Source organism: Paenibacillus faecalis (assembly GCF_900289175.1).
Taxonomy (GTDB): Bacteria; Bacillota; Bacilli; order Paenibacillales; family Paenibacillaceae; genus Paenibacillus_AQ; species Paenibacillus_AQ faecalis.
Genome location: NZ_LT985747.1, coordinates 115,344 through 346,029, shown reverse-complemented (window position 1 = coordinate 346,029; position 230,686 = coordinate 115,344). Strand labels below are relative to the sequence as shown.

The following is a 230,686-nucleotide window of genomic DNA, read 5'->3' as shown; positions in this document are numbered from 1 at the left end:
CGTCCAGGTTGAGCAGCTACCATACGATGAATTTATTCGTTCCATTCCCAAGATGACGGTTCTCAATATTTTTGAAGCAGAGCCACTTGTCGGGCGAATGGTGCTTGAGGTCAATCCAAACATCGCCTATGCCATGCTGGATCGACTGCTTGGCGGTACGGGGAGCGCTCCGACCAAAATCAATGCGTTAACCGAAATCGAAACGATCATTATGGAGCGCATTTTCAGCAGAGCTTTTGATAGCTTGCAGGAAGCCTGGAAAACGGTATTGGATATTACGCCTCGACTCGAGGCATTGGAGACGAACCCGCAGTTTATGCAAATCGTATCTCCGAACGAAACGATTGCACTTATATCGTTGAGCACCAAAATTGGCGACACGACCGGGATGATTAACCTTTGTATTCCTCATGTCGTTCTGGAGCCTATCATGTCGAAGCTGTCTGCCCATCAGTGGTTTATTTCCGAGAAAAAGACTCGGGTGCCTGAAGAAGTGGATGCATTAAAGAAACGGGTTAGCAAAGCCAAGCTACCGATCATCGCAGAGCTTGGAGAGTCCAAACTTACCATTTCCGAGTTTTTGGGACTGAGCGTTGGGGATGTGATCGCTTTGAACAAACCTGTGCACGATGGCTTGGCTATTAAAGTGGGCGATAAGCTGAAGTATATAGGCAGTCCGGGTACGATGAAAGACCGGGTCGCCGTGCAGATTGATGAAATCGTCGTCAGCGAAGGAGTTGAAGAACTTGACGAGTAAAGACTATTTATCCCAGGAAGAAATCGATGCTCTCTTGAAACAGACAGAGATGGCATCAAGCCCCTCTCCTTCGGTGTTAAGCGTTGATGATATTTTGACACCATTGGAGCAGGATGCGTTAGGTGAAATCGGTAATATTACGTTTGGCAGTGCAGCTACGGCTCTTTCTACACTGCTGGGAAAAAAGGTGGATATTACAACACCAAGGGTGTCCATTATTTCGAGGGACCAGTTTGAAGAAGAATTCCCTAAACCGCATGTAGCAGTTCACGTCACTTATATTGACGGATTTGAGGGAATTAACTCGCTTGTGATCAAGACGCGCGATGCTCAGGTTATTGCAGATCTGATGCTGGGCGGTGAGGGAAATCCTCAGGAAGAAGAATTGAATGAGATTCATATTAGCGCAGTTCAGGAAGCTATGAATCAGATGATGGGTTCAGCGGCGACGAGCATGTCTACTATTTTCAACAGGCTTGTCAACATATCCCCTCCGGGTATCGACATTCTTAACATGTCTAACGGCAACGGGGTCAATAAATTGCCTGTAGATGAAACGCTCATTAAAATTTCGTTCCGACTTATCATTGGCGATCTTATAGACTCGACGATCATGCAGCTTCTTCCGATCGAATTTGCCAAAGATATGGTTCATACGCTAATTAACGAAACAGAGGAACCGGCTGCTAATGAATCAGCAGCGTCGCAGGAAGCGCCAGTCAAGGAAAGTGTTGAGCAGCAAGCGCCTACCCAAGAACAGGCGCCGATGCAGCAGCAAGTGCCAGGGCAAATGCCTCCGCAGGGTTACCCACAGGATCAAGGCTACGGGATGGGTATGCCGGGTGGAGCAGACATGCCGCAGATGCCTTATGGACAGCCGCAGATGCCGTATCCTCAGGCACCTCAGCAGTATGGCGGAATACCAAATCGTAATGTAAATGTTCAGCCTGTGCAATTCGCCAACCTGCAAAGCGCACCTTACGCTCAGGTGGATGAAAACAATCTGAACTTACTGATGGACATTCCCCTTAAAGTCACCGTAGAATTAGGAAGGACCCAGAAGCAAATTAAGGATATCTTGGAATTATCTCAAGGATCGATCATCGAGCTGGACAAGCTTGCGGGTGAACCGGTAGACATCCTTGTAAACCACAAACTTGTCGCCAAAGGTGAGGTTGTCGTTATTGACGAAAACTTTGGTGTTCGGGTTACAGATATCGTAAGTCAATGGGACCGAATACAAAAATTACAATAGCACATATTTTAGGGAGGATTTTTGATCAATGGCTAACCGAATTCTGATTGTGGACGATGCAGCATTTATGAGAATGATGATCCGGGATATTTTGACGAAAAACGGATTTGAGGTCGTCGGAGAGGCTCAAGACGGAGCCCAGGCGATTGAAAAGTTTAAAGAGCTGCGTCCGGATCTCGTAACGATGGACATTACGATGCCTGAAATGGACGGGATCGCTGCTTTGAAAGAAATCAAAAAGGCAGATCCAAATGCAAAAGTAATTATGTGTTCCGCGATGGGGCAACAGGCTATGGTGATCGATGCTATCCAGGCTGGAGCGAAAGATTTTATTGTTAAACCATTCCAATCGGACCGTGTAATTGAAGCTATTAATAAAACGCTTGGCGTATAAGGAAGTCTTTTTATGATAGCAGCTTCAGAAGATTTAGGATCGGCCACGTCGGGGTTTTATCTTCAGCTTTTTTATGTATTTATCGTACTTGGTATTATCGTTACAGCCATTGTGCTTCTGATCCGGTTTTTGGGCCGAAAAAATCAGAGCTGGATGCAGGGCCGCTCCATTCGGACACTCGGTGCCGTTGGAGTTGGCCCGAATAAATCCATTCAGTTAATTGAGGTGGGAGGCTGCATCTACTTGATCGGGGTTGGTGAAGATGTCTCGCTTATCGACAAAATATCCGATCCGGCTGAAGTTGCTCAGATTCAGGCTTTGTTCAATCAGGACAGCGGCCTGAATCCGGGGATGATGCCTTCGTTCATTGGTAAGCTTGCGGCCAAGTTTCAAAAGGAGCAGAAGTCAGAGGAAATTGAGCTTGGGAATTCAACCTCGTTTCACGAGGTGTTCGAATCTAAGCTTCGCAGCGTACCCAATCGAAAACAAAAGGTTGAAGAATTGCTGCGGGAGGACCAAGAAGATTCATGAATAAGAAGATCGTAACTGCTGTCACGGTAATGATGCTGATGGGAATGGTCTTGGCCACCTCGGCCTGGGCCGATCCGATACCTAACATCGATATACAAATCGGCAGCAATGGGGACAAGCCTGGTACGAGTGCACTTACTATCATTCTGTTGATTACGGTGCTCAGTCTGGCCCCTGCAATCCTTGTCCTGATGACGAGTTTTACCCGAATTGTTATCGTTTTAAGCTTTGTACGTACATCGCTTGGTACCCAACAAACACCCCCGAATCAGGTACTGATCGGATTGGCATTATTCTTAACTTTGTTTGTTATGGCACCAACGCTCTCGGCTATGAATGATGTAGCGCTGCAGCCCTATCTTAAGGGTGAGATTACACAAACGGAGGCGCTTGATAAGGCTCAGGAGCCGATGAAAAAGTTTATGTTCTCGCATACACGGGAAAAGGACCTGCTGTTGTTTATGAAATATACAGGAGCGGAGAAACCGGACAGCTATGAGGATATTCCGCTAACAGTATTAGTACCTGCGTTTGCTATTAGCGAACTTAAGACTGGCTTTCAAATGGGCTTTATGATCTTTATTCCATTCCTGATCATCGACATCGTCGTGGCGAGTGTTTTAATGGCTATGGGTATGATGATGTTGCCACCTATTATGATTTCACTGCCGTTCAAAATCTTGCTGTTCGTGCTGGTTGATGGATGGTATTTGGTTGTGAAGTCCATGTTAATGAGCTTCAATCCATAGCGGCAAGTTTTTCAAGACAGGAGGACTCACTGTGAGTGCTGAGTTTATTATCGGTCTGGCGGCACAGGCGGTATATACCGTGTTAAAAGTAAGTGCCCCGATGCTTGTGCTTGCATTGGTCGTGGGGTTAGTCATCAGTATTTTTCAAGCAACGACACAGATCCAAGAGCAAACACTTGCCTTTGTGCCTAAGATCATTATTGTCCTGGTCTCATTGCTGCTGTTTGGTCCTTGGATATTAACAACACTTGTGGATTTTACGACAGGTATTCTGGACAATCTCCACAAATATATCGGATAGGCTGAGTGTCCATGGAATGGTTGGAACAAAGTATTCCTGTCTTTATGCTTATTTTTTGTCGAATTACATCTTTTTTTGTAGTCGTGCCGGTCTATTCGGCGAATGGAGTTCCAGTAACTTTTAAAATAGGACTTTCCTTTATTGTTACTGTTCTTGTGTTTTTAACCTTTGGTCTTGGTCAGGTGGTCGTTCAAGATATATCGTATGTACTTCTGATCATCCAAGAGGTTATGGTAGGGTTACTTTTAGGGTTTACCGCGTTTTTGATGATGGCGGTCGTTCAAACAGCAGGTGGTTTGATCGACATTCAGATCGGCTTCAGCATGGCGAATGTGATCGATCCGGTTACTGGTGTTTCAACACCGCTCATCGGTAATTTTAAATATATGATGGCGCTCCTCGTATTTTTAAATATGAACGGACATCATTTTCTATTGGATGCCATAATGTACAGCTATGACTGGATTGCCATCACCGGCAATGTATTTTACGAAATACAAGCTGGTAGTGTGTCCGATTTTCTGATCACAACATTTGCTCATTCGTTTGTGCTGGCACTTCAAATGTGTGCACCGATTGTTGCAGCGTTATTTTTGACCGATGTTGGTCTTGGATTTCTGGCGAGAACAGCGCCTCAGTTCAACGTGTTTGTCGTCGGCATTCCTTTGAAAATCATTGTTGGTTTGGTACTGCTTCTACTGCTTATGCCAGGATTATCAGGACTGTTTGAACATCTCTTTGTTGAAATGTTTGAAGCCCTGCAGAAACTGCTGGATGTGATAGGCAGTAAGCCGGCGTAATGAAGTTAGGAGTGGAGATTAGTGGTAGATGTGACCTTGAAATATCGTCTGGATCTGCAGCTGTTCTCTGGTGAAAAGACTGAAAAGGCTACACCTAAAAAGAAGCAGGACACCCGTAAAAAAGGTCAGGTTGCCAAAAGTATGGAGCTGTCAGGCGCAGCTGTTCTGTTATCCGCATTTTTATGTCTGATGTTCTTTGGCGGATATATAGGGGATCACGTCGTTCGGCTGTTTACCGATATCTACTTGAATCGGCTTTCCATGGATGTAACAGCGGATAATACGATCATGCTGTTCGGGGAATATGGGATACAGCTATTGCTGCTGCTAGCTCCTTTGTTTATCGCGGTGTTTGTTATGGCACTTGTTATTAATTACATGCAGGTCGGTTTTCTCTTGACAGGAGAGCCGCTAAAGATGAAATTCAGTAAAATCGATCCGATCAAAGGGTTTAAAAATATAGCGTCCATGCGAAGTGTCGCAGAGTTTTTTAAATCGATCTTAAAACTGGTTATTATCGGTTATCTCGTCTATAGCACACTATGGGATGCGAGAGAAGGGTTGTCTTCACTCGCCTTGATGAGCCCAGAAGGGATCTTTGATTTTACAGCTGACGTGACGTTGTCTCTTGGAGTTAAAATTGCGGTCGGATTAATCGTTCTGGCCATTCTTGATTTCATCTTTCAAAAATACCAGCATGCAAAAAGCATCCGAATGTCCAAGCAGGATATAAAAGACGAATATAAGAAAATGGAAGGCGATCCGCTTATTAAAGGAAAGATACGTGAGCGTCAGCGGCGTATGGCACTTCAGCGGATGATGCAGGAAGTTCCAAAGGCAGATGTCATTATTACGAACCCGACTCATTTTGCCGTAGCGTTAAAGTATGATGGAGCTTCCATGGATGCGCCGCAGATTATTGCCAAAGGACAAGATTATATGGCATTGCGAATAAAGGAAATCGCCAAGGAAAATGGCATCATTACGATGGAAAACAAACCGCTTGCACGGGCGCTCTATCAAAGAGCGGAAATCGGGGACTCGATCCCAGGCGATCTGTTTCAGGCAGTAGCTGAAGTGCTGGCGTACGTATACAAATTAAAAGGTAAAGTGAAATAATATGGGATCGGAGGCCGACAGCAGTGAAAATTAAAGAAATATCTGTTTTAGCGGGTGTTATCGGCATCGTGCTTATGATGATTCTTCCGATCCCTATATGGCTATTGGATATACTGCTTGTTATTAACATTTCATTGGCACTTACGATATTACTCGTCGCCATGAATACGAAGGAAGCGCTAGACTTTTCTATTTTCCCTTCGCTTTTGTTAATAACGACGCTGTTTCGATTGGCATTGAACATATCAACAACCAAGCTTATTTTGTCCAAGGGACAAGCCGGGGATGTTGTCGCTACTTTCGGTAGCTGGATTGCCGGAGGAGAGATAGCTATAGGATTTATCGTCTTTCTGATCCTCGTCGTCGTCCAGTTTATCGTTATTACGAAGGGCTCGGAGCGGGTTGCTGAAGTGGCGGCAAGATTTACACTCGATGCCATGCCGGGGAAGCAGATGAGTATTGATGCCGATTTGAACGCTGGCATGATTAATGAAGTCCAGGCTCGCGAGCGGAGGCGGAAGATCGAGAGAGAAGCCGATTTTTACGGGGCGATGGATGGTGCGAGCAAGTTCGTTAAAGGTGATGCCATTGCTTCGATTATTATTCTCTTGATCAACCTGATCGGCGGATTTATTATCGGTATTTCCATTCATGGTATGACTTTTCAAGACGCGATGAGTACATACTCGATTCTTACGATCGGTGACGGCTTGGTAAGCCAAATTCCGGCACTGTTGATTTCAACGGCAGCCGGTATCATCGTAACACGAGCTTCATCAGAAGGTACTTTATCTGATGATCTGACAGGCCAGCTATTATCATATCCAAAACTTTTATATATTGTTGCAATTACTGTGTTCTTTCTTGGTATGACTCCGATTGGCTTCCTTGCAACGCTTCCGATCGCTGTTTTGCTGTTCTTTGCAGCAAGGAGCATGCAGAGCAGACTGGATCGGCAGCAAGTGGAAGTTGAGCAAATGGAGGAGGAACAGCAGATCGAAGAAGTTCGCAGTCCGGAGAGTGTCATCAACCTGCTTCAGGTTGACCCGATCGAATTTGAGTTTGGTTACGGTCTTATTCCGCTGGCAGACGCACAGCAAGGCGGCGATTTGCTTGACAGGATCATTATGATCCGCAGACAATGTGCGCTTGAGCTGGGACTCGTCGTACCTGTTATACGTATTCGCGACAATATTCAACTAAAACCGAATGAATACGTCATAAAAATTAAAGGGAATGTTGTCGGCGGCGGTGAACTATTACTAAATCACTATCTTGCCATGAGCCCTGGGTATGAGGACGATTCGGTTACGGGTATCGAAACAACAGAACCTGCCTTTGGTCTTCCGGCATTGTGGATTGACGAAAACACGAAGGAGCGGGCGGAGCTGGGTGGTTATACGGTAGTTGACCCTCCTTCTGTAGTTGCTACGCATTTGACGGAACTGATCAAGAGACATGCCCATGAGTTGATTGGACGACAGGAGACGAAAACACTTGTCGACAATATTCGAGAAAGTTACCCGGTGCTTGTTGATGAACTCATTCCTTCCGTTCTTACGATCGGTGATGTACAGAAGGTACTGGCCAAGCTGCTGAAGGAGAAAATATCGATTCGGGATTTGGTAACGATATTCGAAACCCTTGCTGACTATGGACAATACTCGAAAGATCCTGATGTGCTTACTGAGTACGTAAGACAAGCACTTTCACGACAGATTACACAACAATATGCTCCGGAAGGAGAGGCGATGCGGGTCATTACCGTAGGTCCTGAGTTGGAGAAAAAAATCGCCGAAAGTGTGCAGCAGACCGACCAGGGAAGCTATATTGCGATTGATCCGGTTTCATCCCAGAGCATATTCCAAAAGCTAAGCGAGCAGGTGAACCGGATCATCCAGATGGGACAGCAGCCCGTATTGTTAACATCTCCTGCGATTCGGATGTATTTGCGGCAGGTTATTGAACGCAGTATGCAGGATATACCGGTACTCTCTTACAGTGAGCTTGAGCCCAATGTTGAAATACAGAGCGTCGGGGTGGTGAATTTATGAGAGTAAAACGATTTATCGTGGATACAATGCCGGAGGCGATGCAGCACATACGGGACGAGCTTGGGAATGATGCGGTAATCCTCAGCTCGAAACAGGTGAAAATAGGCGGATTTATGGGCATTTTCACCAAGAAGAAGATCGAAGTTATTGCAGCAGTCGATAAAGACGACAAGCCGAAACAAGATAAGCCTGTTATGCCCATGCCTCAAGTCCCTAGAAATACTGTTCCGCAGGCATATAAGAAAAGCGCTGAAAGCTCTCAACCTGCCGGAAAAAACAAAACAAGCGAGCGCAGCGATATTGAAAAGTCCGGTGAGATTTCTGGACAGTTCTCGGATCGAGAGCAAGCTGCAGCAGATTTTGCCGCTGCGTTAGCACAGGCTGCTGGCGGAAGCCAGCAGCCCGCTGAACTTTCGGAAGAGCGGCCCGACAGCCCTCATGCGTTGCAGGAGATGCACGTACCTGAAGATAGAACGGAAGCGACATCCTTGGTTGATGCAAACGCTTTGTCTGAATCAAAAACCATGACAGAGCAAAAACTGCTCGATGAGCTGCGGGAGATGAAAGAATGGATTGCCCGCCTTTCTCGTCAAAGTCTGGCTGTCCGGGAATATCCTGATTCCCTTGAAAACATTCGCGAACAGCTGATGAAACAGGATTTATCGGCTGAACTGTCCGAAGTCTGGTTGAACAACACGATGGAGGAATGGTTGGAAAGCGGCAAGACCTTGAGTGATGAACAGCTGCATACATCGATCTTTCGTCAGATGGAATCATTTTTGGAGAAGCGTTTGGGCGGAGGGATACAAAGTAGTACCCGGCTGGTTTATATTGCGGGTCCGACAGGAGTTGGCAAAACGACAACGATCGCCAAGCTTGCGGCGGAGCAGTTGTTCAAGTATCACCGAAAGGTAGGATTCATTACATCGGATACTTACCGTATTTCGGCCGTAGATCAGCTTAGAACTTATGCATCCATATTAAATGTGCCGCTTGAGGTTGTGCAATCACCCGGTGATATGCAGCGGGCGATGCATCGTCTGGAAGAATGCGACTTGATATTAATGGACACAGCAGGACGAAATTACCGTAATGAGCTTTTGGTTTCAGAACTGCAAAGCTTATTTGCACCATCGGATCAAAGTGAGACCTATCTTGTTCTCAGCTTGACATCCAAAAGCAGTGATATGGTTGAGATTACCGATCATTTCAGCAAGTTTGGTCTGGACAAGGTCATTTTTACGAAGTTGGATGAAACGGGAAGCTGTGGTCCATTGTTTAATCTGCTAAATGCCCATCCGTTAAAGCTATCTTATATGACGAATGGTCAAAATGTTCCCGATGACTTGCTAATGCCCGACACAGCACTATTGACTCGAATGCTTCTTGGAGAACAGCAATCATGACCGATCAAGCACAATCACTTCGACATTTGGTTTCAAAAAAAATACCAGCGCGCCCGGCACCTTCCTCGAAAAGAGCAGCTAAAATCATTACGATTACGAGTGGAAAAGGTGGGGTTGGAAAGTCTAATTTCACATTGAACTTTGCTTTAAAACTCCGATCTTTAGGGCGGAAGGTGCTTGTGTTTGATGCTGATATCGGCATGGCGAATATTGATGTTCTGATGGGAGTATCATCCCGATTTAGCCTGTATCATGTGCTGCGACAAGAAAAAAGCATTTACGATGTTATCCAATACGGACCAGGCGAGATTCCTTACATACCCGGCGGCTCGGGAATTGCCGACATGATTTCCTTGTCAGAGGAGGATTTGAACTATTTTGTATCTCAGATTGAACTTGTCTCTTCCGAAATGGATTACATCTTGTTTGATACAGGCGCCGGATTATCCAAAGAGAACATGAAATTTATCACGTCTGCCGATCAATGCCTGGTTGTGACTACACCGGAACCGACCTCCATCACAGATGCCTATGCTTTGATCAAAGTCGTTCACGGAAATAGTCCGGAAGTACCGTTTGCTTTGATTGTGAACCGGGCAGGAGATGAGGCAGAAGCCAGACAAGCATCGGACAAGATTATACTAACGGCACAGCGGTTTTTGAATTTGGATATTAAGATGCTGGGATATGTTACGGACGATCCGCATGTTGTGAAATCCGTTAAACATCAGTTTCCGTTCACTCTTGCTTTTCCAAAGTGTGAAGCGTCCCGTGATATACAACGGATCGCCCTGCGTTATTTGGCCATTCCGGCGCAGCCGGAGTCTGGCTCCCTTACGGGAATCAAAGGATTTATGCACAGATGGCTTAAACGGAAATAATATAATTCTTTTTTGACTATGAGGGAAACTGAGGTGGACTTTAATGACGCCATTTCGAGTGCTGGTGGTAGATGATTCTCCCTTTATGAGACGAATCATTTCCGACTTGATTGAGCGCGATCAGCGTTTTCAAGTTGCGGGCACAGCAAGTAACGGCAGGGAAGCTGTAGTGAAAGCTAAAGAACTCGATCCTGATATTATTACGATGGATGTAGAAATGCCCGAAATGAATGGTCTGGACGCGCTGAAAACCATTATGGAGACGGGGCCACGGGCTGTTATTATGTTGTCGGGTGTAAACGAGCAAGGGATGCGAGAAACGATTTTAGCGCTGGAGTTTGGGGCCTTTGATTTTATACGCAAGCCTTCCATATCCAATGCTCAGGATATTGAGCAGGTTGGCCGGGAGCTACTTAAGCAACTGAATGCAGCGATGCAGGCCAAAGCACGGAGGGCATTGTGGGAGGAAGAAGAGCAAAAGCGCCAGGATAACCCAAAAGCGATTCTTCTTCCGCCAAGGCCTTCCGATCGACAACTGTTCTTAGGTTCAGATGATCAGAATTTGCCGACAGCTCCATCGTATCATTCCAAAAAAAAGAAAGATTCGAAAGAGGGCATTTCGGAGCAGTCGCTTGCTAGGAATCCAAATGCAATAGAAAAAGCACCGGAGACTCCAAAAAGCAAGCCCCATCAAACCATGGACAGTTCAGGTCGTACTGCTGGAGAAAAGGGATTCACTTCTTTTGTAGGACGCAGAGCGATTGAAGCCAATACCAGTCACCTTGTTCGCAAGGGATCAGATGTAAATATGGTGTCTTCTGCGGATTCTTCCGGGGAACACAGTAGCATATCTCAATTAGTTGCAGTTGGATGCTCAACGGGAGGACCGAGGGCGCTGAAAGCCTTCCTGGAGAACCTTCCAGGCGATTTTCCGGCACCGATCGTCATCGTACAGCATATGCCTCCGAATTTTACGAAATCCTTGGCTCAGCGTCTTGATTTTTTTAGCCCTTTACAAGTTGTAGAGGCCAGTGATGGGATGGAATTAAAGAAGGGAGCAGCATATATAGCTCCGGGAGGAAGTCATATGAGAATAACCCGATCCGAAGATGATCAGTATCGCATAGCGATTCATCATGATGAGCCGCGAAATGGTCATCGTCCTTCGGTCGATGTGCTGTTCGAATCTCTCCTGCCTTTAACGTCCTTGAAGCGGCATGCTGTAATTATGACGGGGATGGGAAGTGACGGAGCGAAGATGATGAAGCGGCTTTATGATTCGGGAGTTACGTCAACGTTCGCCGAAAGTGAGGAAACCTGTGTTGTATATGGTATGCCTCGATCCGCCGTAGAGTTGGGCTGTGTAAGTTATGTTCTTCCACTGCATGAAATTGCAGGGAAATTAGTTCAAGCAGTTAATATCGGTAAGTGAACTCATAGAGGAGGTGTCTCGCAATGGACATGAATCAATATTTATCCATGTTTATTGATGAGTCGAATGATCATCTGCAGTCATTAAATGAAAACATGCTTCAGCTGGAAAACAACCCGGGTGACTTGGGCATTGTACAGGTGATCTTCCGGTCTGCGCATACCTTGAAAGGGATGGCCGCGACCATGGGTTTTGAAGATCTTGCATCCCTTACACACCAGATGGAGAATGTACTGGATCTGGTTCGGAATGAAAAGCTCAAAATGCAGGATTATATTTTTGACACTTTATTTAAAAGCTTGGATGCGCTCGAATCGATGGTACAGGATATCGTACAGGGTGGTGAAGGGAAGGCTGACATTTCCTCTATAGCAGCTTCACTTCAAGCGATAGTCCGTGGGGAAGGAGCTCCGGCAGAGACTGATGCTTCTGTACAATCTGCAAACAGCTCTTCGCCCTATCCAGGTATTGAACTGGATGAATTCCAGTTTTCTGTGTTGGACCAGTCCATTGCTGAAGGGCATAAAGTGCTCTATATTCAGGTTCAATTGCGTGAGGACTGTCAGCTTAAGGCAGTCAGAGCGTATATGGTGTTTGAGCTTCTGGAAAGGTCCGGAGAAATCGTTAAGACGCATCCCGATGTAGAGGAAATCGAGCAGGGCGAATTTGACCGAGCCTTCTCGCTGTACTTTATTACACAGAAAAATCCGGCGGATGTTGAAAACCAAATTATGAATATTTCAGAAGTTGACTCGGTGACAATGGCAGAGCTTGATCATGAATCGCTGCAGCAAATGGCTGAAGAAAGCGCGGCGACAGCAGAAGCCGTCGATCATAAAACGGAAAATGCTCCGAGCGAGCCAGCTCCTGCTGCGCCTGCTTCAACAGCCAAGTCAACCGAATCAGCCCCATTAAAGGCCGCCCCGAAAAACGGTACTCATACTCCATCAAGAACGATTCGGGTCGATATCGAACGCCTGGATGTATTGATGAATCTCTTTAGTGAGTTGCTGATTGACCGTGTACGTTTGGAACAGCTGGCCAATGAGGCGAAGAATCAGGATTTAACCGATACAGTTGAGCATATGAGCCGGGTTAGCAGCGACCTTCAAAATATCGTACTGAAATTGCGGATGGTTCCGGTAGACACCGTCTTTAACCGCTTTCCGCGAATGGTTCGTGACCTGGCCAAAACTCTCGATAAAAAAATCGACTTGATTATTACGGGGGCGGAAACGGAGCTGGATCGCACCGTTATTGATGAAATTGGAGATCCACTCGTTCATTTGATCCGGAATTCTGTCGATCATGGTATAGAACCGATTGCTGACCGATTGGCCGCAGGGAAGTCGGAGACCGGAACGGTTCAACTTCGGGCGTTCCACAGCGGTAACCATGTTTTCATCGAGATCGAGGATGATGGACGCGGAATTATTCGGGATAACGTCATCAAAAGTGCCATTAAAAAAGGCGTGGTAACCGAAGAGCAAGCTGCTGCAATGTCAGATGAAGAAGCGAATCAGCTTCTGTTCGCCCCGGGCTTTAGTACAGCCGATAAAATTTCGGATGTGTCTGGTCGAGGTGTAGGTCTTGATGTTGTAAAATCAAAAATCAATTCCCTTGGCGGCAACGTTACGATTTATTCAACCCCAGGAAAAGGGACGAATTTCTCGGTACAGCTTCCGCTTACACTTTCCATTATTGCTGCCATGCTTATTCAGATGGGCTCTGAAAAATTTGCAATTCCGCTGACATCGATTGTGGAGACAGGAATTGTTAAGAAAGGGCAAATTCGCGTCGTTCACGGCAGTCGGATGGTTCCATTCAGAGAGTCCCATATACCGCTTATTTCACTGAGCCGTGTATTTGATATTCCGGATTTTGATGAAGAGGCCGAGGATGAAACTGAAATTATCGTAATCCGCAAAGGTGAGAGGCTGGCCGCTTTGGCGATCGACAATTTTATCGGTCAGAGCGAGATCGTCATTAAAAATATTGGGAAATATCTGCCTTCCATTCAGGGCATTTCCGGTGCCACCATTCTGGGTGATGGGCAAGTTGCGCTCATCATAGACCCAAATGCTTTTATCAAGTAATGATGGAACAATCAAGACCACCTGAAGTTGGGGTGTGTACATATAGGGAGGGTTTAACATGGGAGAAGAAATGAAAGTCATCGTCTTCAAGCTTGGAAGCGAAGAGTATGGAATTGAAGTGGAAAAGGTACAGACCATCGAACGTCTGCTGCCGATTACACGTGTGCCGAAAACCTACTCATTCGTAAAAGGGGTTATTAATCTTCGAGGCGTTGTTATTCCGGTGATTGATCTGCGCGGACGATTCGGTCTGCCGGAGGCGGAATACACCGATCAGACCCGAATCATTATCGTGGCAGTGAATGAAATGCAGGTTGGCTTTATCGTCGACTCAGCCAGCGATGTCATCGACTTGAACAGCGACAACATTGAAACACCACCTGAAGTAGTTGGCGGTGTGAAAGCGAAATATTTGCGCGGCGTTGCAAAAATCGGTGAGGATCGACTGCTCGTTATGCTTAATCTGTCTGAGGTGCTGAATAAGAGCGAAATCATCCAGCTCGAAGGATTAGAGGAATAGGCAGTGGAACTTTTCAAGTATGATAAGGACCTCAAGATGGACGTCCTCAAAGAGGTTGGGAATATCGGGGCAGGTAATGCCGCAACCGCCCTTTCCCAGCTCTTGAACAAGCCGATTGATATGGCCGTGCCGCTGGTTCAGCTTCTTTCTTTTGAGGAAATCGCAGAAAGTGTAGGCGGGGCGGAGCGGATCGTACTCGCAGTTTTTTTGCGGGTAGAGGGAGAGGCGCCCGGGAATCTGTTCTTTATTATGAGTCCTGAGGCCGCCAAAAAATTGCTTAAGCGTTTGGCTGGAATAGAAATACCTGAGGAAAACGGTTTTTCTGAAATGGAGCTATCTGCGATAAGTGAGATTGGTAACATCTTGGCGGGATCATACTTGTCCTCTCTTGCAGACTTCACAAAGCTGGTGATGACACCGACTGTGCCCGGTTTAGCGATAGACATGGCAGGTGCGATATTAAGCTACGGTCTTTTGCAGTTTGGTGAAATGGGGGATGATGCCCTGTTGATCAACACGACGTTCCTGGAAGGACAGCATGAAGTGGAGGGACAGTTTTTTCTGATACCTGACCCTCAGTCGTTTGCTCAAATATTTGAAGCTTTGGGAGTGCCTCTAGAGAATGATTGAAGAACAAAGTGTAGTGAAAGTGGCGATGGCGGATTTAAATGTCGCGGGTTCCAGCGAGATTTTGCGTACAACTGGTCTAGGCTCTTGCGTGGGACTGACTCTTTATGACCCGCTGTTGAAGATCGGAGGTATGGCTCACGTCATGCTCCCCTCTTCATCGATCGCCAGGGAAGGCAGGCTGAATTTGGCGAAGTATGCGGATACGGCGCTACCGGTTCTATTCAATAAGCTGAAAGATAAGGGAGCTTCTCCGGACAGGCTGGTAGCAAAAATGGCTGGTGGAGCCCAGATGTTTGCTTTTGCAGGTGCTGGTGACAGCATGAGAATCGGACCTCGAAATGTAGAATCTTGTAAAGCTGGATTGGAACAGATGGGAATTCCGCTAGTTGCTGAAGATACCGGCGGAAATTATGGACGAACTGTCGAATTGGATTGCACAACAGGGATTTTAACCATACGCAGTGTACAAAAGGGCATAAAGGAATTGTAGCTATGATAGGAAAAATTCGTTTTTATTTGTGGGCCGGATTAGTCGGATTTATACTAACGTTTTTAATCACTTCACGCAATAACTTGTGGTCGACAAGTTTATACCGTGCTTTAATCGCATTTGCCGTGTGGTTTCTTTTAGCCCTTTTGTTGAAATGGGTTATCGATATGGTTTCCACACCGGATACGGACTTTAATGAAGAAGAGGATTTTTCTGACCAAGCTTCTGACGAACAATTGGGGAACAGACTTGATTTGACAACACCGGATGAGGATAAGGAATTGATGAATCTGATAAAACCGGAACCAGAGAAAGATCAGGGAGGAGATGACTTTGTTCCATTAAACCCTCCCAAGCTGGTTTCGACAAAGGAACCCGAAGAACTGGCCAAGGCCGTTCGTCACCTGACAGAACAATAAGGATGGTGAAGGCAATTGGACGAGCGTAAAGCTTCTCTCCCCAACCATGTCGATTTATGGGTCGCATGGAAGGAAAACGGGGACCAGGAAGCGAAAAAGAAACTAATAGAGAATCATTTGCACATCGTTGACTATGTTTCAAGCCGTTTGGCAATCGGACTTCCCAGAAATGTCTCCAAAGAGGACCTGGCTAGTAATGGAGTTATGGGTTTGATCGATGCTATCGAGAAATTCGATTATAAACGCGGTCTGCAGTTTGAAACCTATGCATCGTGGCGGGTTCGAGGTGCAATTTTGGATTCTCTTCGCCAGGGGGATTGGGTCCCGCGTTCTGTTCGGGAAAAGGCAAAGAAAATAGAATCGGCATATCAGCATTTGGAGCAACAATATTTACGGACAGTCAGTGATTCAGAGATGAGCGACTATCTCGAAGTTTCCGAAAAGGAGTTTAGGAATATGTTACAAGAAGTAGCGGTGATGACACTTACTTCTTTGGAAGATCCTATCCGAGAAGAAGAATCCGAAACTCGAATGTCACTTTTAGTGGATGAAAAAGCCAAGAATCCCGACCACAAAGTACATGAGTTTTACTTGCGTGAAGCTCTGGTTAAGGGTATTCGCAAGCTGACGGAAAAGGAAAGAACTGTCGTCTCCTTGCTGTATTATGAAGACTTGTCACTTAGTGAAATTGCTGAAGTCATGTCGCTGTCTCCCTCAAGGATCTCCCAGCTGCATTCCAAAGCAATTCTTAGACTAAGGGCTACGCTTGATAAAGATCGGGATTTATTGATGCAGAACGATTAACACGAAGAACGATTGACGCTTGCCAATTTGGAAGGGGGTTCATGAATTGTCTGTTGATTATGCATTGGATAAGTATTTTAAAGTCACCTTTTCAGAGGATAAGACAATTGCTTATTTGCAGATATCAGATCGGGATAAGGATTTTACCTGTACGATGGAAGCTCTCGAACAGTTTCTTCGAAGCCAACATATCCGCTATGGGCTCCAGCATGATATTTTAAACCGCATCGTCAGTCATTCAGAAGAATATCAATATAGCAGAACCCCGGTCGCTATTGGCGATGAACCGGTTCATGGTCAAGATGGACGGATTGAATTGAAGATAGATCTGGGCGAAGATAAGAACCGGCGACCGATTGAAACAGATGATGGAAAAGTAGATTATAAGGAAGTCATTCGTTTAAACAATGTTAAGAAGGGTCAATTGATTGCAACGCGCATTCCACCAACGGCCGGAGTGCCGGGGACGGCGGTTACGGGTGAACAGATTCCGTGCAAGCCTGGTAAAGAAGCACGTTTCAAGATCGGCAAGAACGTTGTAGTAAATCCTGAACAGACAGCAATGTATGCTGCCATTGACGGACTTTTGACGAAGACGGAGAAAGGCAAGATCAATGTATTCCCCGTCTATGAAGTCAATGGAGATGTCGATTACAGCATCGGTAACATTGATTTTGTAGGCACGGTCGTCATTCGTGGGAATGTACTGACAGGATTTCGAATTAAATGTGCCGGGGATATTCGAGTGACAGGCTTCGTTGAAGGGGCTGAACTTGATGCGGGCGGGTCTGTCGATATATCCGGAGGTATTATCGGTTATAACAAAGGGTACGTAAAAGCGGGGCAAAACGTAAAAAGCTCTTTCGTACAAGACGGAAATGTTATTGCCGGCGTGGATGTAACCGTATCCCAGAGCATCATGCATTCCAATATTCGGGCAGGTCAAAATGTTATTTGTAACGGGACGAAGGGCCTTATTGTTGGAGGCGTGATTCAAGCTGGTGAAAAGGTTATCGCCCGCACAATCGGCAATACGATGTCCACAGCAACGGTAATAGAGGTTGGGGTTCTCCCCGAACTCCGTAATGAAATGACTGAGCTGAGAGCCCAGTTGAAGCAGCTGGTTGAAAGTACAGACAAAACAGATAAGGCGCTTTATTTACTGAATCAGCTGGCAGCTTCAGGCCAGCTTTCGCCTGATAGACTTGCACTTCGAATCAAGCTGAATGCGACCAAGAAATCCAATACAGGGAAGCAGAATGAAATTAAGGAGAGAATGCTTGAAATTGAACGCATGCTTGAGGACACGGGCAAAGCCAGAGTGGAAATCATAAAAACGATATACGGAGGGTCCAAGATCGTCATTGGTCGGTATACCCGGTTTATTAAGGATCCGACACAGCGGGTTTCTTTTTATTATCATGAAGGGGATATCGTAATGAACACCTTACTGTAGCACCGCAACACAGGCAGAATGTCTGAAAACAAGGTGTAATAAGGCCAATCATGCAGGACGAGGTGATTTCACATGAGTTTGAAATCGGTGGAGATGCAAATCGCAGTGCCGCGAACGACAGAGGCGAGCAGAATACAGCAAGAGCATCATCAGCGTCCTTCTCAGGATCAGACATTGTTGGCAGGAGAACAAGTGAAGCAAAGTCGTCAAGCTGCACAGCGCAGCACAGAGGTTGATGAAACCGCTGAGTCCGCTATTCGTGATGAGGGTGGACAGGGGCAAACACCGGAGGAGCATAACGGTTCCTCTGAAAAGAAAGAGAAATCAGAAGAGCGGCCGGCAGAACATCCCTATAAGGGGCGTTCTCTGGATATTTCTCTTTAAGTAAATCATTTGGCATAAAGGAGTTAATTGTTTTGGGTTCATCGTGGATATATATCGTACTCCTGGGCATTGGAGCCGTTTTATATGCTTTAATGCTGCCTAAGCGTCAAGATGAGACGGTTACTAGTGAACAAGTTATTAAAGAAGTGGAATCTACCCTCGAACAATATATGGGTGAAATACAGCTGGAGAATGAACAGCTTCTTGATCTGGTAGGACAAATGAAGAAGGAGCAAGCTGTCAGGCAGGAGGCTCAGCAGGAACATCTCAGCGAAATGCGTCAGAGGCTGCTTGCTGTAGAGCAGCAGATTGCAGCGGCTGAAGGTCGTCTGAGTACAGCGGAAGCATTGTTAACATCCTTGCCTGAAGATGCTCCTCTCGAACAGACAGCAGCAGCGGAAGAAGAAGCTGATCAAGAGGTTCCAACGCCGATTCCTTCCATTAAAAGCCGTTACTCCGAGCTGTTTGACATGTACGAAGCGGGAAAATCGATCGATATGATTGCCAAATCGACCGGAATGCACCGGGGTGAGGTGCAGCTTATTATACAATTGGCCAAGCAGGAGGAATCACCGTGATCAAGAACCGTGTGTTCATGTTGGGTCTTGGTATCGGTCTTGTGGCAGGTGCTGTACTATTACAGCTGATGTTTATAGGAGAGCAGGCGATGTCGCCTTCACAGCCGCAAGACGTAAAGTGGACTCCGGAGCAGATAGAAGAAGCGGCGAAATCGTTAGATATGAAAGTCGTGGACAGTTCCGAAGAGTTAATGACCGAGGAGCAGTGGAAGGAAAAAATGAAAACAGAGAGCGGGAAGATGAAGGGGACTCCCGTTCAATCTCCTGATCAAGCTGCAAAGACCGATCAACCTGCTTCACCTAAAGCGCCTCAGAAACCGGATAGTGCAAAGAAGAGCTCGACGGATCCTGCCGTCAATACTCCAGCCTCACCCAAAAAGCCTGAACCAATCAAAATCCAGTATGTCATTCCTGGCGGAAGCAATTTAAGCGATGTAGCAAGCGGTTTGCAAAAAGCAGGAGTAATCGAGGATAAACAAGCCTTTATAGATGAAGCAACAGCACAAAAAATAAATAAATTCATCCAAAAAGGGACGTATACCTTTACAGCGGGTGAAGATATGAATTCAATTATTCAAAAAATAACTAAGAAACCGTCCGAAAACCGCTAAGGTTTGAACTGCACCCAATGTTAGATGGTGTCTAACAATTGGAGGTGCAGTTTTTTTATGGCTAAGTTTAGTTCAGACGAAAAATTACAAGCAGTTATCCGTTATCAAAATGGATCGGAAAGCTTGAAATCAATTGCTAAGTCCATTGGACTCCATCACTCCGTCCTATTACATTGGATTAAACTATTTGAGCATCATGGTGAAGAAGTTTTTAAAAAGCGCTATACACCGTATTCCGTACAGGATAAACTAGACATACTTAATCATATGAATGAATATGGGTTGTCTGTTAGAGAAACGGCTGCGGTATTTAATATTGCAAGTCATAGTACCATTTTAAGCTGGCAAAGAAGCTTAGAATTACGAGGAATAGACGCCCTACAACCAAAGGAAAAGGGGCGTCCCTCCATGAAAAAGGATTCAAAAGAACAGAAGAATCAAACGTTAGCAGAAGGGTCCGTTGAGGCTTTACAAGCAGAGGTAGAGCGTTTGCGTATGGAGAATGCGTATTTAAAAAAGTTGAATGCCTTAGTTCAAAACAAGGAAAAATCACCAAAAAAGACAAAGCCCAAGTCGTCTATGAACTAAGGAACGAATTCTCGGTGAAAGCACTCCTACAGTTAGCGGATATCCCTCGAAGCACGTATTATTACATGGTAAAAACGTTTAGTATGCCTGACAAAGATGCTGAGTTAAAAGACGTTATTCAAGCGATTTACAAGGAGCACCAAGGGCGCTACGGCTATCGTCGTATTCGAGAAGAGCTAGTGAATCGTGGACACCATGTTAATCATAAGAAAGTGCAGCGCTTGATGAAGGTATTGGGGTTAAAGTGCCTGATACGTATGAAGAAATATCGTTCGTATAAAGGCGAGGTTGGCAAGATTGCACCAAACATTTTAGAACGCGATTTTAACGCTGAAAAGCCAAATGAGAAATGGGTTACAGATATAACAGAGTTTAAATTGTTTGGAGAAAAACTATATTTATCTCCCATGCTAGATCTATATAATGGCGAAATTATTACGTATACAATTGGTTCAAGACCTGTCTATTCCCTTATTTCCAAGATGTTAGATCAAGCATTTAAGTATCTAACGGATAAAGATGAGCTATTGATTCATTCTGACCAAGGCTGGCATTATCAGATGAAACAGTATCGTCATGCCCTTGAAAAACGTGGCATCAAACAAAGTATGTCCCGCAAAGGTAACTGCTACGATAACGCCGTCATTGAAAGCTTCTTTGGCATTATGAAATCTGAATTTCTCTATGTAAATGAATTTGAAAGTATCGTGCATTTTAAACAAGAGCTATCAAAATACATCGATTATTATAATCACAAGCGAATTAAGGCGAAACTAAAAGGCATGAGTCCGGTACAGTACCGAACTCATGCACAACAAGTCGCCTAAAGAATTAACCTGTCTAACTTTATGGGGTCACTTCAGGTTTGGACGGTTTTTCTTCTATAATAAGAATGTGCATTTTTCAGACTTTTGCAGGTTTTCCCGGCAATAACGGAAAGTGCGTTTTAAAATAGGGAACAAAGTCATTTCTTCTGGCCTTATAACATTGCATATGCCCCCCAACTATGATATTATAATTGACGGTGTTAAAACACACGCTGGGAGATTTCGTTAAGGGTGCTTCCGACTGGAAGTCTTGACGGGAAATGATCCTGGCGGAGGACACAAAAACCAAATTCAGGAGGTGTGTGGAGATGGCAGTAATTTCCATGAAACAGCTTTTGGAAGCTGGGGTTCACTTTGGTCACCAGACTCGTCGTTGGAACCCGAAAATGGACAAATATATCTTCACTGAAAGAAACGGTATTTACATTATTGACCTGCAAAAAACGGTCAAGAAAGTAGAAGAAGCTTTTAACTTTGTAAAAAGCGTAGCTGGCGAAAACGGAACAATCCTGTTCGTTGGAACCAAGAAACAAGCTCAAGATTCCGTGAAAGAAGAAGCAGAGCGTTGCGGTATGTACTACATTAACCAACGTTGGCTCGGCGGAACTTTGACCAACTTCGAAACCATTCAAAAGCGTATCAATCGTTTGAAAGAGCTGGAGAAGTGGGAAGAAGACGGTACATTCGAAGTATTGCCTAAGAAAGAAGTTATCCTTCTCCGTAAAGAGAAAGATCGTCTTGAAAAATTCCTAGGCGGTATCAAGAACATGAAGGGTCTGCCAAGCGCTTTGTTCATCATCGATCCTCGCAAAGAGCGTATCGCTGTTGCTGAAGCACGTAAACTGGGCATCCCAATCATCGGTATTGTAGATACCAACTGTGACCCGGATGAAATTGACTATGTAATTCCAGGTAACGATGACGCGATTCGCGCTGTTAAATTGCTGACAGGAAAAATGGCTGATGCCGTTCTGGAAGCTCACCAAGGTGAAGATACAACAGCCTAATAACGGTTGCAAGTATAAACAATGAATTAAATGAAAAAAGGGTGGTTGGTAGGTGGATAACCTCTCACTGCCCTTTTTTTAAGGTCAGAATGCAAAAAAGTGTGAGATCACAGCGCACCTGCGCAATAAAGTGAAAATATTCAGATGGAGGGAATTTCAATGGCAGTAACAGCTAGTGCGGTAAAAGAGCTTCGTGAAAGAACAGGGGCAGGGATGCTTGATTGTAAAAAAGCACTCGATGAAACAAACGGTGATATCGAAAAAGCAATCGCGCTTCTTCGTGAAAAAGGTCTGTCCGCAGCTGCAAACAAAGCTGGACGTATCGCAACTGAAGGTGTAGTAGAATCTTATATCCATGGCGGCGGACGTATCGGCGTTCTCGTTGAAATCAACTGCGAAACTGACTTTGTCGGCAAGACCGATGAGTTCAAAGAGTTTGCACGTGATATCGCTATGCACATCGCAGCGGCAAACCCGAAATATGTTCGTCGTGAAGATGTTCCTACAGAAGAGCTTGAGAAGGAAAAAGAAATTTTGAGAGCTCAGGCGCTGAATGAAGGCAAACCTGAGAAAATCGTTGAAAAAATGGTTGAAGGCCGTATCAATAAGTACTATGAAGAGTACTGCTTGCTTGATCAATCTTTCGTGAAAGATCCGGACAAAACAATCAATGTATTGTTGAACGAGAAGGTCAGCACGATCGGTGAAAATATCTCCATCCGTCGTTTTGCTCGCTATGAGCTGGGTGAGGGTCTTGAGAAAAAGCAGGACAACTTCGTAGAAGAAGTTATGTCTCAGGTGAATAGATAAGCCCTTTAGGCTAATGATAGCTTTTCAAAAAGAGTGGAACACTTTGTGTTCCTTCTTTTTGAAATAAAAGCAAGTATTTATTTCAAATTACTTACATTTATGCTTGAAATCCGAGATATAGGATGGTAAAAACATTATGGAAGACGGCTTCCCTATATCGCAAGAATAACCTCATCTAAAGGCGGTCTTCTTTCTTGAAGGTGTGTCGATAGGCGTTTCCTTTGCGAAACGGATGTTTTTACCCGATTTTTTTATAAGCCGTCAAGCAGTGCAGTGCGTCTGTCTGTCGTTTTTTAAACGGGCGTCTTTCAAACAAGGCGCCGTCTTAAAAGTGGAGGGTAATCATTTGGAACAGCCTGTATTTAAACGAGTTATTTTGAAGGTCAGCGGGGAGTCCCTGGCAGGCCAAAACGGTTATGGAATCGATGCGGATACGATTGCTTCTATCGCACAGCAAGTTCAAGAAGTTGTTGAGCTTGGTGTAGAGGTTGCAATCGTGTGTGGCGGCGGTAATATTTGGCGCGGCATTGCGGGCAGTGCGAACGGCATTGACCGGGCTACAGCGGATTATATGGGAATGCTGGCAACGGTGATGAACTCGTTGGCCCTTCAGGATGCACTGGAGCAGATCGGAGTGCCTACTCGGGTTCAGACGTCGATCTCAATGCAGCAAATCGCTGAGCCGTATATTCGTCGCAGAGCGATTCGTCATTTGGAGAAGGGCCGTGTTGTCATTTTTGCGGCAGGAACAGGCAATCCGTACTTCTCAACCGATACAACCGCTGCTCTAAGAGCTGCAGAAATCGAAGCTGAAGTTATTTTGATGGCGAAAAATAAAGTCGATGGCGTTTATTCCGCTGATCCTTTCAAGGATGAAACGGCTCAGAAATATGAGCAGCTTACTTACCTTGAGGTGCTAAATAAAAACCTGGGTGTTATGGATTCTACGGCATCTTCATTGTGCATGGACAATAATATTCCGCTTATTGTATTTGCAATTACAGAGCAAGGTAATATTAAGCGAGTCGTTCTTGGCGAAAAGATCGGAACGATCGTTAAAGGGAGTGTAGACTAATGCCACAAACGATTAAGAAGAATGCAGAAGAGCGCATGGAAAAAGCGATCTTGTCATTGAAACGTGATCTTGCTACTTTGCGCGCCGGCCGAGCTAACGCATCACTGCTTGACCGTATTCAAGTAGAATATTATGGAGCGCCAACTCCGGTTAACCAATTGGCTAATATCTCGACACCAGACCCTCGAACGCTCATGATTCAACCGTGGGATAAATCTTCTCTTGGTGACATTGAGAAGGCGATTATGAAATCTGATATTGGATTGACGCCGGCAAATGATGGCAATCAAATCCGGCTGTCGATTCCTCCGCTTACTGAAGAGCGTAGAACAGAATTGGTGAAAATGACAAAGAAATTCGGCGAGGAAGCGAAAGTGGCCATCCGCAACATTCGCCGTGATGCCAACGACGACATTAAAAAACTGGAAAAAACGGATATTTCCGAGGATGAATCCCGGAGACATCAGGATGATATCCAGAAAGCTACGGATAAATATATCGCGGAAGTCGACAAGGTGCTCGTTGCTAAAGAAAAAGAAATCATGGAAGTATAAGAGACTTCGGCCCCTCCGGTAATGGTGGGGTTTGTCTCTTTTTTGCAGAAAGATGCCTGGAGGAAATGGAATGATCAAACGGGTTCGATCGTGGTTGAATCAGGAGAAAAGTCAGCAGTCGCTCCGGATTTCACCGGACAACATCCCTCATCATGTGGCCATTATAATGGACGGCAACGGACGCTGGGCTAAAAAACGCGGATTACCGCGTGTTTTTGGGCACCAGAACGGGATGAAGGCTGTCAAGAGGGCAACCATTGCAGCGGATAATTTGGGGATCAAGATTTTGACGATGTATGCTTTTTCAACGGAAAACTGGAAGCGTCCCAAGGATGAGGTCGATTACCTGATGAGGCTTCCGCAGGAGTTTCTGGCGATTGAGTTGGAGGAATTGATAGAGAAAAATGTCCGGGTAACGATGATGGGCTATCCGGAAGACCTTCCTTCGCATACGCTGGAAGCCATGCAAGAAGCGGTATCCAGGACGGCGAATAATGATGGGCTTGTTTTGAATTTTGCGTTGAATTATGGCAGCCGCAAGGAGATCACCGAATGTGTCAAAGCTCTGGGGCAGGACATTGGCGATGGGACCCTTCGGCCTGAGGATATTACGGAAGAACTGATAGGCAAGCGGCTTCTATCAGGCGATTTGCCAGATCCGGATTTGCTGATTCGAACGAGCGGTGAACTGCGGCTCAGCAACTTCATGCTGTGGCAGCTCGCATACAGCGAATTGTGGTTTACCGACGTGTTTTGGCCTGAGTTTACCGGTGAACATCTGCGGGAGGCCGTGGCTGAGTATCAACACAGAACAAGACGCTACGGCGGTCTGAGGTAGTTATGGAGGATAGGACGTTATGAAACAGCGAATAATTACCGGAATTATAGCGGGAGCTGTCTTCTTAGGATTATGTTTCATGGGCGGTCTTTGGTATCATCTTCTCGTTCTTGCTATGGCTTTGATCGGTTACTATGAATTTGTTAAGATGACAAAGGTTGCACCGTTCGGTGGAACGGCAGTCATTGGATATCTTGGTGTTCTGATGTTTGTATTCCCATGGAGACTGTTGAACCTTACGTTCCCTCTCTCATGGGGAAGTGGAATTTGGCTGTTGATGCTGCTGTTCCTGCTCGTTACAGTGCTGAGCAGGAACAGAGTGGGCATTCAGCAAGTATCACTTCTGTTTTTGGCTTCGGTTTATGTTGGAATCGGATTTATGTACATTGCGGAATCACGGAATACACCGGATGGAAACGGTCTGTTCTGGACATTCCTTTTATTGGTATCCATTTGGGCTAGTGATGCGGGAGCTTATTTTGTAGGACGAAAGCTTGGACGCAACAAGCTTTGGCCGGCAATCAGTCCGAACAAAACGATCGAAGGGGCGGTTGGCGGTGTCGTCATCGCTGTCGTTACGGCGATGGTTTTTGCAGCTGTTTCTGGTGGTTTGCTACCATTTAGTAATGCGCTGATCATCGGGCTTGCTTGTGCGGTCATTGGACAGCTTGGGGATCTTGTGCAATCTGCCTATAAGCGTGTATACGGAATTAAAGATTCCGGCAATCTCTTGCCAGGTCATGGCGGGATTTTGGATCGTTGTGACAGCTGGATTGTTGTATTTCCGTTTGTACATATGTTAAGCCTCCTGCCATACTGATGAAAGGAAAGATGCAGAAATGAAAAAAATTAGTGTGCTCGGTTCCACAGGTTCCATAGGAACCCAGACATTGGATGTCGTATCGAAATATCGCGATCACTTTCAGATAGAAGGGCTTGCAGCAGGAAGTAATGTGGACTTGCTGATCCAGCAGTGCAAAGAGTTTCAGCCGAAGAAAATCTCGGTAGCCACCAAGGAACTGGCCGAAACGGTCCGTCCATTAATCCCTGAATCCATACAGGTATTCTATGGGCAAGAGGGATTGATCGAGGTCGCTGCAGGAACAGAAGCGGAAATGGTGGTAACAGCTGTAGTCGGAAGCATGGGATTGCCACCTACGCTAGCTGCAGTTGAGGCGGGCAAAACGATCGGCCTGGCTAACAAGGAAACGCTTGTAACAGCCGGGCACTTGGTTACAGCTTCAGCCAAAGCAAAAGGGGTCGAACTCATTCCAATTGACAGTGAACATTCAGCGATTTTTCAGTGCTTAAACGGCGAACGACGTGAAGATGTTGACTTCATCACTCTTACGGCATCTGGCGGTTCTTTCCGTGACCTGAACCGGGAACAACTGAAACATGTAACCGTTGAAGATGCTTTGAAGCATCCGAACTGGTCTATGGGTGCAAAAGTAACGATAGATTCAGCGACGATGGTGAACAAGGGCTTGGAAGTTATTGAGGCGCATTGGTTGTTTGACCTGCCGTATGAACAGATTCAAGTGCTGCTGCATCCGGAAAGTATCGTTCATTCCTTCGTGCAGTACCGGGATTCCAGTATCATTGCACAGCTTGGAAATCCAGATATGCGGGTGCCGATTCAATATGCGCTCACGTACCCGGAGCGTTGGCCTTCACCTTCAACATCATTGTCTCTTGCTGAAGCCGCTAAGCTTCATTTCAGTGAAATGGATTTTAATCGTTTTCCATGTTTAAGGCTTGCTTATGATTGTGGTAAAATGGGTGGGACGGCACCAACGGTATTTAATGCTGCCAATGAAATCGCGGTTTCCCGCTTTTTGCGGAAAGAAATTCCTTTCCTGCAGATTGAGGATATTATCGAGAAAGTACTGGACAAGCATGATAATATACCTGAACCGGCTTTGGAGGCCATTGAAGAAAGTGATAAGCGTGCCCGTGAACTTGCCGCACGTCTGTAGATTCTAAGACAATTTTGAATTCTCCCTAAAAAAGCTGACAGCATGTGATTCTCTTGTGGCAGATAAGAGAATAATGATAATCTATAGGGACATACTGCGTTCTCAGAGGAAAAGGGGGATGTCAATATTGGAAATGGTGCAGGTCGTTTTTTTAACGGTGCTCATGTTTTTTGTCATCGTAACGGTGCATGAATGGGGGCACTATTATTTCGCCAAAAGAGCTGGTATTTTGGTTCGGGAGTTTGCGATCGGTTTCGGACCGAAACTGTTCTCGTATAAACGTAACGAAACGCAATTTACGCTGCGTCTTCTCCCGTTTGGAGGTTATGCCCGAATGGCGGGTGAAGATCCAGAGCTGATTGAAATTCAAACCGGGCAGACGATAGCTGTCAGGTTGAACAATGAAAATCAAGTGAAGCGAATTTATCTGGACCAGCTGGATAATCGCAAGAACGTAATCCGTGGCGAGGTTCAGTTTATCGACCTGGAAGAGCGCCTTTCTCTGCGTCTGGATGTAGACGGCGAATTTCAGCAGTATGAGGTTCATCCTCAAGCGATGATGGTAGCCAAGGGGACAGAAACACAGATCGCTCCTAAGGACCGTCAGTTTGGAAGCAAATCGGTCGGACAGCGTGCGCTTGCTATTTTTGCCGGTCCGGCGATGAATTTTATATTGGCGTTTATTTTGTTTGCAGTTTATATTCAGATGGTAGGTCTTCCGGTTGAAAATCCGACTTACGTACAGATCGGGAAGGTTAGCGAGGGCATGCCGGCGGATGAAGCGAACCTTCAGGAAGGTGACATTGTCGAGTCGATTAATGGTACACCAATCGGTGCGGATGCCCAAAAGATAATCGAGCTTACATCGGCTTCCGCGGACAAGCCAATGGAGTGGACGATTCGCCGTGGAGATCAGGTGCTTAATGTAACTTTAACTCCGCGTACTGTAAAAGGAGAAGAAGGCGGAAAGGTTGGTATCGTAGCCCAAATGCCGACTCGTCAAGCCGGATTTACAGAAACGATAACCGGATCAGGAAAAGCGATGGTGGAAACGACCAACATCATTTTCGTCGGATTTAAACAGTTGATTGAGAAATTCTCAATGGACGATCTGGGAGGTCCGGTTCGTACGTTTGAGGTTACCGGACAGATTGCCAAGAGCGGAATTGATCAGCTTACCCAGTGGGCTGCCATATTGAGCCTTTATTTGGGAATATTCAATCTTCTCCCGATCCCGGCACTGGACGGAAGCCGACTCATCTTTCTTGGAGTGGAAGCACTTCGCGGCAAGCCGGTTGATCCAAACAAGGAAGGTATGGTGCATTTTATCGGCTTCGCGATGTTATTTCTCTTGATGATTGCCGTAACCTATAATGATATATTGCGTTTGATTAACGGCTAACCATTCATTTACGGCTCGGTGCTAAAGCCGCACAGAGCCGTAAATTTTTTTCGAAACATGTTTTGATTTTTAAATTCTAAGAAAGTGTAAGTTTGGCACAACCCCTTAATCTTAGATTTCACCCGCGAAGGTAAGTTGTACCCATCAAAGACGCCAAAGCCGTTTACGCTTGGTTTGATCAATTACATAATTGATGTTTTATATAGGAGGATTAGTATTCTTATGTCTAAGGATAAACAATTTGTGACTGAAATTACGCCGCAGGGAGAGGACTTCTCGCGTTGGTATATCGATGTCATTAAAAAAGCGGATTTAATGGATTATTCACCGGTTCGGGGCTGCATCGTTTTCAAACCGGACGGCTTTGAAATTTGGGAGCATATAAAAGAGGAGCTGGATCGCCGTTTTAAAGAGACGGGCCATCGCAATGCGTATTTCCCGCTGTTTATTCCAGAGAGTTTTTTTCAAAAGGAAAAAGAGCATGTCGAGGGGTTCAATCCGGAGCTGCCGTGGGTAACCGAAGCAGCTGGTGAGAAGCTTGAAGAGCGCTTGGCTATTCGCCCTACATCTGAAACGATGATCGGGCATATGTACTCCAAGTGGATTCAATCCTACCGCGATTTACCGGTACTGATTAACCAGTGGGCTAACGTTGTTCGCTGGGAGAAACGCACGCTGCCATTTTTGCGGACGAGCGAGTTCTTATGGCAAGAAGGACATACGGCTCATGAGACCGAAGAGGAAGCACGTTCGGAAACGATGCAAATGTTGGACATTTACGCTGATTTCGTAGAGAACTATTTGGCGATCCCGGTTATTAAAGGACAGAAGACACCTTCTGAGAAGTTTGCCGGGGCGGTAGATACGTATTCTATTGAAGCGATGATGAAAGACGGACGTGCTGTACAGGCGGGTACTTCTCATTATATGGGAACTAATTTCTCCACGGCGTTTGAAATTCAATATTTGAATCGTGAGAATACGCTGGAGTATGCATATACCACCTCTTGGGGAGTTAGTACACGATTGATCGGTTCTTTGATCATGGTTCACGGCGATGACCGCGGATTGGTTCTGCCTCCGAAGGTTGCTCCGACACAGGTTATTATGATTCCGATTGGACCTCCAAAGACCTGGGAAGCGGTTGTGGCACGCACGGACGAACTGTTCAGTGAACTGAAGTCAGCAGGCATTCGGGTTCGTGTTGATGACAATACGGATGTTCGTCCAGGCTGGAAGTTTAACGAGTATGAAATGCGGGGGGTTCCGGTTCGACTGGAAATCGGGCCTCGTGATATGGAGAACGGTGTTTGTGTGCTGGTATCTAGAGTTACCGGGGAGAAGAAAGTTGTGCAGCAAGCGAATCTGGTAGAGGAAGTTCAGGCGATGTTGGATCAGGTACATCAAGAGATGTATGATCGAGCTAAAGAATTCCGTGAAAATCATTTCTATTCGGTAAATACATTGGATGAAATGAAGGAAAGCATGGAGCAAGAGCGCGGCTTTACCTTGGCTGGGTGGTGCGGTTCTGAGGCTTGCGAGGATACGGTGAAGCAGGAAACCGGTGCAACCAGCCGTAACATCCCATTTCAACCGGCCGAACACAAGAAGGCTTGTCTTGTTTGTGGTGAAGAGGCGAAGCATACCGTGCTGTTCGCAAGAGCTTATTAATGTGATAGAGTAATAGTTACACCAAATGTTAGAACCATAACGAAAATCAATATTCCGGAAAGCTTCTGGATGGCATGACGCTCTGTGGGCAACAGGACGAATGGGTGCTGCCCCGGAAGCTTTTCCTTTGAATTGAACTCATCTGGTTTTTTCGTTAGCAAGGGGAGGGAACGAGTGAGCGTGGCGGAAGAGAAGAGAAAACGGTTTGAACTGTTGATGAAGCAGGGAGAGGTGCCGGCAAGTTTAATTGATCCTTATTTTTTGGACGGTTTGATTGAACGGGTAGAGATCAGTCGCACCAACAAGGAATGGATCATTACAATCTTGAAGGAAACCCTTGTGCCGTCAGAAGTATATCGGACGTTTTGCTTAAGAATCCAAGAGAAAATGAATCATATCGCCAAGGTCAAGTTTGTATTCCGATATCAGGGTGCAGTTCGTGAAGCGGACGTCGTTCAGGAGTATTGGGGTCTTTTCCTGGAATGGGTGCATCGGGAAATTCCATCGGTCAATGGATGGATGGCAAGAGCCCAGTATGAAGTCGAAGAAGGTCAGCTGAAGCTCACGATGTCGGATAGCATGTCTCTCGAGCTTGCACGCAAGAAACAGATTGATGCAGCGATTTCGAAGTTTTTCAGTCAGTACTTTACTCTCGATCTTCGTGTGAAAATGGGCGAGAGTGATAACGGACTGGCAGCTTATGAAGAATTCGAGCAGAAGAAGCGTGAGGAAGAACGTGAGGCGATTGAAAGAATTATGTCCAGCCTGGAAGCTGAGAACCTGCCTGATGAAGAAGAGGGGGATATTAGGCTTCAAGTAGGCTATGACATTAAGGATCAGCCTGTTCCGATTCAAGAGATCCAGGACGAGGAGAAGAAAATTACGATACAGGGCACGATATTTGGTCTTGATCGCAAGGAGCTTCGAAACGGCAGCACGCTTTTCATATTCAACCTTACCGATTTTACAGATTCACTGCAGATGAAGATGTTTGCCAAGACCAAAGATGATTTGAAAGTGCTTAGCCTGCTTGCTGATGGTAAGTGGGTGAAAGCCCGCGGCCGGGTTGAGTACGACCGGTTTATGCAGGTTCCTGAACTTGTGATGATCCCTTCGGATCTTGTGGAAGTTAAAGCTCCGCCTTCACGGAAAGATCATGCGCCAGTGAAGCGAGTGGAATTCCATCTTCATACAACGATGAGTACGATGGATGCGGTAACGTCGGTCGATAAATATATAAAAACAGCTGCCGACTGGGGTCATAAAGCCATTGCGGTCAGTGATCATGGCGGCATTCAGTCCTATCCTGATGCTGATAAGCATTCTAAAAAGAATGGGATCAAGATGATATACGGTGTTGAGGCTAACGTCGTTAACGATGCGGTCAATGTGGTGGAACGGGCCAAGCCGATCGAGTTGAATAATGCGACATATATCGTATTTGATATTGAGACGACCGGTCTTTCGATTACGCGAAACAAGATTACTGAACTTGCGGCGGTGAAAATGCATGAAGGCCAGGAGATTGACAGATATGCAACGTTCGTTAACCCGCATGAAAAAATCCCGTATCATATTCAGCAGCTGACTAATATTACGGATGAAATGGTAAAGGATGCTCCAGATTTGGAGCCTGTCCTTAAAGATTTTGTGGAATTTGTCGGGGATGCTGTTCTGGTCGCACATAACGCCAGATTTGATATGGGCTTTATTCAGGCTTCATTGAAGAAGGCAGGTATGGAGACACTCGACAATCCTTGTCTTGATACGCTGGAACTGGCACGGCTCCTTCATCCCGGTATGAAGAACCACCGTTTGAACACTCTTGCTGATAAGTATAAAGTTCTACTGGAAAGCCATCACCGGGCAATTGATGATACGATCGCTTTAGCAGGCATTTTGAACGGGCTCCTTAAAGATGCAGAGCAGCTGAAGGGCATTACGATGCTAGATCGTCTGAATGATTATGTCGGTACGGATTTATCGAACTCAAGGCCTTTTCATTGCGGGATTTACGCATTAAATCCGGAAGGCAAGAAAAATTTGTACAAGCTGGTCTCTCTATCGCATACAGAGTACTTTAAAAGAGTGCCTTGTATTCCAAAGTCAAAGCTGGAGGATATGCGGGATGGGCTTATTGTCCTGTCAGGATGCGAGAAGGGCGAATTTTTCGAGACGGTTCTTAACAAAACGGAAGAAGAAGCAGAAGAAGTCGCTCAATTCTATGACGTTCTTGAAGTGCAGCCGCTGACGATGTACATGCATCTTATAGATAAAGGTCTGGTTGGAAGCACGGATGATCTGAAGGATGCAATCCGGCGAGTGATCCGTATCGGCGAGAAATTGAACAAGCCGGTAATTGCAACAGGTAACGTTCATTATCTGGAGCCGCGTCACAAGCTGTTCCGTGATATTACGATCCATGGTATTACGGGATTTAGCCCGTTGAAAGACATCCGCAAGCCGGATGCGCATTTTCGAACGACGGAAGAGATGCTGGAGGAATTCGAATATTTAGGCGAAGAGAAGGCATATGAAATCGTCGTGAAAAATACGAATGATCTGGCAGATCGGTTTGAAGAAATGGAGCTGTTTCCATCCAAGCTGTTTACTCCGATTATCGAAGGAGCGGATGAGGAAATCCGCAACACCTGTTATGAAACGGCGAAATCGATATACGGCGAAGACCTGCCAGAGGTCGTAGTCGCTCGATTGGAGAAGGAGCTGGAGCCGATTATTAAATACGGTTTCTCAGCGAACTATCTTATTTCCGAGAAACTGGTCAAAAAGTCGAATGAGGATGGATACCTGGTCGGTTCCCGTGGTTCTGTCGGGTCATCAGTGGTGGCTACCTTCTTGGGGATCTCCGAAGTTAACCCCCTTCCAGCTCACTACATCTGCAAAAATTCGGACTGCAAGTATAGTGAATGGTTTCTTGATGGCAGCGTACGAAGCGGTTTTGATCTTCCGACTAAAGCATGCCCGAAATGCGGAGAGAACCTCCAAGGCGAGGGGCAAGATATTCCGTTTGAGACTTTTCTAGGGTTTAAAGGAGATAAAGTTCCGGATATCGATTTGAACTTCTCGGGTGAATATCAGCCGCATGCGCATAACTATACGAAGGTGATGTTTGGCGAGAAGAACGTCTTTCGCGCCGGTACGATCGGTACAGTTGCAGAAAAGACAGCTTTCGGTTTTGCCAAGAAATATGAAGAAGAGCATCATAAGCGTTGGCGCGGTGCTGAACTTAGTCGGCTTGCGGGGGGCTGCTCCGGCGTAAAGCGCAGTACCGGACAGCACCCGGGCGGTATCGTTGTCGTTCCGGATTACATTGAAGTGGAGGATATCACTCCGGTACAGTACCCGGCTGATGATGTGAAGGCGGAATGGAAGACAACTCACTTTGATTACCATGCTTTTGATGCGAACTTGCTGAAGCTTGATATTCTGGGGCACGATGATCCGACCATGATGCGTATGCTTCAAGATTTGACGGGGGTAGACCCTACGACGATTCCAATGAACGACCCGAAGGTCATGAGTCTGTTTAACTCCACGGATGCGCTTGGCGTTACGCCGGAGCAGATTCGTTCCCCGGTTGCAACATACGGGATTCCTGAAATGGGTACAAAATTTGTACGGCAGATGTTGGTTGAGTCTCAGCCGTCAAGCTTTGCCGACCTTTTGCAAATCTCTGGATTGTCGCACGGAACAGGCGTATGGCTGGGCAATGCCCAGGAGCTGATCAAGAACGGTACATGTGACATTAAAACGGTAATCGGATGTCGCGACGACATCATGTTGTATCTGATTTATAAAGCGGGGATGGATGCTGGACTTGCGTTTAAGATTACGGAGAGCGTTCGTAAAGGTAAGGGATTGACACAGGAATGGATCGACGAAATGAAGAGATGTAAAGTGCCCCAGTGGTACATTGATTCCTGTCTTAAAATCCAGTACATGTTCCCGAAGGCTCACGCAGCTGCTTATGTTATATCGGCCGTGCGCACCGCATACTTCAAGCTTTATCATCCGATTGAATTTTATGCGACGTATTTCTCGGTTCGCGCAGAGGATTTTGATATCGAGTTATGCTGTCAAGGTTATGATGCCATTCACCGGCGGATTGTTGAGATCGAGCAGCTCGGATTTCAGGCAAGCACGAAGGAAAAGAGCATGCTTCCTATTTTGGAGATGGCGCTGGAAATGACGGCTCGCGGCTTATCCTTCAAGAGCATCGATCTGTATCGTTCTGATGCTGTGCGCTTTACCGTGGACGGGGATTCGCTTATTCCGCCATTTTCCGCTTTGCAGGGAATTGGTGAGAACGCAGCTCGAAATATCGCGGCTGCAAGAGAGTTTGGTGAAATTCTGTCCATTGAAGATTTTCAGCAGAAATCCAAAGCAAGTAAGACGGCGATCGAGCTGCTTACTCAAATGGGCTGCTTCCGAGGATTGCCGGAGAGTAACCAGCTTTCGCTCTTTTAGAAAAACGCCTGAAATAAAGGGGTTCATCAGACCTCTTGACAAATTGACAGTCAAGGACTCATACTTGTCACTATTGCCAGACTATGTTATAATTTTTTTGGTAATCATGGAGATAAAACCGTTGTGTAAAGAGTGGGGCAACCCACTCTTTACTCTTTGGTATATAGGAAATGAAAGTGTTGGAGGTTATGTTCTTTGAGCACACCGAAGATTAAAACGACTGTGGAAGAAATGGTGCAGCCGTATCTGAATGAGCACGGCTTTGAACTGGTAGAAGTGGAGTATGTAAAAGAGGGCAGCAATTGGTTTTTAAGGGTCTTTGTGGATAAGGAAGGCGGCATCGATATTGACGATTGCGGCTCGATCAGCGAATACCTAAGCCAAAAGCTGGATGAGAACGATCCGATTCCGACTGCTTACTTTCTCGAAGTATCTTCACCTGGGGCCGAGCGCCCGCTAAAGAAGAAAGAAGACGTTGCCAAATCCGTCGGTAAAGATGTTTTCGTAACGGTTTATGAGGCTGTGGATGGAATGAAGGAATTTGAAGGCAAGCTGGAGTCTTTTGAGAATGAAGAGCTTGTGATCCGAGTCGGTAAGAAGCAGCATGTTATTCCATATGCAAAAGTTGCCAGTGCCAGATTGGCCATCATTTTTTAGACGGAAGTTTTGAAAGGGGGAACTGATTTTCAATGAGTATGGATTTTATTGAAGCTATGAATGAATTGGAAAGAGACAGGGGCATTAGCAAGGATGTGCTGTTTGAAGCCATTGAGGCGGCACTCATTTCCAGCTATAAACGCAATTTCAATGCCGCTCAGAATGTAAGAGTGGATATGAATCGCAATACCGGAGTCATCAAGGTATATGCCCGTAAATTGATCGTGGAAGAGGTTCTCGATCCTCGCACTGAAATTTCGCTGCCTGCAGCACGTGATATCAACCCGCATTTTCAAATCGATGATATCGCTGAGATTGAAGTTACTCCGCGGGATTTTGGACGTATTGCAGCACAGACGGCTAAGCAGGTCGTTACACAGCGTATTCGTGAAGCTGAGCGCGGCCTGATCTACAATGCCTTTATCGACAAGGAAGATGATATCGTAACAGGGACTCTACAACGTCAAGATCAACGTAACATCTATATTGACCTGGGCAAGATCGAAGCGGTTCTGCCGCTCACCGAACTTATGCCCGATGATAAGTTCAAGCACGGGGACCGGATTAAAGCGTACATTACAAAGGTCGAGAATACGACGAAAGGACCACAAATCATGTTGTCCCGTACGCATCCGGGGCTTTTAAAGCGCCTGTTTGAGCTTGAGGTTCCTGAAATTTTTGACGGTGTCGTTGAAATTCGTTCCGTGGCACGAGAGGCGGGCTTCCGTTCTAAAATCGCTGTTTATTCCCGCAATGAGGAGGTTGATCCTGTCGGCTCTTGCGTCGGACCAAAAGGCATGCGCGTACAGACGATTGTCAACGAGCTTCGCGGTGAAAAAATAGACATTGTACGGTATTCGGAGCAAGTTGAGGAATATGTTGCCAATGCGCTCAGTCCTTCTAAAGTACTTGAGGTTCAAGTTTTTGAAGATGAGAAGATGGCTCGCGTTATCGTTCCTGACTACCAGTTGTCTTTGGCGATCGGGATTAAAGGTCAGAATGCCCGGCTTGCGGCGAAACTGACAGGTTGGAAAATCGATATCAAGAGCGAGAGTCAGGCGGAGCAGGAATACGGCAGACCGAAAACACTCTCGGGTGAAATGCATCAGGATTCTGTCTCCGTCGATTAATGTAAATAGGCGGGGGTGTTAGCTTTGAAACAGAGAAAGATACCGCTACGCAAATGTGTGGCTTGTCAGGAAATGATGCCTAAGAAGGAGCTTATCCGTGTCGTTAAGACACCTGATGATCAGGTCATGATTGATCTGACGGGCAAGAAATCGGGCAGAGGCGCTTATTTGTGCGGGAAATTGTCCTGCTTTAAGCTTGCACACAAAAGCAAAGCGCTTGACCGTGCTTTAAAGCATCATGTTCAATCTGAAATTTATGAGCAACTGGCACAGGATTTCATTAAGGTAGAGGATGAATTTCTGGCAGCGAAGGAGAGTGCTGATGACGAATAGGGCGCTTTCTCATTTGGGTCTTGCCATGCGGGCTGGTAAAGTGGTTACCGGCGATGAGATCGTGCTCAAAGTAATCCGGTCTTCTGAAGCAAAAATGGTCATTCTGGCGGGTGACGCCTCAGATAATACAAAAAAAAAGTTTCGTGATAAATGCGGAACTTACAAAATCCCTCTGGTAATCGGATTTGACCGGGAAAGACTGGGCACAAGTGTAGGTAAACCACAAAGAGTTGTGCTGGCAGTGACGGATCAAGGATTCGCAGAAATGATCTCCAAGCAAGTGGGGATAATGTCGGAGGTGGAGTATATTGAGTAAACAGGAAAATAAAGACAATAAACTTCGTGTATATGAATATGCCAAGTCGTTGAATATGAGCAGTAAGGAAATTATTACTATTCTCAAGCGTCTGAACATTCCGGTGAATAATCATATGAGTGTGATGGAGCGGGAGACGGTAGCTAAGGTGGAGCAATTCTTTAAAGATATTAAATCGAATGCTGCTGCCAAGCGGGGAGAATCAGAGTCGGCAAAGGACGGAGGCCGAAATCCGAAAACCTCGGGAGCTGGCAACACCGCTTCAACGGAAAACACTCAGGTAAAAACTCCTCAAAGCGAAGGCGGTCGCAGTGGGCAAAGCGGCAGCCGGAATCAAGGTCAAAGACCATCTGGTCAAGGACAGGAAAAAGGACAGCCTAAAAAACAACAGGAAAAGCAGGTAAGTATGAACAACAGAAATCAAAACACTTCAAATACATCGGGCACTCAACGCTCGCAAGGCAATCAGGATTCCCGGAGAACCGGCAATACCGGATCTTCCCAAGGAAATCAACAAAACAATCGTAACAGAGGTGCGCAAGGCTCTGGTCAGCAGGGAGGCTCCCGTTCTCAGCAAGGAGCTGGACAAGGCGCAGCTCGCTCTCAAGGTGGAGGTCGTTCCGACTCCAACCGTTCGGGCGGTTATTCCAACAATAACAATGCTGGAAACCGTGGCGGAAACCGAAACAACAACAACAATAACAATAACAACAATCGTTCTGGCTCCAAAAAGTTTGACGATAACCGTCAAGGGGGCTATCGTAACAATCGCGGAGGCAAGAATAATCGCGGACGGAATCAAAACCAGCAGCCGCCTCGTGAGAAAATCGACAACACGCCGAAGAAAATTATCGTCCGTGGCAACATGACCGTCGGTGAAACGGCGAAGCTGCTTCACAAGGACGCTTCCGAGGTGATCAAGAAGCTGATTTTCCTCGGCGTGATGGCCACGATCAACCAGGAACTTGACATTGATACGATTTTACTTCTGGCCGGAGAGTTCGGTGTTGAGGTAGAGGTAAAAATTCCGGTTGAGGAAGACCGCTTTGAAACGATTGAAGAGGTTGATGATCCGCAGGATCTGCGTGAACGTCCTCCGGTTGTAACTATTATGGGTCACGTTGACCATGGTAAAACAACGCTTTTGGATGCGATTCGGTCCGCGAATGTATCGAGCGGTGAGGCTGGTGGTATTACCCAGCATATCGGTGCTTACCAGGTAGAGATCAACGGCAAAAAGATTACATTTTTGGATACACCGGGTCACGAAGCGTTTACGGCGATGCGCGCGCGCGGGGCTCAAGTGACAGACATAACGATCATCGTGGTTGCGGCGGATGACGGTGTTATGCCGCAGACGGTTGAAGCGATCAGCCATGCCAAGGCGGCAGGATTGCCAATTATCGTAGCCGTGAACAAAATCGATAAGCCTGAAGCGAATCCGGATCGGGTGAAGCAGGAATTAACCGAGCATGGGCTTGTTCCGGAAGAGTGGGGCGGGGATACGATCTTCGTTAATGTTTCCGCGAAGCAGCGCATGGGTCTTGAGGACTTGCTTGAGATGATTTTGCTTGTAGCTGAAGTAAATGAGTATAAAGCTAACCCGGATAAACGGGCTCGTGGTACCGTTATTGAAGCTGAGCTTGATAAGGGTAGAGGACCGGTGGCAAGAATTCTCGTACAGCATGGTACTCTCAAAGTCGGTGATGCTTTCGTGGCAGGCAACTGCTTTGGCCGTATTCGTGTTATGGTTAACGATAAGGGGCGCCGTCTGAAAGAAGCAGGCCCTTCAACTCCGGTAGAGATTACAGGCTTGACCGAAGTGCCGGGGGCAGGAGATCCGTTTATGGTATTTGAGGATGAGCGTAAAGCCCGTTCCATTGCCGATAAACGCTCCATTACACAGCGGCAATCCGAGCTAAACACGAATACACGGGTTACCCTGGATGATTTATTCCAGCATATTAAAGATGGGGAAATCAAGGATCTCAATGTCATTATTAAAGGTGACGTACAAGGTTCTGTTGAAGCCTTGAAGGGATCGTTAAATAAAATCGAAGTAGAAGGCGTACGCGTGAAAATTATTCACAGCGGTGTAGGTGCGATTACGGAGTCCGATGTTATTTTGGCGGCTGCATCGAATGCGATTATCATCGGCTTTAACGTGCGTCCGGATACACAGGCAAAACAGACTGCTGAACAGGAAAAAGTGGATGTCCGCTTACACCGGGTAATTTACAGCGCGATTGAAGAGATTGAACAAGCTATGAAAGGCATGCTGGACCCGATCTATAAGGAAAATGTGATCGGTCATGCTGAAGTGCGGAATACATTCAAAGTCAGCAGAGTGGGCACGATTGCAGGTTGCATGGTTACTTCCGGCAAGATAACACGCAACTCTGAAATCCGTCTGGTCCGGGACGGCATTGTAATTCATGAAGGCAAGATCGATTCCCTCAAGCGCTTTAAAGATGACGCCAAAGAAGTCGCACAAGGTTATGAATGTGGTATTACCTTGGAAAACTATAGTGATATTAAAGAAGGAGACGTCTTTGAAGCCTTTATCATGGAAACGGTGGAGCGCTAACATAAAGAGGTGATCAGACATGGCTAAAATCCGAGCAGGACGCGTCGGCGAGCAAATCAAGAAAGAACTGAGCCAGCTTATACAGACGGAGATGAAGGACCCGCGAATTGGCTTTATCACTGTAACCGGAGTAGATGTGACAAACGACTTGTCACAGGCTAAGATATATCTTAGTGTACTCGGTGATGAGGAGCAAAAAGCAACTTCTTTGAAAGGCCTTGAGAAAGCAACGGGCTTTCTCCGCTCAGAGCTAGGTAAAAGAATTCGTCTCCGCCATGTGCCGGAGCTGATCTTCAAGTTTGACGAGTCCATTGAATACGGCAGCCGAATTGAGAAGCTGCTGGGTGAAATCGGCGAGCACAAAGAAGATTAGAAAAGATCGTTTTATAAAGGAGAGGGCGAATGCAGACTTATGAACAAGAGCTGCAGCAGGCCAAGGAGTTTCTGCTGAAGCATGACGACTACTTGATCGTGTCGCACGTTCAGCCCGATGGAGATGCAGTCAGTTCCACCGTAGCGGTGGGCTGGCTTCTCTCACGTTTGGGCAAAAAATTCACCATGATGAATGAAGGAGTCATTCCGAACAGAATGAAATCCTTATGGCATGCTGAGTATATTATTAACATGTCCGAGCAGCCGCCGCAGCGTACCTTTACTAACGTCATTTGTGTGGACTGTGCCGATTTTGAACGTGTTGGCAGGACAAAGCAGTATTTCACGGAAGATGCTGCTATCGTTAATATTGATCATCACCCAACGAACAATCGCTATGGTGCAATCAATGTGGTTTATCCTGAAGCTGCAGCAACTGCAGAAATTCTTTTTGATCTTTTGAATTTGTTTGATATCGAGTGGGATATCGATGTGGCCACAGCGGTATACACGGGGCTGTTAACGGACACCGGAGGGTTTCGTTACTCGAACACGTCTCCCAAGGTGATGAATATAGCTTCGACACTGCTGTCCTATGGGGTGAATGGTCCTAAGATTGCAGAGTATCTGCTCGAAGAAATGACACTTCCGCAATTGAAGGTGCTTGTTCAGGCGCTTAATACACTCCATATCACATCTGATGGAAAGGTCGCTTGGGTCCATATAACACCTCAGCACATGATCGATAGCGGAGCTGTGAGCGAAGACCTTGAAGGCATTGTAAATTATCCGCGCAACATCCAGGGTGTAGAAGTCGGGATTTTGTTTAAGCAGCTGAATAACGGGGCTGTGAAGGTGAGCATGCGTTCTGCTGGAAAAGTGAATGTCGCAGCTTTGGCTCAATCTTTCGGTGGCGGTGGTCATGTTCGTGCCGCAGGCTTCCGGCTCGAAGGGGATTTGGAAGATATCATGTCAAAGGTAGTCGAGCAAGTGAGGCGAGCACTATGACAGACTTGGAAGGTATTCTGGCGGTATATAAGCCAGCTGGATGGACTTCACATGATGTTGTGGCTAAAGTTCGCCGTCTTGTCAGAATGAAGCGAATTGGTCATGCGGGAACTTTGGACCCCGAGGTAACGGGGGTATTGCCCCTATGTCTCGGCAGGGCGACCCGATTGGTTGAATATATGCAGGAGCTTCCTAAAGAATATCAAGCTGTTCTCCGTCTGGGTTTTTCTACAGATACCGAGGATATAACCGGTACCGTACTGGAATCGGTGGATACCGTGGCCGTGACCAAGGAGGAAGTGGAGGAGACACTTCGCACTTTCCTAGGCGAGATTTCTCAAGTTCCGCCCATGTATTCAGCTGTGAAGGTGAATGGTAAAAGACTGTATGAGCTTGCTCGTGAGGGAAAGACAGTTGAGCGCAAGAGTCGTACGGTTACCATTTTCGAAATCGAGATGACGGATTTTGAGAAGCATGAGGAGTACACCGATATTTCTTTTCGCGTATTGTGCTCAAAGGGGACTTATATCCGTACGCTTTGCGTAGATATTGGGAGAAAGCTGGGACTTCCGTCGACGATGGCAAAGCTGGAGCGAACCTTATCGGCGGGGATTTCCTCAGCCAGATGTTTAACGTTAGAACAAATAGAACAGTGTATGGAAGACGGCACGTTAAGCTCCCGGCTGATTCCTTTGGACGAAGCTATCGTGCACTTGCCTGCCCACACTGTTTCCGATGAGAAAAGGAAAGCAGCTCTTCAAGGGCAGAGGCTGTCGGCTCGGGTCATCAGTCCTCCGGTCGATCACCCGGAATGCTTTCGACTCTATGACAGTGAGGAATGTTTTTTGGGTATATTCCAAAGACAGGAAGAGACAGGAGCGATTGTTCCAGTTAAAGTCTTCTCCAATTAAAAATGAATGATCTTCTATTTAAGTGAAATGCAGGTGAGAAGCACATGAAAATCATTTCTATATCTTATCCGTTAACTCCAGAGCAAAAAATGGAACTGGGCATTCCGCAAGTAGCGGCTATCGGGCAATTTGACGGTCTCCACTTGGGTCATGCTAGTGTTATATCTACAGCTGTTAATTTGGCTCGAAAAGAAGGTATACCATCGGCTGTTATTACTTTCTACCCTCACCCGAAAGATGTGATGCGTAAAGGGAATTATGAAGGTTATTTAACTCCTCAGCTGGACAAGCAGGAACGACTTGCTGAAATGGGGGTTGATATTCTTTATGTCGTTGATTTCGATGAGGATTTTTCACGAGTCAGTCCGGAGGATTTTGTAAAAGAAATGCTGGTCCCGCTCAAAATTCAAACAGCGGTTGTTGGTTTTGACTTCCGTTTCGGCTTTAAAGGCGCCGGACGTGCAGACATGCTCCATGAGATGAGCGATGGGACAATCCAGGTTGTCATCGTTCCTCCCTTCCTGATGGACGGGGAGAAGGTGGGGAGTTCTGCCATTCGAGCGGCGCTATATAGCGGCCGGATTGAAGATGTCACCCGCTGGCTAGGCAGGAGGTACCGCATTCGGGGCACTGTCATTCATGGCAAGAAACGTGGGCGAGCTTTGGGATTTCGTACAGCGAACCTTGAGCTTGAGGGACATTATGTTACTCCGGCGCTTGGTGTTTATGCCGTGTGGGCACGGTGCTCCCAGAATGAGAAATGGCTTCCCGGCGTGATGAGTGTCGGTCTGAACCCGACTTTTCGCGATGGAATAGTCAATCCTAGTTTCGAGGTTCATTTGCTGGATTTTGATGGAGATCTGTACGGACAAACTATGATCGTGGATTTGGTTCAGTATATCCGTAAGGAGCAAAAATTTGAATCAGTCGATGAATTGATCGAAGCGATTTCACGGGACGTAGCTGAAACCAGAGAAATTTTGAGCCGGTAATTTTCTTTTTTATGGACAAATTGAATGCTACTATTTTCTTTTTATAAAATAGTATGATATAATCTTATAGGTTGCCCATTAATGGGCCCTGTAACCATGGCTTGGTTGCTCGATCTCACCGTCGGTAACGAGGCCAATGGCGATTATAAAGAAGGAGGTGAATAGGATGGCATTAACTCAAGAACGTAAACAGCAATTGATTGAAGAGTACAAAACTCACGAGTCCGATACAGGATCTCCAGAGGTACAGATCGCTATCCTAACGGAAAACATTACGAATCTGACTGACCATTTGCGTTCGCACAAGAAAGATCACCATTCCCGTCGTGGATTGTTGAAAATGGTCGGCCAACGCCGCAAGTTGCTTGCATACTTGAAAAACAAGGATGTTAAACGTTACGGCGCTCTGATCGAGAAGCTTGGATTACGCCGCTAATGAATCCATAAGGTGTACGAAAGCAGCCTGGTTGTCCACTGTCCTTCTTGGAACGACAGCGGCGCAGCCGGGCTTTTTTTAAAATATGACTTATATTTCTCGAAAGAAACGCCGCAGTCCTGTCACAAGGACGCCGTGTTTCTTCTTGAATATATATGTTTCATGCCGATGAACGCGTTTCATGAATAACGCAAATATAGGCAATACTTGAAACTGAAAGATCAAAATTACGAAGTCCTCATGAGGAGGGATTACATGGAACAACGTGTTGAAATGCAGTTGGGAGGAAGACCTCTCGTTTTGGAAACTGGCCGATTGGCTAAACAGGCTAACGCTGCGGTAATGGTTCGTTACGGCGATACGGCTGTATTGTGTACAGTAACGGCTTCAAGCGAACCGAAGGATTTGGATTTCTTTCCACTCACTGTTAACTATGAAGAAAGATTGTACGCAGTAGGTAAAATTCCCGGTGGATTTATTAAACGGGAAGGAAGACCCAGTGAAAAAGCAATTTTGGCCAGCCGTTTGACGGATCGCCCGATTCGTCCGCTGTTTCCAGAAGGCTTTCGGAATGATGTGCAGGTATTGAATCTGGTTATGAGTGTGGATCAGGATTGTGAACCTGATATTGCAGCTATGATTGGTACTTCTGCAGCATTGAGTATATCTGACATTCCGTTTAGCGGGCCGATCGGCGGGATAGCTGTTGGACGTATTGACGGAAAGTTCATTGTCAATCCGACGATAGCGGAGCAGGAAATCAGCGATATTTATCTTGTCGTTGCGGGTACGAAAGATGCGATCATGATGGTAGAAGCTGAAGCGAACGAAGTGCCTGAAGAAGTTATGCTTGAGGCGATTATGTTCGGTCATGAAGAAATTAAGAAGATCGTAGCCACCATCGAGGAACTTGTCAGCGTTGCAGGTAAAGAAAAAATGGAAGTTAAGCTTCATAAAGTGGATGAAACGGTTAACCAGGAAGTCCGCCAATTTGCTGCGGAGCGTTTGGTAGAAGCGGTTCGTATTGCTGAAAAACACGCTCGTCAGGATGCAATCGATGCTATTAACGATGAAGCGTATGCTTTTTTTGAAGAAAAATACATTGAAACGCCTGAACTGCTGAAAGATGTAAAAGAGGTTCTGCACGATATCGTAAAAGAGGAAGTCAGACGTCTGATTACACATGATAAAGTTCGACCGGATGGCCGTGGTTTGAATGAAATTCGTCCGATTGAATGTGATATTAGCCTTCTGCCGCGTACACATGGCTCGGGTCTGTTTACACGTGGGCAAACTCAGGCGCTTAGCGTTTGTACGCTTGGAGCTTTGGGTGATGTGCAAATACTCGATGGGATTGACCTGGAAGAAACGAAACGTTTTATGCATCATTACAATTTCCCGCCATTCAGTGTTGGGGAGGCTCGTCCTTTGCGTGCGCCAGGCCGCCGCGAAATCGGACATGGTGCATTGGGTGAACGTGCTTTGTCGAAAGTGATTCCTTCTGAAGTTGACTTCCCGTATACGATTCGTCTCGTTTCCGAGGTTATTGAGTCCAACGGCTCGACATCCCAGGCAAGCATTTGCGCAAGTACACTTGCAATGATGGATGCAGGTGTGCCTATTAAAGCACCGGTTGCCGGGGTAGCTATGGGCTTAATTAAAGACGGCGAGCATGTTTCGATTTTGACAGATATTCAAGGTATGGAAGATCATCTCGGCGATATGGACTTTAAGGTAGCAGGTACACCGGAAGGTGTGACGGCGATCCAGATGGACATCAAGATTGACGGTATTGATCGTAAAATTTTGGAGGAAGCTTTGGGACAGGCCAAAGAAGGTCGTATGCACATCCTCGGTAAAATGATGGAAGTGATCAAGACGCCAAAAGAAACTCTTTCGCCGTATGCTCCAAAAATCATTACCATGCAGATTAATCCGGACAAAATCCGTGACGTTATCGGTGCTGGCGGTAAAATCATCAATAAAATTATTGAAGATACCGGCGTGAAAATCGATATCGAACAGGACGGCCGCATATTCATCGCTTCTTCCAATGCGGAGATGAATCAAAAAGCGCTGTCGATTATCGAGGGTATTGTGCGTGAAGTGGTCGTAGGCGAAATTTACACAGGAACCGTGAAGCGGATTGAGAAATTCGGAGCATTTGTAGAAATTCTCCCGAACAAAGACGGTCTTGTTCATATTTCTCAACTGTCCACTGAGCGTGTGGCAAAAGTGGAGGATGTCGTTGCGATCGGTGATGTCATTACGGTGAAAGTGACGGAAATCGATCAGCAGGGTCGGATTAACCTTTCTCGTAAAGCTGTTTTACTGGCTGAAACGAAATAAGGCCAAACGGCGTATGGTTTATAATGAAGGAAAGAGGCAGAAATGATTATTCTGGCTCTTTTTTTATCGGCATTTTCATTTTAATTATATTTGGATACTTGCCTGATTCGCTAAAAGTGCTCTTGAACGTTATGCAGGATGTTGAGCAATAATAAGTACATATTACTTATCCTCTTCTCATAAAATGGGACAAAGCATATCAAAGGGGATGGGTGGCTCTATGAAAGGTTTGAAGATGGCGGTGCTGCTGATTAGTATCGCATCCGTGGCAGGGGTCGCGGTCATCACAGGTTCCTGGGAATACATCAGGCAGCTAAACAAGACTGAACATGCGATCCAGTTAGAGCAACAGTTCGAAGCGGTTGATATGGATCTGCTCAGGGAGATTGAAGCTGAGGCCGCAAAAACGAGAATTGAGCCGGTAGATGCTAAGGTTGATTCCGTATGGAAAGCGATTCCCGGATATAACGGTCAGGAGATTGATGTGGAGGAAACGTATAAGCGTAATGTAAAGAGAAAAGCAGGGGAACCGATCACATATGTATATCGGCAGATTCCAGCTAAAGTTACTCTGGATCAGCTCGGAGAACACCCGATTTATCGGGGGAACCCGAATAAACCGATGGTGTCTTTAATGATCAATGTCGCCTGGGGCAATGAATTTATTGAGCCTATGCTTGATATTCTTGATGAGGAAAAGATTAAAACGACTTTCTTTCTGGATGGAAGCTGGCTAGCGAAAAATCAGGAGCTGGCAGCTGAAATTTTAAAAAGAGGTCATGAAGTCGAAAACCATGCTTATTCTCACCCGAATATGAGTCAACTGAGCCGAAGCCGTGCAGAGTTGGAAATCGGAAAAACTCAGGATTTGCTAAAGGAAAAATTGGGGGTTACCAATCAATGGTTTGCTCCTCCATCCGGTGATTTTAATCAGCAGACCGTTTCCATTGCGCATTCTCGAGGCTTGAAGACCGTTTTATGGACGCTGGATACGGTAGATTGGAAGAAACCTTCCCCGGAATCTGTTGTTCGTAAAATATCAAGTAAAGTTGAGCCGGGCTTTTTGATTCTAATGCATCCCACCTCATCTTCATCCAAGGCACTGAAAGGCATGATTCAAGGAATACGTGCCAAAGGCCTGCATATCGGCACAGTAAGTGAAACGTTATCTCCAGAACGGATTTCACCTTACGGAAGTTGAGTGAATCTTTTAAATTTGATACAATGAATGGATGGCATTATCACGACCATTATCGATGAAGTGTAACCTAGTAGCAGTTAGGAGGGCCTATCCGTGAAAAAAATACAGCTGTCAAACGGCCTGAGGGTAGTTATGGAGCAAATTCCAACATGTCGCTCGGTCTCCTTCGGGATCTGGGTCAAGACTGGTTCCCGAAATGAGTCGCCGGATGTTAACGGGATCACCCATTTTATTGAACATATGATGTTTAAAGGTACGGAGCGGTTCGATGCCCGAGCGATCGCAGAGCAGTTTGATGCAATCGGCGGTAACGTGAATGCATTTACATCAAAAGAATATACTTGTTATTACGCTAAAGTGCTGGATGAACATCTTCCGATCGCTGTAGATGTGCTGTCGGATATGTTTTTTAATTCGCGGCTTGATTCCGAGGAGCTGATGAAAGAAAAGAACGTTATTCTCGAAGAGATCGCCATGTATGAAGATACACCGGATGATTTGGTACATGATTTAATGTCGCTTGCTGCTTATGGAGATCATCCGTTGGCATACCCGATTTTGGGTACGAAAGAACGGCTCGAAGCGATGGATGCAGACGATCTTAGATCTTATATGAACAGTCACTATACGATTGAGAATACGGTAATTGCCCTGGCTGGGAACATTGACGACCGTGTTATTGAACTGCTGGAGCGTCATTTTGGCGCCTTTAAAACAAGCGGAACTCCTCAGCAATTAACCGTACCGATCTTCCAGGACGGACTGATCTATCATAAGAAAAAGACCGAGCAGAATCATATTTGCCTTTCCTTTCCCGGATGCTCAATCGGCGATGATCTTCAGTATGCGATGGTTTTGCTCAACAACGCCATTGGAGGGGGAATGAGCTCCCGGCTGTTTCAGGAGATTCGAGAAAAGCGGGGGTTAGCTTATTCCGTGTATTCCTATCATAGCTCTCATGCAGATAGCGGTATGTTTACGATCTATGCCGGTACCGCACCGAAACAGACGAAAGATGTGCTGGATCTGAGCGTTGAGATATTGTCAGATCTAGCCGTAAAGGGAATGACGGAAGAAGAGCTACATAAAGGCAAGGAGCAGTTGAAGGGAAGCCTGATCCTCAGCTTGGAAAGTACGGGCAGCCGGATGAACCGTCTAGGCAAGAATGAGTTAATGCTGGGCCGTCACTACGGTCTGGATGAAATGATTCAGAGTATTGAACAGGTTAGCATGGAAGATATTCAGAAAGTTATACAACGAATGTTTGAAACCCCGTTTGCACTCTCGATGGTCGGAACTTCAGACAAGGCGCTGAACAAAATTAGGAGGGACGAATTTGTTGCACTACGTTCAAATTAACAGATTACCTGGAAATGAAGATGTGAAACTTCCGGTCAAGATGTCGGAGCTTGCGGCCGGCTTTGATCTACACGCTGCCGTGAAGGAGCCGGTGGTATTGATGCCTGGGGAGCGGAAGCTGATTCCAACAGGGATTGCTATCGCGATGCCTGGGGAGCTGGAAGCCCAAATCAGACCGCGCAGCGGACTGGCACTTAAACACGGCATTACATGCCTGAACTCACCTGGAACGATCGATGCAGATTATCGGGGTGAAATTAAAGTGCTGCTGATCAACCATGGACAGGAATCATTCACGATTGAACGCAATGAGCGTATTGCTCAAATGGTGTTCCAAGCGGTGCCTGCCGTTGAGTTTATACAAGTTGATGAGTTATCAGATACCGTTCGGGGAGCCGGCGGTTTTGGACATACCGGTAAATAAACGCTCATTATAGCCAGTATCATTATAATTTTATGATAAAAACCGTTTCGGGAAATCCGGAACGGTTTTTTAAATATTTTTTTTGAGAAAGTTTCGGTAACGTTTCCTCACCTATTGCTAGGCCAGCGCATAAGATGATTTATACATTGGTTGGGAAAGGAGAGACGCCTTGCATGCTGACAGGAGTCCATATCGTCTTTATTGGCGGGGATGCACGGCAGATTGAGGTCATTAAAAAGTGTTCCGAGATGGATGCTTCTGTATCAATTGCCGGCTTTGACAAATTGCAGGATTCCTTCCACGGAGTAGCTAGGGAGCCGTTTACGGCTGAGCTGCTGTCGAAGGCCGATGTCCTGGTGCTGCCAGTTGTTGGTTGTGATGATGAAGGCCGAATCGGTGCGCTGTATGCGGAAGGACCGTTGAAGCTGGAGGAGGAGCACCTCCAGGCAATGCCGAAACATGGTGTAGTTTATACAGGTATGGCAAAAAGCTATTTGAGGACATTATGTGAAAAAAATAATATCAAGCTGGTTGAGCTGTTGGAGCGTGATGACGTGGCGATTTACAACTCTATTCCGACTGCGGAAGGCGCACTGATGATGGCTATCCAAAATACAGATTTTACGATACATGGATCGACCAGTATGGTGCTGGGGATGGGGCGAACCGGCTTTACGATGGCCAGGAGCTTACAGGGGCTGGGCGCTAAAATCAAAATGGGGGTTCGTAAAAGCGATCATTTTGCAAGGGCTGAAGAAATGGGATGGAAGCCATTTTTAATAAAAGATTTGGGTAGTCAAGTCTCAGATATTGATCTGCTCTTTAACACGATTCCATCCATGATTGTTACAGCTCAAATCATATCCAAAATGCCCCGGGAGGCAGTCATTATAGATCTGGCCTCGGCTCCTGGAGGATGCGATTTCCGTTATGCCGAGAGAAGAGGAATTAAAGCGATGCTGGCACCTGGATTACCTGGAATCGTAGCTCCCAAAACAGCTGGTATTATTATGGCCAACACGTTGGTGGAGTTGATTTCAGAGGAAAGCGATATTCGGGGGGATGCGTAAATGGATTGGAATGGTAAAACAGTAGGTTATGCTTTAACAGGCTCGCATTGTACGCTTGACGAAGTGATGCCGCAAATCAAGCGCTTTAAGGATAGCGGCGCGAATGTAATTCCCATTGTATCAGGGACGATCATGACGACGGATACCCGATTCGGCACATCGGAAAATTGGCAGAAACAGTTGAAAGATATAACGGGGAATGATATTATTTCTACAATTGTTGAGGCGGAGCCGATAGGTCCTTCCAAGCTTCTTGACGTTCTGGTCATCGCACCCTGCACAGGCAATTCGACAAGCAAGCTGGCTAACGCCATGACAGATAGTCCTGTGTTGATGGCAGCTAAAGCACAAATGAGAAACTGCCGGCCGCTTGTGCTGGCTATTTCGACGAACGACGGACTTGGATTGAATGCTGCGAATATCGCCAAACTGTTAATTACGAAAAATGTTTACTTTGTTCCTTTCGGACAGGATAATCCACACCAGAAGCCGAATTCGCTTGTTTCCAGAATGGACCTTATTCCAGAAACTTGTTATGCAGCCCTGGAGGGAAAACAGCTGCAGCCGATGCTCATTGAGCGGTTTCATTCAGCATAAGTCATTTGCGGATAACAAAAATGCATTTGTAAAGAAATGAAACTGGCCCGTGAGACCAAAAATAATGGGCGACGAATTTATTTGAGATTACAACAATTATGTTCGCATTTTTGTAACGGCCAGGCTAAAGAAGCCGGCCGTTTCCATACATCGGCGCCTTGTTTGGTTTTTCGGCAATACCAAACGGAGGAATACACATGCGCATTCTGGTTCAAAAATTCGGTGGTACATCGTTATCCTCGCCACAGGCGAGAACTCGTGTTATTGAACATATTCGCCGTGAGCTTGACCGGGAGTATCGCCTCGTCGTTGTTGTATCGGCGATGGGACGCAAGGGGGAACCCTATGCTACGGATACCCTTCTCGAATGGAGTGAAAGAAACGGTAATGGACTTCCACTTCGGGAAAGAGATTTACTGCTCTGCTGCGGTGAAATCATATCGGCAACAACATTATGCAGCCTTCTCCGACATGAGGGGATTACAGCTACAGTACTTACAGGCGCTCAAGCCGGATTTATTACAGACAATCAGTTTGGAAATGCAAGAATATTGGATGTTAAACCCGAGCGGGTCAAGACAGAGCTGGAGAAGGTCCAGGTCGTCATTGTGACCGGGTTTCAGGGACAGACCGAGTCAGGTGAGTTAACGACTCTTGGGCGAGGAGGTAGTGATACTTCGGCTACGGCGCTGGGTGCAGCTTTACGAGCAGAAATGGTGGATATTTATACAGACGTCAATGGGATTTTGACAGCCGATCCGCGAATTGTCGAAGATGCCAGATCGCTGTCTCAGGTGAGCTATACGGAAATTTGCAATATGGCATATCAAGGTGCAAAAGTTATTCACCCACGAGCGGTTGAAATTGCCATGCAGTCGTTGATCCCTGTACGAGTCCGTTCCACTTTTGCGGATGGCGAAGGAACACTTGTTACAAAGCCGGATGGGTTTCAGGATGTGCCGGCTGGAATCGTTGATCGGTTTGTTACAGGTGTAGCTTATGTCAGCAACATTACTCAGATTTCGGTAGATTGTGATCGTACTGAGGGGCTTCAGTTAAAAGTGTTTAAAGCAATGGCTGAACAATCGATAAGTGTAGATTTTATTAATGTTACCCAAGCAGGAGTTGTATATACTGTATTTGATCAGGATTCGGAGAAAGCGATTTTTGCACTGCAGGAATTGAACTTGAAACCAAAAAGTTTGTCAGGCTGCGCCAAAGTTTCTGTTATTGGGGGAGGCATTAACGGTGTACCCGGAATCATGGCCCAAATCGTAGAGGCTCTTAGCGATTATGACATCCCGATTCTCCAATCGGCGGATTCAAATACAACGATATGGGTTCTTGTCAAAAAAGAGGATATGGTTCAGGCGCTTCGGGCGCTTCACCGTAAATTTGAGCTCCATCGATGAAATTTGTCGGGTTATGATTACACGGCTTTGCCGCGAGATGGGTAAGGAGGAAATATTGTGGATTTCGGAAGATTGATTACGGCCATGGTTACCCCTTTTGATGCTAACGGGGACATCCATTGGGATGAAACAGCAAAATTGATTGATTATCTAATTGAGGAGCAAAAATCGGATTCACTGGTCATTGCTGGAACGACGGGAGAATCCCCGACGCTCAGCGAGAGCGAGAAGCTGGAACTGTTTCGTTTCGTGGTTCGTCATGCAGCTGGAAGAAGCAAAATAATTGCGGGAACGGGAAGTAATGATACTTCTCATTCCATAGAACTAACCCGAAAAGCTGAACAATGCGGAGTCGACGGGATTCTTCTTGTTGCGCCATATTACAACAAACCGAATCAGGAGGGATTGTTTCGGCATTTCGAAGCGATTGCGCAATCAACCTCGCTTCCCGTTATGCTCTATAATATACCGGGAAGGACAGGAGTCAGCATAAGTGTTGCAACAACACTGAGACTTGCTGAAATACCGAATATTGTAGCAACCAAGGAGTGTGCTTCGCTCGATCAGGTTACCCAGATTGTAGCTGGGGCACCTGAGCATTTCATCGTATACTCCGGGGATGATTCTTCGGCTCTTCCCGCGCTTTCGGTAGGGGCATATGGCGTTGTTAGCGTAGCAAGCCATGTGGCCGGCTCCCTGATGAAGGATATGATGGATGCATTTATCAAAGGTCAGGTACAGGAAGCAGCTAACTTGCATCAAAAACTGTTCCCGCTCTTTAAAGGGTTATTTGAATGTCCGAATCCGCTTCCTAATCCGTCAGCTGTCAAATATGCTCTTGAATTGAAAGGTTTCAAGGTTGGTGGGGTACGTCTGCCCCTTATTTCACCGAATGAGAACGAGTCTGCATTTATCCGAAAAATGATTGAGGAACTATAAACGTTATAGCGATAACGCCGGATTTTGTTCATTTCTACCATAATTCCCGAAAAACCGCCTTCTTTGTGCAAGAAGGCGGTTTTTCTTTTATAAAACGCTGCTTTATAGGGGTATCCTATCTCTTACTGGGTGGGTGACTTGTGTTTTCACTTTTTGTTCATGTATAATGAATTCAAGTGACTGGGTGCGGTATATTTTTGAAATATCATTAATTAATTGGTGGACGTCCAAAACTATAGGAGGGTTAGATTCATTTGTCTAAAAAAATAAATAACGATAAACTATCGATTTTCGCCTTGGGTGGAGTCGGTGAAATCGGGAAGAACATGTATGTCGTGCAGTATGCCAATGACATCGTTGTCGTGGATGCGGGATTGAAATTTCCGGAAGAGGACATGCTTGGCATCGATATTGTTATTCCTGATATTTCCTACTTGACTGAGAATCGTGATAAAGTGAGAGGTATTTTATTAACTCACGGTCACGAAGACCATATAGGCGGACTGCCGTATGTATTGAAGCATCTGAACGTTCCTGTATATGGAACAAAGCTGACACTGGGTTTGGTGGAGAACAAGCTGAAGGAAGCGAATTTGCTAGGTGAAACGAAGCGGATTCTGATTCACGCAGATTCTGAAATTCAGCTTGGGAGCACGTTAAAAGCAACTTTCTTCAAAACAAACCACAGTATTCCGGATTCGGTTGGCATTTGCATCGACACACCAGAAGGCAGTGTAGTTCATACCGGTGACTTTAAATTCGATCATACTCCGGTCAATGACCAGTATGCCGATTTGCAGCGTATGGCTGAAATCGGAAGCAAAGGCGTGCTTGCGCTTTTGTCAGACAGTACGAATGCAGAGAGACCGGGTTTTACACCATCGGAGAAGAACGTTGGTCTTGTCCTTGAGGACATTTTTCGCAAAGCGGATCAGCGTGTTGTCGTAGCAACATTTGCATCGAACGTACACCGGATTCAGCAAGTGATGAATGCGGCGGAATCGACAGGCCGTAAAGTAACCGTTATCGGTCGAAGCATGGTAAATGTCGTTTCTATCGCTTCGGAACTGGGCTACCTTCACATTCCGGACGGCATGTTGATAGAGCCTGAGGAAGTTAACAAAATGGCGGCGGACCGCGTTGTCGTATTGTGCACAGGAAGCCAAGGAGAGCCGATGTCTGCATTGACACGGATGGCTCGCTCGACACATCGTAAAGTGGATATTTTGCCAGGGGATACAGTCATTATCGCGGCAACGCCTGTACCAGGCAATGAAAAATATGTAGGACGAACGATTGATGAACTGTTCCGTCTTGGTGCGGAAGTTATCTATAGCGGTTCTAACTCCGGTGTTCACGTATCGGGACACGGAAGTCAAGAAGAACTGAAGCTGATGCTGAACTTGATGAAACCGAAATATTTCATTCCTGTTCATGGTGAATTCCGTATGCAGCGTCGTCATGCGTTGCTTGCTGAATCTGTTGGTGTTGACCCGGACAATATTTTTATTACAGATCTGGGTGAAATCGTTGAAATTCAAGGCGGCGCTGCTCGCAAAGCCGGAAAAGTAACAGCCGGAAACGTATTGATTGACGGACTTGGTGTTGGGGATGTTGGCAACATCGTACTCCGTGATCGCAAATTGCTATCACAAGATGGTATTTTGGTTGTCGTCGTGACTTTAAGCAAACAAAGCGGGTCCATTGTATCCGGTCCGGACATTATATCTCGCGGTTTTGTATATGTGCGTGAATCGGAAGGATTGCTGGAAGAAAGCAACCGGATCGTTTCAAGCACATTGCAGAAGCTGATGAGCGAGAATGTAAATGAATGGGCTTCACTTAAAACGAGTGTCAAGGATGCTCTGGGACGCTTCCTGTATGAGCAAACACGTCGTAGACCGATGATCCTGCCGATCATTATGGAAGTATGATTCTATATTTACGAATAGAATAAATAAGGCACACAGTCGCCCCTTTCGAAGGTAATATTGGACGGTTTCCTCGAAAGGGGCTTTTTATTTGTATTTGTCACTGCTTTTTGTGTTGAACTGTTCTAAACAAGCATAATCTGAACGGCATGTTTGCCATACTAGGATATGTATAGAACCTAAAATGATAAAAGGCAGGGTGCAGATGTGGAAAACAATTTGGACAACCATGAAAAAAAGGAAGTAAGAGGGGAGACCGGGATTCAACCGGTTCCAACGGAGGATCAAAAAAATCAGTCAGTTACCGATACAATTCAACAATTGGGACAAACCGGTGTGCCTACCGGGGGCGAGTCCAATATTTTTGGCATGACTATCATCGGTCAGATTGAAGGACATATCGTTCTGCCTCCGCAAAATAAAACGACTAAATATGAGCACATCATTCCGCAATTGGTTGCAGCAGAACAAAATCCGCGGATTGAAGGCTTGCTCATTATTTTGAATACGGTAGGGGGAGATGTAGAAGCAGGGCTTGCCATTGCGGAGATGATCGCCTCATTGACAAAACCGACGGTCACCGTCGTTGTTGGAGGGGGACATAGCATTGGTGTGCCGATTGCGGTCGCTTCCAGCTATTCCTTTATCGCTGAAAGTGCAACGATGACCATTCATCCGATCCGTATGAGCGGACTCGTTATAGGGGTACCGCAAACGTTTGAGTATATGGAGAAAATGCAGGAGCGGGTCGTTCGTTTTGTAACATCTCATTCCAATATTAGCGAGGAGCAGTTTAAGGATTTAATGTTTAAGACAGGGGAGCTGAACCGGGACATCGGCACAGCTGTTTCAGGCTCAGATGCTGTAAAGTATGGGTTAATGAATGAAGTGGGTGGCATCGGACAGGCTTTGGCGACATTAAATCGTTTGATCGGAGAACGAAAAAGTATCCATACAGGAGGAATAACCCAGTGACATTATACACCGTGATGCCGCATGAACTTATTTGGCGTGAAGAAGATCATTCTAATCAGACGCCTCAAACGAAAGAACTCCAAATGGGAAACGTGCTGATGGAGGTAGAGCTGCTTAGTGATAACAAGGCAAAAGTGATTCGTCTGCTAAATTGTGAGCTGGGGCATTATTTGAACCCGCATTATGCTCCTGGGAGTATCATTTCGTTTCTCCCTGTTATCGAACAGACAAAATAGGGCTAAAGTCTGAAAACAGAACATAGGTACGCCATCCGAATATATGTTATAATATGGCTTCGGGGGTGACACTATTGTCAAAACGCAAGCGAAAGAAAAGGGCTGTATTTGCCTCAGTCCTGAAATATGAAATTTATGGAATAATACTGATGACACTCTCGGTAATTGCATTATCCGGAGAGGCACCGGTAGGACGCTCCCTGTCCAAAATGTCAGGATACCTGCTGGGTAAATACTATTTTGTAATCCCCCTGATCGGAATTTATTACGGATTAATGGTAATGATTCACCGGAAATGGCCCAAACGATGGAGCAGTCGTAAAACCGGGGTTCTTCTGCTGATCTTGTCCCTGACTTTGATGAGCAGTATCAGCGGACTGGAGCCGAAGCTGGCCCCGATTGGGCAATTGAGTTCAAGCAATGTAATGACTCAGATACATAGTGATTTGCAAGGTGAACTTTTACACGGGAAAGCTGATGGCAGTCATCCGGTAATGGGAAAAGATATTAGCGGAGGTTATGCAGGAGCGTTACAGTTTTCACTTCTGCTTATGTTCTTTGGCATCATTGGCGCCCGTCTGATTATGATTGTTATGTTGTTCATCAGCTTTATGTTGATTACGAATTTGTCTTATGTAGATTTGATGCGCCTGCTTCGCACCCGTCTTGTGAAGTTAGGCGAAATATTGCAAAAAAGAATGCAAGGTCGGCAGACGAAAGCTAAAGCTACTTCAGCTTCGAAACGAAAACAGACCAAGAGCCTTCCAGTACATGAGGATAATGATGATGATCTGGATGATGCGGATCTGTCTGTTTCCAAGCGAAAGCTGCCGGTTTTCTTCCAGCTGTTTGGTAACAAGATTTCCGGCTTAGGCAGAACAGCGGAGCATACAGCTCAGGACAGAGGTATTCATTCGAGTCAAGCGGGATTGTCCGCTATGGACGCCGGCGCATTTGATATGGTCCCTGGAGAAGATCAGCCCGTGCTATATGGTCATTCAAATACGGATGCACCGACACCGTCTTCACCGATTATTCGGGATTTCTTCGAGCAGGTTAAGCATGAAGGTGCAGTAGATGAAGAGGAACTGGATGAGCAGGATGTTGAACAAATTCAAGACGATCCAGCCAGCGGTGTTTCTAGGAGTGCTGAAAAGACGGAACCGGAAGCAGTGCAAGATACATCGGAGAAGGCCGAGGGGAAAATATCTGACGGTGAGGACGGGGCTGAGACCAAATCTGCTTCACCGCCTCAACCTCCACCGAAGCCTTACAAGCTGCCGCCGTTTCGCCTGCTCTCCAAGCCTAACAATGGAGGAAAGCCGGGAGATCAGAACGATTATATGCAGACAGCCCGTAAGCTGGAGGCTACACTGGAAAGCTTCGGCGTTCGGGCGAAGGTGCTGGAAGTTGTGCGCGGTCCATCGGTTACCCGGTATGAGATTCAACCCGATATCGGAGTGAAGGTAAGCCGAATCGTCAGCTTGACGGATGACATTGCGCTGGCTCTTGCCGCCAAGGACATACGTATGGAAGCCCCGATTCCCGGTAAATCGGCGATTGGTATTGAGGTTCCGAACAATGAAGTGTCAATAGTTACGATGCGTGAAGTTATGGAAACACCGATGTTTCAGGATGCTCAGTCCAAGCTGTCCATTGCTTTTGGGCGTGACATTTCCGGCCAGACCATTGTGGGCAACCTTGCCCGGATGCCCCATCTTCTTGTAGCCGGTGCTACTGGCTCGGGTAAGTCGGTATGTATTAACGGGATTATTACCAGTATTTTATATAAAGCGAAGCCTGATGAGGTCAAATTTCTGATGGTCGATCCTAAAATGGTTGAGCTTAATGTATACAACGGTATTCCTCATCTAATGGCTCCGGTGGTGACCGATCCGAAACGCGCTTCACTCGCTCTCAAAAAAATCGTGGTTGAAATGGAGAAGCGTTATGAGCTGTTTTCCAAATCAGGTACACGAAACATTGAAGGCTACAACACTTTAATGAAAGACAATCCATCAGCGATATTGCCATATATTGTCGTGATTGTGGACGAGCTGGCCGATCTGATGATGGTCGCAGCGCATGATGTGGAAGAAGCAATCACCCGCCTTGCTCAAATGGCACGTGCCGCTGGGATTCATTTGATTATTGCTACACAGCGGCCATCTGTTGACGTTATTACAGGTGTAATCAAAGCGAATATTCCTTCCCGGATTGCATTTGGTGTATCGTCACAAGTTGATTCCAGAACGATTCTGGATATGGCGGGAGCCGAGAAGCTGCTCGGTCGTGGTGATATGCTGTTTATGCCGATGGGCTCCTCCAAGCCTATTCGGGTACAGGGGGCTTTCATGAGCGATCAGGAAGTTGAGAACATTGTAGACTTTGTTCGTGGACAAGGACAGGCTGAATATGATGAATCTCTTGTTCCTGAAATCGATGAATCGGCAACTTCCAATGATGAGGAGCTGGATGAACTGTACGATCAGGCGGTAAACGTTATCCTGGAAGCGAAGCAGGCATCAGTCTCCCTGCTGCAGCGGCGTATGCGTATTGGATATACCCGTGCTGCACGGCTGATCGATTCGATGGAAGCCAGAGGCGTGATCGGTCCTTACGAGGGCAGCAAGCCGCGTGAGGTACTTATGTCGATGGAGCAGTATCAGCAAAGTCGAGTCAGTTCATAAAATGTATAGTAAGAGGGTGTTCTGGGTTTTACCTGCTCAGAACATCCTCTTTTTTGTTGTAATATCTGCTGTTTTTTTAAGAGTTATAATCAATGAATTGACCGATCTACTTCCTTTTGGAGATGTGCATAGGAAACAGGCAGGCTTGGTCATAATAACCTTAGCGCTCCTGTAAAATCACAAGAGAAAGGTAGAGGTCAGTATGAAAAACGGAAAGATTTGGCTACTAACCGGTATCGTGGTATTGATTACGGCGTCCATTCTCTCCCAGGCAAAGTTTACATCCGAAACCGAGCCAGCTCCAATCAAACAAGAATCCTTGCCGACCTTCAGTCAGGCCATACTGAAATACGGTTCTTACGGTGAGGATGTTTATGAGTTGCAAGGACGGTTAAAGCATTTGGGATTTTACCACGGTAAAGTTGATAGTATTTTTGGCTCCAAGACGAGTGACTCAGTTAAATGGTTTCAATCTGAGTTTGGTCTTAAGGTAGATGGTATTGTTGGTCCCAAATCAAAGCTGAAGTTGTACAATGCGACGAAGAATTGGCGTCCAACCGAGCCTAAAATGCATGAACGTGGTAAGGATTATAAGGCAGAAGGAGCCGACCTTTCCTCTGCGAATGCCATGGGGTTATCCGATAATGATGTGAAAATTATGGCTAATGCGGTTTATGGGGAAGCTCGTGGCGAACCTTTTGAAGGACAGGTAGCGGTAGCCGCTGTTATTCTTAACCGTGTTAAATCACCAAATTTTCCAAATACGCCATCAGGAGTTATTTTTCAACCTCGTGCTTTTACTGCCGTAGCTGATGGACAAATCTATTTAACACCGAATGAGACAGCCCGAAAGGCGGTTATTCAAGCGATTAACGGTTGGGACCCTTCCGGAGGGGCGCTCTATTATTTCAACCCGGAAACAGCGACTTCGGAGTGGATCTGGAGCCGTCCGCAAATCAAAACCATAGGCAGGCACATCTTCTGTATGTAATGCCAAAACCGGAGCAATCGAAGGCTTGTCTTCGGTTGCTTCTTCACTTTGCAATGGGTTAGAATGGAACTAAATTACGTCTTGTGCACCATCAATATATGTGGTAAGGGAGTTTTGAACCTTGACGAACATCATGGGATTTGAACATGGGACAGCGGGGGGGATTCGGATTCATGTGCTGCCGACCCGCCGCTTTAAAACATTTGCCATTTCACTTTATGCCGGAAGTCCGTTGGATGAGAATACGGTGACTGCTACGGCTTTGACGCCGTTTGTGCTGCGCAGAGGTACGGTCTCCTATCCGGAGACAAGATCTTTCCGTGAACGGTTAGAACAGCTGTATGGGGCCGGCTTTGGATTTGATGTTTATAAACGCGGAGATTATCAAATCGTTCATTTTCGTATGGACACCATAAACGATTCATTTGTTCAGAGCTCGGAGAGCCTGCTGCAATCGTCGTTTTCTTTTCTGGGTGAAACATTAACGAAGCCTGCGCTTGAGAATGGAGTATTCCGTCCTTCCTATGTTCAGACAGAGCGGGATACGGTACGTAAAAAGCTGGAGAGCATTGTGAATGACAAAATTCGCTACGCTGCTGAACGTTGTATTGAAGAGATGTGCAAAAATGAGCCATATCGGCTGCATCCGCTTGGACAGCGTAAAGATTTGGACAGTATAACAGCCGAAAGTCTATATAATTCTTATCGGAAGTGGCTAAATGAAGCTGTTTTTGATCTATATGTTGTCGGTGATACGTCCATAGAAGAAGTAAAAAAGCTTGTGGAAGAGCACTTCGTGATGGATCGTTCACAAACAGGGAACTATGAGCCTTCCGTCGTGCGGTCCGTTGCATCCGAACCACAGACGGTTGTTGAGAAGCTGGATATTAATCAAGGAAAGCTAAATCTCGGTTTGCGCAGTAAAATTACGTACAGGGACAATGATTATGCTGCAGCCTTGATGTATAATGGAATTTTGGGCGGATATCCTCATTCCAAGCTATTTGTGAATGTTAGGGAGAAAGAAAGCTTGGCCTATTATGCTTCCTCCCGTTATGACGGCCATAAAGGAATCGCAACGATTCAATCCGGGATCGAGATAGAAAATTATGAAAAAGCAGTCCGCATTATCCAAAAACAGTTGGAAGATATGGCAGCGGGCGTTATATCAGACACTGAAATGTCACAGACAAAGGCTATGATTCGGAATGTCATCAAAGAAATGCAGGATTCGGCCTTTGAGCTGATCGCTTATGATTTTAACCGACAGTTGTCCGGGAAAGAGCGTACTGCGGAGGAACTACTCGAACAGGTGTCTCATGTTTCCCTGGAAGACGTTACACGCGCCGCATCCGCATTTTCGCTGGATACGATCTATTTCCTGAAAGGTCAAAAGGAGGAATAAACGGTGCAAAGCATTCATTACGAGAACCTGCAGGAAACGTTGTATTATGAAGTGCTGGATAATGGACTGCACGTGTATGTGCTTCCAAAGCCTGGATTTCAAAAAACATACGCAACGTTTGCAACAAAATATGGATCTGTAGATAATCATTTTCGGGTAGAAGGTGAGCCGGAAGTGAAAGTGCCTGATGGCATTGCCCACTTTCTTGAACATAAGATGTTTGAAGAACAGGAGGGTGACATTTTCGCCAAATTTGCTTCTAACGGAGCATCGGCGAACGCGTTTACAAGTTTTGATCAGACGGTGTATCTGTTCTCAGCAACCGAGAACATTATGGTGAATCTTGAGACGTTGATTGATTTTGTTCAGAATCCTTATTTTACGGACCAGAATGTTGAGAAAGAAAAAGGGATCATTGGTCAGGAAATCAACATGTATCAAGACAATCCCGATTGGCGCGTTTACTTCGGTTTGATCGAAGCGATGTATAAAGTACATCCGGTACGTATTGATATAGCTGGAACTGTAGAATCAATAGGAACGATTACGAAAGAAGATCTATACACGTGTTATAATGCTTTCTATCATCCGAGCAACATGCTGCTGTTTGTCGTCGGCGGTGTGGACCCGGAAGAGACGATTTCCATGGTTAAGGCCAATCAGGCTCGAAAAACCTATGAAAAACAGGGGAGCATTGAGCGTTTGTTTGATGCAGAACCGCTGGAGGTTGCGGAAAAACGCAAGGTTACCCGACTGGCGGTATCAATGCCGAAATGTTTATTCGGCTTTAAAGAGAAAAGTATGGGTCTAAAGGGAGAAGATCAGCTTCGGCATGACCTGACAACAAAGCTGATGCTGGATTTGATGTTCAGCTCCAGTACAGAGCTGTATCAGAAGCTCTATGATGAAGATCTGATTACAGACAATTTCTCACATGAATTCAACAGCTCGCCTCAATATGCTTTTTCAGCGGCAGGCGGTGACACGAAAGATCCTGAGCGGCTGCTGCAGCGTATTCGTGAGGAAGTGGATCGATTGAAGGAAAATGGATTTAATCAATCAGATTTTGAACGGGCACGTAAAAAGAAAATAGGCGGTTACTTGCGCATGCTTAATTCCCCAGAGAACATTGCGCATGAATTTACAAGATACCAGTTCAGAGGCAGTAATCTGTTTTCGGTGCTGTCGGTGTATGAGTCCATTACACTGGAGGATGTTAACCGAAGATTACAAGAGCATGTCAACTGGGATCAGCTTGCAGTATCCCTTGTTTTGAGTCCGTAATGAAACTGCTGATGGGAGAGTCTTTAAAACCAATCGGGGAAATGACGGTGCTAATAACCGGAGCTAGCAGAGGGATCGGGGCGGCGATAGCTGAACGTTTTGCCTCTGTCGGCATGAGTGTTGTTCTTCACTATATGAGCTCTCATGAGGCGGCGAACGAGGTGGCACGTCGCTGTATGAGTTATGGATCGAAGGTATTGACGGTTTCTGCAGATTTAAAGGATAAGGAACAAATTTTGCGCATGCAAGAAAAGCTTGCAAACCATGGCATGGAGCCTGATATTTTGGTGAACAACGCAGGCATTTCCCATTATGGTCTTCTGTCAGATGTGACGGAGGACGAATGGGATACGGTCATGTCGGTGAATCTGAAAGGTACATTTTTATGTACGCAAGCTTTTATGGGGCGGATGATATCCCAGCGATTTGGACGGATTATCAACGTATCCTCAATATGGGGGCTTTCGGGTGCTTCATGCGAAGTGGTGTATTCGGCTAGTAAGGGAGGAATTAACGCATTTACTAAAGCGCTGGCCAAGGAGCTGGCTCCTTCCGGTGTAACGGTAAATGCGGTTGCTCCTGGTGCGGTGGATACGTCCATGCTCGGTCATTTGGAGGCCGATGAAATTCGGATGCTGGAGGAAGAGATACCGCTTGGACGTCTTGCTCAGCCTGATGAGATATCCTCGCTTGTATATTTTCTGGCTTTGCCGGAATCCGGCTATATTACAGGGCAGGTCATCAGTCCGAATGGCGGATGGGTAACCTGAAGATTTGTGCCACCTTTTGGCGCATTTCTTTATTCATAGCGAATGGAGTACTGGGACATATTATTAATGTTCATTTAAATCTCAATTGCAACAAGCAAAAGGAGGATTAATCCATGTCATCCGTACTCAAAAATTTCGATTCTTGGAAAAAGTTTCTTGGTGAGCGTGTCGTTCAAGCCGAGAAAGCGGGAATGAATGAAGATACGATTTCGCAGCTCGCTTATGAAATCGGTGATTTTCTTGATCAGAAAATCGACCCTCAAAACTCCTCCAACCGTGCCCTCAAAGAGCTTTGGGATGTGGGTAATGAGGAAGAGCGCCGCACGATTGCCCGGTTGATGGTCAAACTGGCCAAAAACAACGCTTAGTTTAAGAGCGGCCCCCTAACAGCAGGGGGCTTTTTAAAATGAAAGTCTAGTTAAATTTTTTTCATCAAATGATAAACCATGTCTTTTAAAGACGGCTTTAAGCCGTTTATGCTTGTTCGAATGGTTACAGAGTTGTCCTTGCCTTTCATTTTCATTTTATATATCATTAACGTGACCCATTTTTTAATGCTCTTTTCCTTGTTCCTAAATATGTAAAACCAACTATAAAATGGGTGTAAATCGAAGTTTGTCGAGGTGTCTTTGTGGGATCTAAACAATGGTATATGGAATACGAGATACATAAAAACAGGCCGGGGTTACTCGGTGATATCGCTTCTATGCTCGGAATGATGGAAGTGAATATTTTGACGATCAACGGTGTTGAAGGTCAGACCAGAGGTATGCTGCTCGAAACCGACGATGAAGAGAAGATCGAATTGATGGGTAAAATGTTGAAAAAAGTCGAAAATATAACCGTAAAGGCGTTTCGACCGCCTAAACTGGTTGATATTTTGGCGGTTCGTCATGGCCGCTACATTAATCGCGATTCGGATGATCATAAGACGTTTCGTTTTACTCGTGACGAGCTCGGTTTACTTGTTGATTTTTTGGGTGAATTGTTTAAGAAGGAAGGAAATCGGGTGATCGGTCTTCGGGGGATGCCTCGTGTCGGTAAGACTGAATCCATTATCGCGGGCAGTGTATGTGCTATGAAAAGATGGACTTTTGTTTCCTCCACGTTACTGAGACAAACGATGCGAAGCCAACTTTCCGAGGATGAAATGAATCCCTCCAATGTATTTATTATTGATGGCATAGTCAGTACCATTCGCTCTAACGAAAAGCATTATCAACTTCTGCAAGACATCATGTCGATGGAGAGCACCAAAGTGATTGAGCATCCTGATATTTTTGTTCGGGAATCGGAATATTCTTATGATGATTTTGATATTTTAATCGAATTGCGAAACAATCCTGGTGAAGAAATCGTTTATGATACATTCACAGGTTCATACAGTGAAGATCTGTAAGTAACCGCAAAATCCAAGAGGAGGTGATGGCATGTCCGAATTAGGACAACAATTAAGGGAGGCACGTCTTCAAAAGGGCATGAGCCTGGATGATGTGCAAGAAATGACAAAAATACGCAAGCGATACTTAGAAGCCATCGAGGCAGGGGATTATAAAGTCCTCCCAGGCAGTTTTTATGTCCGGGCATTCATCAAAACCTATGCGGAAGCGGTAGGTTTAAATCCGGATGAATTGCTTGAGGGCCATAAGCAGGACGTACCTAAACCACAGCCGGAATCAACGATGGAGCCTGTTATTCAGAAGCGTTCTGCACGTACGTCTTCCGAGCGTAATTTCAGTTGGCTCCCAACTGCATTAATGTGGACCTTTCCTATATTAATTATCGTTGTTATTTATATATACGCTTCTAATGCTAACAATTCTGCACCGGATAAGATCACTCCGCCAACGACACAGAACGAACCGGCCGAACCAGCTAATAAAGGCGGGGAAGAGTCGACACCGAATCCTGGCGGTGCTCAGGGTGATGGAGGTGCTGATCAAGGCGATGGGGAAGGTACAGAAACAGACCCCGGAACTGACACAGACGAAGGTGTAACAGACACTGAAGAAGATCCTGCTAAAGAGCAGGAAGGTCAGGTTACGGTGACGGAAGATCGCAAGCAGGGAAAGAGCACGGTGTTCAAAGTAGCATCACCTGAAGGAACGCCTGTAAAAGTGGAAATCGAGGCATCGGGAGAAAGCTGGGTCGAAATTTATCGCGGTTATAATTCACAAGGTGAGAAGTTATTGTATCAAATGGTGAATGCGGGTGATTCGTTCAGCTTTGAAATGGATAGTCAGGGGATGTATGTCAAATCGGCATATTCTCCGGCCACAGTGATTACGGTAGGGGGTCAGGTTGTTACAGACGGAAAGTCGACTTCTCGTCTGTTATTAGAACCGGCAGACTCCACAACGACCGACAGTGACAGCACAGAAACAGACGAAGAATAGACCCTTTCTTCTCAGGATAAATTAATAGCGGTGTGTGGAATGTGAAATTTCGCTATTTTGTCTTTTCCTGGGGAGGTGGAGTTCTGATGACCGTCGGCTGGATTATAGCTGGCCTTGGCATGATTGTAAGCCTATTGGGATATTATCTGATTCCGAATGATTGGGGTTATGGTATTCTCGGTTTCGGGCTTGCCCATGTTATATTGGGTGTTCTTGATATGTTTCGTCAGCCCGCAAGGAGCAGAGGCAGGGACAGTTAGATGGTTAAGAGGCTTCGTTTTTACCCAAAAGGTAAGAACGAGGTCTTTTTGCTTCGAGAAGCGTCGCGCCTCGTAAAAAAAACCAACAAAGGCGTATTTTCTTGTCATGACAAAATTGCCATATGGATTAGACTTCCGCCTCAATCATAACCTATAATAGATTGTACATATTGTTTTTTGAAAGGAAGGAATGACTATGAGTTCTGAACATTCATTTGATATTGTGTCCAAGATGGACATGCAGGAATTAAGCAACGCAATTAACCAGGCGGAGCGTGAAATCCAGAACCGATACGACTTTAAAGGAAGCAAAAGTAGTTTGAAGCTGGAAAAAGACATCCTCATCATTACCTCCGATGATGAATACAAGTTGAATGCGGTCATCGATATTTTACAATCCAAAATGGTAAAGCGCGGACTATCGTTAAAAAATGTAGATTACGGAAAAATTGAACCGGCTTCACTCGGTACCGTCAGACAACGTCTTTCGCTTAAGCAGGGGATTGATCAGGATAACGCCAAGAAGATCAACGTGCTGATCCGCGATTCGAAGCTGAAGGTGAAAAGCCAGATACAAGGGGACCAGATTCGGGTTTCAGGCAAAAGTAAAAACGATCTTCAGGCTGTTATGCAGCTGCTAAACAAAGCGGAACTTCCGCTTGATCTGCAGTTTACGAACCTGAAGTAAACCTTGGCCTCCCTTCGTGTGCGAGGAGGAGGTTTTTTTATTTTTTGACATCGGACGAGCCTTGATATTATACTGAAAATCGATATTACAAGTAAGCGGAAAGATTATTGGCGGATGAGTGCAGGTATAGGTGTGCTCCTAACTTTTTTTCTTGTACATAAGAACTTGGAAACTCTCAACCCCAATATAGGGAGGTTGCTTCATGAATTTACCGAATCGCATAACGCTGGCCCGGATTTGCCTGATCCCCATTATGATGATTTTTTTACTGGTGGATTTCGATTTTTATCCTGAACCGATCGTATGGAATGATTTTACACTGCCATACAATCAGCTTATTGCTGCTTTGATCTTCATCTTGGCCGCCAGTACGGATGGGATTGACGGTTACCTTGCCCGCAAGAATAATATGGTAACCAATCTTGGCAAGTTGCTGGACCCGCTCGCAGATAAACTGCTTGTAGCAGCAGTGCTCATCTCGCTGGTGGAGATGGGGAAGGTTGAGTCTTGGATGGTGGTCGTGATCATCAGCCGTGAGTTTGCTGTGACCGGCTTGCGTCAAATCGCCCTTCTTGACGGGGCTGTTATGGCTGCGGGGAATTCGGGAAAGTTAAAGACGGTGATCCAGATCGTCGCTATTGTGGCACTGCTCATTAACAATTTTCCGTTTGTGTTTCTGGGAATTCCGTTTGACCAGATTGCCATTTGGGCGGCTGTTCTGATCACGATCTATTCCGGGTTGGAATATTTTGTGAAAAACAAACACCTTCTCCGGGGGGATTAAAGGCTGGAAAGCAATAGGAGGAATCCTATTGTTTTTTTCTAAAGTTGGGATGATCGGGAGGTTTAAAATGAAGGCTGAAATCATTGCGGTAGGAACCGAGCTGCTGCTCGGACAAATTACGAATACTAACGCCCAGTATTTATCAAGGCAATTCGCAGGCATGGGAATCGACCTTTATTACCAGAGCGTGGTTGGGGATAATATAGAGCGGATTAAAGAAGTGCTAAGACTTTCTAGCCGGCGTGCTGACATTGTCGTATTGACCGGAGGTCTTGGACCGACACAAGATGATGTTACGAAGGAAGCTCTAGCCGAATTTATAGGCAGCTCGCTACACATTGACCGGATGGCGATGGACAATATTGACCGTTTTTTCATGGATCGTGGCAGAGAGATGACCGAGAACAACAAGCGTCAGGCATTGACGATTGATGGTGGAACGCCGCTGCCGAATGAAACCGGTCTTGCCGTTGGAAATGCAATTACATATGAAGATACGCACTATATTGTGCTTCCAGGGCCTCCGAGAGAGCTTGTGCCGATGTTTGAGAAGCAAGCTGTTCCCTGGTTGATGCAGCATGTTCTTACGAAAGAGCTGCCGCTTTACTCTAAGATGCTCAAGTTTGCCGGGATTGGCGAGTCTGCATTGGATGATCGTCTGTCGGATTTGATCACCGTCCAGACCGATCCAACGATAGCTCTATATGCCAAAGAAGGAGAAGTGACGGTTCGGCTGTCTACAAAGGCTCCAAGTGAGAGAGAGGCAATGGAGAAGCTGGACAGACTGGAAAAACAGATCAAGGATATCGTACCGGATCATCTGTACGCAAATGAAGATGTTCCCATTGAAAAAGTGATTGTCGATATAATGACTGAGCGCGGCTTAACCCTTAGTGCTGCGGAAAGCTGTACCGGTGGCCTTGTTATGGATACCATTACATCCATTCCAGGCAGCGCGACGGTGCTTCTTGGCGGGATTGTCTGCTATACGAACGAGATCAAGCACAAGCTGGTCCATGTCCCGCAGCGGCTGCTTGAAGGCGAGAATGCCCCAGGTGCTGTTTCCATTGAAGTAGCAGAGGTGCTCGCGGAGCAGGTGCGGATGGTGGCGGATAGTGACTTTGGTCTGTCAGTGACGGGTGTTGCAGGTCCAGGGGAGACCGAACATAAACCGGTAGGTCTTGTGTATATCGGGTTATCTGAACGCGGAAAGAAGACCGAGGTTTATGAACTTCACTTAAGGGGAGACAGGGACATGGTGCGCATCCGCGCAACCAAGGCGTTGTTATACCATTTATGGCGCAGGCTTCAAGCAACGTAAGCTTCAGTAATAATTTAGCAATAGACTTGAATCGTCGGGAGTCTAATTGTATAATCGGTATACGGAAGAACCGTGGCATTTATGATGTGGCCGCGGTTTTTTGCTGTTTTGGAAGCTGCCGCGGCGGTTAAGTCGGGGGAGGGAGCGTTCTAAAAAAATACGAATGTATGTTCGAAAAAAAGCTTGGCAAACGTTAAAAAACAAGGTATGATATTACTATCAACAATTGAAGGGTTGTGGAATCATTGTCAGATCGTCGTGCTGCGCTGGATATGGCGCTTCGCCAGATAGAGAAACAGTTCGGTAAAGGTTCTATTATGAAACTGGGTGAATCCACCCATATGCAAGTGGAAATCGTGCCAAGCGGATCTTTGGCATTGGACATAGCATTGGGAACAGGTGGTCTGCCTAAAGGCCGGATCATTGAGGTCTACGGACCGGAATCTTCCGGTAAAACTACGGTTGCACTCCATGCCATAGCAGAAGTTCAAAAAGTAGGCGGACAAGCTGCATTTATCGATGCAGAGCATGCATTGGACCCATCATACGCCAGCAAGCTTGGTGTTAACATTGATGAGCTTCTGTTGTCCCAGCCGGATACGGGCGAACAGGCGCTTGAAATCGCCGAAGCTCTTGTTCGCAGCGGTGCTGTCGATATAATTGTTGTTGACTCGGTAGCGGCTCTCGTTCCGAAAGCGGAGATCGAAGGGGACATGGGTGACTCACACGTAGGTCTGCAAGCTCGTCTCATGTCACAAGCCCTTCGTAAATTGTCCGGAGCGATCAGCAAATCCAAAACAATTGCCATATTTATCAACCAGCTTCGTGAAAAGGTCGGTGTTATGTTCGGTAACCCGGAAACTACACCAGGGGGCCGAGCCTTGAAGTTTTATTCAACCGTCCGTCTTGACGTTCGTCGTATTGAAAGCATCAAGATGGGGAACGATGTGGTAGGTAACCGTACGCGAGTTAAGGTTGTAAAGAATAAAGTGGCTCCACCATTTAAACAAGCCGAGATTGATATTATGTATGGTGAAGGGATCTCGAAAGAGGGAAGCTTGGTTGATATCGGTACGGAGCTTGATATTGTGGATAAGAGCGGTGCGTGGTATTCCTTCTCTGGCGAGCGTTTGGGCCAGGGCCGTGAGAATGCAAAGCAATTCTTGAAAGAGCATCCGGAGATTGCTGATGTGATTGAGGGTAAAATCCGTGAAGCCAGTAACTTGACCACAACTGTACCTGCCCAAAGTGAAAGTGAAAAGGCACAGGAAGAGCTGGAAGAACAAGAATTGTTTAAAGAAAAATAGATCGCCGCACATATTAAAAGGCTTTATAAATTCAAGTAGAGACGCTTGCCGATTGAGTTTTATTCTAGACGGCAAGCGTTTTTTTGCTTGCTGACCAGGAGGGAGAATAATGGATATGGAGTACAGCCGCAAGCTCATAGAGGAAAAGATAAATGACCTCTCTCATTTTCCGGATGATGAGGAGTTGATCATCACTTCTGTGAAGATGCTGCGAAAGCCGAAGCATCGTTATCAGATCGCTTTTGATTCATATGTTTTATCAATTCACGAAGATATTATGATTCAATTTCGGATGATGAAGGGGAGCGTGTTCCGCAAGGAAGAACTGAAAGAGATCGTTGCTGCAGATGAGAGGCAGCAAGCCTATGTGGAGGCGCTGAAATTTCTAGAGCGGAAACCTCGAACGGCCCAGGAGATCGCTCGGCGTCTTCACCAGAAAGGAATGACAGCGGAAGGTATAGAGGAAACGGTGATCAGGCTCCAGCAGGAGAGGCTGGTTGATGATGAGCTCTATGCCAAACAGTGGGCTGAGCAGCGGATTACGGGGCAGAAGAAGGGAAGAATGTGGGTTAGGCAGGAACTGCGTCAGAAAGGTATACAGACGGAGCTCATTGCCAAAGCTTTGAATGAAGTAAGTGAAGAGGATGAACTGCAAAGCGCTTATATTATAGGCAGAAAAAAATGGTATCAGACTAAAGGAGATGCCTTGGAACGAAAGCGTAAGACGGGGGCTTTTTTAATGCGCCGAGGGTTTACCGGTGAACAGGTACGGAAAATTATCAATCAATTCATTGCAGAGGATCATGAAACGGAAGAGACTCTTGAAGAGCCCGAGATGTTTGACTAAGATAATAGAGGAACTAAAAAAAGGTTCATTTGGGTGATCATCGTCATGAACCCATGGCTTTCCCTTGACAATATCTTTTCAGAAAGAATAAAATGAAAAAGAATCTTTATCATTTATAGGTGCCTTTTTCCTTCCAAAAAAGTTACTTTTTATGAAAGATTCGATTGTGATTCGCCAAAATCATAGTGAAATGTAATCTGCCGGTAGCGGCGGGCTATGCGTGCGTATGTTAAACAACGATACGCGTGTTGACGGCAGACTGAATTGCCGGGGTTTATGTATGAAGCTGAAGTAACATGACAATTGAACATTCCCAAGGAATGCCTTGGAGGAACCAACGAGGAGGTGAACAGATGGAACCTTTGATCTGGGTCATAATCGTTCTCTTCGTTGCCGCTATATTCTTTGGGTTCGGTTATTTTATTCGCAAAAACCTTGCAGAAGCTAAGATTTCCAGCGCAGAACATGCCGCTGTGCAGATCGTGGAAAACGCGAAGAAGGAAGCGGAAGCGCTGAAGAAAGAAACGGTACTCGAAGCTAAGGATGAAGTATTCAAAGTTCGAGCCGAAGCTGAAAAAGACATTCGCGAGCGTCGAAATGAAATTCAACGACAAGAACGCAGATTGTTGCAAAAGGAAGAATCGCTGGATAAAAAATTAGAATCTTTGGAACGAAAAGAAGAACAAGTGGCGAACAAAGAGAAACGAATTGAAGAAACTCAACAGCAGATTGATGTTATTTACAAAAACCAGGTGTCTGAGCTGGAGCGGATTTCGAATCTGACCATGGAAGATGCCAGAAGCATTATTCTAAACAACGTAGAGCAGGAAGTTCGCCACGAAACCGCGCAGATGATCAAGGAACTCGAGCAGCAGGCTAAGGAAGAGGCAGACAAAAAATCGCGCGAGATTATTACACTTGCCATCCAACGCTGTGCAGCTGATCATGTAGCGGAGACGACGGTTTCCGTAGTGACACTTCCGAACGAAGAAATGAAGGGCCGGATTATTGGTCGTGAAGGTCGTAACATCCGTGCACTTGAAACCCTTACAGGTATTGATCTTATTATCGATGATACACCGGAAGCGGTTATACTTTCAGGTTTCGATCCGATTCGCCGTGAAATTGCTCGTACGGCTTTGGAGAGATTGGTCGCGGACGGACGGATCCATCCGGCTCGTATTGAAGAAATGGTGGAGAAATCCCGTAAGGAAGTGGATGAACGGATTCGCGAGTATGGAGAGCAGGCAACTTTCGAGGTTGGTGTGCATGGTTTGCATCCTGACCTGATCAAGATATTAGGTCGTTTGAAATTCCGTACAAGCTATGGACAAAATGTGCTTAAACATTCCATGGAAGTGGCTTACCTGACAGGCCTTATTGCTGGAGAACTTGGTGAAGACATCACATTGGCGAAACGAGCCGGGTTGTTGCATGATATCGGTAAAGCGCTGGATCACGAAGTGGAAGGGTCGCACGTTGAAATTGGCGTGGAGCTAGCGAAGAAGTACAAAGAACATCCGGTAGTTATCAACAGCATTGCTTCTCACCACGGCGATTGCGAGGCGACTTCTGTTATTGCTATGTTAGTCGGTGCGGCTGACGCATTGTCTGCGGCAAGACCGGGGGCGCGCAGAGAAACGCTGGAGACTTATATTAAGCGTCTCGAGAAACTGGAAGCCATCACCGAGTCATTTGAAGGTGTCGAGAAATCGTATGCTATTCAAGCAGGACGTGAAGTTCGCGTGATGGTACAGCCTGATAAAATTGATGATGCTGAAGCTTTCCGCTTGGCACGTGATATTACCAAGACCATTGAGAATGAACTGGATTACCCTGGACATATCAAAGTCACGGTTATTCGTGAAACCCGAGCGGTTGATTACGCGAAATAAAGTTCCAGATAAAAAGTGGCCGAGTAGCGGCCACTTTTTATAATTTTATATTGAAATTTTTAAGGAATAGAGGGGTTGATGGGCATCAACGTTTTATTTATAGGAGACATTGTTGGCAAGACAGGCCGGAAAGCTCTAAGAGCTTCCTTGCCGGAATTGAAATCCAAATACAATCCACATATCATTGTGGTCAACGGTGAGAATGCAGCTTCGGGACGGGGAATTACATCTGCGATCGCCAATGAGTTTTTCAATTGGGGGATTCATGGGATAACGATGGGAAATCACACTTGGGATAACCGTGATATTTTTGAGTTTATCGATGATGAATCCCGGCTCGTAAGACCCGCTAATCTACCTCCTGGAACCCCAGGACGTGGCTATACGGTAATAAAAGCAAATGGTAAAGAACTCGCGATTGTGAATTTGATGGGCCGGACTTATCTCCCGGCAATTGACTGCCCGTTTCGAGCAGCAGATGAAATTATGGATAAGCTCCGAATGAAGCATAAGCATATATTGGTTGATTTTCATGCTGAAGCTACTTCTGAAAAGATTGCCATGGGCTGGCATTTGGATGGTCGGGCATCTATTGTTGTCGGTACTCATACCCATGTGCAGAGCAATGATGATACGATTCTGCCGAATGGCACAGCTTATTTGACAGATACAGGCATGGTTGGGTCTAAAGAAGGAGTGCTGGGGATGCAGCGCGAAGCGGTTCTGTATAAATTCAAAACTCAGCTTCCGGCCCGTTTTCAAGTTGATGAAGGAAAGTGGCATTTCCATGCGGTTTTTGTACAGCTTGACGATGCGACTGGCAAAGCGAAAAAAATAGAAAAAATCCGTCTTTATGAAGATGAATGGAGAATGGATTAAAATAGCATCTGTAGGTTTAAGAGTAAATAAGGAGGGTTTGGAAAAAAGAAGGAATCTTTTCCCCACTTATGAAATAACATCTAGTAAACGAAAGCAAACCATCACTCAACATTCCCAGGGGAGGTACTTATCATGGAAGTATTAAAAGTTTCAGCTAAATCCAATCCGAATTCAGTTGCAGGAGCGCTGGCTGGAGTTCTCCGCGAACGCGGCGGTGCCGAGCTTCAGGCAATTGGGGCGGGAGCACTGAACCAGGCTGTGAAGGCCGTAGCGATTGCCCGGGGATTTGTAGCACCAAGCGGGGTAGACCTGATCTGCATCCCGGCTTTTACGGATATTGTGATTGATGGAGAGGACCGGACGGCGATTAAATTGATCGTAGAACCTAGATAATTGATGGAGTGTTGAGGGTGAGCCTGTTTACCTGCAAAGTAAACAGGCTTTTTGCTATGGTTTGAATGACAGGGGGATATGCGAATGAAGGTAGTGGATTTTCATTGTGATGTGCTCAGCAAGTTGTGGAAAAACCCGGAGGCTTCTTTTGAACGCTGTCCGGGCTTGGATGTTAATTTGCAGTCTATGGAAAAGGGCGATGTTGTACTGCAGGTGTTCGCAATATTTTTATCAGAGCACTATGGACAGCCCTCATTTGAACGAGTGATAGCTCAATTGGAACTCTTCCGCACCAGACTGATTGAGACAGGGAATCTGCAGTGGTTAAAGTGGCGTGATCAAATCGAGGATGTGCGAAGCGGAAAAAGTCGCTGGGGGCTTCTCTCTCTAGAAGGAGTGGATGGTCTAGAGGGCGATCTGTTTTATGTACGCCTTTGTTATGAGTTTGGCATACGATTCATGGGACTTACCTGGAATCATGTCAACTGGGCTGCGGATGGCGTTATGGAGAAGCGAGGAGGGGGGCTTACGAATAAGGGAAGAGAGATGGTTGAGCTCTGTAATAAACTCGGTATTATTCTGGATGTATCCCATCTATCGGTAGCTGGATTTTGGGAGCTCACAGAGTTGGTTTCCCGTCCTTTCATTGCTTCTCATTCTAATGCCTATGGAGTCTGTCCCCATCCGCGCAACTTGAGTGATGAACAAATTCGCGCAATTGTTGCGATGGATGGTCGAATTGGGTTAACATTTGTACCATGGTTTATCCGTGATGACACGGCATCGGTTCAGCCGGAAGATCTACTACCTCATATTGAACGGGTTTGTTCACTTGGGGGAGAGCGTCATATAATGTTTGGGTCTGATTTTGACGGGATCGATCAGTGGGTTAAAGGGTTGGAGAACCCCGGTAAGTATCAGGAGTGGGGGAACAAGCTGCTGAAGCATTATCCGGAGGAGCTGGTACGGGGTTGGATGTCCGAGAATGCGTTAAATTTTCTTGAACAACATCTGCCTGAACAGCAGGAATCTCGTTCATAAACTATAATAGACCTATGTCAAGAAAATATTTCTTGCCAATTTACCATTAAACCGATAAACTTTATCGTAATTAAACGTTTCCTATTTTTTTGAAAGAAACACCGAATCAGATGCTTTTATATAAAAAAAGGGAGTGGAGAGGTTGATCAGTCAATTATCGTGGAAAATCGGGGGGCAGCAGGGCGAAGGTGTCGAAAGTACGGACCGTATCTTTTCGACAGCTTTAAACCGGCTTGGATATTACCTTTATGGTTATCGGCATTTTTCGTCCCGGATTAAGGGCGGACATACGAATAATAAAATACGGATAAGCACAAAGCCGATCCGGTCGATCGCAGATGATCTGGATATTTTGGTTGCTTTTGATCAAGAAACGATTGATCTGAATGCACATGAGCTTCGCCCGGGCGGTGTTATTGTTGCAGATGCGAAATTTAACCCTGTCATTCCGGACGGTTCCGATATCCGGTTATTTCCTGTGCCTATCACAGCTATAGCGGAGGAGCTTGGAACCTCTCTTATGAAAAATATGGTGGCCTCCGGTGCGTCATGGGCGCTGCTTGGCCTGCCTTTAGATGTGTTCAATCGCGCCGTTGAAGAAGAGTTTGGGCGTAAAGGTGCGGCTGTTGTAGAGAACAACGTGGAGGCCGTTAAACGCGGCTCAGATTATGTGCTGGAGCTTGCAGGCGGTCCGCTGGACGAGTTCAGGTTAAGCCCGGCTGATGGGAAGCAAAAGCTGTTCATGATCGGCAACGATGCGATCGGTCTTGGTGCTGTAGCCGCAGGCTGCCGCTTAATGAGCGCTTATCCGATCACTCCTGCTTCTGAAATTATGGAATATTTGATCAAAAAGCTCCCTCACTTCGGCGGCACTGTCGTTCAAACAGAAGATGAAATTGCTGCAGTCACTATGGCGATTGGTGCCAACTACGCTGGAGTTCGTACAATGACCGCTTCTGCTGGACCGGGACTGTCCCTTATGATGGAAGCGATCGGATTAGCTGGAATGATAGAAACGCCGGTTGTTATTGTTGACACCCAGCGAGGTGGTCCGAGTACGGGATTGCCGACGAAGCAGGAGCAAAGTGATATAAACGCCATGATTCACGGAACACATGGAGAAATACCGAAGATTGTACTTGCACCAAGCACGATTGAAGATTGCTTTTATGATATGGTAGAGGCTTTTAACTTGTCAGAGAAGTATCAGGTTCCGGTTATTGTCGTCACAGATTTGCAGTTGTCTCTTGGCAAGCAGTCATGTGAACTGCTGGATTACGACAAGATTGTCATAGATCGTGGAAATCTTGTGAGCAGCGTGCCGGAGCAAGAAGAGAAGAGTCTGTTCAAGCGATATGAGTTTACGGACAGCGGCATATCACCACGTGTTTTGCCTGGAATGAAACACGGGATTCATCACGTAACCGGTGTTGAACATGATGAAGCGGGAAGACCATCGGAATCGGCAGAAAATCGCAAGAAAATGATGGATAAACGTTTGGGTAAGATGAGTCAGATTAAAATAAGTAATCCGATACGGGTGGATGCTCCATATGAGAAGCCTGATCTTCTAATTATAGGAATGGGGTCCACAGGCGGAACGATCGATCAAGCGCGTGAGCTGCTAGAAAATGAAGGGATTACGACGAACCATATTACCGTACGTTTGCTTCACCCGTTCCCTGCAGATGCAATCAAGCCTTATGTTGATCAGGCAAGACAAGTTATCGTCGTTGAGAATAACGCAACTGCTCAACTCGCGAATCTTGTTAAATTGCATGTTGGCGGCAGTGAGAAGCTTAACAGTGTACTTAAATATGATGGCAATCCGTTTCTTCCGTCTATTATTTATAACGAATACAAAAATGTCTACGTCGACAGCAAGGAGCTGGTATAGATGGCTACGTTTAAAGATTTCCGTAACAATGTCAAACCAAACTGGTGTCCTGGTTGTGGCGACTTTTCCATTCAAGCCGCTATTCAACGGGCTGCAGCGAGCTGTGGACTTACACCGGAGGAACTTGCTGTCATATCGGGAATCGGATGTTCTGGCCGGATATCGGGATACATTCATGCTTATGGACTGCACGGTATTCATGGACGTGCATTGCCGATCGCACAGGGTGTAAAGCTTGCAAACCGCGATTTAACCGTAATCGCAACAGGCGGTGACGGGGACGGGTTTGCGATCGGTATAGGACATACCATTCATGCCATTCGCAGAAACATGAACATTACGTATATCGTGATGGATAACCAAATATATGGACTGACCAAGGGACAAACCTCTCCGCGAAGCGCAGAGGGCTTTGTAACCAAGAGCACCCCGGACGGTGCGATCGAGTCGACTCTATCGCCGTTGGAATTGGCGCTTTCAGCAGGTGCCACTTTTGTCGCTCAGTCTTTCTCAAGTGACATCAAGCAGCTAACGGCATTAATCGAGGCAGGTATCAAGCACGAAGGCTTCTCAATCATCAATGTATTCAGCCCGTGTGTCACGTTCAATAAAATAAATACGTATGAGTGGTTTAAAGAAAATATTGTTAATTTGGAGAGTTTCCCGGATTATGATCCTTCAAACCGGGTCGCTGCCATGACAAAGCTGATGGAAACAGGTGGTATGATTACAGGGTTGATCTATCAGGATCATAGCCGGAAATGCTATGAGGACCAAGTTCCTGGATTCCAAGATACTCCGCTTGCTCATCAGAATCTTCAAATCAGCAGGAAACAATTTGACAATCTTGTAGCAGAATTTAAATAAGTTCGTTTAAGGCAGGCGGAAAACCCGTACTGCCTTTTTATTTTTGGGTAATAGAGAGTATAATAGAAGTTGGCATGTACAGCTATAGAGAAAACAAGGAGTGAGACAGATGAACAAAACTGTACCTGTGGGTGTGTCGGCCCGCCATATTCATTTAACTCAGGAGCATATTGAAACATTGTTTGGACCTGGCTACCAATTGACCGAATTTAAACCGTTGTCCCAACCGGGCCAATTTGCAGCTAACGAAACGGTGGCTGTGATCGGTGCGAAAGGGCAATTCGATAAAGTCAGAATTTTGGGACCTGCTAGACCAGCATCCCAGCTGGAAATTTCCCGTACAGATTCTTTTGCACTTGGTGTAAAAGCGCCGGTTCGTGAATCCGGGAACATTGAAGATACACCGGGCATCACCATTAAAGGTCCTGCTGGTGAAGTTACATTGGACAAGGGTGTGATTGTCGCGGCCCGTCATATCCATTTCCACACCTCCGATGCTGAAAAATGGGGCATTCAAGACAAGCAAATGCTTAAAGTACGTCTTGGCGGAGAGCGCGGTCTTGTACTGGAGAATGTCGTTGCACGTGTTTCTGACAACTTTGCTTTGGATATGCATATTGATACAGACGAAGCGAATGCTGCCGGTGCCAAAACAGGCGATACTGCAGAAATCGTAGGTTAATATTCATTATCGAAAGAGCTGGTTAACAGGGTGAACCTGTTGATTGGCTCTTTTTTTATTTGCCAAGAGTGATGTAGACAAGTATTGTTTACCCATCACTATGCGCAGTAGATTAGGATGAAAGATCATGATATAATTAAGAGCAGTGCCTACAGGATAGAATCAATGAATAACATCGATTATAGCGGAATTTAAGGAGTGACCTAACGTATGTCCAAAGATAAGAAGGACTACTCCAAATATTTTGATTTCTCGGACGCCAAAATTTTGTCTGAGGACGAGAACGGCAAGAGAATCCGGATTCGGGGACGGGAAATCAATATTTTATCGGAGCCTAATCATAGACAAGAAAAGCAGCGCGGTAAACAGGACGTTCAGGTACTGTATAATACCGCTTTACCGGAGGAACTCAAGACGATTGGGAAAGGAAAGTCCTATCTGATATACACTTTTGGATGTCAGATGAATGAGCATGACACTGAGACGATCAAGGGATTGCTGGAGCAAATGGGTTATCAGCCTACGGAAGATCGCAAGGAAGCGGACATCATTTTGTTGAACACTTGCGCCATTCGTGAAAATGCCGAGGATAAAGTGTTTGGTGAGCTGGGTCATTTAAAAGGCTTGAAGACAGAGAAGCCGGACATGCTGTTGGGAGTTTGCGGATGCATGGCCCAGGAAGAAGTTGTTGTAAATCGGATTTTGCAAAAGCATGGGTTTGTCGATCTTGTGTTCGGAACGCATAATATCCACCGTCTTCCACACCTTATCCGTGAAGCTTTGTTCAGTAAGGAAATGGTTGTGGAAGTGTGGTCCAAAGAAGGCGACATTATCGAGAATCTGCCTAAAAAACGGGAAGGGCTTCGCGGTTGGGTTAATATTATGTACGGTTGTGACAAGTTCTGCACCTACTGCATCGTTCCGTTCACCCGAGGTAAGGAGCGCAGCCGCAGACCGGAGGATGTTATATCTGAAGTTCGTGAGCTTGCTCGTCAGGGCTTTAAGGAGATTACGCTCCTTGGCCAGAACGTCAACGCATACGGCAAGGATTTCACGGATATCAAGTACAGCTTTGCTGATTTGATGGATGATATTCATAAGATCGATATTCCGCGAATTCGCTTTACAACTTCCCATCCTCGAGACTTCGATGATCAGTTGATCGAGGTGTTGGCAAAGGGTGGAAATCTGGTAGAGCATATTCACTTGCCTGTACAGTCCGGCAGCACTCAGGTGCTTAAAAAAATGGGACGTAAATATTCGCGTGAAACATACATGGAGCTTGTCCGCAAGATTAAAGCAGCGATTCCGGATGTTGTATTGACGACGGATATTATCGTTGGTTTTCCAGGGGAGACGGACGAACAGTTCGAGGAAACCCTCTCTCTTGTACGTGAAGTAGGTTATGATGCTGCATACACGTTTATTTATTCACCGCGAGAAGGAACACCGGCGGCTGTCATGCAAGACAATGTTTCGATGGAAGTCAAAAGCGAACGGCTTCAGCGTCTGAATGAGACCATCAACGAGTACAGCAAGATGAGCAATGATCGATTGCTCGGTCAGACTGTAGAAGTGTTGGTTGAAGGTGTCAGCAAGAACAATGACGCCATGCTGTCCGGACGGACACGTACGAACAAGCTTGTCCATTTTGAAGGATCGAAAGATCTGATCGGCAGCTTTGTACAAGTAAAAATAACGGACCCGATGACCTGGTACATTAAAGGAGATTTGATTACCGAGCCGCTAAAGGCTTCGGATGCGGTTTAACCAATATACATTTCGATGGATTGGGGCGATGAATTGATGCAGGAGCAGGGTCGTGTAAACAGTCATGGTATGCCAACATTTAATAATCGTGATTTGGTAATACAAAAGGATATCATGTCTAAAGCTGAAGAGCTTGCAGAGTTAATCTCTTCGAGTGAAGAAGTGAAGATGTTTCAGCAGGCGGAAGAGAAGATCCGCCATCATAAGCACGTTCAGGAATTAATTAAGACCATGAAGAAGAAACAGAAGGAAATCGTTGCATTTGAGTCCTTTCAGAATAAAGAAATGGTTGAAAAGATTGAACGTGAAATCGAAGATTTGCAGGATGAACTTGACCAGATCCCGCTCGTTGCAGAGTTCCAGCAGAGTCAAAGTGATATAAATTATTTGCTGCAGCTTGTCGTATCCGTTATACACGACACCGTTTCACAAAAGATAAACGTAGAAACAGGCAAGGATGTACCGCCGAGCAGCTGCGGATAGAAGAGGTGCGGATAAAGATCCGCGCCTTTTCTTCACATCCGGAAAATTTATCGGGTACTATATGCCAGCTCCATACTTTTAAAAGAAACGCTCTTTCATCCTCATGGGGATGCCAAGGCGTTTCTTCTTGTGAAACGCGTCACTTCACAACCCGGTCTCTAATGCAATTGAAAAAAATAACAACAAGCCTTGACATTAAAAATTAATATGTCATAATGATAATATCAAATTGATAATAAATGGTGATGAATATGACGGATAATGAACAGAAACCGAACAGCAGCCAGAAGAAATACAGAACACCGGACGGAATTCCTGCTGATATCGTCATGTTTACGCTGACGAAAAGGGAACGTAAAACCGTAACGAAAACACTTCCGATTCGAGAGCTTAAAGTTATGCTGATTCGGCGTAAATCCTGGCCGTTTGCCGGTATGTGGGCGCTGCCTGGCGGCTTTTGCCGTGAGGATGAATCGATTTATGATGCGGCCAAGCGGGAGCTGAAGGAAGAGACCGGAGTGGACGGTGGACACTTGGAGTTTCTTGGTGTTTACAGCGCTCCTGGACGCGATCCGAGGGGCTGGATCATCAGCCAAGCGTTCTATGCCCTCGTAGAGGAGTGGATGCTTGAACACAGACAGGCTAATGATGATGCAGAAGAGGTGGGGCTGTTTACGATCGAGGAAGCTCTGGAACAATTGGAGCTTGCTTTTGACCACAAAGATATTATTCTGGATGCCTATCGAAAAATTCAGCATCAAATGCTTCAAACGACGATTGCGAAACAGTTTTTACCTGATCATTTTACATTAAGTGAGCTATACCAGGTTATTCAGACGGTTGTCCCAGAATTCAAGGAACCGAATTTCATCCGTAAGATTACTTCCACAAGAAGTCGGCAAGGGATTTTGGAGGAAGTACGGGATGAAAACGGGAAACCGCTTAGTTCCAATCAGTATTCCCAGCGTCCTGCCCAGCTGTACCGCTTTACAGATCATACCCCACTGCTTTCGATTTATACCTGATGGTATCTTGTTTTTGACCAAATTCAAAGGGAGTGTTCAGTATGAAGGCGTTGCTTGTTGTTGATTTCACGAATGATTTTGTTGATGGCAATCTTCCTGTGGGTGATCCGGCAATAGAGATTCAGCATACTGTAGCGGAGCTGACCAAGCAATTTGCTGATCGGGGGGATTTTGTCGTGATGGCAGTAGACCTGCATGAAGAAAGCGATCTTTATCACCCTGAGCGGAACCTGTTTCCTCCTCACAACATTAGACACTCACGCGGACGTGAGCTGTATGGTGAGCTTAAGGATGTTTATGAGTCACGTAAGGACGTTATTTACTGGATGGATAAAACACGTTATAGCGCGTTTTGCGGAACCGATCTTGATCTTAAACTGCGGGAGCGGGGAGTATCCGAGGTTCATTTGATTGGCGTATGTACCGATATTTGTGTACTGCATACGGCCATTGACGCATATAACCGGGGCTATGCAATCAAGATATATGAAGATGGGGTTGCCAGCTTTAATCCAGAAGGTCATAAATGGGCACTCAGCCACTTTAAAAATAGTCTGGGTGCGGATGTTGTTAAAAGCACAGATTAATGATTAGTTAGAGCATTCGAAAGGACGGCCGAATGCAAGAGGAGGAACGAGAATGATGACAGCAGGACTGGCGCTGCATACTGACAAATATCAGATCAATATGATGTATGCACACTGGATTAATGGTTCCCATCAAACCAAAGCAGTATTTGAAGCCTATTTTCGCAAGCTGCCCTTTGGCAACGGTTATGCCGTTTTTGCAGGCCTTGAACGAATTGTAAATTATATCGAGAGACTTCAATTTACAGAAGATGATATAAATTATCTTTCCAAGCAGGAAGAGAACTATGACAAGGCTTTCCTGGATGAACTGCGTCGTTTTCGGTTCAAAGGAAGCATTTATGCTATGCAAGAAGGAGCGCTTGTATTTCCGAACGAGCCCCTAATCATTGTAGAGGGTACGATATTTGAAACCCAGCTTGTGGAAACAGCAATCCTTAATTTTATGAATTTTCAGACGCTGATCGCAACAAAGGCTTCCCGAATTCGTCAGGTAGCGGGTGAAGATATTTTACTTGAGTTTGGTACGCGCCGGGCTCAAGAGGCAGATGCTGCCGTGTGGGGAGCGAGAGCAGCTTATATAGCCGGCTTTCATGCAACGTCTAATATGCTTGCAGGGGAAAGATTTGGTATCCCGACGAAGGGAACTCATGCACACTCCTGGGTTCAAACGTTTCGCAGTGAGCAGGAAGCATTTGATATTTTTGCTAAGGTGTTGCCGGACCAGGTTACTCTTCTGGTTGATACCTATGATACTTTAGGCAGCGGTGTTCCCCATGCTATAGAGACAGCGAAAAAACTAGAAGCCCAAGGCAAAAGAATGAACGCCATTCGGCTCGACAGCGGGGACTTGGCTTACTTGTCTATTAAGGCACGTAAAATGTTGGATGATGCTGGATTGGACTACGTTCAGATTGTAGCATCGAATGATCTGGATGAAAGTACAATTCTCGATCTTAAGGCACAGGGAGCGCGAATCGATACATGGGGCGTAGGGACGCAGTTAATTACCGCTGCAGACCAGCCAGCGCTTGGCGGAGTGTATAAGTTGGTGGAACGCGAAGTGGACGGTGTTATGGTACCGACCATCAAAATCTCCGGAAACCCGGAAAAGGTAACGACTCCAGGGAAGAAAAAGGTATATCGCATCGTTTCCAAGGGAAGCGGTAAAGCGATTGCTGATTATATCTGCTTCCCAGAAGAGAAGATGCCGCCGGAAAACGGAAAATTGAAGCTGTTTAATCCGATTCATCCTTATATGCGTAAAAATGTACGTAATTTTGACGCTATTTCTATGCTCGCTCCTATTTACGAGAATGGAGAGCTCGTTTATCAGCTTCCAACCTTGGAAGAAATCCGGACTTATCATAACAGTCAGCTGTTGCAGTTTTGGCCGGAATATTTAAGAAAGCTCAATCCCGAAATCTATCGGGTTAACCTTAGTGAAGCTCTTTGGGATATGAAGCAAAAGCTTATTGCCGAGTATATGGAAGAGCATCAAGAAGAAAACCACGATGAGTAATAATTGATTTATGAGAGGTGCAATGCTAGACTTGATGTAAATACTTTCCTGCTACCGTATAAAGCGGAGCTTGCCGAAAACCTCGGTGGGCTCCGCTTTTTTTCTTGATGGATGTGTTATCTCTCCATTAAAAAGAAGTCTACTGGCAGGAATGAGTCTTTTTTACTAGAATTAGGACTAGGTATATAAAACTATTAATAAACAATATGCGTAGGACTGCCGCAATTTTACTATACTAGAAACCTATATTGGATGCTTTTGGAATTTTAAGAATGAGTTACTTTTGCGCGTCTGCTGTTGCTTAAGAGTAATCTCATAACACCCGTTATAGATTTATTCAGAGGAGTGAAAGGGGGGATGCGATTGACTACGGTATTAAGTAAGGTGGGGCCATTCTGGCTTTGTTTTATAAGGATTTAGAAACAGTAATCGATAAAGGAATAAAAAGGAGCGAAAAAAATGAAACAATTTATACTTTCATTGTTGATCAGTGCGGTTGCAGTATCGAGCTTTGGAGCCGTAGATGTTCAGGCAGCCGCACCAGCTCAAGTTGAGGTTTTATTGAATGCAAAAAAGCTGAAATTCCCAGATGCTAAGCCGTTCCAGGATAAGCAAGGAAGTGTTATGGTACCGATCCGATTCATATCGGAAGCGCTCGGAGGAAAGGTAAGCTATAACAAATCTGGCGGAAAAACGACCGTTCAGGTGAAGAAAGGAGACAATATTGTTCAAATGACGGTTGGCCAGACAACTGCTCTAGTGAACGGAAAACCGAAAAACTATGGCACAAAAATCATGTTGAAACAAAACCGTACCTTTGTGCCGCTGCGCTTGGTCAGTGAGGGGCTTGGTGAAAAAGTAAAGTGGGACAAGATCGGGCGGTGGGTCTGGATCGGGGATAAGAATTTCAGGAATACGGACGATGCTCAATTTAAGCTTCAACCGCTAAGTAAGTTTAAGGCGTATACGAAAGAGAAAGTTTTTTTTGAAAATCTAAAAGGTACACCCTTTAAAGGCGTTAAGGTAATTAATGCAAACCAATTGCCAATTAAATTAGGAAATGGTGAGATTATTTATGACATAAAGCTTGTTAATGATAATGGAATTGACTATATTGCTATCCGAAGCTCACAACGTGGTACACCGATTTTTTTCATGGTAAAGAATGATTTTGTAAAGTATCGAACCGGTGTAGATAACGCCTTCGAAAATCATAAGGACGGAACGGCGACGAATTATTATCCAGTTAAAAGTACATCGGATGTATTTCAAAATGGAAATTATGTTGAGAACTATGATTGGACTACATTTCAACTCAAGAAAGCTGACTATATAGCCTTTAGTACACATAAGGTAGAAGATTATCTTGTGGCGATGGTTAATCCCTTTAAATAAGGAGCCACGTTATGTTGAGATTGAACATGAAAAGGGCCGTTCAAGTCTTCATTTGCTTTGTTATACTGATCACCACCGTATTTGTTATGAATCCAGGAAAAGCTGAAGCGATTGGGGTTAATCGGATGTTTCAACATCCTCATAACCCCAATAAATATTATTTTGTCGGGATGGTCTACTTTGAAACTTGGCGTGATGCTGCAGGGCAATGGACCGATACACCGCCAAGAGGAACAACAGATGTCGATGGCTTTGATTACATGTTTGAATTTAATTCGTCACGAAAAATAAAGAGCGTAAAAGTAAGTAAATTTAACTATAACCATGAGTATGGAGAAGAAATATTTGAAGCTTCAAGGACTGTAGAAATGGCTGAGAACCCCAAGGATTATTATGTTCGGGCTACATCGGAATCTTATTCCTTTACAGCTAAACCATGGACAGGCAAAGGCACGAACGTAGCTTATGTACCTGTTTATGTTAATAAAGGACTCTTAAAAGCAACTAGACCGGTCGACCGAAGAAAGGAAGAAGAGAAAGATGGAAAAGAGTTTGCTCCCAAGGTAGAAGGCTGGCGTTACTTCTTTCCAACTTTATTCGAAATCGAATTGGAGCCACCCGAAGGAAATGCGATCATTAAGCACTTCACGACCACCGGGAAATCACTGAATGGAGTGGACGGGTTTAAAGATCGGGAGGAAAAGCTTGAAAAGGATAAAGACTATGCTTTTAAGCACACTCCGGGAAACGAGCAGTATTCATACAAGGGTCATAAGAAAAGTACAGTTTCGGCGCCGAGTGGTGGCTCTATTACACCGGGAGATCCGGGAAAGTTTACTTATAACGGCAAGTTTCCAACATATTATTTGTACTTTTACTATGAAACTGAAGATGATCCTGAAAAGCCAACTCCTGAAGATCCACCACCAGGGGGTGTATGTACTCCCCCACAACCAGGAAGAGTGATATCGGGGAAATATATGGACCCGGTGGCTACGGCGGTCATCAAAGCAGACCAGCGCGGTAACGAGCGGTTTGATGTGCTGCAAGGCATACCGACATCGGAGAGCTTATACGGAAATATATCGGCAAGGAATTATCTCTTCCAGAATAAATTCGTAAATATGACCGGCACTTGTACGTTTAACGTGAATGTCGAGAAAACATGGACACTCAAGTGGGACCCTGGCAAGACAGTCACTGGAGCGGATGGTAAAACAAAAACAGTTCCGGACCCACAAGTAGATCAAGAGCCTGTTCAACAAACGCATCAAATTGTACGGCCGTACTCTTTTTGGGTCATTGACAACCTGGAAGTGTACAAGATCGATCAAGGGACACTTCGGAACTATGCTCTCCCCGGCGGTGAGATTACCATCTATCCGGAAGGGTATGAAGAACCGGAGTTCACGGCAGAACAAACAGGGAACTTTTATCCTCCTGAAAATCCCGGTACGGTAACAGCTCCGGGAGGCACCAAAAACGGAGGGAAAAGCAGGCCATCACCGCCAAATGAAAACTTAAAGAGCCACGCTGAAAAGGCTGTAGGCAAGGTTCAGGTGACCAATGATTCGCTTGAGTTTAACAGCCAAACCATTATGAATGGTGAAAAAGTCGAAGAAACCGGACCGACGCCAGGAAACATTCCAGCGCCAACACATATTGGGCCAGACGTATTATACAGTCCCGGTCACATCATTAGCAGCGATAAAGTCAACAAAGCCAACACAGTAAGCAATGGCACGATTAACTATGGCTTGATGCCCGGAAACATGAACGGCAGCAGCAACCAGGAGTTCCCGATCTACGAAATTAACACCGTTACAGTACATACCCCGGTTGTGAACTATTCTTCCGTTACCGATGATCAGGCACATAACCAAAAAACGAACCCGAATCCGGATCGGGCAGCGTTTATTTTAGAACGCCCCTTTACAGTCCGTATTCCAACGAACGGCCAGCATACGAATTATCCGGGTTACGGGAATCGCGATTATGCGAAGTATTTCCGAACCAAACAAGTGAAATTTCCATTCGATACGTATAACAGCAGTCGTACCATCTTCTATCCAAAGAACACCTGGATCGACATCCCGGTCCATCAATTGGATACGGAATTTTTCCTGCCGGTGTGGGTTGATGAAGGAGACTATCAAATAGAATTTCGGAATATCGCAGAAAATGCCCCTGCGAATTTTACCCAGCAGTCCAAAGCGAACCTGGACTTGATGCACCATGTGGCGACAGATGTTGAGCCCGTTGAAGTGATCGGGCGGGTGTACGATTTTCGAATTACGGACATCGCAGACTATAACTGGCAAACCGTATTTCGGACGCATAAGGGAAGCGCAGTGCCCAAGGGTAACGCTTATTGGACAGGTCAGCGAGATATCGATGGAGCTCCAAGAGGCAACCCGCTGCCTTATACACTGCCGATTGCGCCGGGAAAACATCCGCAGCCAGGATACAAAAATGTATCTGTGAAAACAGGCTACCATTTCAAGTTTGACCTGAAAACGAAAGGGAATATGTTCAGCGCAAAAGATGGCATTGCGATCACACCCAGCTTTTATTTTGTGAAAAAGGACGGGACCGGACGAATCCCGGTAGATCTTTATTATCACAGCAGCAGTCGAAACTTTGTTCGGATCGGCTCACCTGAAGACAAAGAGAAGCGATATGTCATTCTGAATGAACGGCTGAGAAATGTGCCGCTACGTGAAATGCAGGATACGGCATCCTATATGTACAATCACAGCGGCGCTTCACGCCAGATGTCGCCTGAGGCCTTTGCGAAGCAGTATATCGAGCGGATATCCAGGAAGAGGACGTGGATCGGCCGTTATGATTGGCTGCTACTGCCTTCTGAAATCCGTACGCTGATCGGACCTAAAGCCGGACTTCCCGCTTCGGTAGATCCGGAACGAGCGAATGCATCGATCCAGCGCTGGTATGGGGAATACAGCATTCCATCTGACGTTTACGCTGTGAAAAAGGGGACGAATCTAGCCGAGTACGGGCGCGGAAAAGGAATCGATGAAAAGTCGGATATTTTTTTGAAGGATGGTTTTATTGTCGTTAACTTTAATATCGAGACGATTCAAAACGGCAACCTGACTCGTCCGCATCTTCAGTATATCGATGCTCCTTTGATGAATCAGTGGAAGCTGGAAGGTTTCAGCAACACGTATATAGACCCGTATGGCTCAAAGTTCTCCCTGAAGGATGGGGATGCGGTATTTTATCATGCGGATCAGTCCAGCAAGAAAGATTTTTCTTCACAGGTTCCTCATTAGAAGCAAAACGGTGGCCAGGCCAGCATCTAGCTTGAAATACGTCACAATGAAAGTGTATTCATCTGTGCTATACTTCAAGAAATCACATCTTGTCAAGCAAAGAGGAGTGAAAGTGACGTGCTGCCTACAAGCATTATGTGGAAGACGGTATCGGAAGATTGCAATTTGGCCTGTGATTATTGTTATTACAGCAGTTGCCAAGGACAGCTAACAGGAAAGATCCGTATGATCGAAGACGATTTGCTGCAAAAGGTGATCATTCAAATGATGGGGGGTTCACAAGGAAGCGTATCCTTTGCCTGGCAAGGGGGTGAGCCGCTCCTGTCAGGACTCCCTTTCTTTGAGCGAGTTGTACAGCTGCAATCTTATTATGCTCCACCCAATACATTGATCAGTAATGCACTGCAAACGAATGGTACATTACTGAATGCGAAGTGGGCAGAATTTTTTCGCAAGTACTCCTTCTTGATCGGGGTAAGTGTGGACGGGCCTGAACATATACATAATAAGCGAAGAAAGACAGGCTCTGGAGCGGGTTCTTATGCACTTGTAATGAAAGGAATCGAGGAACTGCGCCGGGCGAAGGTGGATTTCAACGTTCTCATGGTTATTCACGAAGATAATGTTGAAAAGGCCGGAGTCCTGATGGAATGGCTTGAGCAGGAGCAGATTGATTACGTTCAATTTATTCCGTGCATGGACTTCCGTTCGCAGGAGGTGAGTGCGGCAGGCAAATATTTGATTACTCCAGAACAGTACGGACGCTTCCTGTGTGAAGCTTTTGACATATGGTATCGGGAAGGCACTCCCCGGATCTCTGTTCGTTTCTTTGACAATTGGCTGCAAAGATTAGTAGGACAAGAGCCGGAAGCATGTATTTTCCGGGAAGAATGCCCTTCGATCCTGATACTGGAGCAAAACGGGGACGCCTATCCTTGTGACTTTTACATCCACGATGATTACAAACTAGGGAATGCAGGTCTAGAGTCGTTGGAGTCGTTAATGAACAGCCCGATATGGAACACGTTTCACGCTCAAAAAAGACAGCTTTCTAACCACTGCATGAACTGCGAGTATTTGCACTATTGTCATGGTGGTTGTCCGCGCAATAGGGTCGGTCAACAGCAATCAGAGTCACCTGACTGCGATTATTTTTGCGAAAGCTATCGCATGCTTTATGCTCACGGGGAGCAGCGGATGCGGAAGCTGGCGAAAAGCATTCTCAAACGTCATCAAATTTCATTTCCCGGGAGAAATGAACGCTGCATTTGCGGTAGCGGCAGGAAAGCCAAGCTATGCTGTGCCAGGTAGAAATTATTTCTCGGGAAAGCGCAGGAAATGCCAAAACGTTCTACAGCATCACAAACTTCGACAAATCGGATTTTTCAAAAATATATGGAATGTTCAAAGTGGCCATAACGGGTAGTTCTTATTATAGCTAAAGAATAGAAAGGGGCAGAAATATGAGTACAGATACTGTTTTCAAGGCGTTTGTTATTCACAAGGATGATCAGGGGTTTCGCAGCGGTATAGAACATTGGCGTATGGACCAGCTGCCGGATGGGGATGTAACGATCCGTGTTCAGTATAGCGGTGTGAATTACAAGGACGGTCTTGCCAGCATTCCGGAAGGAAAGATTGTGAGAAGATATCCGTTCATTCCGGGAATCGATCTGGCGGGCACGGTTGTTGAATCGTTACATCCGTCTTTTAAAGAAGGTGACAAGGTGCTCTGTACAGGCTATGAACTTGGGGTTTCCCATGAAGGTGGATACAGTCAATACGCACGGGTAAAAGGCGACTGGCTGGTGCCACTGCCGGAAGGTCTAAGCCTAAAAGAAGCGATGGGGATCGGTACAGCTGGCTTTACAGCCGCTTTGTCGGTAGCAAGCCTCCTTCATAGCGGAGTTCAGCCGTCAGATGGCCCGGTTTTGGTTACCGGTGCAACAGGCGGTGTTGGCAGTTTTTCGATCTCCATGATGTCCAAGCTGGGGTTCGAAGTTGTAGCATCTACCGGCAAAATGGCAGCGCAAGGAGACTGGCTGACAACGATCGGCGCTCATCAGGTCATATCTCGGGAAGAAGCAGCACAGGACTCGAAGGGTGCACTTGCTGCTGAAAAATGGGCTGCTGTTATCGATCCGGTTGGCGGTCCCCAGTTATCGGGATTACTTAAGCACGTTAAATATGGCGGTGCTGTTGCACTTTCAGGTTTGACAGGCGGCGGTAATTTTGCAGCAACGGTTTATCCGTTTATTTTAAGAGGTGTGAAACTTTTGGGCATCGATTCCGTTTATTGTCCAATGAGTACGCGTCAAGAAATATGGAGCAAGCTGGCTGGTGAATGGAAGCCGGATAGCGCTCTGCAATCAGGAATTCACGTTCATTATTTGAATGCGCTACCTGAGATTTTAAACGATATATTAAGCGGCAAAGCAATCGGCCGTAGCGTCATCACACTTAGCGATAGGTCGGAAGCCGAATAATCAGGTTTCTCCCCAGGCATTCTAATCCTATAGAAAGGATGGATGAAGCTTGGGTAAAGGGTTAATCGCAGGACTGCTATCGATTTGCTTGCTGACGATATTTACGGGTTGCACGAAAGAGTACGCCAAGGAAGAAATGAAAAAGTATAATATGGAAGCATATGAAGAAGGGAATCAGGAGAAAAAAACGGAAGGCACCGGGTTAAACGGAAAGCTTCTGAATACGATGAAAGATCTGTTCAAGGAGCACGATATCGTGTTGACAAATGAAACGTATTTCGAAGACGAAGCCGGAACCATGTCGTACCAGTATCGTATAAACGATGACTCCAGCCAGTTGATTACCGTGTATATTTTTGCTGATGAACAGGCAAGAAGGAAAGGCATTGATGAGCTGTATGGTACTGGAAGACAGAACAAAAACGAAGTGATGGATCAAATGATTTTTGAAGAACGTGAAGGCGCGTTGGTATATACATCGGCGGGAGAAAAGAAGGACCAGTATTCGAAGCAGGTAAAGGCGGTAGCCTCCAAGGTGTTAAACGAACTGCCGCTTAAGAATCGAATGACAACGCCTAAGTAATAACAGGCTGAAAACAGCGGGCGCCTAAGGTGTGAACCTCGGGCGCCCGCTGTTTTGTGCATTAGGAATGGTCAGGCTTTACATATAAATCATCTGGGGCGCCCTTGTTTCTGAAGGATGCTTTGGTTCGGACTTTCTTACCGGTGTCTGTGAATTTCCCGAACGACATGTCTTAGCTCCGGCACAAGAATTTTCTCCAGTGCAAGCCGCACTGCCCCCGGGGAACCAGGCATGGAAAAGACGGCTGTATTACCGACTGTTCCGCCGATAGCCCGGCTCAGGATCGCCGATGGCCCGATCTCTTCATAGCTTAAGAAACGAAAAATTTCACCGAATCCTTTTAATTCTTTATCAATCAGAGAGGACACAGCCTCATAAGTACTGTCACGGTTGGAGATTCCTGTTCCCCCGGTTAAAAGCAAAGCTTCAATTTCAGGATTGCTGGAAGCTTCATAAATCAGCTCACGGATAGCGTTATAATCATCTTTTACGATGATATGCTTGACTACGCGATATCCGGCTTCTTCTAGTGCGGTTTTCATCCATCGCCCGCTCTCGTCGGTTTCAAACGTTCTTGTATCGGATACCGTAAGAATCATGCATGAGACGGTTTCTGGCGATTGCTGCCGATGTTCATCAACGGAATTTCTCATCTGAACAACTCCAATCTTATAAACTAGTGAACTTTAAGACAAGGCAACAGCTTTCCTTGCTGACGGAAGCTTAAGTGTAGTACACTCGCTAACATAGAATGCTGAGGAAGGACGATTCATATGAAAAGCACAATGACACCCATATACATATTATCAGGTTTTTTAGGCAGTGGTAAAACAACGTTGTTAACGAGGCTGATTCAATACTGGAAGCAGCAGAGCTTGAACCCTGCCATTGTAATGAATGAGATCGGCGAAGTCAATATTGATGGTCAGATCACCGGACACGATGTTCCCACGGCTGAATTGCTGAGCGGATGTATCTGCTGCTCCATCCGTGCAGACTTGACTTCAGAGCTTGCTTTATTGATACAGAATGAAAAGCCTGATGTCATCGCCATTGAGGCGACGGGTGCGGCCAATCCGCTGGAAATTTTGGATGCCGTCGCAGAAGCATCGCTTTACATGAAAATAGATGTAAAACATTTGATCACCGTGGTGGATTCCGCGCATCTTTTGGAACTGTATCAAACCCAGAAAGGAAAAAATTATAGGCTGATGCAGGAACAGATCCGTTGTGCCTCTACACTCATATTAAACAAAATAGACCGGATCAGTGAACAAGAACAGGAGGAAGTAGCTCGTATTGTACGAGGATGGAATGCTGTGGCAGCTATGATTCCTGCTGTACGTTGTGATGTAAACCCGGCAGTGCTGCTCGGGCCAACGTCTGATATAACCAGGCGGCAGTACTTTAATCACCCAATGGCGGCTGATGAAGCTCCGAAACATGAAGTTGTTCATGACCCTGGGGCTTGTTCACCGGAAATTAAACATGAGCCTGCACACAAACATAAGCTGAATCATGACCATACACATCATACTCATGATCATGTAATGTCCTACACGTATTATTTTCAGAAGCCTGTAAATAGCTATCATTTTGAAGCGTTTATAGCCGAACTTCCGAGAGAAATATATCGCGCCAAAGGGATTCTGACCTTTAGCGATACAGCCAGCCGCTTTTTGTTTCAATATGCCTTTAGAGAATCAGATTTTATGAAAATCAATCCCCAAGGACAAGTATCTGATGTGATCGTTCTTATCGGTGAACATTTCAGTCAGACAAAGATTCACGAGCAATTGCTTGAACTGGAAGCAAAATCAGGTGTACAATGTTAATATGAAGTTGTTAATTAATGTATTTTTTAGTAATATAGCCTAATGATCGTGTGACTTGGTTCACTTTGGGTTCGATCGGTTTAATACAATGACAGAGCGAAATCATGCTTGGGAGGTATACGAAATGAACAACGACCTACAATATAAAGATTGTATTGATGCATGTCTCCAAACCATGAATGCATGTAATGTGTGCTATGTTTCATGTTTAAAAGAATATGATATTGCCATGCTTCGTCAATGTATTACCTTGACCCGGGAATGCGCGGATATATGTTCGTTTGCTGCCGAGGCCATGACCCGAATGAGCCCGTACGCTTTTGATATTTGTGCTCTTTGCATCAAGATGTGTGAAGCTTGTGCAGAGGAATGTGAAAAGCATGTTCAAACCCATTGCAAACAGTGTGCAGAAGCTTGCCGAAAATGCGCAGAAGTGTGCCGTGAAATGTGCTTTGTAGCTTAAGTATCGATATCCGTTAAGGAATTATAGCCTGATATAAGTCGCCGAATAGGCGGCTTATTTTATGTTAACGATACCAGTTTTCCCTCGATCTAAGGACAAGCAATGTTTACCGAAATGAATAAGGAATTACGTTTATATATTATAATTTACTTGCAATTCAGTATGGAAACTTAAAAATACTTGTGATTACTTACCAAAATACTTATAATCGCTTATAAAGTGTAAGGAGGTGCTTTGTCATTTTTCAGGAAGAACGTATGTTGAAAATTCTTGAGTATTTGAAGCTGCATCACACGATGAGCGTGAAGCAAATTTGCGAGCAATTTCAAGTTTCGAAGGATACCGCACGCCGTGATGTTGTACGGCTTGTAGAGGAGGGGGCTGCAATCCGGACACACGGAGGGTTGGCGCTTCCAACATTGCAAAAGAAAATTGCATCCTATCAGGAGCGGTTAATCGAAGAATCTGCCAGCAAAAACAAGATCGGCAAGCTTGCCTCTAGTTTTATTCAGGATCATGAGGCCGTAATATTGGATGTTTCAACGACGGTTCAATTCGTTTCCAAGCATATCGAGGCTAAGCATATTACTGTAATCACGCATTCCATCGATAACGTTGGAATTTTATCCGACCGTGAAGAACTCCTTATTTATTTACTGGGCGGTTATTTGAATGTTAAAAGTCGTCTGTTATACGGATCATCCGTCATCGATAAGTTAAGCGAAATCCGCGCGGATAAGGCATTTATAGGTGCAAGCAGTATCCGTTCCGACGGAATATACTATCCCTATGAGGACGATGCACGGGTAAAGAAGGAAATCGCCCGCCGATCAGATCAGGTCATTGTCGTAGCAGACCATACTAAGTTCAGTGAAAAATCGGTGTACCGGTTAGACTTGGACTACGTTGATGTACTCGTTACCGACCAACCAATACCTGAGCAGTTAAAGGAAGCACTTGACCGGAAACAAATCGCGGTAATTGTGTGCGACGAGGAGGAATAGTAAGTGAGGAATGTGATTATATCCAATGTTCAAGCGGTTTTGAAGGACCGGATTATGCAACGGGCTATCATCTGGATTCGAGAAGGGCGTATTGTAAAAATTGAAGAGCAGAAAAGCACAGATAGCTCCGTATCGATGGTGGATGGAGACTACGAAATTTGGGATGGCCAAGGGCATCTGCTTATACCTGGAATGATTGATGTACATATTCATGGCGCAAACGGCTTCAATATGATGGATGGTACGGAGAAGAGCATTCAAGAGGTCTCGAACGTGTGCGCATCAACAGGATGCACATCTTTTTTGGCAACCTCTGTCACCTCAACGATGGAAGACCTGCTCGCGATGATTCGCAGTGTGAAACGGGTGATCGGACATGAAACAGGAGCGAAAATAGCCGGTATTCATTTAGAAGGTCCTTATTTGAATCCTAAACGTAAAGGTATGCAAAATGAAAAGTTTCTACGGCACCCGGATATCGATGAGATGAATCGTATTTTTAACGAAGCAGAAGGCCTCATCAAAATGGTTACGATTGCCCCGGAGCTGCCCGGCGGAATGGAGCTTATTTCCTTTCTGAAAGAGAAGGGGGTCGTCATTGCACTCGCACATTCCGATGCCACGTATGAGGAAGCGAAAGCGGCTTTTGCTGCAGGAGCAAGTCATGTTACACATTGTTTTAACGGCATGCGTCCGATCCATCACCGCGATCCCGGTCTCATCGTGGCTGCATTTGAAGAGAACCACGTCAGTCTACAAGCAATCGTGGATCAGGTGCATTTACACCCGGCAATAATCCGGCTGATGCATCGCATAAAGGGAGCTGAAGGCATGGTCTTAATTACCGATGCGCTCCAAGCGATGGGACTTGGCGACGGCACATACCATTTCGGCGGTCATCAAGTACAGGTATCGGGTGGAGTTGCCCGCCTGAATGACGGTACACTTGCTTCCAGCACAGTGAAAATGAACGAAGCTTTATATTACACGGTAAAGAATGGAATCCCGCTTCTTGATGCCGTTCATATGGCTTCCGCTACGCCGGCTGCCATTCTAGGACTCGGTCAGTTAGGAATGATCGAACAAGGCCGCTCCGCTGATTTGGTCCTACTGGATGATAAGTATGAGGTTCAATGGACGATGATCGGCGGTCAGCCTCGCTTTATAAAGAGCTAATTTTAAAGGGTTCGACGACTGAAAATGAAAAGTTGGGGACAAAATAAGGATGCTTTTCTAACCGTTCCATGTACAGTTTATGATTTCAACATCGAGAGGAGAGAACGGGGTGCAAGATTCCAAAAGAGATGCCAATCCTTCCATATTTGTCCCCTATATACCCGCATCCAGATCTATGGCAGAGCTCACCACATTTGCGATCGTGCTGGGGATCATTTTGGCCGTCGTATTTGCTGCTGCGAATGCCTACTTAGGCTTGAAAATCGGTTTGACAGTCAGTGCCTCGATTCCGGCAGCTGTCATCTCGCTTGGGGTGTTAAGAGGGATATTCCGCCGCAAATCGATTCTTGAAAACAACATCGTTCAGACGATGACAACTGCCGGCGAAGCCGTTGCTGCAGGTGCTATTTTTACCCTGCCGGCATTATATATGTGGGGCTATATCCCTTCGATGGCAACGATCAGTTTTATCGTGCTCGTCGGAGGTTTCCTTGGTGTAGCTATGATGGTTCCCCTTCGCCGATTGCTCATTGTGAATGAGCACGAGACTCTTCCTTACCCAGAGGGAACGGCTTGCGCTGAAGTGCTGATGTCCGGGGATGTCGGAGGAAAGAGCGCAAAGATGGTCGTTTATGGATTCCTGATCGGCGGTGCAGTCAAAGCGATGGGGGACGGATTCAAATGGTTCCGGACCGAAATTGAAACTAGTATTCTCCGATTTAAAAATGCAGTTGTAGGTTTGGATATTTTTCCGGCGCTGCTAGGGGTCGGTTACATTATCGGGCCAAGGATTGCCGGACAGATGCTGGCTGGTGGCGTACTGGCCTGGCTTGTCCTGATCCCGGCCATTTCTTTTATCGGAGCAGGAAGCGATGCTGTCGTAATCCCTTCGGCCACGCCGATTGGGGAGTTGGACGCCTGGGGAATCTGGGGGGATTATATCCGCTATATCGGTGCTGGAGCGGTCGCCGCCGGGGGATTGATTACGCTCGGCAAGACGCTACCCATGCTGTACCATTCCTTTACGGCAACGCTGCGAAGCTTGCAAAAGAAAGACAACTCCAAGGTGACGATCGAGCGTACGAATCGGGATATTCCAGGGATATGGGTATTTGGCATGATTGCCGTGCTGATTGTCATCATTGCGTTTGCCCCATTAACTGATGTAGGAATCGTAGGGGCATTAGCTATCGCTGTTTTTGGCTTTTTATTTGTTACCGTAGCGTCACGGATCGTAGGACTAGTAGGCAGTTCGTCTTCACCGGTATCAGGTATGACGATCGCAACTTTGCTGATCGTGACCTTTGTTTTCAAATTAACCGGTTTGTCAGGGGCAACCGGCATGATCGCTTCATTAACGGTAGGGGCCATTGTGTGTGTTGCCCTTGCGGTAGCGGGAGATATATCGCAGGACCTGAAGACCGGTTATTTGGTCGGCGGTACACCGTGGAAACAGCAGGTTGCCATGATGATTGGGGTGCTCGTATCGGGGCTTGTGATCGGTTTTATTTTGTCCGTACTGAATGAAAGCTATGGTCTCGGGTCGGAGGATCTTCCGGCACCAAAGGCCGTATTGATGCGGATTATCGTAGAAGGCATGATGGCAGGTAATTTACCTTGGGAACTGATATTTATAGGCGTGGCATCTGCCGTCGTCTTCGAATTGCTCGGTCTGAACTCTTTGACAGTTGCAGTTGGTATTTACTTGCCGATCCATGTGAGCACACCGATTATGGCAGGCGGCGTTGTACGATGGTTTGTAGAGAGAGTTTCAAAGAAAGATAGGGAACTGCTGAAGGCCAGAGTCGAAACCGGAACATTGTTGGCATCCGGTCTGATTGCAGGGGAGTCACTGGTTGGTGTCTTCATTGCTGTATTGATCTGGATGAATGTTGCAATCCCGGAGAATGTTCTCATTGAGAACAATTCGGTTCCGTTCCTTATATTTTTGGCTGTCATGATGATTCTGACATGGGGCGCACTAGCCGCTAAAAAAATACCTGTGTCCACAAGCAAGGAGTGAGCTTTTTGATCAGGATTCCGTATAAGAAACCAAAAAAAGTCCAAAATCTGCTCACGATGATTCCTGTTCTTAAAGAAGGGTTGTTTGTAGTTTATTGCAGCGAAAAGACTACGGTTTTCGTTCCACGAAAGTCCTGGATCGAGCGGCAAGCTATCCGCTTGCTGAAACAGCCTTCGGTTATTCAGGTAAAGCTTGATGCTCATGGGGCAGCGGTTATTAAAAAATGTGACGGACAGCATTCCATATCTGAGATCGCTTCTGCACTTTATGATGAGTTCGGGGAAGCAGTCGAGCCTCTCCTGCCCCGTTTAGTCAAGTTTATTGAAATGATGGAAGTGAATAACTGGATCGAATGGAGATCGGGACGCTGATTGCTTGTCAATATTGAACTATCTTGGAATAAAAGGGTACAATGAACTTAAAAGATGATGCAGGAGTAATGTATGAGATGGAAGTTCTGATTGAACTGGACAACGTAAGTAAGTTCTTCGGGAAACATCGGGCAATCCGGGATGCTACATGGTGTATTGCCCGTGGGGAATGTGTGGCGGTTACCGGCAGGAACGGCGCTGGGAAAAGTACTCTTTTACACCTGATTGCCGGTCTTGCCATTCCTACTCATGGAAAGAGGAAGGTCATTGCCGACAGTTTACGGATAGGATATGTGCCTGAGCGGTTCCCAAGTTTGCGTTTTTCCCCTGAGGAATATTTATTTCATGTTGCCAAAATTCAAGGGTTAAGCAATGAGGAAGCAAGGCGTGGTGTGGATGGTGTACTGTCGTTTTTCCAAATGCATGAGCACGCCAATCGAAGGATGAATCAGTTTTCAAAAGGAATGCTGCAAAAGATAAACCTGATGCAGGCCATGCTCGGTTCACCCGATGTGCTCCTGTTGGATGAGCCTTTGTCGGGGCTGGACGAGTCTTCACAGCATGATATGGTTTCGCTTCTCGGAGAAATTAAAAATCAAGGCACGGCGATCGTTATGTCTGTGCACGAACCTTTGTTGACGGCTGCATTGGCCGACAGGGTTGTTGCGATGGAACGGGGCGTCATTATACGTGATGCTCTTTATGAGCGGGGGAAAGCTGTCATTGGCACCAAGCTCGCCTTCCACAGTATTTCTCTGGAGGCGATGCATAACATAGAGAAGCTGAACGGCTTCTTATATTGGATATCGCGGGGAGCTCCGTTTGAAGCGGTGGTCAGAAAAGAATGCTCGGATGAATTTTTGTTATATGTGCTTAAAGAAGGCGGATCTGTGATATCACTGCAGCCGCTTTCCCAAGAACGGGCAGAACAGCTGAAGTATAATGCTGACGCTCAAAAAAAGGCGGTGGAAGGATGATCAGTTGGCCGCTGCTGCGATATTTGCTAGTAAGCTATACCCGCTCAAACCGTTATTTTGGACCGATCGCATTTATGGTTATATCCGTGTTGATTTTGTATTCTTACAAACCAAATCCGATCATGGACAGTTATGCTGTCACGTCAACCTTGTTGTTTATCGGATGTGCCTGGCTCGGCACAAGCTTTCTTAATCATGATCAAGGCAGACAAAACGTTCTTCTTATTTTACATAATGGAAGTGCACTGAAGTTTTATGCTACGCAGTATACGGCTCTGCTTCTTATTAGCAGTTTGATTAGTCTGGCAACGGTCGCTTATCCTTTAGTAACCGGGATGTTTGCTGAACCGGTAGGATTGACACGTTTGCTTGTCGCTCTTGCAGCTCATATTTTACTATCAGGTCTTGGAGCGGGGGTATCATTGTTTTTTCAACCCGGGTGGATCGAGAATCAGGGAAGAGCAGCTGGTTTCATGTTAATTTTAATCGTGCTCTCGATCGCTGGGATTTCGATTGCCGATCTGCTTCCAAAGGGCATCCATCTTCTTGCATACTTGCTTCCTCCGGTATCACTGATGATTGATACACTGATGCATGCGGATCAAAGAGGAGTCCTTCAGAGCACATACATCCTTCTTTTTACGTTTGGATATACAGCTGTCTTGCTTGCGATTTACCTTAAAGCTTCTCTGGCTAAAGATGCTGCTGAATTAATTCGAAAAGCAGGTTGATGCAGGATGAATCTTCCTTTACCATAGAGTAGGAAAGGTGAACATCAAACTCAATTTGCAGCCTATCCAACAGGAGGGAATGATGAAACAGACGCGACTGATGGACAGTGACCATTCCAAAGAGCTGCTTGCCTATTTCGGATTGGCGGTATACTACTCCCAGGCTTTGGAGCAGCAGCTGGCCAATCTGCTTATGCTCATTAAGCTGTCGAAGGGGCAGGTTCCTTCGGAAGAGGACTTTACACAACTGTACCAACGTAAACTGAGCAGCTCCTTAGGGCAGCTCGTTCAAGAAATACAGCATTATTTTTCTTTTTCCGAAGAAGAAACGATACAGCTGAAAGAAGTGTGGAAACAGCGCAATCATATCGTTCATGATTATTTTAAAGAACGGATTCACGAAACGTTTAACGCGGCAGGACGATCGAGGATGATTCAGGAGCTGACGGATTTTAAGGATCGAGCTCAGGCGCTTGAACAGAAGCTGCAGGGCTATTCTCGGGAAATGTACATCAAATTGGGATTAGAGGAAGATAAAGAGGAATCTTTATTTTAAAAATGAAAAGAAAAAATGAAAACATAAAATCTTGAAACAATTTCCACAAACCTTGCGTCAGAAAGGATAGGAGGTGCAGTTTTATGCCAAAAATGATAAAAATGGTATCAGCTTTGCTTATCTCTTCTTCACTTCTTGGCGCAGGAGCTGTTCCGGCTTCGGCGTTTTCGGATATCAAGGACAGTGGAGACTTGGCAATTGTAAAATCCCTTCAAGATAAGGGTATTATCCAGGGAGTTACGGCGGACAAGTTTGTCCCGCAAACGACGATTACAGCGGCACAGGCTGTTCAAATGGTCGTGAAGGCGACAGGTTTGAAACCACTGCCAAACATCAGCGGTAAATCATTTAGCACCGTTCCGGACGGGGCTTGGTATGCGGAAGCCGTGAATATCGCCGCTCAGCATGGTTTACCGGTTTCAGCTGAGATGAAGTGGAACGAGCCAATGACCCGCGAGGATTTTGCCAACCTGCTTGCGACTGCGATACAGAAGACAGGCAACTATCCTGTTGTGAAGATGTATGTTCACATAGCGGATGAAAATCAGATGAAAGAAGAGAGTCGCGGGGCAGTACAATTCTTGGTTCTGACCAAAATGGCTAAGCTAGATAAAGAAGCCAAGTTTCATCCGAAGCAAAACTTAACCCGTATGGAAGCAGCCAGGATGACCCATGCGGCCATGCAGTTTATTCAGAGCCACAAGCAAGGCGGTGGCGGAGGTGAAGAGCAGTCCGGGGAAGAGGCTTCAACTCAAATTGTGAAAATCAATGATAAGGTAAACAAGGTGATCATTACGAAAGAGAATCTTCCTCATCCGGGTTACGGGATTACGGTAACATCCATCGATTTCGTAAGTGACAAGCAGGCGATTGTCTACTATCAAATCGTACAGCCGGACCCAAATAAATTCTACCCGCAGGTCATTTCTTCGGCATCGACAGAAACGTATGTCCCGTCACAGTATGAAGTGAAGGTGAAAGCAGCGCCGGGTAACTCTGTTCAAGGTCCGGATCAAATACGGTAAGTGAAGGGGCTGTCCCGAAAGGTCGAATGACCCGGGACAGCCCCTTCATATTTCAAAGCGTGTTCGTTTTATAACAGGAATCTATGCTAAACGTTCCCCGCGGCAACTTTTGCAGCTGTGCCTGTTGCAACAGGTGTTTTGTCAACGTTAGGCTGCTCCGTCGCTCCTTGCTGAAGCTGATACATTTTGTAATAACGGCCGCGAAGCTCCATAAGCTCGTCATGCGAGCCTTTTTCGACGATTTCTCCCCGATGGAGAACGAGAATTTGATCCGCATTGCGTATGGTGGACAGGCGGTGGGCGATGATAAATGTGGTGCGTCCTTTCTTTAGAACCTCCAGCGCATCTTGTATGATCGCTTCGGTTTCCGTATCGATACTGGCAGTCGCCTCATCCAGGATCAGGATGGCCGGGTTAAATGCAAGGGCGCGAGCGAAGGAGATCAGCTGCCTTTGTCCGGCTGAAAGCGTACTGCCTTTTTCAATAACAGGTTCGTCAAAGCCTTGCGGCAGATGGGCAAGCAGGCGGTCTGCTCCAACATCACACAGCGCTTTTTCGATCTGTTCACGAGTGATCTTTGCATTCCAGAGACTGACGTTGGAAGCGATTGTCCCTGTAAACAAATACGGATCTTGCAGGACGATTCCCATATGCTGGCGAAGCCATTGTTTTGGAATATCGGTAACAGGCTGACCGTCAATCGTAATGGTCCCTTTTTGCGGATCGTAGAACCGAAAGAGCAGGTTGATAATGGAGCTTTTGCCTGATCCCGTATGCCCTACGAGAGCGACGGTTTCTCCTTGCTTCGCTTCAAATGAAATGTTTTTCAGGACATCGTCTTTTTTGTAGGCAAAATATACATTGCTGAACTCAACATTCCCCAAATAACGAGGCATGGAGCCGTCAGTAACCACTTCACCTTGTTCATCCATCAGTTCAAATACCCGCTTCGCGGATACAATGGATGAATCCAGGGCAGCGAGCTGGTTGACCATCCCGGTAACCGGCTGAAACATCCGTCCCATCAGATCGACATAAGCGTACAGTACACCGATGGAAACGATCCCGGTACCATCCAGAGATGCCGCACCGAAATACCAAAGGATGACGACAAATGATATGTTGCGAAGCACATTGACCAGGTTGTGAGTTGTGAGCGAGTTCAGGTTCAGCATTTTGTTCTGATGTGCCATATAGTCTTCGTTTAATGTTTCAAATTCTTCCCGGGTCGCCTTTTGGCGGCGGAAGACGCGAATGATGGGCATTCCTTGAATGGACTCGTTAATGATAGCGTTGATCTCACTTAAGCGGGATCGGATGACGACATTGTATTTTGTTGCAAATTTGCGATAAAGTATGGTCCATATGATGAGCATGGGAATAACGAACAAGCTGATCAGTCCCAGCTTTACATCCAGAAGGAACAGGGCCACATAAACTCCGGCAATATAGATGATGCCTGATGCGAAATTGGAAAGTACGGCGACAAACAGTTCCTTGACCGCTTCCGTATCGTTCGTTACTCGCGAAACAACCTTTCCAGCCGGAAGGTTATCGAAGAAATGTACGGGCAGTCGCTGGATATGGGCGTAAACATCGGTACGCAGCTTTTGAATGACACGGTTCGCGGAGGACTGAAGCCAGTAGGTTCTTGCAAACACGGCGATCATTGACACTACCATGGCAATCAGAAACAGTCCTACCAGCTTATAAATGCTAGGCAGCTCCGGTTCATAAAATGCGAACAATTCGGTGGTGGAGAGTTTGACGGCCGGATATTGAGCACTCTCATCCCCATAAGTAATCGTCATCATGCCATCTTGGAAAGAGCGCTTACCGTCGGTACGAACCACCGGTTCATTAATGAAATAAAAGCTTTTTCCAGATTGGAGAATTCGAACCTCCTGGCCTTTTGCTTCGTTTTCCTCAAAGCGGTCCCCTCGTTTATAATACTTGTTGTTATAGGCGGCAGCACCTTCAGCATTTGTTGTCTCGTAATGGGGCCTTTCAATGCCCAGGATATGATTGTCTATCATGCTTTTGGCGATAAAGGGGCCCGCCAGTTCTGCCGCTACCCCTATAGCCAGCATAATCAATGCGGCAATAAAGGTCCCTTTAGCTGTTAATGCATACCGGAACAGCCTTTTGGCTATTCCGGATTCATTCGATATCGTATGTTCAACCGGAGTCAATTAAGACACCTCCTCGGAGGTCAGATTATTTTCAATTTGCTGTCGTTCAAACTGCTCGCGATACCATCCGTTCATGGCTAGCAGTTGTTCATGAGTACCCTGCTCGGCAATACGTCCATCGTCCAGCACGACGATCCAATCGGCATGTTGGACTGCGGACAGGCGATGGGTCGAGATCAGGGTTGTTTTTCCTGCGCGTTTGCTTCGGATGTTCTCGATGATCCTCGCCTCTGTCCGGGCATCGACCGCAGACAGCGCGTCATCCAGAATCAGCATATCCGGGTCCGAAATAAACGCCCGGGCTAAGGATACTCGCTGCTTCTGTCCGCCGGAAAGAGCAACCCCTTTTTCTCCAACAATCGTATCGAGACCGTCAGAGAGTGTATGCAAGTCCCGGTCAAATGCAGCAGTTGCAATCGCATCCATAATGATTTCATCGGAGGCATCTTTTTTACCGAATTGGATGTTTTGCCTCACCGTTCTGGAAAAAAGGATTTGTTCTTGAGGAACATAACCGATCCAACTGTGAAGCCGGTCTTTGGACAGCATTTCAATCGGTACGCCGGAAATAAGGATTTCTCCTGTTCCGGTAGGATATTCATGCAGCAGCTGTTTCAGAAGCGTTGTTTTTCCACTGCCGGTACGTCCAACTATACCGAGTGTCTGACCTTTTTGAAGCGTCAGCGAAACATCGATCAGATTATCGACCGTAGAGGTCGGATATCGGAATGTCACTTGTTTAAATTCAATGGTATCCGGCGATGCCACATCAATCGGTTCTGCAGGGTCTATAACATCCGGTGCAGTGAACAGAGTTTCATTTACACGGTCTAACGAAGCATTACCGCGCTGCATAATATTGATGAGTTCTCCGATGGCAAACATCGGCCAGATCATCATCCCGAGATACATATTGAACGATACGAGATCTCCAAGGGTAATCTGATTCTGGAACACCATGTATACGCCGTAAGCCAGGCCAATGACGTAACTTAAACCAATCGAGAAATTTATCGTAGGCTCGAACAGGGCATCAACCCTGGCGACTGCCAGATTTTTGCGGTAAACATCATCCGTGATTTCCTGAAAACGGCGCTGATCCTCACGCTCCTGTACATAAGCCCGAACAACTCGAACGCCAGCTACCGATTCCAGCACCTGATCGTTCATTACGCCAAAAGCGTCCTGTGCAGCGGTGTAACGTTTATGGATCGCCCTGCCGTAAATAACCATCCCTACCGCAATGATAGGAAGCGGCAGGATCGCTGCAAGCGTCAGTTTCCAGCTAATGATAAATCCCATGGCGAAGAGAATAATGATGAGGAATACTGTTGAATCGGTCATTACCAGTATGCCGAAGCCAGCGGTTGCCGCAACGGAGCGAAGGTCGTTTGTTGCTTTAGCCATTAGATCGCCAGTACGGTTCTTTTCAAAAAATGGCGGAAGCATTCCAAGAAGGTGGTTCATATAGCGTGAGCGAAGCATCCGTTCCATCAGGTTTGCACCGCCAAAAATGCGGTGCATCCATATGTATGTAGCGAGATAAATGATCGCAACAACTCCAATGATGAGCAATAAATATTGAGCGAGCGATGCCCATGATATTGCGCTGGTGACAATATCATCAATGGCTTTGCCAAGCAGCAGCGGCGGGATCAGCTCCAGCAAGCTGCAAAAGGTGAGAAAGAATAGTCCGATGAGATATCTTTTCTTCTCAAGCTTGAAAAACCAGCCTAAATTTTTTAATACGGCGAACAAAATAATCCCTTCCTTTCATATTTGGGCAGATTTGAAGTTCCCCAAATAACCAAAAAAAGCATACCATCCCGAAAACGGACGATATGCTTCAATTCATCGGCTTCATCGAAAAACTTATCATACGCACGGATATAGGAACGACATCCGGGCGGCAGAGATACTTAATATCTTACATGAGAACATGAAGATACTCCGGTAGGGTGTCGTCAGTATTCAGTTGTGAACCAAGATCGATTGGACGATGATCTAATACAATAAATGAAATGAACACGTTAACCACCCTTTCGTTAAATTTACAATAAATTCAAGAAGACCTCGTATGGACTGAATTTTATCACTGGAAACCTGAATATGTCAAACCTATTTTTACGAAATAAGGAAAAGGATGCATCTCATTTTGCGAGTTAGCGTACAAAAAAATTTGTAACCTTATGCAAATATGCGTTATGATAACATATAAAATATGAAATAAAGACTTGGGAACAGGCAAGCACCTTCAAAGGAGAGTATGTTAGCCATGATTATTGAAGTTAGCAATGAAGCGGCGCGTTGGTACAAGAAAGAACTTGATTTGAACGCCGGCACGTTTGTTCGTTTCTTTCCGCGCTACAGCTCCGGCGGCGGATTGCATCCCGGTTTTTCTCTTGGCATTTCGGTAGAAGAACCTGTTGATCCGGGAATAATAGAGCAGGCAGAAGATGTAACGTTTTACATGGAAGAGCATGATATGTGGTACCTGCGAGGATATGATCTTCACGTGAAGTATGAAGAATCCTTGGATGATATTTCTTATGTTTATACAGAAGAAGGCGCAGTAAACTAGGCGAGTGCTTGAAACTTAAGGCGCGCTAACCCTATGGGAAAGGAGGTTCCCGGGATGAGCGTATATCACCGTGATGTCCGTCAGTATATCGGCAAAAAGACGACGGTTGCAGTGAAAGCAGCTGTGATCGTACAAAATGGCGATAAGGAGATTTTGCTTCTGAAACGCCATGGTAAGGACGAATGGGGGCTTCCGATCGGCAGTATGAAACCCGGCGAATCCATGGAAGATGCCGCATCCAGAGAGCTTTGGGAAGAGACCGGACTTATTGCGGATGATATGCGATTAATCGACCTGTTATCAGGTCCACAATATGTAAGGAAAAAGTCAGGTGGAGATGAGGTGTATTACGTCATCGGTGTGTATGCTGCTGTAGGGCTGCGCAGCGCCATTGACCTTCCTTTGGAGAACGAAATATCACTAAAGTTTTGTCATCTGGACCGTTTGCCGGTGATGGATACCGTGTCTGTACATCTGCTCGGAAAAATCAGCAGTCAGTTGCATGAATATTGAATTACCGGTACTACCGGCAACGGTTTGGCCTCCCCGAAAGGGGATTTTTTTGACTCCGTATAAACGGTGTCGTTTTCATGTGAAATGAAAACTATTTTTACTTGCATAAACCCTTGCTTTTACATGAAGCAAGGGTTGCTACTTTATGTTTATTCTTCTTTATTCATCAATGACGAATCGATTGCGAAATCAAAATCGTCGATATCATAAACCTGAACCGCAATCGACGCATTGACGATGCGATGAATCAATTCATACTGATCCGTCAGCAGAGGGGCTTGTATTCGTTGTGCAGCTAATATCAGTTCGGTCTCAACAGGATCGAACAATTCCCCGTAAGGAGCTGTGTCCAGTGCGTTTAGAATCGATACCAGGGACATTTCACTCACGGGAATAGGAGGGCTTTTTGCCCAAGGGACCTGAAGTGCCCGGTCCATCTTTTTTTGGTTAAGCGGCTCCTCAAAGTATTGGATAAGTTCTGTTATTTTCTTTCGTACATACAGATCATCCGGTTCGGTATGCATAAGCGGTTCATCACTGCTTGTAAGCTCATATAACTCGAGGACTGTCTTATAAGGTATGATATATTCTACAGGCTTTCTCGGCACTAGCAGCTGCCCGTAAATCGCCAGCATAACGGCTTCCGTCACAAATACTGCACTCATGTTTATCCTCCTGCTGAACGCTGCTTAAAAATTAAGTTTAAAGATAATAAAGCATTGAAGCAGGAAAAAGTCAAATACAGGTCCTTCTTAAAGATGGATAGAAAGGGGGGCGCTCATTGAAATCATGGAAAATTTACTATCCATTTGTCAGGCCATATATTAAATGGATTGTGTTAACACTCATTATAGGGATGATCAAATTTTCGATTCCACTGTTGCTGCCGATGATTATGAAGTATGTCGTGGATGAGCTGTTAATCAACTCCCATATGGATGTGCAGCAAAAGTTGAACCAATTGATGATCCTGCTTGGAGGGACCTTGGTATTATTTATCGTTGTGCGGGGTCCAGTTGAATATTTTCGTCAATATTTTGCCCAGTTTATAACGAGTCGCGTTTTATTTGATATGCGTAACCGTCTTTACGCTCATCTGCAGCGCTTGTCTCTTAGATACTATCAGAATACGAAGGTAGGCGAGGCGATATCCCGTTTCATTAACGATGTCGAGCAGTCCAAAAATCTGGTCGAGGTAGGCATGATGAACATCTGGCTCGATATGTTTACACTGACATTCGTTCTTGCCGCGATGTTCTTTATGAATCCGCTGTTAACTCTTGTTGCTATCTCGGTATTGCCCCTGTATGCCATTGCGGTTAAGCTGCTGTACAAGCGCTTGAAGAAGCTGACCAAGGACCGTTCACAGGCACTGGCTGGAATCCAGGCCTATTTGCACGAACGGATTCAGGGAATCTCGGTGATCCGAAGCTTTACGCTGGAGCGTTATGATCAGGCCAAATTTGAAAATATCAACGGTAATTTTCTCAACAAAGCGATGGCCCAAACTCGTTGGAACGCTTTGACCTTTTCCGTTATTAATACGTTGACAGACATTGCGCCGATCCTGGTTATCGGTTATGGAGGCTACCGGGTGATTCAAGGGGATTTGACCTTGGGTACATTTGTTGCCTTTTTCGGTTATTTGGACAGGCTGTATGCACCTTTGCGCAGACTTATTAATTCATCGACGGTACTGACGCAGGCAACGGCCTCCCTGGAGCGGGTGAAGGAGCTGCTGGACGAGCCTTATGATATTGTAGATGATCCTCAGGCTAAAAAGCTGTCTTCCGCTGGCCGGATTGAATTTGACCGAGTCTGGTTTCGGTACAATGACGATGCAGGCTGGGTGCTTAAGGATATTCAACTGACGATTGAGCAGGGTCAGACGATCGCATTTGTGGGAATGAGCGGAGGTGGGAAGTCGTCCTTGATCAGCCTTATTCCGAGATTTTACGATGTGACGCAAGGAAGCGTGAAAATCAACGGTATCGATGTCCGGCAGGTTACGCTCGATAGTCTGCGCGGTTCAATCGGGATGGTGCTTCAGGATAATTTCCTGTTCAGCGGTTCAGTGCGAGAGAATATTTTGTTTGGCAATCCGGATGCAAGTGAAGAAGAAATCATGGAAGCTGCAAAATCTGCAAACGCACATGAGTTTATTATGGAGCTGCCACAGGGATACGATACGGAGGTCGGGGAACGGGGCGTTAAGCTGTCCGGTGGACAGAAGCAGCGGCTGGCGATTGCCCGTGTATTTCTCAAGGACCCTGATATACTGGTGCTGGACGAAGCGACATCCGCGCTTGATTTGGAATCCGAGCATTTGATCCAGCAGGCTCTTCAGTCGCTATCGACGAATCGGACGACGTTAATCGTAGCCCATCGTTTGTCTACCATCACACATGCCGATAAGATTGTCGTGCTGGAGAATGGACAAATTACGGAGCAGGGAACCCACAACGAGTTAATGAATCGGAATGGAAGTTATGCGAGGCTGTATAATGTGCAGCATTTGGAGCCGACGGAGAAGATGAGCCTCAGAGTTTAATTATAAAGCGAAAAACGTGCGCCCCGTGGATGTGGGACGCACGTTTTTTTTTAGCATACATGGTGATTTTTGAACATCTTCATTACTTGTTCTGCTGTGTAATTACATTCGTATACGACGATTGGATCGTGTCCAGTGTCTCACTATGTTTCACGATGTTGTTAGCAAGCGCAGTGAGCATGAAAAGGGCGATTGCGCCGAGCAATATTCTTTTGACCGTTACACTCCGAAGGCCGGAGATAAAGCCGGCTGCAAGAATAAAGAAGGCGAACAAATAGTGCCCTGCATACAGATAAAGATCATATTTGAAAGTGGACAAGCCGAACCCGATGACGATATGAAGCACAAATGCGAACAAAATATACGTCGCCATAGCCCAGGTCTCCCGCTTTTTGACTCCTTTTATAAATCCAAGCACAGCAAGCAGGAACAGACCGATTCCTACAATATGCACATAGAAGGGATAAGGTTTGGCAAGATCGGTTGCAAAGGCAACGATCCCCGGATCAATCAAGGCGACGTCCGGTGTCAGAACAGGACTTACCACGAGCATATAAAATGCTTTGGCATGCGCGGCGAATGAGAACGGGGTAACATAACTAAAAGCACCGCTGGAGAGCCCGCCGAAAACATTGGATAGCCAGGTTTTGCCCGAAAACAGCACATATTGCAGACCTGTAAAAGCAAAGATCATCATCAAGGCGGTGATCATAATGATCATGAACCACTTGAATGATGTTTTCTTGTTGTTCCGTTCAAAGAGACTAAAGAATAATGCACCTGCAAACGTAACAACATTGGTTGAAGTAATCCCGAAATTGACCAGTGTGTAAGTGGCATTGGAGAAGATCGGGAAGGACTGTTCCGCCCGACATTTTTGCAAATAGGCTGCTGAAAGCACAATGACAAACTGTGCGTAAGCATAGGAGTCCGGAATCAAGGAAGTGAAAATGCTATATGAGCTTACACCGAAAAAGGCTGCAAACAGCAGCGATACCATTTTGTCAGAACCGCTTCTGCGGAGCATGAAATAAACAAGCACCGTAGTAAGCGCATTGATCCCGGATTGCAGGAGCAAGTACAGCATATTGCCTATGGAATGACTTGATAAGTATGTTAGCGGTGCCGTTAGAAAGTTGACAAGCGGATGAATGACCGTCGCCTGCTGGCTTCCGTATTCCATCGATGGATCAAAATTAAACAGATTCAGCGAAAAAGGCGCACCGTAAAACGGGCTGTATGCACCTAACATCTCAGCGTTATTTTGTATGTATTGTACATAAGGTGTGTTCAAGAAGATATAAAACAGACAAAAGAAAATCCATAAAAAAAGAGCGGTAATATTGTCCTTCCTATCCCTGAAAAAATAATTGATAAACGTCATGTTAACCACCATTCTCCAAAATATTTGAATTACGATATTAAAAGGAGCAGTCCCGAAATGATAAAGACGACACCTGCAATCTTGATCATACCGATCGATTCTTTAAAAATAACCTTGGCAAACAGCAGTGCCCACAGGAAAGTTAAAGCATTGGCCGGCATGACAAGTGTATACGGCAGCTCTTTCAGCAGATAGATGTTCAGCAGTGCGCCGATTCCATAGGACGCAAAGCCAAAGAAGAGCAGAAGCAGTTTTTTCTGGGAGGTATAGCCTTTAAAGAATACACTGCCAAGAGAGCCGAACAAGGTCATCAGGATCAGAAGGAAATAGAGAAACAGTTCATTTTTCATAGGAAGTCAAAGTCACCCCGATTCCGAGAAGCACAACAGCCATCGTCTTTTTCAGTGTAATCGGTTCTCCAAGAAACAGATCTCCGTACACCAGTGCAACAATATAGCTGATACACATGAGCGGGTATGCTACCGAGAGCTTTTCCAAAGCCAGTGATTTGATCATGAAAATAGCACCGAGTCCGTAACAAACAAATCCGATCGCCATATAGATCAGATTGGTGTGTCCCCATTTCCAAAACAACTGACCTGTAGCGGTCAGAAATGCCGACACTACCATCAACCATTTACCGAGATGGCGGTAATGGCCGCCCTTCTTGTTTATAGACTCCATGTTAGTCCCTCACATCCTGCTGTTTGCTTATGATGATTGATCATATATCTATGCTTCACTAGCGATAGCATGGGCATATCCGAGTCGGAATCGGAGTATGCGCAGGAATGGTCATAATCTATAACCATACCTTTATCTTTTAGATAGCTTTTGATTCGGACGACCTTCTCCTCGCCCTTGCAGTTATTTCCCTCGATCATATGAGTAAACTGTTCCCCGCGTTTGATCAGGTTCGTGCCGATCACCCCATCCACCTCGTCCAATTGATTGAAATATTTCATATAAGCGTAAGGTGAAGCGGTGACTAGAAGAATATGATAGCCGGCTTCTTTTTTATTTCTCATCTCCAGTAAGGCTTCCGGGTATATGTAGGGCTTGATCATCGTATGAAAAAAATGCTCCAGGTCCTGTTCTTTCATATCATTTATAAAACGAAAATAATAGCTTTTTGCACGTTCGGCCTTTATCCATTTCAGCTTGTAAAAAATAGAATGGATGACGAGCGGAAACAGAAGATAAATCGAGAAAGGCTTCCTCTTCAGACCGTATAGCACAAATTGAAACATCGAATCTTTAGCGATGATCGTTTTATCTACATCAAATAAAGCAATCTTCTGGGTCATTGTTTATACATCCCTCGTTTATTTTACTCAAAATAAGCCAATATACCGATTACACTTCCCACATAGACGAGAACGGTAACCAGTATATGCATATCTTCAAACAGAATGCGGTCTGGTGCACCGCCTTTTTTCTCAATATGAATCAAGTACAAATATCGAAACATTCCGTAAATAACAAGCGGTATCGTCCACATCAGATGGATCGTTCTGCCGGATGTAAAGGTAAACAGCGAATAACTGATAATAGTAGCTGTTGTCACAATGCTGCTGAATTGATCTAGCAGCTCTACCGAGTAATGTTCGAGCACCTTACGATGGGAAGTCTTCTCATTCTCTAGCAGGACGAGCTCATGGCGCCGTTTGCCGATGGCGAGAAAGAGGGAGAGCAGCATCGTACACAGCAAAAACCAGGGTGTGAACGGAACATGAATGACCAGTCCGCCAGCAATAGCGCGAAGGACAAAGCCAGCAGCGATGATCATGATATCGATAATAACCACATGCTTAAGTCGAAGAGAATAGGCAACGTTCATTGCAAAATATAACACGAGCAGCGCGGTGAAAAGCGGGTTAAGAAAATAAGAGATCACCAGTGACGTGCTCAGCAGCAAGGCCCCGAACAAGAGGGCCAATGCCGGACTCAATTCACCTGAAGCCATGGGGCGATGCCGCTTGATTGGATGATTACGGTCCGCCTCTCGATCCATGTAATCATTCACGATATAGACGCAGCCTGATACGAAGCAGAGCAGGAAAAAACCGACAATGCTATCGATCAGAGAAGATGCATTGACCGTTTCGAAAGAAAATAACGGAGCTGCAAAAATAAGTAGATTTTTCGTCCATTGTTTTGGTCTTAGCTGTTTAAAAAGCAGAGATGGAACCTGCATTAAGGGAGCAGCAGCTTCCCTGGTATTCATATTGGACAATGGTTGTGACCTCCTAGTTTTCTTTACTTCACAAGGAATTTTTGGGATGAAGAGTTAAAATACGATAGCTATAATACCATAATAAGATATAAACACAAATAACCCACAAAAGGTTCACATTATTTTTAAGTGCCTTCTTGTGGGTTAATCGTTTAATACGCTGGTATTCGGTTTATAATTTACCGATTAACAAGGATAAAATACCTGCTGCAATGAGCGGTCCTACCGGAACCCCGCGAAATAGAGCGACGCCAAGGATCGTTCCGACCAAGAGACCGGCAACGATTGTTGGATTACTTGTCATCAGCGTGGCTCCACGCCCGCCTAAATAGGCAACGAGCATTCCAACCGCGATGGCGAGAAGGGATTTCCAGTTGAGAAAGGACTCGCCAATGACTTGCAGGCTCATTTTTCCGCTGGCCAGTGGCGACATAACCCCGATCGTTAGTATGATAATGCCGATGTTAAGGCCGTATTTCTCCAGCCACGGAAAAGCTTGATGAAAGCCGGAAACTCTCAGAAATAGCAGCGACAGCATCGCAATGGTTACAGGAGTATTGCTGCTGATAATTCCAAGTGCGGCCATAGCCAACAGGATGAGTGAGGTGACATCCATGGTGTACGCCAACTCCTTAAATATACTAAATGGTGTTACGTGAATTATAACTTGGTCACAAGATGTTCCGCGATTAAGCGGCCATGTAAACGTCCGGTTTCGATAAAAACTTCGTTTGCATTTCGTCCGGATGCGATGACGCCGGCAACGTATAATCCCGGAATGTTCGTTTCCATCGTTTCCGGATGGTAGCGCGGCTTCTCCATATCATCGTCGAGCTCCACACCGGCAGCGTTCAACAGCTCACGATCCGGACGGAAGCCTGTCATAGCAAGTACGAAATCATTATCAATGTTCTGCTCTTGGCCATCAAGTGAGGTAATGGTGATCGATGTTTCGGTAATCTCCGTTACTCTGGATTCCACAAACACCTTGATCTTTCCCTTGGTGACCATGCTTTCAAACTGAGGACGCACCCATGGCTTGATGTTTTCAGATACTTCTTTTCCCCGGTAAATAACGGATACTTCAGCCCCGACACGAATTAGCTCCATCGCAGCATCTACAGCAGAGTTGCTTCCACCGATTACAGCTGTTTTCATACCGGCATAAGGGTGAGCTTCCCGAAAGTAGTGGGTGACCTTTTCCAAGTTTTCACCAGGAATGCCGATATAATTCGGATGATCAAAGTATCCGGTGGAAATAATGACATTTCTGGCTTCGCGATAGCTTTCAACACCATTGCGCTTGCGTGTATGTACTCGAAAAGAGCCATCAGCCTGCTTCTCGATCGAAGTTGCCTCTTCATATGGCGAAAGGCTAAGGTTATAATGCTCGGCAACCTTGCGGTAGTATGCGAGTGCTTCATCCCGGTACGGTTTATCATTCGATGTGGAGAACGGGATATTTCCAATTTCCAGCATTTCGGCGGTGCTGAAAAATTGCATATGTGTCGGGTACAAAAAGATGGAGTGAACGATATTATGTTTATCAATAATTTCAGAGGATAGGCCCCGCTTGTTGCATTCTATAGCTGCGGACAAGCCGCAAGGACCCGCGCCGATAATTAGAACGTCTTGCATGATGAACCTCCTTGGTCAATAAACGTACACGAATAAATAGCATTAATAATCCTACCGTAATTATAGAAATAAATCCACCTTGATGGATATTGTTAAAGGAATCGCCGCATAAAGCTTGGCTGTTGTTGACAGTGGACTGTATTTTCATTACCATCTAATTAGATATATATCAAATTAGAATCTGAATTGTAATTACAATGCCCATATCTTTGTCAAAGAGGTGGTTTCATGCAGTTGGAGAAGATCGTGGATGTTCATAAATTGCTTGGTGATCCCAATCGGATGAAAATTTTAATGCTTTTGAATAGGGGAGAAATCAACGGCCAGTCGCTGGCGGAGAAGCTGGGTTTGTCACAGCCTACAGTAACACATCATGCTTCCAAGCTACGGGAAGCGTCCTTAATTCGTGAACGAAGAGACAAGAATACGATATATTTTTCCTTGAATCCGGAGTTTATCAAGCAATTCCACCAGGCGTCCCTGTCGTTTATTTTTGGAAAGGAAGGAGAGGATATGGCAATGAAAGACCAAGCATCCGTCGTAAAAGAGACCGTATTAAACAATTTTTTTGCGAAAGACGGCAGTTTGCGGCAAATACCTGCGCAGTACAAGAAAAAATTGATTATATTGGAGCACTTGGCTGAAAAGCTGGAATTCGGACGAGAATACAGTGAACAGGAAATAAACGACTTCATCAAGCCGTTTCATGACGATTTTGCGACGATTCGCCGCGAGTTTATCATGCATCATTTCATGTACCGGAACAATGGGATTTATGTGCTCAATCCGCGTGAAATGTGGAGTGATTGGAAACAGGTGAGATAGACAGCCAGATAGCTGGTTGAATGACTAGATTCATTAGCAAGGCTTAAGCACCTTCCTTAACGGTTTCATGAACGGGACTAGAAGCCCATAACCGAATAGGAAGGTGTTTGTTTACTTACGGCAGCTCAATATCGATATCCCCGGATTGGGTATCGGTGCGGCCCCTCGGACGATTCCTGAAGATAGGTGGTGCAGTATCCCTCTTTGACAAGTTTGCGTAAAAGCGTGTCGAGCGTACCTTTGGCAACCTCGATGTGACGGGATACGGACTGTGCCCGTTCATAACCGTATTGATCTTTACGGTGGATGAGTACAAGCACACACAGCTCAAGATTTAAGTTTAATAGGTAAATTTTGAGTTTAATAGGAAATATAAGGGATAATATGTACAAAGTTGAACATAAGGAGTGAACGGCGTGTCGTCCATTGATCGTTTTATATTAAAGAAACTGGACAACTGTCAAGAGCTGCGTACTCAGATGAATTTGGTTAAACTTCTGCAAATTCGGATTTATAAAGCGCAAATGGCCGAAGAACATGTTATGATTCATAGGAAGGATACATAATAGATGGAACTTTTTCTTCTTTAACAAGTTTTATTGGCCTAGAAGACAAAAAGGGCTATCCCCCTTTTTAAAAGAGAGATAGCGCAAGAGAGTCGTTTTCGCTTTTACTATGAAGAATGGCCTCTGAGCCCACGATTTCTATACTGATGAGGGAATTGAGACATTTTTGCAGCGCTTTTTTTCCGTTACGAATTTTATGATCAAGCGCGTTCGTTAAAAGCTTCAACACCTTATTTACCGATTGCTTGTTTTCTGTTGTAAAATATACGGGTACCGCTTTGTTTTGAAACATAATCAGTGTTTTCATCAAATCACCTCACGAAAAGATTTATTTCATGATATTTGCATTATAAACGGCCAATCTTAAAATAACCTTAAAATGAAAGAATTAATCGGGGAGTGTTTTTAGGAGAGTGACATTTCTGTGAACTCTCTTTTTTTGCGCGAAACAGTTTGAGGATTATATGAAAGTAAAGACTATTTTCCTCCTATGAATTGGAATTTAGTTCTTTAGGTTCATATAAAAAAGTAAGAAAATAGGATAATGGGAATATGACACAAATTGACAGGAAGAAGCGGAGAGTGATATAGTTACAATAATGTAACCTATTTTTATAATCTATGATATAGGTGTTGGCCTTTTTCATAGGGAATATCTTATGATTATGATATTTGATTATGATATTTTAGAAGGGCAGGAACGATTGAGAGATGATTCTTACTGTAATAAGCGGGCGCAACGAAGAAGATTGGTTTGACATATCCGTACCGGATGAATGTTCGGTGACAAGACTGATTGAACTGCTCGGACTCCGCCTGTTTCAAGAGCATCCAAGCACCGGTATACAATACATATTAGAAGCCAAGTTTCCTGAGGGCTTATGGTTTGCGGTTGACGGGAACTTAGGAGTTGTCGAAGCCGGGCTTCGAGAAGGTGCTTATATCCGGCTTCAGCGCGCTTTTTCAACAACGGAAGAAGAGGCTCCGGTGTACGGCCGCAGAATGCTGTTTCAAGAGGATTAAAAATGGGTATTAACCCATTGATTTCATCGGAAATCAATTAAAATACATATTGTAATGAACATGATGATCTGGATAAAGGGGAGGAAAGAATGAACGTCTTATATCAGCGTTCGCCACGAATTAAACCGGCTCTACCCAAAGAAGAAATGGAGATACTCAGACCTCCTTCAGAGCCCAGCAAACCTTCGTTCTCCATGATCTCACTCATTATTCCGGTCATAATGACGGCGGTTACGATCGGATTTTATGTTTACATGAATATGAGCGGGAACATGTATCGCAGCAATTACATGATGTTTCAGATGTTATCCATCTTTATGATGCTAACCTCGTATACTTTGCCCTTTTTTTTATATTTGGGTAACAAAAAAACTTATCAGCAGAAAATGTCTGAGCGAAACCTTAAATATCGTGCCCAGCTGGACATTCACCGTGAAGAGCTGAAGGAGAAGCAGCAGAACCAGGTGGAAATTATGTTCGAAATTCACGGAGACCCTGACGTATGCTACCAGGTTGTAAAGAACCGGAGCAGCTCTTTGTGGGAAAGATCCCCGGAGGATGTTGATTTTCTTGAGGTTCGGGTTGGAAAGGGAACGGTTCCCTTTCATATACAGGTACGTGCCCCCAGAGCCGATGGCTATGAGAAAGATCCTTTAATTGAAGCAGCCCAGGAGCTTGCTGGTGAATTTCAGACAGTTGATGAAGCTTCTATCACTTTGCCTTTATTTGAATCCAAGGTCATCGGTGTAGTTGGTGGAAGAGACAATGTTTTGAATATGCTGCGTGTCATCATGGCGCAGACAGCTGTGCGACACTCTCCTGATGAAGTCAAAGTGGCTGCTTTTTATGAAGAAAAGGAAGCTCAAGACTTTGATTGGCTCCGCTGGCTTCCGCATACCTGGGACGATGATCGTTCTTTGAGGTATTTGGCTGATCGGCGAAGCAGCGGTCATCAGCTTGCGGATGAAATTTTCATGCAGTTGTATCGCCGCAGAAACAACCGTTCAGATTATGGGAAAAAATCAATTACCATACCGGCATATGTCGTTATTTTATCGAGCGCATCATTAATTGAAGAGGAACCGCTTCTGCCGCTTCTGCTTGAAGAAGGTGAAGCCGTTGACGCTGTCACGATCATTTTGTCAGATCGGAAGGAAAACCTTCCGATGCATTGTCAATTGATCGTTGAGGTTGAAAGGGAGCAGGCCGCTTACACAATCAAGAAAGATGGCATGGCTTTACAGCAGTCATTTAGGGTGGATGAAATGAGCCGTAAACAAATAGAAGTTCTGGCTCGCTACATGGCACCTATTCGTTTAAAGCGTTCATCGGCCTCGGACATACCTCCGGTATTAACGCTGTTTGAGATGATGGAAATCCAAAAAATTTCCGAGCTTGATGTGAAGCGCCGTTGGGAGAACAATCGTTATCCGGATACGTTGCCTGTACCGATGGGGGTACGAGCGGGCAATAAGAAAATAAACCTGAATTTACATGATAAAATTGAAAGACAAGGACACGGACCGCACGGGTTGATTGCCGGTACGACCGGCTCGGGAAAAAGTGAAGTCATTCAGTCGATTGTAGCTTCCCTTGCTGCTGAATTCCATCCGCATGATCTTGCATTTATGCTTATCGATTATAAAGGCGGAGGGATGTCCAACACTTTTCTCAATTTGCCTCACGTTGTAGGAACCATTACGAACCTCGACAATAACTTGATTGAACGCGCCAAAATTTCGTTAAAAGCAGAACTCGTCCGAAGACAAAAAATATTGAATGATGCCGGGAACTTGCAGCATATCGATGAGTATTACAAACTACTCCGCAGCAGGCATGGGGAACCGCTTCCTCATCTGGTCATTATCATTGACGAGTTCGCACAGCTTAAAAAAGACCAGCCGGAGTTTATGGACGAACTGATCAGTATTGCCGCTATTGGTAGAACACTGGGAGTCCATCTTATTTTGGCTACACAAAAGCCGGCAGGTGTAGTAGATGACAAAATATGGAGCAACTCACGCTTTCGAATCTGCTTAAGGGTTCAAAGTGAGGGCGATAGCCGGGATATGCTGAAAATACCGAATGCAGCCTGGATCAATAAGCCTGGTCGCGGATATTTTCAGGTCGGCAGTGACGAAGTGTTTGAAGAGATGCAGTTTGCCTGGAGTGGCGCGCCTTATATAGAAGAGCAGGATGATGATGGCATGATTGTCATTCGTGAGGTGCGTTTGAACGGCAAGACTGAGCCGATGCTTGCTTCCGTCAGCGCTTCGGGTGCTCATCGGGATGAGGTTCCGAAACAGCTGCAAGTTTTTATTGACCGTCTGTCAGATATAGCGGAGGAAGAGGGCATTGAAAGATTGCAGGGGCCGTGGTTGCCGCCGCTTCCTGAAAGCCTCGATCTGGATGAGGTTTTGTCTGCTTCTGATCATAAAGCCGCTCCTGTCTTTGGAGATGTTGCACTGATCGCACAGATCGGTATGCTTGACGATCTTCCAAATCAATGTCAAAAGCCACTTAGCTTAAATATGGAGCAAAGTCATTGGGCAGTATATGGGATGCCTGGATTAGGGAAAACAACGTTTGTTCAGACGCTGCTTATGTCTTTGGCTAGGCAATATTCCCCTGATCAGTGGCATGGATATATTATAGATATGGGACGAATGATGCGAGACTTTATCGGTTTACCGCATATAGGTGGTGTCATGACGACCGAGGAAGATGATCGGATCAAGCGATTATTCCGGTTTTTGACGAAAACGGCAACGAAGCGTAAAGATCTGATTGCTGATGCAGGGGTGAAGACCATCTCAGCATACCGCCGGGCGATGTCGCTTCACGTCCCTCAGTTGGTGATCGTTATTGACGGCTACCTCAATTTTCGAAATACGTACCCGGATGAAAATGATGTACTGGAATATTTGCTCCGTGAAGGTGGCAGTTTAGGTATTACTTTTGTGATAACCGCCAACCGGATTTCTGATATGTTTGAAAAAGTACGAAGCAATATTTCACAAGCCGTTTCATTCGAACTGGCAGATCCTGCGGATTATTACTATGCTGTGGGGCGACCGTCCAGAGCGCCAAGCCAGCTTCCGCCGGGAAGAGGTCTTGTGAAAGGACAGGTACCGCCGCTGGAGTTTCAAACAGCTATGCCTGCATCCGGAAAGGATGAGGGAGAGCGCTCAGCTGAGCTTCGCTCTATGATTGCTCGATTAAAAAGCTCGTGGAATGGAGGCGTTGCCCCGTCGATTGATCCGCTTCCAGAGAAAATAGGGCTTTCGGAGCTTTTGAAATTGGATCGGCCTTTTGAAAATGTAGCTGGTACATCCAAGTATCAGGTTCCTGTAGGTTTATCCACTGATGATTTGTCTCCATTCTTGGTCGATCTGGAAGAAGGCCCGCATTTCGTGGTGGCCAGCCCGATGGAAGGCGGAAAAACCTCATTTCTGCTCAGCTGGATACTCTCGCTAGCTTACCATGCTTCACCGGAGGAAATTGAAATCTATACGGTGGATACAAGATATGGAAGCAGTGGACTCAGCCGCTTGAATCACCTGCCTCATGTAAAAGGGTATGCTGAGAATGAGGAGGATCTTGGACCGCTTATTGCCGGGCTGTACGAGAAAGTGCAGAATCGAACAAAGGATGGGAATGATCCGGCTATTCTGCTCATGATTGATGACGCAGACGTGATGAGTAAGCAATTGAATGATTTTACGATAAAAGATCAATTATCATCGATCGTCAGACTTGGCCGGGATCGAAAAGTACATGTTGTGCTTTCCGGTGTTCCAGCTGATTTCCCGACTTTCGGTGTCGATTGGTTTACGGATGTTAAAGCATCGCAATCGGGATTTTTATTCGGTACTTTGGATTCGAATGATTTGTCCTTCTTTAGGATCCCTTTTTCGGAGTCTGCGAATAGTCCCGGAGGACTAAAAATACTGCCGCCGGGCCAAGGGTACTATGTAAAACGAAAATTTTCCAGAATTAAAGGCGCAGTTCCGTTTGACGAACAGTGGAACGCCCAAAAGTGGGTCACAGAAATTCGTGACCGATGGCATGTTGTAGTTTGAGGGGAGGTGGCTCATAATGTTGACGATTCATGCTTCCAAGCAGGAGACCGTGACGCTGAATGATAAAGAATTTTTCTTCTTAGCTGGCATTCTTGGTTCGGATCGTCTCCTTGGGGTGGAAGATCCTTTTGTCGGATATTTAACCGAGGAGATTGTAGAGGAATGGGAGGCTTCGAAAAATTCACTTCTCGAAAAGCGCTATTTAATACGTGAGGAAAGCGGAGAACTGTCAATTCCGCCTGAAGTGTTTTCCCGTGTTGCCATTGCGGGACTGGCTGAGCGTGCCTGTTGGTTGAAATATGAGAACAGACAAATGTCCTTTGAAGGATATTTACACGTAACTGACGAACAAGTTATACAAGTTTGCAAGTGTGATACAAATGATCGATGCTATACACTTAGTGATCTTGGCTCGATTGAAGATACATGTAACAAATTGGTTGAAGAGTTGGCTCTTAGTGATCAATCTTTGGGGGAAATACCAGCGTTACTGCTTAGTCGAAAGGAATTTTCGGATATATATACCTGCGCTTCCGATATGAATTTTGATGAACTCAGCGACAGGTTAGCCAGATTGACCAATGATATGGAAGGTTCGATTGCACTGGCAAAATGTTTGAAAAACCGGGTTTCTTTCGGGGAACTTCAGCTGTCAAAATGGAACGGGTATAACTGGGAGAGTCAAAATGCAGCATTTATCGTGGATGATTCCATGAATTGGCTGCTGCGTATGAGTCTTCAGGGCGATCAGGATTGGCTGACCGCAGCACCTGCAACAAAGGAGCAATTTCATCACATGCTTCTCATGTGGCTGAAGCAGTAACGGAGCCCGTATGAAAGGTGAGGACCTATGCGTATATCTGTCGAACCGGAGTTGCTCCGGGCATTAAGCCGTCAGCTTCATCAATCCGGCGAACAATACGTTGCTATTACGAATCAACTTCATCAAGCAATCAGTTCGCTTGTTTGGGAAACTTCAATGAAAGCGGCGGTTATTGATGAATGGCAGTCTGCCCAGCGGCTGGGAGAGAATTTGGGAGCTCTTCTGGTACAGATGGGCAAGCAGTTGCAAATGAAAGCCGATCAGTTTCAAGAAGCTGATCATCAATATCAAAGTATTTTGGAACATGCCATGGTAGGTGAGGTTTCGCCTATTGCTCTATTTGCGGCTTCCAAGCAAGAAGGAAGAAATTCCATTTTGCCGGAGTCGGGTACATCCGGTTCTGTTATCTCCAATCCAAGCACGGCCGCAGCTGCGGTGGGCATGAACGCTTTGGATGGCGGAGACTCAGCCAAGCAAGCTGCTTTAAATGGGCAAGGTTGGACATTCACCGACCCTTCTAATGTTAGTGTTGCCTACTGATTCATTTAATGGAATGAAATGGTTTCATTTATGGGTCGTTGGGGGTATCTGGAAATTAGGTCTGAGGACATTTTGTAAATCTTACCAACATAGGCTAAGATGACAATTGTTACATCTGAACCGAAATTTTAAGGAGGTACATACATGGCAGGTCGTATTTTAATAACGCCAGAACAAGTTGAACAAGTTGCAAACCAATTTAAGCAAAGCAGCGAGCAGAGTCAACAGATCGTTAACAGTCTGACCCAATCCGTAAACGGGATGGAAGGACAATGGGACGGTATGACGAAGCAGCGCTTTTTCCAGGAGTTTCAGGAAGCTAGCCGCTTGATGAACTCTTTCGTGCTTACGCTCGAAAGCATCAGCACAGAGCTGAAGGCGATTGCCCAAAAGTTCCGCATGGCAGACGAATCTCGTTAATGTTCAATTGGGCTTTATTGGTATATCATAAGTTCACAATTCAAGAAAAACCGGGTGCTCAAGCTGACTCCCGGTTTTCTTGCAATCCTGAAGAATCTATCTATCAGAAGCCTGAATCTATTTAAAAATTGAACGAAGAATAGAGGGGATGTTCATGACTTTTCAGCCGAATCCGGGCGATGAGATCATCATTAACGGAACGGCCTATACGGTGGGCCAGCATCCTGCCGCCCCGGGATTGGCCTATGCTCAAGCCGGAAGGCAGGGCATCGTTTATCAATTATTGCCCGTGAATGGGGAATTACACGAGGCGAAAGCTCTTAAGGTATTCTTCCCTAAATTCAGAATTCCAGCGATGGTATATCAGTCGGAGCATATGGCTAATTACCGGGAAATCCCCGGTTTGCAGGTATGCAGCCGCGATGTGCTCACTCCCGAAAGAAACGGAGATTTGATTGCGGATTACCCGGACTTGCTGTATGCCGTAATTATGCCATGGATACATGGAATTACATGGTTCGATGTAATCAGTGACCAGCGTACCCTTGGCCGGGGTGAGGCACTTATGTTGGCAAAGGCGCTGGCTGCCATTGGTTCAAGTATGGAGCAGCGCGGTTTGGCACATTGCGACTTGTCTGCGCCAAACGTCATGCTTCCGTTTTTTTCGGAAGTGAAGCTACCCGAGGGCTCTGCAGCTGTCGAACTCGTAGATGTTGAGCAGATTTATAGTCCCAAGATGGATCGGCCCGATGTACTGCTTGCGGGATCGCCCGGTTACGCTGCACATCGTACGGTGCACAGCGGATTATGGAGTGCTTATGCCGACCGATTTGCAGGGGCCATTATCATAGCTGAAATGCTGGGATGGAGCGATCAGACGGTCGTCGGGAAATCATGGGGTGAAAGCTATTTTGACCAGCATGAAATGCAGACTCCGTGTGAGCGGTATTTCTTGTTAAAGAAATCTCTGGGACAGCGCTGGGGTGCGGGTATTTCAGATTTGTTCACCCGTGCATGGGACAGCCAGGACCTGAGCAGTTGTCCGACCTTTGGAGAATGGTTAGTTGCATTGTCAGCGGTGTCTGAGGAAGAGGTTGTTGAAGAGACTGCTGAAGATGCAGTCGCTGCCGCCTCTTCTGCTGATGAAGAAGATGGGAAGCAGTCTTCTGAACCAGGCGATGCCTCTGTGCTTGATCATGAATCGCTTGGAATCATCCCGGGGAACGGGGAAGTCAATGACGATGTTGTGGATCGTCTCTTTCATCAGGCACGTGATTTAGAGAATGCAGGCAACCTTCAAGGAGCGCTGGAAATTTTCCGATCGGCATACCATTTTGTGAAAAAAGACAGTCCGCTTGAGGTCGAACTGGCATCGGCGATTCAAGGGCTTGAGCAGCAACTGAACCTGCCTGATCCGGGTGACCAAGGCTGGCGAGCACTTATTCGCTCCAGGAAGTTCATGCTTTCTGCCGCTGCGGCTGTTGTTATTCTGGCAGGTTCCGCTTTTACTGTAAACAGTATTTTGGCGGACAAGGCCGAATCCAAGCAAAAAGAAGCTCAATTAGCTGCTGCTAGGGAAGCCGAAGAAGCTGAGGCAGAACGTAAGCAGCGGGAGGCAGAGAAACAGAAGGCCGAAGAAGCCAGACGTCAGGAAGAAGAAGCGAAGAAAGAAGCTGAACGCAAGAAGGCTGAAGCTGCGCTGGCGGCTGAAAAGGAGAAAAAGTCGAAGCAAGCTGCAGAAAAGGCTAAGTTCCAGGAGAAATATGACAAACAGGCGAAGTACGAAGCGTATCTCGCACAGTTGGAAGAGAAAAAGAAGAAGAAGCTTCTGCAGGAAGAAAACGACAAACAAGCAAAGACTGAAGCAAATGTAGCTGAGGCTGAGGCAGAAAAGAAGAAGCGTCAGGCCGATGCTGAGGCTGCGGCTGCCGCAAGAACAGCTGCAGAAAAGGCGGCTGCTGCCAATAAAGAAAAGGCTCGCAAAGCTCAAGCTCAGGCCAAAGCCAAGGCAGAAAAGGCAGAGCGGTTAAAAAAGCAGCGTTCCCAAGCGGTTGTAGAGCTGATTGCAATGTACAACAGGGCTTATAATGCTCAGGTTGCAGGCAATAAGGACAGAGCTGAAAATTATGCGCGCGAATTTGTCAGTATGTATCAAAAAGACGCGGGTTATTACAATACGGTAGGCAGTATGCAAGCTCGTTTGAACAATGCTAAACATTTTATTAACGACAACAATTTTTGGATGCCAAAATTATGACATATCAAAAATGCAGGGGTGTTCTACGTGAACTACAAGATACAAGCATCGCAGCGCACGCCAGCGCTTATAATATATTTGATTGATATCAGTGCCTCAATGAATATGCTGATGGAAGGACGAAGACGGATTGATATCGTATATGATGCTTTGTCCTTGGCGATTCGGCAGATGGTGTTCCGCTCAACGAAGGGAAATCGTCTTACGCCTCGTTACAGAATAGCTTTGCTTGCTTATAGTGATGATGTGTACGATCTGTTGAACGGAATTAAAGGCATTGATGAGATCGCAGCGATCGGCTCCTTGCCGGACCTGACTCCAAAACGTTTTTCGGACTCTGCGAAAGCGTTTCTTCAAGCGGAGAGAATACTGCAGAAAGAAATCCCGAATATGCAAGATTGCCCGGCACCGCTCGTCTGCCATATGACAGACGGCGTATCTACAGGTGAAGATCCTGAGCCGATCGCCCGGCGTATTATGAGCATGAGTGTGCCGGACGGAAATGTGCTAGTCGAAAATATTTTTATCTCAGATCATCTGATGAGCGAGCCCGTGACTGAACCGAGACGCTGGAAAGGGATATTGCCGGACACAACGCTGGAGGATGAGCATGCCAGAAAATTAAAAAAGATGACATCTATACTCCCGGAGAGTTATCGTGAAATGCTGGTGGAAGCTGATTATCAATTAAGTCCCGGCGCACTCATGATGCTTCCTGGAACATGTGCAGAGCTGGTCTCCATCGGCTTTCAGATGTCAGCAGCGACACCGGTCAGGTAGAGCCTATGAAGTCTTCCAGTGCTAGTCAAAACACAAGAACAGGTGGTCGATTGAAATTACAGAATTCGTATTATTATGAGTGCAAGCAGTCGGGAGAACAGCCCGTGTCCAGCATTAAGCAGGATTTTAGCTGCCGATATGCATACGGGAGAGCTGCGGAAACGGTCATGCTCTCAGAGAAAGGCCAGGATTATATGGCATTTGCCATCGATGGCGGAGTATGCAGCTTTGTTCTTTGTGATGGAGTTGGTTTAAGCTATAGAGGAGATTTTGCATCTTCTTTTTTAGGTCGAGGTCTGCTGGCATGGCTTCGAAGCGGCAGTGAGCTTTCACAGAATCAGCTTGAACGAAAACTGCATGAATTAACGACCGCTTCGGCTAAAGAATCTGATTTTTATGAGATGAAAGACAGTACGCCACAGCTGCTAAAGGAAGTGCTGCAGGAGAAGCAGCGGCTTGGCAGTGAAGCGATGTACATATGTGGGCGAATCGAGAAACCGTCCCGTTTTCAGCGAAAAGGAAAGCTGTGGCTTGCTTGGCAAGGAGATTCAAGGTTACGGTTGTTTGAAGAGCATATGGAGCTGACACCGTGTCTTGGGGATCGATTCAAGACATCAGAACGATGGTCTACGCGCAGCGGGCCAGTTGGCGGTAAACCGCATGTGTATGAACGCAAGCTGGATGAATCTTCTGGATACCGATTATTGATGTACAGCGATGGATTGAATGATCTGGACCCGATCAGCGAATGGGTTCCGGATGAGCAAGTGCAAGTACTAATGAACGCGCTGCATACGGGCGGACTTGAGGATGATGCCTCTTTTCTGGAGATTATGTGGTGAAAAGACTATATTTTATTTAAAGCCAGGCCTGAAGGGTCTGGTTTTTTGCGTTGACACAAACAAAACTAGTGTATATAGTGTATATATACACCGTTAAATTATTATATACACTTTGAATTAATGATATGGAAGTACTTAATCTTGAAGGCGGTGAAAACCATTCATTTGAATATTATTTTGTCTCATTCAAGCGGCGAGCCGATTTATGTGCAGATTGAAAAGCAGATCAGGCAGTGCATTATGCAGGGGATGTTGAAGCCAGGGGACCCGCTTCCATCGATTCGCCAATTAGCCAGAAATCTGGGAATTAGTGTTATTACAACAAAGCGAGCATACAACGAGCTTGAGAATCAGGGGTTGATTGATTCGATAGTGGGGAGGGGTTCTTTTGTATCAGGCTCCAACATGGAAATGATCCGGGAGCAAAGGCTGCGCTGGGTAGAGGATAAAGTAAGAGAACTGCTGGAGGAATGCCGAAATATTCCTCTGGATGTGAACGAGCTGATCGAAATGATCAAATTACTGGACCGGGAGGAGTCATAAGTATGGCTGTTGAAAAGGACATCGCTATGAATCCGGCAATCGAGCTGCAAGGAATAAACAAAGACTATGGTCATTTTCAGTTGAAAGATGTTTCAATGGTTGTGCCTAAAGGCTATATTACTGGCTTGATTGGACCGAATGGAGCAGGCAAGAGCACGATCATCAAGATGATCATGGGCATGGTTATACCGGATCAAGGTGAAATAAAACGGAACGGACAGCGTTATATATCTGACGAAGGATCTTTTAAGGAAACGATCGGTTATGTTTCGGATGAGAACATTTTTTATGATTTTTTAACCCTAAATGAAATTATTAAGATGACAGCGCCGTTCTACAAGACATGGAATACTGAGCATTTACGTCAAATGATGGAAGTGTTCCAGCTCTCAGGCAATCAGAAAATGAGGGATTGTTCAAAAGGGATGAAGATGAAGTTCGCCATCGCTTTGGCTATGGCAAGAAAACCGCAAATATTGATATTGGATGAGCCTACAGCGGGCCTGGACCCTGTATTCAGAAGAGATCTTCTTGACCTGTTTAATGAATATATTTTGGACGAGAGCCGGAGTATTCTTTTTTCAACTCATAACACGGATGATCTGGATCGTATTGCGGATTATGTAACATTTATTAACCGTGGCCGTGTCGTATTTAGCGATATAAAGGATGAGATCATCGATCGTTATGTTGTTGTAAAAGGAAATCCAGAACTTTTGGATGCGGATATCAGGCAGGAGTTAGTTGGTATTCGAGAGTCCGATCACGGGTTTGAAGGACTTTCTTCGGACAGAAGTCGAGCGGTTGCTTTATTTGGAGACAGTGTGTTTTATGAGCGGCCTACCCTTGAGGATATTATGTATTTTACATCGAAAGGAGAGAGAAGATTTGGGCAATCTGAAGCTATTTATACGTAAAGACTGGATGGTGATTCGAAAATATAAATGGTTTTTTCTGCTGTATTTATTGATCTATTCGACGCTCGATAGCAGCAACTTTCTGTTAACGATCGTTCCTGCGACCATGATCATTTTCGTGTCCAATTCCGATCTTAGACCGTTTCATAAGTATTTGGGCAGCCTGCCTCTCTCTCGAATAGGAATGGTATTTGGCAAATATGTGTCTTCCGGGTTTTACATGATGGTTGGTATGGCTCTAGCCGCTCTATTTTATTTAGGAGGTTCTTATATACGCGGTACCGATCCTGAGATGCAGAACGTTATTCTTACTTTCCTTACACTCAGTATATTTATGGCCGTGTACTACCCGCTTTATTATTGGGTGGGGCCTAAAGGAGGGCATCTTCTTCTTAGTTTCTCATGGCTGATTATTCTCGGGGCGACTATGGGGATATTTACATCAGATATCGAAGTGTTTAGACGAATGGAGCTGTTCTTGAATTCGGGAGCTGGGTATGTTTTTACGATCGCTCTGATAGGGATATTCCTCGTTCCTTCATTTCATCTTTCTGTAGCTATATTCCGTCGTAAAGATTTTTAAAGCCTTGCCGTGTTCAATAAAAAATTACACTACCCGCTTATAAACCCCCGTCTTTTGGGTAATCTTGTGACAGATAGGATCACATTGCCTGCGTAAAAAAGGAGATGGGTATGATGAATAACAAAGATGCCCGATTTCAGGGGAAAACAGCAATCATTACGGGAGCCGGCTCCGGCATTGGTAAAGCGGCGGCGGTTAAGCTTGCAAAAGAAGGCGCAAATGTTGCCTTGTTTGATCTAATGAATGATCGGACAAATGACGTCGAGCGGGAACTGAATGCGATTCGTGAAGGCTGTGCACGTTCATTCGATGTGGATACATCAGACCCGGGGCGTGTAGAAAAAGCGGTCCTTGAATCGGTAGAAATTTTCGGGGGCATCGACATTGTGTTTGCGAATGCGGGGATTAATGGAGTTTTGGCTCCGATTGAGGAGATGAAGTTGGAGGACTGGCAAAAGACGCTTAACATCAACCTGAGCGGTACTTTTTTGACAGTTAAATATGCGGTGCCTCATTTGAAAAAAAGAGGACAAGGCAGCATTATCATTACGAGCTCCGTAAATGGGACACGCGTGTTTACAGGCTTTGGCATGATCGCCTATAGTACGACAAAGGCTGGCCAAGTCGCATTTGCCAAGATGGCAGCCCTGGAGCTTGCGAGGTTCAAAATCCGCGTGAACGTCATATGTCCCGGCGCCATTTCAACGAATATTGATCAGAGCACTAAAAAACAAGGAGACCTTGAAGATATCGTCATTCCGATTGAGTTCCCGAAAGGAGGGCAGCCACTTGCAGAAGGACCGGGCCAAGCGGAGGACGTTGCCAATTTGGTAGCGTTTCTTGCTTCGGATGAATCCAAGCATATTACCGGTTCTCAAATTTTCATCGATGGGGCTGAATCCCTTCTTCACTAAGCTTAAGGATGCAAATACGGTTGTGTTTATAAAGAGGAAGCTGCAGATATTGCGGTTTCTTCTTTTTTTAAAACTGGAAAAATGGCTCTTATTTCTTTTCATGCTCCAATCATTTATGATAGTAAAATAGTTATAAAATGAAATGGAGGCTTCAGCCATGAGTATGTTTTCCCGGTTGGCCGAACAAAAAATTGAGGAAGCCATCCGAAACGGTGAACTTAACAATACAGCATATAGAGGCAAGCCGCTGCCTGTGGATGATCTGTCCCATGTTCCGGAGGACCTCCGAATGTCTTATCGCATATTGAAAAATGCCGGCTTCGTGCCGGAGGAGGTCAGCCTGCGCAAGGAGTGTGTACGGCTTCATGATCTTTTACACGCCTGCAGCAGTGAAGCGGAGAAAGAGAAGCACAGGAAGCAGCTTAACGAGAAAAGCCTGCGCCTGCAAATGTTGATGGAGCAGCGGGGACTCGGAACTAGCGGAGCCTTTCTCCAATATGAAGCACAGATCAAGGAGCGGCTAACACAAAAATAATGGATCGATGATAGATTCAAAAACGATACCGAAAGAAACAGCAAGATTATCTTGCAAAATGTAAAGGTCAGGAACAGAACGATGAATAGAAATGAGCTTCCCATTTTTAAGGTACTACCACAACTTAAAGACAGTTTTAAAAAACAGGCTTCCGCTGTTCTGATTGCTGAGCCGGGTGCGGGGAAAACGACTCAAACACCGCTTGCATTTCTGAACGAACCATGGTTAAGCGGAAAAAAGATCATTATGCTTGAGCCGCGAAGGCTTGCAGCGCGGTCCGCCGCTTCATACATGGCTTCATTACTAGGTGAAGCGGTAGGAAAGACCGTAGGATATCGTGTGCGTATGGACAGTCGTGTAAGTTCGGAGACGAGGATTGAGGTTGTGACCGAAGGTATCCTTACCCGGATGCTACAGAGCGATCCGGAGCTGCCCGATATCGGCATGATCATTTTTGATGAGTTTCATGAGCGTAATCTTCATGCGGATACCGGCCTTGCATTGGCGCTCGAGACACAGTCCGTATTTCGTCCGGATTTAAAATTGCTGGTGATGTCAGCTACATTGGAAGCTGAACCTGTAGCCGCTCTGCTTGGCGATGCTTCGGTAATTCACTGTGCGGGTAGAAGTTATCCTGTCGAAACAGTACATGTGCCTATTTCTGCGTCACAGCGAATGGAGCAGGGGGTAGCAGCGGTTATTTCTCGGGCACTTTTGGAAAGCGATGGCGATATTCTCGTTTTTTTGCCCGGGATACGTGAGATTCGCCGTACAGCTCGAGAGCTTGGAAGTATCGATTTGCCTCAAAATATCGTTGTACGTGAACTATTTGGCCAGCTGTCTACGGACAAGCAGGATGAAGCGATACAGCCTGATCGTGAAGGACGCCGGAAGATTGTATTGTCCACTTCCATTGCAGAAAGCAGTCTCACCTTAGAAGGTATCCGCGTCGTTGTAGACAGCGGTTGGATGAGAACCGAAGTCGTTTCACCGAGAACAGGCTTGCCGCAGCTGGTTACAAGGCGAGTGTCAAAGGCGTCGGCTGATCAACGCCGCGGACGAGCAGGCAGGCTTGGACCCGGGAAATGCTACCGGGTTTGGAGTGAGCAGGAGCATCGTCATTTGCCTGAAAGCAACATCCCGGCTATTCGGCAATCTGATCTCACCCCGCTGGCTCTGGAGCTGGCTGTATGGGGAGAGAAGGATCCCGCGGAGCTGTCGTGGCTGGATGTACCGCCGTCAGCTGCTTTTCAGCAAGGGAGAGATTCTCTTCAGCAGCTGGGGGCACTTGACGCTGATGGAGCAGTTCTCCCTCACGGCCGGCAGATGGCGGAGCTTGGAATACACCCTAGACTTTCTCATATGCTCCTTATGGGCAAACAGCTTGGACAAGGTGAATTGGCCTGTAGGCTTGCTGTTTTGCTGCAAGAGCGAGACCTTTTTAGCGCTTCAGAAGCGGCTGCTGACAGTGATATCCAATCGAGGATTGAACGGCTTTTGCACATGGAGCAGGGGCAGATCACTGCTTCGGCTTCAATAAACGGATCGGAAGGTTTGATGAAGCGGCTGTTTCAGGAAATACGTAATTTGTCCCAACATCTGCAATTAAAGGGTGAACGTTCATTAGACGTCTCTTTGTGCGGTCTTTTGCTTTCCTTTGCTTACCCCGATAGAATCGCTAAAAACCGGGGAGATGGAAGCTTCTTGCTCCGTAATGGACGGGGCGCTGCTTTGAAATCGGTTCAGCATTTAAGCCGAAAGAAATATATTGTTGTCGCTTCGGTAGACGATAAAGGGACGGAGGGCAGCATACATTTGGCTGCCTCATTAGAAGCGGACTTGATTGAACTGTATCATGGAGAGGATATCCTTGACGTCAAAGAAGTGACATGGGATTCCTCGGCTGGCGGGGTTCGTGCACGAATGAAGAGAACGCTTGGAGCCATTACAATCAAAGAGCAGGTTTATGCCCAGCCGCTGATTGAGGAGGTTTCAGCAGCCGTAGTGGAAGGGATTCGGCAAGAAGGTCTATCGCTGCTGTCATGGAACAAGCAGGCGGTGCAGTTGAGACAGCGAATGGCATTTATGAAGCGATATAACGCGGATTGGCCGGATGTTTCGGATGAAGCGCTGCTGGACACACTTGAGGAATGGCTGGAGCCGTATTTGGAGGGCGCTCGAAGCCGTCAGGAGTTGCAGCGCTTGAAGACCGCCGTAATTCTTGAGAATCTTTTAACATGGGAGCAGCGTCAGCTACTTCGCAAGGAAGCGCCGACACATATTAAAGTGCCGAGCGGATCTTCCATCCCTGTAGATTATTCGAACCCACAATATCCGTTTTTGGCAGTTCGACTGCAGGAGATGTTTGGATTGGCTGAAACACCTCGTCTTGCAGGTGGAAAAATTCCATTAACGATCCATCTGCTATCGCCTGCTCACAGGCCGGTTCAGGTGACCTCGGATTTATCCAGCTTTTGGAACAATGGTTATTTTGAAGTGAAAAAAGATTTGAAAGGACGTTACCCAAAGCATTATTGGCCAGACGATCCGCTTCAGGCCATACCGACAAGCCGCACAAGAGCAAAGATGTAATCATATGACGTTTTGACCTCCTGCCAATCGGGTAATGATGGATATCCTAAATGGCAGGAGGTATTTATGATGGAAAAGAAGATCGTTGGTGTGTTTGAAACAGAGCAGGAGGCCGCTAAAGCTATTGAGCAAATACAAGACCGGGGTGTCCCTACGGATGCCATCTCCATTATTGCCAAGGATAATCGAGATGTTGAAGCCGTCACGGAAGAGACCGGAACGAAAGCGCCGGAAGGGGTAGCAACAGGTGCTGCTACGGGTGGTGTGCTTGGCGGAGTGGCTGGTCTGATGGCTGGTATCGGCGCGTTAGCCATCCCGGGAATTGGACCTGTTCTGGCAGCAGGCCCTATCGCTGCTACGCTTGCCGGAGCTGCTGTAGGAGCAGGGGCAGGTGGATTGGTTGGAGGATTGATCGGGCTCGGCATTCCGGAGGATGAAGCTAAGGAATATGAGACCTATGTCGATCAGGGGCGTATACTCGTTCTGGTTGATGCTGGCCGATATGATAGCGATATTTATCATGCTTTCCGTACAAATCGTTCGTTGAATGCAGACCGATATGAAACCTATGGGGAAGATGGTGGACTTCCGCCACGCGGAACGAGTTTGTAATAGGATACAGCGGTTCATAAGCTGATAACAGTTGGTCCGGCTCTTAGTCAAGGAGCCGGACTTCTTGCTGTAAGTAAAGTAAAAAACGGTAAATATGGAATCAATTTTACAATCCGTTCCTATGTTTCTTTCATTTATAATGAAGTAGCAATTTACTAGCAGCGGGGAGAGAACATATGCGGAAAGAGAGAATACTGGAAATTGAACGTCTGCGCGGAATGGCTTTTCTGGCCGTCGTGTTGCAACATTCGATTGCTCATTATTCGGTGGCTGAAGGAATGACGGAGCGGGACGGCATTTTGATGGCTGTGCTGCTGATCGCTTCAAAGTTCGCTGTTCCTGCTTTTATTTTTATAACGGGCATGGTGCTGTTCTATAATGATTCAGGACAGCTTCAATACGGACAATTTGTTAAAAAACGCATCATTTATATTTATATCCCGTTTGTTGTCTGGACGGTCATTCATATGGCGGTGGATGGAACTCTTTACTTACGTGATCTGGAAGGGTGGTCAACGCTCGGGGAAATGCTCGTGACAGGAAAGGCAAGTTCACATCTATGGTATATGATCATGCTGTTCCAGTTCTACCTGTTATATCCGATTTACCGTTTTATCATACGCGGTATATCCAGCCGCTTTACACATCGTATCAATATAGTGCTACTTGCTGTAACCGGTATGTTGTTTATCGTTATGACAGCTTATATCTCTGATATAGGAAGCTATGTAGGAAGGTTCAACATTCCGGTTATAAGTGAATTGTTTACGACCTATGCCGATCGAAACGCATTGAATTTTTTCTTTTATTTTATACTGGGGGCTACGGCTGGAATGAATCCGGAGATGTGGTCCAAGTGGATTCATAAGGCCAGATTTATGTATTGGACCGTCTTTGCATTTATGTTTGGCTTTCTTCTGATGCAAGGAATTCATGAGATACGTTTGGCAGAAGGAGAGCTTATTACATTTTACTCCCTATCATTGTTAAGACCGGAGATGGCGCTGTTTCTCATCAGTTCTATACTGTCGATGTATGATTTGGCAAGCTGGATATGCAAAAGAGCTGGCAGAAAAGTCAATGCTGTGCTGTCGAGTGTAGGGATGTATTCTTTTGGAGCTTATCTGATGCATTTACTGACTTTGCGCATCAGCTATATATTTGATGAAAGCTTCATGATCTCCATGCCCTCTGCAGTTCGGATTTTTTCTTCGTGGGTGATTAGCGCTGTGCTTGCCTACTTGGGTGCGCGTTTGTTTGCGCTGATACCCTCAGGGAAATGGTTGGCGGGAGTGCCGGTTACAAAAAGACGGAAGCATGCAGGAGTTGAGCGAAAGCTTGACACCTCGGCGAAAATGTAATTACATGATTTAGACTTTATGAATCATAGGAAAGCTGCCTGATAGGCGGATTTTCGTATGATTAGGTCAACCAGTGAATTTTCTGGTTGGCCTATTTTTGTAGGTGAACAGATTTTCATGCCGCGATGCTTCCCACTAATTACATAATAATATTTCAATATATAAAAAATTCATAATAGGTGAATATTTTACCGTGCACTTCGTCATCATTTCTGTTACGCATTCTTATTTCGTATATAACAATTCGTAAAAAGGAGCAGTTTGAGTCCTATTGTGCAAAGTGGGAAATGGTGGTTTATAATGGTACAAAAGCGTAAAGGAGGCGGCAGGATGGCTTTTATGATCGCTCAAAGGGCATTTATTAAATTATATCTTATAACGATGGTGGAGCAGCAGCGGGGGTATGGGTATCAGATGCTGGAAGAAATGCGGCAGGAGTTTAAAAAGTACGGTTATTCTCCGCCGCAAAGCGAGATTTACCGGGCGCTTCATGAGCTGGTGCAGGAAGGGGTCTTTTATCGAACGAAACAGCTGAAAGGCAATGACCCGAAAGTCGATTTCCAGGAAATTGTTCTGTATCATTTTACCGATGATGGTGTTGAAAAAGCAAAGCTTTATAAGAAACAAGTGAAAAATGATCTCGATCGGTGTTTAGCTATATTGAATAAAGCGGTAATAGATAACTATTAAGGAAAAGGAGGAATCACTTCATGGCAAAAAAACTGCGCTTTGGTATTATGAGTACAGCAAGAATCGCCAGAAATTCCATGATACCCGGTATACTAAAATCAGAACGCTGTGAGGTAGCCGCCATTGCCAGTCGAGATCAGAAAAAGGCCGAGGACGTTGCCAAGCGGTTTGACATTCCAGTCTATTACGGTTCCTATGAGCAATTGCTCGATGATCCTGATGTTGATGCAGTTTATATACCGCTTCCTAATCATTTGCACAAGCCATGGTCGATCAAGGCGATGAAGGCTGGAAAACATGTGTTATGCGAGAAGCCTGCCGCTCTAAATGAAATTGAAGTGCGTCAAATGGTCGATGCTGCCAGGGAACATAAAGTTGTTTTTGCTGAGGCGTTTATGTATCGTTACCACCCAAAACATGCACGGGTTCGCGAGCTTATCGAACGTGGGGAAATTGGAGAAATCCGAAGCATACACGGCAGCTTTACTTTCAACAATGCTGCGGATAAGGAAAACGTAAGATACAGCAGAGAAATGGGGGGAGGATCGATCTATGATGTCGGCTGCTATCCGATTTCTGCGGCTCGGATGATATATCAAATGGAGCCCAGGGCTGTGACGGCACATGCATTTTATTCAGAAGAACATGATGGAGTGGACATGATGACGCATGGTCTGTTGGAGTTTGATCATGGCCTTGCGCTAACTTTTGAATGTGGGATGTGGGCATATTCGCGGTGCTGCCTGGAGATTTCAGGAACGGAAGGAAGGATTGAGCTGCCTTCTGCATTCGGCTGGGAACGGATGGAGGATCAGGCTCAAATATGGATACACACGCCAAAAGGAACTCGGGAAGAAAAGCTTGGAGCTCATAATCACTTTGCACTTCAGGCTGATGCCTTGGCCGCGGCTATACTCGATGGAACTCCTCTTCCCTTTGATCCGGAAGACTCCATTTATAATATGAGGGTGATAGACGCTTGTCGTGAATCGGCCCGAACATCTGCAAGGGTTGTCATTGGTTGATCTTTTGATCTAATAAACTCTATATGACAACAGAGGAAGAGGAAAATGAATTTTTCCAGGGTATAATACAGATGTGCGAGAAAATTCTTTACCACGAATATTCGGGAGGAATCGGCTTCATAAAAAAGAGGGTGCCCAAGGTGATTTGATCCTGCGCACCCTTTCACTCTATTTTCTTTATCCGCCAATCCAGATAACAGCTTAAGATGTTGCAGCTTCATACTTTCAGTGGTCCTTTTTAGGCCCCGACGTTATGAAAACGGCCATTTGTCTGCTGTCGGCTGCTTGGTCAAGGTGTTATAATATTCTCCTTGATCAGACCTCTCATCCGTTAGTTGCCGATCAGGGGCATGCTCAATGCAGTAGATTGTATAGGGGAGTGCTGCCAAACGCTCGTATGGAATTTCAGTGCCGCACGTATCACAAATGCCGTAAGTTCCATCCTCCATACGTTGTAAGGAATCGCGGATTTGTATCAGTACATCGCTTAATGTTTCGTTGATAGCTATATCACGCCCGCGTTCGAACGTTTCGGTACCGATATCCGCCGGGTGATTGTCAGCAGTGCTGATTTCTCCTGTGGAATCGCTCAGGGAATCAGATAATTGCGGTTTTTCTTCATCATACGGTTCAAGCTGTTTCTTCTCGGTGATTAAACTGCGTTTGAGCGTTTGCAGCTGGCGATCACTCAAATGCTTCATATGAATACACTCCTTCACACATCTGATTAGTTGCACCATCTTTAATCCCCTTACCCCAAAGTGGATGTATGCAATCAAAATCAGATTTTGCAAGGGTTTCAAAGGTTTTTGGAACTTCCTCCAAAAAAGCGCGAAATGGTTTTATAAGGCTTCTGAATATGATATAAAAAAAGAAGGGGCAGGACCGAAAATAAGGTGATGCACCAATATTTGGAGGTATACGACAATGGATGAACACATGAAACGCCGATTGGATAAACAAAAGAAACTTTTCCGACAACTGGGCATTCAACTGGACGCTCTGTCTATCCATGAAAAAGAGTTCTCGAATAAATTGCGGGGCTATGATGCGGAAGAAGTTGACTCGTTCTTGGACGATGTGATAAAGGATTACGAACGTTTCTATGCTACCATCTCGGATTTGATGGATAAGTGGCAGGAACAGCAGATCATGATTCGTGATTTGAAAGCCGGGGTAAGGCCCGAACCGGAACGCCCGGGAATTGATCCGAAAGCAATTGAAGAAGTCGTCCTTAAGCTGGAGGCCGATCTTGCGTTGCTTAAGAAAAGAATTCGACCGGAGCAGCAGTTTTTCATTGATTAGTTTTTAATAGAATTGTATTTACATAAAAACCACGACTTGCCTTATTAATAAGGTGAATCGTGGTTTTCTTATATGGATGCTGAAGTTGATTTTTTTGATTATCTTGGCCTTATGATGTATGGACCTGTGTCCAAAGTCACGAAATAGAGAGGGTATATTTTACCTTGTAAACCAAAATTATAACAATTACTATATGGGTATATAAGAATTGAAGAAATAGGGAGGTTGGCAGTTTGGCTAACAGCCTGAAAATAAAAATTCGTACCAAGATTATTTTTGGGTACGTGCTTGTATTAGTATGTCTTGGTCTTTTTCTGTTGATTGTTTCTGGTCGAATAAATTCTCTCCAGCAGGAAGCGGATTTTATCGAACAGCGTGATATTGAAGTTCACAATCTAACCCATGAAATTGAAAAAAATATGCTTGAGCTCGAGACGGGACAGCGCGGTTTTGTCATTACCGGAGATCCGGCCTATCTGGAACCATTTAAACTGGCTTTATCCCAATGGGAGATGAATTATAATAAATTACAGCAGTTGATTTCCGATAGTGAGACTCAGTTAGCTAATCTGGCTAACATTAAAGAAAACATTAATAAATGGATCGAGGTTGCCGGGCAGCCGGCGGTTCGATTGAAGCGGGCAGGGCAGGATGAAGAAGCGCTGCATTTTTTTATTGATGATCCCGGGCAGCCGGCGATGCAAATGATTCGCAGCCAGTTTACCGAGTTTCGCAATACGGAAAGACAATTGACCGCTGAGCGTATTGATGCCATCAAGAATAGCAACGATAACCTGCTGATCAGCATGTACTTACTATGGGCAGCCGTCGCATTCGTTACGATTCTTTCTGCTTTTGTTATATCCAAAAGCATTGTCAAACCTATTCGCCAGGTCACAGAGATGATTTCCGATATAGCTGACGGAGTGGCGGATGGTGACAGTCTTAGTCAGCGAATCAAAGTGAACACCCGTGATGAAGTGCTCGATCTGGCTGAAAATACGAATAAATTACTGGACAATGTTAGCCGTCACGCATGGATCAAAGATCAGGTTACGATTATGTCTGCACTGCTTCAGAGTGCGGATCGGCTGGATACATTGGCACGGTTCTTTATTTATAAAGTTGCCGGTGCTCTGAATGTTCCGTATGCTGCGCTGTTTATTAATCGAAATGATACGGAGTTGGTAAAAGCAGCTGCCTTTGCTGACCCGGACGGTGAGCCTTGGGACAAGGTTCGCGACCGATTTGCTCCCGGGGAGGGTCTTGTAGGGCAGTGTATGCTCGAAAAACGATTTATATATATTGATGATATTCCCCCGAATTATGTACGTATCGAGTCTGGTCTGGGTGATTCGGAGCCTTCCAGCTTGCTGGTAGCGCCGATTATGTTTGAGGATCATGTGCTGGGTGTCATTGAATTGGCGATGTTCAAACCGATGAATCAAGAGTCAAGGCAGCTGCTGGACCAGCTTCTTCAAGTGCTTGGCGCTGCGATGAATTCAATGCTGAACAAGATGGAGATCCAGCAGTTATACCGGGAAGCTCAGGCTTTAAATGAAGAATTACAGGTCCAGACAGAGGAACTTCAATCCCAGACTGTAGAGCTTCAAATGCATGCGTCTGAAGCGAAGATATTAAATGAACAGCTGGAAGCGCAAAAAGATGCCGCAGAACAGGCAGCGAAGGAATTGGAAAAATATGCAGAGCAGGTTGAGCAAAGCTCGACGTATAAATCACAATTTCTGGCCAATATGTCACATGAGCTTCGCACACCGTTAAACAGTATGTTGATTTTATCCCAGATTTTATCAGAAAATCAGGAGGGACATTTGACAGAGGAAGAGCAAAATTATGCCTCCATCATTTATAAATCAGGTAGCGAGCTTCTAAGCTTGATCAATGATATATTGGACCTGTCTAAAGTTGAAGCAGGGAAAATGGTAATTGAAATGGATTGGGTGAATCTGACTGAGCTTCCGGAAGTGATGCGGGGGTATTTTGAAAAAATGGCGGAGAATAAGCATCTTTCCCTTGAAATTGAGATGGATTCCAATATTCCTCATGTTATATACAGCGATAGCATGAGGCTGCATCAAATATTACGTAATCTGCTGTCTAACGCTATAAAATTTACCGATGAAGGTAAAGTAAAGCTTTCGATCGGAATCGTACAATCTTTGAATACGGATAATTATTCCTCAGATAACGGTCTGATTGCCTTTACGGTAGAAGATACAGGGATAGGAATATCAGATGAAAATATGAAATCTATCTTTGAAGCCTTTCGTCAAGGAGACGGCGCTACAGCACGCAAGTTTGGCGGTACTGGTCTTGGACTATCGATTTCCTTGCAATTGTCAAAATTATTAGGCGGACATATCACTGTGGAGAGTCAAGAAGGAGCAGGAAGCAGGTTTACACTCTACTTGCCGATGAATACAGGTAAAGATCATAGTGGAAACTTGTTTCTTGTACCGGAAGTGGCGGCTACAATCGAGAAAACATCTCACTAATAGACAGATGAATGTAATATTTTCGGTGTAACACGCTAAGTGTAGACAAAATATTAATTGGTTCGACAGCAAGTTGACGGTATAACTGTTTTGCATTATGATGGTTATATCATCCACACAGTGTGGCGTGTTACCGTTTACGGGCATGAGCCAAGAAAAGCCTTTTTAAGAAAAGGTCTTTTCTTGGCTTTTCTATTATTTATGAATCCTTCTAACGAGAATCGGTTTAAAAGCTTAATAAGAAAGGGGGATGCGCATGAGCGGGGCGGAAACGTTTAAGGTCATCCGGGTTATCGGCAACAATGTCGTAATGGTTCAAGGCGCCAAAAAAGAGATAGAGTACGTTATATTAGGCAAAGGAATCGGATTCGGAACAAAGATTGGTGACACGATCATTTCGGATGATCCCCGCATCGAGAAGCTGTTTAAGCTGGAAGATCGAGAACAGTGGAGTCAGTATCACCATCTGTTGGAAGACTTTGATCCCAAGGTCCTCGAAATTACTGATGAAATCTTGAACAGTATCACCACAGAATTCCCGGGTAAATTAAATGACAAAGTATACCTTGCGCTGCCTAGCCATATTCAGTTTACGATTTACCGCATCCGGAAAGGAATGGATATTATCAATCCGTTTCTGGAAGAAACAAAAATCAGTTTTCCGAAAGAATATAAAATCGCTTCGAATGCCGCAGAAATGATCAGTCGGACTTTTAATATACAGGTTCCAGAAGATGAGGTTGGTTTTTTAACGTATCATGTGTATTCAGCTGTAAGTCATGTTCCTGTCGGGCAGCTCGTAAAGGCCTCCAATATGGTGGGGCGACTCGTTCATATCATCGAGAGTGAGCGTGATATGAAATTCAAGAATGGCAGTATGGACCATGTTCGGCTGCTCATGCATTTACGGTTTTCCGTGGATCGGATTCTCAAACAATCCGCCAATATTGACAATCCGTTTGCAGAACAGATCAAAGCTAAATTTACGAGTGAATATGAACTGGCGAAGCGTCTTGCCGAAGAGATGGAAAATGATCTTGGCAGATCTATTCCAGAAGCGGAAGTATGCTTCTTGGCCATGCATCTGTACCGGTTGTTTAGGGGACGGACACAACAAAACAGACAAGCTAGGGAGGAATTTTAATGTTTGATCGCTGGAAAAAAAAGAAGGATGTGAACAAAGTAGAGGTGAAAGCCCCCCTTACAGGTCAGGCTGTGTCTCTGTCTCAAGTGCCGGATGAAGCATTTGCTGCAGGGCATATGGGGAAAGGAATTGCCATCGAACCATCAGAGGGCCGTCTGGTAGCTCCATTTGACGGAACGGTCGTGCATGTGATTAAAACAAAGCATGCCGTTATGCTGGAGGAGAAAGCGACAGGACTTCAGTATCTGTTTCATATTGGCATTAATACGGTAGGTCTGAAGGGTGAAGGTTATACCAGTTATGTCAATGTAGGAGATGTTGTAAAGACGGGTCAAACACTGATCGAATTCGACATTGATGCCATTAAGGCTGCCGGATATCCGATTGTAACCCCGGTCATCGTAACGAATGCGGATGAGCTCGCTTCTACTGTTGAAGAACATACAGGCAGTGTGACTGCTGGCTCAGACTCGGTGCTTAGCATCAATCTGAATTCCTGATTTGTGTATTTTGTTATTGACAAAGAATAAAGCACTGATTTAAGATAGCATCATCAAATGAATACGTTTTAAGGCGTGTTACCATGAATTTGGGCATGAGCCAAGAAGAGAGCGTGATTACGTTTATGTAGTCATCATTCTTCTTGGCTTTTTTTGTGGGCTAAGATTTGAAAGTGACAATATTCAGAGATCATTCGCCTTGAAATGTTAATGAACTTCCCATAACAAGGAGGAGTAGCGATAGAAGGTTCGGTACAAAGGGGTGAAAAATGAACAACAAGTCATTCACTCGACACCTTATGTAAACGGTTTCTGAAAGTTAAAAACGGAAAGGATGATTGACATGCTGGCTAAGTTACAAAAGCTAGGTAAGTCACTGATGCTGCCGGTTGCAACATTGCCTGCGGCAGGTATTTTGCAAGGACTCGCACTCATTGACTATCAGAAGGATATTCCGCTTGGTGCCGTTGGTGCATTTCTGAATCAATATGTAACACCATTTATGGGTGCCGGAGCGGCGGTTATTTTTGGAAACCTCGCATTGATTTTTGCTATCGGGGTTGCCATCGGTTTTGCCGGCGATGCCGTTGCCGCTTTATCTGCTTTGATTGGATATTTGGTTTTGGAAGGTGTTTTAGCCCGAATACCATTGCAAATGTCATTTATCGCGGATGATGTAAAGCTCAATATGGGAGTACTCGGGGGTATTTTGATAGGTATATGGTCTGCGTATTTGTATAACAAGTACCATAATATCAGAATGCCTGACTGGCTCGGTTTTTTTGCTGGTAAAAGATTTGTACCCATTATTACGGCTGTCACTACAATGGTTTTAGCTACCTTGGTCGGCATGATCTGGTACCCAATACAGCTTGCTATTGCCGTTTTCGGTAACTGGGTTGTAGAGCTTGGTGGAATCGGAGCATTTATATTTGGTACGGCGAACCGATTATTAATTCCTACTGGCCTGCACCACGTTCTTAACACGATTGCCTGGTTCCAAATCGGTGAGTTTACAAACGCTGCCGGCGAAGTTGTCCAGGGTGACTTGTCCCGTTTCTTTGCTGGCGATCCAACGGCAGGTATGTTTATGTCCGGATTCTTTCCGATTATGATGTTTGCGATGCCTGCAGCAGCATTGGCCTTCGTTCATACGGCGAAGCCATCTAAACGTAAAATCGTCGGTTCACTTGTGATCGGTTCAGCAGTTGCTTCGTTTTTGACCGGTATTACAGAGCCGCTTGAATTTACATTTATGTTCCTTGCACCTGTATTGTATGTAGTGCATGCGATTTTAACAGGTCTATCAGGTTTAGTCATGTATTTGCTGGATGTACATTTAGGTTTCGCTTTTTCGGCCGGTCTGATTGACTTTCTCGTCAACTTGAAATTATCCACCAATGCGTGGATGCTCATTCCTGTTGGTTTGGCATTCGGCTTGGTATACTACTTCTTGTTCCGCATCATCATCGTGAAGTTGAATCTAAAAACACCGGGGCGTGAAGATGATGAGGATGAGACAGAAGTGGATCCAGCTACCGGAAAATCGGCTCCAGTATCAGCGGAATCGAAAGCGGCCAAAGTTCTTGAGCATATCGGAGGACCTGATAACATTACGAGCATCGATGCTTGTATTACGCGTTTGCGCCTTATAGTTAAGGACGATAAAGCTGTTAAGGAATCCGAGCTCAAAAAACTAGGTGCTTCCGGCGTTATGCGTCTGGGGCAAGGCGCTGTGCAGATCGTGTTTGGACCGCAGGCTGAATCGATAAAGGATGATATTAAGAAAATGTTATAGAAGATATTAAGGGATTGTCCCCCAAGAAAATTTTTATTATTTGTGGGATGACGGTTAAAAAACAAGGTCGAGTTGGGGGAGTTTTCTCCCGTACTCGACCTTTTTTGCTTACAGGGCGGATAATGCACATAGAATTCGGTACATAATGAAACAGACTGCTTAATTATGGATAATACAGGAGGGATTAACATCAGCGCCTCAGTTAAGAAAGCAAGAGTCAAACAGGATAAACATTTAAAATGGTGGCAATTGTCGTTGCTGGGGGTAGCCTCAACGATCGGAACAGGCTACTTTCTTGGCTCAGCTTTTGGCATTAAACTGGGTGGTCCGGCCGTTTTAATCTCATATGTGCTAGCTGCATTTTGTACGTTTATCGTATTTGACCTATTGTCAGCTATGACCGTCGATGATCCGCAAAAAGGATCATTTCGTACATATGCGAAAAAGGCCCATGGACGTTGGGCCGGCTTTTCAACAGGCTGGATGTATTGGTGTGCAGAGGTGCTCATTATGGGCAGCCAGATGACTGCGCTTGCGATTTTTTCACGCTTTTGGTTTCCGGCTGTGCCGATGTGGCTGTTTGCAGCAGGGTATGCAGTTTTGGGTTTATTCGTTATCTGGCTAGGGAACAAAGGCTTTGATCGGCTTGAAAATATACTGGCGATTATTAAAATTGCTGCTATTGTCATGTTTCTGGTTATCGCAGCAGCCGCTCTGATGGGATGGATCAAAGGTGGAACTAAACCTGAAGTTCCTTTGACAACGTCTGCTTTTTTTCCGACTGGCATATTTGGGCTATGGTCATCCCTTATATTTGCTTTTTATGCGTTTGGAGGCATAGAGGTGATGGGGGTGATGGCTGTCAGGCTTAAAGATCCGAAAGATGCGCCGAAGTCTGGAAAAGTAATGATTTTGATTTTGGCGGTAGTCTATGTATTGTCGCTTGCTGCCGCAGTAACAATGGCGTCTTGGAACAAGTTTCCGACAACGAAAAGTCCGTTTGTTTATGCACTAGCTTCTTACGATCTTCCGTTTGTTCCCCATGTATTTAATGCAGTGCTTATTATTGCCGGCTTCTCAACGATGGTAGCGTCACTTTATGCCGTAACAACGATGATTGTTACTTTGTCTGAAGATCACGATGCACCTAAACTGTTTTCCCGCAAATGGTTTAAACGGAAAACGCCGTTGTTAGCTTTGGCGCTTACAGCTGCAGGATTGATCGCTTCAATTGTGTTGTCTCTGCTTATGCCTGCCAAAATCTATGAATACTTAACGACTGCGGCGGGACTAATGCTGCTGTATAATTGGTTCTTTATTCTGATTTCAGCAGGAAGAAACCTGGAGTTGACCGTATGGGGTCAAGTAAAGAGATATACAGGGATGTTGCTTATTTTACTTGCTGTCAGTGGAACATTATTTCATACAACCAGCCGTCCTGGATTTTGGATCAGTCTCGGTTTTATTGCGATTATTGCTGTCGTATTGTTGTTTATGCAGTCTGTATGGCGAAAAGCAGAGAAAGAAGCGAAAAAATCCTAGCTTTTACCCCAAGCGGTTTCGTTAGGAAAATAACAATTTGAAAGCCCTGAAGCCGAAGTAAATGCCGAAAAAGATCAAGGAAAGCCCGGAGATGACAGATATAATCGTGATCGCGCGATGACTCAAATATTTACGGAAGGTACTCGCCATACATGCCATGAAAAAGTCCCAAATCAGAACACCAAAAATAACGGCAGCACTGTTGAATAGGAGCTGTCCCGTACCGCTATCTGCAGCAATCTTCACCAGAACAGAGCCATAGATGCCAAGCCAGAATAAAATCGTCATCGGATTGGACAAAGACATCAGGAAACCGGATAACATGGTTGACAGCAGAGAATCATCTTTCCGGTTTGAGCTTATCGTTACTTTGCCGGCGCTGATGATACTTTCAATCCCGGAATAAATCAGTACGAAGGCACCGAAAAACCAAAGGAAGGTTTGCATAAATGGCGTACTCAAAAAATGAACGACGCCCATATATACAAGTGTCATATACAGGATATCCGCCAAGGCAGCACCCAAACCGAACAGCCAGGCATGCCAGAAGCCTTTTTTTAAACCCTTGTCGAGCTGAGCGGCATTGATGGGACCAACCGGGGCGGACAAAGATAGTCCCAGAAAAACATAACTTAGAAAAAGACTCATAACTTCCCTCCCATCCTAGCAAAATCACTTGCTCCTTCGAGCTTGTACCCATTATATTCAGATGGATATCATGGTAATACTGGATGTTTGAAAATGATCAATCCTAGTCCTGTTTTTCAAAGAAACACTGCTCTCTGTAACAAGAAGCTCAAAAGGTTATAAATGAACCGAGGCCGCCTATGAGAAGGAAAAATCAACCGATAAAATCCATAATCTGGTTTGCATATGCAATCCAATCCTTCTGATCCGTATTTATTTCTATGGTTGGTAGGATCGATAAGTTGGATTGTTTACGTAGTTCTGATTGGGTTTGTATAAACTCCTCTGCTGATTTCCTAACTTCGTTTTCGGATTTGCTTCTCCATTCGTGAGGGTTTCTACTTTGCATTCTTTGCTCCACGTTTTCAGAAGAGACCGTCAATAATACACATTTAGCCCCAAGAAGAAGCATTTCATTTTCAATGGATTCGATTTCATATGAAGGGGCGCTTGGAAATGCCGCTCTGTGATTCAAATGAAATCTTTCCAGTATGAAAAAAATTCCTCTAGATGCCAAAGAGGCGTCTGGGCCCAAATAAGTTGCCCAATCAATGAATTTACTTTAGTGCCGATATCATCCTTGTTGTGTGATCATTGTTATAATAGAAGAAAGGATATTAAGGAAAAAGGAGGATTTTGATATGAAAGTAGGAGTGATTGGATTAGGAGATATTGCCCGAAAAGCGTACTTGCCGGTGATGATGGGAATTCAGGGAGTGGAATGGGTGTTATCTACGAGAAATGAAACGGTTCTTGGGCATTTACAAGAAAAATACCGGATATCGCAAACAGCATCAACGATCGAGAAACTGATTGAAACGGGCATCGAGGCGGCATTTGTCCATACTTCAACCGAATCGCATCCTTCCATTGTGGAATCACTGCTGAATGCGGGCATTCATGTTTATGTGGATAAACCGATTGCATATACATATGAACAAGCCAAGGCTCTGACAGAGCTGGCGCGCCAAAAAAACTGCAAGCTCATGACCGGATTTAATCGCAGGTTCGCTCCAACGGTGTCTGCACTTAAAGAAGTGGGTAACCGGACTTTTATTTTTATGGAAAAAAACCGTGTTCAATTGCCGGATTATGCACGTCGCTTCATATTCGACGACTTCATTCATGTCGTTGATACGATTTCCTATTTGTCTCCTGGAGCCGTTCGTGATATATCGATATCTCCACAGATCCAGAACGGGCTGCTGATTCAGGTCATGATTAAGCTTGAAGGAGATGGCTTTACAGCAATTGGCCTTATGAACCGGGACAGCGGAATGACGGAAGAGCGTCTCGAAGTGATCGGTTCCGGCCACAAGTACATGGTTCGGGATCTTAACACTACAATTCATCTCAGTCAAGGAGAAGAGAAGCATTTGAAATTTGGAGACTGGGAATCTGTATTGAAACGACGTGGGTTTGATGACATTATTGCGCATTTTTTCAGCTGTATTCAAGGGGAGGTTCAACAAATACCTTCTATGGAGGAAGCACTCGAAACTCATCGCCTGTGTGAAATGATCGTGAAAAAGGCCGAAGAGAATGGAGCTTCTATTTGGCATATTTGATTTTAAATCTAATATAACGGGTTAATAATGAAAGATAACGGTTCTAATGTTAAGTGGAGATGGAGAGGATTACGATGCTGATAGAGGGAGAGATGGTCAATCGTATCCGCATTGGGTTGTCCGGCTGGGGAGATCATGATGATCTTTATGAAGAGGGAACCAAGGCGGCAGATAAGTTAAAGGCGTACACGCGGCATTTCCCGATTATTGAGATGGATAATTCATTTTATGCGATTCCGGCCCCGGAGAGGATGGAGAAATGGAGTGAGCAAACGCCGGATGATTTTGGCTTTATCGTCAAAGCCTATCAGGGGATGACAGGTCACTCGCGAGGTAAAAATCCTTATGCGAATGCAAAGGAAATGTTTGAATTTTTTAAACAGTCAGTGAATGTGTTGATGGAGCAGAACAAGCTGAAGACGGTGTTGTTCCAGTATCCGCCTTGGTTTGACTGTCAGCGAAAACATGTTGAAATTTTAAAGCGTACGCGGGAGTGGATGGCTGGTTTTCCGGTCGCACTTGAATTTCGCAATCAGAGCTGGTTTACAGCGGAATATAAGGATAAGACATTGCAATTCATGCAGGAAGAGGGCTGGATTCACAGCATTGCGGACGAGCCTGAAGCGGGGATCGGCTCTGTTCCGGTCGTCCTGGAACCGACACAGGAATATGCTACGATGATTCGCCTTCACGGGCGCAACGCTTCTGGCTGGCATAGCAGTGGAGAGTCCAACTGGCGCGAGGTTCGGTATTTGTACCGTTATAGTACTGAGGAACTGAAAGAGTGGATGGAAAATCTTTTTACTTTACTGCAGAAAACGAAAGAATGCTGGTTGATCTTTAATAACAATTCTGGCGGGGATGCTGCAAATAATGCAAAGCAGTTGATGGAGCTCCTTGGACAAGATACGGGTCCCGTACCGATCAGACAGATGGAATGGGAATAATGAGTATATTAATGGGTGGTAAACCTTTAAATGACAGCCATTTAAGAAAGTTTGATGTTTGATAACAGAAACGTCACGAAATTGACGCAAATTCATCTGTTTATGAGATGATTATTATATAAAAAGACTATTTTCGGTATAGTGACCAATTGTATTATAATGGATTCGTAAGTAGAATTTCCGTCCATGAACTATCAAAATAATCTGACGGAGGGAGTCAGCGATGAAGACCCTTGACAGAATGACAGACGGACCATGGCAAAAATATCACGGTCCGAATCTGGGGTATATTCAAGACCAGTATGAAAAGTTTCTCGAAGATCCACAATCTGTGGAACCGGCATATCGTGAGCTGTTTGCTAGTTGGGGCTCTCCCCCATCTTTGCCAAACAATGAAAAGAAAGCGGATACGCAGGTGTCCGGCGGTACACTCGACCGTAATCTACTGAAAAAAGGCGTGGATGCAGGTAAGTTGGTATGGAATATCAGAACTTACGGTCATCTTGCCGCAGACATCGATCCGATAGGAATCGGAAATAAAGTGGACACCCGTCTTCTTCAACCTGAAACGTATCAACTCAGCCAAGCGGATTTGACAGCCTTGCCTGCAGAAGTCGTTTGGGAAGAAGCTCCCGGCGATGTGAAGAATGGGTGGGAGGCGATCCAAAGGCTGCATCAAATATATACAGGAACGATCGCCTATGAATTCAGTCATGTACATGAAGATGAAGAACGGAACTGGCTGAACAGCCAGGCCGAATCTGGAATGAATCTGCCTCCGCTGAGCGGAGACGAGAAGAAACATCTGCTGAAGAGATTGTTGGAAGCAGAACAATTTGAAGAGTTTTTGCATCGCACGTTTGTAGGCGCGAAGCGCTTCTCCGTTGAAGGCAACGATGCCCTCATCCCGATGCTGGATGAAATTGTGCGGGAGATGGCCCATGCGGATGTGAGCTCTATTTTGATGGGCATGGCTCACCGGGGACGCCTGAATGTGCTTGCTCATGTTCTGGGTAAATCTTATAGCAAGATTTTCTCGGAATTCCTTAACTCACCGAACAAACATCTGGTGCCTTCTGAAGGGTCCATGGGTATTAATTACGGCTGGACTGGTGATGTGAAGTATCACCTTGGTGCAGATCGCTTTTTGAAAGAAAAAGATGCACATGAAGTTCGTATCACACTAGCGAACAATCCAAGTCACCTTGAGTTTGTCAATCCGGTCGTTGAAGGATTTGCTCGGGCAGCCCAAGAGGATCGCAGCAAACCAGGATACCCGGAACAGGACGTAAACAAGGCGGCTACCATTTTAATACATGGTGACTCTGCATTTCCTGGTGAAGGCATTGTAGCGGAGACGCTCAATTTCAACAAATTGCCAGGCTTCCGTAACGGGGGTACGATTCACATCATCGTGAACAACCGGATCGGTTTTACAACTGAAGGTAAGGATTCGCGCTCCACATTATATGCGAGCGACCTGGCTAAGGGATTTGAAATTCCGATTATTCACGTCAACGCCGACGACCCGGAGGCATGTATTGCTGCTGCACGTCTGGCAAGCGAATATCGAAACAAGTTCAAGAAGGATTTCCTGATTGATCTTGTAGGTTATCGCAGATACGGTCATAACGAAACAGATGATCCGGAAACGACACAGCCGCTTATTTACCAGAAGATTAAACAGCATGATACGGTCACTAACCTTTATATGAAAAAGCTGATTAATGATAAGGTTATTACCCAAGCGGATGCGGATGAAATCAAGGCTAAAATTCAAAAAGGTTTGATGGATTCCTATGAAAGCGTGAAATCGAAGGAGCCGATAGATCATGTGCTTCTGAGCATAAATCCGTCCGGCGACAACAGTAAACCGAAAGTTAAGACAGCTGTGTCTGTTGAAACGCTGCGTGCCATGAATACGGAGCTGCTTCAATGGCCTGATGGATTTACGGTTTATCCTAAGCTTAAGCGAATTCTTGAACGCCGGAGAGCTGCGCTTGAGGCTGGCGGTAAAGTAGATTGGGGACATGCGGAAACATTAGCATTTGCCTCTATTCTTGCGGATGGACAGCCGATTCGAATTACAGGACAAGACGCCGAGCGTGCAACATTTGCACATCGTAACCTTGTTTTGCATGATTCAGTGGATGGTGCGACTTATTGTCCGCTGCATACCTTGTCACATGCCAAAGCTTCATTCGCTATACACAACAGCCCGCTTTCCGAGGCTTCCGTGTTGGGCTTTGAGTATGGATATAATGTATATTCACCTGAGACACTCGTCATTTGGGAAGCGCAGTATGGTGATTTCACGAACTGCGCCCAGGTAATTATTGACCAGTTCATTACATCCGGACGCTCCAAGTGGAGGCAGAAATCCGGTCTTGTGATGTTGCTTCCGCACGGCTATGAAGGACAGGGACCGGAGCACTCCAGTGCCAGACTTGAAAGATTTTTGCAGCTTAGTGGGGAAGACAACTGGACGGTTGCGAATCTGACAAGTTCTGCTCAGTATTTCCATCTGCTTCGCAGACAGGCTTCCATCGTGAATACGGAAGATGCTCGTCCGCTTGTTTTGATGGCGCCTAAGAGCTTGATTCGGAATCCGCGGGTAGCATCATCGGTCACCTCATTCAGTGAAGGCTCCTTCCAAGAAGTGATTGAGCAGCCTGGACTTGGAAAATCGCCGAAAAAGGTAGAACGTCTTGTTCTTTGCTCGGGGAAAGTAGCTGTAGACTTGGAAGAAGCAATTGATAAGCAGAAGGATGAGGACTATTCATGGCTGCATGTGCTTCGTGTAGAGCAGCTGTACCCGTTCCCAAAAGAGGAAATTTCACGGATTATGAAAAAATATTCCAATGTGAAGGAAATCCTCTGGGTTCAGGAAGAGCCGCAGAACATGGGCGCATGGAGTTATATGGAACCGAGAATTCGTGAAATCGCACCGAAAGGTATCGAGGTTAGTTATTGCGGACGTCCGGAGCGTTCAAGCCCGGCGAGCGGATACCAGGATGTGCATCTGTATGAACAACAAACAATCATTAATTTTGCCCTTAATCGCAAAACTATAAATCAACATATCTCATTGGGGAGGTAGCGGCTGTGAACGATATAACTGTACCAGCAATGGGCGAATCCATCACCGAAGGAACGATTTTTAAATGGCATGTCAAAGAAGGGGATAGCGTTAACATCGGTGATGTTCTGCTCGAGTTGGAAACCGATAAGGTCAATCTGGAAATTAGCGCGGAGGCAAACGGTATTGTGCAAAAAATCCTTCGCCAGGAAGGGGATAATGTAACGATCGGAGAAGTGATCGGTCAAATTTCCCCACAGGAAGGAGCAGGCAGTGAGAAAGAGAAGCCGCAGGCATCTGAAACTCCGCCACCTGCATCTGGGGAGGCCGAGAGTAAAGCTGCTCCTGCAGAGCAGCCTAAATCGCCGGCACCTCCGGCAGAAAACGGAGATGGTTCTGCCACACTGGCTTCTCCTGCTGCACGCAAACTTGCACGTGAGCGCGGGATTGATCTGGACCAGGTACAGGGCCGCGACCCGATCGGTCGTATCTACCATGACGATGTGAAAAATCACGGTAATGGCTCAAGTAAGCCGGCAGCAGGTGGAAGCAAGCCAGCTGCTCAGGCAGCGGATTCTCAAGCGGAACTTGAGAATCCTGCCAAGCCGACTGAACGTACGCGTATGTCCCGTCGCCGTCAGACGATCGCCAATCGTCTGGTGGAAGCTCAGCATACGGCGGCTATGCTCACTACATTTAATGAAGTGGATATGACAGCCATTCTGGATGTACGCAAGCGCCGGAAAGAAGCTTTCAAGGAAAAGCATGATGTAGGCCTAGGGTTTATGTCCTTCTTTACCAAAGCTGTGGTTGGAGCTCTTAAGCGTTTTCCACTGCTCAATGCAGAAATTGAGGGCAATGATATCATTGTCAAAAAGTTTTATGATATCGGCATTGCTGTTTCTGCTAAAGAAGGTCTAGTTGTACCGGTTGTTCGTGATGCTGATCGTCTGGGCTTTGCACAGATCGAGAAGGAGATCGTAGACTTGGCTGGAAAGGCTCGCAATAATACGTTATCTCTCTCCGAACTGCAAGGAGGAACTTTTACGATTACGAATGGTGGTATATTTGGATCGCTTCTTTCGACTCCAATTTTGAACACGCCACAAGTCGGTATTTTGGGTATGCATAAGATTCAGCTTCGTCCTGTAGCGATTGATGAAGAACGTTTTGAGAATCGTCCGATGATGTACATCGCACTTTCGTACGATCACCGTATCGTTGATGGAGCGGAAGCCGTACAGTTCCTAGTAACAGTGAAGGAACTGCTTGAAGATCCGGAATCTCTCTTGTTGGAAGGTTAATAAAAAAACATGAAAAGTGTGCCAGGCAGAAGTTGTTCTGCCTGGCACTTTTTTAAATATAGTGGAACTATCTTAGCATAGTTGAATGGCGTTAACGTTATCCTCCACCTAAACGATGCACTTAAGGCGCGAAATTTACTCTTTACCTGCAAAAGTGCATTTAAACCAGCCGTGTTTTCTTTTTTGGGGAGTTTACCTGCAAAAATACATTTGATTCCGCTTGATTTAACCTTCTTGGCGAAAAGATTGGATTTTAACTGCACTTTTACATTTGGTTGCTCTTAAAATCGAAACAACCTCATTTTGAATGTACTTCTGCAGTTAAGCATGACAGGCGATTGCCCGTGTAGTTAAACGTTAGAGGTGACTTAAGGCCAGCGATTGCGCCTTTCGGCTGTTCTTACTTGCGATAAAAACAACCTTTAACCGCGGTTGCTCATCCTCGAAAGACTTCGATAGAAGTTTTTCTAATAAAATACCTTCGTCTCTCTTTGAAGAAGATGATAAAGGTATTTTATTTCATTTTTATATGAAGAGATAAGCTTGTTTTCTCATCCACGAGGAATTGGGATTGATTTCAGTGAACGGGGAAGTGTAACATGAAGAGTGAAGTGTTCATGTCCATCTATTTTAGATGGGAATGTGAAAGGAGAGGTTATAGAAATGGAAACAGCCAGGATGAATCGGACACTAGTATTTACAGGTTCATATGCTGAAGCGGATGAGAACGGTATTTGTGTGTATTCATTTGATCAAGATCGCGGTGAATTACAGCTGCTGGATCAAAGTTCAGGTATAAAGAATCCTACTTTTCTAAATGTGGACACGGTAAGAAACCGTTTGTATGCGATTGGGGAAGTGTCAGAGAACGGTACAAAATCGGGTGAAGTGGTAACATTTGAATTCGATCCATCTACCGGGAAACTGAATCAGTTGCATCGCACTCACGGAAGCAGCAACTCAACATGTCATATTCAGCGAGATCCGAATGATAAATATTTGATCGTCTCAAGCTATCATGGAGGTCGGGTTAGCTTAATAGCATTGGATGATCACGGTGTGGCAGCTGAGCTATTGGATGAGCAGTATCACGAAGGACACCGTGTAAATGCGGATCAGCAGCCTAGAGCACATTCCGCATTTTTCAGCCCTGATGAGAAATACATATTCGTTCAGGATCTGGGTTTGGACAAAATTATCGCATACCGCATTAATGAGAGTGATAAAAAACTGGAGTTTCATGGTGAGACCCAGCTTACACCAGGTTCAGGTCCGCGGCATCTCGCATTTCATCCGAACGGAAAGTTTGCCTATGTCATTAATGAATTAAATTCAACAGTTACGGTGTTCCGTTATATATCAGCAGAAGGACGGCTGGAAATGCTCCAGACGATATCTACGCTGCCTGACGATTTTAAAGGTGAAAGCTATTGTGCAGAGATAGCCGTTTCTGAAGATGGACGAACCGTCTATGGCTCCAACCGTGGACATGACAGTATAGTCGTCTTTTCCGTGGATGCAAGTTCCGGTGAGCTAAGCCCGCTTCAGTATAATTCCACTGAAGGCGGTCACCCGCGCCATTTCTCCTTGATGCCTGGAGGGAAATTCATGATTGTAGCGAATCGGGATGGGAATAATCTAGTATTATACAAGGTTGATTCTGATAACGGAACGCTGCAGTTTACCGGAAAAACGATGAAACAATCGAAACCGGTATGTGTTAAACCAGCTGTGTTTACAGTGTGATGCAGGCTCAGGATACAAATAAATTGACTTCATCTTTGGGACTAAAAGTTTTGATAAAGAGGCTTTCCCTATGGTAGCTCTACTCACTAGACGAGACACTCACTTGATGAGTAAATTATGCAAAAAATAAAGAAATAGCGGTGCTAAGGAGGTTATCCCTGCACCGCTATTTTTGCTTTTTGGTCTATTGCTACCTTCTTGTGCAAATTATGGGCAAGCGAAAGCTAGCCGACCTCAAGGCTCACTTTTTGCAGCACTCGAAGCAGAAAACGTCTGAATCCTCGATTGTTTTTCATTTGCCTAAACATACTTTCCGGCTCAATGATTCTTTTATTATGAAGACGCACGAAGAAGCGAAAGAGAACGAAGCAATTCTGGAAAAGCGGTAGCGGTCGCCTTTGTTCCCGATATATCTTCCTTGTAAAATGAATTCAGGATATTCGGGGGCAAGAGCGATTGGAGGAATGCTTCGTTCCGATAGCGTCCTTAGAACCGACAAAGGAGCCGCCCCGGGTCAATGGACCTTTTGCGACAGCCACTGTTTCAACTAAAGAATAGTTTGCGTTTTCGATGAGTTTGTGGAAACAATTTGAATTGCAAGCGCCTCCAACGATTCATACCTTGAAAAGTTAGGTTATATGTTCTTACATGCTAACTTATTGAAGGAGGGCTTGCGAATGTTATCGGAGAAACGTTTGAATCATAAAGTTGCTGTTGTTACAGGTGCAGGTTCAGGAATTGGGCGTGCTACTGCCCTTCTTATGGCTGAACACGGTGCTAAGATGCTGCTTATTGATATTGATCGTGATCGAGTGGAGAAAGTGAAAGATCAAATTGAACGAAAGGGTGGAATCGCGCTGGCAGGCAATTGTGATATATCCCAGCCTGAATCATTAACGGAATGCTATAAGCAAGCGGTCGAACATTGGGGGAAAATCGATATCGTATTTGCCAATGCCGGCATTAATGGGACGAAAGCACCGATTGAAACGATGGAGCTGGAAGAGTGGGATAAAACGATTAACACCAATTTAAAAGGAACGTTTGCGACCGTAAAATATGCGATTCCTTATTTAAAGGAAAAGGGCGGAAGCATCATTATTACGAGCTCAATTAACGGTAATCGGGTCTACACGAGCTTTGGCTTTTCCGCTTATAGCACAGCGAAGGCTGGTCAAGTCGCCTTTATGAAAATGGCTGCGCTGGAGCTGGCCAAATTCCAAATTCGCGTTAACGCCATTTGTCCGGGGGCTATAGCGACGAATATCGATGAAACGACGTTCGAAAAGCCGGAGCTTAAAGAAGTGACGATTCCCATTGAATATCCGGAAGGAGATCAACCTTTGGCTCAAGGCCCTGGACAGGCGTCACAGGTGGCTCAGCTGGTGCTGTTTCTGGCGTCGGACGAGTCCTCCCATATTACAGGAACTGAAGTGTATATCGATGGGGCGGAATCTTTGATTCATTAAACGTGTTCGTTACATTGACAAAATGATTTGAATTCTTCATAATAAACTGACGTGTAACTTATATTAGAATTCAGGTGATCAATATCATGATGGGCATCGTTGTAGTGGAAGTTTGTGACAGCAACTTGATGAGCGCCTTGGATTTGGAGCATCTGGAAGATCTGTATCCTGAAATTGCCGTGCTTCGCACGGACTGTATGAGCTTCTGCGGCTTATGCAAGCTCAGACCTTATGCTCTGGTCAATGGTAAGCGCGTGTTCGGTAAATCGACGGAAGAATGTGTAGACAAAATCAAGGCTGCTATTGAATCAGAGTTGGCTGTCTATAATGAAAACTAATCGTCCCCCAAGGGCGTTCTATAACAAAACGGCATGTTTGCTTAATTTAAGCGACATGCCGTTTCTGTATTTAATTAATTTAGCCCGCAGCAACGGTTTCTTCACAGGTGTCTGAGCAGAAACCTTGATGCAGCTCTTCACATTTCTCACAGCAAATATGCTGCAGATGACATGCATCATTGGCACAGTTGATATAACGATCCTCAGGTTCGCCGCAATGATGGCATTTCCCAACAATAATATCCTCGTCCGTACGGTTGATTTTTACAGAAATACGTTCATCAAATACATAACACTTTCCGTCAAACAGACGACCTTGAACGTCAGGATCTTTACCGTAGGTTACAATGCCACCTTCCAGCTGAGCAACATCCTTGAAGCCTTCCTTCAACATAAAGCCGGTAAGCTTTTCGCATCGGATACCACCGGTGCAATAGGTGAGAATTTTCTTGTCTTTATATTGGCTCATATTCTCTCGAATCCACTTGGGAAACTCACGGAACGATCCAACATCGGGACGAATCGCATTTCTGAAATGGCCGATATCATATTCGTAATCTGTTCGGCCATCCAGTACGATCACATCGTCTTGTTGGAGGTGCTCGAAAAATTGTTGAGGGGATAAGCGTTCCCCGCTGATCTCATTCGGATCTAGTTCATGCTCCACGCGGAAGGTAACAAGCTCTTTCCGGTGACGTACGAACATCTTGCGGAAGGCATGTCCATCGGAAGGGTCAACCTTGAACACCATATCTTTAAATAGCGGATTGGACTTCATGTCCTTCATATACTGTTCTGTCTGTTCAATTGTACCCGATACGGTCCCGTTAATACCTTCAGAAGCAACGAGAATACGACCTTTAAGACCGAGGTCTTTACAGTATTGCAAATGCTCATCCTTGAAAGCTTCAGGATCGGGGATCGGTACAAACTTATAATATAATAAAATTTGATAGGACTGTTGTTCAGTCATGAATTATCACCTGTTCTTTTTGAAATTTCAACTAGAAAACATACTTATAAAATTGTAGTGAATTCTCGTTAGTTAGTCAACTTAAATGTATAGAAAGTTGGATAAAAGGAAAGTTTATCGTTAATTTTTTCTTAAATTTTGAAAAATTTCAATTGACGTAACTGGTTGCTGCATATAAAATATGCATAATATCAACCGATGTTCAAAAACTATATTTTTTTACTTTATTGCTTTTATTGATAAAAGCGTCTAAGCGTTGTCGCTTTGTGTCGGTAATCTAAGTAATTTATGTCTTGGTAAAGAGAGGGGTTATTTTCTTGAAGAAGAACATGTGGCTTTCGTTGATATTGTCCGCGTTATTGCTGACAGCTGCAGGTTGTGGAAGCAAACCGGGGGCAGACACAACATCAACGGGTTCTGATGGGGATGCAGAGAAGAAGCAGTTTAAAATCGCGATTTCGCAATATGTCGAGCATCCTTCGCTCGATGCTACTCGTGAAGGAATTATGGCAGCGCTTAAAGATGCAGGAATCTCCGAGCCAGACACGTTGAAACTGGATTATAACAACGCTCAGAATGACTCCACGAACAACCATACGATTGCACAGAAGTTGAAGGATGACAAGAATGACCTCATCATCGCGATCGCAACACCTTCGGCTCAAGCGGTTGCGGATAAAGTGAAGGATGCGCCGATCTTGTTCGCAGCGGTGACAGACCCACTGGATGCCAAGCTGGTGAGCGATCTGGAAAAGCCCGGCGGAAACGTTACGGGAGCTTCAGATACAAATCCGGAGGCTACCAAGCAATTGATGAAATTTATCAATACTCATTTTCCTGAAATAAAGAAAATAGGGCTCATTATTAATGAAGGAGAGCCGAATGCTGTTGTAATGTCCAAGACCGCCGAGGAAGCTCTGAAGGAATACGATATTGAGCTGGTCAAGGCTGCCGTGACGAACAGTTCAGAAGTGAAACAGGCGGCAGAGTCCCTTGCCAGCAAGGTAGATGCATTTTATATTACGCTGGATAATAACGTGGTCAGTGCTGCAGATACGATCATTCAAACGGCTAAAGCCAATAAAATTCCGTTTTTCGCAAGCGACCGGGATACTGTTGAAAAGGGAGCCTTTGCGACAGTAGGATTCAAGTATTTTGATCATGGATATCAGGTAGGACAAATGGCTGCAGAAATACTGAACAATGGAAAGAAACCGGCAGATATGAAAGTAACGATTCCTGATCAATTGGATTTGATACTGAATGTCAAAGCCGCCGCTGATTACGGAATTACTGTAACCGACGCGATGAAGAAGGAAGTCAAAGAGCCGGAAAATAATATCATTCAATAGCAGTAAGGCGCGGACATCACTGCCCGCGCCTTGCTTAATCTTTTAGGAGGACATGTCATGATTGAATTCCTGAGTAATATAGATAGTCCTATTGAATCTGGCCTGTTATACGCTCTTATGGCATTAGGCGTTTATATCACATTCAGAATTTTGAATTTTCCGGATTTGACGGTGGATGGAAGCTTTACGATGGGCGGGGCTATTGCTGCGGTTCTGATCACCAACGGAGTTTCTCCATGGCTTGCAACATTAGGAGCTTTCTGTGGAGGATTGCTTGCTGGAGCTTGTACGGGGCTGCTGCACACCAAGGGGAAAATTAACGGATTATTGTCCGGTATTATTATGATGATCGCGCTTTATTCGATTAATATGAGGATTTTGGGCAAACCGAACGTATCGTTGAGCGGAGAAAACACCATCTTTTCGACTTTAGACCCGATTCTGCTCATGGCGGTTATTGTCATCGCAGGCAAGCTGTTGCTGGATGTTTTTTTCCGGACCGATTTGGGCTTGTCTTTACGGGCAACGGGTGACAACAAGCAGATGATCCGGAGCTTTGGCGTGAACACGGATACGACCACTATGCTCGGATTAAGTCTATCTAACGGATTGGTTGCTTTATCGGGTGCAGCTGTAGCCCAGCAGTCGAGCTTTGCTGATATAGGCGCAGGCATCGGCATGATCGTAATAGGTCTTGCTTCTGTTATTATTGGGGAAGCTGTACTAGGAACGGGTTCTGTATTTCGTACAACGGCTGCCGTCGTCATAGGCTCCATGATTTATCGCATCGTCGTATCTGCTGCTTATGAAATCGAGTGGTTGGAGTCCAGTGATATCAAGCTGATTACAGCGCTGATCGTCATTGTTGCCTTGGTTGTACCAACGGTGCGAAGATCGATGAAGCAGCGGGCTCTTGCACGTAAACGCTCCACACAGTTAACAGTTCAAGGAAAGGCAGAGGGAGGTTCGTTCTGATGCTGCAATTGAAAAATGTAACCAAGCTGTTCAATCCAAGTACAGTCAATGAAAAAATCGCCCTTGTGGATGTGAACCTTCATTTGCATCCTGGAGATTTTGTAACCGTCATTGGGAGTAACGGTGCAGGCAAATCTACATTAATGAACATTATTTCTGGTGTTATGAAATCTGACGCAGGTGAAGTGAGCATTGACGGCAACTCTATCGGTCATCTCCCTGAATTCAGACGCAGCCGATGGATCGGGCGTGTGTTCCAGGACCCAATGGCAGGTACAGCTCCCCATATGACGATTGAAGAAAATCTGGCTATGGCGTACCGCCGCGGACAAGCTCGTGGATTGTCCATCGGTGTGACTGCCGATAAGCGGAAGATGTTCCGTGAGCAGATTGAGCGGCTTGGCATCGGCTTGGACAATCGATTGAAAGCGAAGGTCGGCACACTGTCCGGCGGTGAACGGCAAGCATTGAGCCTGCTGATGGCTACGTTCACCAAACCGAAAATCTTGTTGCTGGATGAACATACTGCTGCGCTTGATCCGGCTCGGGCGGAGCTGATTACCCGCCTTACCGATGAAATCGTGCGCGAACTCAAGCTGACAACGCTTATGGTAACGCATAATATGGAGCAGGCGATACGGCTTGGCAACCGTCTGATTATGATGGACAAGGGACGGATCATCCTTGATTTTGATAAAGAACGCAAACAGCATTTAACGGTTGAAGAGCTGCTCGGTGAGTTTGAACGGATCAGCGGACATAAGCTATCTGATGAACGTCTTGTGTTAGGTTAATGATGGTTAACGGATGAATTTGTGATAAACCAAGAAATAATCGATGAAACGGAGAACCGCATCGAAAGATGCGGTTTTTTCTTTTGCTAGGCTGTTTGCTGCAAAGATTATATCTATGATAAGGTTTAGTGTCAGAATTATTTTAAGTTGGGAGTTTTGGCATGATGTCATCAAGTTATACATCCAAAAACGAGAACCAGCAATCAGCTGCACGCAAGTGGCTTCTTTTTGCCGGGATTATTTTAGTAGCGGTTAATTTGCGAGCAGGGATCACATCTGTAGGCCCCTTAATTGGTATTATCCGTGAAGACACTGGGATATCTAATGGACTGGCAGGGATGCTTACGACACTTCCCCTCATTGCATTTGCCATTCTGTCTCCCTTCGCACCCGGTTTCGCCCGAAGATTCGGGATGGAAACTACGCTGCTGCTCAGCATGATCGTTCTTACTTTTGGGATTTGGATTCGTTCGATATCATCACCTTGGACTTTAATGCTGGGAACTGCACTTCTGGGCATGGCGATCGCAGTGGGGAATGTGCTTCTTCCAAGCCTCGTGAAGCGGGACTTTCCAAGGAATATCGGTTTAATGACCGGAACCTATTCCATGTCGATGAACATGGTAGCAGCTACTGCTTCCGGAGTGAGCATACCGCTCGCTTTACAACCGCAGCTGGGCTGGCAAGGTTCCCTTGTAGTGTGGTCAACTTTATCTATACTGGCAATTATCGTATGGATCATACAACGCCGCGGAGCTGAACCGGTCAGCACAATCAGCTCTTCGTCCAGAGGCAAAAATATAATGAAATCTAAACTGGCCTGGTCTATTACATTGTTTATGGGTCTTCAATCGCTCACATTCTATGTGAATGTCGCTTGGCTGCCTGAGATTTTACATAGTCAAGGAATGGATTACGCTGCAGCAGGCTGGATGCTTTCAATTTTGCAATTCGTCAGCTTGCCGTTTTCATTCATAATCCCGGTTCTTGCCGGGCGTAGACCTAATCAGCGTCTTCTCGTCCTGATTTCCGCGATATGTATGTTTTCAGGATATGCGGGGCTCTTGGCAGGCATTCAGTCTATGAATTTGCTGTGGGTGATTCTGATCGGCATTTCAGGCGGAACGAACTTCAGCTTGGCGCTTATGTTCTTTACGCTGCGAACCCGAACTGCAGAAGAGGCGGCAGCACTGTCGGGTATGGCGCAGTCTCTTGGTTATTTGCTTGCAGCTACAGGTCCTATATTGATCGGCTTCTTGCATGACTTAACTCGGGGCTGGGATGTCCCATTGATGATCTTGGCTGGGGTTGTTGTTGTTCTGTTTATATTCGGCTTTGGTGCGGCCAAACCGGGATATATTTCTTCTGCTGCATCGGACAATTAATATCAGCATCTTACGAGTATTTCCAGTTCGAAAAGAGCTGTTGGCTAAAAAGCTGACTGCTCTTTTTTTTGAAACAATAAGTCGTATTTACACTGAGTTTACACAAAACTGCATCATATCATCTATGATTATATTGAAATTCAAGATGGTAAAGGTGGGATGATATTGTCTTCAAGTCAACAAAAAGAGGAGAAGCCACAGCTCTCTATATCCAGTCAAAGACGTGAGTTATGGAATGTCTGGTGGACTGCGTTAAAGTTGGGGATGACCTCGTTTGGTGGACCTACTGCCCACTTAGGTTATTTTCACGAGGTTTATGTGTCGCGTAAAAAATGGATGGATGATAAATCGTTCGCTGATCTTGTGGCACTATGCCAGTTCCTTCCCGGTCCGGCCAGCAGTCAGGTTGGCATCGGAATCGGTGCGATGCGTGCGGGCGTTTGGGGTGCAATCATAGCCTGGGCCGGATTCACCTTGCCATCGGTGTTGCTGCTCGTTGCCTTTGCTTTTATGATGCATACTTTCGATATGGCCGCATCTGGCTGGCTTCACGGTTTGAAATTAGTCGCGGTAGCTGTTGTAGCTCATGCCGTTATGGGTATGGGCAGCAAGCTGGCCAACGGCCGTCTCCAGGCAAGTGTTGCGTTTGCTGCGATGGCTGCCGTACTGCTCTGGCAGACTCCATGGATACAGGTTGCCGTCATTGGAGCGGCTGGGCTCGCCGGATTGCTTTTATTCAGGCAGGAGCCGCCCGTGACAGATAAAATAGAGACCTTTCGCATTGGATACAAGACGGGCATCGTATGCCTCGTTTTGTTTGCTGTTTTGCTGATAGCCCTTCCTGTTGCACAGCTTCTAAGCGGAAATGAGTGGATTGCTATAATGGACAGCTTCTATCGAACCGGATCTCTTGTATTCGGCGGCGGACACGTCGTTTTACCGCTGCTAGAGACGGAAATGATGCAAAACGGCTGGATGAGTCAAGAAGAATTTATAACTGGATATGGGGCTACCCAGGCGGTGCCTGGACCATTGTTTACGTTTGCCGGTTACTTGGGTGCTCTTATTCATGGAGTTCCTGGAGCTGTTGTCGCTGTTCTAGCTGTTTTTCTACCGGGATTTCTGCTGGTCATCGGGGTTATGCCTTTCTGGAATCTTTTTCGGCGCAGCGCAAGGCTGCAGCGGGTTATGTCAGGAATGAATGCGGCCGTGGTAGGTATTCTATTTGCGGCTTTGTATGATCCGATCTGGAAATCCTCTGTTACCTCTCCAATAGAGTTTATCATGGCTGCAGGTTTATTCGTCTTGCTCACGGTTTTTAAAACACCACCCTGGGTCGTCGTTGTTATTGGAGCTGCCACAGGGCAATTGGTACTGTGATAGTTATAGAATATTCGTAGAAGGAAGAAGAAACGCTCTAGTCTATTGAAACAGATGACGAAGAGCGTTTTTTTGTATTCGCTTGGAGTGATGGGCTTTTGGAAATAATGGTCTTAGGAGTAAAATGAACAGGTTTTGTTTAATGTATAGAATAGAATTATTATAAAGGAAGGGATCAGCATGAATGACTGTATTATTGTCGGCGGCGGGATTGCCGGCTTGCAGGCAGCTATTCAACTTGGACGTTACAGTGCATATAACGTTCTTGTCATCGATAACGGAAAAGGGCGATCGACATTGTGCCGGAATTACCATAATATTTTAGGCTGGCCTGATGGGATTTCAGGTGAGAAGCTTCGTTCTCTTGGAAAAAAACAGGCTGAGTCTGTCGGCGTACAATTTGCTCATGATACCGTAAAAAGGGCGGAAGCACACAACCGTTCATTTGTGCTTACCGGCGAGAGCGGCAAACCATACAGCACGAAAACACTTTTGCTGGCTACCGGTCTGACGGACCGCTTTCCGAATATCCCTGGGCTTGTATCTACACTTGGCCGTACGATATATGTATGTCCTGATTGTGATGGATACGAAATCGAAAACCGCAAAACGCTCGTACTAGGCGCAGGCAATTCCGGCGCTGACATGGCTCTTTTACTAAGGGACAGAACCGATGACATCACGTATATCAATCATGAAAAAACAGCGGTTGATCATGGGCGGATTGAACAATTAAATGACAAAGGTATCGGTTATGTAGAGAAGGAAATTGTAGAGGTCGAATGCCAGGGAGACGGCATGATCCGGGGGGTGAAGCTGGAGGATGGAGAGGCTTTGCCAGCGGAACGCGGGTTTATCTCTTTTGGCGGAAACCAGGTTCATTCTGAACTTGCAGCACAGCTGGGAGCAGAGCTTGAGCATAATCGACACGTAAAGGCCGATCCAAGATCAAAAATGACAAGTGTAAAAAATGTATGGGTTGCCGGTGATCTCGGTGTCCACTCCCAGCTGACGACGGTGGCTATGGGGGATGGAGCGACTGCAGCCATCTGGATTCATAAAGCGCTGAGCCGAATGAGATTCTGAGCAAGTAATGAGAGGGGGGCGGTCAGAGTCCCTCTATTTTTACACTATGTGAAAGTGATAACTTTCACATAGTGACAATAGAAACTGTGCTATTATTATATTTGCACTGTGCACAGTATTGTTTTTCGCTATGAAACAAAAAAAGATAAGGGGTTTACACATCATGAAAAGCATACGCAAGGCAGGGATTATACTGCTAATTCTTAGTTTAGTCGCGATGTTGGCTGCATGCGGCAGTGGCAGCAAGGATGCTCAAGAAGCCAATAGTAACGGATCGGAACAAGGAAAGACCATTACCTCGATCGGAGAAGGCGACGGTAAACACGGAAAGATTAAAGTAGAAGTAACTTTTGAGAGCAATGAAATCAAAGACATTAAGGTGCTCGAACAGAAGGAAAATGAAGTTTTGGCCGAACCTGTCTATAAAGAATTGAAAGATATCATAATCGCAACGAATAGCGCGGAAGCAGACGCAATTAGCGGTTCGACCGTGACAAGTCAAGGTTACATAGAAGCAGTGAAGGATGCGGTAGCGAAGGCTGGATTGACGCTTGTAGCGAAGCAAGCGGAAGGAAACGGACAAGCGGAAGAACCGGCCGAACAAACATATGACGTCGTTGTCATCGGTGCCGGCGGTGCTGGTTTCAGTGCCGCGTTGGAGGCAAAGCAAGCGGGAGCTTCAGTCGTGCTGCTAGAGAAAATGCCAACCGTAGGGGGCAACACGCTCATTTCCGGTGGCGAGATGAACGCGCCGAATACGTGGGTTCAGAAAAATCTCGGCATTGAGGATAGTGTCGAATTGTTCGTGGAGGACACGCTTAAAGGCGGGGATAACAAGGGAGACCCGGAAATGGTGCGTGTGCTTGCTGAAAATGCAGCAGAAGCTGCTGAGTGGCTGAAGAATGAATTGAAGGTCAACTTCCTTGAAGACAACTTGTTCCAATTCGGCGGACATTCCGTAAAACGGGCGCTTATTCCGGAAGGTCATACAGGAGCCGAGATCATCACTAAGCTGGATAAGCGCGTGGATGAAGTCGGCATTAAGCTGAAGACAAACACTAAGGCGGAGAAGCTTCTTACTGACGATAGCGGCCGAGTCGTTGGCGTTGAAGCGACGGGTGCGAAGGGCAACAAGATAACGTTCCATGCTAATAAAGGTGTTGTCATCGCAACAGGCGGCTTCGGATCTAACGTTGAGATGAGAAAACAGTACAATCCGGAATATGATGAGAAATATATGACAACAGATGCGCCAGGCACAACAGGCGACGGTATCGTCATGGCACAAGCTATTGGCGCTGCAATTACGAATATGGAAAGCATTCAAACGTATCCGGTATGTAATCCGAAGACAGGTGTTATTTCACTCCTGGCGGATAGCCGCTTCGACGGCGCCATCTTGGTCAATCAGAGTGGCGAGCGGTTCGTAGAAGAGCTGGAACGCCGTGACGTTATCTCGAAAGCCATATTGGCGCAAGAAGGCGGATATGCTTATCAGCTTTGGAACCAAGAGATTGGTGACATTAGCAATACAGTTGAAGTGCATAAAAATGAGTATGAAATGCTTGTAAAAGACGGTTTGCTTCATAAAGCTGAAACATTGGAGGAAGCAGCGAAATTCTTCAACATCGATCCAAAAGCGCTGCAAACTACAGTGGATCGTGTAAACAAGTTTGCCGCATCGGGCAAAGACGAAGACTTTAACCATCGTGCAGGCTTGAAGGATATGAGCAAAGGCCCTTACTATATTCAAAAGGCGGTTCCTTCCGTGCACCATACGATGGGGGGACTTGTGATCAACACAGAGACTGAGGTGTTGAATGACAAAGGCGAGCCGATTCCAGGCCTTTATGCCGCCGGAGAAGTAACTGGCGTTATCCATGGCAGTAACCGCCTTGGCGGAAATGCGATTGCCGATGTTATCACATTCGGACGTATTGCTGGCCAGCAAGTTGCCAAATAAAGAGGAAAAGCTGCGGCTTTGTCGCATGAATAAGTCAACCAGACATTCTGTTCTGGTTGACTTATTTTATTGAGAAATTAGCATCATAACGTGGAAAGGTTATAAGAGAAGATAGAGCAGCTTTCAACGAGATCTCCTCAGTCGGGAATCAGCTAGCTTTGTGAAATACATCTCAATATCCTATAATGTAAAGGTCTGAAAACTTATTAGATTCATCAAAGGAGACTATGAGTATATGGAAAATTTGAATCACTTTGCAAGGCCTCATCTTGCTGAGTGCGTACCTGATCTGATTGCCACTGCGCGCGGAGATAAGAAGGCAACACTTGTTATTCAGCATGCGAAGTTGGTCAATGTTTGTTCAGGGGAAATTCAAGACGATATATCTATTGGGGTGCAGGGAACACGCATTGCTTTTGTCGGCAAGGATGCCAGCCATATGATTGGCGAAGCGACGAAGGTCATCGATGCGGGCGGACGCTATGTCGCGCCTGGTCTGCTGGACGGGCATTGTCATATTGAGAGCAGTCAAATCACGCCGACGCAATTCGCGAGAGCGGTGCTCGTTAAGGGGACGACGGGCGGCTTCTTCGACGCCCATGAAATTACAAACGTGCTCGGTCTGCCTGGCTTGCAGCTTATGCTTGATGAAGCGAGAACAACACCGCTGGCGGCGTATATGCAGGTTGCTTCCTGTGTGCCGTCAACGGGACCCGAGCTGGAAACAAGCGGCGCGTCGATCGGTCCGGAGGAAGTGGCGGAAGCCTTCACTTGGGGACCGGATATGATTGCGCTGGGTGAAGTGATGAATTTCCCGGGCGTCGTATTCAGCGACGAAAAGATGATTGGAGAGATTCAAGCGGCTTTGCGGGCAGGGAGAGTCGCCGACGGACACTATACGTGGCCGGTTGATGACTGGAGAATTAATGCCTATGCGGCGAGCGGCATTTCCGGTTGCCACGAGAGCGTCAACGCGGACGATGTCATCGAGCGCGTGCGCCGGGGCATGTACGCGAAGATGAGACGCGGCTCGGCATGGCATGACGTGGCCGAATCGATTAAGGCTCATACCGAGCACGGCATCGATACACGCCGCATGATTCTGGTCACGGATGACCGTAGCCCTGAATCGCTAGTGGATGAAGGCCACATGGACTTCGTCGTGCGTCATGCTATTGCACAAGGCGTCCGTCCAGTGACGGCTTTCCAAATGGCGACCATCAATACGGCGGAACGCTTCGGTGTTGCCCGCGACGTCGGCACCATTACCCCTGCTTCGTTCGCCGACATCATTATGCTGGATGGCAACTTAGCGGACGTCAATGTTGTCATGACGATCGCTGCTGGACAAGTCGTGGCGGAAAACGGCCGCATGGTTGTCGAACTTCCTGACTTCGACTATCCGGAAGAGGCGATCCGTTCGGTTCACCTTACGCGGGCTGTATCGCCGGAAGATTTTGTCATCCAAGCGCCCGTGCAATCGGGCGAGCTTACGGCGAGAGCGATTCAAGTGCGGGAGAACCACGTCGACACGAAGGAGCAGCTCGTATCCGTACGGATTGAGAACGGTAGCGTAGCCTTGAACGTTGAGGACGGCCTATGCAAAATCGCAGTCATTGAACGGCATAAAGGGACCGGTAACCAAGCGCTTGGCCTTGTGTCAGACGTCGGCTTCAACGTGCCGGCGGCGATTGCGACGACGGTCGCTCACGATTGCCACAACTTGATGGTCATCGGGAATGATGATGAGCTGATGGCTAAGGCAGCGAACATGGTTGCTGATATGCAAGGCGGCATCGCCGTCGTGACGGCGGACAAGGTTGTTGAGCTGCCGCTGCCGGTGGCCGGACTGATGTCGAACGCGCCGTTCGAGCAAGTTGCAGAGCAGTCACGTGCAATCAGTGAGGCATTGTATGCAGCAGGCTGCACAATGAACTATGCGTTTATGACGCTGTCGCTGCTTGCGTTAATCGTCGTTCCCGAGCTGCGATTGTCTGATATCGGGCTCATTAAGACGACGGAGCAAGGGTTTGTGGAAGTGCCATTGTTCGTGGAAGACGCACAATAATGAGTTGGCGCTAGTAAGATAGCGCTCTTACAGGTTATCGATGCTATTTTCAATATAATGACGAAGGACGTCCCCTTCCATAACAGATGGAGCGGGGCGTTTTTTTATCTTGGAGACACAATCCCAAGAAACATGATCGGAAAACATAAAATAGTGATTGCCAAATGTCATAACGTGTATTATGATGGTAAAAATTATAAATAACCGTATGATGAAATTAAAATTCATGTGGGAACAGGTGCAGTGCTTTCAGGAAAGAGGGTGCTGCTTAAAAGGGAAGTCCGGTGTAATGCCGGCGCGGTCCCGCCACTGTAACGGTAGAGTCCGGGCATATATTGTCACTGATCCATCTGATCGGGAAGACAGCCTTATCGATGATGAACCGAAGCCAGGAGACCTGCCTGTTCTGACAACACTGCTGTACCTACGGGAGATAGGGAGGTGTTAAGAGGCGCGCGTAAATGATATATGCGAGGCATCTTTATCCTTGTCTTTAAAGGGATATGGATGTCTTTTTGTGTTGCAATGAAAGGATAAAAGGGTTTTTAAAATGCCGAATGGCTTGGGAGGGGTAGGAAATGAGCAATATACAGAGTGCAAATTTAGGGTATCCGCGTATTGGAGGGAACCGGGAATGGAAAAAAGCGCTGGAAGGCCACTGGGCCGGGAAAATCAGTGAAGAAGAGCTCCTTGCGGAGATGAAGCAGATTCGTCTGTCCCATCTTAGAACACAGAAAGAAAAAGGAATCGATTGGATTCCGGTAAATGATTTTACGTTATATGACCATATGCTGGACACCGCATATATGTTCGGTCTCATCCCTGATCGGTTTAAGACAGACGAAGGAGCTTCCCCGCTCTCTGTTTATTTTGCAATGGCTCGGGGGAACCGCAACGCCTCTGCCTGTGAAATGACCAAATGGTTTAATACCAATTATCACTATATCGTTCCGGAATGGGGGGAAGCTGATCCAGTATTAACTGCAAACCGTCCGCTGGAGGCTTATCGTGAAGCGAAGAGCGAACTGGATATGGAGACAAGACCTGTTCTGGTTGGGCCCTATACGTTCGTCAAGCTGTCAAAAGGTGATGGCAGCTCGGATCTGGAACAAGCGGTAAACAAGGTGCTGCCTCTGTATGAGCAGGTGCTTCATGAGCTTCAGGCTGAAGGAGTTCAGTGGCTGCAGATCGATGAACCTGTACTGGTCACGACGATCCCGGCTGAAGATATCGATCTGATCGAACAAATATATGCGCGGCTAAGCGCAGCGGCTCCACAGTTGAAAATCATGCTGCAGACATATTTTGATTCGGTGGAATTTTATGAAAAAATCATTTCCCTGCCGGTTCATGGCATTGGGCTGGATTTCGTTCATGGTTTGGAAGGGAACCTGGCTGGACTGAAGAAGTATGGATTTCCGGAACATAAGGTGCTTGGAGCCGGTGTGATTAATGGCCGCGGAATTTGGAGAGCGGATTTACAACATGAGCTTGGTCTGCTGGAGGAAATTTCGAAATATGTCTCTGAATCACGGATCATCATTCAACCGTCATGCAGTCTGCTTCATGTGCCTGTTACCGTTAAAGCGGAGACTGCGCTGGAGCCAGTGCTGCAAAATGCGCTTGCTTTTGCTGAAGAAAAGCTGAGTGAGGTGAAGCTGCTGCAAAGGGCGGTAATCGAAGGGAAAGATAGGCTGAATAAAGAAACGGAAGCTGCAGTTTCCGCGGTAACTCTGCTGAACGAATCGCCTCACCGCAGCAAAAAGGATGTACAGGCCCGCATTGCCCAGCTGGATCTGGAACCATCCCAGCGAATATCGCCCTTCTCGGTCCGGAGAAAAATGCAGCGGGAGAAATGGCATCTTCCCTTCCTGCCAACAACGACGATCGGCAGCTTTCCGCAAACTCCAGAGGTGCGTAAAGCACGTCAGCTATGGAGAAAAGGAGAATGGACATCTGAACGTTACCAGCAGTTTATTCAGGATGAAATCGAGAAGTGGGTTACGATTCAGGAGGAATTGGGCCTGGATGTGCTCGTTCATGGTGAATTCGAACGGACGGACATGGTGGAGTTTTTTGGCGAGAAGCTTGGGGGATTTGGCTTTACTTCAAACGGCTGGGTCCAGTCGTACGGTTCTCGCTGTGTAAAGCCTCCGATTATTTTCGGAGATGTACAGTTTTTGAAACCGATGACCGTCAGGGAAACCCAATATGCCCAATCGCTGACAAGCAAGCCGGTAAAAGGGATGCTAACCGGGCCTTTGACGATATTGAACTGGTCCTTCGTGCGGGAGGATATCCCTCGGGAAACAGTTGCTTTTCAAATCGCTTTTGCACTCCGGGAGGAGGTTGAGGCACTGGAAGCGTGCGGCATCGAAATGATTCAAGTGGATGAGCCGGCCCTGAGGGAAGGACTGCCGCTGAAAAAAGACGATCATGAACATTACTTGCATCAGGCTGTGCTCGCTTTCCGGCTGGCTACGTCAACCGTGAGGGATACAACGCAGATTCATACCCATATGTGTTATTGTGAATTCCATGACATTATCGATTCTATTCGCGCGCTTGATGCGGATGTGGTCTCGATCGAAACTTCGCGGTCGCATGGCGAGCTCGTTTCTCATTTTGAAGATCATACTTATGATTTAGGCATCGGTCTTGGTATGTATGATATCCATAGTCCGCGCGTTCCTTCTGTTGAAGAGATGGTAAGCATGCTTGACCGAGCGCTCGCTGTTTTGGACCCCGAGCTGTTTTGGATTAACCCGGATTGCGGACTGAAAACACGTGGAGCCGATGAAACGGTGAAATCTTTGAGGAATATGGTGGAAGCTGCAAAGATATACCGCCAGAAGTATAGCGCTGCTTTAAAAAATTAATAGATCAGCAGGTTTTTTATCGAGTTTAATATGCAAAACCCACCAATAATCATCTGTTAGATGACATGTTTGGTGGGTTTTTAACGTTTGTTCTGCCAGGCATCAATCAAAGGTTAAACCGTCGTATGTGACTTTCCAATGATACCTTGCGAAGGATTTCAGCCTGCTTGGGGCCGATCAGGTCAAAGTGCGGGTAAGGCATGCGATGATGAATATATTTTGGATCGAGTCCGTGATCAATACACCACTGCTTCAGACGGACCAGATCAGAGCACCCCACTTTTGTTACTGTCTTATATTGCGGAAATCTGGAATCGTACCAATAGTGGGTCAGAAATGCGATTTCACCTTGACTCACCGCTTTTTTCCATTTTTTAAGCTCTTGCTTCGAGATGCCAAATGCCATGTTTGTTTCATCCCCGTTTCAGTATTCTTTCCTATTATATCAGCATATACATGGTTAATGTACAAACCTATCTTTATATGAGTGGGGGGCGTCAAAATGATATTAGAAGCGGCAACATTGTATATCAAACCTGCAGCTATTAATGATTTTGAGAGTGTGTTTCGCTCAGCATACGGTATTATTTCCAAAATGCCGGGTTACCTTGGGCATGAGCTGTATAAATGTATCGAGAACAAAGATGAATATATTTTGCTAATTCGCTGGAATACCATTAAAGAGCATTCCATCGGACTACACCAATCTCCGGAATATAAGGAATGGAATTCACTGCTTCAACCATTCTACGATCCGAAACCTACTGTAAAGCATTATATCGATATTCGTGTCGAGGGAAGGGAATTCGAGCGTGAGAAGCAAATGGTTCAAGCAGATTTATCTAATGAAGAGGAAGAACTGTAATTAGATGCTATAAGCTCAATGGAATTTTTTGCATCATCAACGAATTCGTTTATAAACAGGTTTTTCAGACAGTAATGGCGAATTTATATTTCGTTAGCAGTCTACATAAGGAGTGGTTACAATCTCAGATTATAGTACAGTTCGCGAGCTGTCTCAAAAAGTTCGGGCAAATGTTGGCAAAGTGATCATAGGAAAAGAGGATATTGTAGATAAATTGTTTATCGCATTAATAACCGCAGGGCATGTTCTGCTGGAGGATGTGCCGGGTACAGGCAAGACGCTGCTGGCTAAGTCAATGGCCAGGTCAGTCGATTGTACGTTTAAACGAGTTCAGTTTACACCTGATTTGCTGCCGTCTGATTTAAGCGGAATTTACTATTTCAATCAGAAAATATCCGAGTTTGAATTTCGTCCTGGTCCGCTGTTTACGCATATTTTGTTAGCGGATGAGATTAACCGGGCAACGCCGCGCACCCAGTCCGTTTTGCTTGAATGTATGGAGGAACGGCAGATTAGTATTGATGGAGTGACCCATAAGCTTGAAAATCCTTTTCTTGTAATTGCAACCCAAAATCCGCTGGAGCAGCAAGGGACCTTCCCGCTGCCAGAGGCGCAGCTGGATCGCTTTCTTTTCAAGCTGAGTATGGGGTATCCGACTCCCGATGAGAGTGTGCTCATTTTAAAGCGTTTCAAAGAGGAGCAACCGCTAGAGCAGCTTGCCGCAGCAGCTTCTGTCCAGGAATTGCTGCAGGCAAGACGGGTTGCCGCCAAAATGTTTGTCAGCGATGATGTATTGAAATATATTGTGGAATTGGCTGAGCGCACACGTAAGGATGAATCCGTTGCTTCCGGAGTCAGTCCGAGGGGATGTCAAGCTTTGCTCAAAGCTGTTCAGGTACACGCGATTTTGCAAGGACGGGATTTTGTTACCCCCGATGATGTGAAGTTCTTGGCATCTGATGTCTGGGCACACCGTATACTGCTTCGCGGAACAGCCCGGACTCGCGGACAAGCTGGGGCTGCCGAAGAAGTGATCAAACGTATTTTGCAGCAGACGCCGGTTCCGTCAGAAGACAATATTAGACCATAGGAGGAAAGAAAGCTTATGGGAGCATATTGGATTCTTCTGGTCGCTGCGGTGGTTCTTTTGGTGCAGGCAGGGTTGTTTCGACGGTTTGCTCTTCGCAAGCTGACATATAACCGCGCATTTAAAGTATCAACCTGTTTCGAGGGCGAATCGCTAGAGTTGATCGAAGTCATTGAAAATCGTAAGCTTCTTCCCGTACCATGGCTTCGGGTAGAGTCGCAGTTCCGCATGGGAATCATCTTTCGGGGTCAACGCAATTTGGATATTAGTGAAGGACAGTATAACCAGAATCACAAAAGCTTTTTCAGCTTGCAGCCATGGACGAAAATAGTCAGAAGACATGATGTGACGGCAGCTGAGCGGGGCGTGTACCGATTAGGCACGGTATCCATGACCTCAGGTGATCTTATTAGCTATCACAAGGTGGTTCGAAGTTTTCCCCTGGATGGTAAGCTGGTTGTTTACCCTGAGCCGCTCGATATATCTGAAATGAGTTTGCCAGTACAGACCTGGATGGGAGATATGATTGTCAAGAGATGGATTGTGGAGGACCCGTTCCTTCGATCAGGAACCAGAGAATACCTGGACGGTGATCCCTTAAACAATATAAACTGGAAAGCGACCGCCCGAAGCGGATCTCTGCAGGTTCACAGGCGAGATGCAACGGCAGACTATCGGATTAAGCTGTATTTGAACATTGAAGATCATGAGTTGATGTGGAGCAAAGCTACCCGCCCTGAACCGGTTGAATACGGAATTCGTTTAGCGGCAGGCATAGCCTCTCATCTATTGTCACAGGGGATGGAATTAGGACTTGGCTCTAACGGAAGTATGGAAGAAGCAACTGAATTTATCGATATACCAGTCTCCGGGGGAAATGAACAGCTGGAGTTGATCTATGAATCACTTGCAAAATTGGAGTTAAGCCGCATACTCTCTTTTCACGATTATTTGGAACAGGAACTTCATCGGTTGGATGGAAATCATGATATCTTGGTGCTGAGCACCTATATGAACGATCGTCTGCAATCGATGCTGGACCGTTTTAAGGAGGAGGGACACCGGGTTCAAGTTACGATTTTGCAGGAGCCGGGCCTGAAAAGGAAGGTGGCAGCGATATGAAATCCTTGTTCAGGGATTTGCCTCGGGCGATGGGGCAGGGCGTGGTTGAGTGTTTGTTGTTTTTTCCAATCCTGTACATCCCGATGGCGTATCTTTTTAGTCAATCATACATGATTGTATGGCTGATCGTGCTCATCTTCGGATATGCAGGAGGATTTGCAGCCAGCCGGTTATTCAGATTAAACACATACTTCAAGCTGGCCTTTTGGGCGTGCGTTATAGGCGTTTTGGTATCTATGTCGCTCTTTGGCCTATCTCTCGCTCTATTCGTAGCGGTTCCGAGCTTTATAACGGCGTTCTATCGGGGAGGCCGAATGGAACATATCAGCTGGTACACCCTGTTTCCTGGGCACTATTACTTGATCGGGTTGATCGCATATGGCGGAAGCAGTTTTGTATTGAGCTTTGCCCCTTCGTTTGATCCGTATTTTTCTATTTTAACTGTGGCAGGTGCCCTGGCACTCATCGTTACTTTGTTCATTGTGAATCGTAATTCTGTTGAAGAACAGTCCATTCCCGGCTCAGAAGGCCCCGTCATCGAACGGCGAGTGCTTCAGCAAAACAGGGGGATGATTGTTGCTTTGCTGCTCATCATAGGCGTGATCGTTTTAATCCCTCAATTGCAGCAGTGGCTTTCTGCATTAGGAAAAATGATTGCCTCCTGGTTTGCGGGACTGTTTAATTCAACTCCCGAAGTCCATGAACCGCCTCGAGAGAATCTTCCGGAAGTCGGCAATCTGCCTTTTTCCGAGGAAGCAGCGTCACCGCCAGCATGGATGGAGTTCATCGAGCAACTGGCACTTTATGTTTTTTACGTGATCGTTACAGTTCTGATCCTATTTTTGTTGTATCGTTTCGCCCGATCACTTCCAAACTTGCTTAGAAAAATATCTGTCTGGATGAACCGTTTAATGTCAAGGTCACCGAACAATGAAGCTTTGCTCGGCTACGTGGATGAAGAAACAGAAATTGAGCATGAGAAGGCGATTCATCGGTTCAAACGTTTGCTCAACAGAGTGCGTGGAAGTGAATCATCTGAAAGAAACGGTGAACCCGATCATAATGCAGCCAGAATAAGAAAGCTATATCGAAAGATATTGATTCGTAAAATACAGCAAGGATATCAATGGAACAAGTCTCGTACACCCAGAGAAACCGGGCAGGACCTGAAAGCGTGGGGTAAAGCCGAGGAACCGATGTCAGAAAAATTTATTCATCTATACGAACAAGCTCGTTACGGACATCGTACGATTACCGATGAGGAGATGCAAGACAGCCTCAAGGAGCTTAAACATCAATAAGGAGTGGGCAACATGTCAGTACAAAAAGAAAGCAATGTCACAATCGATTACGGAGATCTTTCTGTAACCGGAGGGATTTCGGTATTTTCAGAGGAGTTTGATCAAGTTTTTTACTATGACGGTTCGGATTTGGGACTCCATTATTCGCCTGCCAGCTCAAAGTTTCGTTTATGGGCTCCTACAGCGAGTGAAGCCTTTGTTATGCTCTACGAGGATTGGAATAGCCCTGAGGGTACAAAGATTCCGATGCAGCGGGATGTGAAGGGCACTTGGATCGCTCATGTTGAAGGCGATATGGCGGGGAAATTTTATACATATGTTGTTCGGGTCGGCAGCCAGTGGAATGAAGCCGTTGATCCTTATGCGAAAGCCGTTGGTGTAAACGGAGACCGTGCTGCAATTATAGATTTGGCAAATACCGATCCTGAGCGCTGGACCCAGGATAAGCCCAAGTTCGGGAATGCAGTGGACGCTATTATTTATGAAGCGCATATTCGGGATTATACGATACATGACGGCAGTGGTGTGCAGAACAAAGGGAAGTATCTCGGTCTGACTGAAAAAGGAACCCGTGGCAAAGACAATATTGTGACAGGGCTGGATCATCTTAAAAATCTCGGTGTAACGCATGTTCAACTGCTCCCATTTTATGACTATGCTACGGAAAGTGTAGATGAGACCCGATTGCACGAGCCTCAGTACAACTGGGGATATGATCCGAAGAACTATAATGTGCCGGAAGGTTCCTATGCTACCGATCCTTATCGGCCGGATGTGCGTATCCGGGAGCTGAAGCAGCTGATCCAGACGCTGCATGACGAAGGGATTCGGGTCATTATGGATGTCGTGTACAACCATGTGTATGACGGTTATCTTGTCAATTTCACGAAGCTCGTTCCGGGTTACTATCTTCGCTATACAGCAGACGGCAAGTTTTCAAACGGATCTGGATGCGGAAATGATACGGCAAGTGAAAGACCGATGATGCGTAAATTTATAATTGATTCCATTTTGCATTGGGTTCAGGAATATCATATCGACGGCTTCCGATTCGACCTGATGGGTCTGATGGATATACAAACGCTGAATGAAATTCGCAAGGAGCTCGACAAGATCGATCCTTCCATTATGATGATCGGCGAGGGCTGGAATATGGCAACCGAGCTTGCACCGGATGAACGGGCCAATCAGCTGCATGCCGCTAAAATGCCAAGAATCGCTCATTTTAATGATGAGTTTCGGGATGCTGTTAAAGGGGATATTTTTGTTTACGAAAAGAAAGGCTTTATAAGCTCTGGAAAAGCTTTTGAATCCCTCGTCATGTCGGGGATTGCTGGCGGTATTCCTTATAACGATGAAATAAATTCATTTGCAATGGAGCCTGACCAGACGGTAAATTATGTAGAATGTCATGATAATCACACCCTTTGGGATAAAATTGTCCTGTCTACCGAGGGAGAGAGTGATGAGCTTCGGCGAGCGATGCACCGGTTGGCTTCATCCATGACTTTGACCAGTCAAGGGATTTCCTTCCTTCATGCTGGACAAGAATTTTACCGCACCAAAGGCGGGGATGAGAACAGTTATAAATCCGGAGATGAAGTGAACCGATTGGACTGGGATCAGGCGGCTGAACATAAGGAAGGTACTCAGTTCATTCGCCAGCTGATCCAGATTCGCAAGGAGCATCCGGCTTTCCGGATGACAAGTGCGGATGAAATACGAAAGCATTTATTCTTCGAAGAAGCGCCTGAGCATGCCGTTGCTTTCACGATTCGTGATCATGCGAATGGAGATCCTGATAAGCATTTGTATGTGCTGCATTATGCAGGCAGAGCAGCGGTTGAAGTGAAACTTCCGGAGCTGGGCTCCTGGCAGTTGTTATTTGGAGAGGAATGGGTTGAAAGCCTGAATGATCATGCATTAAAAGTTAGCGGAATCGGCACCGTCATTCTCGTCTCCAAGTCGTAAATCAGCACGCTGATCAATTTCCAACAAATACTTAATGCTTCCAATCTCCTTCGTCTGATATGCTGATGTATGTATATTGACGAAAGAATTGAGGCGTGCTTGTGAATAAATATGTGCTGTCTCTATTGGTGTGTTTGATCTTTCTTTCGAGTGGATCTACTCCGGTGGAGGCGAAGAAGGCCCCAAGCCAACCCGTTTTTCATGATATCTCTGAAAGCTATGCGAAAGAAGCGATTGTTCGCCTGGCCAAGAGAGGGATCATAAATGGAAATGGCGCTGGGGCTTTTCTGCCGCGGGAAAGTATCACCCGAGCAGAATTTACGGCGATGCTTGGGAGATTTTTAAAGATGGAGCCGGTACAAAATGATCTGCCAGCATATCGAGATGTTCCGATCCAGGCTTGGTATTATGGCTGGGTTCATAGCGGGACCAATCTAGGAATCGTTCGCGGTAAAGGAGACCGGTTGTTTAAACCGATGGACCCCGTGACAAGGCAGGAAGCCGCTGTAATGATCGTTCGTGCCATGAAGCTGGATGCAAGTGGCCAAGATGCAGCTGCAGCGTCCCGATATAAAGACTCGGACAAGCTTGCGTCTTGGGCAAGGTACGAAGTTGGAGCAGCCACAGCGGTAGGATGGATGCAAGGAAGCGAGGGGCTCTTTCGTCCCCATGATCCGATAACCCGGGAAGAGACCGCGGTGCTGCTGGACAGAGTTTTAAGTTCCGGCAATGTGTTGAATGTTCTGGATGCAAAATATGATCCGTCAGGTTCAGGCATACAGATGGGCTGGCTATATAACGGAACAGCAGAGCAGTACATTTCATATGCCAAATCTGCTGGGTTGAATATCCTTGTGCCACGTTGGTACTATATCGAGAGCGATGGGACTGTCTCGGACCAAACCGATCAGGAGCTGCTGGAATGGGCCAAGCTTAACGGCCGTGAAGTATGGGGAATGATTGGAAATCGTTCGAATGCAGTAGCGACCCATCAAATGTTAAGTGATAGAAAGACCAGACGCTTCGTTGTAAATACGCTGGCGGGTTATGTTGTGAAGTATGACCTAGACGGTATTAATGTGGATTTTGAAAATGTGATGCCTGAGGATCGCGAATATTTAACGGCTTTTATCCGGGAGTTGTCTGCTGAGATTAAACGGCTGGGGGCTGTAACTTCAATCGATGTATCTCCAGACTTCGGATCGGACTGGACAGCCGCTTTCGATTACGAGGCTTTGGGTAAATATGCTGATTACGTAGTACTCATGGGATATGATGAGCACTGGGGCGGTGCGCCAATAGCTGGGTCGGTATCTTCATTGCCGTGGCTGACCTTTGCAACAGATAAACTTTTAACTCAGGTTCCAGCCTCTAAAACCGTGATCGCTCTTCCGCTGTACACCCGGGAGTGGAAGCTGCATCCGAGTGCAGGTTCAGAGGACATCAGTTTGATCGAGCAGGGAAGACGCATACGCCAACATTCATCTTCGCTCGTATGGAATGAGACTGTCCAGCAATATGAGGCGGAGTACACACGTTTGGGAATACAGCGCAAAATCTGGACCGAGGATGCCCGGTCCTTGTCCATGAAGCACAGTATGATCGAGGATCGGCATATCGCCGGAGTTGCTTATTGGTATCCAGGATCAGAAACCCCGGATGTGTGGCAAGCTATTTGGAATATGAAGCGGTACAAGAGCTATTCATTTCATCACGCGATATAAAAAAGGCAGTCCCAAAAAGGTCGAATGGACCGGGGACTGTCTTCTTATATCGCTTGTTCAATATTTATTTACTGCCTTGCGGTGCAAGGCGCTTTTCGAGCCAACCCATACCTAAGTCGGCCACTACAGCCATTAAAGCAGTCGGTATAGCACCCGCTAAAATAATAGCTGTCCCGTCTGTGACGTTCGTTCCACGGATGATAATAGCACCTAAACCTCCAGCGCCAATAAAGGCGCCGATGGTTGCAATACTGATGCTGATGACTAAGGCCGTTCTTAGTCCAGCCATGATGACGGACAGAGAAAGCGGCAACTCAACCATACGCAGCAATTGAAACTTGGTCATGCCCATTCCGCGGCCTGATTCAATTAACGCGTGATCCACACTGCGTATTCCCGTATACGTGTTGCGGATGATGGGTAACAGGGAGTATAGAAATAAAGAAGTAACAACTGTATTTGGTCCAAGTCCCATGACAAGCATCAGGACGGCTAACATCGCTAATGATGGAATCGTTTGGATGACGTTAGTGATGGAAAATACCCAATGGCTTAATTTGGCGTGTCTGGCAATGAAAATGCCAATCGGAATACCGACAATGGCAGCAAACAGAACACCGTAGGCAGACATTAGAAAATGTCTATAAAACTCTTCCCACACATAGGAGTAGTTTTGTGCATAGTAGTTCCATAATTCGGTTAATGTTTGCAAAATATCACCTTCTCTCGCTTATCACTCAAAGTAATTGTTCTTTTCAAGAAACTCCTTGGCAACGACATAAGGTTCTTTCATTTTTACATCGGCTTCATAGTTCATCAATCTCATCGTTTCTTCATCAATTTTTCCAGCTAAAGATTCAAGCACATCACGCACTTCGGGATACTTTTCCAACGCGTCGTTTCGCGCTACCGGAGAAGCGTCATAAGGCGGGAAAAAGTTTTTGTCATCTTCCAGATTGACAAGATCGAATGCTTCAATCCGTCCATCCGTTGTATATGCTAATACGACATCCATTTCACCATTCGCTACTGCTTGGTAAACGAGCCCGATTTGCATGGGATATGTTTTTCCGAATTCAAATCCGTATTGTTTAACAAAGCCTTGATAGCCGTCTCCTTCCCGATTCAGCCAAGAGTTATCTACTCCTAACCGAAGCTCAGATGCATAAGGCTTAATGTCCGAAACTTTCTTTAAATTCTTTTCTTTAGCCAACTCACTCGTTACGGTAAATGCGTAGGAGTTTTCAAATCCATATGGATCAAACCAAGTTTGGTCAAAACGCTTTTCAAACTCACGCTGTACAATATTTAAAGCTTCATCTTTATCGGTAACAAGGTCCATCTTCAACGTACCGGGCAAGTCCGTTCCCGTATATCGGGTTGAAGTGATGTCGACTTCCCCTTGGTAAAGTGCGTGATGCTGAACGATGGAAGAACCCATATTCCCGATGATTTCAGCGTCATAATCCGTCTTATGTTCAATGAGTTGTTTAATGATATAGGCAACTGTCATGGATTCTGAGGTGTTCATTGCTCCGATTTTAATGGTGTTTTTAGATGATCCGCTAAGTCCGGGCAAAGAGCATCCACTGAATAGAACTAGCGACAGAATAACCGGAATAATAAGCAGTTTTTTTCGTGTTACTTTCAACAAAATGCGGCTCCTCCTTTCTAGGCGGCCTCTGATGAAATTCGGATTCCTTTAGGAGTTAAACGTTCCTCTAAACGTCCAAACAAATAGTCGACAATCAAAGCAAGTAAAGTAGCTGGAATGGCTCCTGCAAGTATGAATTCGGGTTTGAACAAGTTTAGTCCATCAAAAATAAAATCTCCTAAGCCGCCTGCGCCGATGTACGATGCAAGTGTTGCCCATCCGATTAAATAAACAGTCGATAACCTTATACCTGCCATAATAACGGGAATGGCCAAGGGGATCTCTACCATTCGGATTCGTTCCCAACCTGTCATTCCCATACCACGACCTGCTTCCAGAAGACTTTTATTCAGGTTGCAAACTCCTGTATAGGTATTGCGAAGAATGGGGAGGAGAGAGTAGATAAACAGAGCCGTAATGGCCGGAACCTTTCCAATGCCCAAAAGAGGAATAAAAAAGGCTAATATCGCCAAGGTAGGGAATGTTTGAATGATCCCGACGAATGAAATAAATTTATCAGCTACTTTGGGAATGCGCGTTAACGCGATTCCAAGCGGAACAGCAACAAGAATGCCAAGAGAAATCGATATTAGTGAAATATAAAGGTGTTCCCATGTTTTAAACAATAATTGGTCGCCATATTCAGCAAAAAACGTTCGTAATGTCTCCAAATGATCACTTCCTTCGTATGGTACACTTCATATCAATTCGATGTATTTCCTGTCATTATTCATCATTCCCCCAAATGGAATCATAAACAATATTTGCCAAGCTGGCGCGTGTCACGATTCCGGTAAGCCTGTCCTTCTCATCGACTACAGGAACATAGCGAAATCCGTTACGTAAAATTCTGCGAACCGTATCGCGCAGAAGCGCATTTTGCTTCACTTTATAAATATCGGTCTGCATAATTTGATTAACATGGCCTTGTTTTCGTCTGTTTTGTTCAATCATTTCAATATCAATCATACCTTTAAGCACATTGTCATGATCGACCACCAACAAGGAATCCACTTTGCGGTTTTTCATGATTTTTATAGCTTCTGAAATGGTATTGTCTTCGCTGATTGTAATAGGATCTTCATTCATAATTTGAGCTACCGTCTGAAGTGTTGGTCTGGATTCGATCAGGCGATGCTTTCCAATAAATTCTTCTACAAAATCATCGGCCGGATTGCTTAGGATTTCTTCTGGCGTACCGACTTGAACGATTTCTCCATTGCGCATGATCACGATACGATCAGCCAGCTTAATGGCTTCATCCATGTCATGGGTAACGAAAACGATCGTTTTACCAAGGGATTGCTGTAGCTTTTTAAACTCATCCTGCAGGCTGTCTCTTGTAATAGGGTCCAACGCTCCGAATGGCTCATCCATTAAAATAAGTGGCGGATCAGCAGCAAGTGCACGTAATACCCCGATACGCTGTTGTTGACCGCCACTTAATTCATTTGGATAACGATCTAAATATTCAGGACTCATATCCACCAGCTTTAGCAATTCTTCTGCGCGTGCACGACGTTTATCAGCAGGCCAGTTCAGCAGTTTGGGAACCAATGAAATATTTTCGGCAATGGTCATATGAGGGAATAAACCGATTTGCTGAATGACATACCCAATGGACCTTCTCAGCTCGACTTCATCTTTATCTTTAATGTTTTCATTATTGATGTAGATGCTGCCTTTTGATGTCTCAATTAACCGGTTAATCATCTTCATGGTCGTTGTTTTTCCACATCCACTTGGTCCGATGAATACAATGAATTCCCCGCTTTTTATATCCAGATTTATATTATTGACTGCAATTGTTCCGCCTTCATACACTTTAGAAACGTGATCAAACTTAAGCAAAACAAAGTCCCCCTTTCTTGTTTATCTTGAATTAAATTCCTTTTTTGCCGTCTTACTGCCTTAAAAATAATTATAGAAGATTGACGAATGAAACAAAAACAGCATATCACTCCATAATCTTTATAAGATATGTAAAAAATATATTTTATACATTTTATACTGCTTCATTCTTACAAATACTATGTTTTACTATGGATTGGGTCCAAATCCGTGAGATTTGTTTTTTTTGTTTTTAATGGAACTATGGTATATTAGCCTTTACAATAATGTATTGTTCAAGGGGTAAATATGAATGGAGAAGCTATCACACCAAATTGAAAAATTAGAAAATGAAATGATTGAGAAAATAGCAGATAATGTGCATACGTTTGGGGTTTCAAAAACAGTGGGAAGAGTGTTTGGCATCATTTCCATGCGCAAGGAACCGATGACACTTGAACAATTGTCAGAAGCAATGGGTATGAGTAAAATGCGAATGAGTCAAGTGGTTCGTGAAATGATCGAATTGAATATTGCCGAGAAAGTTTTTGTGAAAGGTGTGCGCAAAGATTTAATTCAGGTGGATGATGACTATTATCAAACATTTATAGCGCTGTTTACTGCAAATTGGCGCAAGACCATTAGTAAAAGCAGGCTCCATGAGCATCATCTGCATCAGCAATTACTCAAACTCCAAGAAGAGGTTCATCTGAGTGAAGAGACTGAAGAACAAATAAACATTTTATTAAAAGAAATAAAGAGATCCCTTGATTATTATAATTGGATTATTCGTTTAGTTGAATTTTTTGAAACAGGGGAAATCTTCAAGCATGTTCCTAAAGTAGAGGATTGACCTTTCTATAAAAAGCGGTTTTGCCCAATTGGCGCAGAACCGTTTTTTTGTGCGATCTGATGAAAACCAGATTTCGGGCAATAGCGTAGTAACGAGTTAAATATTGGAGCTTTATTGACGATAAAGAGGAAGTGCGAGTCCAAATTAGTGATCGTGAGGTGATATGTGAAATAAGTATCATATGAATGATGACGAAAATCTATCCAAGTTCTTTACAAGGCAGGCGAACAACATGACAATAGCAATCGGAATTTTGATTTTTTTAGTAATTAGTTTCCTTACGAAAGAGTTTCCTGGTTCCATGTTTGTAATATTAATATTGACATTTACGGCATTTGCATACTTAGGAATTCTGGAATATTTAATAAATGAAAAAGAAGGCTGGCTACTTGCCACATTAACAGGTTATGGACTGGGAATAATGAGCAGAGTAGTGGACAAATAAGCCACAGGGATGGCTTCGCTCGTACCGTTCCAGCTTCCATTCTAAGTTCTATTCTGCCATCTTAAAGCCCTGCATCATCCATCTAAAAAATCATAAGCACTGTGTGGGCTTCAAGTACTGGAGTTATGACATAACTCAAGGGGCAGTAGGCTGTTTCAGCCAATCCAATATACGATTTACAGCAGACTTATGCAAGTCATGCGGAAAGTGGTGCCCATGCTCTTCATACAGATGAAGGCAGGCGTTCTTTTCTAATTTTAGCAGCCGCTCGTACATATGTATTCCATGCTTTACAGATACTTGCTCATCCTGACCGCCATGGACTATCAGGACGGGGCATTGAATTCGATCTGCAAAGTGAAAGGGAGACCGTTCGAGGTATCGCTCGGGGTACTTACCCGGCGTGCCTCCAATGACTCTCTTCAGCATTCGGCGCAGGTCAATGCGCTCATCATAGCTTTGCGCCATATCTGATATGCCGCTCCAAAGGACCAGCTTGGATATGATGGGATTTTCTACAGCTGCCCTGGCCGCATTAATCGACCCTCGTGAGAATCCAAGGATATGGATGGATTCTGTGTCTATAAAAGGAAGCTTAGCAAGCCAGGCTATCGCGGACAGAACATCCATGACATCCCTTCCGCCGAACTCGTCCCGACCCTGGCTTCCTTCATTTCCGCGATAGGCAGGAGCAAATACTACATGTCCTCTAGCTGCAAACTGACGCAGCCAATCGAGTTTGACGGCACCATATTTACCGATGCCCCCGCGGCAATAAATAAGAAGTGGCAGCTTGTTTGATTGAATTGCAGTTTCCTCTTGAAGTTCTTCGCTTAATGGTGATGCTAATATTTCTATATTCGATATTTCAGCAACAGATTGCTCTATGTATGACCCTACAGAAATACCTTGGTATTGTGTAAAGGTTGTTGGTATGCATATATAGCCCTTCACTTGAAGATTGTCTGACATATACATCGTTTGATAGATCATGCTTAATCCGCCCTTTATGTTTGTGTTGATTCACCGTCGTTATATCATGCTTTAACGGTTTGAACCGTTTGTTTGCGGTGAGCAGTAAAGTTTAAAGTGACTATACCCTTAAAAGCGGTAGTGAAGCAACACGGGAACTAACTGGTAAAAGTTACATCTTTAAAAATATTGGTTTATATGTTATATTAAATATCCGTGATTGATATGGCGGTCGTGGCGAAGGGGTTAACGCACCGGATTGTGGCTCCGGCATTCGTGGGTTCAAGTCCCATCGATCGCCCTTAAAGTTTTCAAATTTTTAAAAAAGGCAGTGAAAAGATCGATTTAAACCGATCATTTCACTGCCTTTTTGGATTTATACCAATAGTAGATGATGATTGTAATCTTTGATACTTTTTTTCGTTTCAAATATGTTCACCCGTGTTTTCGTTGTCCCCCGATAAGCCAAATGCCTCCTAGAACGAGTAAAATTGCGATGATTGGCTGGATAATGACTAGGTAGCTCAGAACAGGTGCGATTGAAAAAGCGATGAAAAACAGCAACGACAGGACTGTTAAAATATTGATCGGTATGAGCAGCCACTTGTTGCGGGAGCCAAACCAGTAAAATTCGAACAAGCCTGCAGCAACGGCCAGAATGAATCCCGGCCACATGACTTCCCAACTATCAAACAAGGAAGCGATCTGGCTAACAATACCTGCCGTGAGCAAAATCCCTCCCGGAATAAGAAGTCCCACCCCTTTTCGCCCAACTAAAGAGAAATACATCCAATGGAAAAATAGCCCGAGCGGAATGACAAAGAGTGTAGGCCAAAATGTTGCAAAAATAGCTCCTGTACTTGCCGTACCTCCTATGTTCAAGAGCAGGTAAACACCAAGCAAGATCAGCAGTGGCGCAATAATGGTCCTTTTCATCATGGTAACGTTCTCCTTTTTATATACTCGATAATAGGAGCATATCATGGATCGAAATACGTGTCCTCCGTCTCCGGGTAAACCGATGCCCTGGACTTTAGTCCAGTTTAAAAGCAGGTATATAGGGCAAAACATCAGGTCATATGAAAAATTTTCAAATTTTATGTTTAGTAAGCGTTTACGGAGCTGTTTTGGTACTCCCTTCCATTTTCAGATTTATAAATCATTGTTTATATTATAGGGTAGTACGTATTTTGCAGTTTAACTATTGAATCGGGGATAAGAAGGGGACAGCAGGATATGCAAGCAGCACTTATAGGAAGTTTTATATCGGCTATGGCAACGGTCTTAGGAGCCGTACCGTTATTGTTTGTAAAAACATTGTCAGAGAAATGGAAGGATATCCTTATTGCCTTTACGGCAGGCATTATGGTATCTACCTCCACGTTTGGTCTGATGCCTCAAGCCTTGGAGGAAGGCGGAATTATACCGCTGACGATCGGTTTACTGCTCGGTATTGTCGTTCTGGACCGGATCGAGAAAAACATTCCCCACATCGATGTGGAAAATGAGCCGCGCATACGTTCTTTTGATTCTTCATCACTTCTGGTCATTATCGCTCTGTTCATTCATAACATCCCGGAGGGGCTGAGCACAGGCTTCAGTTATGCCAGTCAGAATGCAGGGCTGGGGCCGATGGTCGCGATATCCATTGGTGCGCAAAATATGCCTGAGGGACTTATTCTGGCTGTGTTTTTAATAAGCACACGTGTTAGCAAATTTAAAGCGTTTATGATTGTGCTTCTTACCGGATTGATGGAGCTTGTGTCCGCTGTTGTCGGCTTTTTTGCGGCGAATTATATTCAATTTCTGATTGGTTACGGATTGGCATTTGCCGCGGGAGCAATGATGTTTATCGTGTATAAGGAACTGATTCCAGAGAGTCACGGCCATGGGTATGAACGTCCTTCAACCTACTCTTTTATAGCAGGTTTGCTTATCATGGTATATATTAGCTATGCTTTTGCCTGATTTATACGAGGATGCTGTAACAGGCCGAAGCTGTTATAATGTTGTGGAACAGAGGTGATGCGCGTATGGCGAAGAAAAAGGGAAGAAATATGATGCCAGGAACGGGTTCTACGGATAAACCGGCTACTCTCAAAGACAGGTTGGACCCTCAAGTGCTTGAACGATTGAAAGCTCAAGCGAATTCGCTAAAAGCTGATGAGGCCAAAAGAGCGAAAGAAGAGCGTCTTCAACGGGAAGCGGCACGTAAGGAAGAACAAAAGCGGCTAGAACAGGATTTTGAGTATTTGCTGAACAATAGCGAGATGGATTGGCAGAAGTATAAATAATAGGGCGTTTTTGCGGGATGACCGTTAGATCCAAAGAAAAGGTCGAGTTTTAGGGGTGTACTGCATCCCAATAGTTAGACACAACTAACTATTGATTGGTGCAGTTCAGGTTGTATATGCTCCTGTACTCGGCCTTTTTATTACTTGCTCGTCTTAATTACATTTGACGGATATTCTAAAGAAGTGATCGTTAGGGTTGCAATGATTGAAACAAATCAACGTTAAATGAAGGGAAGGGAAAATGAATGAGCGATGATTTATTAGATCCTTATTTTGAACCATATGTCGATGATGAAGGGTTGTTTTCTTATTTGCACCGGTTTTTTAGTCGCCACAATAGCCTGAATACTTGGGAACATTGTCAGAAGGTAGCACAGGAAGCAAAGCGGCTTGCTAATGTTTATCACGCAGACCCGGTCATTGCCGAACAAGCGGGATGGCTGCATGATATCGGAACGATTGTTCCAAATGAGGAGAAGATACATATTTGTGATCAGATGAACATTAATATTTTGGAGGAAGAGCGGGAATTTCCTTATATTTTGCATCAGAAATTGTCCAGGGATATGACAACGAAGGTGTTTGGTCTGACTGAGCCGCTTCTGCTAAACGCAATAGAATGCCATACCACGTTAAGGGCCGATATCGGCCTGATGGATAAAGTGCTTTTTGTGGCGGATAAGCTGAGCTGGGATAATGCTGACGCTGCTCCATATATAAAGGAAATGCGAAGCAAGGCGGTGGATTCTTTAGAAGATGCGATAATGGTGTACATGGATCACGTCTGGAGAAACCGTGAGCATATGAAGGTTGTTCATCCCTGGTTAATTGAGGCTCGAGAAGTGTTGATACAGAGGAAGGGATAAAGGGTTGGTTTAAGCTTCCCCTGGTTCATGTTGCCAAAAACTTGGCAGCGGGTTACAATAGGAAACAACGACAATAATACCATAGGGGGTTCGTGTATAATGAAAGTTGAAATTTGGTCCGATTTTATGTGTCCGTTTTGTTATATTGGAAAACGCCGCTTCGAGTCCGCTCTTAATCGTTTTCCACATAAAGATGAAGTCGAGGTTGTTTATCGCAGCTTTGAACTTGATCCGAATGCTTCCTATAAGCCGGGCGTGTCCATGACGGAATTGCTCGCAGCTAAATATGGCATGAGTATTGAACAGGCGCAGGCTTCTAACGATAATATTACCAAGCAGGCAGCGCAGGAAGGGCTTACCTATCATCTGGACAAGATCGCTCCATCCAATTCCTTTGACGCACATCGACTCGTTCACTTTGCGTCACAGCATGGGAAAATGAAAGAGATGGCCGAGCGTCTTTTCCACGCTTACTTTACGGAAACACGAAATCTGGAAGATAAAGAACTACTGGCTGATTTAGCAGCGGAGATCGGTTTGTCACGTGAGGAAGCGGTAGCTGCGCTTGCAGGGGATCAGTTTTCCTCCGAGGTTCGAGCTGATGAAGAAGCAGCGAAACGAATCGGGGTTCAAGGCGTTCCGTTCTTTGTGCTCGGCGGGAAATATGCTGTATCAGGGGCCCAGCCGATTGATGTATTTATCGATGCCTTAGAAAAAGCGTATGGAGAAGAAAAACCATTAATACTTGTGAATGACGATGAAAATGCTGCGGGTGCTTGCACAGATGGTTCATGCGATATTCCAGCAGATAAAAAATAAGAGTTTTTTCGGACGGGGTCGTCTCAGAAAGTAGATTTTCTACTGTGAGACGGCCTTTTATTTTTTGTGTTTATATGGAACGTTTGAACCTGCATGAAGCAGCGAAATAAATAAAAATAACTATTGAACAACGGGAACTTATGTTCTATTATAAAAATATTAGATTCATTTAACATGGGGAATGCGCATGGGGTTGGCCGATAAATGAAAGGTGTGGATACCATTAACGATTTTAAGGATATATCCTATTTAAAACAAGGGAATTCCCGGCAGCAGACTGTGTATGCTGTGTTGACCGAGATGAGCATCATGGATAAGCTTCGTGAATTTGATCCGATTTTGGTGGGGACGATTCCGATCGGCATTGATTTGCCCGATAGCGATCTGGACATTATATGCTGTGTTTCAGACTTCAAAGTTTTCCGAGAAGTGATAACGGAACGTTTGGGAGATATACATATTTTTCATTTTTCATATTCATCTGGACGAGAGAAGACTGCGGACTATCTTGCTGTACAGTTTACATATAAAGATTGGTTGTTTGAGTTGTTTGCCCAGCCGATTCCGACAGTTATGCAAAACGGCTACAGACATATGGTGGTGGAACATCGAATACTGAACATTCTCGGTGGAGAAGCTCGACAATACATTATTGATCTTAAGCAGTCGGGTATGAAAACAGAACCTGCATTTGCAAAGCTGTTGGGGATGGGTGGAGATCCCTTTCAGCAATTACTGTCGATAGCTGAGTGGAGTGATGACAGGTTGAGAACATTTTTAGCAGATATTAAATTTTTAGGAGGTTCATAAGATATGGCCGAGAAAGAGCAGCTCATTGAACAGTATTCGGGATGGATTCGCTTTGTTAAGCATCACATTCATCAACTTGAGCCATTGCTGAATATCCGATGATGTTTAAGACTACAAAGAATCAATAGTGAAAGATCACCTCTAATCCGTTACACTATGTATAACGAAATGATAAAGTAGGTGAGAATGGATTGGTTGATGTGACGGATATCATGTCACTTTTTACAGAAGAAAATCTGGAATGGTTTTTGGAAACATTCAGATCATTTGGCCCTTTGCCCGGAATTCTTCTTACCTTTCTAAAGTCGTTTATACCACCGCTTCCAACAGCTGTTATTGTTGGAGTTAACGCTGCTGTATACGGCTTCTGGCCCGGCTTTCTATATTCTTGGTTCGGTCTGGTAAGCGGATGCCTGGTTACGTTTCTAATCGTGCGCAGAATATCCAACACCCGGTATTTGGATAAATGGGCGTCAAAGCCTAAAGTTCAAAAAGGGATGAGATGGATTCAGCGCAATGGATTCAGTTATGTCTTTATCCTTGGAATTCTTCCGGTAGGTCCGTTTGTTGCGGTCAATATGGCCGCAGGTATAGCAAGAATGCATATTCAATCTTACTTGTTGGCTGTTACTTTAGGTAAGGCGATAATGGTATTCAGTGTGTCTTTTGTAGGAGCTAACTTTGCAGATTTTCTGGAACAGCCGATATTGTTACTTGGTGTCGTAGCTGTCGTGTTTGTTCTTTTGTGGCTTAGCAAGAAAGTGGAAGCCTATATACTTGGAGGCAGTGATGAAATACAGAAATCTGCAGAGATCCCAAGTGACTAGTGTAATGAAGTAAGCGGAATGATTCAGTTCATTCCGCTTATTTTTTTATGATTAAAGAATAGACAGAAGTATTGAAAGTTTCTATTTATTCGTTCTCGGTCTGAAGACAAGGATTCATTATCATGATGATTTTTGAATCGTGTTTATTATAAAACTAGACAAATTATTAATTTGTCTATATAATTAATGATCAAGAAGGGAGTGCGTCTAATGGAGCTTCAAGAACGTTTTTGGGATGCTACGATAGAAGAATTAAAACAAGGTTTTTTTGAAGAGGATCATCGATTAGTCTGTCTATTATGTGGCCGGGAGATCGAAAAGGGAGTTATTTACCCTGATGATGGTCTCCTTTATGAGCCGAAGCGATATATATCTTTGCATGTAGAACGCGAACATGGTTCCGTTTTTGCATATTTGACTGGTCTTGACAAGAAACTAACTGGACTCACAGATCATCAGAGTCGTTTGCTTCGACTATTTTATCAAGGGAAGAGCGATGCAGAGGTACAGGAGGAAACAGGAATCAAGAGCGCTTCTACGATTCGGAATCATCGGTTTGCACTGAAGGAGAAGGAGCGTCAAGCTAAAGTTTTTCTCACGATCATGGAGCTTTTGAAAGAAAGAGATGCTCACGCGCCTGCATTTGTTCCGTTGCATAAAAGTGCCAGAATGGTGGATGACCGATATAATGTGACCGAAGAAGAGCGGGAGACGATCTTGAGCAAACTGTTTCCGGCAGGAACGGATGGAAAGTTGTTAACGTTTAAATTGAAGGAAAAACAACGATACGTTGTATTGCGTGAAATAGCAACCCGGTTTGAACCAGGGATCACCTATACGGAGTCGGAGGTTAATGAAATTTTAAAAGGAGCATATGACGATTATGTTACGTTACGGCGTTTCTTGATCGAATACGGATTTTTAGATCGTGAACCGGATGGCAGCAAGTATTGGCTTGTATCATAATTGTTGAAGATCGGGAGGAATTCAAGTCATGAATCGAAGAAAAGAATTACAGCAAATGTATAAGGAAATCAAGATAGAACCAGGTGTTTATGCGATCAGGAATGTCAAGAACGGAAAGACGCTAGTAGTCGGCACACCGAATTTGAAGACAATGAACGGTAAACGTTTTGAACTTCAAATGGGTACAAGCTACAACAAAACAATGCAGCAAGAGTGGAACGACTATGGTGAAGATGCTTTTGAATTTGAAATTCTTGAGGTGATTAAACCAAGTGAAGATCCGTTCTATAATTTGAAGGATGCAGTGAACGAAAGGGAAGAGCATTGGATAATGAAATTGCAGTCCTATGGTGAGCACGGGTATAATTCGATTAAGCGAGGATAAAGCTTATATAAATGGAGCAGTTTCGAACTTATTAAAGTTCTTGAAACAGCTTCATTTTTTATATAATTCAATCGTTTTCAAGGGTTGGATAATTACTTCCATTTGCATGGGGGGCTAAGATTGATATATTATTTTTATTAACAATATAAAACGCTTGCCATAGCAAATGAAAGTGAGACGTGATCATAAGATGAGATCTATCGCATGGGTTACTGACAGCACCAGTACCATAGACTCGGACTTTGCCAAAGAAAATCATGTATATATCGTACCCTTGCGCCTTATTCTAGGACAAGAGACATATAAAGAGAATATAGATATATCGGCAGAAGATTTCTATGAGAAGATGCGCCAGGAATCGAAAGTCAGTAGCTCACAGCCACCGATTGGTGAATTTATCGAGCTTTATGAGTTTTTAAAACAAAATTATGATGATGTTATTGCCATACATTGTTCTTCGGAGTTAAGTGGTACTTTAAATACGTCCATGCAGGCAGCAGAAATCGCTGAAGTTCCTGCAGTAGGGATCGATTCCAGATTCGGCGCATACCCATTGCGTGAAATGGTGAAAGAGGGCATAAACTGGTACAAACTCGGTCACTCGATTTATGAGATCAAGGAAAAGATTGAGAACATGGTGCAAAATACGTCATTCTATCTTGTTCCGGCAAGCTTACAGCGTCTGCACAGCAGCGGACGAGTGTCAGGAACTCAACTGATTTTGAGTAATCTTCTTCGTATTCATTTATTGCTTCGTTTTGAGGAAGGTAAAGTGGTAGTCGAAGAGAAAATCCGGACGTTTAAAAAGGCTAGACAGAAAATGATAGAAAGTCTTAAAAATGATATTCAGAAAATTAAAAAGGTATGTATTATGCATGCGAACAATGAGGAAGAAGCCAAGGAAATTGAAAAAGAATTGAGCGGCTTACATCCGTCCCTTAAAACAGAGGTTATGACGTTTATTCCCGTTGTGGGTGTCCATACAGGTGAAGGTACTATTGCTATGTCTTGGATTAAAAACCAGCCTTCATATTCATAACGAACGTTTAAGCAAACAGCCTGAAATTAGTCTCAGGCTGTTTTTCGAATTCAATATTTTCGAAAGGGAATTTTTATAAAGGGTAAATAACTGGAATGAGAATTATGTTTCTTGTCGTATAATAACGGTTGTATAAGTATTAGGAGGCGATGGGAATGGCAACAATAAAGATTGGTTGTATTCATCCGCAGAGGTTTCGTGTATGAAGATCATTATTAGTCAATCTGAGGCGATGAAGAAGAAGGTATGGGATGATATTATAGTTATGTTTGGTCTGGAAGAGGAAGATGAAGCTTGGGATAATGAACAATTTATATTGACGAAAAGAGCAGGCAAGAGAGCTCGGGCTGATCAAATAGAAATTGCTGCCGCACGCGATTGCGGTTTTTTTCTTCTTTTCAATAAATTCAAAAAGGAAGGTGCATGATGAAGCGTTATATATTTGTCAGTGTTTTATGCTGCCTGTTAATAGTAGGGATGATCGGATGTAGTGCTAGCTCGAAGACAGGTCAGGGTGAAGCACAGAAGCCGCCGGCAACAGAAAAGAGCGACCATTCGAATAGATCAAGTGGGGAGACAGAGGGAAAGCCGCAGGGCAATGAATCGGAACAAAATAAGCCAAGTGATCCAGCACTCGCGAAATTGGACAAGCTCAGCCTGGAAGAAAAGGTAGGACAGCTGGTTATTGTCGGCATGGAAGGCACAACGATAGACAACGCCACTTCCAAGATGCTGGATACATATCATGTGGGTGGATTTGTTTTTTTTAAGGACAATATGGAAAGTGTAGATCAGTCGGTACAGCTCTTTAACAGTTTGAAGAAGGCGAACCAGGACAATCCGATTCCGCTGTGGATGAGTATTGATGAAGAAGGAGGAAGGGTTACCCGTTTGCCTGAAGCGTTTGTCAAACTGCCTTCCAGTGGTCAAGTTGGCAAGAGCAATGATTCTGGGTTAGCTCAGGAGTTCGGCAGTCAAATCGGACAACGGGCAGCTGGTTTCGGTTTAAACATGGTCTATTCACCTGTCCTTGATGTGAACAGCAACCCGGACAACCCAGTGATCGGAGACCGTTCCTTTGGCAGCAGTGCTGACCAGGTAAGTAAACTGGGGATTGCTGCGATGAAAGGAATTCAGGAAACGGGGGTCGTTCCGGTGGTAAAACATTTTCCCGGCCATGGTGATACATCTGTTGATTCCCACTTCGGACTGCCTGTAGTGAATCACAGCATGGAGCGTTTGAATGAAGTGGAATTGGCTCCGTTTAAGAAAGCGATTGATGAAGGTACTGACGTTGTGATGGTGTCCCATCTGTTAATGTCCAAGATCGATCCCGATACCCCGGCTTCGTATTCCAAGCCTGTTATAACGGGTTTGCTTCGAGAACAGCTTGGATTTGAGAGGGTTGTCATAACAGATGATATGACGATGGGAGCTGTAGAAACTGGTCAAATCGGAATCGGAGAGGCCGCTGTCCGTTCGGTATTGGCAGGCACGAATATTGTTCTTGTGGGCCATGATTATGAACGTGAGGAAGAGGTCATTCAGTCATTAATTCAGGCTGTAAAAAGCAAGCGAATATCGGAAGAGGTATTGAATGAACGGGTACTGCCTATTCTTCGCTTAAAGGAGAAGTATAATATTACTGATCAGCCGGTAACCGGGCCTGATGTGGAGAAGCTCAATGATGAAGCCAAGCAGTTGATTGGGCAGATCTCATGATTTATGAGTATAATAGATGAAAATCCAAAAAAAAGGAACGGAGGTCACTAATGCACGGTGATTGTAACCATTACAAGATCTATGAGCATTTATTTGAACAAGTTCCCATTGGCATGGCTATCATTTCTTGTGATGGGACTTGGTTGAAGGTTAATCCGTCCTTAAGTCGATTACTAGGATATTCAGAATCGGAATTGAAAGAACTTTCTTTTGATCATATATTGCATCCGCAAGATATTGCTCTTATGAAGAGCATAGCTCAATTTATAAATTATAGTGGTGACAATGAAGCCGTTGAACTACGATTCATTAGAAAAGACGGTACGGTTCTTTATACTTCAAATCATGTTTCATTGGTCCGCGATCAGTCGGGGCAACCTCTTTATAACGTTTGCTATGTCGTCGATGTTATGGACAAAAGAAATGATCAGCAGAAGATTCTGAATAGCGAAGGGTTGTATAAACTGATCTCAGATCATGTTTTGAATAAAATCGAACGTATTGCGGCCATTGGCAGCTGGGAATGGGATATTCGGAATAAGAGAATTACGTTGTCAGAGCAAGTTTATCGCATTTGTAAGCTGGAAAAGGATAGTCTAAATCTGTCGGCATTTCATATTTTAGATTTTGTCGGGGAAAGTGATCGCCTGGATTTTAAAAAATCGCTTCGTCAAGCATTGAAAGGAAAATCTCTTAATTATGAATACCGGCTTGTTCATGAAGATGGAACGGTGCAATATTTGCAGATTAGAGGTATCACTTCATACGATGGCCGTAAACCGATAAAAATAACCGGAACAATTCAGGATATTACCGAAAGAGTAGAGATGGAGCATAAGTTACAAGAGACAATTGAACGTTATACCTCGCTCAAAAAATATAATCATGATGCTGTTATTTCACTTGATCTGAACGGAAACATTATTCACGGGAATATGATGGCTGAGAAACTTACAGGCTATAGCATTCAGGAGATGGCCGGGATGAGTCTGACCCGGTTTGTAAATGTCGTTAACCTCGGTAAGATATTGAAAGATTCTATAAATGATGCCTCGATTGATCATCGTATTGACTGTTTTAAACATCGGGATGGTCATTTGATTGAAGTATTAACTACCATTGCACCAATCATCATTAATCAAAAGAACGTAGGGTTTTATGTAATCGTTAAGGATATTACAGAACAGAAGAAGCTGTTAATTGCCAAAGAAGCTGCGGAAAGCACGAATCGTGCTAAGAGTGCCTTTCTTGCGATGATGAGTCATGAGATCAGAACGCCGATGAACGGGGTTATAGGGATGACTGATCTTCTAATGGAATCTACTAGACTGGACGAGGAACAGAAGGAGTATGTTCGTATTATTCGAAAGAGTGGAGAATCACTGCTGAACATAATAAATGATATTTTGGATTTTTCAAAAATCGAATCAGGCAAGACGACGATGGTTTATGAGCCGTTTCGTTTGCGGGATGTAATCTCGGAAACGATTGATTTGTTTACTCTGCAGGTAAACGAAAAAAAATTGGATATTGTATGTACAGTCGCGCCCGACGTTCCACATGTATTGATCGGGGATGCTGAGCGGCTCAAGCAGGTATTGATTAATCTGATCGGCAATGCATTGAAGTTTACGTTTGAAGGTGGGGTGAACGTAAATATACAGTTCATCGAATCGATCGAACCTTGTGTGAAGCTGGAGTTTACAGTTCAGGATACGGGGATCGGAATTCCGGAGGATCAAGCTCACTATTTATTTCAGCCATTCTATCAATTGGATCACTTTATGACCCGAAAGCATGAGGGAACTGGACTTGGACTAGCTATCAGCCAGAAGCTGGTAGAGATGATGAATGGACGTATCTGGTTGGAGCCAAGCGCAGCACCTGGTGCAACGTTTAAGTTTACTGCTTTATTTGAGCGCGGGGAGACGGAGTTATTAGAGGAGAATGAAGTTGAATATAACAATTATCCATCTTTAACCGACAATAGAAATCTCCACATTTTGGTCGCCGAAGATAATGAAACGAATCAGCTCGTTATTAAAAAAATGCTGGAGAAACAGGGACATGATGTTGATATTGCGTTTAACGGAAGAGAAGTGCTGCAAAAAGCACAGCTTGAACATTATGATATGATCTTCATGGATATTCAAATGCCAGAAATGAATGGAATAGAAGCAGCCAGAGTGATTAAAGAAACATTTCACCCTGGTCAAACCCCTGTTATTGTTGCTGTCACAGCTAATGCGCTTAAGGGAGATCGGGAAAATTGTTTAGCTGCAGGAATGGATGATTATATCAGTAAGCCGATTAAAAGTACGATGATTTCAGAAATTATTGACCGTTTTTTCGGAAAACGTTATACTCTTTCATAGATTCGAAGAACCTGAAAGATGGTTAAGGATGATATGGAAACAACAAAAAACCGATCTCCTTGGAGATCGGTTGTGTCTAAAATATAGAGTAGAGCCATTTTTTGTTATGAGAATGAAAGGTTGAAAAAATAGTAGTAATATGATAGAATAAGGGATAAACATTTATTGTCTTCTAGTCACAATAATCTATCATAAGATTAGCACAAAATATCAGAACTGTCAACAGGGGGGCATAGAATGGAAAACCGTCACGGTACGGAATTCGCAATGGAACGTGAGGCTGTCGAACCGGAAAAAACAGCAAGCTCTCCAACCGAGGATTTTTCGGTACATGATGACCTTACACTTCCTCCAGGCATAAAGATCAGCGATCCAGTACGGATGTACTTGAAAGAGATTGGGCGTGTTCCGCTTCTTACTGCCGATGAGGAAGTGGAATTGGCCAAGAGAATCAATAATGGGGATGAAGAAGCTAAACGCCGGTTGGCTGAAGCGAATCTTCGTCTGGTTGTCAGTATCGCAAGACGATATGCGGGACGCGGGATGCAGTTCCTTGATCTTATCCAAGAAGGCAATATGGGATTGATCAAAGCTGTTGAGAAGTTTGATTATTCCAAAGGTTTTAAATTCAGCACCTATGCCACTTGGTGGATTCGTCAAGCCATTACTCGTTCGATAGCCGATCAGGCGAGAACGATTCGTATACCCGTTCATATGGTGGAGACCATTAATAAGCTTGTAAGAATTTCACGTCAGCTTCTTCAGGATCTGGGGCGTGAACCGACTCCGGAGGAAATCGCGAAAGAGATGGATATCACCCCGGAAAAAGTTCGTGAAATTCAAAAAGTGTCACAAGAACCGGTTTCTCTTGAAACTCCGGTAGGGGAAGAGAGCGATTCAAATCTGGGCGATTTTATAGAGGATCATGATGCCCTTGCTCCGGCAGATGCAGCTGCTTTCGAATTGTTAAAGGAACAGCTCGAAGAAGTGCTTGATACATTGACGGAACGGGAGGAGAATGTGCTCCGCCTTCGTTTTGGTCTTGAAGACGGCAGAACGCGAACGCTGGAGGAAGTAGGCCAGGTATTTGGAGTGACCCGTGAGCGGATTCGTCAGATTGAAGCCAAGGCACTTCGTAAATTAAGACATCCGAGCCGAAGCAAACGCCTCAAGGATTTTCTGGAATAGGTTTTGTTATTTGCTCAAGCACGATATCATTACAGTCCCTTGGGAGCAGTGTTTTACTGCTCATTACAAGGGACTGTTACTCTGTTAAAGGAATTCGTACCGAGAATGAATTGACATGGGTCAAGGGATTCCATCATAATTATGAACGTATACAGTATATCGTGAATACCCCTGTTATATAATGACGATTATTTCTAGAGGAGTGACATGACATCGATGAATTTACATACATCCGCTGTTGATCGGCTATGCTTGAGAAATATACCGCTGTCGAGCTTCTCTACGTATAGTATTGGAGGAGCGGCTAATTATGTGGCGCTGCCAGAAACGGCAGAGGATCTGGTCGAGTTATATCAAGATTGCGAGAAGAAGGGATTAGCCTGGTATACCTTTGGCATGGGTTCGAATATTTTATTTCCCGATCAGCCGAACCCGGAAACCGTTTTTATTTCTCTTAAAAAATTTACCGAATTCAAAGTAAAAGGAGATCGGTGGTTTGTTTCTGCGGGAACGCCGATGTCCCTGCTTTCATTGTTGGGACTAAGCGGTAATACCGATATATTAGATTTTACATTTTTGCTGCCAGGCTGCCTTGGAGCAGGCATTTACATGAATGCAAAATATAATCAACGCGAAATTTGCGATATTATCGATACTGTTTATTATATTGATCTATCTTCCAAGACGAAATCGGTTCAATCTATTCCTTCCGCAGAATGTAAATTTGCATACAAGCAGTCCATATTTCAACATCATCCATGGCTGATTGTCGGTGCTGATCTGAACATTCCAATTCACTCCGAGGAGCAGATTGAATATGTTTCAAGTTTAGTGACCGCTTGGAAAGAACGTGGAAACCATCCGTCATCGCTTCCTCACTTCTTCTCTTTTTTCCTTGGAGAAGCTCATGCACTTGCCGGTAAAGGGATTCCAACTCCGCAATCCATGCTTGATATCATTAAATATCGGACTAGTAAACGTCATTTTGACTATCCTTCATGCGGTTCTGTGTTTAAAAATAATTATGATTATGGCGTAGCCACCGGTTCGCTGGTCGATCAGCTCAATTTGAAGGGGACCGAGTATGGCGGTGCCATCATATCACCACATCATGGGAATATGATATTGAACCAAAACCATGCTAAAGCATCTGATGTATTATATTTGATAGATATGATAACCGAGGCTATACACAAGCAATTTGGATTTGTACCCGAACCGGAAATCGTTCTTGTTTGAATGTAGTTGTGAAAATCGGTGAAAACAATTTGAAAATGAAGTAATAAGCGATATAATCAGATAGTAGTATGACATCAGAAAATTACTCTTGAATGATGATAACAATTAACGGAGGGCAATGATTATGGAGAATATTTTGATCTTTGGACACAAAAATCCGGATACGGATACCATTTGTTCGGCTATAGCATATGCCGAGCTGAAGAAAGAGCTCGGGGTCAAGGCAGAAGCTGTTCGCCTGGGGGATGTGAGCGGGGAAACTCAATACGCACTTGATTATTTCAAGGTAGAAGCTCCGCGTTTGGTTGAGACGGTCGCTGGCGAAGCAAAGGACGTTATTCTTGTTGATCATAATGAGCGTCAGCAAAGCGCAAACGACATCGATCAAGTACGTGTTATCGAAGTTATTGACCACCATCGTATTGCTAATTTTGAGACAAGCCATCCGTTATATTACCGCGCTGAGCCGGTTGGATGTACGGCAACGATCTTGAACAAGATATACAAAGAAAAAGGCGTATCTATCCGTAAAGAAATCGCTGGTCTTATGCTGTCCGCGATTATTTCCGACTCTTTGCTCTTTAAATCTCCTACTTGCACAGAAGAAGATGTGGCTGCAGCTCGTGAATTGGCTGAAATTGCAGGTGTTGATGCGAATGTGTACGGGTTGGAAATGCTGAAAGCTGGAGCAGATTTGAGCGATAAGAGTATAGAAGAGCTTATTTCCCTGGATGCCAAGGAATTCCAAATGGGTGATGCTAAAGTAGTAATCGCACAAGTTAATGCGGTTGATACAAATGATGTTCTTTCCCGTCAGTCAGAACTAGAGAATGCGATCTCTGCAGTCATTGCTGAGAAGAAACTGGATCTCTTTGTTTTCGTTGTTACAGACATTCTGAACAATGATTCCATTGCGCTTGCTCTAGGCGAGAAATCCGGTGCTGTAGAGAAGGGTTATCAAGTATCGCTGAACAACAACCAAGCTTTGTTGAAGGGTGTCGTATCCCGTAAATCCCAAATCGTTCCGGTTTTGACTGAAGCGTTCAGTAAATAAGGAAAAGTAACTTTATATGATTCGCTTTATATAACCCGGTTGCCTAATTGTTGCTTATGCATAAATGGCAGCCGGGTTATTGATGCGGGTGGCTAGAAGATTGAATTATTGTAAACATTTTAAAACGAATTGAAACCCTTTTTTCCTCATCTTTTCATATACTATCTATATACAATGCACTATGAATGATACCCGCCTAGCAATTGGTTTTAAGTTCCATTTTTATGGGTAATGATTGATATAGATGTCTGTTCTCCAATTTTTATACATAAGGGAGAGATGAAGTATGAAAAGAGTCTGGAAATTAACGTCCGTTATGTTGATGGTGTTTATGATGATGACGACCGTTGGAGCCGCTACAAGTAATGATGAATACAAGCCGGTTGAGAAAGCTCCGAACCAGCAAGCTGTTTTCATTCATTCTATAGAAGTGAAAGATGGAGAAGTGTATTTAAATGCAGATCCGATTCAGTGGTATGAAGGTGAAGAAGCAGGTGAAATCTTTCGGGAGCGCGAACAAGATCCAGAAGTGACAGAGCCACCAAACGGTTATTATATTGTCAATGATACAGAAGAGCAGGTTTCTTGGCGTGTTGCTGATGAGGCTGAAGTATACCTTCAGCTGTATGACCATACCGGACGGGTGGAAGATGCACAGATTTATTGGAATCAGCTTGTCAGTTTAAATAAATTCCTTTCTGTATATGAGAAAAAAGATATCATTGATATGAGCTGGTTCCCATATCACGTTACGATTGAGGATGGCGTAGTCGTTAAAATTATCCAACAATACACACCATAATAGGATGAATGAAGGGGTGCTCCCAAAGGTCTTATGACCCTGGGAGCACCCCTTTTATGTGATGATCTGCCATTTTATATAGTCTTATTTTTTTATCTAATGTTTGTGAAATGCTCCGATGTTTAAAGTGATTTTCCTTCGGCTTCATAAACCGCCCGTTTACAAACTCGGTAATGAATTGGTTTACATTTGCTTTGCGTTTCTCATACTGTTCCTTTGTAAGCTTTCCTTCGGCTAAAAGACGATCGAATCGGCTCATGACCGCTCGAACCTGTTGATCAATGACAGATTGCACGCTTACTCTATTTTCTTCAGCGATCTTGGCGAGCGATTTACCGGACTGTAAAGATTTCTTTAGCTGATCAGGAGTCATCTTCAGCAGTTTGGCCAATTCTTCGGCATGGACCAAACGGCGAGGATGCTGTTTTATATAGTGATTCCATCCGCCTTTAACATCAATAAGCTTGTCTGCCGCTTCAGAGAAGTCAAAGGTGGAGCTTAATGGTTTGGGATGCGAAGCTGTCCGTTCTTTGAGAAGTGCAATCACTCTAGACTTAAGCTCAGTACGTAGGATACCCTGTTCATTGGCGATTTCTGCGAGGGACTGTTTTTTTAATTTGTCCTGCAATATTTCAGGTTCAAGCTTAAGGAATAGAGAAAGCTCTGCCAGTATTCTCTCATCCTGCTTGAAAGGAACGTTTATGCTGTTTATCGTGGGGGATTTTGGGTTAGCGGGATTGGCATTGACATTGGATATACCTTGAGCTTTCATGGTCAATGCAAGTGTCAAGATGGTGCTAAGTAAGCATTTGATCCATATCGTGTATACTCTCAAATTCATGAGCCGCCTTTCTTCGGGTGCAAATTGTTTGATCGGTATCCTTCCTTCATTGTTTCCGGGGTTTGCTGAAATCAACCTTATTTAATTGAAAGAAAACGCCCTCATTTTGTAAACCTATCGACTGTCCTCTGCTAATATGGTATCATAGAGACCTGATAACGTATTAAAGTATGAAAGAGAAATAAGATCTAGTTATATGGCTTAGGGGGCATAAAGGATGAGAAAGTTATCATTATTGATCATGAGTTTATTTCTTTTATTATCGATTGTTGGATGTGCAAACTCTGCGAGCGGGGATAAAGAATTAATTGTTGGTATCGACGACAAGTTTGCGCCGATGGGTTTTCGAGATGAGAAGAATGAAATTGTCGGGTTTGATATCGACTACGCTCGGGCTGCTGTTGAGAAAATGGGATATACGGTAAAATTCCAACCGATCGACTGGAAGACGAAAGAATCAGAGTTAATGAGCGGACGGATCGATTTGATCTGGAACGGTTACACCATTACCGATGAGCGTAAAGAGAAAGTATTGTTCACGGAGCCATATTTAAAGAACAGCCAGGTTGTTGCTGTTATGGCAGATTCTAATATTCAAGAAATCAGTGATCTAGCCGGTAAGAAAATAGGCCTTCAGGCGCTTTCCTCGGCTTCTAATGCGCTGGATAAACACGATATAAAATCGCAGGTCAGCGATATTTCAGAATATTCCGATAATGTACTGGCACTCAGCGATTTAAAGAACGGTCGTGTAGATGCTGTAGTGATCGATGAAGTCGTCATCAAGTATTATATGTCAAAGGAAGAAGGCACTTATAAATTGCTGGAAGAGGCGCTTGCTCCTGAAGAATACGGCGTTGGTGTCAAGAAGGGACAAGAAGATCTTTTAAGCGAACTGCAGAAAGCATTAGATGAGCTTAATACGGATGGAACTGCAGCTGAAATATCAGAAAAATGGTTCGGTGAAGACAAGGTTTTAAAATAGCTATTATTTGAAACTAAATTGACCGCCAGAATGCGGTCTGTCTTTTTTAAGGCAGGTTTTTGCAAATCGTTTTCTAGGAGCATGGATATATGGACATCAACTATTTAATTGACATTACGATCCCGATTCTGGAGGGAGCCAGAACTACAATTTTACTGTTTCTCATCGCGATTATTACATCGATTCCTTTGGGGTTCGGTCTGACATTGTTGGTGAGGAGCGGAGTTAAGCCGCTTGTCTGGTTTGGGAACACTTTTATTTATGTGATGCGGGGAACGCCGCTGTTGTTGCAATTGTTGTTTTTTGTATTCGGTTTGCCAATTCTGCCGGTCATAGGCGAGTATCTCGTCATGGATCGTTTTGTGGCAGCCAGCCTGGCGTTTATATTAAACTATGCGGCCTACTTTGCAGAAATTTTCCGCGGAGGTCTGCTGGCGATCGATAAAGGGCAATATGAAGCGGCACAGGTGCTGGGACTCAGCCGCTGGCATATGACAACTCGAATTATTTTACCGCAGATGTTCCGGGTTGCACTGCCGTCTGTGTCGAATGAATCGATTACGCTGGTGAAAGATACAGCGCTGCTCTATGCAGTTGCGGTTCCGGAAATTTTGCATTTTGCACAAACCGCGGTTAACCGGGATGTTAATCTGTTACCTTTCCTGGTGGCTGGCGTGATCTATTTGCTCATGACACTCGTGCTAACGTTATTGTTTAAATATTTCGAACGCAAGTTCAAATTTGAGTAGAAGGACTGTCAAGCGATGGCTATTATTGAAGTTACCAATCTGAAAAAATCATTTGGCGATCTGGATGTATTGAAAAAAGTATCTTTTGAAGTTCATAAAAATGAGGTTGTTGCCATTATCGGTCCTTCGGGGTCGGGCAAAAGCACGATGCTGCGCAGTCTCATTCATCTAGAGGAAGTCACTGGGGGAACGATTCGTGTACAGGACGAGTACCTTGTTCACGATGGAGTTTATGCTGACAGCAAGCAGGTGAAGAGCATCACCTCCCGCATGGGGATGGTGTTTCAGCATTTCAATCTGTTTCCGCATCTTACGGTTCAGCGAAATCTTGAATTGGCTCCGAAATATGTGAAAAAAGAATCCGCTGAAGTTCTTCGTCAAAAGAGCGCGGCGTTGCTTAAAAAAGTAGGTCTAGCAGACAAGGCAGACGTTCTTCCCGGCAAGCTGTCGGGCGGCCAGAAGCAGCGTGTAGCTATAGCTCGGGCTTTAATGATGAGTCCTGATATTTTGCTCTTTGATGAACCGACCTCGGCGCTGGACCCCGAGCTTACGGGGGAGGTGCTGCAGGTCATCAAACAGATTGCAGAGGAGCATATGACGATGCTGATCGTGACTCATGAAATGGGTTTTGCCAGAGATGTGGCTGACCGGGTCATTTTTATGGACAATGGGGAAGTGATGGAATCCGGCACGCCGGAGCAAATATTCAATCAGCCAAAGATGGAACGGACGCGTGCATTTTTAAATCGGGAAAGAACAGAAATTCCATTTGAAATTTGTATAAAAGCCGGGGAGATCAACAATATTAACAACGGGCAGTAAACAATCTGGATGTTATAAACAGGATGATCCAATATATGAAAGGAAGGTCGCCATGAAGCAACCGGAACCAGATGACGTTGTTAGTGCAGAGCATATCCCGGAAAACGAACTGAATCATTCTTATGAAGCGTTATACCGTAATATCGGTCATTGGGTCCGGCAATCGGAGACCATAACGAATGTTCCGTGCTCTAATGTGTTTGAAGAAAGTGCAGATATGATCATAAACGAGCGCGACGGTATGGTCGAATAGGTGAAGGATTGATATAAATTTGTCCTTTTTGCTCCATTAGCCTGCCAACATAACAGCTGCACCAACAATCGGCGTGGCAATCATAGCGAATCGTAGAAGTGCTCTTGGGGCACGGGACGTAAACTTGGCACCGATATAAGAACCGATCATCGTCCCGGCCACAACCTGAAGCAGCAGCTTCCAGTCTATGTATCCTGCTTGGAAATAACCGATGCCGCCAAATAGCGCAATCGGCAAAATAATCATCATCGTCGTCCCTACGGCGAGTCTGATGGGCATGTTGAACAATACCATTAAGGCGAGTTGAATAAACGGCGTGGAGCCAATCCCGAATACACCGGACATGCCACCGGTGATGAGTCCCGATACAGCTGCCATCATCCAAAAATGTGGAGATTTGACAGAGTCGAGTAAAGGACCGCTTTTGAATGTCATTCGGGTTCGGGCCCAGATTAAAATACCAGAAAGAAACAGCATGGACGCTGTACACCATACTAAACGCTCCTCAGGTATGAGTCGTGCGACAAAGCTGCCAGCATAAGCACCTGCTGCGCCAAACAGGCCAACAGCCAATCCGGCGGATGGCACGGTGTTTTTTTCACGCATATGACTGATTGAACCTGAAATCATCGTAAATACCATGGCGGCAATCGATGTGCCGAGCGCGGTATGAACGGGAATGTTAAATATGGTTACAAGCAGTGCGATGATAAACCCGGACCCTCCAGCTCCAACAAATCCAAGAATGATACCCATGACCAGCATGGTGAAAAAAATCATCATGACGATCACTTCTTTCGTAATAATTTGACAGTAACTCATCTATTATACAATAATTTAGGAGAAGATGATGGGGATATTCTTGAGAAGGGGTGATCTGAAAGATGGTTGATTCGTCTGTGATTCTGGAAATATGTCGTTTATTAGACTGTTCGGTTGATGGCGTGAGATGTCTTGGCGGCTACAATAACAATGTGTATGAAGTTAAAGCAGATAAGCCGATGGTGGTTAAAATGTTTGACCGTGCTTCAATCTCGCAAGAACAGCTGATGTCTGAAATCGAATGGTTGCTGTATTTGTCACAGCATGATATGCCTGTTGTAAAACCGGCACAAGTTCATGGGTCATATGTAAACTATATCTCGAATGGGCTTTGTTTTATTGTTTTTGAAAAAGCCGAGGGCAATCATATTCAAGTGAAAGATCCAGTGATGTGGAGCCCACAGTTATTTCGTAAATGGGGACATACGATGGGAATGCTTCATGCTTTGGCCATAGGATATAAACCTAAATATCCGCGAAGCCGATGGGATGAACATGAAATATATGATCGGGATCTGACGATGCTGGCCCCTTCTCTTCAGGAGCGGTGGAAGGAGTATCAGGTACATATCCATCGTCTTGTTCCATCAGATCAGGAATTTGGCCTCATTCATGGGGATCTGCATCAGTATAATTTGTTGCTTGGTGCAGATCAGCAGCTTACCGTTCTTGATTTTGGTGATAGTGAGTATCATTGGTTTGCCTATGATGCCGCTGTGGCCGTTTATCATGCGGCACAGACCGCTCAGGCTGGTGAGAAGAGACGGGAATTTACAGAAAGATTCACAGATTCCTTTATGGATGGATATGCGGAAGGCAAAGGGGATACTTCAGGTATGCATTTGATCGATTTTTTCCTGGATTTCAGACATCTATATTCCTATGTCTATCATAATCTTTTCTCGGACTTCGATAAGCTGACAGATCAACAGAAATTATATTTGGATAATATGCGTACTTCCTTGCTTCACGATTCTTCTTTTTTGGGATCAGGCTGCAAGTTAATGCAGTAAAAGATAGGGTATGATGAATTTAAGATATAAAGGTTAGGGAGGCGAACAATCCTTAACCTTTTTTATGTTGGCGAAGAAGATCCCTGAATGACTTGAATTCGTAGTTATTCCTTTACGACTAACCCGAATATTTTTGTAAACAAAATGGCTTGCGCAGGAGAGATGATACATCCCTTTAAATCTTCCAGTGTACAGCCCAGGTTATGAAAGTCCGCTTTACTTAAATCAATTCCCGCCAGTTTTGTACCGGAAAATTGAGCCTGGTCAATGATTGCTTCGTCAAAATCGACTTTTAGTAGTTCAGAGTGATAAAAATCTGATTTAAGCAGCGAGGTGGATCGAAAGGAAACCTGCTTTATGTTCGCAAAGCGAAAGGTGGCGTAGTCCCCGGTACAGTGATGGAAAGCTGTATTTCGTATCGTTGCAGCTGTCAGATCAAGCCCGAGTATTTTGCAGTGATTGAATTGGGTCCTGTGAATGATGGCATCGCTAAAATCGGCATTGGACAAATCGCAGTGATCAAAAATGACGTCAGTCAGTTCCAAATGCTTAAGGGAAGCGTGTGTAAACGTAACATTGTGAAATATGATTTGGTCGAACAGCACTTTATTGGCGTTCAGGTATGATGTTTCCTCATCTTGAAAAATGGATTGTCTACATGCAGACTCATCTTCAATGCAGCAGTCCGATAGTAGTGTTGGCTCTAGTTGTTTTGGGATTTTAGGTGCAGCAATCTTTATGCTGCTATGGGTTGAACGGGAAGTTGATGGCATAACCGATTCCTCCAAATAAGATATTTCACTATTTTAACATGAAAGCTATCCAGTGGTTGTCCAATATGTATTGTTACGCTGGAAATTGTAATAAAGTTAATATAAAGTAGTCATATATACTTTCTAATTATTGGGGGAGATGGTAGTGTATATTAGAGCAGCGACGGCAGCGGATGCAGAGGGAATTGCGCAAGTTCATGTAAATAGTTGGAAAACGACATATAAAGGAATCATCTCTGAAAGTTTCTTGGATGCTTTAACGGTTGAAAGTCGTCTGGAAAGCTGGCAGCGGAGATTGGAAAAGGGAAACACATTGGTACTGGAAAACGCTATAGGTGGCATCATTGGTTTTTTGAATTTTGGAATCGAAAGAGAGCACAAACGAAACAGTGAGGGTGAGCTGTATGCGGTATATTTGTTGAAAGAAGCACAAGGAAAAGGTTGGGGCAGACAGCTTTTTATACAGATGATTCAGATAATGAGATCAAGGGGATACACTTCATTGCTGGTCTGGGTGCTTGAAGGCAATCCTGCGATACATTTTTATAAAGCATTGGGTGGGCGCGAGGTGCGGCAGCAAGAGATCGTCATAGCCGGACAATCTCATCAGGAGATTGCGCTCAAATGGGAGAGCCTTGATCTGGAATTTAATTTATCGTAAAGGAATGATAAAGCGATGCAGCATTATTATGGAAGCCTCTGTACAGAGGTTTATGATCTGAGTAAACCGTTAGGGCATTCTTTTGGAGATGTAGAATATTATGAGGAACGTTTAAGAGATTTACAAGGAAGAGTTTTGGAAGTCGGATGCGGCTCCGGACGTGTACTCATTCCGTTGCTTGTGAAAGGATATGCGGTGGATGGTTTGGACAATTCGGAAGAAATGCTTGATTCCTGCCGTACCCGATGTGCAGAGCGGGGACTGACCCCGGTATTATATAAAAATGAAATGCATCATTTTCAGCTGGAACGATCCTATGAAGCGATTATTATACCGGCTGGTTCTTTCCAGCTGCTGGAGGGTCGGGAAACGGCTGTTGCTGCGCTTCACAATTTCTATCGCCATCTTGCACCGGGCGGCAAACTTATATTGGACCTGTACATACCTACCCATTGGGATACGAATTCGGTATCCACAAGAACTTGGGACACTGCCTCTGGTGAAGTGTTAACATTGGAGGAAAAAGTGATCGAAGTCAATCATTTGGAACAGCGAATGGTATCGCTATTAAAGTATGAGAAATGGAAGGACGGCCGGTTCATTCAATCCGAACTGCAAAGGTTTCCGCTCAGCTGGTATGGCAAATATGAATTTATTCTTTTGCTTGAGAAGATCGGTTTTGATCAAATTACGGTTTCTGCTGATTATAAATATGGTCAGGAGCCGACACATGCTGAACAAATGTGTACTTTTGAAGCGATAAAATGCTAGAATTGCATTTAAACATGAATACTCAATTGAACTGCACTCAATTGTTTGACATAATAAGCAATTGCAGTGCAGTTTTTTATATGGAACGAAACATTTTTCCAAACGTAATGATGATGATGTATTTGGTCTACAGGAGGAACGGCGAATGGAGAATGAATTTTTTGTAGGATGGGGCACACTTGCTTTGATCAATGCAGGGCTTGCCCAAGGTAAGAACAGAAGCGGTTTAAACTGGTTTTTGTTATCTTTATTGTTGGGACCCATAGCAACGTTCTTGCTGGTCATATCGGAAAAGAGATAAGCATATTGTAGTTATATTGACATGTTAACGGAAACTATTTATCATCTTTTATATACCCCTCGGGGTAAAGGGGGGTATCCCTGAAGTAAGGAGGAATTGATTTGAGTACGGTCGTTCTAGGTCCTCTGACGGTTCGAATCGATATTTTGGTCTTTTTTATATCAGCTGTTGCGGGCTTTCTCGCATTGAGATTGCGTCTTCGTACACGAGAAGAATCCGCTTGGATACTGGATACGTATGTGAATGCGCTGCTCATCGGATTCATCGTATGGAAATTCAGCATCATTATATTTGACCCGATTCGAACGATACAGCATCCGCTATCGTTGTTATATTTTACAGGCGGGGATAAAGGAGTGTGGCTCGGAACGGCTCTAGCACTCTTGTATGTTGGTTTTCGTTTGAACAAAAACCGGTCTTTGCTTGTTTCTCTAGTAAAGGCAGCTATGCTGGCTTTTTTGGCCGGAGGCTTTGCCCGTTATGTCTTCGTATGGATTTGGAATGATTTGATGGATGAAATATCGCTCATGTATGCTGTTCTTCATGCAGTTCTTGCAGCGTGGGCTTGGATTAAATACGATACGTCGATCCGGGGATTTGTTTCGATCGCTTTGTGGTATAGCATTGGCGCGGTATTGATTCCGTTTTTTGATGCAGGACGTCAGACGGTTATAGCCGGCTTCACCTCGATTCAGATCGCATACAGTATTCTGGCATTCATTATTCTGATCGGGGACATATTATTCAGCAAACAAGAGAGGCATTCTGGCCATAACGTGAAAAGAGGTGACTAATGCATGAGAAAGAACTGGATTGCTTTGTTGATCCTTGCCGCTTTGGTTGGCTGGGGGATATATGATTACTATAACAAGCAAGCGATACAGCAAACAGATGGAAGTGTAAACGAAGCCGAATTGGATAGTACGATACCTGTAGGAATCAAGGTTGGAAATCGAGCGCCTGACTTCACATTGGAGACGGAGGACGGGGAAACTGTTCATCTTTCCGATTACCGCGGTAAAACGGTTCTATTGAACTTTTGGGCATCATGGTGTCCGCCGTGCAAAGTTGAAATGCCTTACATGCAGGATTTTTACGAAGAGTATAAAGACAAGGATGCCGTTGTACTGGCGGTGAACATGACACATTTGGAAAAAAGCCCGGGTGATGCGAAACGATTCCTGAAAGAGGTGGGCGCTACTTTCCCAGCGGTGTATGATCAGACTGGACAGGTGACGGATGAGTATCAAATTGTTGCTTATCCGACAACCTATGTACTGAATGCTCAAGGTGTCATTACGGATCGGTACCAAGGGGCGATTGATCATAATCTGATGATTAAAGCCTATGAAAAATCAAGATAATATTACTTTAATATAAAGTAATCTGCAAAAGTGGACGTTTGTATCTGACAGTATATCATCCTGTGGAATAGAATGAATCAATTCGATGGGTAAGGAGGATGAGAGGTGCATATCATTAGTCCACTTTCTGTAGATACTTGTAAACCTTATATAGGTCGTCAGCTTTGCGCTGTGCTTCGGGATGGAAGACAATTTACAGGAACACTGAGTGAAGTTAATGAAAATGGTCTGATTTTTCAACAAGCATTCCCGGAGGCTGGGATACTGTCGACTCAATCGCGTAAGGCTAAAAAACAGCCGCAATCCTTGAAACAGAAAGCACAAACTTCTGCTTTTGGACCAGGCTTTGGATTTAGTCCTTTTGGAGGCTTGTTGTCTTGGGGATCTATTGCGCTGTTGTTCTTGCTCCCGTTCTTCTTTATTTAAATATAAAATTCATGAAATGGTGCAGCTCTAACAAGAGCTGCTTTTTTTATATGTATGCTCAGATAGCAAGAGTTTTCTATTTAATGGCTGAATTTGTGACTAAAGATTGAGATAAATTGGAACTAGAGATTCTTGTTATTCATTCGAAGACATTTTAAAATAGAAAAAAATGGTCAGGATTGAAAAGAAGGAGCGTTAGTCTATGTCCAATCGTATTCTGGTAACACCGGAGCAGCTTAATCAAGTATCATCGCAATTTTCCCAATCAGGGCAGCTGAGCAGTGACATTGTACAGCGGCTTCAGCAGAGTATTCAGCAGATGGAGCAGCAATGGGAAGGGATAACGCGGGAGCGATTTTATGGAGAATATCAACAAGCACGAGTCATCATGAATCAATTTCTTGAACGTTTACATACGGTCTCGACCGAGCTGGATCAAATAGCTGATAAATTTCGAACTGTGGATGCATCGGGTTCAAGTTCGGATGCAGGCATATCGATGCAGGGAGCCGCAGCAGCAGGGGGAGGCCTTGGAGTGATAGCCGCTGGGGCCGGTGTTCGTGCGGGAACTGGAGGAACCGCCGGAGCTGCTGGCAATAAAAGCTTGGTGGATAAAATGGTTGACGGTGTCAGCGTCGGCGGCAGTATGGTTGAGAATGAAGTGAAAGGCTTTCATGCGAAGGCGATATCGGGCGAGGCCGGAGTAAGCCTGACGAGCGGTGCGAATGCAGAAGCTACCATCGTGGAAGCGGGTTATTCCAACGATTATGTAGAAGGGTCCGTCAGTGTCGGTAAAGCGGAGGTGGAGGCTTCTATAAAGGAAGGCACGCTCAGCGTCGGAGCGGAAGCCACCTTAAACAAATATGAAGGCGGGTTTAAGATTCCGCTCCCTTTTACCGACAAGGAGCTGAATATTGGCGGCTCCGCATCTCTTGGCGTTGTAGGAGGTTCAGCAGAAGTGGGAAAAAAGGGCCTGGAGTTTCACATTCCGCTGGGCCCGGGTGCGAGTCTCGTTGGTGTCGGCGGAGCGATAACGATAGAATAGTCCACACGGAAAGAGAGAGGAGCATGAAGCCATTGAGTCAAAAAGAGGCCAGATTCAAACAGATTATGATATTCATCGCTATCATTGGTGTTTTAGGGACGGTTATACCGAATCTTTTGGATAGCGGCATGCCTGCGGCAGAAAAGGCTGTCATATGTATCACATTTTTGCTGGCTATTCCTTTAGTCGTTACGGCTATATATTTTGTTGGCAAGAAAATAATGAGAGGGGGATAAGCATGGAAGCGATTCAAGAGAAGCTTCTTCCCATCGGTTCCGTTGTGAAATTTAAGGACTGGGATCAGACGCTCATGATCTATGGAAGAATGCAAAATGATTCCAACACACAGAAACGATGGGATTACGTCGCATGCTTTTATCCTCACGGGAACATAACCAAAGACTCCAATATTTTTTTCAATCATAAGGATATATCAGAAGTTGTATTCAAAGGTTATGTGAACGATGAGGAAATTGCGTTTCGTGATGCATTAGTAGAAGGTATAGCCAAAGTAGATTCGCTTAACAATGGAAATAAAACATGAACGTGCTTGGATCGGGGTGTTTTTTCGCAGCACGTAAAAGCATTTAAAATAATCCCGAATCAATTTAATTAGATTCGGGATTTGTAAGTTTAATAACCTATTTCCTTAGGTTTGGAGCAGCTTCGCCTTCTTTAATAAACAGAACTGAAATTGTACCGATAACGAGTAATCCTGCTGCGAAATAGAACCCAGCATTTAATGAACCTGTAATATCAGTAAGCCAACCTGTAATATATGGTGCTAAAATAGAGCCACACATTCCGATGAAATTATACAAACCGAATGCAGTACCTAATGCATGCTTAGGAGCGTTATCGGCAACGACCGCAACAAGAACAGGGTTTGTGCTTATTTTACCGAAAATTCCGTAGCCGATTAATGAAGCATATAAAATCCACATGCTATCAAATGCTACAATTGAAACAGTTGCAATAATGGAAAGTGGAAGCATTACAAGTAGCACTGGACGACGTTTACCCATTCTATCTGCAATCCAACTAAAGAAGATTGAGCCTGGAATTGCTGCCCATGGAACTAAAGAGGATACGAATGCAACCTCTGTACCAGCGATTCCACGTGCGTGCTCCAAATAGTACGGAATCCAAGTAACAACTACGAAGAAAGCATAAATAGCACAGAAGATGGTAATGTAAGTGAAAATTAAGTTTTTGCTAAATAGTTCACTTATCTTTAATTTTTGGCCGCCATTTTCAGCGGCTTTTTCTACTGACGTTTTTGGCTTGTCCTTAATAACCCACCACATTAATAAACCGATAAGAACAACAGGGATTGCAATAATGTAAAATGGTGCTCTCCAGCTCATTCCTAGCGTATCAACTGTGTAGCTAGAAACAAAGTAACCGATGGATAAACCGAATGCCATCCCACTGTTAATAATCGCACTACCTAGTGTAATGTGTTTTTTTGGAATCGCTTCAGATGAAATTCCGTACTGTGGCCCATAATAAAAGCCCTGGAATATACCGACCAATAGCCAAGCAAACATGAATAAACCGAATGAAGGCATTCCCCCTGTTACTGCAGCCATAATACCGAAAATAATAACCCCTGGTACGAGTACCCTTTTCTTACCAAACTTATCTCCTAATATTCCAGACGGTACGTTGAGTCCAGCGTAACCAATAAAGAAGATACTACTAATTAACCCTAACTGTGCAGCAGATAAATTAAATTCTGCTTGAATATCGTCCATGACAGGGTTAAGGATTGCACGAGTTGCATAAATTGCAATCCAACCTAATAAGAATACAATGGTGATTTTGACCCAGTAGGGAATACGACCTTCTGGCTTTTCTTGTTCCGTGTGATTAGCCATTTTGTTTTTTCCTCCTAATCAATATTTATTTTGTGTGGACTGTAAGTAAAAATGCTAATATTTCAACCTCAAGTAAAATATAAAATAAATAGCATTACAGTCGAATAAAAATGAAAGGGTTTACATTGCGAAAAGATAAAAAAAGCATAAAAAAAATCCTGTACTGCTTATGAGCAGGTACAGGAGAAACAAAACAACTTATTCTTTCGGAATACTTTTCAGCATATATCCAAGACCCGGATAAGTTACAATGTATTCTACTTTATTTTTTTGTAAGGCCTCTTTAATTTTTCGGCGAATTCTAGCAATGCCAACGCGTAAGTATTCAATATCGTCCCGGTATTGTGGTCCCCAAACTTCTGATAATAATGATTCGTGCTGAACGACTTTATCTAAATTAAGCGCTAAAATTTCCATCACGGAATACTCAGTTTGTGTAAGCTTAAATTCATTGTCATTAATCCAGCACCGCTTACTGCCGAGATCAATCGTTAGTTCACCAGTGCGAATAACAGATGTATTTGTCTTTTGAGGATCCGTTAAGCTTGATTGACTTCTTCTCAAGACCGCATTTACTCTTGCGAAAAGTTCGTCTAATGAAAAAGGTTTTGTTAAATAATCATCCGCACCAACATTTAATCCTTGCACTTTATCCTTTGGATTACTTCTAGCAGTAAGCATAATAACGGGTACATTTGAGAACTTGCGAAGCTTTTCTAATACACAAAAACCATCCTGGCCAGGCATCATAATATCGAGCAAAATTAAGTCAGGCAAGACAAGATCAAACTTCTCAAAAAGCTCTTCCCCAGAGCTGACAGTTGTTACTTCATAACCGACAGATTTTAAGTTAGCTGAAACAAAGCGTAAAATCTTCGGTTCATCATCAACGATACAAATCTTTTGAGTTTTCATCTTTACGCTCTCCTTCTTTTTTAGGGAAATAGAGGATAAATGAACTGCCTTTACCAGGCTCACTAATCACTTCTATTTTCCCCTCATGTGCTTCCATAATCCCAATGCATATGGCTAGTCCTAATCCAGTTCCACCTGTCCTTCTCGTGGCAGTAACATCCACCTGGTAAAAACGGTTGAAAATTTTCGATATATGGTCTTTTGAGATACCAATCCCGTTATCTGAAACCGTTATCGTCACATAATCCCTCACCATATCTAGCGTCACATCAATTTTCTTTATGCTTGCATCATTATAGCGAAGGGCATTCGTAAATAAATTAATGAGCACCTGCTGAACACGGATTTTATCAGCATAAAAAGTGAAATCTTCATGAAGATGGTTATGAAAACGAAAAACCGCATTTTCTCGTAATGATAAAGGGATTTGTTCCATCGATTTTTTAATAATTTGATCCGCCCGGGTAATATTACGTTCTACGTACATCGTTCCTGAATCGATCTTCGATATATCCATCCAGTCGTTCACCAAATGTAGAATTCTATCAATATCTTCATGTATTCCTTCTAAAAGCTCCTGTTGAAATTCTGGCTCCCATTCTACTTCTTGGCGTAACAATGTTTCAACACTGCCTTTAATATTCGTTATCGGCGTTTTAAATTCATGGGACGCAAGAGAAATCAAGTTATTTTTTAATGTATCAATTTCCTCTTCCTTTGTAATATCATGTAATAGCAAGCCTTCTCCAATCGTATAATCGTCTAATAAAACCGAAAACTTGTGAAGGACATAATACTTTGGTTTCTTTGATCTTGGCTTGTACTCTAATTTAAGTTCACCTTTTTTGTTAGAGAAAAAGTCTGACAATTCTTCATTATCAACATCAAATAATGTAACAAATTGCTTATATACATCGTCTAGTTTAACTAACTCATGCTTTGCTCCATTTGCAACTACATTTAGGAAGAATTCATTTACATAATCAACCTCTTTTTGATTGTTAACGAGCATTAAACCTTCTGACATACTTTCTAAAACGGCTTGCAGTATGGCATGCTTGTTTCGAATTTGATCGAAGAAAAATTTATTTTGTAGCATGATAGCTAATGATCCTGCAAATGTATGAAGAAATTCCTGATCACTTTTCGTAACCGGTTGTTCACAAGTAAGATCAACAATTAAAAAACCTTTATGATCTTTTTCAATTTGAATAGGCTCCATATATTGTTGCTCTCCAACCATATTTTCTTTAAGATATTCTGGTAAATTTTGATTGGTATGAATCGTTTTGTTCGTAACCGCTAAATCTTGAAAGAACACATGAATAGAATAATCTATTAATGGTTCAATTTTTCTTAAGCAATGCTGAATAAAATGAGCTAAGTCTTTATTTGAGGAAACAGAGGTGATCAATTTATTTACGGCTTTAAGCTCTGAATTTTTATTTCTTAAATTAGCGGTTCTTTCCTGAACTCTACCTTCAAGCTCTTTATTCAGATTGATTAAATCCTTTCTATTTTTCTCCACTTCATCAATCATATTATTGAAATAGTAAAATAACTCTTCAGTTTCTTGTAGACCATGTCTTCTTTTAATTGTTGATTTTTTTTGTTTAATGCCGTTTGTATAATCTTTAATATAATCGAGCAAAAATCGGAGCGTTTTTTCAAGTCGGTTTGTTAAGAAAAGGCTTATACCGACCATAACTATGGCAGTAACTAAAAGAAAGATTAGGACAGTAAAAATGGTTTTTTTATACGTATTGGTGATGGCATCGGAAGGTTTCGTAACCCAGATCGTCCAATCTAGTGAGCTGATTTTTTCGTAGGTTAAATATACATCCTCTCTTGGATTCTCTAACTCAAAATAGCCGCTGCCTGCGTTATCTTGCTGTTTTTCAATATATTGAACGATCTTTGAATTAGAGAGGTTTACGAGTTCTCTTCTTGTGTCTACATATGGATGAACAATAACATTCTTTTCTTGATCAATGACAACCGCATATCCTTCTTCCCCGAAGCTTCGATTTTTTATATGCTCACCTAAAGCATTTAAATCTAGCGCACCTAGGACATATCCAATCATTTTTCCTTCGTCATTCAGAATGGGGGAAACGATCGCTACTAATAAAACATCTGTACCGCCTCTTCCATGATAAACAGGGGATATGACTGTTGATTTCGTCTTCACTACTTCCTTGTAGTAGAAGCGGTCACTGAAATTAAGATTTTCTCTTTGTGCTCCATCTGTATACACTTCCGGGTAAAATACAATCGATTGTCCATTGCTATCCCCAACATATAAGTTAACAAAGCCAGGATAATTCAATTTTATATTTCTAAGCTGTTGTTTAATGGCATGATGATCACGATTTTGAAACGCTTCTTTAATATGCATGGCTTCTGTTTGGATAGCTTTTTTATGGTCAACAGTATAGTTGTCGATGTAATCTGAAAGATATTTCGTTGTTTGTGCTTGATACCTTTGATTTTCTTTAATTAAAGAGGATACTTGATAAATTTGAAAAACGCCAAGAAAAGCAATTGAAATAAATGTGATCGATAAGAAGGAATATATAAGTTCTTTTTTTAAGGAACGAGACTTTCTCATTTTCGCCCTCCTGACTGATGGGCTTTATCCTTAATTATGATTAGAATTATTGAAATTATTCAAAATTATTGAAAAAGCCATATAAGTTTAAAAAGGTATCTACCCATGTTTGAATAGTAAACTAAGCATGGATAGATACCATTTATTAAGAATATACGCATAGAAATCCTACTAATGGAAGTCCCATTATGAATTGATATAAATCTTATTTTGTAATCTGTGTTCCTGCTTTCCCTTCCATAGCAAGCTCTGCTTGATCAAGTGAGCAAATGATTGCTCTGCCTCCTTGCTCCGCAAATTTAATCACAGCTTCCACTTTTGGTCCCATACTACCTGCTGCAAACTGGCCTTCTTTCACATACTGCTCTAATTCATCTAGTTTAACATGTGTTAATGCTTTTTGATCTGGTTTTCCGTAGTTAACATAAACATTTTGTATGTCTGTTAAAATCATAAAGACATCTGCTTTAACTTCTTCGGCTAATCTAAATCCACTGCGGTCTTTGTCAATAACAGCCTCAATTCCAGTGAATGTTCCATCTTCGTTTTTCACAACTGGTATTCCTCCGCCACCAGCAGCGATGACAATGATGTTATCGTCTGTTAATTTCTTAATAACTTCTGAGCCATGAATAAATTTTGGCATTGGTGAAGCCACAACACGTCTCCAGCCTCGACCTGCATCTTCCATCACAGCCCAGTTCTTTTCCTCAGCTAATTTCTTTGCTTCTTCCTCTGTGAAGAACTTACCAATTGGTTTTGTCGGGTTTTGGAAAGCAGGATCATCCTTTGAAACTTCTGTTTGTGTCAAAATGCTAACAACAGAATTGTTTAGGCCAAGCTTTCCCAATTCGTTTTTCAATGTTTGATCCATCATATAACCAATAAATCCTTGTGATTCAGCACTACATACATCTAATGGGAGGGGAGGAACAACATCTTTTGCTTCTTCATTTTGACGTAAAATGTTTCCGACCTGTGGTCCATTTCCGTGTGTAATGATCACGCGATGACCATTATTCACAATACGGGCAATAATTTCACTACTTTTACGTACATTTTCCAATTGGTTTTTATATGTTGCTTCTTGTTTTGATTGTAAGATAGCGTTTCCACCTAAAGCAATAACTACTTTTTCAGACATATATGATTTCCTCCATATTTATTAGTGGTTCTTTAATGTCATCAGCCCGATCAACATCCCGAATGCAGTATCTACACCAGAGCTATGACCCATTGTTATCAATTGCTGAAGATGTTTTATGAATACTAGCGGATGTCTTGTTTCTGGCAAACTATTTAATATATTTACAATTGACGAGCTGAATTCTCCCTTTAATGCATAGAGCAAATATTCTTTTCCGATATCTGTTGTTACAGATTCATGTTCAATAATTTTATGCAATGTTTGTATGAAAATAGGGTTGAAACTATTAAAAAGGGTATGAATGGCTAATAAGCCAACGAGATGATCATCTCCTGAAGGTGTTAAACCTTTGCCTCTTCCTAAAAAGTAACGGATAACCCTTTCTATTTCAGTACAATTATTAGAATGGATGGCATTCATTAAACAATAAATTTCTCTTATTGTTTCGTTGTTCATTTCATTCTTCTGTTTAGTTAAGTAGTCGAGACTAAATTGCTCAACATCAATGTCTAATCCTGTTCTTTCTCCATTAGCTGCTAATACTTTGATCATCTCTTTTATATGAAGCGAAGAAGGGGGCCCTTTACATTTATTGATTTTATTCGAAAAGGGGGTCCCACGATGAAGGTTTACATATACTTGAGCGCTTTCAAAAAAAAATTCTTCCGTTATATCATTCCAGATCACTGTAGAAGGGGGATGAATAGCACTTAAAAGATAATGTACTGCTTCATCCTTAAGATGAATCCCAAATGGAAGAAGGCCATTTTTTGTTGTACCGATAAAAAATATGCGTCCTCCCATTTGGATGTTCATCCCATTTTTAAAAACGCTATGCACTTTCCCCATTTTGTTATTGATAAGGAATAGAGGAATATTTCGCTCGTATTCCTCTACCATAAATGTTTTATTGAGTAACATTGGACTCTTTAGATTAGCCCTAGCTTTGTTGCATAGGCCTCTAGTGCTTTTTCGAAACATTCCTTTGGCGCACGAACGGTTCCAGCACCAACTTGTCCAACACCAGCATGTTTATGAGCAATTCCAGTGTTAATGACAGGCTCAATTCCTGTTTCGACGACTTTGCGTGCGTCAATTCCGAGACATGCACCCTGGAAGTCCCAAGTTGGAATTGTAAAGTTACTGTTTTGATCGATACAAATTTCCATCATTTCATTGCTTGTAGAAAGCGCATCATTGAAGCCGCCAGCACCAACGAATCGAGTAACTCCTGGAGCGGCAATCATAGCCATTCCACCTAGACCAAATGTTTCAGTAATGGCACTATCACCGATGTCTGGGTTTGCATCATCTTGAGAATAGCCTGTAAAGAACAGTCCTTGAGGGGTGTTAACTGGTGCTGTAAACCATTCATCACCCATTCCACTTATGCGAATACCAAAGTCTTTCCCGTTACGGCACATAGCTGTTACGACAGTACCTTCTTCAATTTTTCTCGCACCATCGAGTACTGCTTTACCTGCTGCCATAGCAATATTCAAGAAGAATTGGTCTGTATCCGCTAAAAATTGGATAACATCTTTAAGATTGTTTTCTTTCATATCCACTTGTACAATATACGGACTAATTTCTTTAAGGAAGATAAGGGATGCTGCAATATTCCGTTGGTGGAATTCATCACCCATTGTAATCGCTTTTGCAATCATTACGTTTAGGTTCAATCCATCTTCTGTAAGTTTTAAAGCTTTTGAAAGCGCTGGGCCTAATATGTTTTTCTGCCATTTTAGGCGATTGATTACTTCTTCGGAATAAGCACCAAAACGAAGCACTTTCCCGATACCTTCGTTCATGATGCAGTAAGCTTCATTTCCTTCTGAACGGTTTTCAACGACAAATACCGGCATGTTTGCCGAAGTAATACCACCCATTGGTCCAACTGCGTTTACATGATGGCATGGGATGAATGTGACCTCGCCATTTTCGAGCATTTTAACTGCTTCTTCTTCTGTTTCAACCCAGCCTTCAAATAAAGCTGCGCCGATACATGATCCTTGCATTGGACCCGTCATTTCTTCCCACTTAATAGGTGGCCCTGCGTGAAGGAGTACCTTCCCATCATTTAATTCTTTGATTTTGTCTTTTGCGGGAACTACATCTACAAGGAAGGGTGCTGATCCGGAAATTTTGTCAATTACCGCTTTATTTGCTTCATCAATCGTATTGTATTTCATGTGAATCCTCCTCATATTTTATGATGGCTAAGAAAGTGTTGGCTTTTGAAAGTTGAGAACGATTTAGCTCCATTGCTTCCGCTTTTATTTTAAAAGGTTTAATATTTTTCTCATTTTCTCATTTCCACCAGCTATCGGTCTCCAGTCCAATTGAACGACACGACCCCCATAGGCTGTAATGGAATCAGTAAAGCTCTTTAAACCGACATTGATAACGTTTGGCTTTTGATTTACGAGAGCATCCATTTCTTTTGATACTGTTAAATCGAATGTTTTAGCTGGTGCTTGTACATCTACATGTGTTTTTTCAACATCGTTAACCTTTAGTCCAACGATAGCAAGAGCAGTGCGAACCGCTTCATTATTGCTGTCCTTAACGATAATTCCTGCTTCAGTCAATAGTTTTTTTTGGGCATGGTAATCTTGTGGATCGTTTTCTGTTCCACAAACGGACGCAATGACCGAAAGGGTGCGACCTTCACTTTTAGCATGAGCAACCGCTTTTTTGATGGATGGAAGGAGAGCGCTTGCCATATCATCATGCGATCCATAGCCAAGAACGAAATCAAGGATGATCGCTGCTGTTTTTTCGTCTGCTCCAGCTTCTTCAATAAATCTGGCTCTTGTTTCAGGGTCAATCATTGGGTGCGGTTTACCTTGTGTGTATTTGTCATCCCCAAGGTCAACGATTACATGACCGTCCTTCTTAAACACATAACCGTCTTCGTTTGTAATTTCAGTTCCAAGTCCTAATGCATCAGATATTAAAACGGCTGCTTCAGAAGCTAATGTTCCACCTGAGAATAGTCCTTTAATTGTTTTTTGCTCAGGCTTTAATGCCATATGATCTACTTCATAATGACCTGAGTTATAATCTGCTTTAATTTCATTTCCCTTTGCTAAGTCAACAGCAATGCGTGCAGTTTCTTCTAATGTATAAGCTTGGTATACATTACCTTCGTAGTGTGTCGGCTTTTCACCAAGGAAAATCGCTGCAACCGGCTTAGAAACACTTTGAAGCAAATCAACTACTTCATTACGTACTGCTTTGGCAGGCGGTTTAGAAATTACGCAAATAACTTCTGTTTGTGCGTGGTTTTCTAGTGCACGAATTCCGTCCATCATTGTAATCGCACCAACGGGCTCTGTCAGATCACGGCCACCTGTACCAATTGCATGGCTAACTCCTTCTCCAAGTCGGTCAATAATGGCTGATACTTCTTGAATACCCGTTCCGGAAGCACCAACGATTCCAATGCGTCCTTTTTTAATGACGTTAGCAAATGCGATGGGAATTCCGTCAAGCATTCCAGTACCACAGTCAGGACCCATAACAAGCAAGCCTTTTTCATGAGCTTTTTTCTTTAGTCTGACTTCATCTTCCATGGGTACATTATCACTGAAAATGAACGTATGAAGACCTAAGTCTAATGCTTTTTCTGCTTCCTCAGCGGCATATTGCCCAGGTACAGAGATTAATGCGAGAGTTGCATCCGGTAAAGCTTTTTTTGCTCGATCCCAAGTGCGGACAGTTTCATAGTTTTGTCCTTTATTACTGATGGATTGGTCATTTAAGTATTGCTCAACCTTCTCTAGCACTTCATCGACTTTGCTTTGATCATTTGTATCGATCACGATGGCCATATCATTGGATTCTGCTGCTTCTAACTCCTCTGTATACAACCCAGCTGCTTTGAAAATGTCTTTATTCGCAGGTGTACCCATCATTATTTGGGCTTTGTTTATACCTTCAGTTGCAGAGATTGCATTCGTTAATAACATTAAGTTGATAGAGTCTTGATAAGAGTTCTTTTTAATAATAGTAAAAATCACTTTTCATTCACCTCGGTTTTTATTTTTTGACGATGTGCGACTAAATCAGCCTTTTTGAAATCATAGTCTCAACTAAAAAATAGTGTCGAATGTCTACCTTCGCTTACATTATAGGTAACTAGGTATTACATTCGAATAAAAATGAAAGGGTTTACATTGCAAAAACATAAAAAAATCTATAATTCATATCGATGAAATGAGGGCATAGGAAGATGTGAAGGCGCGCGCAGTAATTTTATGACATAGGTGATGAATGTTATAATGATTTGGGGATATGTCTGCACATTTGTCTCATCATTAACTGCGCCCCCTGGTTTTAAGGGGGCTTCTTCATAAAGTAAATATGTAAACGTTAACAAAGTGTTGGAAATTATAACAATAAGCGAGGGGAGATTATGAAGATATCTTTAATGGTGACATGTTTAAGCGATGCATTATTTCCGCGGGTATCTGAAGCGATGGTACGGCTGTTTGCTCGCTATGGTGTCAAATTGGAGTTTCCGGATGTGCAGACCTGCTGCGGCCAGCCTGCTTATAACAGCGGCTATTGGGATGAAGCCCGGGTGAGTGCCAAGACCCTTTTGGATGCCTTTGAAGACAGCGACTTTGTCGTTTCTCCGTCGGGCTCCTGTGCTTATATGGTTCATCATTATCCGGACTTGTTTGCAGATGATCCCGTTTACTTGAAAAAAGCTGAGGATTTACAAAAGAAAACGTATGAATTTACTCAGTTTCTCGTTCATGTTCTAGGTGTCACCGATCTCAGCGCCGCCTTTTTTGGCAAAGTGACGTACCATCCATCTTGTCATGGCAGCCGGCTGCTCGGGGTGAAAAACGAGCCGCTCAAGCTTTTGAAGCAGGTAAGGGGTCTTGAGCTTGTACCGTTGCCATTGTCAGAGGATTGCTGCGGCTTCGGCGGAACTTTTGCCGTCAAAATGGCGGATATTTCAGGAGCGATGGTGACGGAAAAGGCCGATCATGTTTTGGAGACCGAAGCCTCTGTTCTTGTCGGTCTCGATATGGGTTGTTTAATGAATATTGCCGGAAATCTCCGCCATCGGGGGGAGAAGGTTAGAGTGATGCATATAGCCGAGCTTCTATATGAAGGAGTGAAGGTGAATGAGCATGTCTGAAGTAAATAAAATGAGTGTGAAACAACGGTCACGATTAGCTCTGAACAATGATTTTCTTCGAAGTGCAGTCAAGTTTACGACAGAGCGGTTGCGCAGCGGAAAGCAGCAGGCTGCTGCTGATCACGGTCATTGGGATACATGGCGCGAACGTGGAAGACAGATCCGGCTGCATACGATAACGAATCTGGATTATTACTTGAATGTATTCGCTGAGAATGCCCGGGCAAACGGAGTACATGTTCATTTTGCCGATACTGCTGAGGAAGCTGTAACGCTCTCGCTTCAGATTGCGGAGCGAAAGGGGGCCAAATCGGTTGTGAAATCCAAATCGATGGTTTCCGAAGAGCTGCATCTGAACAAGGCTCTGGAATCGATCGGGATTGAAGCGGTCGAGACTGATTTGGGTGAATACATTATTCAGCTGGCAGACGAGGCCCCTTCTCATATTATTATCCCTGCGATTCATAAGAACCGTCATCAAATCGCTGAACTGTTGTCCAAGGAGGCTGGAAAGACACTTCCGCCAGATACATCGGTACTGGCTGGGTTTGTAAGGAACAAGCTCAGAGAAAAATTTTTGGATGCGGACATCGGGATGACTGGCTGCAATTTTGCTATAGCTGAAACAGGGTCAATCGTCCTGTTCGAAAATGAAGGGAATGCCCGCATGGTTACAACTCTACCAAAAACACAAATTACATTAATGGGCATGGAACGCATCATTCCATCATGGTCTGATCTTGAGGTAATGGCTACTCTGCTTCCTCGCTCGGCAACCGGGCAGAAGCTGACGGTCTATATGTCAGGCATTACAGGACCTCGAAGAGAGCAGGATGGCGACGGTCCGGAAGAGATGCACGTCATTATCATCGATAATGGGCGATCTTTACAGCTTGGCGATCCGGAGTTCCAGGAACTGCTTCATTGCATCCGTTGTGGCGCTTGCCTGAATGCCTGCCCGGTCTATAGACAGATCGGGGGTCATGCTTACGGCGGCACTTACAGCGGTCCGATAGGAGCTGTTCTTACACCAGCTCTGAAGAAAAATGTCGCAGAGTGGGATGACATAGCCAATGCTTCAAGCCTTTGTGGAGCTTGTTATGAGGCATGTCCGGTAAAAATTCCGCTGCATGACATGCTGGTTTATTTACGCAGACGTAAGGTCGAAGCCGGGCTCGGGAATAAAGCGGAAGGTGCGGCGATGAAAGGTTTTGCATCTGTGATGGGGAGCTCCAGAAAGTACCGAAGAGCGATTCGGCTTGGAAAGCTTGGACAAAAGCTGATAGTGCGTGACGGTGAAATTCGCACTAAAATCGGCCCGTTGAAGGGATGGAACTCTTACCGTGTGACACCAAGCCTGCCCAAGGAGTCATTTCGGGACAGATGGCCGACTCTTGAACAGGAAATGAGCCAAAGGCTCCATAAAATGGACGCTGAAGTGGAGAGCAGGTTAAAGCAGATATTGAACGAACGGAAGGAGGGTGGGAAGAAAATATGACAAGACAGCTAAGCGATCAAGAATGGCTCGCACAGCTTGAAGTTCAGTCCAGAAAGAAGCAGGAGTCGTTTATAAACGGCATCGCTGCCAAACTGAACAGACCACGTGTAAAGGAAAAGCCGGATCATCCCTATAGGGGGGCTCCAGATTTCTGGCATGATTTCAGCTGGCCCTTGGATCAGCGGATTCATCAGTTCAAGGTTCATTTTGAAGCGGCTGGCGGGTCTGTCGTCCATCTTGCTGATCTGGAAGAGGCCAAGCGATTTATCGTAGCAACAGCGAGGGAACTGAAAGCCAGCACCATGTTGCGGCAATACCAGGACATACTGGCTCAGCTTGACCTGGAAGATGCTCTGCCTGATATCGATATATCAGTCTGGAATGATATTCGCGAAACAGATTATCGTTTTAAAGCGGCTGAAGCTGATATTGGAATCGTTCTTGCAGATTATGCAGCTGCCTATACAGGGTCGATGGTTGTCCTATCCTCGAAGGATACGGGCCGGGTTGTAAGTCTGCTGCCAGCCGTGCTGATGGCTATAATACCAGCAGAGCGTTTAAAGACGCGGCTCGGAGAAATACTTGTCGATTTCGATGCGGCTGGAGGTGAGAATTTGCCGGCAGGCATTCACTTCATATCAGGACCGAGCAGGTCAGCGGATATTGAGAATGATCTGACGATTGGGGTTCATGGACCAGGTATTGTATATGCTCTGCTTGTGGATCATCTGTAACTTTTATTGAAAATAAAGCCCCATTCATCTCCCTAACGTCGATTAGAGAAATGAATGGGGCTGCCGTTTTATTTACCGCGCCGCGTCATCTTAGCCAGTTCGTCCCACTGATCGTCTGTGACTTCGGAAAGATCATTAAACTGGCCGGCACCTTGAAGCCATTCACCGCCATCGATCGTAATCACGTCACCGTTTATGTATCCGGCGTAGTCTGATATAAGATAAGCAGCGAGATTGCTGAGTTCCTCCTGGTCTCCAACGCGTGCAAGAGGAATACGTTTGATCATCTTTTGTTCTAAATCGGGAGTTGGAGATAGTCTGGACCAAGCGCCTTCCGTAGGAAACGGACCGGGCGCGATGGCGACTTGTCGGATTCCATAAGGAGCCCACTCAACAGCAAGGGATCGGGTTAATGCCAACACTCCGGCCTTCGCAGCTGCGGAAGGAACCACATAGCCTGATCCGGTTGAGGCATAAGTTGTTACAATATTCAGCATCGTACCGGAAGTCTTTTTCTCAATCCATCGTTTGCCGACTTCCAGCGTGGTGTAAAACGTGCCATGAAGTACGATGTTCAGCACGGCATCGACTGCTCTTGGTGAAAGACGTTCTGTGGGGCTGATAAAATTCCCGGCTGCATTGTTGACGAGTACATCAATGCCACCGTAATGTTTCTCCACGCTGTCAACCAGTTCATAAATTTGGGCGGGATCGCGAACATCACAGCTTTTGTAATAGACTTCATGTCCGAAGCTGCTCATCTCGCTTGCAGCTGTCTTTAGCACATCTTCACGTCGGCCGCAAATGGCGAGCTTGGCACCCAGTTCCAGAAATTTTTCGCCCATGGCTCGTCCGAGTCCGGTTGCTCCCCCTGTGATAAGCACGACTTTGTCTTTTAACAAATCTTTAGCAAATGGTCCCATAGTTCCACGCTCCTTCAGATCGGATTGATTAGAAAAAAATACCTGTATTCCCAGCGTAACATGTCGATGCTTGAAATGGAATAGCTATAAAAAGCGGTTTTATCTTATCCTCAGTTTTTATGAAGCGGGCATATTGACAAAATGATCAATGATCCACATAATTATTATAGGTTTTTGTTTACAAAGTATAAAATCTAGAATTTTTTCTCCTATTATTCCTAGTTATGTTGTATGATTAAGGGGAAGCTAGATTAGAACAGTAGAGAGGGGAGTAAACACATGTATGTTATAGGCTCAGCCTGTATAGATGAGAAAGCGGCAGAATGTGTCGACGTATGTCCTGTCGATTGCATTGAAGAGGGGGAAGATCAATTCTATATTGATCCCGATATTTGTATTTCCTGCGGTGCTTGCGAAGCAGCCTGCCCTGTAGCAGCTGTATTCTATATCGATGATTTACCGGAAGAAGAGAAGCAATACTACGACAAAGCTGTGGAATTTTTCAATAATAAAAATTAAATGTACACGAAAGAAACACCCTTCCTTGGATAGCGGACATGATGATCCGGCTTGCCACGATCGGAAGGGTGTTTTTTGTTATAGATTATACCATTCAATTTGATGTGGATCGGATAATGTGTTGAGCGAGCTCATCGTAAATGGTGCTGAGAATAGTTGACTTGGTTGATTCTCCATCCTCAGGAATGATTGGAATGCGGGCAAGCAGTGATGTTCTGAGCTGATCTGCCAGCTTTTTCCCGCCATCTTTACCGAAAATATAATGTTTGGTTCCGGAATCATCCTCGTAGTAAGACATGTTCTCAACAACACCAAGAATACGGTGATTGGTCTGAAGCGCCATCAGTCCAGCGCGTTCTGCAACGACTGCAGCTGTTGATTGTGGTGTAGTCACAATGATTTCCAAGCATTCAGGTATCATTTGATGAACCGCTAAAGCGATATCGCCTGTTCCGGGAGGAAGATCAATGAGCATATAGTCCAGAGACTCCCACTTTACGTCATTTAGAAAGCTGGACAGCATTCTGCCCAGTCTCGGCCCCCGCCATAAAACCGGATTGTTGTCCTTCACAAAAAATCCGGTGGATATCACCTGAATACCGTCTTTTTTCAGAGGTGTCGGACGATTGTTGGTCGGCTCTGGCTTCTCATAGATGCCCATCATGTCTGGAATGCTGAAGCCGTAAATGTCTGCATCAATGATACCTACGTTTTTTCCAGCTTTCTGTAACGAACGGGCCAGATGGAGCGTCACCGTTGATTTTCCGACACCGCCTTTCCCGCTAGCCACTGCTATAAATCGAACGCCTTGTTTAACTAAAGGGCTTATCGGGAAGGGGTTCTGTGCTGCTGCTTTAGTAATAGGCCTGGAAGCGGATCGCTTCATTTCCTGCGCCCGAGTAATGATATTCTGCTTCTCTTCAGCAGATACCGTTTTGATTCTGAAATGAATATCCGTTATACCTAACGATCGAAGCATTTGTTCAATCTGTTGCTGACGAGTTTCAATGATGCCTTGCTCCTGTTCCTGCTCCGTGGCGATCAAAGTCATTGCTGCTTTCTCTTCTTTTAGCATGATATCACGAATTAAGCCGATCTCCATTAAAGGAAGATTTGAATTCGGCTCCACCATCTTCATCATTTCCCTATCAAAATTTTCTCTATTCATAAGAAGTCACCTCATATATTTAAAAATTTTTATTGGAAAATTCCTTTTCTCCATAAATTCTACACAAAATCGGGTTAATAATATATAGCCTTGAAAAAGGCGAAATTGAATCCGAAGGGAGAAATCTTGATGTCACATGAACAAATGCAAAAATGTATCGATGAATGTCTGCGCTGCATGCAGGCCTGTAACCATTGCTACACAGCCTGCCTGGAAGAAGAGAATATTCAAATGATGAAAGATTGTATCCGTTTGGATCGGGAGTGTGCAGATCTGTGCGCATTTGCTGCACATGCGATGTCGATCAACAGCTCTTATGTTAAACAAATCTGTCTGGCTTGTGCTGAAATTTGTGAAAAATGCGGTAATGAGTGCAAGAAGCATAATCATGAGCATTGTCAGCGTTGCGCTGAAGCATGCTTCAGATGCGCCGAAGCTTGTCGGGAAATGGCAGCTTAATTTTATAGGCCCATTAAAATCAGTCGGATTTCTCCGGCTGATTTTTTACTTATCACAAAAAAATACATTTTTGTCACTGAATACGATTGACATATAGTCTCAATGTATACTACTCTATGAGAGAGTTACAAAAGTTTAATATATTTGCCGAATTTCGTTTTGAAAACGGGGGAACCGATAACGGGTGAATTATTCCTGAAATCAAGGGGATATAGGGGACCTTCAACCGAACCCTTAGCTAACTCCGTAGGCACCGAAGGGAGAAAGTGTCGTTGAAGAAATTCATATTGTCTTTAGTAGGGTCTGCACTTATTTTTTCCTCTGGGGCCGCTATCACTGCATATGCTGACCAGAGCAAGCTTCAGAGTGAAGTGACACAGTTGGTAGGAACTCCTTATAAATGGGGAGGAACAACTGTAGACGGATTTGATTGTTCCGGATTTATTTTATACATATTTGATGAATATAATATCGATTTACCGCGAACTTCAGCAGCTCAAGCCCAAGCAGGTGATCATGTAGATCGAGATGATCTTCAAATGGGGGACCTGGTTTTCTTTAATACGAGCGGCCGCGGTATTTCACATGCAGGCATTTATATCGGAAATGATGAATTTGCTCATTCTTCCACCAGCCGCGGGGTTAGAATCAGCAAGCTGTCAGAGCCTTATTACAAGGATCGTTATGTGACAGCCCGCCGTGTTGTTAGTGAGGAGAACTATGCCCGAATGGTAGGCACTTTAAATTAGTATTGGATGAAATTAAACCCGCGAAGTTTCGCGGGTTTTTTGCTGGAAATTTAAGAAAGTTTGAATTTTATATTGTATACTTGGCTTGTATTCTTTTTTATGGAATGTTAACGGGGATGATGACGTTATGTCGAATTTATTTTCACGGGAAATCTATAATTGGGACAGCTGGGGAGCTGTTTATCAATCTATCGATGCTTTTAGGCCTTTGATTTATGAA

General features: G+C 44.9%; 219 protein-coding genes, 1 tRNA gene, 3 pseudogenes and 2 riboswitches (2 of these 225 only partly in view). Of the genes and pseudogenes, 186 read left to right on the top strand and 37 right to left on the bottom strand.

The genetic code is table 11. From position 1 onward, the window contains the following. The 85 genes from fliM to C8268_RS01220 form a co-directional block, all read left to right on the top strand. A protein-coding gene (gene fliM / locus C8268_RS01635; protein WP_106766061.1) for a flagellar motor switch protein FliM crosses the window boundary here: on the top strand, nt 1-757 show its 3' portion. It extends 245 nt beyond the left edge of the window; the window shows 757 of its 1,002 coding nt (coding positions 246-1,002); its start codon lies beyond the left edge, outside the window; the stop codon is at nt 755-757. Next, entirely contained in the window at nt 747-2,012 is a 1,266-nt protein-coding gene (gene fliY / locus C8268_RS01630; RefSeq protein WP_106766060.1) for a flagellar motor switch phosphatase FliY, read from the top strand. Before fliM ends, fliY begins: the two co-directional genes overlap by 11 nt. A gap of 28 nt (nt 2,013-2,040) precedes the next feature. Further along, the gene (locus C8268_RS01625) at nt 2,041-2,406 is read left to right on the top strand and encodes a response regulator (protein ID WP_106766059.1); all 366 of its coding nucleotides are present in this window, start codon (nt 2,041-2,043) and stop codon (nt 2,404-2,406) included. 12 nt (nt 2,407-2,418) lie between these two features. Then, nucleotides 2,419-2,937: a FliO/MopB family protein gene (locus C8268_RS01620; protein WP_106766058.1), complete on the top strand. Its 519-nt coding sequence runs from the start codon at nt 2,419-2,421 to the stop codon at nt 2,935-2,937. Next, nucleotides 2,934-3,686, top strand: coding sequence for a flagellar type III secretion system pore protein FliP (gene fliP / locus C8268_RS01615; RefSeq protein WP_106766057.1), 753 nt, complete (start codon nt 2,934-2,936; stop codon nt 3,684-3,686). Before C8268_RS01620 ends, fliP begins: the two co-directional genes overlap by 4 nt. A gap of 31 nt (nt 3,687-3,717) precedes the next feature. Then, on the top strand, nt 3,718-3,987 hold the full coding sequence (gene fliQ / locus C8268_RS01610) for a flagellar biosynthesis protein FliQ (protein ID WP_106766056.1): 270 nt from the start codon (nt 3,718-3,720) through the stop codon (nt 3,985-3,987). A gap of 11 nt (nt 3,988-3,998) precedes the next feature. After that, complete coding sequence (gene fliR, locus C8268_RS01605) at nt 3,999-4,787, top strand: flagellar biosynthetic protein FliR (RefSeq protein WP_106766055.1); 789 nt, start codon at nt 3,999-4,001, stop codon at nt 4,785-4,787. Nucleotides 4,788-4,817: 30 nt separating this feature from the next. Beyond that, a complete protein-coding gene (gene flhB, locus C8268_RS01600; protein ID WP_106769799.1) occupies nt 4,818-5,906 on the top strand; it encodes a flagellar biosynthesis protein FlhB in 1,089 nt (362 codons plus the stop codon). A 23-nt stretch (nt 5,907-5,929) separates the two neighbouring features. Then, a complete protein-coding gene (gene flhA / locus C8268_RS01595) occupies nt 5,930-7,960 on the top strand; it encodes a flagellar biosynthesis protein FlhA (RefSeq protein ID WP_106766054.1) in 2,031 nt (676 codons plus the stop codon). Beyond that, a complete protein-coding gene (gene flhF, locus C8268_RS01590; RefSeq protein ID WP_106766053.1) occupies nt 7,957-9,366 on the top strand; it encodes a flagellar biosynthesis GTPase FlhF in 1,410 nt (469 codons plus the stop codon). Before flhA ends, flhF begins: the two co-directional genes overlap by 4 nt. Further along, nucleotides 9,363-10,247: a MinD/ParA family protein gene (locus tag C8268_RS01585; RefSeq protein WP_106766052.1), complete on the top strand. Its 885-nt coding sequence runs from the start codon at nt 9,363-9,365 to the stop codon at nt 10,245-10,247. The genes flhF and C8268_RS01585 overlap by 4 nt, the downstream gene beginning before the upstream one ends. Before the next feature lie 43 nt (nt 10,248-10,290). Continuing rightward, entirely contained in the window at nt 10,291-11,679 is a 1,389-nt protein-coding gene (locus C8268_RS01580; protein WP_106766051.1) for a protein-glutamate methylesterase/protein-glutamine glutaminase, read from the top strand. A gap of 23 nt (nt 11,680-11,702) precedes the next feature. After that, the gene (locus C8268_RS01575; RefSeq protein ID WP_106766050.1) at nt 11,703-13,775 is read left to right on the top strand and encodes a chemotaxis protein CheA; all 2,073 of its coding nucleotides are present in this window, start codon (nt 11,703-11,705) and stop codon (nt 13,773-13,775) included. A gap of 58 nt (nt 13,776-13,833) precedes the next feature. Continuing rightward, entirely contained in the window at nt 13,834-14,295 is a 462-nt protein-coding gene (locus C8268_RS01570; protein WP_106766049.1) for a chemotaxis protein CheW, read from the top strand. 36 nt (nt 14,296-14,331) lie between these two features. Next, nucleotides 14,332-14,925: a chemotaxis protein CheC gene (locus tag C8268_RS01565; RefSeq protein ID WP_199794904.1), complete on the top strand. Its 594-nt coding sequence runs from the start codon at nt 14,332-14,334 to the stop codon at nt 14,923-14,925. After that, a complete protein-coding gene (locus tag C8268_RS01560) occupies nt 14,918-15,415 on the top strand; it encodes a chemotaxis protein CheD (RefSeq protein WP_106766047.1) in 498 nt (165 codons plus the stop codon). Before C8268_RS01565 ends, C8268_RS01560 begins: the two co-directional genes overlap by 8 nt. Nucleotides 15,416-15,417: 2 nt before the next feature. Further along, the gene (locus tag C8268_RS01555) at nt 15,418-15,834 is read left to right on the top strand and encodes a hypothetical protein (RefSeq protein WP_106766046.1); all 417 of its coding nucleotides are present in this window, start codon (nt 15,418-15,420) and stop codon (nt 15,832-15,834) included. 15 nt (nt 15,835-15,849) lie between these two features. Further along, nucleotides 15,850-16,638, top strand: a complete 789-nt coding sequence (locus tag C8268_RS01550) for a FliA/WhiG family RNA polymerase sigma factor (protein WP_106766045.1) — start codon at nt 15,850-15,852, stop codon at nt 16,636-16,638. A 46-nt stretch (nt 16,639-16,684) separates the two neighbouring features. Beyond that, nucleotides 16,685-18,094 (top strand): DUF342 domain-containing protein, encoded by a 1,410-nt coding sequence (locus C8268_RS01545; RefSeq protein WP_106766044.1) that lies wholly within the window; start codon nt 16,685-16,687, stop codon nt 18,092-18,094. Between the two features lie 72 nt (nt 18,095-18,166). Next, the gene (locus tag C8268_RS01540) at nt 18,167-18,478 is read left to right on the top strand and encodes a hypothetical protein (protein WP_106766043.1); all 312 of its coding nucleotides are present in this window, start codon (nt 18,167-18,169) and stop codon (nt 18,476-18,478) included. A 32-nt stretch (nt 18,479-18,510) separates the two neighbouring features. Further along, a complete protein-coding gene (locus C8268_RS01535; protein ID WP_106766042.1) occupies nt 18,511-19,056 on the top strand; it encodes a hypothetical protein in 546 nt (181 codons plus the stop codon). Further along, entirely contained in the window at nt 19,053-19,667 is a 615-nt protein-coding gene (locus C8268_RS01530) for an endolytic transglycosylase MltG (protein ID WP_106766041.1), read from the top strand. The genes C8268_RS01535 and C8268_RS01530 overlap by 4 nt, the downstream gene beginning before the upstream one ends. Before the next feature lie 57 nt (nt 19,668-19,724). After that, nucleotides 19,725-21,082, top strand: a protein-coding gene (locus C8268_RS01525; protein ID WP_106766040.1) for an IS3 family transposase whose coding sequence is annotated in 2 segments (ribosomal slippage) — nt 19,725-20,178 and nt 20,178-21,082 — 1,359 coding nt in all. Because the reading frame shifts where the segments join, the coding sequence is not laid out codon by codon here. 308 nt (nt 21,083-21,390) lie between these two features. Next, nucleotides 21,391-22,089: a 30S ribosomal protein S2 gene (rpsB, locus tag C8268_RS01520; protein WP_106766039.1), complete on the top strand. Its 699-nt coding sequence runs from the start codon at nt 21,391-21,393 to the stop codon at nt 22,087-22,089. A gap of 159 nt (nt 22,090-22,248) precedes the next feature. Further along, a complete protein-coding gene (tsf, locus tag C8268_RS01515) occupies nt 22,249-22,899 on the top strand; it encodes a translation elongation factor Ts (RefSeq protein ID WP_106766038.1) in 651 nt (216 codons plus the stop codon). Between the two features lie 346 nt (nt 22,900-23,245). After that, entirely contained in the window at nt 23,246-23,974 is a 729-nt protein-coding gene (pyrH, locus tag C8268_RS01510) for a UMP kinase (protein WP_106766037.1), read from the top strand. Then, the gene (gene frr, locus C8268_RS01505; RefSeq protein WP_106766036.1) at nt 23,974-24,528 is read left to right on the top strand and encodes a ribosome recycling factor; all 555 of its coding nucleotides are present in this window, start codon (nt 23,974-23,976) and stop codon (nt 24,526-24,528) included. Before pyrH ends, frr begins: the two co-directional genes overlap by 1 nt. Nucleotides 24,529-24,598: 70 nt before the next feature. Further along, nucleotides 24,599-25,366: an isoprenyl transferase gene (locus C8268_RS01500; protein ID WP_106766035.1), complete on the top strand. Its 768-nt coding sequence runs from the start codon at nt 24,599-24,601 to the stop codon at nt 25,364-25,366. Between the two features lie 19 nt (nt 25,367-25,385). Then, nucleotides 25,386-26,186, top strand: a complete 801-nt coding sequence (locus tag C8268_RS01495) for a phosphatidate cytidylyltransferase (protein ID WP_106766034.1) — start codon at nt 25,386-25,388, stop codon at nt 26,184-26,186. 19 nt (nt 26,187-26,205) lie between these two features. Then, nucleotides 26,206-27,345 (top strand): 1-deoxy-D-xylulose-5-phosphate reductoisomerase, encoded by a 1,140-nt coding sequence (locus C8268_RS01490; RefSeq protein WP_106766033.1) that lies wholly within the window; start codon nt 26,206-26,208, stop codon nt 27,343-27,345. A gap of 127 nt (nt 27,346-27,472) precedes the next feature. Next, entirely contained in the window at nt 27,473-28,747 is a 1,275-nt protein-coding gene (gene rseP / locus C8268_RS01485) for an RIP metalloprotease RseP (protein WP_106766032.1), read from the top strand. Between the two features lie 222 nt (nt 28,748-28,969). Next, the gene (proS, locus tag C8268_RS01480; RefSeq protein WP_106766031.1) at nt 28,970-30,418 is read left to right on the top strand and encodes a proline--tRNA ligase; all 1,449 of its coding nucleotides are present in this window, start codon (nt 28,970-28,972) and stop codon (nt 30,416-30,418) included. Nucleotides 30,419-30,592: 174 nt separating this feature from the next. Next, nucleotides 30,593-34,906 (top strand): PolC-type DNA polymerase III, encoded by a 4,314-nt coding sequence (locus C8268_RS01475; protein WP_106766030.1) that lies wholly within the window; start codon nt 30,593-30,595, stop codon nt 34,904-34,906. Nucleotides 34,907-35,101: 195 nt separating this feature from the next. Further along, on the top strand, nt 35,102-35,563 hold the full coding sequence (rimP, locus tag C8268_RS01470; RefSeq protein WP_106766029.1) for a ribosome maturation factor RimP: 462 nt from the start codon (nt 35,102-35,104) through the stop codon (nt 35,561-35,563). Between the two features lie 32 nt (nt 35,564-35,595). Next, complete coding sequence (nusA, locus tag C8268_RS01465; RefSeq protein WP_106766028.1) at nt 35,596-36,693, top strand: transcription termination factor NusA; 1,098 nt, start codon at nt 35,596-35,598, stop codon at nt 36,691-36,693. 24 nt (nt 36,694-36,717) lie between these two features. Beyond that, nucleotides 36,718-37,026, top strand: a complete 309-nt coding sequence (gene rnpM / locus C8268_RS01460; protein ID WP_106766027.1) for an RNase P modulator RnpM — start codon at nt 36,718-36,720, stop codon at nt 37,024-37,026. Then, nucleotides 36,986-37,342, top strand: coding sequence for a L7Ae/L30e/S12e/Gadd45 family ribosomal protein (locus tag C8268_RS01455; protein WP_106766026.1), 357 nt, complete (start codon nt 36,986-36,988; stop codon nt 37,340-37,342). The genes rnpM and C8268_RS01455 overlap by 41 nt, the downstream gene beginning before the upstream one ends. Then, nucleotides 37,335-39,929, top strand: a complete 2,595-nt coding sequence (infB, locus tag C8268_RS01450) for a translation initiation factor IF-2 (protein WP_106766025.1) — start codon at nt 37,335-37,337, stop codon at nt 39,927-39,929. Before C8268_RS01455 ends, infB begins: the two co-directional genes overlap by 8 nt. 19 nt (nt 39,930-39,948) lie before the next feature. After that, nucleotides 39,949-40,302, top strand: a complete 354-nt coding sequence (rbfA, locus tag C8268_RS01445; protein WP_106766024.1) for a 30S ribosome-binding factor RbfA — start codon at nt 39,949-39,951, stop codon at nt 40,300-40,302. A 29-nt stretch (nt 40,303-40,331) separates the two neighbouring features. Continuing rightward, nucleotides 40,332-41,309, top strand: coding sequence for a DHH family phosphoesterase (locus tag C8268_RS01440; RefSeq protein WP_106766023.1), 978 nt, complete (start codon nt 40,332-40,334; stop codon nt 41,307-41,309). Further along, nucleotides 41,306-42,220, top strand: a complete 915-nt coding sequence (truB, locus tag C8268_RS01435; protein WP_106766022.1) for a tRNA pseudouridine(55) synthase TruB — start codon at nt 41,306-41,308, stop codon at nt 42,218-42,220. The genes C8268_RS01440 and truB overlap by 4 nt, the downstream gene beginning before the upstream one ends. A gap of 44 nt (nt 42,221-42,264) precedes the next feature. Continuing rightward, nucleotides 42,265-43,212: a bifunctional riboflavin kinase/FAD synthetase gene (locus C8268_RS01430; RefSeq protein ID WP_106766021.1), complete on the top strand. Its 948-nt coding sequence runs from the start codon at nt 42,265-42,267 to the stop codon at nt 43,210-43,212. A gap of 166 nt (nt 43,213-43,378) precedes the next feature. Beyond that, on the top strand, nt 43,379-43,648 hold the full coding sequence (gene rpsO, locus C8268_RS01425) for a 30S ribosomal protein S15 (protein WP_106766020.1): 270 nt from the start codon (nt 43,379-43,381) through the stop codon (nt 43,646-43,648). Nucleotides 43,649-43,903: 255 nt separating this feature from the next. Then, the gene (gene pnp, locus C8268_RS01420) at nt 43,904-45,997 is read left to right on the top strand and encodes a polyribonucleotide nucleotidyltransferase (RefSeq protein WP_106766019.1); all 2,094 of its coding nucleotides are present in this window, start codon (nt 43,904-43,906) and stop codon (nt 45,995-45,997) included. A gap of 220 nt (nt 45,998-46,217) precedes the next feature. Then, a complete protein-coding gene (locus C8268_RS01415; protein ID WP_106766018.1) occupies nt 46,218-47,198 on the top strand; it encodes a polysaccharide deacetylase family protein in 981 nt (326 codons plus the stop codon). A 93-nt stretch (nt 47,199-47,291) separates the two neighbouring features. Beyond that, nucleotides 47,292-48,557, top strand: coding sequence for a M16 family metallopeptidase (locus C8268_RS01410; RefSeq protein WP_106766017.1), 1,266 nt, complete (start codon nt 47,292-47,294; stop codon nt 48,555-48,557). Beyond that, nucleotides 48,535-48,981, top strand: coding sequence for a dUTP diphosphatase (gene dut, locus C8268_RS01405; RefSeq protein ID WP_199794796.1), 447 nt, complete (start codon nt 48,535-48,537; stop codon nt 48,979-48,981). The genes C8268_RS01410 and dut overlap by 23 nt, the downstream gene beginning before the upstream one ends. Before the next feature lie 173 nt (nt 48,982-49,154). Continuing rightward, nucleotides 49,155-50,051, top strand: coding sequence for a dipicolinate synthase subunit DpsA (dpsA, locus tag C8268_RS01400; protein WP_106766016.1), 897 nt, complete (start codon nt 49,155-49,157; stop codon nt 50,049-50,051). Further along, nucleotides 50,052-50,648, top strand: a complete 597-nt coding sequence (locus C8268_RS01395; protein ID WP_106766015.1) for a dipicolinate synthase subunit B — start codon at nt 50,052-50,054, stop codon at nt 50,646-50,648. Nucleotides 50,649-50,845: 197 nt separating this feature from the next. Further along, nucleotides 50,846-52,060 (top strand): aspartate kinase, encoded by a 1,215-nt coding sequence (dapG, locus tag C8268_RS01390; protein ID WP_106766014.1) that lies wholly within the window; start codon nt 50,846-50,848, stop codon nt 52,058-52,060. 57 nt (nt 52,061-52,117) lie between these two features. Beyond that, nucleotides 52,118-52,999, top strand: a complete 882-nt coding sequence (dapA, locus tag C8268_RS01385; protein WP_106766013.1) for a 4-hydroxy-tetrahydrodipicolinate synthase — start codon at nt 52,118-52,120, stop codon at nt 52,997-52,999. A 254-nt stretch (nt 53,000-53,253) separates the two neighbouring features. Next, entirely contained in the window at nt 53,254-54,933 is a 1,680-nt protein-coding gene (locus C8268_RS01380; protein WP_106766012.1) for a ribonuclease J, read from the top strand. A 258-nt stretch (nt 54,934-55,191) separates the two neighbouring features. Then, nucleotides 55,192-55,905 carry a ClpP family protease gene (locus tag C8268_RS01375; protein WP_199794902.1) on the top strand — a complete coding sequence of 238 codons (714 nt, stop codon included), beginning with the start codon at nt 55,192-55,194 and terminating at the stop codon, nt 55,903-55,905. After that, nucleotides 55,902-56,141 carry a YlzJ-like family protein gene (locus C8268_RS01370; protein ID WP_106766010.1) on the top strand — a complete coding sequence of 80 codons (240 nt, stop codon included), beginning with the start codon at nt 55,902-55,904 and terminating at the stop codon, nt 56,139-56,141. Before C8268_RS01375 ends, C8268_RS01370 begins: the two co-directional genes overlap by 4 nt. A 74-nt stretch (nt 56,142-56,215) precedes the next feature. Next, nucleotides 56,216-58,831, top strand: a complete 2,616-nt coding sequence (locus C8268_RS01365; protein ID WP_106766009.1) for an FtsK/SpoIIIE family DNA translocase — start codon at nt 56,216-56,218, stop codon at nt 58,829-58,831. 202 nt (nt 58,832-59,033) lie between these two features. Beyond that, a complete protein-coding gene (gene sleB / locus C8268_RS01360; RefSeq protein WP_106766008.1) occupies nt 59,034-59,822 on the top strand; it encodes a spore cortex-lytic enzyme in 789 nt (262 codons plus the stop codon). Between the two features lie 133 nt (nt 59,823-59,955). Further along, on the top strand, nt 59,956-61,227 hold the full coding sequence (gene yfmF, locus C8268_RS01355; RefSeq protein WP_106769797.1) for an EF-P 5-aminopentanol modification-associated protein YfmF: 1,272 nt from the start codon (nt 59,956-59,958) through the stop codon (nt 61,225-61,227). Nucleotides 61,228-61,230: 3 nt separating this feature from the next. Beyond that, the gene (yfmH, locus tag C8268_RS01350) at nt 61,231-62,511 is read left to right on the top strand and encodes an EF-P 5-aminopentanol modification-associated protein YfmH (protein WP_106766007.1); all 1,281 of its coding nucleotides are present in this window, start codon (nt 61,231-61,233) and stop codon (nt 62,509-62,511) included. After that, nucleotides 62,511-63,281 carry an elongation factor P 5-aminopentanone reductase gene (gene ymfI, locus C8268_RS01345; protein WP_106766006.1) on the top strand — a complete coding sequence of 257 codons (771 nt, stop codon included), beginning with the start codon at nt 62,511-62,513 and terminating at the stop codon, nt 63,279-63,281. Before yfmH ends, ymfI begins: the two co-directional genes overlap by 1 nt. A 113-nt stretch (nt 63,282-63,394) precedes the next feature. Beyond that, nucleotides 63,395-63,649 carry a DUF3243 domain-containing protein gene (locus C8268_RS01340; RefSeq protein ID WP_106766005.1) on the top strand — a complete coding sequence of 85 codons (255 nt, stop codon included), beginning with the start codon at nt 63,395-63,397 and terminating at the stop codon, nt 63,647-63,649. Between the two features lie 263 nt (nt 63,650-63,912). Then, nucleotides 63,913-64,680, top strand: coding sequence for a DUF3388 domain-containing protein (locus tag C8268_RS01335; protein ID WP_106766004.1), 768 nt, complete (start codon nt 63,913-63,915; stop codon nt 64,678-64,680). A 31-nt stretch (nt 64,681-64,711) separates the two neighbouring features. Continuing rightward, entirely contained in the window at nt 64,712-65,677 is a 966-nt protein-coding gene (locus tag C8268_RS01330; RefSeq protein WP_106766003.1) for a helix-turn-helix domain-containing protein, read from the top strand. A gap of 86 nt (nt 65,678-65,763) precedes the next feature. Then, nucleotides 65,764-65,937 carry a hypothetical protein gene (locus C8268_RS22850; RefSeq protein WP_199794794.1) on the top strand — a complete coding sequence of 58 codons (174 nt, stop codon included), beginning with the start codon at nt 65,764-65,766 and terminating at the stop codon, nt 65,935-65,937. A 196-nt stretch (nt 65,938-66,133) separates the two neighbouring features. Continuing rightward, nucleotides 66,134-66,625, top strand: coding sequence for a YajQ family cyclic di-GMP-binding protein (locus C8268_RS01325; protein WP_106766002.1), 492 nt, complete (start codon nt 66,134-66,136; stop codon nt 66,623-66,625). Nucleotides 66,626-66,827: 202 nt separating this feature from the next. Next, a complete protein-coding gene (gene pgsA, locus C8268_RS01320) occupies nt 66,828-67,409 on the top strand; it encodes a CDP-diacylglycerol--glycerol-3-phosphate 3-phosphatidyltransferase (RefSeq protein WP_106766001.1) in 582 nt (193 codons plus the stop codon). Nucleotides 67,410-67,476: 67 nt separating this feature from the next. Next, nucleotides 67,477-68,730 (top strand): competence/damage-inducible protein A, encoded by a 1,254-nt coding sequence (locus C8268_RS01315; RefSeq protein WP_106769796.1) that lies wholly within the window; start codon nt 67,477-67,479, stop codon nt 68,728-68,730. Nucleotides 68,731-68,975: 245 nt separating this feature from the next. Further along, nucleotides 68,976-70,037 carry a recombinase RecA gene (gene recA, locus C8268_RS01310; RefSeq protein WP_106766000.1) on the top strand — a complete coding sequence of 354 codons (1,062 nt, stop codon included), beginning with the start codon at nt 68,976-68,978 and terminating at the stop codon, nt 70,035-70,037. A gap of 109 nt (nt 70,038-70,146) precedes the next feature. Beyond that, nucleotides 70,147-70,884 (top strand): regulatory protein RecX, encoded by a 738-nt coding sequence (locus tag C8268_RS01305; protein ID WP_234032645.1) that lies wholly within the window; start codon nt 70,147-70,149, stop codon nt 70,882-70,884. 353 nt (nt 70,885-71,237) lie between these two features. Further along, on the top strand, nt 71,238-72,779 hold the full coding sequence (gene rny / locus C8268_RS01300) for a ribonuclease Y (RefSeq protein ID WP_106765999.1): 1,542 nt from the start codon (nt 71,238-71,240) through the stop codon (nt 72,777-72,779). Between the two features lie 84 nt (nt 72,780-72,863). After that, on the top strand, nt 72,864-73,658 hold the full coding sequence (locus C8268_RS01295; protein WP_199794900.1) for a TIGR00282 family metallophosphoesterase: 795 nt from the start codon (nt 72,864-72,866) through the stop codon (nt 73,656-73,658). A gap of 132 nt (nt 73,659-73,790) precedes the next feature. Beyond that, nucleotides 73,791-74,051, top strand: coding sequence for a stage V sporulation protein S (locus C8268_RS01290; protein WP_054956146.1), 261 nt, complete (start codon nt 73,791-73,793; stop codon nt 74,049-74,051). A gap of 84 nt (nt 74,052-74,135) precedes the next feature. Next, nucleotides 74,136-75,092 carry a dipeptidase gene (locus C8268_RS01285; RefSeq protein ID WP_106765997.1) on the top strand — a complete coding sequence of 319 codons (957 nt, stop codon included), beginning with the start codon at nt 74,136-74,138 and terminating at the stop codon, nt 75,090-75,092. Nucleotides 75,093-75,234: 142 nt separating this feature from the next. Beyond that, complete coding sequence (locus C8268_RS01280) at nt 75,235-76,989, top strand: 2-oxoacid:acceptor oxidoreductase subunit alpha (protein ID WP_106765996.1); 1,755 nt, start codon at nt 75,235-75,237, stop codon at nt 76,987-76,989. Continuing rightward, nucleotides 76,990-77,856, top strand: a complete 867-nt coding sequence (locus C8268_RS01275) for a 2-oxoacid:ferredoxin oxidoreductase subunit beta (RefSeq protein WP_106765995.1) — start codon at nt 76,990-76,992, stop codon at nt 77,854-77,856. It abuts the gene before it with no gap. Nucleotides 77,857-77,965: 109 nt separating this feature from the next. Further along, nucleotides 77,966-78,538, top strand: a complete 573-nt coding sequence (gene pduL / locus C8268_RS01270) for a phosphate propanoyltransferase (RefSeq protein WP_106765994.1) — start codon at nt 77,966-77,968, stop codon at nt 78,536-78,538. Nucleotides 78,539-78,748: 210 nt separating this feature from the next. Continuing rightward, complete coding sequence (gene miaB / locus C8268_RS01265; RefSeq protein ID WP_106765993.1) at nt 78,749-80,308, top strand: tRNA (N6-isopentenyl adenosine(37)-C2)-methylthiotransferase MiaB; 1,560 nt, start codon at nt 78,749-78,751, stop codon at nt 80,306-80,308. A 36-nt stretch (nt 80,309-80,344) separates the two neighbouring features. Further along, nucleotides 80,345-80,791, top strand: coding sequence for a YlbF/YmcA family competence regulator (locus C8268_RS01260; protein ID WP_106765992.1), 447 nt, complete (start codon nt 80,345-80,347; stop codon nt 80,789-80,791). Nucleotides 80,792-81,030: 239 nt separating this feature from the next. Beyond that, nucleotides 81,031-81,816: an NUDIX domain-containing protein gene (locus C8268_RS01255; RefSeq protein ID WP_106765991.1), complete on the top strand. Its 786-nt coding sequence runs from the start codon at nt 81,031-81,033 to the stop codon at nt 81,814-81,816. A 41-nt stretch (nt 81,817-81,857) separates the two neighbouring features. Then, nucleotides 81,858-82,403, top strand: a complete 546-nt coding sequence (locus C8268_RS01250; RefSeq protein WP_106765990.1) for a cysteine hydrolase family protein — start codon at nt 81,858-81,860, stop codon at nt 82,401-82,403. A 52-nt stretch (nt 82,404-82,455) separates the two neighbouring features. Then, a complete protein-coding gene (locus tag C8268_RS01245; protein WP_106765989.1) occupies nt 82,456-83,925 on the top strand; it encodes a nicotinate phosphoribosyltransferase in 1,470 nt (489 codons plus the stop codon). 459 nt (nt 83,926-84,384) lie between these two features. Further along, nucleotides 84,385-85,320, top strand: a complete 936-nt coding sequence (locus C8268_RS01240) for a copper amine oxidase N-terminal domain-containing protein (protein ID WP_106765988.1) — start codon at nt 84,385-84,387, stop codon at nt 85,318-85,320. Between the two features lie 11 nt (nt 85,321-85,331). Beyond that, on the top strand, nt 85,332-88,616 hold the full coding sequence (locus tag C8268_RS01235; protein WP_106765987.1) for a DUF5704 domain-containing protein: 3,285 nt from the start codon (nt 85,332-85,334) through the stop codon (nt 88,614-88,616). 117 nt (nt 88,617-88,733) lie between these two features. Then, nucleotides 88,734-89,927: an anaerobic sulfatase maturase gene (locus tag C8268_RS01230; protein WP_234032644.1), complete on the top strand. Its 1,194-nt coding sequence runs from the start codon at nt 88,734-88,736 to the stop codon at nt 89,925-89,927. A gap of 152 nt (nt 89,928-90,079) precedes the next feature. Further along, on the top strand, nt 90,080-91,102 hold the full coding sequence (locus C8268_RS01225) for an acrylyl-CoA reductase family protein (RefSeq protein WP_106765986.1): 1,023 nt from the start codon (nt 90,080-90,082) through the stop codon (nt 91,100-91,102). Nucleotides 91,103-91,151: 49 nt separating this feature from the next. Further along, nucleotides 91,152-91,685, top strand: coding sequence for a hypothetical protein (locus C8268_RS01220; RefSeq protein ID WP_106765985.1), 534 nt, complete (start codon nt 91,152-91,154; stop codon nt 91,683-91,685). 137 nt (nt 91,686-91,822) lie between these two features. Here C8268_RS01220 and C8268_RS01215 read toward each other — a convergent pair whose 3' ends face one another. After that, a complete protein-coding gene (locus C8268_RS01215) occupies nt 91,823-92,338 on the bottom strand; it encodes a MogA/MoaB family molybdenum cofactor biosynthesis protein (RefSeq protein ID WP_106765984.1) in 516 nt (171 codons plus the stop codon). Between the two features lie 120 nt (nt 92,339-92,458). Between C8268_RS01215 and C8268_RS01210 the strand changes: the two genes are divergently transcribed. From C8268_RS01210 to C8268_RS01165, 10 genes are all read left to right on the top strand, one after another. Next, nucleotides 92,459-93,520 (top strand): CobW family GTP-binding protein, encoded by a 1,062-nt coding sequence (locus C8268_RS01210; RefSeq protein ID WP_106765983.1) that lies wholly within the window; start codon nt 92,459-92,461, stop codon nt 93,518-93,520. Between the two features lie 124 nt (nt 93,521-93,644). Beyond that, nucleotides 93,645-93,983: a four-helix bundle copper-binding protein gene (locus C8268_RS01205; protein ID WP_106765982.1), complete on the top strand. Its 339-nt coding sequence runs from the start codon at nt 93,645-93,647 to the stop codon at nt 93,981-93,983. 257 nt (nt 93,984-94,240) lie between these two features. Next, nucleotides 94,241-94,987: a DeoR/GlpR family DNA-binding transcription regulator gene (locus C8268_RS01200; protein ID WP_234032643.1), complete on the top strand. Its 747-nt coding sequence runs from the start codon at nt 94,241-94,243 to the stop codon at nt 94,985-94,987. A 3-nt stretch (nt 94,988-94,990) separates the two neighbouring features. Next, entirely contained in the window at nt 94,991-96,163 is a 1,173-nt protein-coding gene (nagA, locus tag C8268_RS01195; RefSeq protein ID WP_106765980.1) for an N-acetylglucosamine-6-phosphate deacetylase, read from the top strand. A 175-nt stretch (nt 96,164-96,338) separates the two neighbouring features. Continuing rightward, complete coding sequence (locus tag C8268_RS01190) at nt 96,339-98,186, top strand: OPT family oligopeptide transporter (protein ID WP_234032942.1); 1,848 nt, start codon at nt 96,339-96,341, stop codon at nt 98,184-98,186. A gap of 5 nt (nt 98,187-98,191) precedes the next feature. Further along, a complete protein-coding gene (locus tag C8268_RS01185; protein WP_234032642.1) occupies nt 98,192-98,557 on the top strand; it encodes a PqqD family protein in 366 nt (121 codons plus the stop codon). 41 nt (nt 98,558-98,598) lie between these two features. Then, a complete protein-coding gene (locus C8268_RS01180) occupies nt 98,599-99,534 on the top strand; it encodes an ABC transporter ATP-binding protein (protein ID WP_234032641.1) in 936 nt (311 codons plus the stop codon). Next, nucleotides 99,531-100,265, top strand: coding sequence for a hypothetical protein (locus C8268_RS01175; protein ID WP_234032640.1), 735 nt, complete (start codon nt 99,531-99,533; stop codon nt 100,263-100,265). Before C8268_RS01180 ends, C8268_RS01175 begins: the two co-directional genes overlap by 4 nt. Nucleotides 100,266-100,347: 82 nt before the next feature. After that, nucleotides 100,348-100,821 (top strand): hypothetical protein, encoded by a 474-nt coding sequence (locus C8268_RS01170; RefSeq protein ID WP_106765978.1) that lies wholly within the window; start codon nt 100,348-100,350, stop codon nt 100,819-100,821. Nucleotides 100,822-100,904: 83 nt separating this feature from the next. Further along, nucleotides 100,905-101,846, top strand: coding sequence for an S-layer homology domain-containing protein (locus tag C8268_RS01165; RefSeq protein WP_106765977.1), 942 nt, complete (start codon nt 100,905-100,907; stop codon nt 101,844-101,846). A gap of 86 nt (nt 101,847-101,932) precedes the next feature. Here C8268_RS01165 and C8268_RS01160 read toward each other — a convergent pair whose 3' ends face one another. Together C8268_RS01160 and C8268_RS01155 are read right to left on the bottom strand one after the other, a co-directional pair. Further along, a complete protein-coding gene (locus C8268_RS01160) occupies nt 101,933-104,038 on the bottom strand; it encodes an ABC transporter ATP-binding protein (protein ID WP_106765976.1) in 2,106 nt (701 codons plus the stop codon). Then, a complete protein-coding gene (locus tag C8268_RS01155) occupies nt 104,039-105,796 on the bottom strand; it encodes an ABC transporter ATP-binding protein (protein ID WP_106765975.1) in 1,758 nt (585 codons plus the stop codon). It lies immediately after the preceding gene. 517 nt (nt 105,797-106,313) lie between these two features. On the opposite strand from C8268_RS01155, the gene C8268_RS01150 reads away from it, so the two are divergent. Then, entirely contained in the window at nt 106,314-106,619 is a 306-nt protein-coding gene (locus tag C8268_RS01150; RefSeq protein ID WP_106765974.1) for a HesB/YadR/YfhF family protein, read from the top strand. A gap of 54 nt (nt 106,620-106,673) precedes the next feature. Then, on the top strand, nt 106,674-107,132 hold the full coding sequence (locus C8268_RS01145) for an NUDIX domain-containing protein (protein ID WP_106765973.1): 459 nt from the start codon (nt 106,674-106,676) through the stop codon (nt 107,130-107,132). Nucleotides 107,133-107,281: 149 nt separating this feature from the next. Here C8268_RS01145 and C8268_RS01140 read toward each other — a convergent pair whose 3' ends face one another. Next, a complete protein-coding gene (locus C8268_RS01140) occupies nt 107,282-107,797 on the bottom strand; it encodes an ADP-heptose synthase (RefSeq protein WP_106765972.1) in 516 nt (171 codons plus the stop codon). A 116-nt stretch (nt 107,798-107,913) separates the two neighbouring features. Between C8268_RS01140 and C8268_RS01135 the strand changes: the two genes are divergently transcribed. Continuing rightward, nucleotides 107,914-109,683, top strand: a complete 1,770-nt coding sequence (locus tag C8268_RS01135) for an ABC transporter ATP-binding protein (protein ID WP_106765971.1) — start codon at nt 107,914-107,916, stop codon at nt 109,681-109,683. Between the two features lie 82 nt (nt 109,684-109,765). Here C8268_RS01135 and C8268_RS01130 read toward each other — a convergent pair whose 3' ends face one another. The 7 genes from C8268_RS01130 to C8268_RS01100 form a co-directional block, all read right to left on the bottom strand. Beyond that, complete coding sequence (locus tag C8268_RS01130) at nt 109,766-111,067, bottom strand: DUF6080 domain-containing protein (RefSeq protein WP_106765970.1); 1,302 nt, start codon at nt 111,065-111,067, stop codon at nt 109,766-109,768. Nucleotides 111,068-111,096: 29 nt separating this feature from the next. Continuing rightward, a complete protein-coding gene (locus C8268_RS01125) occupies nt 111,097-111,417 on the bottom strand; it encodes an EamA family transporter (protein WP_106765969.1) in 321 nt (106 codons plus the stop codon). After that, nucleotides 111,407-111,751, bottom strand: coding sequence for an EamA family transporter (locus C8268_RS01120; protein WP_106765968.1), 345 nt, complete (start codon nt 111,749-111,751; stop codon nt 111,407-111,409). The genes C8268_RS01125 and C8268_RS01120 overlap by 11 nt, the downstream gene beginning before the upstream one ends. Beyond that, complete coding sequence (locus C8268_RS01115) at nt 111,739-112,374, bottom strand: HAD family hydrolase (RefSeq protein WP_106765967.1); 636 nt, start codon at nt 112,372-112,374, stop codon at nt 111,739-111,741. The genes C8268_RS01120 and C8268_RS01115 overlap by 13 nt, the downstream gene beginning before the upstream one ends. 23 nt (nt 112,375-112,397) lie before the next feature. After that, a complete protein-coding gene (locus C8268_RS01110) occupies nt 112,398-113,294 on the bottom strand; it encodes a decaprenyl-phosphate phosphoribosyltransferase (protein ID WP_199794898.1) in 897 nt (298 codons plus the stop codon). Between the two features lie 181 nt (nt 113,295-113,475). Further along, nucleotides 113,476-113,919 (bottom strand): DUF441 domain-containing protein, encoded by a 444-nt coding sequence (locus C8268_RS01105; RefSeq protein WP_106765965.1) that lies wholly within the window; start codon nt 113,917-113,919, stop codon nt 113,476-113,478. Between the two features lie 44 nt (nt 113,920-113,963). Further along, a complete protein-coding gene (locus C8268_RS01100) occupies nt 113,964-114,941 on the bottom strand; it encodes a YpdA family putative bacillithiol disulfide reductase (protein ID WP_106765964.1) in 978 nt (325 codons plus the stop codon). A 228-nt stretch (nt 114,942-115,169) separates the two neighbouring features. Between C8268_RS01100 and C8268_RS01095 the strand changes: the two genes are divergently transcribed. Then, nucleotides 115,170-115,766: a DUF2087 domain-containing protein gene (locus tag C8268_RS01095; RefSeq protein WP_106765963.1), complete on the top strand. Its 597-nt coding sequence runs from the start codon at nt 115,170-115,172 to the stop codon at nt 115,764-115,766. A gap of 152 nt (nt 115,767-115,918) precedes the next feature. Here C8268_RS01095 and C8268_RS01090 read toward each other — a convergent pair. Then, nucleotides 115,919-116,131, bottom strand: a pseudogene (locus C8268_RS01090) (PadR family transcriptional regulator); the annotation flags it as partial. Nucleotides 116,132-116,182: 51 nt separating this feature from the next. Here C8268_RS01090 and C8268_RS22845 point away from each other — a divergent pair. Continuing rightward, the gene (locus tag C8268_RS22845) at nt 116,183-116,332 is read left to right on the top strand and encodes a hypothetical protein (RefSeq protein ID WP_199794793.1); all 150 of its coding nucleotides are present in this window, start codon (nt 116,183-116,185) and stop codon (nt 116,330-116,332) included. A gap of 67 nt (nt 116,333-116,399) precedes the next feature. Here the strand turns inward: C8268_RS22845 and C8268_RS01085 are convergent, their stop codons facing one another. Continuing rightward, complete coding sequence (locus tag C8268_RS01085) at nt 116,400-116,639, bottom strand: hypothetical protein (protein ID WP_106765962.1); 240 nt, start codon at nt 116,637-116,639, stop codon at nt 116,400-116,402. A gap of 404 nt (nt 116,640-117,043) precedes the next feature. Between C8268_RS01085 and C8268_RS01080 the strand changes: the two genes are divergently transcribed. The 18 genes from C8268_RS01080 (at nt 117,044) to C8268_RS00995 (ending at nt 136,871) form a co-directional block, all read left to right on the top strand. Continuing rightward, nucleotides 117,044-117,355, top strand: a complete 312-nt coding sequence (locus C8268_RS01080; RefSeq protein ID WP_106765961.1) for a hypothetical protein — start codon at nt 117,044-117,046, stop codon at nt 117,353-117,355. An 89-nt stretch (nt 117,356-117,444) separates the two neighbouring features. After that, nucleotides 117,445-121,437, top strand: a complete 3,993-nt coding sequence (gene essC / locus C8268_RS01075; RefSeq protein WP_106765960.1) for a type VII secretion protein EssC — start codon at nt 117,445-117,447, stop codon at nt 121,435-121,437. A 16-nt stretch (nt 121,438-121,453) separates the two neighbouring features. Further along, nucleotides 121,454-122,260, top strand: coding sequence for a hypothetical protein (locus C8268_RS01070; RefSeq protein ID WP_106765959.1), 807 nt, complete (start codon nt 121,454-121,456; stop codon nt 122,258-122,260). Nucleotides 122,261-122,287: 27 nt separating this feature from the next. Continuing rightward, nucleotides 122,288-122,800 carry a WXG100 family type VII secretion target gene (locus C8268_RS01065; RefSeq protein ID WP_106765958.1) on the top strand — a complete coding sequence of 171 codons (513 nt, stop codon included), beginning with the start codon at nt 122,288-122,290 and terminating at the stop codon, nt 122,798-122,800. A 144-nt stretch (nt 122,801-122,944) separates the two neighbouring features. Next, on the top strand, nt 122,945-123,220 hold the full coding sequence (locus C8268_RS01060; RefSeq protein WP_106765957.1) for a WXG100 family type VII secretion target: 276 nt from the start codon (nt 122,945-122,947) through the stop codon (nt 123,218-123,220). A 154-nt stretch (nt 123,221-123,374) separates the two neighbouring features. Next, nucleotides 123,375-125,477: a serine/threonine protein kinase gene (locus C8268_RS01055; protein ID WP_106765956.1), complete on the top strand. Its 2,103-nt coding sequence runs from the start codon at nt 123,375-123,377 to the stop codon at nt 125,475-125,477. A gap of 27 nt (nt 125,478-125,504) precedes the next feature. After that, on the top strand, nt 125,505-126,257 hold the full coding sequence (locus tag C8268_RS01050; RefSeq protein WP_106765955.1) for a vWA domain-containing protein: 753 nt from the start codon (nt 125,505-125,507) through the stop codon (nt 126,255-126,257). Nucleotides 126,258-126,307: 50 nt separating this feature from the next. Continuing rightward, complete coding sequence (locus C8268_RS01045; RefSeq protein ID WP_234032639.1) at nt 126,308-127,099, top strand: hypothetical protein; 792 nt, start codon at nt 126,308-126,310, stop codon at nt 127,097-127,099. A 165-nt stretch (nt 127,100-127,264) separates the two neighbouring features. Then, entirely contained in the window at nt 127,265-127,642 is a 378-nt protein-coding gene (locus C8268_RS01040; protein ID WP_106769789.1) for a GntR family transcriptional regulator, read from the top strand. Nucleotides 127,643-127,644: 2 nt separating this feature from the next. Then, nucleotides 127,645-128,559, top strand: a complete 915-nt coding sequence (locus C8268_RS01035; protein ID WP_234032638.1) for an ABC transporter ATP-binding protein — start codon at nt 127,645-127,647, stop codon at nt 128,557-128,559. After that, a complete protein-coding gene (locus C8268_RS01030; RefSeq protein ID WP_158702652.1) occupies nt 128,531-129,142 on the top strand; it encodes an ABC-2 transporter permease in 612 nt (203 codons plus the stop codon). The genes C8268_RS01035 and C8268_RS01030 overlap by 29 nt, the downstream gene beginning before the upstream one ends. A 113-nt stretch (nt 129,143-129,255) precedes the next feature. After that, complete coding sequence (locus C8268_RS01025; RefSeq protein WP_106765952.1) at nt 129,256-130,056, top strand: SDR family oxidoreductase; 801 nt, start codon at nt 129,256-129,258, stop codon at nt 130,054-130,056. Between the two features lie 157 nt (nt 130,057-130,213). Continuing rightward, complete coding sequence (locus tag C8268_RS01020) at nt 130,214-130,591, top strand: DnaJ family domain-containing protein (protein WP_106765951.1); 378 nt, start codon at nt 130,214-130,216, stop codon at nt 130,589-130,591. A gap of 81 nt (nt 130,592-130,672) precedes the next feature. Then, complete coding sequence (hrpB, locus tag C8268_RS01015; RefSeq protein ID WP_106765950.1) at nt 130,673-133,183, top strand: ATP-dependent helicase HrpB; 2,511 nt, start codon at nt 130,673-130,675, stop codon at nt 133,181-133,183. Between the two features lie 69 nt (nt 133,184-133,252). Continuing rightward, entirely contained in the window at nt 133,253-133,795 is a 543-nt protein-coding gene (locus tag C8268_RS01010; protein ID WP_106765949.1) for a general stress protein, read from the top strand. A 176-nt stretch (nt 133,796-133,971) separates the two neighbouring features. Continuing rightward, nucleotides 133,972-135,156, top strand: a complete 1,185-nt coding sequence (locus C8268_RS01005; protein ID WP_106765948.1) for an acyltransferase — start codon at nt 133,972-133,974, stop codon at nt 135,154-135,156. Between the two features lie 330 nt (nt 135,157-135,486). Beyond that, the gene (locus C8268_RS01000; protein ID WP_106765947.1) at nt 135,487-135,846 is read left to right on the top strand and encodes a replication termination protein; all 360 of its coding nucleotides are present in this window, start codon (nt 135,487-135,489) and stop codon (nt 135,844-135,846) included. A gap of 20 nt (nt 135,847-135,866) precedes the next feature. Further along, complete coding sequence (locus C8268_RS00995) at nt 135,867-136,871, top strand: Gfo/Idh/MocA family protein (protein WP_106765946.1); 1,005 nt, start codon at nt 135,867-135,869, stop codon at nt 136,869-136,871. A gap of 251 nt (nt 136,872-137,122) precedes the next feature. Here C8268_RS00995 and C8268_RS00990 read toward each other — a convergent pair whose 3' ends face one another. After that, nucleotides 137,123-137,572, bottom strand: coding sequence for a TraR/DksA C4-type zinc finger protein (locus C8268_RS00990; RefSeq protein ID WP_106765945.1), 450 nt, complete (start codon nt 137,570-137,572; stop codon nt 137,123-137,125). Between the two features lie 226 nt (nt 137,573-137,798). Here C8268_RS00990 and C8268_RS00985 point away from each other — a divergent pair, with 226 nt between their 5' ends. The 6 genes from C8268_RS00985 (at nt 137,799) to C8268_RS00960 (ending at nt 145,676) form a co-directional block, all read left to right on the top strand. After that, entirely contained in the window at nt 137,799-138,176 is a 378-nt protein-coding gene (locus tag C8268_RS00985; RefSeq protein ID WP_106765944.1) for a DivIVA domain-containing protein, read from the top strand. 233 nt (nt 138,177-138,409) lie between these two features. Further along, complete coding sequence (locus tag C8268_RS00980) at nt 138,410-140,692, top strand: CHASE3 domain-containing protein (RefSeq protein ID WP_106765943.1); 2,283 nt, start codon at nt 138,410-138,412, stop codon at nt 140,690-140,692. 256 nt (nt 140,693-140,948) lie between these two features. Further along, nucleotides 140,949-141,836 (top strand): PRD domain-containing protein, encoded by an 888-nt coding sequence (locus C8268_RS00975; protein ID WP_106765942.1) that lies wholly within the window; start codon nt 140,949-140,951, stop codon nt 141,834-141,836. Further along, nucleotides 141,836-142,336, top strand: coding sequence for a PTS sugar transporter subunit IIA (locus C8268_RS00970; protein WP_106765941.1), 501 nt, complete (start codon nt 141,836-141,838; stop codon nt 142,334-142,336). The genes C8268_RS00975 and C8268_RS00970 overlap by 1 nt, the downstream gene beginning before the upstream one ends. Nucleotides 142,337-142,679: 343 nt before the next feature. Next, nucleotides 142,680-144,134 carry a PTS transporter subunit EIIC gene (locus C8268_RS00965; protein ID WP_106765940.1) on the top strand — a complete coding sequence of 485 codons (1,455 nt, stop codon included), beginning with the start codon at nt 142,680-142,682 and terminating at the stop codon, nt 144,132-144,134. 165 nt (nt 144,135-144,299) lie between these two features. Then, nucleotides 144,300-145,676, top strand: a complete 1,377-nt coding sequence (locus C8268_RS00960) for an amino acid permease (RefSeq protein ID WP_106765939.1) — start codon at nt 144,300-144,302, stop codon at nt 145,674-145,676. Between the two features lie 21 nt (nt 145,677-145,697). Here C8268_RS00960 and C8268_RS00955 read toward each other — a convergent pair whose 3' ends face one another. Both C8268_RS00955 and C8268_RS00950 read right to left on the bottom strand, forming a co-directional pair. Beyond that, nucleotides 145,698-146,324: a LysE family translocator gene (locus C8268_RS00955; RefSeq protein WP_106765938.1), complete on the bottom strand. Its 627-nt coding sequence runs from the start codon at nt 146,322-146,324 to the stop codon at nt 145,698-145,700. 193 nt (nt 146,325-146,517) lie between these two features. Continuing rightward, nucleotides 146,518-146,838 carry a hypothetical protein gene (locus C8268_RS00950; RefSeq protein ID WP_106765937.1) on the bottom strand — a complete coding sequence of 107 codons (321 nt, stop codon included), beginning with the start codon at nt 146,836-146,838 and terminating at the stop codon, nt 146,518-146,520. A gap of 166 nt (nt 146,839-147,004) precedes the next feature. On the opposite strand from C8268_RS00950, the gene C8268_RS00945 reads away from it, so the two are divergent. From C8268_RS00945 to C8268_RS00920, 5 genes are all read left to right on the top strand, one after another. Then, a complete protein-coding gene (locus C8268_RS00945; RefSeq protein ID WP_106765936.1) occupies nt 147,005-147,931 on the top strand; it encodes a Gfo/Idh/MocA family protein in 927 nt (308 codons plus the stop codon). 74 nt (nt 147,932-148,005) lie between these two features. Next, complete coding sequence (locus C8268_RS00940) at nt 148,006-148,878, top strand: DUF72 domain-containing protein (protein ID WP_234032637.1); 873 nt, start codon at nt 148,006-148,008, stop codon at nt 148,876-148,878. Between the two features lie 223 nt (nt 148,879-149,101). Next, a complete protein-coding gene (locus C8268_RS00935) occupies nt 149,102-151,978 on the top strand; it encodes a 2-oxoglutarate dehydrogenase E1 component (RefSeq protein WP_106765934.1) in 2,877 nt (958 codons plus the stop codon). 5 nt (nt 151,979-151,983) lie between these two features. After that, nucleotides 151,984-153,261, top strand: coding sequence for a 2-oxoglutarate dehydrogenase complex dihydrolipoyllysine-residue succinyltransferase (gene odhB / locus C8268_RS00930; protein WP_106765933.1), 1,278 nt, complete (start codon nt 151,984-151,986; stop codon nt 153,259-153,261). A gap of 663 nt (nt 153,262-153,924) precedes the next feature. Next, nucleotides 153,925-155,007 (top strand): lactonase family protein, encoded by a 1,083-nt coding sequence (locus C8268_RS00920; RefSeq protein ID WP_234032636.1) that lies wholly within the window; start codon nt 153,925-153,927, stop codon nt 155,005-155,007. Between the two features lie 152 nt (nt 155,008-155,159). On the opposite strand, the pseudogene C8268_RS23440 reads toward C8268_RS00920, so the two are convergent. Further along, nucleotides 155,160-155,339, bottom strand: a pseudogene (locus C8268_RS23440) (transposase); the annotation flags it as partial. Between the two features lie 345 nt (nt 155,340-155,684). Here C8268_RS23440 and C8268_RS00910 point away from each other — a divergent pair. Together C8268_RS00910 and C8268_RS00905 are read left to right on the top strand one after the other, a co-directional pair. Then, nucleotides 155,685-156,476: an SDR family oxidoreductase gene (locus C8268_RS00910; protein ID WP_106765931.1), complete on the top strand. Its 792-nt coding sequence runs from the start codon at nt 155,685-155,687 to the stop codon at nt 156,474-156,476. An 89-nt stretch (nt 156,477-156,565) separates the two neighbouring features. Next, complete coding sequence (locus tag C8268_RS00905) at nt 156,566-156,814, top strand: YuzB family protein (RefSeq protein ID WP_106769786.1); 249 nt, start codon at nt 156,566-156,568, stop codon at nt 156,812-156,814. Between the two features lie 79 nt (nt 156,815-156,893). Here C8268_RS00905 and trhO read toward each other — a convergent pair whose 3' ends face one another. Next, nucleotides 156,894-157,787 (bottom strand): oxygen-dependent tRNA uridine(34) hydroxylase TrhO, encoded by an 894-nt coding sequence (trhO, locus tag C8268_RS00900; RefSeq protein WP_106765930.1) that lies wholly within the window; start codon nt 157,785-157,787, stop codon nt 156,894-156,896. A 317-nt stretch (nt 157,788-158,104) separates the two neighbouring features. On the opposite strand from trhO, the gene C8268_RS00895 reads away from it, so the two are divergent. The 9 genes from C8268_RS00895 to metE all read left to right on the top strand — a co-directional run bounded on the left by C8268_RS00895 (nt 158,105) and on the right by metE (nt 171,669). Beyond that, nucleotides 158,105-159,139 carry an ABC transporter substrate-binding protein gene (locus C8268_RS00895; RefSeq protein WP_106765929.1) on the top strand — a complete coding sequence of 345 codons (1,035 nt, stop codon included), beginning with the start codon at nt 158,105-158,107 and terminating at the stop codon, nt 159,137-159,139. A 57-nt stretch (nt 159,140-159,196) separates the two neighbouring features. Next, nucleotides 159,197-160,114 carry an ABC transporter permease gene (locus C8268_RS00890; protein ID WP_106765928.1) on the top strand — a complete coding sequence of 306 codons (918 nt, stop codon included), beginning with the start codon at nt 159,197-159,199 and terminating at the stop codon, nt 160,112-160,114. Next, on the top strand, nt 160,114-160,908 hold the full coding sequence (locus tag C8268_RS00885) for an ABC transporter ATP-binding protein (protein ID WP_106765927.1): 795 nt from the start codon (nt 160,114-160,116) through the stop codon (nt 160,906-160,908). The genes C8268_RS00890 and C8268_RS00885 overlap by 1 nt, the downstream gene beginning before the upstream one ends. 164 nt (nt 160,909-161,072) lie before the next feature. Further along, nucleotides 161,073-162,293 (top strand): CynX/NimT family MFS transporter, encoded by a 1,221-nt coding sequence (locus C8268_RS00880; RefSeq protein WP_106765926.1) that lies wholly within the window; start codon nt 161,073-161,075, stop codon nt 162,291-162,293. Between the two features lie 165 nt (nt 162,294-162,458). Next, a complete protein-coding gene (chrA, locus tag C8268_RS00875; RefSeq protein WP_337441772.1) occupies nt 162,459-163,673 on the top strand; it encodes a chromate efflux transporter in 1,215 nt (404 codons plus the stop codon). A 180-nt stretch (nt 163,674-163,853) separates the two neighbouring features. Next, nucleotides 163,854-164,759, top strand: coding sequence for an NAD(P)/FAD-dependent oxidoreductase (locus tag C8268_RS00870; protein WP_106765924.1), 906 nt, complete (start codon nt 163,854-163,856; stop codon nt 164,757-164,759). A 163-nt stretch (nt 164,760-164,922) separates the two neighbouring features. Next, nucleotides 164,923-166,722 (top strand): flavocytochrome c, encoded by a 1,800-nt coding sequence (locus tag C8268_RS00865; protein ID WP_106765923.1) that lies wholly within the window; start codon nt 164,923-164,925, stop codon nt 166,720-166,722. A 235-nt stretch (nt 166,723-166,957) separates the two neighbouring features. After that, complete coding sequence (locus C8268_RS00860; protein ID WP_106765922.1) at nt 166,958-168,790, top strand: adenine deaminase; 1,833 nt, start codon at nt 166,958-166,960, stop codon at nt 168,788-168,790. A 219-nt stretch (nt 168,791-169,009) separates the two neighbouring features. Further along, a riboswitch (cobalamin riboswitch) is annotated at nt 169,010-169,209 on the top strand. Nucleotides 169,210-169,368: 159 nt separating this feature from the next. Then, a complete protein-coding gene (gene metE / locus C8268_RS00855) occupies nt 169,369-171,669 on the top strand; it encodes a 5-methyltetrahydropteroyltriglutamate--homocysteine S-methyltransferase (RefSeq protein WP_106765921.1) in 2,301 nt (766 codons plus the stop codon). A gap of 106 nt (nt 171,670-171,775) precedes the next feature. Here the strand turns inward: metE and C8268_RS00850 are convergent, their stop codons facing one another. Further along, nucleotides 171,776-172,075, bottom strand: coding sequence for a hypothetical protein (locus C8268_RS00850; protein WP_106765920.1), 300 nt, complete (start codon nt 172,073-172,075; stop codon nt 171,776-171,778). Nucleotides 172,076-172,171: 96 nt separating this feature from the next. Here C8268_RS00850 and C8268_RS00845 point away from each other — a divergent pair, with 96 nt between their 5' ends. The 6 genes from C8268_RS00845 (at nt 172,172) to C8268_RS00820 (ending at nt 179,739) form a co-directional block, all read left to right on the top strand. Continuing rightward, nucleotides 172,172-172,534 (top strand): antibiotic biosynthesis monooxygenase family protein, encoded by a 363-nt coding sequence (locus tag C8268_RS00845; RefSeq protein ID WP_106765919.1) that lies wholly within the window; start codon nt 172,172-172,174, stop codon nt 172,532-172,534. Between the two features lie 112 nt (nt 172,535-172,646). Beyond that, nucleotides 172,647-173,624, top strand: a complete 978-nt coding sequence (locus C8268_RS00840) for an AAA family ATPase (RefSeq protein WP_234032635.1) — start codon at nt 172,647-172,649, stop codon at nt 173,622-173,624. 15 nt (nt 173,625-173,639) lie between these two features. Then, nucleotides 173,640-174,743, top strand: coding sequence for a DUF58 domain-containing protein (locus C8268_RS00835; protein ID WP_106765918.1), 1,104 nt, complete (start codon nt 173,640-173,642; stop codon nt 174,741-174,743). Next, nucleotides 174,740-176,044 carry a DUF4129 domain-containing protein gene (locus C8268_RS00830; protein WP_106765917.1) on the top strand — a complete coding sequence of 435 codons (1,305 nt, stop codon included), beginning with the start codon at nt 174,740-174,742 and terminating at the stop codon, nt 176,042-176,044. Before C8268_RS00835 ends, C8268_RS00830 begins: the two co-directional genes overlap by 4 nt. A 12-nt stretch (nt 176,045-176,056) precedes the next feature. Beyond that, on the top strand, nt 176,057-178,015 hold the full coding sequence (pulA, locus tag C8268_RS00825) for a type I pullulanase (protein WP_106765916.1): 1,959 nt from the start codon (nt 176,057-176,059) through the stop codon (nt 178,013-178,015). A 101-nt stretch (nt 178,016-178,116) separates the two neighbouring features. Next, the gene (locus C8268_RS00820) at nt 178,117-179,739 is read left to right on the top strand and encodes an S-layer homology domain-containing protein (protein WP_106765915.1); all 1,623 of its coding nucleotides are present in this window, start codon (nt 178,117-178,119) and stop codon (nt 179,737-179,739) included. 64 nt (nt 179,740-179,803) lie between these two features. Here C8268_RS00820 and C8268_RS00815 read toward each other — a convergent pair whose 3' ends face one another. Genes C8268_RS00815 through C8268_RS00800 form a run of 4 tightly spaced genes read right to left on the bottom strand, consistent with a single transcriptional unit; the run spans nt 179,804 to nt 183,244 of the window. Further along, nucleotides 179,804-180,451, bottom strand: coding sequence for an ABC transporter permease (locus C8268_RS00815; protein ID WP_106765914.1), 648 nt, complete (start codon nt 180,449-180,451; stop codon nt 179,804-179,806). Nucleotides 180,452-180,472: 21 nt separating this feature from the next. Continuing rightward, a complete protein-coding gene (locus C8268_RS00810; protein WP_234032939.1) occupies nt 180,473-181,390 on the bottom strand; it encodes an osmoprotectant ABC transporter substrate-binding protein in 918 nt (305 codons plus the stop codon). A 20-nt stretch (nt 181,391-181,410) separates the two neighbouring features. Continuing rightward, nucleotides 181,411-182,064: an ABC transporter permease gene (locus tag C8268_RS00805; protein WP_106765912.1), complete on the bottom strand. Its 654-nt coding sequence runs from the start codon at nt 182,062-182,064 to the stop codon at nt 181,411-181,413. Nucleotides 182,065-182,119: 55 nt separating this feature from the next. Beyond that, complete coding sequence (locus C8268_RS00800; RefSeq protein ID WP_106765911.1) at nt 182,120-183,244, bottom strand: betaine/proline/choline family ABC transporter ATP-binding protein; 1,125 nt, start codon at nt 183,242-183,244, stop codon at nt 182,120-182,122. A gap of 292 nt (nt 183,245-183,536) precedes the next feature. Between C8268_RS00800 and C8268_RS00795 the strand changes: the two genes are divergently transcribed. Continuing rightward, a complete protein-coding gene (locus C8268_RS00795) occupies nt 183,537-184,076 on the top strand; it encodes a GbsR/MarR family transcriptional regulator (RefSeq protein WP_106765910.1) in 540 nt (179 codons plus the stop codon). Nucleotides 184,077-184,308: 232 nt separating this feature from the next. Continuing rightward, a complete protein-coding gene (locus C8268_RS00790; protein ID WP_158702651.1) occupies nt 184,309-184,521 on the top strand; it encodes a hypothetical protein in 213 nt (70 codons plus the stop codon). A gap of 135 nt (nt 184,522-184,656) precedes the next feature. On the opposite strand, the gene C8268_RS00785 is transcribed toward C8268_RS00790, so the two are convergent. Continuing rightward, nucleotides 184,657-185,514, bottom strand: coding sequence for an alpha/beta hydrolase family protein (locus C8268_RS00785; RefSeq protein WP_106765908.1), 858 nt, complete (start codon nt 185,512-185,514; stop codon nt 184,657-184,659). Nucleotides 185,515-185,721: 207 nt separating this feature from the next. On the opposite strand from C8268_RS00785, the gene C8268_RS00780 reads away from it, so the two are divergent. Further along, nucleotides 185,722-185,794, top strand: a tRNA-His gene (locus tag C8268_RS00780). 134 nt (nt 185,795-185,928) lie between these two features. On the opposite strand, the gene C8268_RS00775 is transcribed toward C8268_RS00780, so the two are convergent. Continuing rightward, complete coding sequence (locus C8268_RS00775; protein ID WP_106765907.1) at nt 185,929-186,432, bottom strand: hypothetical protein; 504 nt, start codon at nt 186,430-186,432, stop codon at nt 185,929-185,931. Between the two features lie 297 nt (nt 186,433-186,729). Between C8268_RS00775 and C8268_RS00770 the strand changes: the two genes are divergently transcribed. The 16 genes from C8268_RS00770 (at nt 186,730) to C8268_RS00700 (ending at nt 201,879) form a co-directional block, all read left to right on the top strand. Continuing rightward, a complete protein-coding gene (locus tag C8268_RS00770) occupies nt 186,730-187,461 on the top strand; it encodes a ZIP family metal transporter (RefSeq protein WP_106765906.1) in 732 nt (243 codons plus the stop codon). Nucleotides 187,462-187,526: 65 nt separating this feature from the next. Further along, a complete protein-coding gene (locus C8268_RS00765; RefSeq protein WP_106765905.1) occupies nt 187,527-187,787 on the top strand; it encodes a YqkE family protein in 261 nt (86 codons plus the stop codon). A 245-nt stretch (nt 187,788-188,032) separates the two neighbouring features. Beyond that, the gene (yqeK, locus tag C8268_RS00760; RefSeq protein WP_106765904.1) at nt 188,033-188,653 is read left to right on the top strand and encodes a bis(5'-nucleosyl)-tetraphosphatase (symmetrical) YqeK; all 621 of its coding nucleotides are present in this window, start codon (nt 188,033-188,035) and stop codon (nt 188,651-188,653) included. Nucleotides 188,654-188,752: 99 nt separating this feature from the next. Beyond that, nucleotides 188,753-189,472, top strand: coding sequence for a DsbA family oxidoreductase (locus C8268_RS00755; RefSeq protein ID WP_106765903.1), 720 nt, complete (start codon nt 188,753-188,755; stop codon nt 189,470-189,472). 204 nt (nt 189,473-189,676) lie between these two features. Next, on the top strand, nt 189,677-190,282 hold the full coding sequence (locus C8268_RS00750; protein ID WP_106765902.1) for a DUF4269 domain-containing protein: 606 nt from the start codon (nt 189,677-189,679) through the stop codon (nt 190,280-190,282). Nucleotides 190,283-190,494: 212 nt separating this feature from the next. Beyond that, nucleotides 190,495-191,109: a TVP38/TMEM64 family protein gene (locus C8268_RS00745; protein WP_106769784.1), complete on the top strand. Its 615-nt coding sequence runs from the start codon at nt 190,495-190,497 to the stop codon at nt 191,107-191,109. Between the two features lie 210 nt (nt 191,110-191,319). Then, entirely contained in the window at nt 191,320-192,075 is a 756-nt protein-coding gene (locus C8268_RS00740; protein ID WP_106765901.1) for a DUF2087 domain-containing protein, read from the top strand. A 28-nt stretch (nt 192,076-192,103) separates the two neighbouring features. Next, nucleotides 192,104-192,460 (top strand): GIY-YIG nuclease family protein, encoded by a 357-nt coding sequence (locus tag C8268_RS00735; RefSeq protein WP_106765900.1) that lies wholly within the window; start codon nt 192,104-192,106, stop codon nt 192,458-192,460. Between the two features lie 190 nt (nt 192,461-192,650). Then, nucleotides 192,651-193,499 carry a DegV family protein gene (locus C8268_RS00730; protein WP_106765899.1) on the top strand — a complete coding sequence of 283 codons (849 nt, stop codon included), beginning with the start codon at nt 192,651-192,653 and terminating at the stop codon, nt 193,497-193,499. 202 nt (nt 193,500-193,701) lie between these two features. After that, on the top strand, nt 193,702-193,926 hold the full coding sequence (locus C8268_RS22840) for a hypothetical protein (RefSeq protein WP_199795010.1): 225 nt from the start codon (nt 193,702-193,704) through the stop codon (nt 193,924-193,926). After that, nucleotides 193,926-195,221, top strand: coding sequence for a beta-N-acetylhexosaminidase (gene nagZ, locus C8268_RS00725; RefSeq protein ID WP_234032634.1), 1,296 nt, complete (start codon nt 193,926-193,928; stop codon nt 195,219-195,221). The genes C8268_RS22840 and nagZ overlap by 1 nt, the downstream gene beginning before the upstream one ends. A gap of 50 nt (nt 195,222-195,271) precedes the next feature. After that, nucleotides 195,272-197,596, top strand: coding sequence for a PAS domain S-box protein (locus C8268_RS00720; RefSeq protein ID WP_106765897.1), 2,325 nt, complete (start codon nt 195,272-195,274; stop codon nt 197,594-197,596). A gap of 237 nt (nt 197,597-197,833) precedes the next feature. Next, on the top strand, nt 197,834-198,784 hold the full coding sequence (gene rpoD / locus C8268_RS00715; protein WP_106765896.1) for an RNA polymerase sigma factor RpoD: 951 nt from the start codon (nt 197,834-197,836) through the stop codon (nt 198,782-198,784). A 216-nt stretch (nt 198,785-199,000) separates the two neighbouring features. Continuing rightward, nucleotides 199,001-200,023, top strand: coding sequence for a UDP-N-acetylmuramate dehydrogenase (locus C8268_RS00710; protein WP_106765895.1), 1,023 nt, complete (start codon nt 199,001-199,003; stop codon nt 200,021-200,023). A 124-nt stretch (nt 200,024-200,147) separates the two neighbouring features. Beyond that, nucleotides 200,148-201,077 carry a manganese-dependent inorganic pyrophosphatase gene (locus tag C8268_RS00705; RefSeq protein WP_106765894.1) on the top strand — a complete coding sequence of 310 codons (930 nt, stop codon included), beginning with the start codon at nt 200,148-200,150 and terminating at the stop codon, nt 201,075-201,077. Nucleotides 201,078-201,363: 286 nt separating this feature from the next. Further along, nucleotides 201,364-201,879: a hypothetical protein gene (locus C8268_RS00700; RefSeq protein ID WP_106765893.1), complete on the top strand. Its 516-nt coding sequence runs from the start codon at nt 201,364-201,366 to the stop codon at nt 201,877-201,879. 31 nt (nt 201,880-201,910) lie between these two features. Here the strand turns inward: C8268_RS00700 and C8268_RS00695 are convergent, their stop codons facing one another. Next, a complete protein-coding gene (locus C8268_RS00695) occupies nt 201,911-202,720 on the bottom strand; it encodes a hypothetical protein (protein ID WP_199794791.1) in 810 nt (269 codons plus the stop codon). A gap of 217 nt (nt 202,721-202,937) precedes the next feature. Here C8268_RS00695 and C8268_RS00690 point away from each other — a divergent pair, with 217 nt between their 5' ends. The 4 genes and pseudogenes from C8268_RS00690 (at nt 202,938) to C8268_RS00675 (ending at nt 205,529) form a co-directional block, all read left to right on the top strand. Then, a complete protein-coding gene (locus C8268_RS00690; RefSeq protein WP_106765892.1) occupies nt 202,938-203,705 on the top strand; it encodes an amino acid ABC transporter substrate-binding protein in 768 nt (255 codons plus the stop codon). Between the two features lie 89 nt (nt 203,706-203,794). Then, complete coding sequence (locus C8268_RS00685; RefSeq protein ID WP_106765891.1) at nt 203,795-204,454, top strand: amino acid ABC transporter permease; 660 nt, start codon at nt 203,795-203,797, stop codon at nt 204,452-204,454. Nucleotides 204,455-204,469: 15 nt separating this feature from the next. Further along, nucleotides 204,470-205,204: pseudogene (locus C8268_RS00680) on the top strand (amino acid ABC transporter ATP-binding protein); the annotation flags it as partial. 124 nt (nt 205,205-205,328) lie between these two features. Beyond that, nucleotides 205,329-205,529, top strand: a complete 201-nt coding sequence (locus tag C8268_RS00675; protein WP_106765889.1) for a hypothetical protein — start codon at nt 205,329-205,331, stop codon at nt 205,527-205,529. 36 nt (nt 205,530-205,565) lie between these two features. Here C8268_RS00675 and C8268_RS00670 read toward each other — a convergent pair whose 3' ends face one another. After that, nucleotides 205,566-206,312, bottom strand: coding sequence for a sulfite exporter TauE/SafE family protein (locus C8268_RS00670; protein WP_106765888.1), 747 nt, complete (start codon nt 206,310-206,312; stop codon nt 205,566-205,568). 101 nt (nt 206,313-206,413) lie between these two features. On the opposite strand from C8268_RS00670, the gene C8268_RS00665 reads away from it, so the two are divergent. After that, entirely contained in the window at nt 206,414-207,364 is a 951-nt protein-coding gene (locus C8268_RS00665) for a phosphotransferase enzyme family protein (RefSeq protein WP_106765887.1), read from the top strand. Between the two features lie 104 nt (nt 207,365-207,468). Here the strand turns inward: C8268_RS00665 and C8268_RS00660 are convergent, their stop codons facing one another. After that, complete coding sequence (locus C8268_RS00660) at nt 207,469-208,137, bottom strand: pentapeptide repeat-containing protein (protein WP_106765886.1); 669 nt, start codon at nt 208,135-208,137, stop codon at nt 207,469-207,471. Nucleotides 208,138-208,282: 145 nt separating this feature from the next. On the opposite strand from C8268_RS00660, the gene C8268_RS00655 reads away from it, so the two are divergent. The 9 genes from C8268_RS00655 to C8268_RS00620 all read left to right on the top strand — a co-directional run bounded on the left by C8268_RS00655 (nt 208,283) and on the right by C8268_RS00620 (nt 213,249). Continuing rightward, nucleotides 208,283-208,798, top strand: coding sequence for a GNAT family N-acetyltransferase (locus tag C8268_RS00655; RefSeq protein WP_234032633.1), 516 nt, complete (start codon nt 208,283-208,285; stop codon nt 208,796-208,798). A gap of 15 nt (nt 208,799-208,813) precedes the next feature. Continuing rightward, nucleotides 208,814-209,569 (top strand): class I SAM-dependent methyltransferase, encoded by a 756-nt coding sequence (locus tag C8268_RS00650; RefSeq protein ID WP_106765884.1) that lies wholly within the window; start codon nt 208,814-208,816, stop codon nt 209,567-209,569. Nucleotides 209,570-209,714: 145 nt separating this feature from the next. Further along, the gene (locus C8268_RS22835) at nt 209,715-209,870 is read left to right on the top strand and encodes a hypothetical protein (RefSeq protein WP_199794790.1); all 156 of its coding nucleotides are present in this window, start codon (nt 209,715-209,717) and stop codon (nt 209,868-209,870) included. A gap of 101 nt (nt 209,871-209,971) precedes the next feature. Continuing rightward, nucleotides 209,972-210,664, top strand: a complete 693-nt coding sequence (locus tag C8268_RS00645) for a hypothetical protein (RefSeq protein WP_106765883.1) — start codon at nt 209,972-209,974, stop codon at nt 210,662-210,664. Between the two features lie 3 nt (nt 210,665-210,667). Next, on the top strand, nt 210,668-211,234 hold the full coding sequence (locus C8268_RS00640) for a TlpA disulfide reductase family protein (RefSeq protein WP_106765882.1): 567 nt from the start codon (nt 210,668-210,670) through the stop codon (nt 211,232-211,234). A 105-nt stretch (nt 211,235-211,339) separates the two neighbouring features. Next, on the top strand, nt 211,340-211,660 hold the full coding sequence (locus C8268_RS00635; protein WP_106765881.1) for a hypothetical protein: 321 nt from the start codon (nt 211,340-211,342) through the stop codon (nt 211,658-211,660). A gap of 202 nt (nt 211,661-211,862) precedes the next feature. Then, a complete protein-coding gene (locus C8268_RS00630) occupies nt 211,863-212,705 on the top strand; it encodes a WXG100 family type VII secretion target (RefSeq protein WP_106765880.1) in 843 nt (280 codons plus the stop codon). 23 nt (nt 212,706-212,728) lie between these two features. After that, nucleotides 212,729-212,941: a hypothetical protein gene (locus tag C8268_RS00625; protein ID WP_234032632.1), complete on the top strand. Its 213-nt coding sequence runs from the start codon at nt 212,729-212,731 to the stop codon at nt 212,939-212,941. 2 nt (nt 212,942-212,943) lie between these two features. Next, a complete protein-coding gene (locus C8268_RS00620) occupies nt 212,944-213,249 on the top strand; it encodes a DUF4176 domain-containing protein (RefSeq protein ID WP_106765879.1) in 306 nt (101 codons plus the stop codon). 97 nt (nt 213,250-213,346) lie between these two features. On the opposite strand, the gene C8268_RS00615 is transcribed toward C8268_RS00620, so the two are convergent. The 7 genes from C8268_RS00615 to fdrA form a co-directional block, all read right to left on the bottom strand. After that, entirely contained in the window at nt 213,347-214,585 is a 1,239-nt protein-coding gene (locus C8268_RS00615) for an MFS transporter (protein WP_106765878.1), read from the bottom strand. Nucleotides 214,586-214,783: 198 nt separating this feature from the next. Then, the gene (locus C8268_RS00610; RefSeq protein WP_106765877.1) at nt 214,784-215,500 is read right to left on the bottom strand and encodes a response regulator transcription factor; all 717 of its coding nucleotides are present in this window, start codon (nt 215,498-215,500) and stop codon (nt 214,784-214,786) included. Further along, nucleotides 215,472-218,111, bottom strand: coding sequence for a sensor histidine kinase (locus C8268_RS00605; protein WP_106765876.1), 2,640 nt, complete (start codon nt 218,109-218,111; stop codon nt 215,472-215,474). The genes C8268_RS00610 and C8268_RS00605 overlap by 29 nt, the downstream gene beginning before the upstream one ends. A 205-nt stretch (nt 218,112-218,316) precedes the next feature. Next, entirely contained in the window at nt 218,317-219,255 is a 939-nt protein-coding gene (arcC, locus tag C8268_RS00600; RefSeq protein WP_106765875.1) for a carbamate kinase, read from the bottom strand. A 21-nt stretch (nt 219,256-219,276) separates the two neighbouring features. Continuing rightward, nucleotides 219,277-220,062, bottom strand: a complete 786-nt coding sequence (locus C8268_RS00595) for an oxamate carbamoyltransferase subunit AllH family protein (protein ID WP_234032631.1) — start codon at nt 220,060-220,062, stop codon at nt 219,277-219,279. Between the two features lie 125 nt (nt 220,063-220,187). Beyond that, complete coding sequence (locus tag C8268_RS00590; protein WP_106765874.1) at nt 220,188-221,450, bottom strand: YlbE family protein; 1,263 nt, start codon at nt 221,448-221,450, stop codon at nt 220,188-220,190. An 84-nt stretch (nt 221,451-221,534) separates the two neighbouring features. Beyond that, on the bottom strand, nt 221,535-223,283 hold the full coding sequence (gene fdrA / locus C8268_RS00585) for an acyl-CoA synthetase FdrA (protein ID WP_106765873.1): 1,749 nt from the start codon (nt 223,281-223,283) through the stop codon (nt 221,535-221,537). 395 nt (nt 223,284-223,678) lie between these two features. Here fdrA and C8268_RS00580 point away from each other — a divergent pair, with 395 nt between their 5' ends. From C8268_RS00580 to C8268_RS00570, 3 genes are read left to right on the top strand one after another with little or no spacing between them, the layout of a single operon-like run. Continuing rightward, complete coding sequence (locus C8268_RS00580; RefSeq protein WP_106765872.1) at nt 223,679-224,416, top strand: (Fe-S)-binding protein; 738 nt, start codon at nt 223,679-223,681, stop codon at nt 224,414-224,416. Further along, nucleotides 224,409-225,914: a LutB/LldF family L-lactate oxidation iron-sulfur protein gene (locus C8268_RS00575; protein WP_420094260.1), complete on the top strand. Its 1,506-nt coding sequence runs from the start codon at nt 224,409-224,411 to the stop codon at nt 225,912-225,914. Before C8268_RS00580 ends, C8268_RS00575 begins: the two co-directional genes overlap by 8 nt. Further along, nucleotides 225,911-226,648 carry a LutC/YkgG family protein gene (locus C8268_RS00570; protein ID WP_106765870.1) on the top strand — a complete coding sequence of 246 codons (738 nt, stop codon included), beginning with the start codon at nt 225,911-225,913 and terminating at the stop codon, nt 226,646-226,648. The genes C8268_RS00575 and C8268_RS00570 overlap by 4 nt, the downstream gene beginning before the upstream one ends. Nucleotides 226,649-226,716: 68 nt before the next feature. Here C8268_RS00570 and C8268_RS00565 read toward each other — a convergent pair whose 3' ends face one another. Continuing rightward, nucleotides 226,717-227,571, bottom strand: coding sequence for an SDR family oxidoreductase (locus C8268_RS00565; RefSeq protein WP_106765869.1), 855 nt, complete (start codon nt 227,569-227,571; stop codon nt 226,717-226,719). 279 nt (nt 227,572-227,850) lie between these two features. On the opposite strand from C8268_RS00565, the gene C8268_RS00560 reads away from it, so the two are divergent. Continuing rightward, nucleotides 227,851-228,090 (top strand): indolepyruvate ferredoxin oxidoreductase subunit alpha, encoded by a 240-nt coding sequence (locus tag C8268_RS00560; protein WP_106765868.1) that lies wholly within the window; start codon nt 227,851-227,853, stop codon nt 228,088-228,090. Nucleotides 228,091-228,184: 94 nt separating this feature from the next. On the opposite strand, the gene C8268_RS00555 is transcribed toward C8268_RS00560, so the two are convergent. Continuing rightward, nucleotides 228,185-229,258, bottom strand: coding sequence for an Mrp/NBP35 family ATP-binding protein (locus C8268_RS00555; protein WP_106765867.1), 1,074 nt, complete (start codon nt 229,256-229,258; stop codon nt 228,185-228,187). A 129-nt stretch (nt 229,259-229,387) separates the two neighbouring features. Here C8268_RS00555 and C8268_RS00550 point away from each other — a divergent pair, with 129 nt between their 5' ends. The 3 genes from C8268_RS00550 to C8268_RS00540 form a co-directional block, all read left to right on the top strand. After that, on the top strand, nt 229,388-229,717 hold the full coding sequence (locus tag C8268_RS00550) for a four-helix bundle copper-binding protein (RefSeq protein WP_106765866.1): 330 nt from the start codon (nt 229,388-229,390) through the stop codon (nt 229,715-229,717). Between the two features lie 135 nt (nt 229,718-229,852). Beyond that, nucleotides 229,853-229,985, top strand: a riboswitch (cyclic di-AMP (ydaO/yuaA leader). A gap of 4 nt (nt 229,986-229,989) precedes the next feature. Continuing rightward, the gene (locus C8268_RS00545; RefSeq protein WP_106765865.1) at nt 229,990-230,466 is read left to right on the top strand and encodes a C40 family peptidase; all 477 of its coding nucleotides are present in this window, start codon (nt 229,990-229,992) and stop codon (nt 230,464-230,466) included. 127 nt (nt 230,467-230,593) lie between these two features. Then, nucleotides 230,594-230,686, top strand: partial view of a phosphotransferase family protein gene (locus tag C8268_RS00540; protein ID WP_106765864.1) — the 5' end (the start) only. The gene runs 855 nt beyond the window's last position; 93 of the gene's 948 nt are visible here — the first part of the coding sequence; the start codon lies at nt 230,594-230,596; its stop codon lies beyond the right edge, outside the window.

What these genes read in the sequence shown, in the direction of transcription:
- C8268_RS00720 (WP_106765897.1), top strand. Translation starts at nt 195,272, where the DNA reads ATGCACGGTGATTGTAACCATTACAAGATCTATGAGCATTTATTTGAA.
- C8268_RS00960 (WP_106765939.1), top strand. Translation starts at nt 144,300, where the DNA reads ATGGATAATACAGGAGGGATTAACATCAGCGCCTCAGTTAAGAAAGCA.
- rpsO (WP_106766020.1), top strand. Translation starts at nt 43,379, where the DNA reads ATGGCATTAACTCAAGAACGTAAACAGCAATTGATTGAAGAGTACAAA.
- C8268_RS00735 (WP_106765900.1), top strand. Translation starts at nt 192,104, where the DNA reads ATGAATCGAAGAAAAGAATTACAGCAAATGTATAAGGAAATCAAGATA.
- arcC (WP_106765875.1), bottom strand. Translation starts at nt 219,255, where the DNA reads ATGTCTGAAAAAGTAGTTATTGCTTTAGGTGGAAACGCTATCTTACAA.
- C8268_RS00745 (WP_106769784.1), top strand. Translation starts at nt 190,495, where the DNA reads ATGTCACTTTTTACAGAAGAAAATCTGGAATGGTTTTTGGAAACATTC.
- C8268_RS01120 (WP_106765968.1), bottom strand. Translation starts at nt 111,751, where the DNA reads ATGGAGTCTATAAACAAGAAGGGCGGCCATTACCGCCATCTCGGTAAA.
- C8268_RS01025 (WP_106765952.1), top strand. Translation starts at nt 129,256, where the DNA reads ATGAATAACAAAGATGCCCGATTTCAGGGGAAAACAGCAATCATTACG.
- essC (WP_106765960.1), top strand. Translation starts at nt 117,445, where the DNA reads ATGAACGTCTTATATCAGCGTTCGCCACGAATTAAACCGGCTCTACCC.
- C8268_RS01110 (WP_199794898.1), bottom strand. Translation starts at nt 113,294, where the DNA reads ATGAATACCAGGGAAGCTGCTGCTCCCTTAATGCAGGTTCCATCTCTG.
- C8268_RS01010 (WP_106765949.1), top strand. Translation starts at nt 133,253, where the DNA reads ATGGAAAAGAAGATCGTTGGTGTGTTTGAAACAGAGCAGGAGGCCGCT.
- C8268_RS00845 (WP_106765919.1), top strand. Translation starts at nt 172,172, where the DNA reads ATGATATTAGAAGCGGCAACATTGTATATCAAACCTGCAGCTATTAAT.
- C8268_RS01055 (WP_106765956.1), top strand. Translation starts at nt 123,375, where the DNA reads ATGACTTTTCAGCCGAATCCGGGCGATGAGATCATCATTAACGGAACG.
- C8268_RS01575 (WP_106766050.1), top strand. Translation starts at nt 11,703, where the DNA reads ATGGACATGAATCAATATTTATCCATGTTTATTGATGAGTCGAATGAT.
- truB (WP_106766022.1), top strand. Translation starts at nt 41,306, where the DNA reads ATGACAGACTTGGAAGGTATTCTGGCGGTATATAAGCCAGCTGGATGG.
- C8268_RS00625 (WP_234032632.1), top strand. Translation starts at nt 212,729, where the DNA reads ATGAAGCCATTGAGTCAAAAAGAGGCCAGATTCAAACAGATTATGATA.
- C8268_RS01000 (WP_106765947.1), top strand. Translation starts at nt 135,487, where the DNA reads ATGGCTTTTATGATCGCTCAAAGGGCATTTATTAAATTATATCTTATA.
- C8268_RS01580 (WP_106766051.1), top strand. Translation starts at nt 10,291, where the DNA reads ATGACGCCATTTCGAGTGCTGGTGGTAGATGATTCTCCCTTTATGAGA.
- C8268_RS00590 (WP_106765874.1), bottom strand. Translation starts at nt 221,450, where the DNA reads ATGAAATACAATACGATTGATGAAGCAAATAAAGCGGTAATTGACAAA.
- C8268_RS22835 (WP_199794790.1), top strand. Translation starts at nt 209,715, where the DNA reads ATGGAGAATGAATTTTTTGTAGGATGGGGCACACTTGCTTTGATCAAT.
- C8268_RS01115 (WP_106765967.1), bottom strand. Translation starts at nt 112,374, where the DNA reads ATGACCCAGAAGATTGCTTTATTTGATGTAGATAAAACGATCATCGCT.
- C8268_RS00630 (WP_106765880.1), top strand. Translation starts at nt 211,863, where the DNA reads ATGTCCAATCGTATTCTGGTAACACCGGAGCAGCTTAATCAAGTATCA.
- fliP (WP_106766057.1), top strand. Translation starts at nt 2,934, where the DNA reads ATGAATAAGAAGATCGTAACTGCTGTCACGGTAATGATGCTGATGGGA.
- C8268_RS00860 (WP_106765922.1), top strand. Translation starts at nt 166,958, where the DNA reads ATGGAAAATTTGAATCACTTTGCAAGGCCTCATCTTGCTGAGTGCGTA.
- C8268_RS01440 (WP_106766023.1), top strand. Translation starts at nt 40,332, where the DNA reads ATGCAGACTTATGAACAAGAGCTGCAGCAGGCCAAGGAGTTTCTGCTG.
- C8268_RS01095 (WP_106765963.1), top strand. Translation starts at nt 115,170, where the DNA reads ATGCAGTTGGAGAAGATCGTGGATGTTCATAAATTGCTTGGTGATCCC.
- C8268_RS00935 (WP_106765934.1), top strand. Translation starts at nt 149,102, where the DNA reads ATGAAGACCCTTGACAGAATGACAGACGGACCATGGCAAAAATATCAC.
- C8268_RS00945 (WP_106765936.1), top strand. Translation starts at nt 147,005, where the DNA reads ATGAAAGTAGGAGTGATTGGATTAGGAGATATTGCCCGAAAAGCGTAC.
- C8268_RS00755 (WP_106765903.1), top strand. Translation starts at nt 188,753, where the DNA reads ATGAAAGTTGAAATTTGGTCCGATTTTATGTGTCCGTTTTGTTATATT.
- C8268_RS00620 (WP_106765879.1), top strand. Translation starts at nt 212,944, where the DNA reads ATGGAAGCGATTCAAGAGAAGCTTCTTCCCATCGGTTCCGTTGTGAAA.
- C8268_RS01255 (WP_106765991.1), top strand. Translation starts at nt 81,031, where the DNA reads ATGGTGATGAATATGACGGATAATGAACAGAAACCGAACAGCAGCCAG.
- C8268_RS00705 (WP_106765894.1), top strand. Translation starts at nt 200,148, where the DNA reads ATGGAGAATATTTTGATCTTTGGACACAAAAATCCGGATACGGATACC.
- C8268_RS01020 (WP_106765951.1), top strand. Translation starts at nt 130,214, where the DNA reads ATGAGTATGTTTTCCCGGTTGGCCGAACAAAAAATTGAGGAAGCCATC.
- C8268_RS01105 (WP_106765965.1), bottom strand. Translation starts at nt 113,919, where the DNA reads ATGGATGTCACCTCACTCATCCTGTTGGCTATGGCCGCACTTGGAATT.
- C8268_RS01340 (WP_106766005.1), top strand. Translation starts at nt 63,395, where the DNA reads ATGTCATCCGTACTCAAAAATTTCGATTCTTGGAAAAAGTTTCTTGGT.
- C8268_RS01560 (WP_106766047.1), top strand. Translation starts at nt 14,918, where the DNA reads ATGATTGAAGAACAAAGTGTAGTGAAAGTGGCGATGGCGGATTTAAAT.
- flhF (WP_106766053.1), top strand. Translation starts at nt 7,957, where the DNA reads ATGAGAGTAAAACGATTTATCGTGGATACAATGCCGGAGGCGATGCAG.
- C8268_RS00910 (WP_106765931.1), top strand. Translation starts at nt 155,685, where the DNA reads ATGTTATCGGAGAAACGTTTGAATCATAAAGTTGCTGTTGTTACAGGT.
- C8268_RS00880 (WP_106765926.1), top strand. Translation starts at nt 161,073, where the DNA reads ATGTCATCAAGTTATACATCCAAAAACGAGAACCAGCAATCAGCTGCA.
- C8268_RS00795 (WP_106765910.1), top strand. Translation starts at nt 183,537, where the DNA reads ATGGAGAAGCTATCACACCAAATTGAAAAATTAGAAAATGAAATGATT.
- C8268_RS00835 (WP_106765918.1), top strand. Translation starts at nt 173,640, where the DNA reads ATGGGAGCATATTGGATTCTTCTGGTCGCTGCGGTGGTTCTTTTGGTG.
- C8268_RS00940 (WP_234032637.1), top strand. Translation starts at nt 148,006, where the DNA reads ATGCTGATAGAGGGAGAGATGGTCAATCGTATCCGCATTGGGTTGTCC.
- C8268_RS01250 (WP_106765990.1), top strand. Translation starts at nt 81,858, where the DNA reads ATGAAGGCGTTGCTTGTTGTTGATTTCACGAATGATTTTGTTGATGGC.
- pgsA (WP_106766001.1), top strand. Translation starts at nt 66,828, where the DNA reads ATGAATTTACCGAATCGCATAACGCTGGCCCGGATTTGCCTGATCCCC.
- C8268_RS00990 (WP_106765945.1), bottom strand. Translation starts at nt 137,572, where the DNA reads ATGAAGCATTTGAGTGATCGCCAGCTGCAAACGCTCAAACGCAGTTTA.
- C8268_RS01455 (WP_106766026.1), top strand. Translation starts at nt 36,986, where the DNA reads ATGAATTTCTGGCAGCGAAGGAGAGTGCTGATGACGAATAGGGCGCTT.
- C8268_RS01570 (WP_106766049.1), top strand. Translation starts at nt 13,834, where the DNA reads ATGGGAGAAGAAATGAAAGTCATCGTCTTCAAGCTTGGAAGCGAAGAG.
- C8268_RS01150 (WP_106765974.1), top strand. Translation starts at nt 106,314, where the DNA reads ATGATTATTGAAGTTAGCAATGAAGCGGCGCGTTGGTACAAGAAAGAA.
- C8268_RS00985 (WP_106765944.1), top strand. Translation starts at nt 137,799, where the DNA reads ATGGATGAACACATGAAACGCCGATTGGATAAACAAAAGAAACTTTTC.
- C8268_RS01200 (WP_234032643.1), top strand. Translation starts at nt 94,241, where the DNA reads ATGTTGAAAATTCTTGAGTATTTGAAGCTGCATCACACGATGAGCGTG.
- C8268_RS01180 (WP_234032641.1), top strand. Translation starts at nt 98,599, where the DNA reads ATGAACTTAAAAGATGATGCAGGAGTAATGTATGAGATGGAAGTTCTG.
- C8268_RS00920 (WP_234032636.1), top strand. Translation starts at nt 153,925, where the DNA reads ATGGAAACAGCCAGGATGAATCGGACACTAGTATTTACAGGTTCATAT.
- C8268_RS00770 (WP_106765906.1), top strand. Translation starts at nt 186,730, where the DNA reads ATGCAAGCAGCACTTATAGGAAGTTTTATATCGGCTATGGCAACGGTC.
- C8268_RS00595 (WP_234032631.1), bottom strand. Translation starts at nt 220,062, where the DNA reads ATGGGAGGACGCATATTTTTTATCGGTACAACAAAAAATGGCCTTCTT.
- trhO (WP_106765930.1), bottom strand. Translation starts at nt 157,787, where the DNA reads ATGACTGAACAACAGTCCTATCAAATTTTATTATATTATAAGTTTGTA.
- C8268_RS00670 (WP_106765888.1), bottom strand. Translation starts at nt 206,312, where the DNA reads ATGATGATTTTTTTCACCATGCTGGTCATGGGTATCATTCTTGGATTT.
- C8268_RS01330 (WP_106766003.1), top strand. Translation starts at nt 64,712, where the DNA reads ATGTCCGAATTAGGACAACAATTAAGGGAGGCACGTCTTCAAAAGGGC.
- fliR (WP_106766055.1), top strand. Translation starts at nt 3,999, where the DNA reads ATGGAATGGTTGGAACAAAGTATTCCTGTCTTTATGCTTATTTTTTGT.
- C8268_RS00890 (WP_106765928.1), top strand. Translation starts at nt 159,197, where the DNA reads ATGATTGAATTCCTGAGTAATATAGATAGTCCTATTGAATCTGGCCTG.
- pnp (WP_106766019.1), top strand. Translation starts at nt 43,904, where the DNA reads ATGGAACAACGTGTTGAAATGCAGTTGGGAGGAAGACCTCTCGTTTTG.
- C8268_RS01205 (WP_106765982.1), top strand. Translation starts at nt 93,645, where the DNA reads ATGAACAACGACCTACAATATAAAGATTGTATTGATGCATGTCTCCAA.
- yfmF (WP_106769797.1), top strand. Translation starts at nt 59,956, where the DNA reads ATGGGATTTGAACATGGGACAGCGGGGGGGATTCGGATTCATGTGCTG.
- C8268_RS00970 (WP_106765941.1), top strand. Translation starts at nt 141,836, where the DNA reads ATGTTTGATCGCTGGAAAAAAAAGAAGGATGTGAACAAAGTAGAGGTG.
- C8268_RS00965 (WP_106765940.1), top strand. Translation starts at nt 142,680, where the DNA reads ATGCTGGCTAAGTTACAAAAGCTAGGTAAGTCACTGATGCTGCCGGTT.
- C8268_RS00560 (WP_106765868.1), top strand. Translation starts at nt 227,851, where the DNA reads ATGTATGTTATAGGCTCAGCCTGTATAGATGAGAAAGCGGCAGAATGT.
- C8268_RS01245 (WP_106765989.1), top strand. Translation starts at nt 82,456, where the DNA reads ATGATGACAGCAGGACTGGCGCTGCATACTGACAAATATCAGATCAAT.
- C8268_RS01035 (WP_234032638.1), top strand. Translation starts at nt 127,645, where the DNA reads ATGGCTGTTGAAAAGGACATCGCTATGAATCCGGCAATCGAGCTGCAA.
- tsf (WP_106766038.1), top strand. Translation starts at nt 22,249, where the DNA reads ATGGCAGTAACAGCTAGTGCGGTAAAAGAGCTTCGTGAAAGAACAGGG.
- C8268_RS01285 (WP_106765997.1), top strand. Translation starts at nt 74,136, where the DNA reads ATGAAGGTAGTGGATTTTCATTGTGATGTGCTCAGCAAGTTGTGGAAA.
- C8268_RS00570 (WP_106765870.1), top strand. Translation starts at nt 225,911, where the DNA reads ATGACAAGACAGCTAAGCGATCAAGAATGGCTCGCACAGCTTGAAGTT.
- C8268_RS01175 (WP_234032640.1), top strand. Translation starts at nt 99,531, where the DNA reads ATGATCAGTTGGCCGCTGCTGCGATATTTGCTAGTAAGCTATACCCGC.
- C8268_RS00700 (WP_106765893.1), top strand. Translation starts at nt 201,364, where the DNA reads ATGAAAAGAGTCTGGAAATTAACGTCCGTTATGTTGATGGTGTTTATG.
- C8268_RS00975 (WP_106765942.1), top strand. Translation starts at nt 140,949, where the DNA reads ATGAGCGGGGCGGAAACGTTTAAGGTCATCCGGGTTATCGGCAACAAT.
- C8268_RS01190 (WP_234032942.1), top strand. Translation starts at nt 96,339, where the DNA reads ATGGCAGAGCTCACCACATTTGCGATCGTGCTGGGGATCATTTTGGCC.
- C8268_RS00995 (WP_106765946.1), top strand. Translation starts at nt 135,867, where the DNA reads ATGGCAAAAAAACTGCGCTTTGGTATTATGAGTACAGCAAGAATCGCC.
- yqeK (WP_106765904.1), top strand. Translation starts at nt 188,033, where the DNA reads ATGAGCGATGATTTATTAGATCCTTATTTTGAACCATATGTCGATGAT.
- C8268_RS01565 (WP_199794904.1), top strand. Translation starts at nt 14,332, where the DNA reads ATGGACGTCCTCAAAGAGGTTGGGAATATCGGGGCAGGTAATGCCGCA.
- C8268_RS00850 (WP_106765920.1), bottom strand. Translation starts at nt 172,075, where the DNA reads ATGGCATTTGGCATCTCGAAGCAAGAGCTTAAAAAATGGAAAAAAGCG.
- nusA (WP_106766028.1), top strand. Translation starts at nt 35,596, where the DNA reads ATGAGTATGGATTTTATTGAAGCTATGAATGAATTGGAAAGAGACAGG.
- sleB (WP_106766008.1), top strand. Translation starts at nt 59,034, where the DNA reads ATGAAAAACGGAAAGATTTGGCTACTAACCGGTATCGTGGTATTGATT.
- nagZ (WP_234032634.1), top strand. Translation starts at nt 193,926, where the DNA reads ATGAAGCGTTATATATTTGTCAGTGTTTTATGCTGCCTGTTAATAGTA.
- C8268_RS00615 (WP_106765878.1), bottom strand. Translation starts at nt 214,585, where the DNA reads ATGGCTAATCACACGGAACAAGAAAAGCCAGAAGGTCGTATTCCCTAC.
- C8268_RS00565 (WP_106765869.1), bottom strand. Translation starts at nt 227,571, where the DNA reads ATGGGACCATTTGCTAAAGATTTGTTAAAAGACAAAGTCGTGCTTATC.
- C8268_RS00710 (WP_106765895.1), top strand. Translation starts at nt 199,001, where the DNA reads ATGAATTTACATACATCCGCTGTTGATCGGCTATGCTTGAGAAATATA.
- C8268_RS01225 (WP_106765986.1), top strand. Translation starts at nt 90,080, where the DNA reads ATGAGTACAGATACTGTTTTCAAGGCGTTTGTTATTCACAAGGATGAT.
- C8268_RS01495 (WP_106766034.1), top strand. Translation starts at nt 25,386, where the DNA reads ATGAAACAGCGAATAATTACCGGAATTATAGCGGGAGCTGTCTTCTTA.
- C8268_RS01085 (WP_106765962.1), bottom strand. Translation starts at nt 116,639, where the DNA reads ATGAAAACACTGATTATGTTTCAAAACAAAGCGGTACCCGTATATTTT.
- C8268_RS22850 (WP_199794794.1), top strand. Translation starts at nt 65,764, where the DNA reads ATGACCGTCGGCTGGATTATAGCTGGCCTTGGCATGATTGTAAGCCTA.
- C8268_RS01500 (WP_106766035.1), top strand. Translation starts at nt 24,599, where the DNA reads ATGATCAAACGGGTTCGATCGTGGTTGAATCAGGAGAAAAGTCAGCAG.
- C8268_RS00575 (WP_420094260.1), top strand. Translation starts at nt 224,409, where the DNA reads ATGTCTGAAGTAAATAAAATGAGTGTGAAACAACGGTCACGATTAGCT.
- C8268_RS00675 (WP_106765889.1), top strand. Translation starts at nt 205,329, where the DNA reads ATGAAGCAACCGGAACCAGATGACGTTGTTAGTGCAGAGCATATCCCG.
- C8268_RS01260 (WP_106765992.1), top strand. Translation starts at nt 80,345, where the DNA reads ATGCAGGAGCAGGGTCGTGTAAACAGTCATGGTATGCCAACATTTAAT.
- C8268_RS00550 (WP_106765866.1), top strand. Translation starts at nt 229,388, where the DNA reads ATGTCACATGAACAAATGCAAAAATGTATCGATGAATGTCTGCGCTGC.
- C8268_RS22840 (WP_199795010.1), top strand. Translation starts at nt 193,702, where the DNA reads ATGAAGATCATTATTAGTCAATCTGAGGCGATGAAGAAGAAGGTATGG.
- dapG (WP_106766014.1), top strand. Translation starts at nt 50,846, where the DNA reads ATGCGCATTCTGGTTCAAAAATTCGGTGGTACATCGTTATCCTCGCCA.
- C8268_RS01145 (WP_106765973.1), top strand. Translation starts at nt 106,674, where the DNA reads ATGAGCGTATATCACCGTGATGTCCGTCAGTATATCGGCAAAAAGACG.
- hrpB (WP_106765950.1), top strand. Translation starts at nt 130,673, where the DNA reads ATGAATAGAAATGAGCTTCCCATTTTTAAGGTACTACCACAACTTAAA.
- C8268_RS00785 (WP_106765908.1), bottom strand. Translation starts at nt 185,514, where the DNA reads ATGATCTATCAAACGATGTATATGTCAGACAATCTTCAAGTGAAGGGC.
- C8268_RS01275 (WP_106765995.1), top strand. Translation starts at nt 76,990, where the DNA reads ATGGCTACGTTTAAAGATTTCCGTAACAATGTCAAACCAAACTGGTGT.
- C8268_RS01305 (WP_234032645.1), top strand. Translation starts at nt 70,147, where the DNA reads ATGGATATGGAGTACAGCCGCAAGCTCATAGAGGAAAAGATAAATGAC.
- proS (WP_106766031.1), top strand. Translation starts at nt 28,970, where the DNA reads ATGTCTAAGGATAAACAATTTGTGACTGAAATTACGCCGCAGGGAGAG.
- C8268_RS00695 (WP_199794791.1), bottom strand. Translation starts at nt 202,720, where the DNA reads ATGAATTTGAGAGTATACACGATATGGATCAAATGCTTACTTAGCACC.
- C8268_RS00640 (WP_106765882.1), top strand. Translation starts at nt 210,668, where the DNA reads ATGAGAAAGAACTGGATTGCTTTGTTGATCCTTGCCGCTTTGGTTGGC.
- rpoD (WP_106765896.1), top strand. Translation starts at nt 197,834, where the DNA reads ATGGAAAACCGTCACGGTACGGAATTCGCAATGGAACGTGAGGCTGTC.
- C8268_RS01620 (WP_106766058.1), top strand. Translation starts at nt 2,419, where the DNA reads ATGATAGCAGCTTCAGAAGATTTAGGATCGGCCACGTCGGGGTTTTAT.
- C8268_RS01490 (WP_106766033.1), top strand. Translation starts at nt 26,206, where the DNA reads ATGAAAAAAATTAGTGTGCTCGGTTCCACAGGTTCCATAGGAACCCAG.
- frr (WP_106766036.1), top strand. Translation starts at nt 23,974, where the DNA reads ATGCCACAAACGATTAAGAAGAATGCAGAAGAGCGCATGGAAAAAGCG.
- miaB (WP_106765993.1), top strand. Translation starts at nt 78,749, where the DNA reads ATGTCCAAAGATAAGAAGGACTACTCCAAATATTTTGATTTCTCGGAC.
- C8268_RS01065 (WP_106765958.1), top strand. Translation starts at nt 122,288, where the DNA reads ATGCGTATATCTGTCGAACCGGAGTTGCTCCGGGCATTAAGCCGTCAG.
- C8268_RS01165 (WP_106765977.1), top strand. Translation starts at nt 100,905, where the DNA reads ATGCCAAAAATGATAAAAATGGTATCAGCTTTGCTTATCTCTTCTTCA.
- C8268_RS01625 (WP_106766059.1), top strand. Translation starts at nt 2,041, where the DNA reads ATGGCTAACCGAATTCTGATTGTGGACGATGCAGCATTTATGAGAATG.
- C8268_RS01235 (WP_106765987.1), top strand. Translation starts at nt 85,332, where the DNA reads ATGTTGAGATTGAACATGAAAAGGGCCGTTCAAGTCTTCATTTGCTTT.
- ymfI (WP_106766006.1), top strand. Translation starts at nt 62,511, where the DNA reads ATGAAACTGCTGATGGGAGAGTCTTTAAAACCAATCGGGGAAATGACG.
- C8268_RS00580 (WP_106765872.1), top strand. Translation starts at nt 223,679, where the DNA reads ATGAAGATATCTTTAATGGTGACATGTTTAAGCGATGCATTATTTCCG.
- C8268_RS00690 (WP_106765892.1), top strand. Translation starts at nt 202,938, where the DNA reads ATGAGAAAGTTATCATTATTGATCATGAGTTTATTTCTTTTATTATCG.
- C8268_RS01540 (WP_106766043.1), top strand. Translation starts at nt 18,167, where the DNA reads ATGAGTTTGAAATCGGTGGAGATGCAAATCGCAGTGCCGCGAACGACA.
- dpsA (WP_106766016.1), top strand. Translation starts at nt 49,155, where the DNA reads ATGCTGACAGGAGTCCATATCGTCTTTATTGGCGGGGATGCACGGCAG.
- C8268_RS00830 (WP_106765917.1), top strand. Translation starts at nt 174,740, where the DNA reads ATGAAATCCTTGTTCAGGGATTTGCCTCGGGCGATGGGGCAGGGCGTG.
- C8268_RS01585 (WP_106766052.1), top strand. Translation starts at nt 9,363, where the DNA reads ATGACCGATCAAGCACAATCACTTCGACATTTGGTTTCAAAAAAAATA.
- C8268_RS00610 (WP_106765877.1), bottom strand. Translation starts at nt 215,500, where the DNA reads ATGAAAACTCAAAAGATTTGTATCGTTGATGATGAACCGAAGATTTTA.
- C8268_RS00905 (WP_106769786.1), top strand. Translation starts at nt 156,566, where the DNA reads ATGGGCATCGTTGTAGTGGAAGTTTGTGACAGCAACTTGATGAGCGCC.
- C8268_RS00870 (WP_106765924.1), top strand. Translation starts at nt 163,854, where the DNA reads ATGAATGACTGTATTATTGTCGGCGGCGGGATTGCCGGCTTGCAGGCA.
- metE (WP_106765921.1), top strand. Translation starts at nt 169,369, where the DNA reads ATGAGCAATATACAGAGTGCAAATTTAGGGTATCCGCGTATTGGAGGG.
- C8268_RS00660 (WP_106765886.1), bottom strand. Translation starts at nt 208,137, where the DNA reads ATGCCATCAACTTCCCGTTCAACCCATAGCAGCATAAAGATTGCTGCA.
- C8268_RS01555 (WP_106766046.1), top strand. Translation starts at nt 15,418, where the DNA reads ATGATAGGAAAAATTCGTTTTTATTTGTGGGCCGGATTAGTCGGATTT.
- C8268_RS00555 (WP_106765867.1), bottom strand. Translation starts at nt 229,258, where the DNA reads ATGAATAGAGAAAATTTTGATAGGGAAATGATGAAGATGGTGGAGCCG.
- C8268_RS01415 (WP_106766018.1), top strand. Translation starts at nt 46,218, where the DNA reads ATGAAAGGTTTGAAGATGGCGGTGCTGCTGATTAGTATCGCATCCGTG.
- C8268_RS01215 (WP_106765984.1), bottom strand. Translation starts at nt 92,338, where the DNA reads ATGAGAAATTCCGTTGATGAACATCGGCAGCAATCGCCAGAAACCGTC.
- C8268_RS01130 (WP_106765970.1), bottom strand. Translation starts at nt 111,067, where the DNA reads ATGACGTTTATCAATTATTTTTTCAGGGATAGGAAGGACAATATTACC.
- C8268_RS00605 (WP_106765876.1), bottom strand. Translation starts at nt 218,111, where the DNA reads ATGAGAAAGTCTCGTTCCTTAAAAAAAGAACTTATATATTCCTTCTTA.
- C8268_RS01005 (WP_106765948.1), top strand. Translation starts at nt 133,972, where the DNA reads ATGCGGAAAGAGAGAATACTGGAAATTGAACGTCTGCGCGGAATGGCT.
- C8268_RS01395 (WP_106766015.1), top strand. Translation starts at nt 50,052, where the DNA reads ATGGATTGGAATGGTAAAACAGTAGGTTATGCTTTAACAGGCTCGCAT.
- C8268_RS00955 (WP_106765938.1), bottom strand. Translation starts at nt 146,324, where the DNA reads ATGAGTCTTTTTCTAAGTTATGTTTTTCTGGGACTATCTTTGTCCGCC.
- C8268_RS00790 (WP_158702651.1), top strand. Translation starts at nt 184,309, where the DNA reads ATGACAATAGCAATCGGAATTTTGATTTTTTTAGTAATTAGTTTCCTT.
- C8268_RS00730 (WP_106765899.1), top strand. Translation starts at nt 192,651, where the DNA reads ATGAGATCTATCGCATGGGTTACTGACAGCACCAGTACCATAGACTCG.
- C8268_RS00685 (WP_106765891.1), top strand. Translation starts at nt 203,795, where the DNA reads ATGGACATCAACTATTTAATTGACATTACGATCCCGATTCTGGAGGGA.
- C8268_RS00865 (WP_106765923.1), top strand. Translation starts at nt 164,923, where the DNA reads ATGAAAAGCATACGCAAGGCAGGGATTATACTGCTAATTCTTAGTTTA.
- pulA (WP_106765916.1), top strand. Translation starts at nt 176,057, where the DNA reads ATGTCAGTACAAAAAGAAAGCAATGTCACAATCGATTACGGAGATCTT.
- C8268_RS01060 (WP_106765957.1), top strand. Translation starts at nt 122,945, where the DNA reads ATGGCAGGTCGTATTTTAATAACGCCAGAACAAGTTGAACAAGTTGCA.
- C8268_RS00765 (WP_106765905.1), top strand. Translation starts at nt 187,527, where the DNA reads ATGGCGAAGAAAAAGGGAAGAAATATGATGCCAGGAACGGGTTCTACG.
- C8268_RS00750 (WP_106765902.1), top strand. Translation starts at nt 189,677, where the DNA reads ATGAAAGGTGTGGATACCATTAACGATTTTAAGGATATATCCTATTTA.
- C8268_RS00650 (WP_106765884.1), top strand. Translation starts at nt 208,814, where the DNA reads ATGCAGCATTATTATGGAAGCCTCTGTACAGAGGTTTATGATCTGAGT.
- pduL (WP_106765994.1), top strand. Translation starts at nt 77,966, where the DNA reads ATGAACAAAACTGTACCTGTGGGTGTGTCGGCCCGCCATATTCATTTA.
- rbfA (WP_106766024.1), top strand. Translation starts at nt 39,949, where the DNA reads ATGGCTAAAATCCGAGCAGGACGCGTCGGCGAGCAAATCAAGAAAGAA.
- C8268_RS01290 (WP_054956146.1), top strand. Translation starts at nt 73,791, where the DNA reads ATGGAAGTATTAAAAGTTTCAGCTAAATCCAATCCGAATTCAGTTGCA.
- C8268_RS00885 (WP_106765927.1), top strand. Translation starts at nt 160,114, where the DNA reads ATGCTGCAATTGAAAAATGTAACCAAGCTGTTCAATCCAAGTACAGTC.
- C8268_RS01070 (WP_106765959.1), top strand. Translation starts at nt 121,454, where the DNA reads ATGTTGACGATTCATGCTTCCAAGCAGGAGACCGTGACGCTGAATGAT.
- C8268_RS01240 (WP_106765988.1), top strand. Translation starts at nt 84,385, where the DNA reads ATGAAACAATTTATACTTTCATTGTTGATCAGTGCGGTTGCAGTATCG.
- C8268_RS01100 (WP_106765964.1), bottom strand. Translation starts at nt 114,941, where the DNA reads ATGCAAGACGTTCTAATTATCGGCGCGGGTCCTTGCGGCTTGTCCGCA.
- C8268_RS00665 (WP_106765887.1), top strand. Translation starts at nt 206,414, where the DNA reads ATGGTTGATTCGTCTGTGATTCTGGAAATATGTCGTTTATTAGACTGT.
- C8268_RS01125 (WP_106765969.1), bottom strand. Translation starts at nt 111,417, where the DNA reads ATGAAAAATGAACTGTTTCTCTATTTCCTTCTGATCCTGATGACCTTG.
- C8268_RS01210 (WP_106765983.1), top strand. Translation starts at nt 92,459, where the DNA reads ATGAAAAGCACAATGACACCCATATACATATTATCAGGTTTTTTAGGC.
- C8268_RS01430 (WP_106766021.1), top strand. Translation starts at nt 42,265, where the DNA reads ATGAAAATCATTTCTATATCTTATCCGTTAACTCCAGAGCAAAAAATG.
- C8268_RS01315 (WP_106769796.1), top strand. Translation starts at nt 67,477, where the DNA reads ATGAAGGCTGAAATCATTGCGGTAGGAACCGAGCTGCTGCTCGGACAA.
- C8268_RS00775 (WP_106765907.1), bottom strand. Translation starts at nt 186,432, where the DNA reads ATGATGAAAAGGACCATTATTGCGCCACTGCTGATCTTGCTTGGTGTT.
- rny (WP_106765999.1), top strand. Translation starts at nt 71,238, where the DNA reads ATGGAACCTTTGATCTGGGTCATAATCGTTCTCTTCGTTGCCGCTATA.
- C8268_RS01140 (WP_106765972.1), bottom strand. Translation starts at nt 107,797, where the DNA reads ATGAGTGCAGTATTTGTGACGGAAGCCGTTATGCTGGCGATTTACGGG.
- C8268_RS01325 (WP_106766002.1), top strand. Translation starts at nt 66,134, where the DNA reads ATGAGTTCTGAACATTCATTTGATATTGTGTCCAAGATGGACATGCAG.
- rpsB (WP_106766039.1), top strand. Translation starts at nt 21,391, where the DNA reads ATGGCAGTAATTTCCATGAAACAGCTTTTGGAAGCTGGGGTTCACTTT.
- C8268_RS01170 (WP_106765978.1), top strand. Translation starts at nt 100,348, where the DNA reads ATGAAACAGACGCGACTGATGGACAGTGACCATTCCAAAGAGCTGCTT.
- C8268_RS01080 (WP_106765961.1), top strand. Translation starts at nt 117,044, where the DNA reads ATGATTCTTACTGTAATAAGCGGGCGCAACGAAGAAGATTGGTTTGAC.
- C8268_RS00740 (WP_106765901.1), top strand. Translation starts at nt 191,320, where the DNA reads ATGGAGCTTCAAGAACGTTTTTGGGATGCTACGATAGAAGAATTAAAA.